194 protein-coding genes, 2 tRNA genes, 1 other RNA gene, 2 pseudogenes and 2 riboswitches are annotated in these 209,609 nt (G+C 29.7%); of the genes and pseudogenes, 176 read left to right on the forward strand and 23 right to left on the reverse strand.

The window, feature by feature from the left end; translation table 11 throughout:
• Nucleotides 1-88: 88 nt before the first annotated feature.
• The 4 genes from EG57_RS0200005 to EG57_RS0200015 all read left to right on the forward strand — a co-directional run bounded on the left by EG57_RS0200005 (nucleotide 89) and on the right by EG57_RS0200015 (nucleotide 4,548).
• Nucleotides 89-1,135, forward strand: a complete 1,047-nt coding sequence (locus EG57_RS0200005) for a PocR ligand-binding domain-containing protein (RefSeq protein WP_032075283.1) — start codon at nucleotides 89-91, stop codon at nucleotides 1,133-1,135.
• Between the two features lie 431 nt (nucleotides 1,136-1,566).
• Nucleotides 1,567-3,288: a methyl-accepting chemotaxis protein gene (locus EG57_RS0200010; RefSeq protein ID WP_032075284.1), complete on the forward strand. Its 1,722-nt coding sequence runs from the start codon at nucleotides 1,567-1,569 to the stop codon at nucleotides 3,286-3,288.
• Nucleotides 3,289-3,502: 214 nt separating this feature from the next.
• Nucleotides 3,503-3,778 (forward strand): DUF5658 family protein, encoded by a 276-nt coding sequence (locus tag EG57_RS27410; protein WP_414629336.1) that lies wholly within the window; start codon nucleotides 3,503-3,505, stop codon nucleotides 3,776-3,778.
• A gap of 296 nt (nucleotides 3,779-4,074) precedes the next feature.
• Nucleotides 4,075-4,548, forward strand: coding sequence for a recombinase family protein (locus EG57_RS0200015; protein ID WP_032075285.1), 474 nt, complete (start codon nucleotides 4,075-4,077; stop codon nucleotides 4,546-4,548).
• Between the two features lie 313 nt (nucleotides 4,549-4,861).
• Here the strand turns inward: EG57_RS0200015 and EG57_RS0200020 are convergent, their stop codons facing one another.
• From EG57_RS0200020 to EG57_RS0200030, 3 genes are all read right to left on the reverse strand, one after another.
• Nucleotides 4,862-5,842, reverse strand: a complete 981-nt coding sequence (locus EG57_RS0200020) for an NADPH:quinone reductase (protein ID WP_032075286.1) — start codon at nucleotides 5,840-5,842, stop codon at nucleotides 4,862-4,864.
• A gap of 134 nt (nucleotides 5,843-5,976) precedes the next feature.
• A complete protein-coding gene (locus EG57_RS0200025; RefSeq protein ID WP_108849516.1) occupies nucleotides 5,977-6,774 on the reverse strand; it encodes a PhzF family phenazine biosynthesis isomerase in 798 nt (265 codons plus the stop codon).
• A 15-nt stretch (nucleotides 6,775-6,789) separates the two neighbouring features.
• Complete coding sequence (locus tag EG57_RS0200030; protein WP_032075287.1) at nucleotides 6,790-7,167, reverse strand: Rid family detoxifying hydrolase; 378 nt, start codon at nucleotides 7,165-7,167, stop codon at nucleotides 6,790-6,792.
• A 131-nt stretch (nucleotides 7,168-7,298) separates the two neighbouring features.
• On the opposite strand from EG57_RS0200030, the gene EG57_RS0200035 reads away from it, so the two are divergent.
• From EG57_RS0200035 to EG57_RS0200110, 18 genes are all read left to right on the forward strand, one after another.
• Nucleotides 7,299-7,676, forward strand: coding sequence for a winged helix-turn-helix transcriptional regulator (locus tag EG57_RS0200035; protein ID WP_032075288.1), 378 nt, complete (start codon nucleotides 7,299-7,301; stop codon nucleotides 7,674-7,676).
• Nucleotides 7,677-8,785: 1,109 nt separating this feature from the next.
• Nucleotides 8,786-9,382 carry a recombinase family protein gene (locus EG57_RS0200040; RefSeq protein WP_032075289.1) on the forward strand — a complete coding sequence of 199 codons (597 nt, stop codon included), beginning with the start codon at nucleotides 8,786-8,788 and terminating at the stop codon, nucleotides 9,380-9,382.
• A 2-nt stretch (nucleotides 9,383-9,384) separates the two neighbouring features.
• A complete protein-coding gene (locus EG57_RS26450) occupies nucleotides 9,385-9,534 on the forward strand; it encodes a hypothetical protein (RefSeq protein WP_161782687.1) in 150 nt (49 codons plus the stop codon).
• A gap of 464 nt (nucleotides 9,535-9,998) precedes the next feature.
• Nucleotides 9,999-10,223 (forward strand): hypothetical protein, encoded by a 225-nt coding sequence (locus tag EG57_RS0200045; protein WP_032075290.1) that lies wholly within the window; start codon nucleotides 9,999-10,001, stop codon nucleotides 10,221-10,223.
• Between the two features lie 70 nt (nucleotides 10,224-10,293).
• Complete coding sequence (locus EG57_RS0200050; RefSeq protein WP_032075291.1) at nucleotides 10,294-11,880, forward strand: recombinase family protein; 1,587 nt, start codon at nucleotides 10,294-10,296, stop codon at nucleotides 11,878-11,880.
• Between the two features lie 83 nt (nucleotides 11,881-11,963).
• Nucleotides 11,964-12,158, forward strand: a non-coding RNA gene (ssrS, locus tag EG57_RS25625) — 6S RNA.
• Between the two features lie 148 nt (nucleotides 12,159-12,306).
• On the forward strand, nucleotides 12,307-12,495 hold the full coding sequence (locus EG57_RS0200055; RefSeq protein WP_032075292.1) for a hypothetical protein: 189 nt from the start codon (nucleotides 12,307-12,309) through the stop codon (nucleotides 12,493-12,495).
• 205 nt (nucleotides 12,496-12,700) lie between these two features.
• Nucleotides 12,701-12,874 carry a hypothetical protein gene (locus EG57_RS26455; protein ID WP_161782688.1) on the forward strand — a complete coding sequence of 58 codons (174 nt, stop codon included), beginning with the start codon at nucleotides 12,701-12,703 and terminating at the stop codon, nucleotides 12,872-12,874.
• An 810-nt stretch (nucleotides 12,875-13,684) separates the two neighbouring features.
• On the forward strand, nucleotides 13,685-14,161 hold the full coding sequence (locus tag EG57_RS0200060; RefSeq protein ID WP_032075293.1) for an NADH-quinone oxidoreductase subunit NuoE family protein: 477 nt from the start codon (nucleotides 13,685-13,687) through the stop codon (nucleotides 14,159-14,161).
• 1 nt (nucleotide 14,162) lies between these two features.
• Complete coding sequence (nuoF, locus tag EG57_RS0200065; RefSeq protein WP_032075294.1) at nucleotides 14,163-16,037, forward strand: NADH-quinone oxidoreductase subunit NuoF; 1,875 nt, start codon at nucleotides 14,163-14,165, stop codon at nucleotides 16,035-16,037.
• A gap of 4 nt (nucleotides 16,038-16,041) precedes the next feature.
• Nucleotides 16,042-17,721 (forward strand): [FeFe] hydrogenase, group A, encoded by a 1,680-nt coding sequence (locus tag EG57_RS0200070; RefSeq protein WP_032075295.1) that lies wholly within the window; start codon nucleotides 16,042-16,044, stop codon nucleotides 17,719-17,721.
• Nucleotides 17,722-18,524: 803 nt separating this feature from the next.
• A complete protein-coding gene (gene fdhF / locus EG57_RS0200080; protein ID WP_084572129.1) occupies nucleotides 18,525-20,672 on the forward strand; it encodes a formate dehydrogenase subunit alpha in 2,148 nt (715 codons plus the stop codon).
• A gap of 319 nt (nucleotides 20,673-20,991) precedes the next feature.
• The gene (gene nuoE, locus EG57_RS0200085) at nucleotides 20,992-21,474 is read left to right on the forward strand and encodes an NADH-quinone oxidoreductase subunit NuoE (RefSeq protein WP_032075298.1); all 483 of its coding nucleotides are present in this window, start codon (nucleotides 20,992-20,994) and stop codon (nucleotides 21,472-21,474) included.
• A complete protein-coding gene (locus tag EG57_RS0200090; protein ID WP_032075299.1) occupies nucleotides 21,474-23,279 on the forward strand; it encodes an NADH-quinone oxidoreductase subunit NuoF in 1,806 nt (601 codons plus the stop codon). The genes nuoE and EG57_RS0200090 overlap by 1 nt, the downstream gene beginning before the upstream one ends.
• A 12-nt stretch (nucleotides 23,280-23,291) precedes the next feature.
• The gene (locus EG57_RS0200095; RefSeq protein WP_032075300.1) at nucleotides 23,292-24,050 is read left to right on the forward strand and encodes a 2Fe-2S iron-sulfur cluster-binding protein; all 759 of its coding nucleotides are present in this window, start codon (nucleotides 23,292-23,294) and stop codon (nucleotides 24,048-24,050) included.
• Between the two features lie 130 nt (nucleotides 24,051-24,180).
• Nucleotides 24,181-24,735 carry a 4Fe-4S dicluster domain-containing protein gene (locus EG57_RS0200100; protein ID WP_032075301.1) on the forward strand — a complete coding sequence of 185 codons (555 nt, stop codon included), beginning with the start codon at nucleotides 24,181-24,183 and terminating at the stop codon, nucleotides 24,733-24,735.
• Between the two features lie 34 nt (nucleotides 24,736-24,769).
• Nucleotides 24,770-26,152 (forward strand): [FeFe] hydrogenase, group A, encoded by a 1,383-nt coding sequence (locus EG57_RS0200105; protein ID WP_032075302.1) that lies wholly within the window; start codon nucleotides 24,770-24,772, stop codon nucleotides 26,150-26,152.
• A 6-nt stretch (nucleotides 26,153-26,158) separates the two neighbouring features.
• Nucleotides 26,159-26,737, forward strand: coding sequence for a 4Fe-4S dicluster domain-containing protein (locus tag EG57_RS0200110; protein ID WP_032075303.1), 579 nt, complete (start codon nucleotides 26,159-26,161; stop codon nucleotides 26,735-26,737).
• A 105-nt stretch (nucleotides 26,738-26,842) separates the two neighbouring features.
• On the opposite strand, the gene EG57_RS0200115 is transcribed toward EG57_RS0200110, so the two are convergent.
• Nucleotides 26,843-28,264 (reverse strand): sigma-54 interaction domain-containing protein, encoded by a 1,422-nt coding sequence (locus EG57_RS0200115; protein ID WP_032075304.1) that lies wholly within the window; start codon nucleotides 28,262-28,264, stop codon nucleotides 26,843-26,845.
• Between the two features lie 520 nt (nucleotides 28,265-28,784).
• Between EG57_RS0200115 and EG57_RS0200120 the strand changes: the two genes are divergently transcribed.
• A complete protein-coding gene (locus EG57_RS0200120) occupies nucleotides 28,785-29,222 on the forward strand; it encodes an ACT domain-containing protein (RefSeq protein ID WP_032075305.1) in 438 nt (145 codons plus the stop codon).
• A gap of 78 nt (nucleotides 29,223-29,300) precedes the next feature.
• Here EG57_RS0200120 and EG57_RS0200125 read toward each other — a convergent pair whose 3' ends face one another.
• Nucleotides 29,301-30,704, reverse strand: a complete 1,404-nt coding sequence (locus EG57_RS0200125; RefSeq protein ID WP_032075306.1) for a M17 family metallopeptidase — start codon at nucleotides 30,702-30,704, stop codon at nucleotides 29,301-29,303.
• A 149-nt stretch (nucleotides 30,705-30,853) separates the two neighbouring features.
• Here EG57_RS0200125 and EG57_RS0200130 point away from each other — a divergent pair, with 149 nt between their 5' ends.
• From EG57_RS0200130 to EG57_RS0200270, 29 genes are all read left to right on the forward strand, one after another.
• Nucleotides 30,854-31,351 carry a GNAT family N-acetyltransferase gene (locus EG57_RS0200130; RefSeq protein WP_032075307.1) on the forward strand — a complete coding sequence of 166 codons (498 nt, stop codon included), beginning with the start codon at nucleotides 30,854-30,856 and terminating at the stop codon, nucleotides 31,349-31,351.
• 80 nt (nucleotides 31,352-31,431) lie between these two features.
• The gene (locus EG57_RS0200135; RefSeq protein WP_032075308.1) at nucleotides 31,432-32,160 is read left to right on the forward strand and encodes a hypothetical protein; all 729 of its coding nucleotides are present in this window, start codon (nucleotides 31,432-31,434) and stop codon (nucleotides 32,158-32,160) included.
• 192 nt (nucleotides 32,161-32,352) lie between these two features.
• The gene (locus tag EG57_RS0200140; RefSeq protein WP_029163338.1) at nucleotides 32,353-32,613 is read left to right on the forward strand and encodes a DUF4321 domain-containing protein; all 261 of its coding nucleotides are present in this window, start codon (nucleotides 32,353-32,355) and stop codon (nucleotides 32,611-32,613) included.
• Between the two features lie 12 nt (nucleotides 32,614-32,625).
• Nucleotides 32,626-33,201: a Maf-like protein gene (locus tag EG57_RS0200145; RefSeq protein WP_032075309.1), complete on the forward strand. Its 576-nt coding sequence runs from the start codon at nucleotides 32,626-32,628 to the stop codon at nucleotides 33,199-33,201.
• A gap of 14 nt (nucleotides 33,202-33,215) precedes the next feature.
• Nucleotides 33,216-33,902 (forward strand): RadC family protein, encoded by a 687-nt coding sequence (gene radC, locus EG57_RS0200150; protein WP_032075310.1) that lies wholly within the window; start codon nucleotides 33,216-33,218, stop codon nucleotides 33,900-33,902.
• Between the two features lie 21 nt (nucleotides 33,903-33,923).
• On the forward strand, nucleotides 33,924-34,934 hold the full coding sequence (locus EG57_RS0200155) for a rod shape-determining protein (RefSeq protein WP_032075311.1): 1,011 nt from the start codon (nucleotides 33,924-33,926) through the stop codon (nucleotides 34,932-34,934).
• A gap of 12 nt (nucleotides 34,935-34,946) precedes the next feature.
• Nucleotides 34,947-35,804, forward strand: coding sequence for a rod shape-determining protein MreC (mreC, locus tag EG57_RS0200160; RefSeq protein WP_032075312.1), 858 nt, complete (start codon nucleotides 34,947-34,949; stop codon nucleotides 35,802-35,804).
• 11 nt (nucleotides 35,805-35,815) lie between these two features.
• Nucleotides 35,816-36,307, forward strand: coding sequence for a rod shape-determining protein MreD (mreD, locus tag EG57_RS0200165; RefSeq protein WP_032075313.1), 492 nt, complete (start codon nucleotides 35,816-35,818; stop codon nucleotides 36,305-36,307).
• 15 nt (nucleotides 36,308-36,322) lie between these two features.
• Complete coding sequence (locus tag EG57_RS0200170; RefSeq protein ID WP_032075314.1) at nucleotides 36,323-38,983, forward strand: penicillin-binding transpeptidase domain-containing protein; 2,661 nt, start codon at nucleotides 36,323-36,325, stop codon at nucleotides 38,981-38,983.
• 158 nt (nucleotides 38,984-39,141) lie between these two features.
• Nucleotides 39,142-41,796: a penicillin-binding transpeptidase domain-containing protein gene (locus EG57_RS0200175; RefSeq protein ID WP_032075315.1), complete on the forward strand. Its 2,655-nt coding sequence runs from the start codon at nucleotides 39,142-39,144 to the stop codon at nucleotides 41,794-41,796.
• A gap of 178 nt (nucleotides 41,797-41,974) precedes the next feature.
• Entirely contained in the window at nucleotides 41,975-42,607 is a 633-nt protein-coding gene (gene minC, locus EG57_RS0200180; protein WP_032075316.1) for a septum site-determining protein MinC, read from the forward strand.
• Nucleotides 42,608-42,665: 58 nt separating this feature from the next.
• Nucleotides 42,666-43,463 (forward strand): septum site-determining protein MinD, encoded by a 798-nt coding sequence (gene minD / locus EG57_RS0200185; protein WP_032075317.1) that lies wholly within the window; start codon nucleotides 42,666-42,668, stop codon nucleotides 43,461-43,463.
• Nucleotides 43,464-43,475: 12 nt separating this feature from the next.
• Entirely contained in the window at nucleotides 43,476-43,745 is a 270-nt protein-coding gene (gene minE / locus EG57_RS0200190) for a cell division topological specificity factor MinE (protein WP_032075318.1), read from the forward strand.
• Nucleotides 43,746-43,835: 90 nt separating this feature from the next.
• Nucleotides 43,836-44,957 carry a rod shape-determining protein RodA gene (gene rodA / locus EG57_RS0200195; RefSeq protein WP_032075319.1) on the forward strand — a complete coding sequence of 374 codons (1,122 nt, stop codon included), beginning with the start codon at nucleotides 43,836-43,838 and terminating at the stop codon, nucleotides 44,955-44,957.
• A gap of 11 nt (nucleotides 44,958-44,968) precedes the next feature.
• Nucleotides 44,969-45,349 carry a methylglyoxal synthase gene (mgsA, locus tag EG57_RS0200200; RefSeq protein WP_029163326.1) on the forward strand — a complete coding sequence of 127 codons (381 nt, stop codon included), beginning with the start codon at nucleotides 44,969-44,971 and terminating at the stop codon, nucleotides 45,347-45,349.
• A 172-nt stretch (nucleotides 45,350-45,521) separates the two neighbouring features.
• Nucleotides 45,522-46,310: a M23 family metallopeptidase gene (locus EG57_RS0200205; RefSeq protein WP_032075320.1), complete on the forward strand. Its 789-nt coding sequence runs from the start codon at nucleotides 45,522-45,524 to the stop codon at nucleotides 46,308-46,310.
• Nucleotides 46,311-46,327: 17 nt separating this feature from the next.
• Nucleotides 46,328-47,173 carry a M50 family metallopeptidase gene (locus EG57_RS0200210; RefSeq protein WP_032075321.1) on the forward strand — a complete coding sequence of 282 codons (846 nt, stop codon included), beginning with the start codon at nucleotides 46,328-46,330 and terminating at the stop codon, nucleotides 47,171-47,173.
• A gap of 89 nt (nucleotides 47,174-47,262) precedes the next feature.
• Nucleotides 47,263-49,122, forward strand: a complete 1,860-nt coding sequence (locus EG57_RS0200215) for a TIGR03960 family B12-binding radical SAM protein (RefSeq protein ID WP_032075322.1) — start codon at nucleotides 47,263-47,265, stop codon at nucleotides 49,120-49,122.
• Nucleotides 49,097-49,807, forward strand: coding sequence for a TIGR03936 family radical SAM-associated protein (locus EG57_RS0200220; RefSeq protein WP_032075323.1), 711 nt, complete (start codon nucleotides 49,097-49,099; stop codon nucleotides 49,805-49,807). Before EG57_RS0200215 ends, EG57_RS0200220 begins: the two co-directional genes overlap by 26 nt.
• Before the next feature lie 35 nt (nucleotides 49,808-49,842).
• A complete protein-coding gene (locus EG57_RS0200225; RefSeq protein ID WP_032075324.1) occupies nucleotides 49,843-51,279 on the forward strand; it encodes an Rne/Rng family ribonuclease in 1,437 nt (478 codons plus the stop codon).
• Between the two features lie 139 nt (nucleotides 51,280-51,418).
• On the forward strand, nucleotides 51,419-51,733 hold the full coding sequence (gene rplU / locus EG57_RS0200230) for a 50S ribosomal protein L21 (protein ID WP_029163320.1): 315 nt from the start codon (nucleotides 51,419-51,421) through the stop codon (nucleotides 51,731-51,733).
• A 6-nt stretch (nucleotides 51,734-51,739) separates the two neighbouring features.
• Complete coding sequence (locus EG57_RS0200235; protein ID WP_032075325.1) at nucleotides 51,740-52,069, forward strand: ribosomal-processing cysteine protease Prp; 330 nt, start codon at nucleotides 51,740-51,742, stop codon at nucleotides 52,067-52,069.
• A 4-nt stretch (nucleotides 52,070-52,073) separates the two neighbouring features.
• The gene (gene rpmA / locus EG57_RS0200240) at nucleotides 52,074-52,379 is read left to right on the forward strand and encodes a 50S ribosomal protein L27 (protein ID WP_029163318.1); all 306 of its coding nucleotides are present in this window, start codon (nucleotides 52,074-52,076) and stop codon (nucleotides 52,377-52,379) included.
• Between the two features lie 318 nt (nucleotides 52,380-52,697).
• Nucleotides 52,698-53,972, forward strand: a complete 1,275-nt coding sequence (gene obgE, locus EG57_RS0200245) for a GTPase ObgE (RefSeq protein ID WP_032075326.1) — start codon at nucleotides 52,698-52,700, stop codon at nucleotides 53,970-53,972.
• Between the two features lie 15 nt (nucleotides 53,973-53,987).
• Complete coding sequence (yhbY, locus tag EG57_RS0200250) at nucleotides 53,988-54,278, forward strand: ribosome assembly RNA-binding protein YhbY (protein ID WP_032075327.1); 291 nt, start codon at nucleotides 53,988-53,990, stop codon at nucleotides 54,276-54,278.
• Nucleotides 54,279-54,329: 51 nt separating this feature from the next.
• Nucleotides 54,330-54,932 (forward strand): nicotinate-nucleotide adenylyltransferase, encoded by a 603-nt coding sequence (nadD, locus tag EG57_RS0200255; protein ID WP_032075328.1) that lies wholly within the window; start codon nucleotides 54,330-54,332, stop codon nucleotides 54,930-54,932.
• Nucleotides 54,933-54,966: 34 nt separating this feature from the next.
• On the forward strand, nucleotides 54,967-55,542 hold the full coding sequence (gene yqeK, locus EG57_RS0200260; protein WP_032075329.1) for a bis(5'-nucleosyl)-tetraphosphatase (symmetrical) YqeK: 576 nt from the start codon (nucleotides 54,967-54,969) through the stop codon (nucleotides 55,540-55,542).
• A 140-nt stretch (nucleotides 55,543-55,682) separates the two neighbouring features.
• Nucleotides 55,683-56,063: a RidA family protein gene (locus tag EG57_RS0200265; protein ID WP_007062788.1), complete on the forward strand. Its 381-nt coding sequence runs from the start codon at nucleotides 55,683-55,685 to the stop codon at nucleotides 56,061-56,063.
• Nucleotides 56,064-56,174: 111 nt separating this feature from the next.
• On the forward strand, nucleotides 56,175-57,077 hold the full coding sequence (locus EG57_RS0200270) for an RluA family pseudouridine synthase (protein WP_032075330.1): 903 nt from the start codon (nucleotides 56,175-56,177) through the stop codon (nucleotides 57,075-57,077).
• Between the two features lie 29 nt (nucleotides 57,078-57,106).
• Here EG57_RS0200270 and EG57_RS0200275 read toward each other — a convergent pair whose 3' ends face one another.
• Nucleotides 57,107-58,345, reverse strand: a complete 1,239-nt coding sequence (locus tag EG57_RS0200275; protein WP_032075331.1) for a D-alanyl-D-alanine carboxypeptidase family protein — start codon at nucleotides 58,343-58,345, stop codon at nucleotides 57,107-57,109.
• A 129-nt stretch (nucleotides 58,346-58,474) separates the two neighbouring features.
• Between EG57_RS0200275 and EG57_RS0200280 the strand changes: the two genes are divergently transcribed.
• The 14 genes and pseudogenes from EG57_RS0200280 (at nucleotide 58,475) to EG57_RS26460 (ending at nucleotide 75,354) form a co-directional block, all read left to right on the forward strand.
• Complete coding sequence (locus tag EG57_RS0200280; protein ID WP_032075332.1) at nucleotides 58,475-59,065, forward strand: helix-hairpin-helix domain-containing protein; 591 nt, start codon at nucleotides 58,475-58,477, stop codon at nucleotides 59,063-59,065.
• Between the two features lie 71 nt (nucleotides 59,066-59,136).
• Complete coding sequence (gene selD / locus EG57_RS0200285; protein WP_108849513.1) at nucleotides 59,137-60,171, forward strand: selenide, water dikinase SelD; 1,035 nt, start codon at nucleotides 59,137-59,139, stop codon at nucleotides 60,169-60,171.
• Nucleotides 60,172-60,196: 25 nt separating this feature from the next.
• On the forward strand, nucleotides 60,197-61,579 hold the full coding sequence (gene selA / locus EG57_RS0200290; protein WP_032075334.1) for an L-seryl-tRNA(Sec) selenium transferase: 1,383 nt from the start codon (nucleotides 60,197-60,199) through the stop codon (nucleotides 61,577-61,579).
• Between the two features lie 42 nt (nucleotides 61,580-61,621).
• Complete coding sequence (gene selB, locus EG57_RS0200295; RefSeq protein ID WP_032075335.1) at nucleotides 61,622-63,526, forward strand: selenocysteine-specific translation elongation factor; 1,905 nt, start codon at nucleotides 61,622-61,624, stop codon at nucleotides 63,524-63,526.
• Between the two features lie 338 nt (nucleotides 63,527-63,864).
• Nucleotides 63,865-63,961, forward strand: a tRNA-Sec gene (locus EG57_RS26170).
• Nucleotides 63,962-64,868: 907 nt separating this feature from the next.
• Nucleotides 64,869-65,732, forward strand: a complete 864-nt coding sequence (locus EG57_RS0200300; protein ID WP_032075336.1) for a YitT family protein — start codon at nucleotides 64,869-64,871, stop codon at nucleotides 65,730-65,732.
• A gap of 189 nt (nucleotides 65,733-65,921) precedes the next feature.
• Nucleotides 65,922-66,122: a hypothetical protein gene (locus EG57_RS0200305; RefSeq protein WP_032075337.1), complete on the forward strand. Its 201-nt coding sequence runs from the start codon at nucleotides 65,922-65,924 to the stop codon at nucleotides 66,120-66,122.
• 1,307 nt (nucleotides 66,123-67,429) lie between these two features.
• Nucleotides 67,430-67,975: a sigma-70 family RNA polymerase sigma factor gene (locus EG57_RS0200310; protein WP_032075338.1), complete on the forward strand. Its 546-nt coding sequence runs from the start codon at nucleotides 67,430-67,432 to the stop codon at nucleotides 67,973-67,975.
• Complete coding sequence (locus tag EG57_RS0200315) at nucleotides 67,972-69,294, forward strand: DUF4179 domain-containing protein (RefSeq protein WP_242859776.1); 1,323 nt, start codon at nucleotides 67,972-67,974, stop codon at nucleotides 69,292-69,294. The genes EG57_RS0200310 and EG57_RS0200315 overlap by 4 nt, the downstream gene beginning before the upstream one ends.
• A gap of 407 nt (nucleotides 69,295-69,701) precedes the next feature.
• Nucleotides 69,702-71,747: a KUP/HAK/KT family potassium transporter gene (locus EG57_RS0200320; RefSeq protein ID WP_032075339.1), complete on the forward strand. Its 2,046-nt coding sequence runs from the start codon at nucleotides 69,702-69,704 to the stop codon at nucleotides 71,745-71,747.
• A 347-nt stretch (nucleotides 71,748-72,094) separates the two neighbouring features.
• Nucleotides 72,095-72,781 (forward strand): annotated as a pseudogene (locus tag EG57_RS0200325) (Rpn family recombination-promoting nuclease/putative transposase); the annotation flags it as partial.
• Nucleotides 72,782-73,316: 535 nt separating this feature from the next.
• Nucleotides 73,317-73,517, forward strand: coding sequence for a hypothetical protein (locus EG57_RS0200330; protein WP_007063912.1), 201 nt, complete (start codon nucleotides 73,317-73,319; stop codon nucleotides 73,515-73,517).
• Nucleotides 73,518-73,719: 202 nt separating this feature from the next.
• Complete coding sequence (locus EG57_RS0200335) at nucleotides 73,720-75,057, forward strand: MFS transporter (protein WP_032075340.1); 1,338 nt, start codon at nucleotides 73,720-73,722, stop codon at nucleotides 75,055-75,057.
• A 153-nt stretch (nucleotides 75,058-75,210) separates the two neighbouring features.
• Nucleotides 75,211-75,354, forward strand: a complete 144-nt coding sequence (locus EG57_RS26460) for a hypothetical protein (RefSeq protein WP_007063910.1) — start codon at nucleotides 75,211-75,213, stop codon at nucleotides 75,352-75,354.
• 60 nt (nucleotides 75,355-75,414) lie between these two features.
• Here the strand turns inward: EG57_RS26460 and metA are convergent, their stop codons facing one another.
• Nucleotides 75,415-76,332, reverse strand: a complete 918-nt coding sequence (metA, locus tag EG57_RS0200340) for a homoserine O-acetyltransferase MetA (RefSeq protein WP_029163303.1) — start codon at nucleotides 76,330-76,332, stop codon at nucleotides 75,415-75,417.
• A 337-nt stretch (nucleotides 76,333-76,669) separates the two neighbouring features.
• Between metA and EG57_RS25100 the strand changes: the two are divergent.
• The 8 genes and pseudogenes from EG57_RS25100 (at nucleotide 76,670) to EG57_RS0200380 (ending at nucleotide 85,153) form a co-directional block, all read left to right on the forward strand.
• Nucleotides 76,670-77,784 (forward strand): annotated as a pseudogene (locus EG57_RS25100) (ABC transporter ATP-binding protein).
• Complete coding sequence (locus EG57_RS0200350; RefSeq protein ID WP_052037697.1) at nucleotides 77,781-78,683, forward strand: ABC transporter permease; 903 nt, start codon at nucleotides 77,781-77,783, stop codon at nucleotides 78,681-78,683. Before EG57_RS25100 ends, EG57_RS0200350 begins: the two are co-directional and overlap by 4 nt.
• Nucleotides 78,683-79,477 (forward strand): ABC transporter permease, encoded by a 795-nt coding sequence (locus EG57_RS0200355; RefSeq protein ID WP_032075341.1) that lies wholly within the window; start codon nucleotides 78,683-78,685, stop codon nucleotides 79,475-79,477. Before EG57_RS0200350 ends, EG57_RS0200355 begins: the two co-directional genes overlap by 1 nt.
• A 26-nt stretch (nucleotides 79,478-79,503) precedes the next feature.
• Nucleotides 79,504-80,595 (forward strand): polyamine ABC transporter substrate-binding protein, encoded by a 1,092-nt coding sequence (locus EG57_RS0200360; protein ID WP_032075342.1) that lies wholly within the window; start codon nucleotides 79,504-79,506, stop codon nucleotides 80,593-80,595.
• A 20-nt stretch (nucleotides 80,596-80,615) separates the two neighbouring features.
• Nucleotides 80,616-81,983 carry an N-acyl-D-amino-acid deacylase family protein gene (locus EG57_RS0200365; RefSeq protein ID WP_032075343.1) on the forward strand — a complete coding sequence of 456 codons (1,368 nt, stop codon included), beginning with the start codon at nucleotides 80,616-80,618 and terminating at the stop codon, nucleotides 81,981-81,983.
• 31 nt (nucleotides 81,984-82,014) lie between these two features.
• Nucleotides 82,015-83,175, forward strand: coding sequence for an amidohydrolase (locus EG57_RS0200370; protein WP_032075344.1), 1,161 nt, complete (start codon nucleotides 82,015-82,017; stop codon nucleotides 83,173-83,175).
• Between the two features lie 515 nt (nucleotides 83,176-83,690).
• Nucleotides 83,691-84,497, forward strand: a complete 807-nt coding sequence (locus EG57_RS0200375; protein ID WP_032075345.1) for an amino acid ABC transporter substrate-binding protein — start codon at nucleotides 83,691-83,693, stop codon at nucleotides 84,495-84,497.
• A gap of 17 nt (nucleotides 84,498-84,514) precedes the next feature.
• On the forward strand, nucleotides 84,515-85,153 hold the full coding sequence (locus EG57_RS0200380) for an amino acid ABC transporter permease (RefSeq protein ID WP_032075346.1): 639 nt from the start codon (nucleotides 84,515-84,517) through the stop codon (nucleotides 85,151-85,153).
• A 33-nt stretch (nucleotides 85,154-85,186) separates the two neighbouring features.
• Here EG57_RS0200380 and EG57_RS27210 read toward each other — a convergent pair whose 3' ends face one another.
• Entirely contained in the window at nucleotides 85,187-85,309 is a 123-nt protein-coding gene (locus EG57_RS27210; protein WP_278246428.1) for a hypothetical protein, read from the reverse strand.
• 223 nt (nucleotides 85,310-85,532) lie between these two features.
• On the opposite strand from EG57_RS27210, the gene EG57_RS0200385 reads away from it, so the two are divergent.
• Both EG57_RS0200385 and EG57_RS0200395 read left to right on the forward strand, forming a co-directional pair.
• Nucleotides 85,533-86,435 (forward strand): D-alanine--D-alanine ligase, encoded by a 903-nt coding sequence (locus EG57_RS0200385; protein ID WP_032075347.1) that lies wholly within the window; start codon nucleotides 85,533-85,535, stop codon nucleotides 86,433-86,435.
• Between the two features lie 790 nt (nucleotides 86,436-87,225).
• Nucleotides 87,226-88,854 (forward strand): PucR family transcriptional regulator, encoded by a 1,629-nt coding sequence (locus EG57_RS0200395; RefSeq protein ID WP_032075349.1) that lies wholly within the window; start codon nucleotides 87,226-87,228, stop codon nucleotides 88,852-88,854.
• Between the two features lie 81 nt (nucleotides 88,855-88,935).
• Here EG57_RS0200395 and EG57_RS0200400 read toward each other — a convergent pair whose 3' ends face one another.
• Nucleotides 88,936-89,814 carry an alpha/beta hydrolase gene (locus tag EG57_RS0200400; RefSeq protein ID WP_084572132.1) on the reverse strand — a complete coding sequence of 293 codons (879 nt, stop codon included), beginning with the start codon at nucleotides 89,812-89,814 and terminating at the stop codon, nucleotides 88,936-88,938.
• Between the two features lie 211 nt (nucleotides 89,815-90,025).
• Here EG57_RS0200400 and allC point away from each other — a divergent pair, with 211 nt between their 5' ends.
• From allC to hpdA, 29 genes are all read left to right on the forward strand, one after another.
• The gene (allC, locus tag EG57_RS0200405) at nucleotides 90,026-91,252 is read left to right on the forward strand and encodes an allantoate deiminase (RefSeq protein WP_032075350.1); all 1,227 of its coding nucleotides are present in this window, start codon (nucleotides 90,026-90,028) and stop codon (nucleotides 91,250-91,252) included.
• A gap of 23 nt (nucleotides 91,253-91,275) precedes the next feature.
• Complete coding sequence (locus EG57_RS0200410) at nucleotides 91,276-92,535, forward strand: MFS transporter (RefSeq protein ID WP_032075351.1); 1,260 nt, start codon at nucleotides 91,276-91,278, stop codon at nucleotides 92,533-92,535.
• 2 nt (nucleotides 92,536-92,537) lie between these two features.
• Nucleotides 92,538-93,329 (forward strand): (S)-ureidoglycine aminohydrolase, encoded by a 792-nt coding sequence (gene allE / locus EG57_RS0200415; RefSeq protein ID WP_032075352.1) that lies wholly within the window; start codon nucleotides 92,538-92,540, stop codon nucleotides 93,327-93,329.
• Between the two features lie 212 nt (nucleotides 93,330-93,541).
• A complete protein-coding gene (gene allD, locus EG57_RS0200420) occupies nucleotides 93,542-94,591 on the forward strand; it encodes an ureidoglycolate dehydrogenase (RefSeq protein WP_032075353.1) in 1,050 nt (349 codons plus the stop codon).
• Between the two features lie 20 nt (nucleotides 94,592-94,611).
• On the forward strand, nucleotides 94,612-96,384 hold the full coding sequence (fdrA, locus tag EG57_RS26945; protein ID WP_032075354.1) for an acyl-CoA synthetase FdrA: 1,773 nt from the start codon (nucleotides 94,612-94,614) through the stop codon (nucleotides 96,382-96,384).
• Nucleotide 96,385: 1 nt separating this feature from the next.
• Nucleotides 96,386-97,651: a YlbE family protein gene (locus EG57_RS26950; RefSeq protein WP_032075355.1), complete on the forward strand. Its 1,266-nt coding sequence runs from the start codon at nucleotides 96,386-96,388 to the stop codon at nucleotides 97,649-97,651.
• Between the two features lie 45 nt (nucleotides 97,652-97,696).
• Nucleotides 97,697-98,545 carry an oxamate carbamoyltransferase subunit AllH family protein gene (locus EG57_RS0200435; RefSeq protein WP_029162274.1) on the forward strand — a complete coding sequence of 283 codons (849 nt, stop codon included), beginning with the start codon at nucleotides 97,697-97,699 and terminating at the stop codon, nucleotides 98,543-98,545.
• Between the two features lie 28 nt (nucleotides 98,546-98,573).
• Nucleotides 98,574-99,842, forward strand: a complete 1,269-nt coding sequence (locus EG57_RS0200440; RefSeq protein WP_032075356.1) for an MFS transporter — start codon at nucleotides 98,574-98,576, stop codon at nucleotides 99,840-99,842.
• A gap of 268 nt (nucleotides 99,843-100,110) precedes the next feature.
• Nucleotides 100,111-101,055, forward strand: a complete 945-nt coding sequence (gene arcC, locus EG57_RS0200445; RefSeq protein WP_032075357.1) for a carbamate kinase — start codon at nucleotides 100,111-100,113, stop codon at nucleotides 101,053-101,055.
• 57 nt (nucleotides 101,056-101,112) lie between these two features.
• A complete protein-coding gene (locus tag EG57_RS0200450) occupies nucleotides 101,113-103,131 on the forward strand; it encodes a methyl-accepting chemotaxis protein (protein ID WP_032075358.1) in 2,019 nt (672 codons plus the stop codon).
• 94 nt (nucleotides 103,132-103,225) lie between these two features.
• Nucleotides 103,226-104,119, forward strand: coding sequence for a sulfide/dihydroorotate dehydrogenase-like FAD/NAD-binding protein (locus EG57_RS0200455; RefSeq protein ID WP_032075359.1), 894 nt, complete (start codon nucleotides 103,226-103,228; stop codon nucleotides 104,117-104,119).
• Nucleotides 104,120-104,161: 42 nt separating this feature from the next.
• Nucleotides 104,162-105,547 (forward strand): NADPH-dependent glutamate synthase, encoded by a 1,386-nt coding sequence (gltA, locus tag EG57_RS0200460; RefSeq protein WP_032075360.1) that lies wholly within the window; start codon nucleotides 104,162-104,164, stop codon nucleotides 105,545-105,547.
• 224 nt (nucleotides 105,548-105,771) lie between these two features.
• Nucleotides 105,772-106,410 carry a GntR family transcriptional regulator gene (locus EG57_RS0200465; RefSeq protein WP_052037698.1) on the forward strand — a complete coding sequence of 213 codons (639 nt, stop codon included), beginning with the start codon at nucleotides 105,772-105,774 and terminating at the stop codon, nucleotides 106,408-106,410.
• A 17-nt stretch (nucleotides 106,411-106,427) separates the two neighbouring features.
• Nucleotides 106,428-107,309 (forward strand): LysR family transcriptional regulator, encoded by an 882-nt coding sequence (locus tag EG57_RS0200470; protein ID WP_032075361.1) that lies wholly within the window; start codon nucleotides 106,428-106,430, stop codon nucleotides 107,307-107,309.
• 165 nt (nucleotides 107,310-107,474) lie between these two features.
• Nucleotides 107,475-108,824, forward strand: a complete 1,350-nt coding sequence (locus EG57_RS0200475) for an LVIVD repeat-containing protein (protein ID WP_032075362.1) — start codon at nucleotides 107,475-107,477, stop codon at nucleotides 108,822-108,824.
• 199 nt (nucleotides 108,825-109,023) lie between these two features.
• Entirely contained in the window at nucleotides 109,024-109,884 is an 861-nt protein-coding gene (locus EG57_RS0200480) for a hypothetical protein (protein ID WP_032075363.1), read from the forward strand.
• A gap of 171 nt (nucleotides 109,885-110,055) precedes the next feature.
• Nucleotides 110,056-110,991: an NAD(P)H-dependent oxidoreductase gene (locus EG57_RS0200485; protein WP_032075364.1), complete on the forward strand. Its 936-nt coding sequence runs from the start codon at nucleotides 110,056-110,058 to the stop codon at nucleotides 110,989-110,991.
• A 130-nt stretch (nucleotides 110,992-111,121) separates the two neighbouring features.
• Nucleotides 111,122-111,625 (forward strand): DUF1097 domain-containing protein, encoded by a 504-nt coding sequence (locus tag EG57_RS0200490; RefSeq protein WP_032075365.1) that lies wholly within the window; start codon nucleotides 111,122-111,124, stop codon nucleotides 111,623-111,625.
• An 87-nt stretch (nucleotides 111,626-111,712) separates the two neighbouring features.
• Nucleotides 111,713-113,581 (forward strand): sigma 54-interacting transcriptional regulator, encoded by a 1,869-nt coding sequence (locus EG57_RS0200495; protein ID WP_032075366.1) that lies wholly within the window; start codon nucleotides 111,713-111,715, stop codon nucleotides 113,579-113,581.
• A gap of 215 nt (nucleotides 113,582-113,796) precedes the next feature.
• Nucleotides 113,797-114,702 carry a bifunctional enoyl-CoA hydratase/phosphate acetyltransferase gene (locus EG57_RS0200500; protein WP_032075367.1) on the forward strand — a complete coding sequence of 302 codons (906 nt, stop codon included), beginning with the start codon at nucleotides 113,797-113,799 and terminating at the stop codon, nucleotides 114,700-114,702.
• Nucleotides 114,703-114,762: 60 nt separating this feature from the next.
• Nucleotides 114,763-115,455, forward strand: a complete 693-nt coding sequence (locus EG57_RS0200505; RefSeq protein ID WP_032075368.1) for a nucleotide-binding protein — start codon at nucleotides 114,763-114,765, stop codon at nucleotides 115,453-115,455.
• A 102-nt stretch (nucleotides 115,456-115,557) separates the two neighbouring features.
• Nucleotides 115,558-115,761: a 4Fe-4S binding protein gene (locus EG57_RS0200510; RefSeq protein ID WP_007061348.1), complete on the forward strand. Its 204-nt coding sequence runs from the start codon at nucleotides 115,558-115,560 to the stop codon at nucleotides 115,759-115,761.
• 101 nt (nucleotides 115,762-115,862) lie between these two features.
• Nucleotides 115,863-116,942, forward strand: coding sequence for a 3-methyl-2-oxobutanoate dehydrogenase subunit VorB (gene vorB, locus EG57_RS0200515; protein WP_032075369.1), 1,080 nt, complete (start codon nucleotides 115,863-115,865; stop codon nucleotides 116,940-116,942).
• Between the two features lie 13 nt (nucleotides 116,943-116,955).
• Complete coding sequence (locus tag EG57_RS0200520; RefSeq protein WP_032075370.1) at nucleotides 116,956-117,690, forward strand: thiamine pyrophosphate-dependent enzyme; 735 nt, start codon at nucleotides 116,956-116,958, stop codon at nucleotides 117,688-117,690.
• A gap of 89 nt (nucleotides 117,691-117,779) precedes the next feature.
• Nucleotides 117,780-118,325, forward strand: coding sequence for a 2-oxoacid:acceptor oxidoreductase family protein (locus EG57_RS0200525; RefSeq protein ID WP_032075371.1), 546 nt, complete (start codon nucleotides 117,780-117,782; stop codon nucleotides 118,323-118,325).
• Nucleotides 118,326-118,483: 158 nt separating this feature from the next.
• Nucleotides 118,484-119,551 carry a butyrate kinase gene (gene buk, locus EG57_RS0200530; RefSeq protein WP_032075372.1) on the forward strand — a complete coding sequence of 356 codons (1,068 nt, stop codon included), beginning with the start codon at nucleotides 118,484-118,486 and terminating at the stop codon, nucleotides 119,549-119,551.
• A gap of 36 nt (nucleotides 119,552-119,587) precedes the next feature.
• A complete protein-coding gene (hpdB, locus tag EG57_RS0200535) occupies nucleotides 119,588-122,281 on the forward strand; it encodes a 4-hydroxyphenylacetate decarboxylase large subunit (RefSeq protein WP_032075373.1) in 2,694 nt (897 codons plus the stop codon).
• Between the two features lie 36 nt (nucleotides 122,282-122,317).
• The gene (gene hpdC / locus EG57_RS0200540; protein ID WP_007061354.1) at nucleotides 122,318-122,578 is read left to right on the forward strand and encodes a 4-hydroxyphenylacetate decarboxylase small subunit; all 261 of its coding nucleotides are present in this window, start codon (nucleotides 122,318-122,320) and stop codon (nucleotides 122,576-122,578) included.
• A gap of 9 nt (nucleotides 122,579-122,587) precedes the next feature.
• On the forward strand, nucleotides 122,588-123,526 hold the full coding sequence (gene hpdA, locus EG57_RS0200545) for a 4-hydroxyphenylacetate decarboxylase activase (protein WP_032075375.1): 939 nt from the start codon (nucleotides 122,588-122,590) through the stop codon (nucleotides 123,524-123,526).
• A 331-nt stretch (nucleotides 123,527-123,857) separates the two neighbouring features.
• Here the strand turns inward: hpdA and dapB are convergent, their stop codons facing one another.
• Nucleotides 123,858-124,673, reverse strand: a complete 816-nt coding sequence (dapB, locus tag EG57_RS0200550) for a 4-hydroxy-tetrahydrodipicolinate reductase (RefSeq protein ID WP_032075376.1) — start codon at nucleotides 124,671-124,673, stop codon at nucleotides 123,858-123,860.
• Between the two features lie 570 nt (nucleotides 124,674-125,243).
• Between dapB and EG57_RS0200555 the strand changes: the two genes are divergently transcribed.
• From EG57_RS0200555 to hutG, 6 genes are all read left to right on the forward strand, one after another.
• Nucleotides 125,244-125,900 carry a GntR family transcriptional regulator gene (locus tag EG57_RS0200555; protein WP_032075377.1) on the forward strand — a complete coding sequence of 219 codons (657 nt, stop codon included), beginning with the start codon at nucleotides 125,244-125,246 and terminating at the stop codon, nucleotides 125,898-125,900.
• 54 nt (nucleotides 125,901-125,954) lie between these two features.
• Nucleotides 125,955-126,066: riboswitch (SAM riboswitch) on the forward strand.
• A 158-nt stretch (nucleotides 126,067-126,224) separates the two neighbouring features.
• Entirely contained in the window at nucleotides 126,225-127,193 is a 969-nt protein-coding gene (locus EG57_RS0200560; RefSeq protein ID WP_032075378.1) for a methionine ABC transporter ATP-binding protein, read from the forward strand.
• Nucleotides 127,186-127,827, forward strand: a complete 642-nt coding sequence (locus tag EG57_RS0200565) for a methionine ABC transporter permease (RefSeq protein WP_032075379.1) — start codon at nucleotides 127,186-127,188, stop codon at nucleotides 127,825-127,827. Before EG57_RS0200560 ends, EG57_RS0200565 begins: the two co-directional genes overlap by 8 nt.
• A gap of 50 nt (nucleotides 127,828-127,877) precedes the next feature.
• A complete protein-coding gene (locus EG57_RS0200570) occupies nucleotides 127,878-128,699 on the forward strand; it encodes a MetQ/NlpA family ABC transporter substrate-binding protein (RefSeq protein ID WP_032075380.1) in 822 nt (273 codons plus the stop codon).
• Between the two features lie 93 nt (nucleotides 128,700-128,792).
• Nucleotides 128,793-130,259, forward strand: coding sequence for a MocR-like pyridoxine biosynthesis transcription factor PdxR (gene pdxR, locus EG57_RS0200575; RefSeq protein WP_032075381.1), 1,467 nt, complete (start codon nucleotides 128,793-128,795; stop codon nucleotides 130,257-130,259).
• On the forward strand, nucleotides 130,252-131,268 hold the full coding sequence (hutG, locus tag EG57_RS0200580; protein ID WP_032075382.1) for a formimidoylglutamase: 1,017 nt from the start codon (nucleotides 130,252-130,254) through the stop codon (nucleotides 131,266-131,268). Before pdxR ends, hutG begins: the two co-directional genes overlap by 8 nt.
• A gap of 189 nt (nucleotides 131,269-131,457) precedes the next feature.
• Here hutG and EG57_RS0200585 read toward each other — a convergent pair whose 3' ends face one another.
• On the reverse strand, nucleotides 131,458-132,111 hold the full coding sequence (locus EG57_RS0200585; RefSeq protein WP_032075383.1) for a YidC/Oxa1 family membrane protein insertase: 654 nt from the start codon (nucleotides 132,109-132,111) through the stop codon (nucleotides 131,458-131,460).
• Between the two features lie 539 nt (nucleotides 132,112-132,650).
• Here EG57_RS0200585 and EG57_RS0200595 point away from each other — a divergent pair.
• Entirely contained in the window at nucleotides 132,651-133,010 is a 360-nt protein-coding gene (locus tag EG57_RS0200595) for a hypothetical protein (RefSeq protein ID WP_029160182.1), read from the forward strand.
• Between the two features lie 233 nt (nucleotides 133,011-133,243).
• Here EG57_RS0200595 and EG57_RS0200600 read toward each other — a convergent pair whose 3' ends face one another.
• From EG57_RS0200600 to EG57_RS0200615, 4 genes are all read right to left on the reverse strand, one after another.
• Entirely contained in the window at nucleotides 133,244-135,067 is a 1,824-nt protein-coding gene (locus EG57_RS0200600; protein ID WP_032075385.1) for an ASKHA domain-containing protein, read from the reverse strand.
• Between the two features lie 250 nt (nucleotides 135,068-135,317).
• Nucleotides 135,318-136,295 (reverse strand): uroporphyrinogen decarboxylase family protein, encoded by a 978-nt coding sequence (locus EG57_RS0200605; protein ID WP_032075386.1) that lies wholly within the window; start codon nucleotides 136,293-136,295, stop codon nucleotides 135,318-135,320.
• A 36-nt stretch (nucleotides 136,296-136,331) separates the two neighbouring features.
• Nucleotides 136,332-136,964 carry a corrinoid protein gene (locus EG57_RS0200610; protein WP_032075387.1) on the reverse strand — a complete coding sequence of 211 codons (633 nt, stop codon included), beginning with the start codon at nucleotides 136,962-136,964 and terminating at the stop codon, nucleotides 136,332-136,334.
• A gap of 29 nt (nucleotides 136,965-136,993) precedes the next feature.
• Entirely contained in the window at nucleotides 136,994-137,797 is an 804-nt protein-coding gene (locus EG57_RS0200615; RefSeq protein WP_032075388.1) for a methyltetrahydrofolate cobalamin methyltransferase, read from the reverse strand.
• Nucleotides 137,798-138,471: 674 nt separating this feature from the next.
• On the opposite strand from EG57_RS0200615, the gene EG57_RS0200620 reads away from it, so the two are divergent.
• On the forward strand, nucleotides 138,472-139,026 hold the full coding sequence (locus EG57_RS0200620; RefSeq protein ID WP_032075389.1) for an NUDIX domain-containing protein: 555 nt from the start codon (nucleotides 138,472-138,474) through the stop codon (nucleotides 139,024-139,026).
• Between the two features lie 110 nt (nucleotides 139,027-139,136).
• Here the strand turns inward: EG57_RS0200620 and EG57_RS25630 are convergent, their stop codons facing one another.
• The gene (locus EG57_RS25630; RefSeq protein WP_161782689.1) at nucleotides 139,137-140,462 is read right to left on the reverse strand and encodes a sensor histidine kinase; all 1,326 of its coding nucleotides are present in this window, start codon (nucleotides 140,460-140,462) and stop codon (nucleotides 139,137-139,139) included.
• 248 nt (nucleotides 140,463-140,710) lie between these two features.
• On the opposite strand from EG57_RS25630, the gene EG57_RS0200630 reads away from it, so the two are divergent.
• From EG57_RS0200630 to EG57_RS0200760, 27 genes are all read left to right on the forward strand, one after another.
• Entirely contained in the window at nucleotides 140,711-141,508 is a 798-nt protein-coding gene (locus EG57_RS0200630) for an energy-coupling factor transporter transmembrane component T family protein (RefSeq protein WP_032075390.1), read from the forward strand.
• 5 nt (nucleotides 141,509-141,513) lie between these two features.
• Nucleotides 141,514-142,239 (forward strand): energy-coupling factor ABC transporter ATP-binding protein, encoded by a 726-nt coding sequence (locus EG57_RS0200635; RefSeq protein WP_032075451.1) that lies wholly within the window; start codon nucleotides 141,514-141,516, stop codon nucleotides 142,237-142,239.
• An 81-nt stretch (nucleotides 142,240-142,320) separates the two neighbouring features.
• Nucleotides 142,321-142,503, forward strand: a riboswitch (cobalamin riboswitch).
• 179 nt (nucleotides 142,504-142,682) lie between these two features.
• Entirely contained in the window at nucleotides 142,683-144,200 is a 1,518-nt protein-coding gene (locus EG57_RS0200640; RefSeq protein ID WP_032075391.1) for a cobyric acid synthase, read from the forward strand.
• A gap of 41 nt (nucleotides 144,201-144,241) precedes the next feature.
• The gene (gene cbiB, locus EG57_RS0200645; protein ID WP_032075452.1) at nucleotides 144,242-145,189 is read left to right on the forward strand and encodes an adenosylcobinamide-phosphate synthase CbiB; all 948 of its coding nucleotides are present in this window, start codon (nucleotides 144,242-144,244) and stop codon (nucleotides 145,187-145,189) included.
• A gap of 37 nt (nucleotides 145,190-145,226) precedes the next feature.
• A complete protein-coding gene (locus EG57_RS0200650; protein WP_032075392.1) occupies nucleotides 145,227-146,327 on the forward strand; it encodes a pyridoxal phosphate-dependent aminotransferase in 1,101 nt (366 codons plus the stop codon).
• A 59-nt stretch (nucleotides 146,328-146,386) separates the two neighbouring features.
• Nucleotides 146,387-147,583, forward strand: coding sequence for a glutamyl-tRNA reductase (gene hemA, locus EG57_RS0200655; protein ID WP_032075393.1), 1,197 nt, complete (start codon nucleotides 146,387-146,389; stop codon nucleotides 147,581-147,583).
• Nucleotides 147,541-148,239, forward strand: coding sequence for an NAD(P)-dependent oxidoreductase (locus tag EG57_RS0200660; protein ID WP_032075394.1), 699 nt, complete (start codon nucleotides 147,541-147,543; stop codon nucleotides 148,237-148,239). The genes hemA and EG57_RS0200660 overlap by 43 nt, the downstream gene beginning before the upstream one ends.
• Nucleotides 148,214-149,101, forward strand: coding sequence for a hydroxymethylbilane synthase (gene hemC / locus EG57_RS0200665; protein WP_032075395.1), 888 nt, complete (start codon nucleotides 148,214-148,216; stop codon nucleotides 149,099-149,101). Before EG57_RS0200660 ends, hemC begins: the two co-directional genes overlap by 26 nt.
• Nucleotides 149,102-149,118: 17 nt before the next feature.
• Nucleotides 149,119-150,585 (forward strand): uroporphyrinogen-III C-methyltransferase, encoded by a 1,467-nt coding sequence (gene cobA, locus EG57_RS0200670; RefSeq protein ID WP_032075396.1) that lies wholly within the window; start codon nucleotides 149,119-149,121, stop codon nucleotides 150,583-150,585.
• Nucleotides 150,586-150,657: 72 nt separating this feature from the next.
• Entirely contained in the window at nucleotides 150,658-151,629 is a 972-nt protein-coding gene (gene hemB / locus EG57_RS0200675; protein ID WP_032075397.1) for a porphobilinogen synthase, read from the forward strand.
• Nucleotides 151,630-151,631: 2 nt separating this feature from the next.
• Entirely contained in the window at nucleotides 151,632-152,900 is a 1,269-nt protein-coding gene (gene hemL / locus EG57_RS0200680; protein ID WP_032075398.1) for a glutamate-1-semialdehyde 2,1-aminomutase, read from the forward strand.
• An 80-nt stretch (nucleotides 152,901-152,980) separates the two neighbouring features.
• Nucleotides 152,981-154,303, forward strand: coding sequence for a cobyrinic acid a,c-diamide synthase CobB (locus tag EG57_RS0200685; RefSeq protein WP_029160164.1), 1,323 nt, complete (start codon nucleotides 152,981-152,983; stop codon nucleotides 154,301-154,303).
• Nucleotides 154,304-154,324: 21 nt separating this feature from the next.
• On the forward strand, nucleotides 154,325-155,398 hold the full coding sequence (gene cobT, locus EG57_RS0200690) for a nicotinate-nucleotide--dimethylbenzimidazole phosphoribosyltransferase (RefSeq protein WP_032075399.1): 1,074 nt from the start codon (nucleotides 154,325-154,327) through the stop codon (nucleotides 155,396-155,398).
• A 54-nt stretch (nucleotides 155,399-155,452) separates the two neighbouring features.
• Nucleotides 155,453-156,076 (forward strand): precorrin-8X methylmutase, encoded by a 624-nt coding sequence (locus tag EG57_RS0200695; RefSeq protein ID WP_108849512.1) that lies wholly within the window; start codon nucleotides 155,453-155,455, stop codon nucleotides 156,074-156,076.
• Between the two features lie 36 nt (nucleotides 156,077-156,112).
• Nucleotides 156,113-157,201 carry a cobalt-precorrin-5B (C(1))-methyltransferase CbiD gene (gene cbiD, locus EG57_RS0200700; RefSeq protein WP_032075401.1) on the forward strand — a complete coding sequence of 363 codons (1,089 nt, stop codon included), beginning with the start codon at nucleotides 156,113-156,115 and terminating at the stop codon, nucleotides 157,199-157,201.
• Between the two features lies 1 nt (nucleotide 157,202).
• A complete protein-coding gene (locus EG57_RS0200705; protein ID WP_242859777.1) occupies nucleotides 157,203-157,667 on the forward strand; it encodes a GNAT family N-acetyltransferase in 465 nt (154 codons plus the stop codon).
• A gap of 15 nt (nucleotides 157,668-157,682) precedes the next feature.
• The gene (gene cbiE, locus EG57_RS0200710; RefSeq protein WP_032075402.1) at nucleotides 157,683-158,321 is read left to right on the forward strand and encodes a precorrin-6y C5,15-methyltransferase (decarboxylating) subunit CbiE; all 639 of its coding nucleotides are present in this window, start codon (nucleotides 157,683-157,685) and stop codon (nucleotides 158,319-158,321) included.
• The gene (gene cbiT / locus EG57_RS0200715; RefSeq protein WP_029160158.1) at nucleotides 158,318-158,884 is read left to right on the forward strand and encodes a precorrin-6Y C5,15-methyltransferase (decarboxylating) subunit CbiT; all 567 of its coding nucleotides are present in this window, start codon (nucleotides 158,318-158,320) and stop codon (nucleotides 158,882-158,884) included. Before cbiE ends, cbiT begins: the two co-directional genes overlap by 4 nt.
• A 40-nt stretch (nucleotides 158,885-158,924) precedes the next feature.
• Nucleotides 158,925-159,611 carry a cobalt-factor II C(20)-methyltransferase gene (locus EG57_RS0200720; RefSeq protein ID WP_029160157.1) on the forward strand — a complete coding sequence of 229 codons (687 nt, stop codon included), beginning with the start codon at nucleotides 158,925-158,927 and terminating at the stop codon, nucleotides 159,609-159,611.
• Nucleotides 159,612-159,630: 19 nt separating this feature from the next.
• A complete protein-coding gene (gene cobM / locus EG57_RS0200725) occupies nucleotides 159,631-160,407 on the forward strand; it encodes a precorrin-4 C(11)-methyltransferase (protein WP_032075403.1) in 777 nt (258 codons plus the stop codon).
• Nucleotides 160,388-161,371, forward strand: a complete 984-nt coding sequence (gene cbiG, locus EG57_RS0200730; RefSeq protein ID WP_032075404.1) for a cobalt-precorrin 5A hydrolase — start codon at nucleotides 160,388-160,390, stop codon at nucleotides 161,369-161,371. Before cobM ends, cbiG begins: the two co-directional genes overlap by 20 nt.
• Before the next feature lie 25 nt (nucleotides 161,372-161,396).
• The gene (gene cobJ, locus EG57_RS0200735; protein WP_032075405.1) at nucleotides 161,397-162,113 is read left to right on the forward strand and encodes a precorrin-3B C(17)-methyltransferase; all 717 of its coding nucleotides are present in this window, start codon (nucleotides 161,397-161,399) and stop codon (nucleotides 162,111-162,113) included.
• Nucleotides 162,114-162,147: 34 nt separating this feature from the next.
• Nucleotides 162,148-162,948: a sirohydrochlorin cobaltochelatase gene (locus EG57_RS0200740; protein WP_032075406.1), complete on the forward strand. Its 801-nt coding sequence runs from the start codon at nucleotides 162,148-162,150 to the stop codon at nucleotides 162,946-162,948.
• A 39-nt stretch (nucleotides 162,949-162,987) separates the two neighbouring features.
• Nucleotides 162,988-163,773, forward strand: coding sequence for a cobalt-precorrin-6A reductase (locus tag EG57_RS0200745; protein ID WP_032075407.1), 786 nt, complete (start codon nucleotides 162,988-162,990; stop codon nucleotides 163,771-163,773).
• Nucleotides 163,774-163,785: 12 nt separating this feature from the next.
• Nucleotides 163,786-164,619: a GHMP family kinase ATP-binding protein gene (locus EG57_RS0200750; protein WP_032075408.1), complete on the forward strand. Its 834-nt coding sequence runs from the start codon at nucleotides 163,786-163,788 to the stop codon at nucleotides 164,617-164,619.
• A gap of 38 nt (nucleotides 164,620-164,657) precedes the next feature.
• Nucleotides 164,658-165,173, forward strand: coding sequence for a cob(I)yrinic acid a,c-diamide adenosyltransferase (cobO, locus tag EG57_RS0200755; protein WP_029160150.1), 516 nt, complete (start codon nucleotides 164,658-164,660; stop codon nucleotides 165,171-165,173).
• Nucleotides 165,174-165,426: 253 nt separating this feature from the next.
• Nucleotides 165,427-166,275: a YitT family protein gene (locus EG57_RS0200760; protein WP_242859778.1), complete on the forward strand. Its 849-nt coding sequence runs from the start codon at nucleotides 165,427-165,429 to the stop codon at nucleotides 166,273-166,275.
• 80 nt (nucleotides 166,276-166,355) lie between these two features.
• Here the strand turns inward: EG57_RS0200760 and EG57_RS0200765 are convergent, their stop codons facing one another.
• Nucleotides 166,356-167,165: a metal ABC transporter permease gene (locus tag EG57_RS0200765; RefSeq protein WP_032075410.1), complete on the reverse strand. Its 810-nt coding sequence runs from the start codon at nucleotides 167,163-167,165 to the stop codon at nucleotides 166,356-166,358.
• Nucleotides 167,152-167,820, reverse strand: coding sequence for a metal ABC transporter ATP-binding protein (locus tag EG57_RS0200770; RefSeq protein ID WP_032075411.1), 669 nt, complete (start codon nucleotides 167,818-167,820; stop codon nucleotides 167,152-167,154). The genes EG57_RS0200765 and EG57_RS0200770 overlap by 14 nt, the downstream gene beginning before the upstream one ends.
• 458 nt (nucleotides 167,821-168,278) lie before the next feature.
• On the opposite strand from EG57_RS0200770, the gene EG57_RS0200775 reads away from it, so the two are divergent.
• From EG57_RS0200775 to EG57_RS26955, 9 genes are all read left to right on the forward strand, one after another.
• Nucleotides 168,279-168,596 (forward strand): DUF2325 domain-containing protein, encoded by a 318-nt coding sequence (locus EG57_RS0200775; protein ID WP_032075412.1) that lies wholly within the window; start codon nucleotides 168,279-168,281, stop codon nucleotides 168,594-168,596.
• Nucleotides 168,568-169,188: an HD-GYP domain-containing protein gene (locus EG57_RS0200780; RefSeq protein ID WP_052037699.1), complete on the forward strand. Its 621-nt coding sequence runs from the start codon at nucleotides 168,568-168,570 to the stop codon at nucleotides 169,186-169,188. Before EG57_RS0200775 ends, EG57_RS0200780 begins: the two co-directional genes overlap by 29 nt.
• Nucleotides 169,189-169,318: 130 nt before the next feature.
• A tRNA-Glu gene (locus EG57_RS0200785) sits at nucleotides 169,319-169,393 on the forward strand.
• A gap of 414 nt (nucleotides 169,394-169,807) precedes the next feature.
• Entirely contained in the window at nucleotides 169,808-170,563 is a 756-nt protein-coding gene (locus tag EG57_RS0200790) for a hypothetical protein (protein WP_032075413.1), read from the forward strand.
• A gap of 3 nt (nucleotides 170,564-170,566) precedes the next feature.
• Nucleotides 170,567-170,776 (forward strand): hypothetical protein, encoded by a 210-nt coding sequence (locus tag EG57_RS0200795; protein WP_032075414.1) that lies wholly within the window; start codon nucleotides 170,567-170,569, stop codon nucleotides 170,774-170,776.
• A gap of 811 nt (nucleotides 170,777-171,587) precedes the next feature.
• A complete protein-coding gene (locus EG57_RS25315) occupies nucleotides 171,588-172,709 on the forward strand; it encodes a cohesin domain-containing protein (protein WP_052037700.1) in 1,122 nt (373 codons plus the stop codon).
• A 29-nt stretch (nucleotides 172,710-172,738) separates the two neighbouring features.
• On the forward strand, nucleotides 172,739-173,821 hold the full coding sequence (locus tag EG57_RS0200805) for an Ig-like domain-containing protein (protein WP_032075415.1): 1,083 nt from the start codon (nucleotides 172,739-172,741) through the stop codon (nucleotides 173,819-173,821).
• Between the two features lie 114 nt (nucleotides 173,822-173,935).
• Nucleotides 173,936-174,508, forward strand: coding sequence for a tyrosine-type recombinase/integrase (locus EG57_RS0200810; protein WP_032075416.1), 573 nt, complete (start codon nucleotides 173,936-173,938; stop codon nucleotides 174,506-174,508).
• A 373-nt stretch (nucleotides 174,509-174,881) separates the two neighbouring features.
• Nucleotides 174,882-175,133, forward strand: a complete 252-nt coding sequence (locus EG57_RS26955; protein WP_242859779.1) for an aspartyl-phosphate phosphatase Spo0E family protein — start codon at nucleotides 174,882-174,884, stop codon at nucleotides 175,131-175,133.
• 272 nt (nucleotides 175,134-175,405) lie between these two features.
• Here EG57_RS26955 and EG57_RS0200820 read toward each other — a convergent pair whose 3' ends face one another.
• Complete coding sequence (locus tag EG57_RS0200820; RefSeq protein WP_032075417.1) at nucleotides 175,406-175,810, reverse strand: hypothetical protein; 405 nt, start codon at nucleotides 175,808-175,810, stop codon at nucleotides 175,406-175,408.
• A gap of 556 nt (nucleotides 175,811-176,366) precedes the next feature.
• On the opposite strand from EG57_RS0200820, the gene EG57_RS26685 reads away from it, so the two are divergent.
• The 11 genes from EG57_RS26685 (at nucleotide 176,367) to EG57_RS0200870 (ending at nucleotide 185,696) form a co-directional block, all read left to right on the forward strand.
• Nucleotides 176,367-176,531, forward strand: coding sequence for a hypothetical protein (locus EG57_RS26685; RefSeq protein WP_200880517.1), 165 nt, complete (start codon nucleotides 176,367-176,369; stop codon nucleotides 176,529-176,531).
• 170 nt (nucleotides 176,532-176,701) lie between these two features.
• Nucleotides 176,702-176,890, forward strand: a complete 189-nt coding sequence (locus EG57_RS0200825) for an aspartyl-phosphate phosphatase Spo0E family protein (RefSeq protein ID WP_032075418.1) — start codon at nucleotides 176,702-176,704, stop codon at nucleotides 176,888-176,890.
• 248 nt (nucleotides 176,891-177,138) lie between these two features.
• The gene (locus EG57_RS0200830; RefSeq protein ID WP_032075419.1) at nucleotides 177,139-177,975 is read left to right on the forward strand and encodes a methyl-accepting chemotaxis protein; all 837 of its coding nucleotides are present in this window, start codon (nucleotides 177,139-177,141) and stop codon (nucleotides 177,973-177,975) included.
• Between the two features lie 188 nt (nucleotides 177,976-178,163).
• A complete protein-coding gene (locus tag EG57_RS0200835; protein WP_032075420.1) occupies nucleotides 178,164-178,826 on the forward strand; it encodes a Type 1 glutamine amidotransferase-like domain-containing protein in 663 nt (220 codons plus the stop codon).
• A gap of 366 nt (nucleotides 178,827-179,192) precedes the next feature.
• Nucleotides 179,193-180,569, forward strand: a complete 1,377-nt coding sequence (locus EG57_RS0200840) for a PhoH family protein (protein ID WP_032075421.1) — start codon at nucleotides 179,193-179,195, stop codon at nucleotides 180,567-180,569.
• Between the two features lie 292 nt (nucleotides 180,570-180,861).
• Nucleotides 180,862-181,869, forward strand: coding sequence for a phosphodiester glycosidase family protein (locus EG57_RS0200845; protein ID WP_032075422.1), 1,008 nt, complete (start codon nucleotides 180,862-180,864; stop codon nucleotides 181,867-181,869).
• Nucleotides 181,870-181,904: 35 nt separating this feature from the next.
• Nucleotides 181,905-182,930, forward strand: coding sequence for a hypothetical protein (locus EG57_RS0200850; protein ID WP_032075423.1), 1,026 nt, complete (start codon nucleotides 181,905-181,907; stop codon nucleotides 182,928-182,930).
• Between the two features lie 34 nt (nucleotides 182,931-182,964).
• Complete coding sequence (locus tag EG57_RS0200855) at nucleotides 182,965-183,609, forward strand: site-2 protease family protein (protein ID WP_032075424.1); 645 nt, start codon at nucleotides 182,965-182,967, stop codon at nucleotides 183,607-183,609.
• 37 nt (nucleotides 183,610-183,646) lie between these two features.
• On the forward strand, nucleotides 183,647-184,294 hold the full coding sequence (trmB, locus tag EG57_RS0200860) for a tRNA (guanosine(46)-N7)-methyltransferase TrmB (RefSeq protein WP_032075425.1): 648 nt from the start codon (nucleotides 183,647-183,649) through the stop codon (nucleotides 184,292-184,294).
• Nucleotides 184,295-184,416: 122 nt separating this feature from the next.
• Nucleotides 184,417-185,214, forward strand: a complete 798-nt coding sequence (locus EG57_RS0200865; protein ID WP_032075426.1) for a M50 family metallopeptidase — start codon at nucleotides 184,417-184,419, stop codon at nucleotides 185,212-185,214.
• Between the two features lie 110 nt (nucleotides 185,215-185,324).
• A complete protein-coding gene (locus EG57_RS0200870) occupies nucleotides 185,325-185,696 on the forward strand; it encodes a DUF3232 domain-containing protein (protein ID WP_032075427.1) in 372 nt (123 codons plus the stop codon).
• 58 nt (nucleotides 185,697-185,754) lie between these two features.
• On the opposite strand, the gene EG57_RS0200875 is transcribed toward EG57_RS0200870, so the two are convergent.
• Nucleotides 185,755-186,639, reverse strand: coding sequence for a DUF2156 domain-containing protein (locus EG57_RS0200875; protein ID WP_032075428.1), 885 nt, complete (start codon nucleotides 186,637-186,639; stop codon nucleotides 185,755-185,757).
• Nucleotides 186,640-186,927: 288 nt separating this feature from the next.
• On the opposite strand from EG57_RS0200875, the gene EG57_RS0200880 reads away from it, so the two are divergent.
• The 6 genes from EG57_RS0200880 to EG57_RS0200905 all read left to right on the forward strand — a co-directional run bounded on the left by EG57_RS0200880 (nucleotide 186,928) and on the right by EG57_RS0200905 (nucleotide 193,452).
• Nucleotides 186,928-188,994, forward strand: coding sequence for a methyl-accepting chemotaxis protein (locus tag EG57_RS0200880; protein WP_032075429.1), 2,067 nt, complete (start codon nucleotides 186,928-186,930; stop codon nucleotides 188,992-188,994).
• Between the two features lie 55 nt (nucleotides 188,995-189,049).
• Nucleotides 189,050-189,793 carry an elongation factor P 5-aminopentanone reductase gene (gene ymfI / locus EG57_RS0200885; protein WP_032075430.1) on the forward strand — a complete coding sequence of 248 codons (744 nt, stop codon included), beginning with the start codon at nucleotides 189,050-189,052 and terminating at the stop codon, nucleotides 189,791-189,793.
• A gap of 458 nt (nucleotides 189,794-190,251) precedes the next feature.
• The gene (locus tag EG57_RS0200890) at nucleotides 190,252-191,100 is read left to right on the forward strand and encodes a response regulator (protein WP_032075431.1); all 849 of its coding nucleotides are present in this window, start codon (nucleotides 190,252-190,254) and stop codon (nucleotides 191,098-191,100) included.
• A gap of 230 nt (nucleotides 191,101-191,330) precedes the next feature.
• Nucleotides 191,331-191,699, forward strand: a complete 369-nt coding sequence (locus tag EG57_RS0200895; protein WP_052037701.1) for an SdpI family protein — start codon at nucleotides 191,331-191,333, stop codon at nucleotides 191,697-191,699.
• A 174-nt stretch (nucleotides 191,700-191,873) separates the two neighbouring features.
• Nucleotides 191,874-192,248: a GntR family transcriptional regulator gene (locus tag EG57_RS0200900; RefSeq protein WP_032075432.1), complete on the forward strand. Its 375-nt coding sequence runs from the start codon at nucleotides 191,874-191,876 to the stop codon at nucleotides 192,246-192,248.
• A gap of 76 nt (nucleotides 192,249-192,324) precedes the next feature.
• The gene (locus tag EG57_RS0200905; protein WP_032075433.1) at nucleotides 192,325-193,452 is read left to right on the forward strand and encodes a DUF1648 domain-containing protein; all 1,128 of its coding nucleotides are present in this window, start codon (nucleotides 192,325-192,327) and stop codon (nucleotides 193,450-193,452) included.
• Nucleotides 193,453-193,505: 53 nt separating this feature from the next.
• Here the strand turns inward: EG57_RS0200905 and EG57_RS0200910 are convergent, their stop codons facing one another.
• Nucleotides 193,506-194,804 carry an SH3 domain-containing protein gene (locus tag EG57_RS0200910; RefSeq protein WP_032075434.1) on the reverse strand — a complete coding sequence of 433 codons (1,299 nt, stop codon included), beginning with the start codon at nucleotides 194,802-194,804 and terminating at the stop codon, nucleotides 193,506-193,508.
• A gap of 298 nt (nucleotides 194,805-195,102) precedes the next feature.
• On the opposite strand from EG57_RS0200910, the gene EG57_RS0200915 reads away from it, so the two are divergent.
• From EG57_RS0200915 to EG57_RS0200935, 5 genes are all read left to right on the forward strand, one after another.
• Nucleotides 195,103-197,469, forward strand: a complete 2,367-nt coding sequence (locus EG57_RS0200915) for an ATP-dependent DNA helicase (protein WP_032075435.1) — start codon at nucleotides 195,103-195,105, stop codon at nucleotides 197,467-197,469.
• A 38-nt stretch (nucleotides 197,470-197,507) separates the two neighbouring features.
• Nucleotides 197,508-198,152 carry an HDIG domain-containing metalloprotein gene (locus EG57_RS0200920; RefSeq protein ID WP_032075436.1) on the forward strand — a complete coding sequence of 215 codons (645 nt, stop codon included), beginning with the start codon at nucleotides 197,508-197,510 and terminating at the stop codon, nucleotides 198,150-198,152.
• Nucleotides 198,153-198,355: 203 nt separating this feature from the next.
• Nucleotides 198,356-198,784 carry a hypothetical protein gene (locus tag EG57_RS0200925; protein WP_029160114.1) on the forward strand — a complete coding sequence of 143 codons (429 nt, stop codon included), beginning with the start codon at nucleotides 198,356-198,358 and terminating at the stop codon, nucleotides 198,782-198,784.
• Between the two features lie 124 nt (nucleotides 198,785-198,908).
• Nucleotides 198,909-199,571 carry a L,D-transpeptidase family protein gene (locus EG57_RS0200930; protein ID WP_032075437.1) on the forward strand — a complete coding sequence of 221 codons (663 nt, stop codon included), beginning with the start codon at nucleotides 198,909-198,911 and terminating at the stop codon, nucleotides 199,569-199,571.
• Between the two features lie 208 nt (nucleotides 199,572-199,779).
• Complete coding sequence (locus EG57_RS0200935; protein ID WP_084572135.1) at nucleotides 199,780-201,807, forward strand: methyl-accepting chemotaxis protein; 2,028 nt, start codon at nucleotides 199,780-199,782, stop codon at nucleotides 201,805-201,807.
• Between the two features lie 436 nt (nucleotides 201,808-202,243).
• On the opposite strand, the gene EG57_RS0200940 is transcribed toward EG57_RS0200935, so the two are convergent.
• On the reverse strand, nucleotides 202,244-202,489 hold the full coding sequence (locus tag EG57_RS0200940) for an AbrB/MazE/SpoVT family DNA-binding domain-containing protein (RefSeq protein WP_029160111.1): 246 nt from the start codon (nucleotides 202,487-202,489) through the stop codon (nucleotides 202,244-202,246).
• A gap of 404 nt (nucleotides 202,490-202,893) precedes the next feature.
• Here EG57_RS0200940 and EG57_RS0200945 point away from each other — a divergent pair, with 404 nt between their 5' ends.
• The gene (locus tag EG57_RS0200945; RefSeq protein ID WP_032075438.1) at nucleotides 202,894-204,894 is read left to right on the forward strand and encodes a fructose-bisphosphatase class III; all 2,001 of its coding nucleotides are present in this window, start codon (nucleotides 202,894-202,896) and stop codon (nucleotides 204,892-204,894) included.
• Nucleotides 204,895-204,932: 38 nt separating this feature from the next.
• Here the strand turns inward: EG57_RS0200945 and cls are convergent, their stop codons facing one another.
• Nucleotides 204,933-206,357: a cardiolipin synthase gene (cls, locus tag EG57_RS0200950; protein ID WP_032075439.1), complete on the reverse strand. Its 1,425-nt coding sequence runs from the start codon at nucleotides 206,355-206,357 to the stop codon at nucleotides 204,933-204,935.
• A gap of 698 nt (nucleotides 206,358-207,055) precedes the next feature.
• Here cls and EG57_RS0200955 point away from each other — a divergent pair.
• From EG57_RS0200955 to EG57_RS0200970, 4 genes are all read left to right on the forward strand, one after another.
• A complete protein-coding gene (locus tag EG57_RS0200955; protein WP_032075440.1) occupies nucleotides 207,056-207,451 on the forward strand; it encodes an HNH endonuclease in 396 nt (131 codons plus the stop codon).
• A gap of 338 nt (nucleotides 207,452-207,789) precedes the next feature.
• The gene (locus EG57_RS0200960; protein ID WP_029160108.1) at nucleotides 207,790-207,978 is read left to right on the forward strand and encodes a hypothetical protein; all 189 of its coding nucleotides are present in this window, start codon (nucleotides 207,790-207,792) and stop codon (nucleotides 207,976-207,978) included.
• Nucleotides 207,979-208,103: 125 nt separating this feature from the next.
• Nucleotides 208,104-208,298 carry a hypothetical protein gene (locus EG57_RS0200965; protein ID WP_032075441.1) on the forward strand — a complete coding sequence of 65 codons (195 nt, stop codon included), beginning with the start codon at nucleotides 208,104-208,106 and terminating at the stop codon, nucleotides 208,296-208,298.
• Between the two features lie 398 nt (nucleotides 208,299-208,696).
• Nucleotides 208,697-209,609, forward strand: a 913-nt coding sequence (locus tag EG57_RS0200970) for a pyruvate formate lyase family protein (protein WP_032075442.1), incomplete at its 3' end; no start/stop codon positions are given.

Below are 209,609 nucleotides of genomic sequence, written 5' to 3' on the forward strand. Positions count from 1 at the left end.
TTAATAAAGTATATCAAATGAGAAGTTATTTTACATGACGGTGTTTGTTCCATCGCTTACTTAAGAAATAAACTATAGGAGGTAATTTATGCTTAAATTAATAGAGGGGAATAATTTTGATTTAAACTTACTTGAAATAAAAGATGTTATTGATATTGGTTTACTACAAAAGTTTCAAGATAACTTTGCTGAGAGTATGGATATTGCCAGTGTAACTGTAGATATTAATGGAAATCCTGTAACTAAACCAAGCTCATATACAAAATTTTGTATGGACTTTACTCATTCTACTAAAATTGGTGATGATAGATGTGCAGAATCACACAAAAGAGGTGGAGAAGAAGCATCAAAAACAGGAAAGCCATATGTTTATACTTGTCATGCCGGCTTAATAGATTTTGCAGCCCCAATACTAGTAGATGGGAAGCAAATAGGAACAATTTTAGGTGGACAAATTTTAACCTCTAAACCAGAAGAATCAAGATATAGAAAAACTGCAAATGAGATAGGGGTCAATGAAGACGCATATATAGATGCCGTAAACAAAGTTAAGGTTGTAACAGAAAAAAATGTAAAAGCAGCAGCAGAAGTTTTATATATTGTGGCGAACTCACTTTCAAGAATAGGATATGAGGAATTGAAGCTTAGAAGAACATCACAAGTACTTTCCGAAAATTTTGAGCAAATCTCAGCAACAATGGAAGAGTTGGCAGCATCTTCAGTTAACGTTAGTAATAATCAACATGTTCTAAGTGAAGAAACTATTAATGTAAAGAAAATATCAATGGAAATTAATTCAATATTGGATTTAATAAAAGGTATAGCTGACCAAACCAAAATGCTTGGATTAAATGCTGCAATAGAAGCAGCAAGAGCTGGTGATGCAGGAAGAGGATTTGGAGTAGTTGCAACAGAAATAAGAAAACTATCAGAAAACTCAAAGAATACAGCTTTAAAGATAGTAGAACTTACTAATAAGATACAGAATTCTGTGGATAAGACTGTTGAAACATCAAATTTAACATTAGAAACCACTGAACAACAGACAGCTGCTATCGAAGAAGTTAATGCAAGTATACAGGAGGTCACAGGGATAGCAAATGAGTTAACTAGGTTGACAAGCTCCCGTAAGTAATATATTTAATACATCACTATAAAGAGCACTTTTTAATAAAAATATTATGTATTTGCAAAATATTCTTGTCGAAACGATTAATATGATAGGTGATAATTTTATAAGGTTAGCCTCACTTATATTAGAAAATAAGTATAATTTGGAATGAAAATGTAAATATAAGATGCTTTCAGTTGATAATTTAAGTATTAAAATAGTATTTTTTTATTTAAATAAATGAATATTTGAGGAAACAATTACAAATTTCTTATACTTGGGCACTTGAGAAATTTGGAGATAGTATTGTAAGTGAATAATTACTATTTTGATGAAATTTACCAAATAGTAATTATTTTTAATTTTAGAAAAGCTTATGGAGGGAGTTAATTGATTATATAAAAAATATATATTTAGAAATTACAGAAAAATTTTTAGAACATGGAGGGTTATGTATGAAATGGATAAACAATTTAAAAGTTGGTAAAAAATTAGCATTGCTTATATCTTGTTCTTTAATATCTTTAATTACAATAGGAATAATTGGTTATATATTCTTATCATTATCTAATAATGCAATAAACACAATGTACAGTGAAAGGTTAGTGTCAAGTGAATGTATAAATGAAGCTCGAATAGAAGCCCGTGCAATATCTGCTGATATTTATAGGCTTATGGTAACATCTGATAAAAATGAAAATGAAATGTTACTCAAAGATATAGATTCTCGCGCTTCTGAATTTAATAATTATATTAGTTCATATAAAAAAATGAAATTAGACGCATTTGAAAATAATAAGATTAATGAAATGGAAGGAAATTTAAGTAAGTATAGAGAGGGAAGAAAAAAAGTTCTAGATTTAGCTAATCAAAACAAAAATACTGAAGCATATGAATTGTATAAAAAAGAAGTTGACCCTTCTGTTGAAGCTTTTATGAAAAATATGATTGAACTGGGTGACCATAATAAAGAAGTTGCACAAGAAATAAATAAAAAGAATCAAGCTAATTTTGTATTTGCATTAAGAATATTTATAGGTATCGTAAGTTTAGCAGCTATTATAATAATTCTTCTTGGATTAATAATTACTAAGCGTATAACTAAACGCTTAAATGATTTTGTTGTTTTTATAGGTGAGTTATCAAAAGGAAACTTTTCTAACAAAATACCAGAAGTAAATCTTCAGGATAAAAGTGAATTTGGATTAGTATCTAATGCTTTAGACTTAATGACTAAAAACATTGTAGATTTAATAAAACAACTTACACATACATCAGAACAACTGTTATTATCTTCAGAAGAATTGTCTGCGAGTACAGAGCAATCAGCTGATGCATCAAATCTTGTTGCTGATTCTGTGACTGATGTAGCACAAGGTGCTGATAAACAAAGTGTATTATCTACTACTACTTCTGAATCTGTAGAAAAGATGTCTAATGAAATATATAATGTTTCTCAAAATACAAATTTAGTTTCTGAGTTAACTGATAAGGCTAAGGGTTCAGTCAATGAAGGAGAGAAAGCTATAGATAGATCAATTGAACAAATGAGAATAATAGAACAAAAAACTGATGATACTTCAAACATAATTTGTGATCTTGAAAACAAATCCAAAAAGATAGGACAAATTATTGAAGTTATTGAAAGTATATCTTCACAAACAAATCTTCTTGCATTGAATGCAGCAATAGAAGCTTCTAGAGCTGGTGAAGCTGGAAGAGGGTTTAGCGTAGTGGCAGATGAAATTAGAAAGTTAGCTGAACAATCTCAAAGTTCTACAGAAGAAATTACAACAATAATAAGTGATGTACAATCTAAAACTAAAAGTGCGGTTATGTTTATGAATGAAAGTAAAAAAGAAGTTGATGTAGGAACGGATGTTGTAAATATCGCTGGACAAAGCTTCTCTGAAATTTTAAAAATGGTAAGAGAAATATCAAACCAAGTCTATAATGTTTCAAATTCTATTAATGCAATTACAAATGAGGCTAAGGCAGCAGTTTCTTCGATAAATGACATTAAAAATATAAGTACACAGGTAGCAGATGAAACTCAGACTATATCAGCAGCAGCTGAACAACAATCTGCATCTATTCATGAAATTGCTGAGTCAAGCAAGCTCTTAGCAAAAATTTCAGAAGACTTAAGTAGTGTTATTAGAAAATTTGAAATTTAAAAAAAGTTATTTTTTAATCTGGTTAAATTTAAATATTTTGTAAATTAAGCTTCTTAATTAAAATTATGAGTACATTTAGACTTAAGTATTGGCGCGACTACAAGAAATACAGTATAATCAATCGGTGTACCAATTTAGTAGTAATTTTTAAACTATTTATTTTATATTCTTTGTAGAAGTAAAAATTCAAAAATTTAAGATTAATCTATGTGTAATTAATATAACATTCACTTTTCTCTTAGTTGAAACTGGTATGTTTTTGGAGGCTAATACAATCAGGACATCATTAGTAAATGATAGGAAATTAGCAAGTCTAGTTATTAGGCTAGCAGTCCCAATGGTCCTGCTACTTGGGGTATACGTGAGAATGAAGAAGGCTACCGAAAAGCAGTTTTATCAGTCGAACATAATAATTACAGCTACGTTATCACTATATGTACTTATCAATATATCACACATTATATGGAGTATTATGTATACTTTGATGTAAATATTATGCAATAGTAGAATTAATTAAAAAAGTACACCTTATTTTAGAAGCATGAGTATTTTTAAGTATTACTTTTAGGTAAGGTGTATTTTTATATTCTTTAGATAGGATTGATCTTGAAAAGTGGAACTGTTGCAAGGCAATACAGCAATTTTAAAATGAATAAGTATGATATGGTAGAAGAGAATTACAAAATTTATGCAAAATAAAAATTATTTTTGACTTGTTTCTTGATATAGGTTATATAGGTATGAAGTTAAAAAATAACTTCAAATATAATTTTGGGAGTGAACATTATGTCAAGGAATATTAATAAAGTAGCGATTTATTTACGTCAAGCATATTCAGGAGATGGGAATGATTATTTAAACAAGCAACAAGCTATGTTGGTTAAAATATGTAAGGAAAAAGGTTGGAAATACACAATTTACAAAGAGATTGCTAGTGGTTCTAAAATTGAAAATCGTTTTCAGTTTAAGAAATTATTGAATGAAATTCAGGAAAATTTATATGATGCAGTAATAGTAGCAGATATATATCGATTAAGTAGGAACTTATTAGATCTAGAAAAAGTTAAGGGTATTCTTGCAAGTTCTGATACAAGTTTATATATTGGAGATACGGAAATGTCCTTAACTAGAAATAATGATGATGAAAGATCAGAAGAAATTAAATATTTGCTTTCTAAGTATATTGGTAAAAATAATGTAATTATGGATATATACAATAATCTTGATTTATCTATAGTAAAAAAGGATGAAATGGATTAAACAATTAATTTAAATGTTATTTATATATAAATAATGTATAATCTTCAATTCTAAAAAGTCGATTCCAAAGTATAGTGGATAGTGATAATATTATATAGAGTGTTATAACGTAATGGTAAGTTATTGCGAACTAAAGGTCATAAACTAATTTATTAACTTTGACCTACCGCATAACAAATCTGTATTTGTTTCTAATACGCCTATGTCAGAGGGCTACCCACCTCCCGTATATACAAATTATATGTAACTAAAATATTCCTTAAATTAAAAAACGAGCAGACTACTTAAAAATCTGCTCTATATTCCTTACCTTTTAATCGATGGAAAGTATCATCTTTCCATGTGCTTTTTTATTTATTATCTGTTCATGTGCTTTTGCAGCGTCCTTTAAGGACAACACTTCTCCAACTTCTGGATGCAAAATACCAGATTGTAGAAAGGCCGAAACAGCATATAAACTTTCTTTGTATTCATTAGGCTTTACATTCCAAAGGGACATACCTAATATATCAGCTTCTTTAAGCATTGCCAATCTTGGGTTGATTTCGATATTTCCTCTATTGCCAACAACAACAATACGACCATATGGCGCAATCGTCTTCAGGTCATTCTCTAAATTCATATTGGCCAAAAACTCGATAATGACATCTGGTCCTTTGTCATTTGTTAACGCAGCTATTTTACTTATGGAATCTTCAGTTATATGATTGAGAACATAATCAGCTCCTGAAGTTTTAACCAAAGACTTGCCCTCATCGGTACTTGCGGTTCCAATTACTATTGCTCCGATTCCTTTAGCCATTTGTACTGCCAACGAACCAACCCCACCACTTGCACCATGAATCAAAACATTTTCACCTGGTTTAATCTTGGCCCTATGAAATAGTGCTCGATAAGCAGTTAATGCTGGGATTCCAAGAGACGCACCCTCCTGATAGGATACGGACTCTGGCAATCTATGGACAACATTTGCATCACAAACTACTTTTTCTGCATATGTTCCAGTACTCCGTTTTGCAAGCAATGCAGATACAAAAACACGATCTCCTACTTTGAGATGAGTTACTCCCTCGCCTATTGCATCCACAACTCCAGCCCCATCAAACCCAGGTGTGTACGGCAACTCAGGAATATAGAAAGAATAAGTACCAGTACGGATATACGTTTCATTAGGATTGACACCTGCAGCAAACAATCTTACACGCACTTCGTTAATAGAGGGTATAGGTTCATCAATTTCTATGTATTTTAAGACTTCAGGTTCACCAAATGATGACATTTGAATAGTTCTCATTTATATTCCTCCTCAATGAGATAATATCTTTTTAAATATTATCTCATTTTCATAAAATTTTCGCTTAAATTGTAAGACACACTTGATAAATCTTTAAGTTTTGAATGCAAATTTTCAAAGAAATTTACAGTTATCTATTTTTCATCAACACAGATATTTCCAATGGCATAAAGAACTGCTCTACCACTTAGTTTCACCCTTTCGCCACAAAACTCACAGTAAACCGTGCCACCACGCTTAGATACTTGTCTTGCGACCATTTTATCAAGTCCGTTTCTTTCTCTCCAATACGGAATTAGACAGCAGTACATTGAACCACACACAGGATCTTCATTGATATTTATCTTTGGCCAAAATGCTCTGGCAACAAAATCAAACCCCTCACTTTTTGCGGTTACAAATGCAGATAAACCTTCTGGAAATTCCTTTATCTTTGAAAAATCCGGTGTTAAATTCTTCACAGTATCCTCAGAATCAAAGATAAATATTAAATCTCTACTCGTCTTAAGTACCTCAATCGGAACTGCACCTAATGCATCAACCATCAGATCTGTTAAGTGATACTTTTCAGGTATGGAGGTTGGAAAATCCATTTCATATAAATCATCCTTCTTTGTAACCACCAGATGATAATTCATTTGCTTGGTATTGAAATGGAGTACATTGGCATCAGTTTCAAAGAACCTAAATAAAATATATGATGTTGCAAGGGTTGCATGACCGCAAAGGTCTACCTCCCCACCAGGAGCAAACCATCTTAATCCATATGTATCCCCTTCCTTTACAGCAAAAGCTGTTTCTGAGAGATTGTTCTCTATTGCTATTTTCTCCATTTTTTCTATAGGAATCCATTGGTCCATTATGCATACTCCAGCCGGATTTCCTTCGAAAATTTTATCTGCAAATGCATCGACTACATAATATTTCAACATATCTCTTCCCCCTAACTATTTATGTGCTATGGCATCTATTTCAACCAATGATCCTAATGGTATTTTTGATACTTCCACGCAGATTCGTGCAGGATATGGTTCTCTAAAATGCTTTGCATAAACTTCATTTACTTTTGCAAAGTCATTCACATCCTTGAGGAATACAGTTGTCTTAAGTACGTTATCCATAGAACTACCTGCTGCTTCAAGAACCGCCTGCATAATGGTCAGAATCTTCTCTGCTTGCTCCTCAACTGCACCAGAGAGAACGCCCGTTTGTGGATCAATGGCTATAATTCCAGAAACATACACGATACCATTGTACTCAATAGCTTGTGAATAAGGTCCTTGGGCTTTAGCTGCTTTGTCAGTATGAATTTGATTTCTTTTCATCTTTATCTTCCTCTCTTATTTCTATTTGAATTTTACTTTTCTTTTGATATATTGGATGTTATTATAAATATAAGCAATCGGGAACAAATATACAAGTACGCACATTATTGTGCCCTACACAGGAGGATTCTATGTCAGAGAATAAAGAACAAGAAGCTATTAATGAGAGAAACTGCGTGATGATATATGCTATGAATATTATCGGTGGAAAATGGAGACTCCCAATAATATGGAAATTATATCAAAACAAAACTATGCGTTATAATGAGCTTAAAAGAAATATAGCTGGGATTACGAATATTATGCTTACAAGGTCACTGCAGAGTTTGGAAGAAAGCGGGCTTGTGAACAGAGTGGAATTTAACCAGATTCCGCCTCGAGTAGAATATTCATTAACGGATAACTGTCTACAACTTGTGCCTGCATTGGAAGTTATTTTTAATTGGGGACGCGAGAGGATGCTAAGTGAGAATTTGGATTTACAGGCTGCTACTACAAAGACAAGATAAATGCTTACCGTGAAGGATACTCTGAAGCATGTTATGTTTTTATGCTAATGGAAAAGAGATCCTGAAAACAGACTAATTATTCATATAAACTAATAAACAATCTTATTATGTAGCACATCAGTAAATCAATCTGTAATTACTATAGATATTAAATTAAAATCATAAATTATTAAGGAGGATATTGAGATGATAATTAGTAAAATTATATGTGCTATAAGTTTAATCCTTCTATCTATATGGTTTATGGTACAATGATTAACCCATCATTTTATTAGAACTCGTACAGAATTTTTTATAATCTCAGTAGTATTTTTTATATGTTTTGTAGTAAATCTTTACAGAGTACTAAAGGAATTTAAGTTTACAAATTAATTTTAAATTCTGTAGTGTTTTTGCATCGCAATATTCTTATTATATTCATTAATCGTAATTAAATTTAACTAAAAAAAGTACACCTTATTTTAAAAGCAAAAGCATTTAAGTATTGCTTACAAGTAAGGTGTATTTTTATATGTTTTAGGTAGAATTAACTTTTAATAGTGAATTGGTATACGGCAATAAATTGAATTTTAATAATAGCTAGCTTTGAAAAATGTATTATTTTAAGCACTAAGTAAATTTCAATGTGATCTAAATACTATATAAATATGAAGAAAGTTCTTAAGCTTGGGTTTCTATATAAAATAAATCAAAACTTTAAAAAAAACTAGTATACGATAGATAATAATAAAAAGTAAAAATCAATAATTTAACACAATCGATTTTAGCTCTATATAATATGTTAACGTTGATAGCGATTACTAATAAATTCATCTAGTAGCGTAAGTAATAAACTAGTAATTAATTTTGCTAGTTTATTTATTTGTGAAAAATTAGTAGCTATGTTGGATGAGGGGAAGTTCTAAAAAACTCTAATGTCATAGGAAAATATTGTTATTCATAGGGTTACATCAAGTTATAGTTTAGCTTTACTCCAAAAATTAATAAAATACCCTCGATAAGCCTTGCCTTTTACTATATACAGAGGTAACATCAACACATCCTAGTTTAGCGTTACTTTTATTAAGTTCAATTAGCAATATTGGAAAGGTAGGTGATATAAAATAGCCATTTATAATTATCAAAGGGTATCTACAAAAAGGCAGTCTGTAGGTAGGCAAGATTTTCAATTAGATAAGCTTGGGATAAAATTTACTAAGTCTTATATTGATAAGATATCAGGAAAAAATACTGATAGAGCTGAATTAAATAAGCTAATGCTAGATGCAAAAGAAGGAGATATAATTTATGTTGAATCAATTTCTAGGCTTGCAAGAAATGTTGATGACTTACGCTCCTTATGTGCATACTTTATTGATAAAGGAGTTACAGTTAACTTTTTAAAAGAAGGGATTTCTACTAATGGTGATAGTTATAAGTTTATGTTAACAATACTTGGTGCAATTGCAGAAATAGAAAGAGAACGTATTTCCGAACTTGTAAGGCAAGGAGTTGAAAGATGCAAGGAAACAGGTAAAACCAAGACTGGAAAATGGTTTGGTGGACAATATAAAAAAATAGAAGATCTTCCAAAAGAATTCTTCAAGTATTATACAAAGATGAAAGAAGGTATCATAACTAAGGTTGAGATGACCAAGTTGTTAAAAATAAGTAAGCCTACTTTATTTCGATGGATTAGATTATATGAAAGTAATATGGAGGGGTAGCAATGAAGAAAAATAGAGTAATAAAAAATGGTACAAGTATAGCTGTAAAGAATAAGGAGGGGGTAATAGAACTTTACCCAGTTGAGACAGTCATAGCAGTGGCATTGCAGCATATTCTCGGCATAGATAAAACAATCAGCTCAATTAAGTAGTAATTTAAAACATAATCATTAACGCGTAAAAAATTAAGAATTGACTACTGAAATATTAATAGGTTCAAACATTTCAGCCACATCAAGCTATTATGGTATCAAGAAAGAAATATTTTTATGAAGTTTTAAATTTCAAATAATAAAATTACAAGGATGGCATACAATTGTAAGCTGTCCTTTTTTTAATTTTTAAAAAGTACACCTAAGCTAATTATTAAGATAGTTTTATCGTTACTAAATAGTTTAGGTGTATTTTTTATGCCTTTATATGCAATGTGTTAAAAGTATGATATATGCGAAGGGGTAAAAATAAGGATTTGGACTAAGAAAAAGAATAAAAACTTGCCATATTACTTTTTGGGGATAGAACTGAGTATTAATTTTGGAGTATATGATTGAGAAATTTTATAAGGACATGAAGTTTACAAGGATAGCTTCAAATATGATTTTGGGAGTTGAGCTTTATGTCCAAAAGTTCATTAGTTTCTTTTAAGCCAGAGGAGATATTTAACCCTAAGGAAGAGTTTGTTAAAAATGAGAAAATTCTAATAAAGGAAGAATTTATTCAAGCAGGTGAACATCCTAGACTTAACAAAGTAACTCATATGTCCAATAAAAAATCAAGGTGGCAAGACATAATAAAAAAAATTATAATAAATCACTTAAAATCTGACAAACATCTTGATTAAAAGGCAACTTGAGTTAACATTGATACAACATAAATACTGGTAACTGTAAAAAGAATAGGAGTTGATGTATATGAAGCCAATAAAGGCATATGGATATATTAGAATTTCAAGAGATGAGGATAATAAAAAAGAAAGTATTGAATCACAGCGAAGGATAGTGCAGTCTTATGCAGATGAGCGGGGAATTAAGCTTATAGATATCTTTGCTGATAACAATGTTAGTGGGTACATATTTGAAAGACCAGAACTATCCAAATTACAAAAGTTAATTGATGCTGGAGAAGTAGATGTATTAATTGCAAAGGACTTATCAAGAATTGGAAGAAATAATGCTTTGACTATTTTGTTTGTCAAATATCTCGCAAGAAATAATGTAAGATTGTTACTAAAAAATGATAATTATGATAGTGACGACGGCGATGATACAATGATTGGTATTAAAACTTGGATTAATGAAATGTATATTACAGACTTGAGTAAAAAAATTAAATCCAGTTTAAAACAGAAACAAAAAGATGGTATAGTAATTGTACCACATTATGGATACATGAAAGACCCAAATAATAAGAATAAAACTATAATTGATGATGAAGTAGCAGATGTAGTAAGATTGATTTTTAAACTTTATATCGAGGGTTATGGATGTAAGAAAATTGCTCAATATTTGAATGAGCATAAGATAGATACACCGATTATGCATAAGATAAAAAAATTTGGTTATAAAGGTAAACCAACTTGGGACAGGAAAGAGCTTTGGTATGAGACAAGCATAAGAAGAATATTGCATAATGATGCGTATATAGGTACTTTAAGATGTGGAGTAACTAAACTCACAGAAATGAAGGGGGATAAAATTAATGTGCCAGAGAATGAGCAAATTATACATGAGAATTTTCTTCCGAAAATAATAAGTAAGGAAGATTTTGATCTTGTATCTACTCTTTCTAAGAGTAGGTATGACAATAACATTCGTGCTAAGAATGAAAAAATTCATAAATATGCTGGTATATTAAAATGTGGAGATTGCGGTAAAGGCTTTGTAGCCAGAAGACATACAAATCATGATGGAACTAAAAAGATTACCTATGTATGTGCAAGTTTTCACAGATATGGTAGTCAATTATGTAGTGGACATAGAATATTTGAAGATGATTTAGATGAACTAGTTTCAAACGAGATATTAGATTTAATTGATGATGCTAAGATAAATCTTCAAGTTATAGATGATGCTATTAAAGAAAAACAAGATCACAAAAAAGATTATGATAAACAGATTGAATTTCTGAAACGAAACATTTATAATAAAAGAGAAGAGTTGAAGAGTTATTTAAGACAACAAGCTAAAGGAATTATAACTGAAGATATCTTTGAAGAACTTGCAGCTGAAGTTAATTCAGATATTGAAAAATATCAATTACAACTCAAGAGTCTGGAATCTTCAAAAGAATATAAAGAAAAAGAAAGAGATAAGATTATCAAGACCATAGACGTGTTAAGAGATATAGTATTAAGGAGAAAATTTACAAACTCTGATATGACTATGCTTCTGGATAAGATAACCATAACTAATAGTGGGGCGATGGGTAAATATGGTAATCCAAAACTTGATTTGGAAATTACTTGGAATGGTGATTTTTCATTTCAAAACATACCATAACATACCATAACATAACGTCACCATGAGGGGCGTGTGAGTAATCGTACGGGTTCAAGTCCCGTCTTCTGCACCATGAATTTGTATGATTTCTGGAATATTCGATAAACTCTATATTTTGAACCTACATTACTAAAATGGGAGTTCAAAATTTAGATGCAGATATGTACTTCCTTGTGAGACCTTTTTACGGCTTTGGGATTGATAGAAACATCTGTGAGGGCACCCACCTATCGGAGAGATAGGTGTCAAAATTAGGGTAACGGTATTTTGGATTTTTATTTAGTAAATTATTGATTTAAGCCACCTATTTTAGGTGGTTTTTATATGGGAAAAATATAAAAAACTATCACACATTATGTAGAATTTAAAGTGCATGAATGTGTGATGGTTTTTTATGTTTATTTCTAATATTTTTGTAGAGAGTTATTGGAAAAAAATGAGAAAAGAGGTGATGCTATAAATGGTATCCTAAAAATAGGTTTAGTAACAGAATTTAAAGTTATATATGAAGATAGAAAAGGATTTAATCAATCTATTGATAAATCTTCCAATATTACTGCAATAGTAAAAGAAATAGATGATAGTGATATTATTATGTGTAGAATTAAAGATTGAATAACCTGGGATGCAAAATTAAAATTTAGAGCTAATTTTTAATAAATTTATAAGAAATTAGAGTAGTAAATCAGATATAAGTATAAAGAGTTTTAATAGAGATATAATATTTATTTTTATATATTGATGTGTAATTTTAGCTAATGTTACAATAGTTTCAAACGAAGTAATAGATTAGAATAAAAAAAATAAATAGGTGGTTATAATGAAGAAAAACAATGCTTTAATAAACAAGATATGCACTAATTGTATGCATGTGAAAATTAACCTTAAAAGTAAATATAAGAATCCAGATTTACATTGCATAAAGCGTGGAAATTGTAAATTGACTTGCAAAGAAGAAGCAAAATGGTGTAAATTTTACATAGATACAATTTAGATAGAGAATATGTTGAAAAATATGAAAAATATTTTAATAAAGATGCTATAAATAAAACTATGCAATATTTAATTGAAGTATAAATAAAATAAGAATTTTATCATTATATTTTTATTAAATATTTTATCTAATCAGATTAATGTAAGTTTAACAATGTTTTCTGTTATAAATTGTAGAAAGTAATGATCGAAAAATGAAGCTTATAGTAAATTTATGAAAAGAGTACTATTAATTATAATTATGATTAAGGCAATATAGATTAGGTATAACAATAATGTTTTGACAAAAATATACTTCTTGTAAAATAATCTGCATGTTTTTCAAGAAAATACTCTTCTAATTAGCAAATATATCAATAAAAATTATAAAATAGTATTTTCAATCGACACATATTTTATTTTTAAAGTTAAAAAATTATATAAATTAAATTTTATTATAGTTTGTTTGGCGATTGAGAATATTAAAAAAATAGAATCATAAGAGTTAAATTTTTATCAAAAATAATATAGCAAATTTACATTAATAAACTATTATTGTAAAAATACTATACAATGTTGAAATTGTGAATGAAATATAGTACTATATAGTAGTAGTTATGATTAAAGTAATATCAAGAGTTTAAAACCTAAAATTAAAATTAATCATATATTGTATGGCTAAAAAAATTATGGAATTGTTTAAAAATAATTGTTAAAAAAATAACTATATTTAAGTTTTTAATAGTTATTGAGTTGCTAAAAAGAGACAAAAGTTAAAAAAGAAATCATCAATAACTAATTTAATTAAATAACATATAAGGAGATGATATTCATGGAAAATATGTTTAAATATAGTGATGTAGATACTATATTAGAAAAACATAACTTTCAATCTACTAATATTATTGCAATACTTCAAGACATTCAAGAAGTGTATAGGTATTTGCCTAAGGAAATATTTCAATATCTTTCAGAAAAGCTTGGTATGAGCAGAGCAAAAATATATGGTATAGCAACCTTTTATGAAAATTTTTCTTTAGATCCTAAAGGTAAATTTATAATAAAGGTATGTGATGGAACTGCTTGTCATGTAAGAAAATCAATTCCCATTTTAAATAAAATAAGAAAAGAATTAAAACTTTCAGAAACTAAAACCACAACAGATGATTTACTATTTTCTGTGGAAACGGTTTCTTGCCTTGGTGCCTGTGGACTAGCACCTGCTATTACAGTTAATGATCAAGTACATGGTGCTATGACTACTGATAAAGTAGTAGAGCTTTTAAATTCACTTAAGGAGGAAAAATAGTATGCTTCTTAATAGAAATGATTTAATTAATGCTAGAGATGAGTATAAAAAGAGTCTTAAAATGCAGAGCAAAAAGATTCTTATATGTGGTGGTACTGGATGTGTTGCAGGTGGTTCATTGAAAATATATGATGAATTTTTAAAGCTAATGAAAGAAAGAAATCTAAATTGTACAGTAGAGCTTGAAAAACATTCACATGATGAATCAGTTGGACTTAAAAAAAGTGGATGTCATGGATTTTGTGAAATGGGTCCTCTTATAAGAATTGAACCATTTGGATATTTGTACATAAAAGTAAAGCCAGAGGATTGTGGAGAAATTTTAGATAAAACTATACTTAACAATGAATGTGTGGAAAGACTTGTATACAAAAAAGATGGTGTAATATATAAAAAGCAGGAAGAAATTCCTTTTTATAAAAAGCAAACTAGAATAGCTCTTAAACATTGTGGACATATAGATGCAACTTCAATAAAAGAGTGTATAGCTTTAGGTGGATATTCTTCACTTGAAAAAGCATTATTTGATATGAGTTCGGATGAAATTATTAAACAAATTGATGAGTCAAATTTAAGAGGACGTGGAGGCGGAGGATTTCCTACTGGTCGTAAATGGGGTCAAGTAAAACGTCAAAATGCAGATATGAAATATATTGTTTGTAATGGTGACGAAGGTGATCCAGGTGCATTTATGGATAGAAGTGTAATGGAAGGTGATCCTCATAGATTACTTGAAGGAATGATGATTGCAGCTATAGCCTGTGGTGCAAAGGAAGGTTACATTTATGTTCGTGCAGAATATCCTCTTGCTGTAAGCAGACTTGCTAATGCAATTGAACAAGCAAAAGAATGCGGATTATTAGGTAAAAATATTCTTGGAACAGATTTTAGTTTTGATATTAAAATTAATAAAGGTGCAGGTGCCTTTGTATGTGGTGAGGGAAGTGCACTTACAGCTTCTATAGAAGGAAAAAGAGGAATGCCTAGAGTAAAACCTCCAAGAACTGTTGAACATGGACTTTTCAATAAACCAACAGTGCTTAATAATGTTGAAACTTTTGCAAATGTGCCAATAATTATTGATGAAGGAGCACAATGGTATAGAGAAATTGGAACTGAAAATAGTCCTGGTACTAAGGCATTTGCCTTAACAGGAAACATTGAAAATACAGGACTTATTGAAGTACCAATGGGAACTACCTTGAGAGAAGTAATATTTGATATAGGTGGAGGAATAAGAGACGGCAAAAAATTCAAGGCAGTACAAATTGGAGGACCATCAGGAGGATGTCTTACAACTGATAATCTTGATTTGCCACTTGACTTTGATTCACTAAAAAAAGTAGGAGCTATGATAGGTTCTGGTGGTTTAGTAGTTATGGATGAAGATACCTGCATGGTGGAAGTTGCTAGATTTTTCATGAACTTTACTCGTAACGAGTCTTGTGGTAAATGTGTTCCATGTCGTGAAGGTACTAAGAGAATGCTTGAAATTCTTGAAGATATTGTTGCAGGCAATGGTAAATTGGAAGATATAGATATGTTATTAGAACTTTCGGATACTATATCTTCAACAGCATTATGCGGACTTGGAAAATCAGCTTCATCTCCAGTTGTTAGTACTATTAAGAATTTCCGTGATGAATATGAAACTCATATAGTTGATAAAAAGTGTCCTTCAAAAACATGTACTAAACTTAAAAAGATATTTATTGATAAAGAAATTTGTAAAGGATGTTCAAAGTGTTCTAAACTTTGTCCTGTTGGGGCGATTTCTGGTAAAGTTAAAAGTCCATTTGAAATTGATCAAAATAAATGTGTGAAATGTGGTACTTGTATTGATGCTTGTGCATTTAAAGCTATAAAGGAGGATTAATAGAATGAATGGAAATTTTATGATTATAGACAATATTCCTGTTAAAATAAATGGTGAAAAAAATATTCTTGAATTAATTAGAAAAATCGGTATTGAATTACCTACATTTTGTTATCATTCGGAGCTTTCGGTTTATGGAGCATGTCGTATGTGTATGATAGAAAATAAACATGGTGGTATAGAAGCAGCTTGTTCTACTCCGCCTAAAGCAGGTATGGAAATATTTACAAATACTCCTAGGCTTAGAAAGTATAGAAAAAATATTCTTGAATTATTGCTTGCAAACCACTGCAGAGATTGTACAACTTGTGAAAAAAATGGTCATTGTAAGCTTCAGGATTTAGCAAAGAGATTTGGCATAAAGAAAGTAAGCTTTAATAATACTTCTAAAAATGAACAAATAGATGACTCGTCATCATGTATTGTAAGAGATAAAAGTAAATGTATACTATGCGGCGATTGTGTAAGAGTGTGTGAAGAAGTACAAAATGTTGGAGCTATTGATTTTGTTAGTAGAGGCTCTAATATGAGTGTAACTACTGCATTTGACGAACCTATAGCAAATTCAAATTGTGTTGGATGTGGTCAATGTGCAGCTGTATGTCCTACTGGTGCTATTGTAGTTAAGAATGATACGGCTAAACTTTGGGATGAGCTTAGTGATAAAAATACAAAAGTTATAGTTCAAATTGCACCTGCCGTAAGAGTAGGAATTAATGGAGAATTAGGACAAGAAAATGGAAGCAATGCAATGGGTAAAATAGTAGCAGCGCTTAGAAGAATGGGATTTGACAACGTATTTGATAGTTCAACAGGAGCTGACCTTACAGTATTAGAAGAATCAGCAGAACTTATTTCAAGACTTGAAAAAAATGAAAAATTACCATTATTCACATCATGTTGTCCTGCATGGATAAATTATGTAGAAAATAATCATATGGATTTAATGAAAAATATTTCTACATGTAAATCTCCTATGGAAATGTTTGCTTCTGTAATTAAAGAACATTACAAGAATTCTGATAAGAAAGTTGTAAATGTAGCAGTAATGCCTTGTACTGCAAAGAAATTTGAAGCAAAAAGAGATGAGTTTAAACAAAATGGTGTTCCTGATGTAGACTATGTAATAACTACACAAGAACTTATTAGTATGATAAGAGAAGCAGGAATTGTATTTTCTGAATTAGAACCTGAAGCAGTTGATATGCCGTTTGGACTTAGCAGTGGAGGTGGTGTTATATTTGGAGTAACAGGTGGTGTCACAGAAGCTGTTTTACGTAAAATTTTAGAAGATGAATCCAGTACTATATTAAATGCTATTGTATTTGATGGTGTTAGAGGTTTGGAAGGTGTTAAAGAAACAAGTATTAATGTTGGTGATCGTGAAGTAAAAATTGCAATAGCAAGTGGGTTGAAGAATGCAGAAAATCTTGTTAAAAAGATAAAATCTGGTGAAGTGCATTATGACTTTATTGAAGTTATGGCATGTCCAGGTGGATGTATTTCTGGTGGCGGTCAGCCGTTCCAAAATAATGAGGGAAAATTAAAACGTAGTGCTGGATTATATAAAGCTGATAAAATGAGCAGCATAAAACGTTCTAATGATAATCCGTTGATGAAAACATTATATTCAGGATTATTAAAAGACAAGGTACATAAATTGTTACATGTAGAGTATAAATAAAATTATATAATGTCTTAGAAAGTATAAAGAAATTAAGGAAGTAATAAGAAAATTACTTCCTTAATTTAAGTGTTTTTTACTAACTGTTTATATGTCTAAGTATATTAAAACGAAAGTAGTAATATTTTTTGTATATGCTTAATGCTAAATAATTGAAACAAGTGTTTATTATACTAAAGCAAGAAATATTTTATTTTTGACTAATTTTAAACATATTTTTATATAATATTAAAGTTAAATAGATATAAAAGAATCATATAAAAAAGTGAAAAATATGATTTTGAATATTAAATATACTTTAGTGTTTTGCATATAATATCAAATTTTCAATTATAATAAAATACAACTTTGTTAGAGGTGTAAATATATTTTATGCTATTAATTAGGTTATTATGATAGATTGAAGTAAATAAAACGAATATAATTCCATTAAATTCATTTATTTGATACCAAATATGTGAACTAAACAAATGAAATTTGATAAAAGTATAACAATATTTTTGTGTTTAATATTATTAAATTCAATTTTTATAAAAAATTTTTTTGAAAAAAATTAAATTAAATTTAATAATGCCTTGAAAATAAGAAATTTAATTTGCACTTAATGTATTTTTATGCAAAAGGATTGTTAAAAACTTTAACAATCCTAGCTTGACATTGATTTCAGAATATTTTAATATATTTATATTAAGATGGTTTACAATGATTTACATGCAGCGATTCTTTTTCAATTAATGGGTTTATAAAGTTCAGTTATTTGTTATCAGGCTAAAAAGTAAAGGATTTAATTAGGGGGTAATTAAATGGAAAATAAGGTATTGACTGTCTGTCCTTATTGTGGTGCTGGATGTAATTTATATCTGGTTGTGGAAGATGGAAAGATAGTAAGAGCTGAACCTGCTAATGGTAGAACTAATGAGGGAAATTTATGTCTTAAAGGACACTATGGATGGGATTTTTTAAATGATCCTAAAATTTTAACAGCTCGTTTAAAGAAACCTATGATAAGAAAAAATGGACAACTTGAAGAGGTTTCATGGGAAGAAGCTATAGATTTTACATCTTCAAAATTGAAAGAAATTAAAGAGAAATATGGACCAGATTCAATTATGGGAACAGGTTGTGCGAGAGGATCTGGAAATGAAGCTAATTACATTATGCAAAAGTTTATGAGAGCGGTTATTGGGACTAATAATGTTGATCACTGTGCCAGGGTTTGACATGCACCATCTGTAGCCGGTCTGGCTTATGTATTAGGTAATGGAGCGATGTCAAATGGTATTCATGAAATAGATGATTGTGATCTAGTATTTATTTTTGGCTATAATGGTGCGGATTCACATCCTATAGTTGCAAGAAGAATAATAAATGCAAAACGAAAGGGAGCTAAAATAGTAGTAACAGATCCACGTATAACAGAATCGGCTAGAATAGCTGATTTATGGCTTCCTATAAAAAATGGTACTAACATGATACTAGTAAATGCTTTTGCAAATGTTTTAATAAATGAAGGCTTGTACAACAAGCAATATGTAGAAGAACATACAGTAGGCTTTGAAGAATATAAAGCTTTAGTTGAAAAGTATACTCCAGAGTATGCAGAGAAAATGACTGGAGTACCAGCAAAAGATATAAGAAAATCAATGAGAATGTACTCTAAAGCTAAAAATGCTATGATACTTTATGGTATGGGAGTATGCCAATTTGGACAAGCAGTTGATGTAGTTAAAGGATTAGCGTCATTGGCACTTCTAACAGGCAACTTTGGAAGACAAAATGTAGGAATTGGTCCTGTAAGGGGACAAAATAATGTACAAGGTGCTTGCGATATGGGTGCACTTCCTAATGTATATCCGGGATATCAATCAGTAACAAATGATTCCATAAGAGAAAAATTTGAAAATGCTTGGGGAGTAAAACTTCCAAATAAAGTGGGATATCACTTAACTGAAGTTCCTCATTTAGTGCTAAAAGAGAATAAAATAAAGGCTTATTACATTATGGGTGAGGATCCAGTACAAAGCGATCCAGATGCAGCAGAAGTTAGACAAGCCTTAGATAAATTGGAGCTTGTAATTGTTCAAGATATATTTATGAATAAGACAGCACTCCATGCAGATGTAATATTACCAGCTACTTCTTGGGGTGAACATGAAGGTGTATATAGTTCGGCTGATAGAGGTTTTCAAAGATTCCGTAAGGCAATAGAGTCTACAGGAGATGTAAAACCTGATTGGCAGATAATAAGTGAAATCTCCACAGCTATGGGATATGAAATGAATTATAAAAGTACAAAGGAAATTTGGGATGAATTAAGAAACTTGTGTCCAAACTTTAAGGGAGCAAGTTATGAAAGACTTGAAGAACTAGGTGGAATTCAATGGCCATGTCCTTCAGAAGACCATCCAGGAACTTCATATTTGTATAAAGGGAATAAGTTTAATACTCCTAGCGGAAAGGCAAATTTATTTGCAGCAGAGTGGAGAGCTCCTATGGAGAGTACAGATAAGGAATATCCTCTAGTACTTTCTACAGTAAGAGAAGTTGGTCACTATTCAGTAAGAACAATGACTGGTAACTGTAGAGCACTTCAGCAGTTAGCTGATGAGCCAGGTTATGTGCAGATAAATCCAGAGGATGCTAGAAATTTAAATATATTAGATCAACAATTTGTGAGAATAAGTTCACGTAGAGGATCTGTAGTAGCTAAGGCATTAGTTACAGATAGAGTTAATAAAGGCGCAGTATACATGACATATCAATGGTGGGTAGGAGCGTGTAATGAACTTACTTTAAATAACCTAGATCCTATATCTAAGACGCCTGAGTATAAATATTGTGCTGTAAAGGTAGAAAATATTAAAGATCAAAAGGCTGCAGAACAATATGTAAAGGATGAGTATACTAAAATAAGAAAAAAGATGAACATAAATTTGGAATGTTGTAAATAGTATGTAAATGAAGATCTATCTTTAAATTAAGTTCTTTTTTATTAGAACATGAGAAATTTGCTATATCAAAATCAAAGATTTTGCTTGATAGTTAAAAATGATTTAAAGATAGGTCTTTTAAAGACTAGCATATTATATAATTTTATTATGTAAAGGTATTCAAATGAGAATATATTGCCTTATGAATTTGTTAGATAATTATCTTCAAATTCTAAAGGTTTTAAATATAAGTTATAAAAATTTAATTTATTAAATGGGGGTAAATGGAATAATTTATTATTCTTTTTATATAAATCTTTAGGTAAGAGGGTGAATTTTAATGGATGTGGCACAAAAAGAAAATTTAGACATGAATGGTAAAGACGTAATACAAAAATATCCTAAAGAACAGAGATATACTTTGGCTATTTTGCAAGATATACAAAGAAAGTATAGGTATATCCCTAGAGAGTCTTTAGAAGCTTTGGCGGAGTACTTAGAAACTCCAGTTAGTAGACTATATGGTATGGCTACGTTTTACAAAGCTTTAAGCTTAACACCAAAAGGGGAGAACATTATAACAGTATGTGATGGAACTGCTTGTCACGTAGCTGGATCAATGGTGGTGTTAGATGAGCTTGAAAAAATATTAGGTATTAAACCTGGGGGAACAACAGAAGATCTTAAGTTTTCAATTAATACAGTTAACTGTATAGGATGTTGCGCTATAGCTCCTGTTATGATGATTAACGATAAATATTATGGAAATTTGACACCTAAAATGATAAAAGAAATTCTTGGTGAGTATAGGGGTGAAAAATAATGAGTAATAAGAAAACAGTTAATGTATGTTGCGGAGCAGGATGTTTAGCAAAGCACAGTATGGAAGTATTTGAAGAACTTAAGAAAAAAGTTGCAGAGATGGGAGCAAATGCTGAAGTAAAGACAGAAGTTAAATTAAAAGCCACTGGCTGTGATGGCCTTTGTGAAAAAGGACCAGTAATAAAAATTTATCCAGATGATATAGCATATTTTAAGGTAAAGGTTGAAGATATAGAAGATGTTGTTAAAAAGACATTAATGAATGGAGAAATTATTGAAAAATTATTATATTTTGAAACTTCTACTAAACAGAGATTAAGAAATCACAAACAAAGTGAATTTTGTAAAAGACAGAATAAAATTGCTCTCAGAAATGTAGGAGAAATTGATCCAACAGTTATAGAAGATTATATAGAAAGAGGCGGATACAAAGCATTAAAGAAAGTGCTTTCAAAAATGAAGCCGGAAGATGTACTTAAAGAAGTAGGTGATTCAGGACTTAGAGGAAGAGGTGGAGCTGGATTTCCTACAGCTCGTAAATGGCAGACAGCTGCACAAATTAATACAACACCTAAATATGTAGTGTGCAATGGTGATGAAGGTGACCCAGGCGCATTTATGGATAGAAGTATAATGGAAGGCGATCCTCACAGCGTTATTGAAGGCATGACAATTTGCGCTTATGCGGTTGGAGGAAGCTTAGGATTTGCATATATAAGAGATGAATATGGACTAGCTGTTGAAAATATGCAGAAGGCAATAGATGTAGCGAGAGAAAGAGGGCTTTTAGGTAAGAACATATTAAATACTGATTTTTCATTTGATATCCAAATAGTAAGAGGTGGAGGAGCCTTTGTCTGTGGTGAATCTACAGCACTTATGTCTTCTATTGAGGGTATGGTAGGAGAGCCTAGAGCTAAATATATACACACGACAGAAAAGGGGTTATGGGGACAACCTACAGTGTTGAATAATGTTGAAACCTGGGCTAATATTCCTATAATACTTGAAAAAGGTGGAGATTGGTATCATTCAATAGGAAGCATGGAGAAGAGTAAAGGTACAAAGGTATTTTCACTAGTTGGTAAGGTTAAGAATACTGGTCTTGTAGAAGTTCCTATGGGTACTACTTTAAGAGAAATTATATATGATATAGGTGGAGGAGTATTAAACGATAGAAAGTTTAAGGCTGTTCAAATAGGGGGACCTTCAGGAGGATGTTTACCTGAAGAATACCTAGATTTGCCAGTTGATTATGATACTTTAACTAAGGCAGATTCAATGATGGGTTCAGGTGGTATGATTGTTATGGATGATAGAACCTGCATCGTTGATGTTACAAGATATTATCTAAGTTTCCTAGCTGAAGAATCTTGTGGAAAATGTGTGCCTTGTAGAGAAGGCGTAAAGAGGATGCTGGAAATATTAACAGATATATGTAATGGAGAAGGTAGAGAAGGAGATATAGAAGAACTTCTTGAAATTTGCTCAATGGCAAAGGATGCGGCCTTATGTAGTCTTGGAAAGAGTGCACCAAATCCAGTAGTTGCTTCAATAAGATATTTCAGAGATGAATTTGAAGAACATATAAGAAACAAGCGATGTAGAGCAGGGGTATGTAAGAAGCTTACAACATTTGTTATAGACACTGATAAATGTAAAGGCTGTGGTATGTGTAGCAAGGATTGTGCAGTGGATGCTATCACAGGAGATGTTAAAAAACCTCATGTAATTGATGATGATAAGTGTGTAAGATGCGGAAACTGTATGAATATATGTAAATTTGATGCAGTTAAGGTTAAATAGGGGGGTGACGTAATGAAAATTATAATTGATGGAAAAGCATGTGAGGCTGAAAAAGGGGAATTTATTCTTCAAATAGCAAAAAGAAATAATATATATATACCTACACTATGTCATAGTGATGCTCTAGCAGGTCTTGGAAGCTGTAGATTATGTGTAGTGGAAGTTGTAGATAGAGGTTGGTCAAAAGTTGTAACTTCATGCCTTTTCCCAGTCACTAAGGAAGTTGAAGTTGTAACTAATTCAGATAAAATAAAGAAAATAAGAAAAAATATAATGACAATGCTTCAAATTAGATGTCCGGAAAATGAAGAAGTAGCAAAAATGGCTGAGGCTTTTGGGGTAGAGAGAAAAAGAGTAGAAAGATTTAAATTAGATAATACGGAAAATTGTGTGCTTTGTGGACTTTGTGCAAGAGCATGCAAGGAATTAGGAGCGGGAGCTATATCAACGGTTAATAGAGGGATTTATAAAGAAGTAGATACACCTTATAATGAACCTTCACCAGAATGTATAGGATGTGGTTCGTGTGCAAATGTATGTCCAACTAATGCTATAAAAATAGTAGATAAAGATGGTGAAAGAGAAATATGGGGAAAGAAATTTAAGTTAGTAAAATGTTCTGAATGTGGAGAAACTTTTGCTACAGAGGAACATATTAAATTTGCATATGAAAAGATAGGAAAAGAATTGGATATGGATAAAGTTCTCTGTGATAAATGCAGAAGAAAAGCTGGAGTTAATGAAATAAAAGAAATATATGAAAAAGTTTAATGTTCTAGTGTTAAAATTACAAAAGTGTCTTCATAAATAAGACACTTTTGTATGGGAGATATTTTTTATTCGAAAATTATTAAAAATTTTCGATAATATACTTTTGTGTATGAGAAAGGTGGTAAATTAAATGAAAGCAGATCTTAACTCTTTTGTAATAGCAGATCCAAGTAAATGTATTGGGTGTAGATCTTGTGAGGTAGCTTGTGCGGCAAGTCATAGAGATAAGGATGCAGGTTTAACAGTAGGAACAATGGATACTCCAATTGTTCCAAGGCTTTATCTTGTAAAAGAAGAAAAAGTTGTTATGCCAATTCAGTGTAGACACTGTGAGGATGCACCTTGTGCTAATGCCTGTCCAGTACATGCTATAGAGCAGGATGACGGAAGTATAAGAATAAATGAAAGTGCTTGCATAGGTTGTAAAACTTGTATGCTTGTTTGTCCAGTAGGAGCTGTAGATCTTTTGCCAAGATATGATAAAAAGCAATCAGGTGCTGCTTTTGAAGAGAAGGTAAAATTAGTAGCTCATAAATGTGATTTGTGTAAAGAAAATGGTGGTACACCAGCGTGTGTTAAGGCTTGTCCAAAGGAAGCTTTAAAGCTTGCTGTTCCTAGGGATGAAAAGAAAGATCGTAATATAAAAGCAGCTTTAGGATTGTTAGACTTTAATAGTGATATATAATAATAAAAAATCCATTAAAGGAAGGGATGTTATAATGTCAAACGATACTGCCATAATACGTATAGATGAAGAATTATGTACAGGTTGCAGACGCTGTGTTGAAGTTTGTCCTGTAGATGCTATAGAAGGTAAAGATGGGGTGCCACAACATATAGATACAGATAAATGCGTTATGTGCGGACAATGCGTTCAGGTCTGTAAGGGATATTATTCTGTATATGATAAGCCTGCAACACCACTTAGCAAGAAATACTATGACAGAGGTATGTTAGATGATGTAGAAGAACCTATATTTGCAGCTTATAAAGCTTGTCAAGTAAAAAAGATTAAGGATATGCTTGAAAATAAAGAATTATTTAAGGTGGTACAATGTGCACCAGCTGTAAGAGTAGGAATAAGTGAAGATTTTGGTCTGCCTCTTGGAACTTTAAGTCCTAAAAAAATGGCAGCAGCTCTTAGAAAACTTGGTTTTGATAGAGTTTATGATACCAATTTTTCAGCAGATCTTACGATAATGGAAGAGGGAAGTGAACTCATAGAAAGAGTAACTAAAGGGGGGACTCTTCCAATGTTTACATCATGTTGTCCAGCATGGGTAAAATATTTAGAGCAAACTTATCCAGAACTTTTAGATCATCTTTCAACTTGTAAATCTCCGCAACAAATGGCGGGTGTTGTTTTCAAAACTTATGGAGCTAAAATTAATAATGTAAATCCTGCTAAAATGTTAAGTGTATCCGTTATGCCATGTACATGTAAAGATTTTGAATCAGGTAGAGAAGAAATGAAAGACAGCGGATATAGAGATGTAGACTTGGTTATTACTACAAGAGAATTAGCTTATTTAATAAAAGATGCTGGAATAAACTTTAAAGAGTTAGAAGAAGAAGATTTTGATGATCCTCTAGGAATGTATTCAGGTGCAGGAACTATATTTGGTGCTACAGGAGGAGTTATGGAAGCTGCTCTTAGAACAGGATATGAACTTATGACTAAAAAGCAAATTCCAAGTGTAGATCTTAGTGCTGTTAGAGGTGGAGAGGGCTTTAGAACTGCTGAAGTTCAAGTTGGAGATTTAAAACTAAAAGTTGGGATAGTTTCAGGATTGAAGAATGCAGCACCAGTGCTTGAATCCATAAAGAAAGGTGAATGTGATCTTCACTTTATAGAATTCATGACATGTCCAATTGGATGTGTTAGTGGCGGTGGTCAACCAAAATTACTTTTAGATGAGCATAAAGAAGAAGCCTATACTAATAGAAAACAAGGACTATATGATCATGATTCTAATTTAAAATTAAGAAAATCGCATGAAAATCCAAGTATTAAGAAAATTTATAGTGAATTCTTAGAAAAGCCTTTAGGACACAAGTCACATGAATTACTGCATACTCAATACAAATCAAGAAAGGAGTAAAGAAATATGCCTAATTGCTTTGTAGTAGCAGATCCAGTTAAATGTATAGGATGCAGGACTTGTGAAATAGCTTGCGTTGTAGCTCATTCAAAAAAAGATATATTTAATTCGGAAGTATCGGAAATTGAATTTTTTCCTCGTTTAAGCGTAGTGAAAAATGCAAAAGTAAGTGCTCCAATTCAATGTAGACAATGTGAGGATGCTCTTTGTGCTAAAGCTTGTCCTGTTGATGCTATTAGTACTAAAAATGGATATGTACAGGTAGAAGAAGAAAAGTGTATAGGATGTAAAACTTGTACAGTTGCTTGTCCTATTGGAGCCATAGATATGATTCCAGAATTTAAGGATGGCAAAAGAGTTTTCCAGGCAAAAATTAAAGTTAATGATGAAAATTCTAGCAAAGATGGGAAAGAAAGAATTATTGCACGTAAGTGTGATGTTTGTTCAGGAAGAGAAGGAGGACCAGCTTGTGCAGAGGTGTGTCCAACAAAAGCTTTAAAAATAGTAGATCATGAAGAAATGGAAAGAATGATTAAAGAAAAACGCAAAAATAATGCAAATGAAATATTAGATAACATTAATTAATATTTAAACCTGCTGCCTTTATAAATTAGAAAGCAGCAGGTTTTTTTATATTTTTTCGTATATAAAATTATGTTGTGAGAAATTCAAATTAATTGACTATAAGTTTTAAAGTACTTTGATATTTATATCATACTTGTTTATTTTTCTGTAAATGGTAGCTTTGCCTATTTGTAAAAGTTCAGCAGCTTTTATAGCATTTCCATCACAAAATTTAAGAGCATCTATTATGCATCTTTCTTCTACTTTTTCTAAAGGAAGAATTTCTCTAGGAGCAACATGCACAGTTTCATCATCTTCAGATATTATGTGTGTATGGGTTACTACACTTTTTATTTTTCCAAGAAGCTTTGAAGTCATTAGTGAATCCTCACAAAGATAATAAGATCTTTCCAGAATATTTCTAAGTTCACGTACGTTTCCTGAAAAATTATGAGTTTTTAATTTTTCAACATAAGATGGATCTAGATATTTTGGTTCACAAGGATTTTTCATGTTTAACTTAGTTAAGTAATACTGAGCTAAAAGTTCTATATCTTCTTTTCTATCCCTTAGAGGAAGTAAATGCAAATTCATTACATTCAATCTATAATAAAGATCACCTCTAAAGTTTTTATTTTGAATTTCTTCAGTTAAAACTCTATTGGTAGCAGCAATAACTCTTACATCTATAATTTTCTCATAAGTGCCACCAACTCTTACTATTTTAAGATTATCAAGTACCCTTAAAAGCTTTGATTGTACATCAAAAGGTAATTCGCCAATTTCATCTAAAAAAATAGTACCACCATCAGCTAATTCAAATTTACCAGGTGAACCACCTTTATTTGCTCCAGTAAAAGCACCCTTTTCATAGCCAAAAAGTTCGCTTTCTACAAGTTCTCTTGGTATAGCAGCACAATTTACTGCTATAAAAGGAGCATTGTGTCTTGAACTATAATTATGAATAGACTGAGCGTATACTTCTTTACCAGTACCACTTTCTCCTTCCAATAGAACATTACAATCAGTTTTAGCAGCTTTTTTTGCAGATTCTATTAAAAGCTTTACCTGTGGATTTCTTGTAATAATATCATCAAAGGTAAAGGAAGCTTTATAGCCTGCGAAATTATTAACTAATTTATGTATATTTTTAGTATCTCTTAAAGATAACACTAATCCTATATTTTTACCTCTTAATCTTACAGGTATTATATTTATGATAGATCTTATTCTGTTTCCATTAATGTTAAAGCTGCAATCTTCATTAAAATAACTTTCTCCTGTGAGTATTGAATTGTTTACAACATCATCTTTTAATATATCATTTAAGAAAGTTTCGTATAATAGTTCTTCTTTTATACCTAATATCTTAACTGTTGTAATATTTACTTTTTTTATTAAGAGATTTTCGTCAGTAACAATTAATCCTTCATTTGCAGAATCAAAAATTGCTTGCAATATAAAAGAAGATATATCATATTCTAGTATACTGTCCATATCAATTCTACACATATCATTTGAATTATCCCAATAATCAAAATTCTCCATATTTTACCCCCTACGTAGAAACAAATATAAAAATATAAAAAACAATATTACAATATTTAGTATATCATACATTTTGAGAAAATAAAATAAAACTTATTTCAAAATGATAAAAAAACTATTTTTTATCATTTTGAAACTAAAGCCATATTTATAATAGAAAATGAGTAGTAATCGGAAAATTTTGCACTTGCGTTAATAGTATAAAAGATGATAATATAATATACGAATACAGTTTTGAAAAAAATTTTAATAGCCCTAAACCTAAATAACCCTATTAATAGAGAAAAAAGTACTTTAGTGCAGGAATATCTTGCACTAAAGTACTTTTTAAATAGATAGTATATATCAAAATGATAAAAAATATATATATTATCATTTTGATATTGGAAGATTGTATGTTTTTTATTAATATTATATTCTGTAGGTTGAAATTGTTTGATCTTTATGATAACATTATAACAATGTGTTATGCTATAGACATACAAATGTGTGTTAAAAGCAAACAGAAATGAGGGGTTTTATGAATAATAAGCATTTGATAATTGACACAAAAATTCTTCCAGAGGTATTTGTAAAAGTTGTTAAGCTTAAAGAATTGTTGAGAACTGGTAAAGTAAAGGATATTTCTGAAGGAGTAAAGCAAGTTGGTATAAGTAGAAGTACTTACTATAAATATAAAGATTGTGTATTTACGTTATCAGAAGGAATAACTGGTCATAAAGTTACCATAGGTTTAGTTCTTGCTCATGAAGCAGGTACTTTATCAAAAATACTAGATGGGATAGCTTTAAGACGAGGAAATATACTTACTATTAATCAAGATATTCCTATAAATAATGCAGCAAGCGTTAGTATAACTTTTGATGCATCAAAATTAGAAACTGAAATTAATGATTTGATTGAAGAACTTAAAACAGTTAAGGGCGTTATAAAGGTAGATTTAATAGCAGTAGAATAAGAAGAAATTTTGAGAGGACAATTGTCCTCTGTCCTCTGAAAAAGTTCTGTCACAATTTGCTTATAAATCAAGGCTGTTCTATTTATCACTCTTCATAATGTATTCTATAAGTGTTCTCGTTGGCATGGCATTAGCGCCTTTGTCATAAGGGGATGAAGATTTAGAACTATAAGCACAGCCAGCTATGTCAATGTGAGCAAAATTTATATCTTCGCAGAAACTTTGTAAAAACATACCACCTAATATAGCGCCACATTTTGTGGAAGTATTTTTAATGTCAGCTGCGTCTGATTTCAATTCATTCATATATTCATTATTATTAGGAAGTCTCCAAAAATTTTCTCCAACATTTTTTCCACATTCTATAATATTATTTGCAAGTTGGTTAGAATTACTTAAAAGGCCTATATTAATGTTCCCAAGAAAATTAGCACAAGAGCCTGTAAGTGTAGCTATATCTATTATTGTTGTAGATCCAAGTTCCTTAGCATAGGATATTGCATCGCACAAAATAAGTCTTCCTTCAGCATCTGTATTTACTACCTCAACAGTTTTTCCACTGTATGTAATTATTACATCACCAGGTTTGTATGCACTTCCTGAAGGCATATTTTCTACTACTGGAATTAAGGCAATTATGTTCTTTTTAGGTTTTAGTTTAGATATACATTTCATTACACATAAAACTGATGAAGCACCTGCCATGTCTGATATCATATTTTCCATTCCTTTTGAAGGTTTTAGCGAAATGCCACCAGTATCAAAAGTGACTCCTTTACCAATTAATGATAAAATTTGCTTGTCTCTAGGATTACCAAAATATTGCATGATTATAAGATATGGATTATGGATGCTTCCTTTTCCAACACTACATATACAATTCATACCTAATTGTTTTAACATATATTTGTCTAGTATTTGGATATCTAAATTTTCACTTCTAGCAATATCTTCAGCTTGCTTGACAATATATTTTGGAGTTACATAATTACTTGGCATGTTAACTAGTTGACGTGAATAATTGATGCTGCGTCCTATGATTAGACCTTTGTTTATAGAGTCTTTATATTTTGAAATTATATTTATGTTTTGAAGTTGTATTTGCTCTTCTATTTTTTTTATTCCGTTGTATTTATATAAAGCGATTTGAAGACTTTCACCTATAGTATAGTTAAAATCATTGGGAAAGGTAGGTAATATATCTAGTTCTGATAATGAATTTTTTAGTTTTAATATGGCACTACCTAAAGTTTTGAAAAGTTTTACTGAATTGAATTCTTCTGTAGTGCCTATGCCAAGTATAAAAATATTTTTATAACTGCATTTTCCTAAAGTATTAATGCACTCCAATTCCCTATTTTCTCCAGTATTTCCACTAAATTTTAATATAGATTTAATATTTTCAGGATATTCCATTTGAAAATTTTTAAATTTAAAAATCAGTAAATTAGAATAAGTCTCATTGTCTGATATACTTATCATAAAAAACATTCCCCCCCAGAAAAATCTATAATAATGATACCATATTTTAAAGTAAAAGTTTACAGCTTTTTTATAATAAAAGGAATTTAAAACTTAATGTAGAATTTCTAAAGTAAACAGAGTTTTAAAGGTATAAAAGAGGTGAGTTTATGCTAGATATCCATATACAGTTTGATGATATAGAAATGTCCAATATAAATGAAGAAGATTTGCCGCAAGTTCAAAAGTGGATGGAGTTTGAAAAAAGTTTTTTTGAGGAAGAAACTGATTTAAATGATTTGAGAGAAAGATTTTTAGAGAGCTATATTAGTGAATGTGAATTCTTTTTGAAGATAAATCAAAACTTAAAATTAATAGGTATTTTAAAAGGAAGATTAGAATTTAAAAATCCTAGTGAAGCATGGATATGGTATTTTTATATTAATGATAGCTATAAGAATACGGAACTTAATAGTTTAACTGCAAAAAAGATTATAAAATATTTTTCTGATGAATATAGGATCAATACATTCTTTATTAGGATGATGAAAGAAGATAAGAAAAGTATAGATTTTTGGAAAAAATTAGGATTTGTCAGTATAAGGTTGGTAAAAAATTTTTATAGTATTCATGGTGAATATAAGGATATGATAATCATGAAAAGATAAAAATATAATTTATTTTAGGAATAAATTTTCCCATGCCTAAATATTAATATTGTAGAAACATTTAATTTAGGGGTGAGAAAATGAAATACACACGATATGATTTAAAAAATAAAAATAATGGCAAGACTTTTATTTTGCTTATATTATTGGTACTTGTTTTAGCTTTTCTATTTGGAACTATAATATTTAAACTTTTTTCAGGAAACTATAATGGTGGAAAGAGCTTGAAAAGTGAAACAAGCACTGGGAAAAACTCTGTTAATAAAAGTAATGTGCAGAATGTAACAGACCAAAATAGCATTCAGGCAGCTAAGTTTATAGTCATACAAGGAGGAATATATCAAAATAAAGAAAATTCAGAAGCAGAAAAAAATTTATTGAATGCTTATGGAACTCCATTTACTGTGACTGAAGATAATAAAACTAGGGTACTGCTCGGTATATATGTTGAGGATCAAGGTGAGAAAATTATAAAATCTCTTAATGATGCAAAAGTAGATAATTCTAAAATGCTATTTGCAATAAATAAAGATAATATATGTGATGCTGAAATAGCTGAAATTATAGGTGCTAATATACAAATACTAAATAAGCTTTCAGAAAAAGATGTTAAAGCTATACAGACATCAGAACTTAAAAAGTGGTGTTCATCCCTTAATAATAAAAATGATCAAGGCAAAAATATAGCAGTATTAAAACAACTTAAAAATGATGTGGATAAAATGCCAAAGGAAATTTCTAAAGATAAAGCATCAGAAAATTATATTTATTTATATCAAATTTTAAAAAAAGTAGGCAGTAGTAAATAATTGAAATAATTTATAAAGGATTTGAATAATGGATTTCATTGTTTGAATCTTTTTTTTAGATAAAATTATAAAATTAATTATATTTTAATTTGTTATATTAAAATTTTTTTTAAACAATACTATATAGACTTGTTTATGCTTTTATTAAATGATAAACTATATTAGATATATAATTAAGGCAGGGGATTTATTTTGAGAGGGGCTGAAAAAGGTATAGGTTTTTTATGGTTTATAATATTTCTTGGAGCAATATGCGGAAGCCTTATAGGAGACATACTAGGAAATAATTTAAGCTTTTTAAGTTTTTTGAAAAATTCCTATGCAATAGGAACATCTACACCAATTTCATTAAATCTTAAAGTCATGATTGTAACTTTAGGACTAAACTTTAATATTAATGTTATGACTATAATTGGTATTATTATGGCTATAATATTATATAAAAGACATTAAAGAAGGGATATGATGGAGATTATTTTAGCATCAGCTTCCGCTAGAAGACAGGAACTGATAAAAAGATTAACAAATGATTTTAATGTAATAATAAGTGATTTTGACGAGAATACTATTAAATTTAAAGATGATTGTGGTCTTTATGTAATGGATATAGCTGAAGGAAAAGCGTTGGATGTTAGAGATAAAGTGAAAAATCAAGCTATAATCATAGGTTGCGATACCATTGTGTCTTTTAATGGAAAAGTACTTGGAAAACCTAGGGATGATGAAGATGCTTTTAATACACTTAAAATGCTAAGTGGTAATGTGCATGAGGTGTATTCAGGATTAGCTGTATTAGATAGTACGTCAGGAAACATAAAGAGAGATTTTGTCTGTACAAAAGTGAAATTTTCACCATTGACAGATGAACAAATAAAAAAATACATAGAAACAGGAGAACATAAAGACAAAGCTGGTTCTTATGGCATTCAAGGGTATGGAGGAATTTTTGTTGAAGAAATTCACGGTTGCTATTATAATGTTGTAGGACTTCCTTTGAATAAGTTGTCAAAAATGTTAAGAGGGATGGGGGTAAATCTATAGAAGGAGTATAATTAATGGAACAAACATTGAAAATTATGGATTTACCTGAAAACGAAAGGCCTAGAGAAAGATTATTAAGGTATGGTACACAAAGCTTATCAAATGCTGAACTTTTAGCTATAATATTAGGCTCTGGAACTAAAAGAGAAAATGTATTGAGTTTAAGCAACAGAATTATAAAAGAAACTGGAGGCTTAAATGGTCTTTTAAAGTCAACGGTAGAAGATTTTATGAGTCTTAGTGGTATTGGAGAAGCAAAAGCAGCACAACTTATGGCTTTATTGGAGCTTTCTAAAAGATTTAAATCTTACAGAGATGGTAATGATTACAAGATATCTAAACCTAAGGATGCAGCATTACTTATTATGAATGAGATGAAAAATTTTAAGCAGGAGCATCTAAAAGTTATAATGTTAAACACAAAGAATGTTGTAATGTTTATTAAGGATGTTTCCGTTGGAAGCTTGAATTCATCTATAGTTCATCCAAGGGAAGTGTTTTGTGATGCTATAAGAAAAAACAGTGCTTTTATAATTGTGTGTCATAATCATCCGTCAGGAGACCCACAACCTAGCAATGAAGATATAAATGTAACAAATAGATTAAAGGAATGTGGTAAACTTTTGGGTATAGAATTACTAGACCACTTAATTATAGGTAATGGAAGGTATATTAGCTTAAAAGAAAAAGGAATATTGTAAATATTGAAAGGAGAAAATGATATGGGTTTTTTTGGAATATCTAGAGATATGGGAATTGATTTAGGAACAGCTAATACTTTGATATATGTTAAAGGAAAAGGTGTAGTACTTAGTGAACCTTCAGTTGTAGCAATAAATAGTGATGTTAAGAAAGTTCTTGCTGTTGGAGAAGAAGCGAAGCAGATGATAGGAAGAACTCCAGGAAATATAGTAGCAATAAGACCATTAAAAGATGGAGTAATAGCTGATTTTGATGTTACTCAAACTATGCTTAGAAAATTCATAGAAAAAGTAAGCCCTAAGTCTGCTTTTACAAGCCCTAGAATCGTTATATGTTTTCCTTCAGGAGTTACTGAAGTTGAAAAAAGAGCAATAGATGAAGCTACAAAGCAGGCAGGTGCTAGAGAAGTTCTACTTATGGAAGAGCCAATGGCTGCTGCTATAGGAGCAGGACTTCCAGTAAATGAACCAACTGGAAGTATGATAGTAGATATTGGAGGAGGTACTACTGAGGTTGCAGTAATATCACTTGGAGGTATTGTTACAAGTAAATCCTTAAGAGTAGCTGGAGATGAATTAGATCAGGCTATTATAAGCTATATTAAGAAGGAGTATAGCCTTATGATAGGAGAAAGAACAGCTGAAAATGTTAAAATAACTTTAGGTTCAGCTTTTGATATTGGAGAAGAGGAAACAATGGAGATAAGAGGAAGAGATTTAATATCAGGACTTCCTAAAGTTGTAAATATTACCGAAAGCGAAGTAAGAGATGCGTTAAGTGAGCCAGTATCTCAAATAATAGATTCTATCAAAACTACATTAGAAAAAACACCACCAGAACTTGCTTCTGACATTATGGACAAAGGAATTATGCTTGCAGGTGGTGGTGCAATGCTTAAAGGATTAGACCAACTTATAAATAAAGAAACTCATATGCCTGTTCATATAGCAGAATCTCCTCTTGATTGTGTTGCACTTGGTGCTGGAAAAGCATTAGATACTATTGATAAAATAATAGCTAGTAGAAAATAGTATATATAAGTTATGAAGATTTTTAGAAATAAACTGGCAGTAGCGATTGTGGTACTGTCAGTTACATTTTTAGTTTTAATTTCACAAAGTATCAAGAGGGATAAAATGTTTTTTTTGGGTAATGGCATAGGTTTTACTTTTAATTCAGTTCAAGGTGGTATATATAACTTTAATAATAAAATAAAACAATCAGTAAGTTTTATTTTTAGTTTTTCTAGTGTAAAAAAAGAAAATGAAGATTTAAAAAAGAAAAATAACGAATTAGAAAGCAAACTTATAGAATATAATTCAATTAAAAGTCAAAATACAGAATTAAAAAATATGCTTAATTTTAAAGAACAAAATTCAGATTATAATTATATAGGCTGTGACATAATAGGAAAAAGTGGAAATGGGATGTTGGATCAGTTTTATATAAATAAGGGAAGTAAGGATGGTATAGAAAAGCAGCGTATAGCTATAGCAGACGGAGGACTTTTAGTAGGTCAAGTAACTTCTGTAGGAAGCAATTGGGCTATAATTCAAACATTGGGCAATGAAAATATTGCAGTAAGTGGTATTGTAGAGAGTACTAATGAGAATGGTATAGTTAGAGGGTATAAAGATACTAATAATAGATTGCTTGCAAAATTATATTACCTTCCTCAAACTTCTAATATAAAAGTTGGAGATGCAATTGTAACATCTGGAGCTACAACTGATGATATAGGAAACTATCCTAAGGGTATTAGAATAGGCTCTGTAACAGAAATAGAAGATGATAAAGGTAAGGTAATGAAAAATGCTGTAATTAAACCTTATGTTGATTTTAATAAACTTGAGAAAGTTCTTATAGTTGTGCCTAAAAACAAAATAGATGTTAAGCAATAAGGTGATATAAAATGAGAAAAATATTAGTTCTATTTCTTTTATCAATTTTATTTTTTATGTTGGATAATGTAATTATGCCATTTTTAGCCATTAAAACCATATATCCTAGCTTACTTTTAGTATTCTGTATATGTTATTCTATTGTAAATGGGAAATGGGAAGGTTTGTGGCTTGGAGTCTTTTGTGGTATACTTCAGGATTCATATTTTATAAATGGATTTGGAGTAAATGCATTTGCTAATATGATTATATGTTTAATAGCAGGATTCATAGGTGAAAACATATTTAAGGAAAAGAGTATGATCCCTATAGGATCATGTTTTTTACTAACTCTTTTGAAAGGGTTAATTTTAGTTTCAATATTATACTTAAATAAAATATATACAGATATAAGCAGTATATTCTTTATAAGTCTTTATGCTATGGTTATAAGCATTATAATGTACAAGAAAATTTACAGACTATGTGGAAAGCAATATATGCAGCGAAGATGGAAATTTTAGAGGAATGGTGATTTGATGGAAGATAAGAAAGAAAGAAAATTTACTCGTTATACTGCTTTAATAGTAATAATGGTAATTATATTTACTGCTATTGCTTCAAGATTATTTTTTCTTCAAATCCTTGATGGTGAATTATATAGTGAAAAAGCAAATAATAAGTCTATAAGAGAGATACCAGAAGCTGCACCAAGGGGAAAAATTTTAGATAAAAATGGTTCCATATTAGCTTCAAGTAATTTAATTTATATGCTAGTTTATAATCAAACGGACGAAAGTGATAAGCATTTTTTTGATACTATGAGTAAGGTATTTAAACTTCTTGATGAAAACGGAGAAACTCAAAAAGATGATTTTGAGCTTAAAGTAAATCCATATAGTTTTCAATTTAGAGGTGATAATGACAAAACTAAGAGAATACTTGAAATAAAGTTTAAAACGGATAGAGGATTTGCAGATGAAATAAAAAATAAGCTATATAAAGGTAAAAAAACTGATCTTACAAGTGCAGAAAAAGCAAAAGTTGAAGAAGAACTTCTTAAAATAACACCAGAAGAAACCTTTAAGAAGCTTGTAAAGCAATATAAAATTGATGATAAAAAATACTCTGTAGATGAGCAGAGAAGATTTATGATAATAAAAGATACATTAAAAATGAATAGTTTTTCAGGATATAAGCCAGCAGTAGTTGCAACTAATATAAAAAAGGAAACGGCATTTAAATTTTATCAAATGTTAAATGAGTTCCCTGGTATAGATGTAACTACACAGCCTATGAGAACTTATGAAAATGGAGAGTTAGCATCTTCTATTTTAGGATATATATCTAAAATAGATTCAAATGATGATAAATATGCAGAAAAGGGATATGATGCTAGTACAGATTATACAGGTAAAGCTGGAATTGAAGGTACTTTTGAGGATAGACTTAAGGGATCTAAAGGTGGAAAAATTGTAAAACTTAATAAACAAGGAAGAATACTTGAAGAACTTGGAAAAAGAGATCCTTATCCAGGTCAAACAATTCAACTTACTATAGATAAAGATGTTCAGGCTGCCACAGAAAAGGCATTAGATGATAGGATGAACTATTTAAGAGCAAATCCTTCTGAACAGCAGGGGTCTTATACGGCTAATGCTACTAGAGGAGCAGCTGTAGCTATAGATGTAAATACTGGTGCTGTAGTAGCACTAGCAAGCAGACCGGGTTTTGATCCAAATGCTTTTGCAGCACCCGGAGGTTTATCTTCTGATTTGTATAATACTTATTATCCTGATATAGCAGAAGCTGGAAAACGGTATATTAAAAACATGGGTATTTCAGGTGGCAGTGAAGAAGATACATTAAATAAATTATTTCCTGTAGATAAAAGTGTAAAAGGTAAAACAGTAAGGCAAGATGCTAAAGATATATTACCAAAACCATTATTTAATTATGCTACTCAATCAAGATCTATGCCAGGTTCTACTTTCAAAATGATGACAGCAATTGCAGGGCTTGAAAGCGGTGTAATAACTCCAGATTTTGGTATGAACGATGAAGCCAAGTTTGATAAAGGCGGAAATCATTGGGTACATTTTGACTCAGATGGTCCAAATGGATGGGTAGATTTGACAAAAGCTATAGAAAAATCCAGTAACCCATATTTTATGACTGTAGGTAAAATGCTTAGGAATAAATATGATGATGATATTTTAGCTAAATATGCATGGAGATTTGGATTAGGAGCTGACCCTACTTCAGATTCTAAAAAATCTACAGGACTAGAAATACCTGAGGCGTTTGGGCAAGTATTTAACAGCTGGTCTTTGAAAAATACTTATTCTCAAACGTATTTATGGACAACTATGGAAACTTTAAAAGCTGGATCAGATGATAGGGGAAATAAGTTTACTTCCATAGATATATATGATAGAGATGGAGATTCAAGTAAGGTTAAGAGCATAAAAAGTGATATAAAGAAGCAGATACAAAGCTCTATAAAAGATGGAGATAAAGCTTTTAACAAGGATACTTATAAAGGTTTGATTAACAATTTAATACAGGAAGATCCTCAGTATAATGGTAAAAGTATAAGTGACAAGGAAATGAAATCTATAATAAATGCCATTTATTATATAGCAGTTTCAGATGCTAACAGCCAGATTAGAGCAGGATTTAGTATGTATGATGCTTCTATAGGTCAAGGTATAGATGCATTCACTCCGGTTCAATTGGCAAATTATATTGCAACTATTGCCAACGGTGGAACAAGATATAATGTACATCTTGTAGACAAATTTTTGGATGCTAATGGAAAACTAATTGAGCAGGTTAAGCCTGAAGTTGCAGAAAAAACAGGAGTCAAACAGGAAACTTTAGATGCAGTTAAAGCTGGAATGAATGCAGTTAATGAAAAAGGTACTGCAGCGCAAGCGTTTCAAGGTTTCACTATACCAACAGCAGGAAAAACAGGTACAGCGACTATAGCTAATGATCAAGAAAGCTTTGGAAGAACAGATACAGCAGTATATGTTGGATTTGCACCTTCAGATAAGCCTCAAATAGCTGTATGTGTTATGCTGTATGATGGTGGTCATGGTAGTGGAGCAGCTTATGTTGCAAGAAGTATGTATGAAGCATATTTTAAAGTAGGTAGTAGTAATACTCCAAAAAGTGACACGTCTACACAAAATTAAAATGATATTAGATGAATGAAAGATATATGCAATCAAAAAAATGATTGTATATGTCTTTTTTATTTTGTATTAAAAGTACTCAGATACCTTATATTGAAGTATTATGAATATTATGGTATTAATTATATATAATGAAATTTTAGGGGAATGGTGATTTAATGGAAGGTAGAAAAGAAAGAAAGTTTACTCGTTATACTGCTTTAATATTAATAATGGTAATTATATTTACTGCTATTGCTGGAAAATTATTTTTTCTTCAAGTTCTAGATGGTGAATTTTATAGTGAGATGGCAAGTAATAAGTCCATAAGAGAGATATCAGAAGCTGCACCAAGGGGAAATATTTTAGATAAAAATGGTTCGGTATTGGCTAAAAGTGTTCAAACTTATAAGTTAGTTTATAATCAAACAGATGAAAGTGACAAACATTTTTTTGATACTATGAGTAAGGTATTTGATATTCTTGATAAAAGTGGAGAAACTCAAAAAGATGATTTCGAACTTAAGATAAATCCATATAGCTTTCAGTTTAGAGGGGATGATGATGGGACTAAAAGGATACTTGAAATAAAGTTTAAAACAGATAGAGGCTTTGCAGACGAAATAAAAAATAAACTATATAAAAATAAGAAAAATAAACTTACAGAGTCGGAAAAAGCAAAAGTTGATGAAGAACTTCTTAAAATAACACCAGAAGAAACTTTTAAAAAGCTTGTAAAGAAATATAAAATTGATGATAAAAAATACTCTATAGATCAGCAGAGAAGATTTATGATAATAAAAGATACATTAAAAATGAATAGTTTTTCTGTATACAAACCAGCAGTAGTTGCAACTAATATAAAGCAGGAAACTGCATTTAAATTTTATCAAATGTTAAATGAGTTGCCTGGTATAGACGTAATTAGAGAACCTATGAGAAGTTATCCAAATGGAGAATTAGCATCTGCTGTTTTAGGATATATATCTAAAATAGGTTCAAATGATGATAAATATATAGAAAAAGGATATGATGTTAGTACAGATTACATAGGTCAATCTGGAATTGAAGGTGCTTTTGAGGATAGACTTAAGGGATCTAAGGGTGGTGAAATTGCAAAACTTAACAAGCAAGGGAGAAAAATTGAAGAACTTGGGAAAAGGGATCCTTATCCAGGGCAAACTATACAACTTACAATAGATAAAGATGTACAAAAAGCTACAGAAGATGCCTTGGATCAAAGAATGAAAGAACTTAGAGATAACCCTTCACAGGGCAGCTCTTATACAGCTAATGCTACAAGAGGAGCAGCTGTAGCTATAGATGTAAATACTGGTGCTGTAATAGCACTAGTCAGCAGACCAGGTTTTGATCCTAATGCTTTTGCAGCACCAGGAGGTCTATCTTCTGATTTATATAATACTTACTATCCAGATATTGCAGAGGCTGGAAAGCAATACATTGAAAAAATGGGTATTGCAGGAGAAAATGAAGATGACACATTAAATAAATTGTTTCCTGTAGATACAAGTGTAAAAGGTAAAACCATAAGAAAGGACCTTAAAGATACATTACCAAAGCCATTATTTAATTATGCAACTCAATCGAGAGCTATGCCAGGATCTACTTTTAAAATGATGACAGCAATTGCAGGGCTTGAAACTGGAGTAATAACTCCAGATTTTGGTGTAGATGATGAAATGTACTTTGATAAAGGTGGCGGAATGGCTGGAAGAGTATATTTTAGAGATGATGGTGTAAATGGATGGGTAGATTTAGCAAGAGCTATAGAAAAATCAAGTAACCCATATTTTATGACTGTAGGTAAAAAGCTTAGAGATAAGTATGATGATGATATTTTAGCTAAATATGCATGGAAATTTGGATTAGGAGCTGATCCTACTTCATCTAGTGCTAATTATTCTACAGGATTAGAGATACCAGAAGCTTTTGGACAAGTATATAACCTTTGGTCTTTAAAAAATAATTATGCTCAAACATATTTGTGGAAAACTGAAGAAGTATTAAAATCTGGATCAGATGACAGAGGAAATAAGTGTACTTCTATAGACATATATGATAGAGATGGAGATTCAAGTAAGGTTAAAAAAATAAAAAGTGATATAAAGACTCAGATACAGAACTCAATAAAGGATGGAGATAAAGCTTTTAGTAAGGATACTTATACAAGTTTAATTAACAGTTTAATACAGGAAGATTCTCAGTATAAAGATAAGAGTATAAGTGACAAAGAAATAAAATCTATGATAAGCGTTATTTATAATGTAACAGTTTCGGATGCTAATAGCCAGATTAGAGCAGGATTTAGTATGTATGATGCATCTATAGGTCAAGGTATAGATGAATTTACTCCAGTTCAATTGGCAAATTATATTGCAACTATTGCTAATGGTGGAACAAGGTACAGTGTACATATTGTAGATAAGTTTTTAGATGCTGATGGAAAGCTAATTGAACAGGTTAAGCCTGAAATTGCAGAAAAGACAGGGGTCAAACAAGAAACTTTGGATGCAGTTAAAGCTGGAATGAATGCAGTTAATGAAAAAGGTACTGCCAAAGAAGCATTTAATGGTTTCACTATACAAACAGCAGGAAAAACAGGTACAGCCACTATATCCAATGATGCACAAAGTTTTGGAAGAACAGATACAGCAGTTTATGTTGGATTTGCACCTTCAGATAACCCTAAAATAGCTGTATGTGTTATGATATATGATGGCGGTCATGGTAGTGGAGCAGCTTATGTTGCAAGAAGTATGTATGAAGCATTTTTCAAAATAAGCAATAATAGTAACAGTAACAATGGTAATTAGTAGTTAAATGAGTATATTTATTCAAAATCAAATAGTGTTAGTTGTTATAAAAAGACATATACAAGGAAAAAATGCTTGTATATATCTTTTTTTTAAAATAAAATTGACTTAGAAGGATTTAAAATTTTAATGTTGAAATATTACATTGATGTGACTTGTAAATTTATGGAGGTCTAATATGGTAGATAGTAGTCTTATAATTAAAGGCAATAGAGATGGAATAAATGTAATTATTAATATGAATAAGTTTAAAGATTTTGATGATATGCTCGAAAATTTAACAGAGAGGTTGTCGAAAGGTAAAATTTTTTATAAAGGATGCACTTTAAAAATAACCACTGAACTTAAGTATATAACTGAAAAAGACTTTAGAAAATTAAAGGATGTTTTATTTGAAGAATTTTTAATAAAAGATTGTATTATGGAAGATAAAGACGAAAAAAGTAGTAAAGTTTTTTCAGGAATCTATGAAGGACGTACAAAATTTTTGAGACGTACTGTAAGAAGTGGTCAAATTATAAATTACCCAGGAAATGTAGTTATAATTGGAGACGTAAATGCAGGATCTGAAATATATGCAGATGGAAATATAATAGTTTTAGGTGCATTAAAAGGCTATGCTCATGCAGGATTTGGAGGGAATTCTAAAGCTATTGTAGCAGCTTTCTATCTTCAGCCTGAAATACTTCAAATCGCAAATGTAATGACCAGATCTCCAGAAGATAGTGATAAACCTCAATATCCAGAGGTTGCTAGAGTAAAAGGAGGGACAATAATTGTAGAACCATATTTACCTAATAAATTTATATAAAGGTTTATTATTAAATAATAACTTGTAATTTTAAATTAGTTTAATGGAGGTAGTGTAAATGGGAGAAGCTATTGTAGTAACATCAGGAAAGGGTGGAGTAGGTAAAACTACTACTACAGCTAATATTGGAACAGGACTTGCATCATTAGGTAAAAGTGTTGTAGTAGTTGATGGGGATACAGGTCTTAGAAATCTTGATGTTTTGATGGGGCTTGAGAATAGAATAGTATTTACGTTGTTAGACGTAATAGAAGATAAATGTAAATTAAAACAAGCTCTTATTAGAGATAAAAGATTACCAAATTTATATCTTTTACCAACAGCTCAAACAAGAGATAAGGATGATATAAGCACAAATCAAATGATTAAATTAATATCAGAATTAAAAAAGGAATTTGATTATGTTATCATAGATTGTCCTGCCGGAATTGAGCAAGGATTTGAAAATTCTGTAGTTAGTTCAGATAGAGCATTAATTGTAGTAAATCCAGAAGTTACATCTGTGAGAGATTCAGATAGGGTCATTGGGAAATTGGATGCTAAGGGATTGGAAAATCACCAACTCATAATAAATAGAATAAGCTATGAAATGGTTAAAAATGGTAATATGTTAGACGTAAATGACATATTAGATAGTTTGGCTATAGAACTTATAGGTGTGGTTCCAGATGATAAAAATATAACTGTTTCAACTAATAAGGGAGAACCTATAGTTTTAGATGCTAATGCTGTAGCAGGACAAGCATTTAGAAATATAGCCAAAAGAATAGTTGGAGAAAAGGTACCTTTTATGGATTTGAGTAATGACAAAGAAGGCTTTTTTTCAGGAATTAAGAAGTTATTTGGTATTAAGTAGGAGGGTGTTAAAATGGATTTATTTAAAATGTTTTCGCAGAAGCCTTCCTCGAAAGATGTAGCTAAAGAGAGATTAAAATTGATTTTAATACATGATAGATCAAGTATATCTCCAGAAATACTTGAGTCAATAAAAGAAGATATACTTAAAGTATTATCTAAATATATGGAAATAGATGATGGTGAAATAGAGGTAAAAATGGCTAAAATGGAAGAGCTTGATGGGGATTCACCAGCTTTAATTGCAAGTATACCAGTAAAAAGGATAAAAATTGATAAATAAGACATGTATAAACTATATGTTAAAGAATTAAAATAGGAATAGATTTTTTTTTAGTGTGTGGTATAATCATATTTATTGGAGGTAGAAAACATGCTAGAAAAAGTTACCTTGGATAGAAGGCTTTTAAAAGAATTAGATTTTGTATCGATTATTTCAGTAATACTTATAGTGTTATTTAGTTGCTTGAATATTTATAGTTCTACTCGTTTAAAGTTTGGATACTATTTTTTAAAACATCAATTAATGTGGTTAGCAGCAGGGTTGGTATTAACATATGTAATACTTCTATTTGACTATGTCATTATTGAAAATTATGCTGCCATAATTTATTGGTTTGGAGTGTTTTTACTAGTATTAAATGATACCATATTTAAATCAACTGTTAATGGAGCAGCTTCTTGGTTGCAAATAGGAGGAGTGCAGTTAATGCAGCCTTCGGAATTTGCAAAATTAGGAATGATTATAATGATAGCAAAGCAGTTAGATGTTATGGAAGGAAGAATAAATGATGTAAAAAACTTTTTAAAGTTAGCAGGTTATGCTATAATTCCTATGCTTTTAATAATAAAACAACCTGATATGGGTATGACTATGGTATGTTTCTTTATTGTACTTGGAATGTTTTTTGTAGCAGGCTTGGATTTAAAAGTAATAGTAGGTGGCCTTGCAAGCTTAGTAGTACTTGTTGCTATTGTTTGGAATTCACCTTTAATGGAAGAATATTGGAAAACCAGATTAACATCATTTATAACTTCCCAATCAGATGATTTGGGATCAGGATTTCAAGTTGGTCAATCATTAATAGGAATAGGCTCTGGTGGAATTTGGGGAAAAGGATTTTTGAAAGGTACTCAGGTAGCAGGAGGATATATTCCAGAACAGCATACAGATTTCATATTTTCAGCACTAGGAGAAGAATGGGGACTTGTTGGTGCTTTAGTACTTTTATTGTTGTACGGCATACTGATATATAAATTTATAAATATAGCGAGAAACTCAAAGGACAGGTTTGGTTCTATGATATGTGTAGGAATTGTATCTTCGCTGTTATTTTCCATATATCAAAACATAGGAATGACAATAAAAATAGCACCTATAACTGGAATTGCTCTTCAGTTTATGAGTTATGGAGGTAGTTCAATGCTGACTAGCTTCATGGGATTAGCACTGGTTTTAAATGTAGGGATGAGGAAGAAAAAAATTAACTTTTAGGGGGATGTATTATGAAAATTGCGTTCATTGCACATGATAAGAAGAAAGATGATATAGTTGAATTTGTAAAAAGATATAAAGATGTATTTAAAGACCATGAATTATTTGGGACAGGCACTACAGGAAGAATTATAAACGAAGTTGTAGGATTAAAGGTTCATAGATTCCTTTCAGGACCTTTAGGCGGTGATCAGCAAATTGGTGCTAGAGTTGCTGAAGGAAATATGGATTTTATAATTTTTTTAAGAGATCCTCTTACAGCACAACCTCATGAACCTGATGTTTCAGCATTACTTAGAATATGTGATGTTCACTGTATTCCACTTGCTACCAATATAGGTTCTGCAGAAGTTTTTGTAAAAGCTCTTAAAGCACATGTATTTGAAGAATAAAAAAGCAAAGTTATAAAAAACCTTAACTGTGAGTTAGGGTTTTTATTTTTTATCATATATGAATATAAGAAATATATTATGACTATCATAAAACAATGTATGTAGAAATATATATATATTAAGTGCTTTGTCACAGTACTTAATATGTTTAAAATTGGAGGAACATTGGGATATGGGAAGTTATAATTCTCAATATGAAAACTATTATAATTCTTTAAAAAAGAGAGGCAGAGCTACATATTTACCTAATTATAAGAATACTTTTACATCAGATAGAGGAGAAAAAAGAAAATCAAACTATTGGGCTCGAAGGATTATTAGAGAATTAATAGGAGTATTTATACTTTTTGTCTTAGTTATAACATGTAAAGCAGTACATAATGCTAGGACGGTATCAGTATATAATTATTCTAAATCTATAATAAGTGAAAATTACAATTATAAAGATATTTTAAATAGAACTAAAAGCTTTGATTTTAAAAAACTTCAGGATAGCATAATTAATAGGATTGAAAATGTTAGAAGTAAGCTCATGGGAACAGATATGGTACAGGATAAAATAAGAAAAGAATTTATTATACCAGTAGAAGGAGCTGAAACTTCTGCTTTTGGTTATAGAAAAGATCCAATAACTAAAGAAAATAAATTTCACTCAGGAATAGATTTAGATGCAAAAGTAGGTACACCAGTTAAAGCTTCTTATGATGGAGTGGTAAGAGAATGTAATGAAGATTCTGAGAATGGTAAATATGTTTTGATTGATCATAAGAATGGAGTTGAAACTAAATATTGTCACTTAAATGAGGTACTTGTAAAAAAAGAAGATGTGGTCAAGAAAAGTCAGGTTATAGCCAAAAGTGGAAATACAGGCAAATCTACTGGACCACATCTTCATTTTGAGCTTTTATACATGGGAGAGAATAAAGATCCCAATGATTATTTTAATAAGTTAGGTAATTAATTTGCAGAGGTAATTGCGTGATTAGAGTAAATAAGTATTTCATTCCTTATGTTATATTTTTAATTATTGTAGGTTATAAAGGAAATCTTATATATGCTTTTTTTATTGTTATAATCCATGAAGGTGTTCATTATTTAACTGCTAAGCATTATAATTTTTCGGGTTTTGATATAGAATTAATAGCTTTTGGAGCTTCGATCAAACTTAAAGAATTAGATGATGCATCTCCTAAGGAAGATTTGATTATATCTTTATCGGGTCCTTTATCTAATTTTATATTTGCTGCAATTTTTTACTATATAAATACTATAGTACATTATGATGAAATTTATATGCTATTCGCGGGAAATATAGCTATAGGTATTTTCAATCTCATACCTGCATTTCCTTTAGATGGAGGTAGAATATTAAGAGATATACTGTATTTTAAATTTTCATATAAAAAGGCAAACAAAATTGTGATAAATATAAGTACTGTAATAGGTGCTTTTCTTATGTTCTTTTATATAGTACTATTTTTTAAAGGATTTAATAATTTTAATATTGGAATAATAGGATTATTTATAATAATATCGTCATTTAAAGAAAAAGAAAGGATATCATATATAATTATGGGAGATATTATAAAAAAGAAATATAAATTTATAAATAGGGGTTATATGGAAAGTAAAAATATTTGTGTATATTATAAAAAGGATTTGCTAACTGTTATGGGCCTGTTTGATAAAAATAAATATAATATGTTTACTGTTTTGGATGATGACATGAAAGTTGTTGAGATAGTTTACGAAGAAGATGTAATAGATGGACTTAAATTGCATGGTAATATAACTTTAGAAGAATTTATGAGAATCAACGAGTAAGATATATTAAAGAAAATATAAATTTATATTTTGAATTTATATTTTGTTATGTTAGAATATCAAGTGATAACATAAGAGGAGGATTATTAATGAATAGAATTTCTGATGATATATTATTTAAGGTGGAAAAGCCCGCTCGCTATATAGGAGGAGAGCTTAATTCCTATAATAAGGATAAAAATAAAGTTGATATTAGATTTGCATTTTGTTTTCCCGATGTATATGAAGTTGGAATGTCTCATCTTGGAATGAGAATTCTTTACTATGTACTTAATGAAAGAAAAGATACTTTTTGTGAAAGAGTTTTTGCACCTTGGGTAGATATGGAAAAACTTATGAGGGAGAATAATATACCTCTATATGCATTAGAAACTAAAGACCCTATAAGGGATTTTGATTTCATAGGATTCACTCTTCAATATGAAATGAGTTATACAAATATACTGAATATGATTGATTTAGCAGGTATTCCTGTTAGAGCATCAGAAAGAGGAGAAGAAGATCCTATAATTATGTGTGGAGGTCCTTGTGCATACAATCCAGAATCCCTTTATGATATAGCAGATTTCTTTGCTATGGGCGAAGGAGAAGAGCAAATGAATGAGATTATGGATTTGTATAAAAAGTATAAGGGTAAGAAAAAGAAAAAAGAATTTTTAAGAGAACTTTCACATATAGAGGGTATCTATGTACCATCTCTTTACAGTATAGAATATAAAGAAGATGGAACTATTAAGGAATTTAAGCCTTTATATGATGATGTACCAGAGAAAGTAAAGAAGAGAATAATAAAGGATTTTAATGATGTTCCATATCCAGATAAATTTATTGTTCCATATACAGATATAGTTCATGACAGAATAATGCTTGAAACCTTTAGAGGATGCAGCAGAGGATGTAGATTTTGTCAGGCTGGTATGATATATAGGCCTATAAGAGAAAAAACAACAGATAAATTAATGGAACTTGCAGAAAAGCTTATAAAATCTACAGGTTATTCAGAGCTTTCACTAACTTCTTTAAGTATATGTGACTATTCAAACATACAAGGTTTAATACATATGCTTGTAGAAAAATATGAAAAGGATAGAGTAGGAGTGTCACTTCCATCTCTTAGAATAGATTCATTTTTTGTAGATATGATAAATCAAATACAAAAAGTTAGAAAAACAGGTTTAACCTTTGCACCAGAAGCTGGAACTCAGAGAATGAGAGATGTCATAAACAAGGGTGTAACAGAACAAAATCTAATGGAATCATCAAGAAGTGCTTTTGAATCAGGATGGTCCACTATAAAATTATACTTTATGTTAGGACTTCCTTATGAAACCATAGAAGATGTAGAAGGAATTGCTGACTTATCCCAAAAAGTGGTAGATCAATACTTTGCCGTGCCAAAGGAAAAGAGAAAGAAGGGATTAAGAGTAACAGTAAGTACTGCAATATTTGTACCTAAGCCATTTACTCCATTCCAGTGGGTTCCTCAAATAAAGATGGAAAATGTAAGAGAAGAAATAGGAGCTTTGAGTTCAGCAATAAAAAACAGAAATATTGTGTACAATTGGCATGAAAGCCCTGTAAGTTATTTAGAGGCCATATTTGCAAGGGGAGATAGAAGAGTTTGTGATGTTTTAATTAAAGCTTTTGAAAAAGGTGCTAAATTTGATGGGTGGTCAGAATACTTTAATTTTGATATTTGGATGGAAGCATTTAAAGAATGTGGTGTAGATGGCGATTTTTATGCTTACAGACAAAGAGAATATGATGAAGTACTTCCTTGGGACTTTATAGATGTTGGAGTAAATAAAGAGTTTTTAATAAGAGAAAATGAAAAGGCTAAAAAGGGAGAAGTGACTCCTGATTGCAGACAGGGATGCTATAATTGTGGAGTAAATGTTAATTTAGAAGGGAAGTGCTTTGACAATGCATTATTTAATAAAGTTCAGTAAAGAAAGTGATATAAAATTCATAGGACATTTGGATTTTATGAGAACTATTCAAAGAATGATTGAAAGGTCAGAGCTTTCAGCAGAATATTCTAAAGGATTTAATCCACATGTAAATATGTCTATAGCACAGCCCTTAGCTGTTGGAGTGTACTCTTCTGGCGACTATATGGATTTGATGCTGGAAGAGACACCTGAAAATGTAATAGTAGAAAAATTAAATGAAGCTGCTCCAATGGGAATAAAGGTTTTTGATGCTGTAAAAATACAGGATATTGAAAATAAAAAAATATTTAAATCAATGGCAGCTATAGATGCGGCAAAATATACAATACACATAAAGTATAAAAATATAGAGTCATTAAATGAAGAAATAGAGAAATTATTGAGTTCAAAAGAGTGGAATACTATAAAGAAAAGCAAAAGCGGAGAAGCAGAAGTAGATATAAAAACCATGATTAAAGACTTTAATTATAAAATAGAAGATAATATTTTAATCATAGAAGCTCTTATATCCTGTGGAAGTAGACAAAATTTATCTGCAGAGCTTTTAGCAAAATATATTGGGCAAAATACAAAAGAAGCAGATATGGAAGCTTTTGTGGATATAAAAAGAGAAGAAATGTATGCTGAAGCAGAAGGAAAGCTATTGCCTTTGCATGAGTTTGCAAGGCAAAGAGAAGCATAGGTAAGTTTTGTACCTAAATAAAAGGTGGTGTTAATCTGAAGAATATATTTATAGAGAGACAAGAAAATCTTTTAAGGATAGCTATAAAGGAAAATGATATTTTAAAGGAATGTTTTATAGAAGAGGAAAATGGAGAGCCTTATCCTGGAGAAATATACAAGGGTATTGTTAAAAATATTGTGCCTGCTATAAAATGTGCATTTGTGGATATTGGACATAAGAAAAATGTTTATATTTATTTAGATAATAAATTTAAGAATACAAAACTAAAAAAAGGTGAAGAGCTCCTAGTTCAAGTAATAAAAGAGGACTTAGGAAATAAAGGCGCTAAGGTTACAAATGTTATAAGCATACCTGGTAAGTATTGTGTGTTAATGACTATGAATAGGGAAGTAACTTTTTCAAGAAAAATAGAGGATAAGCTTATAAAGCAAAGTATAGCAGAGCAATTAGTAAAACCTAATGATATAGGAATAATGATAAGAACTGAAGCTATAAATGTTTCAATAGATGATATAAATAAAGAGATATCAAAACTTTACAGTATATATAATAATATAAATAATGAAGCAAAATACTTTAATAAATTTGGTCTATTATTTGATAATGGAGGAATTTTAGGAAGAGTTTTAAGAGATAGGTTAAACAATAATTGTAAAGTATATGCAAACACTGAAGAAGACGTTAAATACATAAATAAGTTTTTAGCAGATTCTTTCTATGGAAAGGTATCAGTAAAACTTTATGATGATAACAGAACTTTATTTGATTACTATGGTATTGAAAGAGAAATATTGAGCCTCAGAAATAACAGGGTTTATTTAAAATGTGGAGGGTACATTGTTATTGATAGAACAGAAGCTATGTATGTTATAGATGTAAACTCGGGGAAAAATGTGAAAAGTACTTCTATAGAAAAAACAGCATATATAACTAATTACCAAGCAGCTGAAGAGATTGCAAGACAGGTAGAGCTTAGAAATTTAAGTGGTATTATAGTTATAGATTTCATAGATATGGATAATGAACAAAATAGGGGAAAAATAATGCAAAAGCTTCAAGAAGGCTTTAAAGATGATAAAAACAAAACAGTAATTTATCCATTTACAGAGCTTAATTTAGTGCAAATAGCTAGAAGAAGGTCTGGAAAGTCTATATATGACTATCTGGAAGAAAATTGTGAATTGTGCGGTGGTAAAGGAAAGAAATTAAGATTTTCATATGTATGTATGCTTATAAAAAATGAAATTTTTAAAATAGACGAGCAGAGAGATATAAAAGATATACATATAGAAATAGATGAAATTTATGCTGATAATATAAAAGGTGATGTGCTTACATTTATAAAAAGCATAAATGCAATGGATAAGACCATTTATGTTACATATAGAAGAGATGAGCATTTTAAGGTAGAACCTTTAATTTTTGCAAGCCAAATAGAAAATCTAGAGATGTTTAAAATTTATGAATAAAAAACTTTACAAATATAAATACATGTGTTAGAATGGCTTTTGTAGACCGCACTGAGAAGGTTATTAAATTGCAATAATAGGTTATAAACTTATATTGTATACCTTAAATGGCGAGACTGGATTGAGGAGGTGTATTTTAATGTACGCAGTTGTAGTTACTGGAGGAAAACAGTATAAAGTTTCTGAAGGAGACGTTATTTACGTTGAAAAATTAGATGCTGAAGTTGAATCAACAGTTGAACTTGACAACATTCTTGTTGTAAGTAAAGAAAGTGGAGAAACAGTTTTCGGCAAACCATTGGTTGATGGAGCTAAGGTTACAGCAAAAGTTGTAGCTCAAGGAAAAGCTAAAAAAGTTCTTGTTTTCAAGTATAAGAGAAAGAAAGACTATAGAAAGAAACAAGGACATAGACAGCCTTACACTAAGCTTCAAATTGAAAAAATTAATGCTTAATTAGTTATGATTAGCATAAATTTTTCAGAAAAAGAAAATAACTTAGTTTCTATGAAAGCTAGTGGTCATGCAGAATTTGATGAATATGGAAAAGATATAGTTTGCAGTGCAGTTTCTGCATTAAGTGTAGCCATACTTAATGGTATAACTGATGTAATGCACTTTAAGCCTGATTTTTATATAGACGAAGATGGATTTTTAAGCATAAGTATTGAAAATTTACATATAGAACAAATTAAAGCATGTCAAGTATTGATGGAAACTTTATTGTTAGGTTTGCAAAATATTGAAATTAACTATGGTGAATATATAAATGTAAAAGTGGAGGAGGTGTAGTAGAATGATACTAATTAACCTTCAGTTATTTGCTCATAAAAAAGGAGTAGGTAGCTCAAGAAACGGTAGAGACAGTGAATCTAAAAGACTTGGAACTAAATGTGCTGATGGACAGTTTGTTCTTGCTGGAAACATATTAGTTAGACAAAGAGGAACAAAGATTCATCCAGGAAATAACGTAGGTAAAGGCGGAGATGATACTCTTTTTGCTAAAATCGACGGAGTTGTTAAATACGAAAGAGTTGGAAAAGACAAGAAAAAAGCTAGCGTATATCCTGTAGATGTTGAAGAAATTGTAGCAGCAGAATAATTTAAAAGTAAGGCACCCTTTACGAGGGTGCTTTTTTAAAACTTTAATTAGCTAATAAATGGTTTAATTTGGAGTAGATAAAAGCATTTATTGATAGAAATGTATAAAGAATATAAGTGTGAAAATCGACATTAAGTGTAAATTTTAATATGAAATTTTTAATATATATTATAATTAAAAGTGTAATTTAGTTAATAATATATTTAGTAACTTTGATAATAGCATTAAAGATGTTTACATATATTTGGTTATAGACTAGAAAAAAGTTTTTTATAGTACTAAGCAGTTAATGTTAGGTAAAAAAAGGAGATGAATTTAATGTTTGTAGATACAGTAAAAATATTTATTAAATCCGGAGATGGTGGAGATGGTGCAAGTACTTTTAGAAGAGAAAAGTATATAGCACTTGGAGGTCCTGATGGTGGCGATGGAGGCAAAGGAGGAAATGTAGTTTTAGTAGCAGATCCTAATATGACTACTCTTTTAGATTTTACATATAAAAGAAAGTATAAAGCAGAACCAGGAGGCAATGGAAGTGGATCTAAATGCTTTGGTAAGGATGGAGAAACATTATATATAAAGGTTCCTATGGGGACTGTAGTAAGGGACGTAGAAACAAATAAAATAATGGCAGATTTATCTCATAAAGAAGATAAATATGTAATTGCTAAAGGTGGTAGAGGTGGTAGAGGAAATATTAGATTTACTACACCTACAAGACAGGCACCTGATTTTGCAGAACCAGGAATGCCGGGAGAAGAGAGATGGATAACATTAGAACTTAAAATCCTTGCTGATGTTGGTTTGCTTGGATTCCCTAATGTAGGAAAGTCTACTTTGCTATCTGTGGTATCTAAGGCTAGACCAAAAATTGCAAATTATCATTTTACAACTTTAAATCCTAACCTTGGAGTAGTTAATATGACTGGCATACCTAGTTTTGTAATGGCAGATATTCCTGGTATAATAGAAGGAGCTTCAGAAGGTGTGGGCTTAGGAATAAAGTTTTTAAGACATATAGAAAGAACAAGACTTTTAATACATGTGATAGATATATCTGGAGTGGAAGGAAGAGATCCTTTTGAAGATTTTTTAAAGATAAATGAAGAACTTAAAAAGTACAGTGTAAAGCTTTGGGATAGACCACAGATAATAGCTGCAAATAAGGCTGATATGCTCTATGATGATGAGGTATTTGAAAACTTCAAGAAAAAGGTTAATGAGCTTGGATATGATAAGGTATTTAAAATATCAGCTGCAACTAACAAAGGAGTAGAAGAGCTTATAAAGGAAGCAGCAAGGGTATTGAGTACTATACCAGTTACAGATATTGAAATAAGCGAAGATGAGAAGTTTGTACCAGAAGAAAAGAAATTTACTTATACTATAAGAAAAGAAAATGACACATATATAGTTGAAGGAAGTTTTGTAGATAGACTTTTAGCAAGTGTAAATGTAAATGATTCTGATGATTTAAGATATTTCCATAAGGTATTAAAAAATAAGGGAGTATTTGATGAATTAAGAGAAATGGGCATTGTAGACGGTAATTTAGTAAGACTTAATGATTTTGAATTCGAATATTTATTATAATTTTGGAGGTTACAAATGATTACAAGTAAGCAGAGAAGTTATTTAAGATCTTTGGCAAATAATATGAATCCAATATTTCATGTGGGAAAAGAAGGAATAGAAGATAACTTTTTAAAACAAGTACAGGATGCTTTAGAAGCAAGAGAAATTATAAAAATATCTGTGCTAAATAATAGCGGAATCAATGCTAGAGAAGCTTCAGATATGATTTGTGAAGAATTAGGTTGTGAAGGAATTCAAGCCATAGGAAATAAATTAGTATTATATAAAAGATCAAGTAAAAAGCCTAAAATAGAACTTCCTTAGTAATTAAGAATAAGTCAGTTACCTATATAATATGTTTAGGAGAAGGTATATATGATGAAAAAGGCTATTTTTGGAGGAACTTTTGATCCTATTCATAATGGACATCTGCATATAGCTTATGAAGCATTATACAAGTTAAACTTAGATAAAATTATATTTATGCCATCAGGCAATCCACCGCACAAATTGAATAAAAATATTACAGAAGCTTTTTTAAGATATGAAATGGTGAAAACAGCTATAAGAAATGAAGATAACTTTGATGTGAGTGATTATGAAATAAATAGAGACAATTTAAGCTACACATATCAGACATTAGAATACTTCACTAACTTGGAAAAAGAAACTAAATGGTATTTTATAACTGGTGTTGATTGTCTTATGGATATTGAAAATTGGAAGAATGCTGAGGAAATACTTAATCTATGTACTTTTGTGGTTTTTAATAGAACTGGCTATAGTATAGAAAGTGTGTTGAAGAAGAAAATTTCAATTGAAAAGAAGTGTAATAATAAAATCGTTTTTTTAGATATACCTTTGCTTGAAATTTCTTCTACAAACATAAGAAAACATATAAAAGAAGGAAGAAAAGTAGGGCATTTAATGCCTGAAAGTGTGTGCTATATTATAGAACAACTTAAACTATATAAATAGTTTAATGCATAATGGTTATTTGGAGTGATGTAATGTGTGGAATGAACAGGAAATCGAAAATTATCTAATACACAATCTTAAACCTAAAAGATATGAACATAGTTTAAGTGTAAGAGATACATCTATAAAATTAGCAAAATTATATAATGAAGATATAGAAAAGGCAAAAATCGCAGGCCTTGTTCATGATTGTGCTAAGAATATGAGCGATGAGAAAATTTTAGATATAGCTGTAAAGTATAACTTACAAGTTGATGAAATATTTAAAGAAAGTCCTCAATTGCTGCATGGAGCAGTTGCTGCTGTAATAGCCAAAGAAAAAATGGGAATTGAAGATGAAGATATATTAAATTCTGTAGCTTATCATACTACTGGAAGAGAAAATATGAGTCAATTAGAGAAGATAATATACTTAGCTGATTATGTGGAACCCTTAAGGGATTTTCCAGGAGTAGAAGAATTAAGAAAAATATCTTATGAAAATTTAGACAAAGCATTATTATTATCTTTTAACAATACTATAAAATTTGTACTAGAAAAGGGACAACTTATTCATTTAGATACCATACGAGGTAGGAATTTCATAATTTTACAGTTAAAAAATAAGTAAATAGTTTATATAATTATTTAAATTACATAAAATAATCAAGCAAAAAAATAGAAAGTTTGTTATAATGGTATTGCTTGAGTAAAATTATAAAAGATGGATAGTAATGGTTTACTATTCCAATTACAGGAGGGTTTAACATTATGGAAAAACAAATAATAAGTACAAAAAAAGCACCAGGTGCTGTAGGACCTTATTCACAAGCTGTTAAGGTTGGAAATTTATTATTTACATCAGGTCAAATTCCACTAGATCCTGAAACAGGAAAATTAGTTGAAGGAGATATTAAGAAAGCTACTGAAAGATCTTTAGAAAATATAAAAGCTTTACTTGAGGAAGCTGGAACATCTTTTGATAAAGTTGTTAAAACAACTGTATTTGTAAAAGATATGGGAGACTTTGCTGCTGTTAATGAAGTTTATGCAAAATACTTTACAAAAGATATGCCAGCAAGATCTTGCGTACAAGTAACACTCCCAAAAGACGCTTTAGTTGAAATAGAAGTAATAGCTTTAGTAGACTAATTAAAATTACATACTTATAATAAAGAGTGAACTTAAAGGTTCACTCTTTGTGCATAGAAAACAAAAATATATATAACTATAAGATTAAATTTAAATCCTAAGGAGCAGTGTATGGAGAAAAATAAGCTTATTTTTAGAGTAAAAGGTAATGAAGAAGGTATGAAGCTTAGAGCATACCTTAAAGATGTTCAAAAACTTTCAAGCAGGCTTATTAAAGGAGCAGCACTTGATGGAAGAATAAGTATAAATAATAATAGAGTTAAGTTAAATTATGTTATTAAACTTGATGATGAAATAGCCTTTGATGTAGAGAAAAAGGAAAGTCAAAATATAGAACCAGAAAAAATAGATATAGATGTAGTTTATGAGGATAGTGATCTTATAGTAGTAAATAAACAGCCAGGTATAGTGGTTCATCCTACAAAGAGTTATCCAAATGGGACTTTAGCTAATGGACTTTTATATTATTTTAAAGAAAAAGGAGAGCAATGTATAGTAAGATTAGTGAGCAGATTGGATATGGATACTTCAGGTCTTATTATAATAGCTAAAAATCAATTTGCACATATGAGTTTGGCTAGAGACATGCATAAGGAAGATTTTGAAAAAAGTTATTTGGCTGTAGTACATGGTAATTTGAAAGAAAAGGAAGGAATAATAAACCTTCCTATATATAGAACTGATGATGGAAGTATAAGAAGAGTTGTTGATGAAAGAGGACAGGAAAGTATAACCTGTTACAGTGTTCAGGAAAGTTTTAATAAGGGAGATTTAATTAAGCTGACTTTAAAGACTGGAAGAACACATCAAATAAGGGTTCATATGACACATATCGGACATCCGTTATATGGTGATACTCTATACGGACAAATTGATGATAAGGAATATATAGAAAGGCAGGCTTTACACGCATATAGACTAGTATTTCCACATCCTAGAACTAGAGAAATGTTAGAATTGGAAATAGGACTTCCAAAAGATTTACAAGAGTTAATAGAGAAAATAAAAAAATGATGACCTTATATATAAAGTCATCATTTTTTTTATTCTTTATTAAATAACTTATTAAATAATTTATATTTTTTAAACATGAAAATTGCGCCTCCGATTATTATCAGTACGCCAGGAATTAAATATTCCATTTTTACATTCATGCTTTTAAATGGGCTTGATTGAAGTACTTGTTTTAATTCATGGCTAGTACCACTTGTAAGTTTTAAAGTACCCAGATTCTCATTGTTTTTAACTACAGTTCCCTCTGCAATTGTATCTCCTGTTTTGAAAAATTTAACACTTAAATTTTCGTCCTTAAGAACAAATTTTGGTGCAGGAGAAGTATCTTCTTTTAATTTAACGTAGTAAAAATTTGAAGCTGCTAAAAGAGGTACTGTTACGCCATTATTATTATATGTAGTAACAAGATCTCCTTTTTTATACAATAGTACACTTTCAAAAGTACTAAAACCATAATTAAACAAATTAACTGCGTCTGGGAAGAATGTCTTATTTTTATCATGTACTAAGGCTACTATAAGTTTTTGACCATTTCTTGTAGCATATGATACATAAGAATGTTCTGATTGAGTAGTATAACCAGTTTTACCACCTTGGCATCCATCATAATAAAGTTGTGAAGATTTTTGTATTAGCTTATTTTCATTCCATAAAGGTCTTTTCACAGCAGATTTGTTTGTTGGGGGTATCTCATAGAAACTGGTACTAGCAATTTGTGTGTATTCGGGTTTATTAGATAATTCTCTCATTATAAGAGCTAAATCTTTTGCAGAGGTTTTATGTTTTTCGTTATATAATCCACTAGGATTAACAAAATTTGAATTTTTACAGCCTAGTTCTAAAGCTCTTTTATTCATTAATACTGCAAAGTTATCTATTGATCCACCTACATGTTCTGCTAGTGCTTCAGCACAATCATTTCCAGATTGAAGCATCAAACCATATAATAGATCTCTAACTTTTAATTGTTCACCTTCAAACAAGTATATTTTACTTCCATCCACTATAGGTGGATTTTTTCCTACTGTTACTACATCATCTAATTTACATTTTTCTAAAGTCAAAAGTGCAGTCATGAGCTTTGTAGTAGAAGCAGGAGGATAAGCAGAATTTTCATTTTTCCCATATAAAACATATCCTGTTATTGCATCCATAAGCACTACACTATCAGCAGAAACAGTTGGAGGATCAGCTTTTGCTTGTGCTTTGAGTGGAGCACTTGAAAGTAAAAATACAAAACTCATCATAAAAATTAATAATTTTTTCATTTTAGCCTCCTCAAACATCGTTAATCATAATTATATCAAAAAAGTTTTATTTTTGCGACAGAATTTTTTAAACATGTCAATAATTTAAATAGTGTAATAAGAAAATATGTTTTATTTTGGAGGTTTATAATGAATAAAAAAAAGAAAATTATAGGTTCTATAGTTATTTTGGTCATATTTACAATATTTTTAATAACAGGATATATTTTATCAAGACCATCAAAGGATTTAAATTCTAAAGAAGTTTTTAATGATGCAACAGTTGTAGAAAGTAAAGATAATAAAGATATGACCATTTATATAAATGGAGAAGTTAAAAAACCAGGAGTTTACAAACTAAAGTCTGGAAGTCGAGTACAAGATTTACTAAATTCTGCAGGAGGATTTAATGAAACTGCAGATAAAACAAAATTGAATCTTGCAAAAAAACTTAAAGATGAAGACTATATATATGTAGATAAACAAAATGATAAAAATCCGTCAGCTTCTTCAGGAAGTAATGCAAATTCTAATGCAGCATCAGATGGAAAAGTGAATATAAATACTGCTACTAAAGAACAATTGAAGACTGTATCGGGGATAGGTGATGTGACAGCTCAGAAGATAATAGATTATAGAGAAAAAAATGGTTCATTTAATTCTATTGAAGATTTAAAGAAAGTTGGAAGAATAGGGGATAAGAGTTTAGAAAAAATTAAGGACAAAATAGAGGTTAGATAAAGTAAAAGCTATACTTATAACTAAAAGTAAAGTATTATATATATGTGATTATGAATTTAGGAGGTGCTATTGTGTCTACAACAAGACTTACACAGTTAACAAAAACTTCTGGATGAGCAGCTAAAATAGGGCCGGAGACCCTTGAAAAGATTTTAGGAAAGCTGCCAAAAATGGAAAGTGAAAATTTAATAGTTGGAATAGAAACTTCTGATGATGCAGCAGTATATAAATTAAATGATGAAATGGCAGTAATTCAAACACTGGATTTTTTTACTCCAGTAGTAGATGATCCTTATACTTTTGGACAGATAGCTGCGGCTAACTCATTAAGCGATGTATATGCTATGGGTGGGAAGCCAACAGTAGCTTTAAATATAGTTTGTTTTCCTACTTGTATATCTATAGATATTTTAGGAGAAATACTTAGAGGTGGAGCGGATAAGGTATTAGAATCAGGTGCAGTCGTAGTAGGAGGTCATACTGTAGAAGATAGTGAACCTAAGTATGGATTATCTGTTATGGGACTTGTTCATCCAGATAAAATTCTTAAAAATTATGGATCAAAAGTAGGAGATGTAGTTATAATAACAAAACCATTAGGAATAGGCATAATAAATACTGCCATAAAAGGAGAAGTAGCATCAAAGGAAGCTTACAACAAGGCAGTTAAAGTTATGTCAACTTTAAATAAGTATGCAGGAGAAATTGTAGCAAAGTATAATTTAAGTGCTTGTACAGATATAACAGGCTTTGGCATCATGGGACATGGATATGAAATGGCTTCTTCTTCAAAGGTTACTTTAAAAATTTATTCAGATAGAATACCTTATATAGAAGAAGCAAAGGAATATGCAGAAATGGGTTTAGTGCCTGCAGGCTCATATAACAATAGAAATTATATAAATGGGAAATATGAATTAAAAAATATACCTGAATGGATGAAAGATATATTGTTTGACCCTCAAACATCAGGTGGACTTTTAATTACATGTTCTAAGGAAGAAGGAGAAAAAATCATGAAAGAACTTCTTACTTTGGAAATGCCATCAGCTGTTATTGGAGAAGTTATAGAGCAGCAGGGTGAAAATTATATAATAGTTGAATAAGTAAATACATAAGAGGTGATATTAGTTGGGAAAAAAAGATTTATTAAGAAAATTACCTAAAATGGATGAGCTTTTAAAAGAAGATATAGTGATAGATAGATTAAATGATACCATGAGAACATTAGTTATAGATTCACTAAGGTCTTCTATAGATGAATATAGAGAGAGTATATTAAAAGATAAAATAAATGACTTTGAAAAAGAAGATATATTATCAAAATTTCAAGAGATTTTAGAAAATAGTAAAGAACCAAACCTTAAAAGTGTAATAAATGCTACAGGAGTAGTTATACATACTAATTTAGGAAGATCAATACTTTCTAAAGAAGCTGTAGAAAACGTTATAGGAGTAGCAGCAAATTACAATAACTTAGAATATGATCTAAAAAAAGGTCAAAGAGGTTCCAGATATAGTCATGTAGAGGAACTCATAAAAAAAGTAACAGGTGCAGAAGCAGCTTTAGTTGTAAATAATAATGCAGCAGCTGTAATGCTGGTTTTAAATACGTTATGTAAGGATAAGGAAGCCATAGTTTCTCGTGGCCAACTTGTAGAAATAGGAGGGTCTTTTAGAGTTCCAGATGTAATGATTTTTAGTGGTGCCAGCCTTGTGGAAGTTGGAACTACAAATAGAACTCATTTATATGATTATGAAAATAATATAAATGAAAATACAGGAGTTTTACTTAAGGTCCATACATCAAATTTTAAAATACTTGGATTTACAGAGGACGTTTCATTAGAAGAATTAGTAGCACTTGGAAAAGATAAGTCCATACCTGTAATTGAAGATATAGGTAGTGGAACTTTAGTTGATTTTTCAAAATATAATTTTGTATATGAACCTACAGTTCAGGAAAGTATACGAAGAGGTGTAGATGTAGTTACCTTCAGTGGAGATAAAATGCTCGGAGGACCTCAGGCAGGAATAATTGTAGGAAAAAAAGAATTTGTAAATAAGATGAAGAAAAATCAACTTACCAGGGCACTAAGAATAGACAAAATGACATTAGCTGCTTTAGAGGGTACCATCAAATATTATTTAGATGAAAAAGAAGCAATAGAAAAAATACCTACTCTTCATATGATATTAAGTAGTAAAGATGAGCATAAAAAAAGAGCCTATTCACTAAAAAGAAAACTTCAAAATAAAAGCAAGGAATTTAAATTTTCTGTAGAAGAAGATTATTCTATGGTAGGTGGAGGATCTATGCCTATAGAAAAAATTCCAACTTATGTTATAAAGGTTAAAAGTAATAAATACAAACCTGAAGAATTGGAAGTTATGTTAAGAAAAAATAAGGTTCCAATAATAGTAAGGGTATCTAATGATGAAGTTATTATGGATGTAAGAACTATGTTTGATGAAGATTTTAATACTGTTGCTGGAACATTTAGTAACTTCTAAACAAATTGGAAAACATACTTATAACAGAAAGGATGTGAACTTATGAAGCATATTATAATAGGTACAGCAGGCCATATAGATCATGGTAAAACAACTCTTATAAAGGCTTTGACGGGAAGAGAAACGGATACTTTAAGAGAAGAAAAGGAAAGAGGTATATCCATAAATTTAGGATTCACGTTTTTTGATTTACCTTCAGGAAGAAGAGCAGGTATTATAGATGTTCCAGGTCATGAAAAATTTATAAAAAATATGCTGGCTGGTGTAAGCGGTATAGATATAGTAATAATGGTAATTGCAGCAGATGAAGGTATAATGCCTCAAACGAGGGAACATTTTGAAATACTTCAACTTTTAAATATAAAAAGAGGGCTAATTGCACTTACAAAATCAGATTTAGTAGATGAAGAATGGATTTCTATGATTAAAGAGGATATAAAAGAAGAATTTAAAGGTACATTTTTGGAAAATGCGCCTATACATACAGTTTCTTCTAAAACAAAAGTTGGATTGGATTCATTAATAAAGGATGTAGATGAACTTACAGAAGAAGTTGATGCAAAGGATACCCAAGGACATTTTAGACTTCCTGTGGATAGGGTTTTTTCAGTAAGTGGATTTGGTACTATAGTAACAGGTACTGTGATTAGTGGAATGATCAAAGAAGGTGAAAACATAGAAATTTATCCTTCTAAGGAAGTATCAAAGGTAAGGGGAATTCAAGTACATGATAAATCTGTAAAAACAGCAGAAGCAGGACAAAGATGTGCCATAAATATAGCTAATATAAAAACTAGTGCTGTAAAAAGAGGAGATGTAATTGCTGCTGCAAATTTAATGGAACCTTCCCTTATGATAGATTGTAAGCTGTACTATTTAAAAAGTGCATCCAGGCCTTTAGAAAATAGACAGAGGGTTAGAGTTTATCATGGAACTAGTGAGATAATATGTAGAGTTGTGATATTGGATAAGGAAGAGTTAAACCAAGGAGAAGAAGCTTATGTTCAATTAAGATTGGAGAAGCCTTTAACAGCTCAAAGAAATGATAGATTTGTAATAAGAAGTTATTCTCCAATGTATACCATAGGTGGTGGGTCTATAATAGATCCTTTAGCTAAAAAAGCAAAAAGATTTGATAAAAAGTACTTGGAAGAGTTAAAAGTGAAAGAAAGCGGTAAAACTGAAAATATAATTGAAAACAATGTTAAAAAGTTAAGTGATCAGTATCCTAAGGCTTCTGATATACTTAAAGCTTTAGGAAAAAACGAAGAACAAATTGAAGAAAAGCTTCAGCTGCTTGTAAATGAAAATAAAATAGTGAGATTTGATACAGGTGATAAAGCTGTATATGTTCATAAAGAATATATTAATAATAAAGTAAATAGCATGTGCGACTTACTAGAAGGATTTCACAAAGAAAATCCTTTAAAATTGGGAATATCTAAAGAGGAAATAAAAAACAAAGTATTCAAAGGTATAAAACAAAAAATATATGATGAAGTACTAGAGTTATTTGTTAAGGATAATAAAATAAGCATACATGGCAGTTTTGTTTCATTAGCAGGTTTCACTATTAAATATACTAAAGATCAGAAAAATACAAGAGATAACATTATAAATGCATTTAAAGCTGCTAAATTTTCTCCACCTAAGTATGGTGAACTAGAAGAAAAACAAGAAGATAAGAAAAGCTTTAAAATGATATTTGATTCCTTATTAGATGAAGGGACTATAGTTAAAGTATCAGAGGATTGCTTATTCTTGAAAGAGGATTATGATAAGGTTAAGGAACTTATAGTTAATTTCATAAATACCAATGGAAGTTTAACCTTAGCTCAGCTTAGAGACGAGCTTAATACAAGCAGAAAGTATGCTATGGCACTAATAGAACATTTTGATGGAATAAAATTGACCAAAAGAGTGGATGATAAGAGAGTACTTTATTAAAGTTCGTTAAATTAAGAATTATAACTATACATTGTTTTTGTCAAAACAATTTTAATATTTTTTAAATAAAATTGTATTAACAGTCGTATAATTCATAATTATATGTTGATAAAATATGCAGTTTAAAAAATTTTGAAAAAATATGCTTAAAAAGTAACAAACTATGTTGAAAAAAGTTGACATAAACAGAATCTTAATTTATAATAACTAAGTGTAATGGATTGCAGTGCTAACTATTAAGATTTTTAATACGTTGCAATTTCATTTAAAACTTTGTACAATATAACAAGTTTTGATTCATAGTTTTAACTATAGTGAATTAAATATGTTATTAATAAGGGAGTAGATAGGTGCTGGTGTGCCTGCCGGTCTTCAAAACCGTTCTGTCGTGCTAAGACCACGATAGGTGGGTTCGATTCCCACATATTCCCGCCAATTGAAAGGTATAACCTCTAAGTGTGTAATATCAATGTGTTACATAGTTTAGAGGTTTTTGTATTTCGGGAATTTTATTTCCCACATTATTTTCACACTATGGTTTTCCAAAAACGAATAATGGATAATATTACCTTTATTCAAAATAACTGTAAAGAAGAAAGTAATTCCATTTGGCTAATTTCAGTAATGCAATTCAAAAAAATATTATAAACTTTAGTAGTACTTTCAATTGTTGCTACTAGCAGTATAGCTTTTGAAAGTGTACAAGCTGCAGAAATTAATGTTGTGGTACAAATACTCAAAAGACAACATATGGCCAGAAAAGTTTAAAATCAAATTCAACTAATTATTTTGTAATGATTCAACAAAAGCATATTATGTTGAATTGGCATTACGTGAACATAATGACGTTGGATTGGAATGCATTAATAATAGCGGAGTTCAGATTTTTAAATCAAATAGTACGGGTCTGGAAATTTATCGCTGCTCAAGTACCAGAGTATATTGCAGATTAATAAAATACACAGTAATATATAGTTAAAAGCACATCTATTTTGATGCGCTTTTACTGTGTAATAATAGAAAATTAATGTGTACACATTTGTATATATAAATAAGCATAAGTATGTATAAAAGTGACAGGCAAAATCTAAAGATATATAATCATTTCTAAAGGGGATGGTTATATTAAGTTGTAGTTGTAAATTATTATTCAAGTTGTCTTATGTTATGCTTATAGTTGCTTAATTTGTCACATGAGAATAGTAGATATTTACTTAGATTATGTATTATTGAAAGAAAAATTGAAAGATAGTACATACTAATAAGCTTTAATTGGAAAGATTAGTAGTATAGTCTTAATAATATCAAAGATAATTAAAATAAATAAAATGGGGATATTAGTGTGAAAATTAATACAATATTTAACAAGCAAAATATAAAGAATGCAATTTTTGTGATAATAGGATGTTTAATATCTGCGATAGGTGTAAACATGTTTTTAGTAAATGCAAAACTATTCAGTGGAGGTGTGTCAGGTTTAGCAATCTTAATACAGTATGCATTTAAGTTTCCAGCAGGATATACTGTATTACTAGCTAATATACCTTTACTTGTATTAAGTTATAAAAAATTAAACAAAAGGTTTACTATATACAGCACACTTGGAACTGTCTCATTATCAGTATTCTTATTGTTGACTAAAAATTTAAGTAGTATTGTTACAATACAAGATGACATTCTATTTTGTGTATATGGAGGTGTATTAACTGGTGTAGGAGCAGGATTGGCATATTCAAACCATGGTTCAGAGGGTGGCATGAACATTATAATAATATTAGTTAAAAAGAAGTACGATAGTTTTGATGTGGGACAGTTGGGCTTTACTGTAAATTGCGTGATAGTATTTTTAGGAATGTTACTAAATGGAATACCTATAGCATTATACACACTAATGAGCATGTATATAGCAGCCACTGTTACGGATAAGGTGATTCATGGTTTATCAAGAAAAAAGGTGCTGCTTATAATTACAGACAAAGAGGATGAAGTTTGTGAGTATATAACAAATTCTAAGCACCACGGAGTTACCATCTTAAACGGTAAGGCGCTTACAGGCAAGGAAAGAAAAGTTATATATTGTATAGTGCATGTATCAAGATTACCAGCGTTTAAGTATGCGGTACAGAAGATAGATGAAAATGCCTTGATTTCGATAATAGATGCTTCAGAAGTAGATGGTAAAGGATTTAATTCAAATATTTTATAACAAGCAATGAAAAAGCTATACCTCTTGGCAATAGTTTTTTATGTCATATTGGAAAGATAAACCCTATTTATTGTAAAGTTACGATAGATAAACGTTCTCCTTATATTTATAACATAACTTTATCATAATAATTAATATATAAATTATAAGAACAGATAGAATAATATTAAGAAGAAAGAAGGTATATTTATGAATTCACTCCAAAGTTTAAATTTTGATGCTAAGAGGTGTGGTGCGTGTATTTTTTGGCAAGGTGAAAGAATTATATGCAAGTGTGAAGTAAAATATGATGAAAGTTCTGTAGGTAAATGTAATAATCCAGATTCTCCTGCTTATGGTCGTGGAATGCCAGTTGTTTTGAGCTGTTTTAGTAAAAAGGACATTAAATAATTATATTATTTAATCTAGTATATTTTTTTGTAAAATACATTAGAAAATCAATATAACAAATTTATATCGAAAAATTAAAAAATGAAAATAAACTTTAAGGCACTCAACTATGGGTGTTTTTTAAATTTAAATTAAATGGAGAAATATATTATAAAAAATATTAAATGTATTAAATGAAATTAAAAATTAGGTATTATCATTTAAAACTGGTAATAAAGTATTATGTTACTGTGGAAGTTCAGGTTACAAAGAGGAAGGCATTTGTAATATATCCATTAGTCAATTAGTGGAAAATTATATTCTATTTAATGACTAAGTTTCACAGATTCATGATTATCAATATTATCAAAACATGTAAGCATTAAATCATTTAGTTTATTAAGATCAGTATAGATCAATTTATGTAGCAAATTCTTTAAATGATAGATACTTCATAGTATTACAAATAGTTTTAGAAAATTTTGTACATTTTCTGCATAAAAACATGAATGACCTTGCTTTTTATATTTATTGAAAAGTAATTATAAAGATAAAATGCAATAAATTGTAAATAAACTATTGATTTTGAAAATTGTTTTCATTATAATAAAATTAGCTAACAAGCATAAAAGATAATTGAGGGGAATGTTGTTTTAAAAGAAACTGTAGCAACAAAAATCGTTTCAATCTCTGTTGCTAACGGATTGCAAAGAGCATTTATAATAACGTATCCTTAAAGAAAATATAGTATGCATAAGTAGCTATTAATAGAATTTTTGATAGAGTATCCATGTATCCTTAACTGTATCCATAAAATACAGCATGGATACGGTTAAGGATACGGCTGAAAGTTAGTAAATATAAGGGATTAGCTGTAGCGTATCCTATATATCCTTATTATTGTATAGAGATATGTGAAATATAGAAATACATATATATACATGATATATATATATGACCATATAAGTAAAACAAGCTATTAAGGATACTATGGATACATTTGATAGAAGGAATTATCACAATTATATTTTTTAAATAGAGTAGCAACAACAACCGTTCCGATTTTTGTAAGTGGTCTGACCCCTTATAAAGATTGGAAGTTAGCTGACAATCTCTGTTGCTAATATAATATATGTATATATTTGAGGTAATTAAAGAAGGAAAACTTACAAATTGATTGTGGTTAGCCTTCTTTTTTTGTTTTTATTTATAGTAGTATAATTAGAAAAGTAACAAATTTTAAATTACATATGCTAAGTTTTATCCGATAGATTTTATGACTATCTACGTTTATATAGATGAAGGTACCTTTAGAAAGGATGTATAAGATGATAAATAAAGACAATTTTATTGAAGGACTAAAGTGCAAAGATTTAAAAGCCCTAGATTATTTAGTGGACAACTATTCTGATTTAGGATTAAAGGTTAGTTTTAGTGTTTTAAATAATAGAGAGCTTAGTGAAGAATGTACTAATGATGTTTTACTTAAGGCTTGGGATAACATAGCTTTTTTTAAGGGAAGTAGTGAAGATTTTGGTAAATGGTTTGCAGTTATAACTAAAAGACAAGCAATAGATATACTAAGAAGAGAAAAAAGACATAGTAATAGCTTAGAATTAAAAGAAGATTTAGCTTATAGTACTTGTGATAATGTTTTTGAAGAAGTACATAAGAAGTTACAGGGAGAAGCTTTAAAGTCTAATCTAGAAATGCTAGATGAAAACAGTAAAGAAATAATTGTTAGACGTTATTTAAAAGAAGAGAGTTTAGATGAAATAAGCGCTAACTTAGGAATAAATAAAAGTGCCATAAGCAATAGGCTTTTGAGAATTAGGAAAAAGCTAAAACATGTATTTATGGGAGGTAAATTATGATGCAGAATGATTTTATGAATGTAGATTTAGAACACGTAGATTTATCAGAATACAATTCTATAAAAATAAGTTTTTCCAAGGAAGAAAAAGAAAATATAAAAAAGAGTTTAAGAAAAAAGATTATAAAAAGAAAAAGTAAGTTAAAAAGAAGTGGTTTAGGAGCTATAGCAGCTTCAGTAGTAATAGCAACAGTGCTATTTTATAATGGAAGCAGTGTAGTAGCAAAGGTATTACCTGTATTTGATAAAATATATGTAGGTCTAGGATTTAAACCAGAGTATTTACCAAGTTCTGCTTACATAGGTAAGACTCATGAAGAGAATGGTGTAAAGGTTACTTTAGAAAATATTGTAGTAACAAAACATGTTATAAAGGTGGCTTTAAAGACAGAGTATGGTGATAAGTGGTCAAAATCAAAGAAACCTTTAGTGTTCTTTGGATATAAAATTAATGATAAAGTGTTAAAAACAGGTTCCTTTGGGGGTTCAAGAAGTATTGATGAAAATACAGAACTTAAGGTTCTTAATTTTCCTGAAACAGATAAGGAGTATCCAAGTAAGTTAAACTTTAAAATAGAAGCTACTAGTGATGCTTTTAATAAACCATTAGTATGGGATATAAAGGGAGACTTTTCAAAAAACTTTAAGGAAGACATTGAGAAACAGGTAACTATGTCTAAGAATATAGGAATAAATATTAAGCATATTGAAGCCAATCCCTTTGGTGCTATTATTAGCAGTAACAAATGGATGGACGGTTTTTACCTCAAGATAGATAATAAGATTTATCCTATATTTGGAGGAGGAAGTGGAAAGAATGACAATTTTTATACCTTTGTAGAGAATATAAATTACAATACTATTAAAGATTGTAATAACATTTCAGTTGTAAAGCATACTAAAAAAGAAATAAAAGATGATATATTTAAGAATATGACAAAGGAAGAAAATATAGCGTACTGTGATAAATTAGAAAAAGAACTGGACGATGTTCCAAAAGAAGAAAAAAAAGGCGTAATTTATACAAAGAAAATCACATTTATAAATGGAAAGAAAGCTGAAATCTACAATGTAGAGAGAAAGAATGGAAAGCTTCATGTCTATATTAAAGGTGATGATAAAAAACAGGTATTTAGTATGCTTTCACATTTATATACCAGCACAGGTATAGGAGTTCAAAGTATAGAGGACACTGGTGATGGATATTGCATAGAATTTGATGATATATCAAAGGATAAGGTAACAATTAAGATGGAGATTGGTATATTAGATTGTGATGGAGAGTATAGTGAAGAAGAGTCAAAGCTTACATTAAAATAGATTTAAGTATTTTGTTATTATATAGGAATTTTCTGCTTTTGGCCTTTGATTAAATCAGTTTTATTCTCCTCAGGAGGTTATGGTTCCTTACCTAGTCTATGTTCTGATTTTATAAATTATGGGTGAGCGAGTGAAAAACAATTTACTGAATTTTTGTTGTAGTAATATTACAAGTATACTATAATTTTCATATATACAGTTGAAAATTGTAAGATAAAGTATAATAAAATGTAAAATAGGAGAGATACAAATGAAAACATTATGTACTTAATCAATATTAAATTTTCTTAAAAAGTATTTTAAACAATCATGCAACAAAAAACTTGAAAAATCATAGCAATTGATATAGTTGCAAAAATTGGTGCAAGTAGTAAGTATTGGTAAACTGATTTATATTGGAGGAGATTATGAAAAAACTTATAAAAGATAAACAGAAACAGATCCCTTTACGCTTTGAATATGTTTTGATAGCACTGGGTATTGTGTATGGTGATATTGGTACATCACCACTATATGTAATGAAAGCAATTGTCTCTGGAAATGGTGGACTTGCCACATTAGATGATAATTTTATTATTGGTGCACTTTCTTTAATTATTTGGACAGTGACTCTATTAACAACTGTGAAATATGTCATGGTTGCTATGCAGGCAGATAATCATGGAGAAGGTGGCATATTTTCCTTATATTCACTGGTAATGAAACGTGCAAAATGGCTTGTAATTCCTGCAATCATTGGAGGTGCAGCATTATTAGCAGATGGCGTTCTTACTCCTGCTGTTACAGTTACTTCAGCAATTGAAGGCTTGCGTGGTATTCCATTGCTTTCAGATTTTATAGGAGAAGGGCAAGGAACAATTCTATTAATCACTATTGTTATTATTAGTTCTTTATTTCTTGTACAACGTTCAGGAACTAGTTTGATTGGAAAAGCATTTGGACCTATAATGGCCCTTTGGTTTGCATTCCTTGGAGTTATTGGCATATTATCCATTAGATTCAATCCACATGTACTGTTAGCTCTAAATCCGCTTCGAGGTATTCAATTACTTTTTAGTTCCTATAATAAAGCTGGCTTTATGATATTAGGTAGTGTTTTTTTGGCAACTACAGGAGCAGAAGCTTTATATTCTGATATGGGTCATGTTGGTAAGCTAAACATCTATGGTAGTTGGCCTTATGTTAAAGTCTGCTTAATTCTTAATTATTTAGGACAAGGAGCTTGGTTGATGCAAGCACGATTACATCCACAAAATTACCCTGTAACTGAATTGAATCCATTTTTCTCTATGATGCCAAATTCTTTACAACTTTTTGCAGTAATTTTAAGTACATTGGCTGCGATTATTGCTTCACAAGCACTTATCACTGGTTCCTTTACTCTCGTTTCAGAAGCAATCCATTTAGGTTTGATGCCTCACTTGCAAATTCAATATCCATCTGAAATGAAAGGGCAAATATACATTCCTAAGGTCAATAACCTCCTTTGGATTTCATGCATTGGAGTAGTATTGTTCTTTAAATCCTCAGGAAGAATGGAAGCTGCTTATGGATTAGCAATTACAGCAACGATGCTCATGACCACACTTTTACTTTTCCAATATTTACGCAGCAAAAGTGTACCAAATATTTTTTCTGTTCCTTTCCTTGTATTTTTTGGTGCATTAGAAACTTCTTTTTTATTGTCCAGTGCAACAAAATTTATGCATGGTGGATATGTAGCTGTTCTACTGGCTCTAGCTTTATTTACTGTAATGCTTACCTGGCATAAAGGATACCAAATTGAGCAAAAGCAATCTAAACTTTTCCCAGCCAATCGTTTTGTGAATCAATTAAGGCAATTAAGAGAAGATACTACTATTCCTTATACTGCCTGTAACCTCGTATATTTAACAAGCAATGGAAATATGAATCATCTTGAAAGAGATGTGTTGTATTCCATTTTAGACAAACGTCCAAAGCGGGCACAAATCTATTGGTTCATTCATATAGAAGTTGCAGATAAACCTTACACAAGGGAATATAGGGTTCAAAATTTTGGCACAGATTTCTGCTTCAAAGTTCAACTAAAATTGGGATTTAAAGTGGATCAGCGTATCAACGTCTATATGAGACAGATTATTCACGATCTCATGAAAAGTGGCGAAATAAAGCCACAATCTCAAGTTTACTCTTTGTATGATGAAAAAAATGTAGGTGATTTTATGTTTGTTCTCATCCGAAAAACTTTAGCTCCTGATAGTGACATTTCAGGAATTGACCGTACCTTTATGAGATTAAAATACAATATTAATAATTACACAGGATCACCAGTTCGTTGGTTTGGACTAGAGAACGCAAGTACTGTTGAAGAATCTGTTCCTTTGTTCATGAAAAGTAAAGAAACACATATGTTAACACGAATGGACAATAAAGTTACATACCATGATATTAGAGAGAAAAAGAATGCTTAGGATTTCATTGGTGTTGGCTAAACAAGATAGCATATATTTTGATTTTTTTAATATAAGGAACTTATTTAGTGTTTTATAATAACATTGTCCTAGGGATACGTAAACAGATTATTAACAATTTGTTTGGGTAACAGAGATTGGAAGTTAGCTGACAATCTTTGATGCTAATATTCTATCCAAACAAGTTTCGTCACAATTTCTGTACACGATTCTTGAAAAATGGAGTGGAACTCACCACCACTCCCAAGCTGGCAGGACATTCATTCAGATAACATCAAACTTCTACATTAACACATCACAAAAGGATAAACTAGATGTGATGGAACTTCTATAATAGACTAGATGTAAGAGTTAAAACAAAAGAAGAAAAGCAAATAGACATAGAAATACAAATACTACCAACGGAGTTTATGCCAGAAAGAACCATGTTCTACTGGGCTAAAATGTATACAATGCAAATCAATCCAGGAGATACTTATGATAAGCTAAAGAAATGTATAACAATAAACATATTGGACTTTGAATGTATACCAGTAAAGAAAATACACACAACTTATCATCTTGCGGAAGATGAAACAGGACACAAACTGACAGATATACTAGAAGTGCACTTTGTAGAACTACCAAAGTTGCTTGATAAAGAAATAGTAAAAGATGAAAATGAAGCTATAGTACAGTGGATGGAATTCATAGATGCAAAATCGAAAGGGGTGATGGAAATGCTTGCTAAGAAGAATAATGATATAAAGAAAGCTTATGATATATTGCAAATAATAAGTAAAGATGAAAAAGCAAGAATGGCATATGAAGCAAGAGAAGCAGAAGTCCGTGACCAATTGATTAGAATAAAATCAGCTAGAGAAAAAGGCATAGAAGAAGGTATAGAAAAAGGTATAGAAAAAGGAGAAACTGAAAAAGCAATAAAAGTAGCAAAAAATCTATTAAAAATGGGAATAAGCATTAAACAGGTAGCTGAAGCTACAGAAATAGCAGTAGAAAAAGTTGAAGAAATAAGAAAAGAAATATCCAATTAAATATAGCAAATTCGCAAAACTTTCCTCACAAATGGGTTAGAACCATGCCCGTCAAGCTTTTAATATATAATAACATTGTCTCCGAGGGACGTAAACAGATTGTTAACAATTTGTTTGGGTAATAGGGATTGGAAGTTAGCTGATAATCTCTGTTGCTAAGACCACGATAGGTGGGTTCGATTCCCACATATTCCCGCTAAAATGATATCAAGCCTTGAGAGGATTTGTATGATTCTTCCAAGGCTTTTTTATTTATAGTAATAAAAAAGTAGCAAAGAGAATATCATAAACTGGTTCAAGACTAGATATAATACCTGCAGTTTGTGTTTTGATATTTTTTAAACCATTTATGAATAATGAATGAGAAATTCCAGTGAAATAATATATTTAAAATATCTGGTTATGATAATAGTGAAACTAGGTAATACAAACGGTTACCAATAAAAAATAAAATAGTTAAAAAATTAACAAGATCTAGAAGGATTTTTATTAGCCTATGTAGAATAATTATATATATGGAAGGAGATGTTATTTTATGAAAGAGAAATTCTTATTTCAAAGCGGCGGTAACTTGTTTACTGTAAAGAACAATCAACTAAAGAATTTGGGTAAAGTTCCAGAAAGTGAAAAAGAACAAGATAAGTTATTGAAAAGTTATGGAATAGAGAAGATCAGTAAAATTGCACCCTTTATAAATAAGTTGCCTGAAAATGGGTTTGTGGTTTTTAGCAGGTAAATTAATTACATAAATAATAATAAAATTTAAGTTTGATTAGGAGCATTATAGCTCCTTTTTATTTGCAATGAAAAATGTAACTTTGTGAAAAATTATTTAAAAAAATGATGTATTGATAGGTAATTTAGTAAAAAGCATAAAAAGGTTTAACCTTGGGAAAATTAAAAAATGTATATACTAACACAGAAGGTGGGATAAATTAATGGTTACTATTTCACAAAGAATAGAAAGATTGCCGGTTACGCCAATGCTTTGGAAAGTGCTTTTTTTAACTGGCATAGGTTGGCTGTTTGATGCTATGGATCAGGGAATGGTGGCAGGGGTTATGGCAGCTATAGGAAGAGAATGGAAACTTACCCCTGCTGATTTAGGTATGCTGGGCAGTGCTTCAGCAGTTGGCATGGCTATTGGAGCAGCTGTTGCAGGTATGGCCGCTGATAAGTGGGGTAGAAAGACTGTAGTTACATTTACTCTTGTGTTGTATGGAGTAGCAAGTGCTGTATCAGGATTTGCAGCTAATTTTAGTATATTAATATTATTAAGATTTTTAACTGGATTGGGATTAGGGGGAGAATTACCAGCAGCATCTACTTTAGTCAGTGAGTTTTCACCTGCTAAATCCAGGGGACGTATGGTTGTCTTACTTGAGAGCTTTTGGGCTTGGGGATGGATTGTTGCTTCTTTAATTGCTTACTTACTAATTCCAGTTTATGGATGGCGTATTGGTTTCCTTTTAGGAGGAGTGCCAGCATTGTATGCAGCTTATCTTAGAAAAGGCATTCCAGAATCTCCAAGATATTTAGAACAAAAAGGATATTTTGAGGAAGCCAATGAAATTGTAAATAAAATGGAACAGCAAGCAGGAATAACTAGTAATAAATCTACTATAAGTAATAAGATAAAAAAGAAAAAAAATATCACACTTTCAGAACTGTGGTCCAAAGATTATATTAGACGTACTTTTGTACTATGGACTCTATGGCTTGGTATTAACTTTGGATATTATGGTTTTGTACTATGGACACCTACACTTCTTATGGGTAAAGGATTTAGTTTAGTGAAAGGATTTGAATTTACATTAATTATGAGTATTGCTCAATTACCTGGTTATTATAGTGCGGCTTATTTAATAGAAAGTATTGGGCGCAAGGCAGTGTTAGTAAGCTATCTATCAGGAACTGCTGTTGCAGCATACCTATTTAGCCAAGCAGCATCTGTTAATAACGTAATTATTTATGGTTGTTTGCTTTATTTTTTCAGCCTTGGAGCTTGGGGTGCAGTATATGCTTATACACCAGAAGTTTATCCTACAAGGGTTAGAGGAAGAGGAGTAGGTTCAGCAGCTGCAGTTGGACGTATTGGTGCTATTGCTGCTCCTTATATAGTGGGATTAGTATATCAAAGTAAAGGAAAACAGGCTGGATTTGTTTATGTATTTACTATGATTACTATAGTATTTGCAGTAGTAGCGGTGGTTATTGCTTTTGCAGCAATTGAAACTAAAGGTAGAAGTCTTCATGAAATTAATGAAAGAAACTAATTGAATAAAAATTTAGTTTTAAGTATAGTAGAAGCTTCTAAAGAAACTTACAATTAAAAAGATTTAAAAAAAAGAATTATTTATATAAAAAATTTACATTATCATAACCTCTAATACCAATAAAAATGTTATAATAATCTTGAGGTGATAATATTGGAAGTTCGTTTAAGTCTAGAACAGTTCAAATTACTTGCACTTCGATATCAAAAAGCTAAGAAAAAAGGAAAGAAGGATTTGGATGGTTATATTGCAGATAGATCATTGCGTATAAAAAAAAGATGCGGATACTTTAAGTGAATATTAACCAATTTTAAGAGTACCAACCTTCAGTTAGTACTCTCTTTTTCTATATAAATTTTATTCTAATTCATTTAAATTGTAAGGTGTTTCTTGATAAACGTAATAGTTTAACCAATTTGAATATAATAGGTTAGCGTGTCCTCTCCATTTTACTATAGGATCCTTTGTAGGATCATCTTGTGGAAAATAGTTTCTAGGAACTTCTATATCAAGACCTTTATTAATGTCTCTATCATATTCAGATTTTAATGTTAAAGGATCATATTCAGAGTGTCCAGTTACAAAAATTTGTCTTCCTTTTTTGGCTGTGACCATGTACACACCAGATTCTTTTGATTCAGCTAATATATTTAAATCAGGGACTTTTTCTATATCTTCTCTTCTAACTTCTGTATGTCTGGAATGAGGTACAAAAAACTCATCGTCAAAACCTCTCAATAGTTCAACTTTTTTACCAATAATTTTATGAGAAAATACTCCAAACATCTTTTTTTCAAGTTTATGTTTAGGTACTTTATAATGGTGGTACAAACCTGCTTGAGCTCCCCAACATATATGCAAAGTTGAATATACATTGTGAACACTCCAATCCATTATTTCTTTAAGTTCCTCCCAATAGTTAACTTCCTCAAATTCCATTTCTTCTATAGGAGCACCTGTAATAATTAAGCCGTCAAATTTTTGATGCTTAACCTCATCAAAGGTTTTGTAAAAGGTTGTAAGATATTCTTCTGAAATATTTTTAGAAACATGTGTTTTAGGATGTAATAATTCTATTTCTATTTGTAATGATGTATTACCAATAAGCCTTAATAATTGAACTTCAGTGGTAATTTTAGTAGGCATAAGATTTAAAATAGCAATTTTTAAAGGCCTAATATCTTGGTGAAAAGCCCTATGTTCAGGCATTACAAATATATTTTCATTATCTAAAATTTCAAATGCTGGTAAATCATCATTTAATTTTATTGGCACAGTTATCACCTCTTAGTTTTCATTATAATTTTGCTAATTTTCTGCGTTTTGAGATTTATTATAACACAATATTTTATAAAATTGTACTCCAATATTGTATTTTATTTGTGAAAGCATTATATAAAATTGTGTCTGGTAGTATGAAAGTATAACCATAAAAGGTATTGACATATGAAATTATAGTAATTATAATTAGAACATATCAGACAAAAATACTCTGAATTACGATAATAAGAAGAAGTAGAAGCAAACTTCTGTCTCTGAAGTGAGATAGGAGTTTTTGGCATAAGTTTTATTTGGTAAAAGAATCATTTAATGTAAAAGGGGGTATGAAAATATGTCAAAAGCGATTCTTAAATTAGTAAATGTAGCAAAGAAATTCGATGAACAAAAGGTAGTAAAGGATTTGTCTTTGGATATTGATGAGGGGGAATTTTTAACCATATTAGGTCCTAGTGGATGTGGAAAAACTACTACGTTAAGAATGATTGGTGGATTTGAAAATCCTACAGAAGGAAATATACTTTTAGAAGGAGAACATGTTGAAAACAAACAACCATATGAACTTAATATAAATACAGTATTTCAAAACTATGCACTTTTTCCTCATATGAATGTATACGAGAATATTGCATATGGATTAAAAATTAAGAAGGTGAATAAATTACAAATATCTATAAAGGTTAAAAAATGTTGAATTTAGTGCAGCTTGAAGGCTATGAAAAGAAAATGCCAAAGTATTTAAGTGGAGGACAAAAGCAAAGAGTTGCAATTGCAAGAGCATTAATTAATAATCCTAAAGTGCTTCTTTTAGATGAACCATTAGGAGCATTAGACTTAAAACTTAGAAAGCAGATGCAGGTTGAACTAAAAAGGCTACAGAAGAAGCTAGGTATAACCTTTATATATGTAACTCATGATCAAGAGGAAGCGCTTAATATGTCGGATCGTATTGTTGTTATGAATGAGGGAATTATAGAGCAAGTAGGTAACCCAGAAGAAATTTATGAAAGACCTAAAACTAGATTTGTTGCAGATTTCATAGGAGAATCAAATATATTTGATGCTGTGGTAGAAAAAGTCTGTGGGAATAAAGCAGTACTAAATATAGGAGAGTCAAATCTAATTGTTGAGAATAGAAATTTAAAAATGGGAGATATCCAAGTCATTTCTTTACGACCAGAAAAAATAAAGTGCTCAACGAATCCAGTAAATAATTTTAATATAAAAGGAATTGTAAAAGAACATAATTACATGGGAGCTGCTCTTAAATTTATAGTAGTCTTACCAAATGATAAGGAGATAATAGTAAGTGACTATGAAAAAAGCTTAAGTGTTCCTGAAGTTGGAAAGGAAGTATTCTTATATTGGGATCAAAAAGATTTAGTATTCATAGGACATGAAGGTGAAAATATAGAAGAAGCAATTCAAGGGGAGGCAGTGACACTATGAGCGCCCTGAATTATAAAGATTTAGATAAAGCTAAAACAGTAAAAAGTAAAAAAATAGATTTTTATAAGTTTACTTTGATTTTTCCAATATCCTTATGGATGATATTACTTGTGGCCATACCCTTAACTTATGTTGTAGTTATAAGTTTTATGCAAAGAGGTGCAGAAGGTGGAATAAATTTTGTCTTTTCCTTTGAAAATTATAAAAGAATGATAAAGCCTCTATATTTTAAAGTTTTTTTTGATTCTTTGGGGATAGCTGCTATAACTACTTTTTTAACATTTTTGTTTGGATATCCTTTTGCATATTTTCTTTCAAAAACACCAAAGAAACTTCGTATATTTGCACTTATGATGATAATAATTCCATTTTGGACAAATTCACTTATAAGGACTTATGCTTGGATGGCACTACTTAGTACGGAAGGACTCATTAACCATATATTTTTAAATTTAGGATTGATTAAAGAGCCTTTAAAATTACTTTATACCTATGGAGCAGTTCTAATAGGAATGGTTTATACCTTGTTTCCATTTATGGTTCTTCCACTTTATAATTCTATTGAAAAAGTGGATAAATCTCTTGTGGAGGCAGCAAAGGATTTAGGAGCAAATAGTTTAAAAACATTTACTACTGTTACTTTGCCACTTACTATGCCGGGAATTATTGCAGGATGTATATTGGTATTTATACCATCTTTGGGGTTGTTCTTCATACCTGATTTAATGGGCGGCAGTAATATTATGTTAATTGGAAACCTTATAAGGAATCAATTTTTAGTTTCAAGAGATTGGCCTTTTGGTGCAGCACTTTCAATTGTCCTTATTATTGTTGCATTAATTCTTATAGGTATTTGTAGGAAACTTACCGGTAAAAAAGTAGATGTGGAGGTTTTCTAATGAATAAAAAAGTTTTTAATTGGATTTCAGTTTTATATACTGCTTTAATATTTTTATTTTTATATGTTCCAATATTTGTAGTAATAGTTTATTCCTTTAATGCGTCAAAAAGTAATGCAATATGGGCTGGATTTACCCTTGATTGGTATGAAAAATTATTTGATGATACAAATGTAATGATTGCTTTTAAAAATAGTATTATAATTGCGGTGTCTAGCACAATAATTTCTTCAGTAATAGGAACTTTAGGTGCCATAGGCTTATATAAATATAAGTTTAGAGGGAAAAGTATAGTTGATATGCTTCTTAATATAGTCATAGTAATACCTGAAATTATTATGGGAATATCACTATTAATATATTTTTCACAGCTTAATGTACCTTTTGGAATAACCACTTTAGTTTTATCACATGCTACCTTTTGTATTCCATTTGTGCTTATTGTAGTAAGAGCAAGATTTGCAGGATTTGATAGTTCTATTGAGGATGCTGCTATGGATTTAGGTGCAAACAGGTTTAAAGTATTTACCAGCATAATTTTGCCACTTATATTACCAGGCATACTTTCAGGTGCCATGCTGGCGTTTGCATTATCATTTGACGATGTAATTATAAATTTCTTTGTATCAGGGTCAGAAAGCACCACTTTACCAATTAAGATTTTTTCAATGTTAAAGTTTGGATTGTCTCCAGAAATTAATGCACTATGTACAATAATGCTAATTTTTATATTTATCCTCATTATTGTTTCACAAGGTATAAGATTTAAAAGACAGGATAAAAATTTAAATTAATTATATTTAGAGGGGGATTGGGTTTTATGTACAAAAAATTATCAAAAATTTTAAGTTTACTGCTTGTAGCAGTATTATCAACATTTGCATTTTCAGGATGCTCAAAATCAACTACTACATCTAGTAACACGCAAAAGGCAAGTGAAGAAAAAGTAGTGAATATATTTACTTGGGCAAATTATGTGCCAGATGATGTTGTAAAAAAATTTGAAAAGAAAACAGGAATTAAAGTAAACTATACTAATTTCTCGACTAATGAGGAAATGCTTGCTAAGCTCCAAGCTGTTAAAGGATCACAATATGATGTAGTTATTTGCAGTGACTATATTGTTGAAGTTATGGGAAAACAAAAAGATGTATTAATGCAGCCTATAGATAAAGCAAACATAGCTAACTACAAAAATGTAGATACTAAATATTTAAATCAGGAATACGATAAAGGAAATAAATATTCCATACCTTATACATTAGGTACTCAAATGATTGTTTACAATCCAGATAAAATAAAAACTGACATTAAGGGTTATAAAGATTTATGGAATCCAGAACTTAAAGGTTCTATGGTACTTGTAGATGATTCAAGAATAGTAATAGGTATGACTCTTAAAAAGTTAGGATATTCAATGAATGAAACTGATAAGGCTAAGCTAGATCAAGCAAAAGCAGAATTAAAGAAACTAAGACCTAATGTAAAAGTTTTTGATGCAGATACACCACATAATAGTCTTATAAGTGGCGATACTAGTATAGGATTTATGTATGGTTCACAAGCATCAGCAGCTGTAAGAGCAAATCCTAAATTTAAAATAGTATATCCTGAAGAAGGAATGAATATAGAAGAGGATAACTTTGTAATACCAGTAAAAGCGCCACATAAGAAAAATGCAGAACAATTTATAAACTTTATGTTGGATGGAGAAATAAGTAACGCAGCTACTACATCTAATGAATATATTAATACTAACCTTGCAGCTAAACAGTTTATGTCAAAGGAATATTTAAATAATAAAGCTGTATTTATTCCAGATGAAAATTTCAAAAAAGGGGAACATTTTAAGGACTTAGGTGATGCGGCTAAAACTTATGATTTAATTTGGTCTGAATTTAAACAACAATAAAATTTTAGGAAGGTGAAAATATGGATATTTATGATTTGTTAATTAAAAATGGAACGCTGATAGATCCAGAAAGTAATACTATGATTCATGGAAATGTAGGCATTAATCAATGTAAAATAGCCATAATCACCAAAGAAAATATATGTGGGAAAAAAGAAATTGATGCACAGAGATGTATTGTTTGTCCAGGATTTATAGATATTCATGGTCACATAGATGGTCATAGAGAATGTGGAGAATTGTCTGTATTTCAAGGAGTAACTACAACTATAGGAGGAAATTGTGGCTTTTCTCCTGAGGATTTAAAAAAGTTTTTTCTTGAACAGGATAAAAAAGGTTTTCCAATAAATCAAGCTCAATTTATAGGACACTTTAATTTAAGAAAGAATGTAGGATTAATAAATCCTTATATAGCTGCAACAGATTTTCAGATAAAGTGTATGGAAAATATAGAAAAAAAGCTTTTTGAAGAAGGTGCTGTTGGATTATCTTTTGGTTTAGAGTATGCTCCAGGAGCATCTTTTGAAGAAGTTATTGCACTTAGTAGTATTGCCGCTAAATATAAAAAACTAGTAGCAATACACACTAGATTGGATGGACCAAAAGATCTTGATTCTTTAAAGGAAGCTATAAAAATTGCTGAAATTACAGGTGCAGCAGTTCAAATATCACATTTTGTATATCAATATGGAACAGGTATAATGACTGAAGCACTTGAAATTGTAGAGGATGCAAGAAAAAGTGGATTAAATGTGTGGTTAGACAGTGGTATGTATACAGATTTTGCTACATCTATAGGTACTAGTGTTTTTGATGAAGATCATATTAAAAAATTTAATTGGAAGCTTAATGATATGTTAGTTTCTACAGGTAAATATAAAGGAGAGAGACTGACAGAAAAGCTTTATAAAGAGCTTAGGGATAACTATAAAAATGAAACTATAGTTTGTTTTACAGGTGTTGAAGATGAAATTTATGAAGTGCTTTTAAAGGAGTATGTTATGCTATCTTCAGATATAGGACCTAGTCCTTCTGGAAATAGATCAGAAGGGCATCCACAAAATGCAGGAACATTTCCAAGATTTTTCAGAAAAATGGTAAGAGAACAAAAGAGTATTTCTCTTATTAAGGCTATAGAAAAATGTACACTATTACCAGCAAAGGTTCTTGGACTTACAAGTAAAGGAAGATTGAAAGAAGGATTGGATGCTGATATAGTAATATTTGATATAGAAACAATAAGTGATAAATCTGATTTTCTAGGGAAAGGAAAACCTGATGCTAAACCAGAAGGAATTCATTATGTAGTTGTAAATGGAACAATTGTTGTAGAAAACGGTGATATAATAGATGAAGTTTTACCAGGAAAAACAATAATAGATAAATAGAATAAATGAAAGAGTAAGGAAGAGTTGAATTATGGATATTAAAAATTTAGCAAAACAAAGTGAAAAATATACTATAGACATTAGGAGAGACATTCATCAAAATCCCGAACCATCATGGAAAGAATTTAGAACAACAGAGCTTATAGAAAGAGAACTAAAATCATTTGGTATAGAAACTAAAAAGCTTAAAAGAACAGGTATTATAGGTATTCTTAAAGGAATAAAATCGGGAAAAACGTTAGCACTTAGAGCGGATATAGATGCACTATCTATAAAGGAAAATACAGAATTACCTTTTAGATCAAATAATGAGTATATGCATGCTTGTGGTCATGATTGTCATACAGCAATGCTTTTAAGTGCAGCTAAAATATTATCTGAAATAAAAGACCAATTTAATGGTACAATAAAATTTATATTTCAGCCAGCAGAGGAAACTTGTGTTGGTGCCAAGGTGATAATGGAAGAAGATAATGTACTTGAAGGTGTAGAGGCAATATTTGGTATGCATATATGGGGCAATTTGGAGTATGGAAAATTCAATATAGAGTCTGGTGCTAGAATGGCTTCAGCAGATACCTTCAAAATAAAAATAAGAGGAACTGCAAGTCATGGCTCTACACCTCATTTGGGAGTAGATTCTATTGTTGCTGCATCAGCAGTGGTTATGAATTTACAGAGCATAGTAAGCAGAAATATAAATCCAATTGAACCAGTGGTTATTACTGTTGGAACTATAAAAGGTGGAGATAGATTTAATATAATTGCAAATGAAGTAGTTATGGAAGGAACTACAAGAGCATTTTCACAGGAAGTGAGAATAGTTATAGAAAAGAAAATGAGAGAAGTAGTTGAAAATACAGCTCAAACCTATGGAGCTGAAGGAACACTAGAATATGAATACTGTCCAGCTCCACTTATAAATGATCCCAAATTAACAGATACAGCATTAAAGTCTGTGAAAAAACTTTATGGAGAAGATAGTTTAATACCTATGGATAAATTAACTATTTCTGAAGACTTTACCTACTATATGGATAAGGTTCCAGGGATATTTGTATTCTTAGGTGGTGGAAATGAAAAGCTTGGTATGTATGCAAATCATAATGATAAGTTTATAATAGACGAAAGTGCATTAAGTAGGGGAACTGCCTTATATGTTCAGTTTGCTGCAGACTTTTTGAACAGCTAAACCAAAAAAGTAAATAATAAATTATTGTGTAAAAAACAGTAAGAATAAGTAATTATATAGAAATACACCCTTCAAAGTCCTATAGAAAAAAGTTAAAAGCCTGTATATAATTAATAATATAATAATACAAATTTGAGGGGGTATTTTTCATGGATGAAAAGCAAATGGAAATAATTGAAAAGATTTTAAGAGAGCTCCAAGATATTAAAGTAATTCTTCAAGAAAAAATGAGTGATGATGAAAGCGTAGAAGAATAAAAAATTTACATAGTTTATTTGTTTTGAAAATTTTAACAATGCTGTTCTAATTAGGTGTTTAAATGATGTGAAAATTAGTTAAACGCCTTTTTGTTATGTACTCAGATAATTTTTGTAATTTATAAACTAAAATATAAATTATTATTTTTTAGTTTAAGAAAAACAACTTTTTTGCATTTTGTCACTTTACAAATTTAGCACGATAAAGTATAATCATTAATATATTAATTGAAAGTATTTTGTTAGGAGGCTATAAAAATGAAAAAGAGACTTGTGTTTTTAGTAATTGCAATATTTACATTGGGGGTATTAATTTCTGGTTGTGGAAAAAAGGAACAAGCTACTGATAACTCATGGAAGGAAATACAGCAAAAAGGGAAATTTGTATTAGGTTTAGATGATAGTTTTCCACCGATGGGATTTAAAGATGACAAAGGTCAAATTGTTGGATTTGACATAGATATGGCACAGGAAGCAGCAAAGAGGATGGGTGTAAAAGTTGAATTAAAACCAGTTCAATGGGATGGTGTTTTACTAAGTTTAAATAATAAAGACATAGATGTTATATGGAATGGACTTACAATTACAGATAAGAGAAAACAACAAATAACATTTTCTAAGGTATATCTTCAAAATAAACAAATTATAGTAACAAACAATGATTCTAATATAAAAACTAAAAAAGATTTAGCAGGAAAGAAAGTAGGTCTTCAGTTAGGAAGCAGTAGTGAAACGGCATTAAATGCGGATAGTACCACTACAAAATCTATAAAAGAAGTAAAAAAGTATTCTAATAACACAGAAGCATTGATGGATTTAAAGACAGGACGTATAGATGCTGTAGTTGTAGATGAGGTAGTAGGAAGATACTACATATCAAAGAAACCTGGACAATATAAAGTTGCTGATGAAGATTTTGGTAAAGAAGATTATGGTGTAGGCATAAGAAAATCAGATGTAAGTTTTAAGAATGAACTTGATAAGACTTTAGATGCTATGAAAGCAGATGGAACAGCAGATAAAATTTCACAAAAGTGGTTTGGAAAAGATATAATTGCAAAATAAAGAGGGAAGTGATTTAATTGACTAATCTTATGGATGTTACAGGATTTATTTTAAAAGGGAGTTTAATATCTTTAGAATTATTTTTAATAGTTGCAGTTTTTTCTATACCTTTAGGGATTTTGATTGCAGTAGGAAAAATATCAAGTATAAAACCTTTGAGAGTAGTATTAAGTTTATATACATGGGCTTTTAGAGGGACTCCTTTATTGCTTCAACTTTTTTTTACATATTTTGGACTTCCTGTAATGGGTATAAGATTAGAACCATTAACAGCAGCAAGTATAGCATTCACTACAAATTATGCAGCATATTTAGCAGAAATATTTAGAGCTGGAATAGAATCTATTGATAAGGGTCAATTTGAAGCTGCTAAGGCACTTGGAATGAGTTATGGACAAACTATGATAAAAATAATAATACCTCAAGCTGTTAGAAACGTAATTCCTGCAGTTTGTAATGAAAGTATAAATCTTATAAAAGATACAGCATTAGTTGCAGCTATTGGTATTGGTGACTTGCTCAGAGCTGCAAAGGAAATTGTAACACGAGATTTCACCATTACCCCTTTTATGATAGCTGCAGTAGTATATTTATTTATTACATCAATACTTGTAACAGTATTTAGAAATATTGAAAAAAAATATTCTGTATATTAATTTTAATCTTCTGTTATTGGAGAAAGATTTCAGTTATTTATTACTAATTGAAGTTTTTTTCCTTTTTTCTTTTTTTAAATTACAATTGTCTAAACACTCTTTTAAGCATTCTTCAATTACATCGCTAGTTATTTCGAAGTTTTCTACCTTTTTCATAATATAATATTCCTCCCAATAATAAAAAAATTTAGTGAAGTGAAAACAAGAATATGTAAATTATTATACCATATTTTTCCAGAAACACAAGCGATATTATATTTAATTCCACATATAAATACCACATCATAGTTAAAATAGCTGAAGGGTGGTACTTTATTTATTTTGGCTTGTGTATAAAATATTAAGTAAGAAGAGAAATAAAATGTATGGAGGAATTAAAATGAAAATAGGAGTTGTAATGGGTGGAATATCTTCTGAAAGAGAAGTTTCCTTAAATTCAGGAAAAGAAATAGTAAAATATTTTAATAAAGAGAAATATGATGTTGTTCCAATAGTAATAGATAAAAAGGATGATATTATTGCAAAAGCAAAAGATATAGATTTTGCTTTTATAGCACTCCATGGTAAGTTTGGAGAAGATGGGATAATACAAGCAGTACTTGAAACTATGGATATTCCTTATTCTGGATGTGGACCATTGACAAGTGGTGTATGTATGGATAAAGATATAACTAAAAAGATATTAAGATCAGCAGGTATAAATACAGCAGATTGGTTGTCTGTAAAATCTGTAGAAGAAATAGATTACGATCTTATAGAAAAAATAGGCTATCCTGTAGTAGTAAAGCCTAATTGTGGAGGGTCAAGTGTAGCTACAAATATAATCAAGAAAAAAGAAGATATAGAAAGTGCTGTTAGCTTGGCATTAGATTATGATACAGAAGTTATGATAGAAAAGTATATTAAAGGTGATGAAGTAACTTGCTGCATGATGAATGGTGAAGTTCTTCCATTAATAGCTATAAAGCCTAAAGCAGAATTCTTTGATTATACAGCAAAATATGCTGATGGTGGTTCAGATGAAATTATAGTAAAACTTGAAGAAGGAATTCAAAATAAAATAGAAGAAATGGCATTAAACTGCTGGAAAGTTTTAAAATGTAATGTGTATGTAAGAGTAGATATGATAGTAAAAGAAGGCGTGCCATATGTGCTTGAATTAAATACACTACCAGGTATGACTAAAAATAGTTTATTCCCTAAAAGTGCAAAGGCCGTAAATATGTCATATACAGATTTATTAGAGAAAATAACTGAGTATTCATTAGCTGAAGTAAGATAAAAGTCAATAGATATATGAATAATAAAAATAAAAGAGCTGTCGCATTAGCATAAAAAATATGTTAACACGTCAGCGTTTTTTATATATTTACATAAAATAAAAATAAATACAATAATACAATTGTTTTGAACTTGAAATTAAAGTATAATTATATAAATATTACATGTAGGAGTGAGTTTTGTGATAAGGAATATTAAATCAAGTATATATTTAATTATCCTAATAATGTATATATTGCTTAGTAGTGTATTTTTCAATTACAAATCACATATTTTAATTAAGAAGTTTGATGTTTTTTCTATAATGATTTTAACATTAGTGTTTTCAATACTCTTCGGATTTTTATTGAATTTTGAAAATTTAATAAAGAAATTAAGAATGCAAGGAAAAATTTCTTGGAATATACCTAAAATATTAATTTGTTTTATTTTAGGTGTTATTATAATCACATCTATACTTGAGTATCTAAAAATAATTTCTATATGGTATATCATGGACATAAGCAAATATACATTAACTTTGATTGGAGTTTTATTTGGATATCTCTTTTCAGATTTATTTGAAAAACAATAGATGGTATATAATTTGCTTAATGCAACAGCTCCTTCTATTTTATATATAAGGAGCTGTTGCATTATATTTCATTTTAAGATAAACGATATTTAATTGAAATATTACTTGATCAAATATATAATAATTATATGTCTTGAAATTTGTCTAACTTTAGAAGTTATTGTAGTATTATAATTCAAATTAATATGTTATTTAGAATAGTCCTGGGAGGTGTTAAATGAATATTTTTGAATTATTGAAGGTAAATTCTTTTTCCAAGCTAAAAGTAATTAATAAAAAGGCTGATTTGTATAGAGAAATAGAGACAATAGAATCAACAGAGACTCCTGATGTAGCTGAATATTTACCCAAAAATACATTACTTATTACAACAGCTATGGCGTATAAGGATGATCAGGAACAGCTTTGTATGCTTATTCATAAATTAAACGAATTGCCATGTGCAGCATTGGCAATAAAACTAGGACGTTTTATTAATTACTTAGATGAAAAAGTTATTATAACAGCAGATGAATTGGGATTTCCTCTTTTACAGATTCCTATGGATGTTACATTAGGGGAAATATATCATCAACTGCTTGGTTACTTATGGAATGTCCAAAATAAGGAAGTGCTTTATGCACTAAATACCCAAAAAAAGTTCTCTACACTTATATTTCAAGGAGCATCTACAGAAGTCTTATTAAATAATTTGGGTATTATACTAAAAAAGTTAGTTGTACTTATGGACCCACTTGGGAATATTATTGGTTCCAATGATAATTTTATAGAAGGAGATATGAAAAATGTAAAAGAATTATTTTTTTCTCTATCACTTTATAAAAAACAATCAGGTTTAGTACAATATTATGTTGATGCAAAGAATAAAAAGGGGAGAATCTCCATTTATCCTTTTCATGCTTTTGGGCGGAATTCTTACTATTTACTTATTTTTAACTCGGAGTCATTGTCTGCTGATATTTCAGCTTTAGTTATAGAACAGGTTTTGCTTGCATTTGAATTTTCATTATATAAAAACTTATGCATTTTATATCATAAATTAAAAGATAATGAAAGATTTTTACTTTTGTTATTAAATAAAAATAAAATGGAGGAATTACCGGCACAGCAGTTACTGGCTATTGAAGAGAAGCATGGATTAAAGCCTAGTAAGTTTTACTATGTTGTTTTAGTAACATTAGAATCTTTTAAAAACAATAAGTTTCATGTTGATAAATTTTCTCATCGTGAACAAAAGTATATTTTTATTTATGAGTGGTTAGAAAAAGACATTTCAAAGAATTATCATAATAGTATTATATTAGTTCCAGAAATCGAAAATTATAGATATGTATTGCTAATTCAAGACGATACTAGCGATTTAGAAGAAAAGTTGCGATATTATCATGATAAACTTTTGGAAATGTTACAAGTAAAAGCTACGTTTTCATATGGTAATAGGGTATCAGAAGTAGAAGCAATAAAATATTCTTATTATGGAGCGTTAGAAAGCTATCAGACTGGAGAGGAAAAAGATGATATTTCTTTTATTAAACATTTTAAAACAAAAAATGTAAACGAGCTATTGAAAACGCTTTCCAAAGATGAAGTAGAAGGATTTTGTATATATAATTTAAAGACATTAGCGTATCCACAGGATGTGAAGAGCTTAGAAATTAGAAACACCTTAAGAACTTATCTGGAATCCAAATGCAGTATTACAGAAACTTCAAATAAGATGTTTCTTCATAGAAACACTGTAAAATATAGAATGAAAAAGTGTGAGGAGGTTCTAGGAAGAAAAATAGATGATTCTGATTTTATACTCCAATTACAATTGAGTTTAATTTTAACAGAAGAAAAATAATTAAAACTATGAGAGTAACCAAATCCCCAGCAAGTCTGACGGGTTTGGTTACTATGTACAAAATAATATACTTTTCTTTATTTACAAATTAACTTTAATAAAATTCAAAGATTCTTCTATTAAAGATAAAGTATCTTCACAGCTTGTATCCTTGTCAAAATCATGTGCTTTGATAGAAGATACGAATAAATTTGAATTGGGCAGAAGAGAAGATAAAATTTGAGATTCTGAAAAAGACACATCTGGATCATGAAAACTATGAGCAAGCAATACAGGAGGGAAATTGGTGAAATCTTTTGTTTTCTTAAATGAAAATGAGGTATAAAAATCTTCTATGGAATTATCAATTAGCATAGATAGCCATTTTCCTGTTTGTCTAGCATAGACATATAAGCTGTATCGTGTATCTAATGAACCTTCTGCCGATTCATCTCCTTTGCATATCTTATTGATTGTTTCAATATCTATAGTAGGAAATTTCATATAATATGAGTTCGGTTGAGTATACCAAGAATCATGAACAAATGTATAACCATAATAAGAGAGAATTCCATTAGGAACTTCTGGAAAATTCATATTTCCAGCAATAAGACACAAGTATGCACCAGCAGATCTTCCGAATAGAAAATATGGACATTTAGAATAAAATATATTAGAACGATTATCTAAGTACCAATTAATAGCATCGCTTACGTCAGCCATAATATGAGATAATTTATTTATAGGAGCCAAACTATAATCAAAAGCAAGAATAGAATATCCGGCATTACAAAATTTATTGATATGATATTCTGGAAGATCTGTTCTTTTTCCAAATAGCAATCCGCCGCCATGAAAATATAAAAGAGTGGCGCGGGTTGTTTTTTGTTTGCTTCGATATAGTGTAGCATACAATTCTATATTTGTTTTTTTATAGCAAAATGTCTCTAGAGACATTTTGTTTGAATTTACAGAGTGCAAAAGAATACCTCCTTATTAAGTATGAAAATATTGTATTAATATTTTAAATTTTTAGTTTGTATTTTTTTTAGTTTACATTAAAATACTAAATTTTAGAATGTGCATAATGGACAAAAAACTAAAAGAGGAATTATCCACAGTGAATATTGTTACTATTTGGTTCTCCAAATACAATGTATACATAGGTTAAAGAAGTGGAGGTGCTTAGGTAATGAGTGAATTATTACAAGAAATCGAAGATATAAGAAGTTGGATTTCTTCTTTTGGATCAGATGATTTAGGAGGAGTAAGCAGACTGTTATATTCGGAAAGTTGGTTGGAAGTACAAAAGGCATTAAAGAAAAAGTTTGAAGAATTAGGCATGGAAGCTAGGTTTGATGAAATCGGCAACTTGTATGGAAAAATTATTGGAACGGATAACGGTAATGAAACAATTGCAACAGGGTCACATGTGGATACAGTTGTAAACGGTGGACAATTAGATGGACAGCTAGGAATTATAGGTGGATATCTAGCTATTAAACGTTTGCTAGAAGCCCATGGTAAACCTAAGAAAAACATAGAAATAATATCCTTAGCAGAGGAAGAAGGAAGCAGATTTCCATATGTTTTCTGGGGCAGCAAGAATCTTTTTGGAATAGCAGATAAAAAAGATGTAGAGAATATCGAAGATGCAAATGGCATTGGTTTTGTAGATGCTATGCATCAATGTGGATTCGATTTTAAAAAAGATAACTCATGTTCCATTCCAGATGTAAAAGCTTTTGTAGAACTTCATATTGAACAGGGAAATACACTAGAAATGGAAGGAATATCTGTAGGTGTAATTTCCGGCATCGTAGGACAAAGAAGATATAACATTAAATTAAAAGGTGAAGCTAATCATGCAGGAACAACATTGATGAAATATAGAAAAGATGTTACTCAGGTTTTTGCAAAAATTGTAACAGAGTCTATTGAAAAAGCAAAAAAAGTGGGAGATCCGTTAGTTTTAACTTTTGGAAAAATTTTAGTAAAACCTAATACAGTAAATGTAGTTCCAGGAGATGCGATGTTTACAATGGATTGCAGACATACAGACAAAGAAGTTTTATGTAAGTTCACAGAAGAAATAGAAGAGCTCATGAAACAGGCAGCTAAGGAATCAAGTGTAGAAATAGAAATTGATCGTTGGATGGATGAAGACCCAGTTCCAATGGATAGTAACATTACAAGTGTAATTGAGAATGCCTGCAAGAAGAATAATATAGATTATAAAATTATGCACAGTGGAGCAGGACATGATTCTCAGATAATTGCACCAAGAATTCCAACAGCTATGATATTTGTACCTAGTATTAAAGGAATTAGTCATAATCCAGCTGAAGATACAAAAACAGAAGATTTAAACAAGGGAATTGAAACGTTAAAAGCATCCTTGTATGAATTGGCATATTAATATTAAATGATGGGGGATTTAGAATGTTAAAAGAAAACGATTTATCAACATCAGTTCAAAGTAATTATTGGAAGAGAATTGTATTTACCTTTTGTCTTGGTTGGACAATAATTTGGATATACAGAGCTATGCTATCTCCTATTTACGCAGAAATTCAAGGAACTATAGGACATCAAACAAATGCAGCAATGGGAGTAATTGCAAGCTGTTATTTCTTTGGATATACAGCACTTCAAATTCCTTCAGGATTTTTGGTAGATAAGTTTGGTCAGAAAAAAGTTCTTATACCTGGATTTACTATCTTTGCTTTAGGTGCATTAGGTATTGCACTTTCAAAATCATTAACATCAATTTATATAGGTAGTGTATGTGCAGGTATTGGTTGCGGAACTTATTATGGAGCAGCATTTTCATTAACAGCACAACATGTACCGTTTGAAAAGAAGGGCTTTTCGACAGCAATTGTAAATAGTGGTTCTGCTTTAGGATTAATCTTAGGTATGACTGGATCTAGTTACATTGTAAAAACTATGAAAATGCCTTGGCAGACAATGGTATTTATTTCTGCAGCATTAATTTTCTTACTTGTATTATGGTTTGCGTTTGCAATAAAAAGCACAGATCGTGTAAAACCAGAAAAACAAGTAAAAGTAAGTAACACTGAAGTGGGTACTCAACCAGCACAGAAGAATTCATTATTTGGACTAAATATGATTTCATGCTATATCTTATACTTCTGTACATGTTATGCGTATTATATGATTGTAACATGGCTTCCAAAATTCCTACAGACTGAAAGAGGAATTAAAGGTGGATTAGTTGGACTTATAGTATCTATGATTTCAGTAACAGCAGTTCCAGGAGCATTATTCTTTGCTGGTCTTTCAGATAAAATAAGAACTAAAAAGGCGTATATAATTATTGGACTTGAAGCTTCAGCCTTTGTTTTAGTTGCTGTATCTATGTTTGCACCAAATACAACTAGTTTAGCAATAATATTATTACTTTATGGATTCTTAGGAAAAATGGCAGTTGATCCAGTATTGATTTCTTATATTTCAGACAAAGCAGATAAAAAGAATCTTGCTACAACTTTGGGAATGTTTAATTTCTTTGGAATGGCATCATCAATTGTCGCACCAGCAGCTACAGGTATTGTAATGGATAAAACAGGTTCTGGTGTAATAGGATTTTATGTTGGAGCAGTATTATTAGTTATTGGATTATTACTATTTGTGTTATTTAATGCAAAAAGTTTAAGTAATAAAAAAGTGGAGGTATAATTATGAGTTATTTAAATCAAGTTACAGGATATAGAAAGGATATTTTAACAAACAGATCTGTTGTAAAACATGGCAACTTTGCTTTGATTGAACCAGATGGCATTGTAAAAAATGTGATTCCTGGATTTGAAAATTGTGAGTTAACCATCTTAGCATCTCCAAAATTAGGAGCTTCTTTTGTAGATTACTTGCTTACTATTAATGAAGGTGGACGTAATCATTTAGGCTTCGGTGAAGATGGCGTAGAAACTTTTCTTTATGTATTTGAAGGTGATTTAAAAGTATGGAATGGAGAAAAAGAACAAGAGATAACAGATGGAGGCTACATTTTCTGTCCAGAAAACGAAAAATTATATTTTGAAAATAACGGAGATAGAAAAGTAAAAGCTTTCTTATATAAAAGATGCTATGACCGTATAGAAGGTTTTGAGTCACATACTGTAATTGGCAACATCAATGATGTTGAATGGGTACACTATGAAGGAATGGATGATGTATTAGTAAAAGATTTTCTACCTTCTGCTACAGATATTGGATTTGATATGAATTTCCATATACTTTCCTTTAAACCAGGTGCTTGCCATGGTTACATAGAAACTCATGTACAGGAACATGGAGCATATATCTATTCAGGAGAAGGTATGTACAATTTGGATAATGAATGGATTCCTGTAAAAAAAGGAGATTACCTATTTATGGGGGCATATAGCTTACAAGCAGCTTATGGAATTGGCAGAAATGATGAATTTGCTTACATTTATTCTAAAGATTGTAATAGAGATGCAAAACTTTAATATTCATATTTAAGTAATCAAAATGTTTGTTTTATGCAATATCAAGTAATATTAACAATTGTATTGTCTAATATGTACTTGATATTGCTAAGATGTTGACTACATATCTATTTAAATAATTTATAAACTTGTTAAAAATTTAAATTGGCTAAGGTACAGGTTTTAGTGAATTTAATTATAATATAAATCAAATTTTATTGGAGGAAGCATAAATGAAACTAGAAAGAGCAAAATTAAAGCAATTGATGAAGGATAAATTAAATAAAGCTGGACTTACTGATTCCCATGCAGAGATTATATCTGAGATTTTAACATGGTCTGATGAAAGAGGTTATCACTCACATGGAGCGGTTAGAGTAGAATACTATGCAGAAAGAATTGCTAAGGGTGGTATTACTACAAATCCAGAGTTTAAATTTGAGAAAACTGGACCTGCTAGTGGAGTATTTTATGGAGATAATGGCTGCGGATATGTAGCAGCAAAATTATCTATGGAAGAAGCTATTAAAATGGCAAAAGAAACAGGAATTGCAGTGGTAGGAGTAAGAAACATATCACACAGTGGAAGTATAGGATATTATGCAGAAATGGCAGCAAAAGAAGATTTAGTTGCAATTACTCTATGTCAGTCAGATCCTATGGTAGTACCATATGGAGGATCAGAATCTTATTATGGAACAAATCCAATTGCTTTTGGAGTTCCTACAGCAGATGAAAGAAAAGTAATATTTGATATGGCTACAACAGTTCAGGCTTGGGGTAAAATTTTAGATGCACGTTCTAAAAATAAGTCAATTCCAGATACATGGGCAGTAGACGAAGAAGGAGATCCTACTACTGATCCAAGAAACGTAGCTAATTTACTTCCGATTGCAGGAGCAAAAGGATATGGACTTATGATGATGGTTGACGTGTTATCTGGAATAATGTTAGGCGTTCCATTTGGAAAACATGTAAGTTCTATGTATGCAGATCTTTCTAAGGGAAGAGATTTAGGACAGCTTCATATTGTAATTGATCCAAGTAGATTTACAGATATTGAAAGCTTTAAAAAGAATATGTCCGCTTCATTAGATGAACTATCAGAAATGAAACCATCTAAAGGCAATGATAAGGTATATTACCCAGGAGAAAGAGCATTGCTTAGAAAAGCAAAATATGACAACGGTGGAGTTGAAATTGTAGATGAAATCTATAATTACTTAATCAGTGAGGATATTCACTTTAACCGTTATGATCATAAAAATAAATTTGCTGAATAAAAATGGAAGGCGGTAAATTCATGTTAAGAACAATTATAAAAAAGGGAAGCTATCACGATTCTGTTATACTTATGCTATTGACAAATAAAATAAGCACAATGGATGGTGTTGATAAAGTTTCTATCATGATGGCAACTCCTGCAAATAAAGATATATTTAAAGAAGGTGGAATGGCTACACCTGAATTAATGGAAGCAAGTGCTAATGATATGGCAATTGTTTTAGAAACAAAGGAAGATGTTATAGATGCTGTGCTAAAAGAAACAGAGGAATTCTTTAAAAATCAATCATCAAAATCTAATAAAAAATCAAAATCAGAATCTGTGGATTCATGGGATAAAGCATTGGACAAGCTTCAGGATGCCAACCTTGCAGTTATATCAATTCCTGGAATTTATGCAGCTTTGGAAGCTGATAGAGCATTAGATGAGAATTTAAATGTGTTTATGTTTAGTGACAATGTTACATTGGAAGATGAAAAAAAATTAAAGGAAAAGGCTCATAAAAAAGGGTTATTAGTTATGGGACCTGATTGTGGAACAGGAATTATCAAAGGAATACCAGTAGCATTTACAAATCACGTTACGCCTGGAAAAATAGGAATAGTAGGAGCTTCAGGAACAGGAATACAGGAATTAACAACTATTATTGACCGTTTAGGAGAAGGAGTAACAAATGCAATTGGAACAGGAGGAAGAGATTTATCCGAACACATAGGAGCAATTACTATGATGGACTCCATTAATGCAATGGAAGAGGATAAGGATACAGACGTAGTAATAGTAATATCAAAACCACCAGCAGAAAAAGTTCGCAACAATGTTATGAAACGTTTGAGAAATTTTAAAAAGCCTGTAGTAACACTATTTTTAGGCGAAAAACCAGAATTTCATGAAGAAAGCTTTTATCATGCATATACACTTGATGAAGCAGCAAGAATTGCAGTAAATCTATTGAGAAAAGAAAATATACAAGGAAATAAATGCAGCATAAATGTGGATAAAAGCTTTTCAGCTAAAGAAAACAAAACAATTAAGGGGTACTATTCAGGAGGAACATTGGCAGCAGAGGCGGCAATGATGATTAGGGATACATTAGATTTGTCTGTATCTTTAGGAAAACAAGAGGGTTATATGTTAAATTCATCAGGTCATATTGTAATTGACCTTGGAGATGATGTATATACACAAGGTAAACCACATCCAATGATTGATCCTACTAAGAGAGTAGAATGTATGAGAGAGGCAGCTAAAGATGCAACTACCGGAGTTATACTGTTTGACATTGTGTTAGGATATGGTTCCCATGAAGATATGGCAGGAGCTTTACTTCCAGCTATTAAAGAATTACAGGATAATGCAAAAAAAGAAAATAGAGATTTATATTTTGTAACAACTATCTGTGGAACAAGACAAGACTATCAAAATTATGATAAGCAGAAGAAGAAAATGGAAGATGCAGGAGTTATTGTTTGTGAAAGTAATAAGTATGCGGTAGAAGTAGCAGTTACATTAACTGGATACAAATTCAATGAAATTACAAAGAAAATTATGCCTAAGAAAACTAATGCAGATAACACACAATATAGCGTATCAGAGCCTGTACGCAGATTGCTTCAAGAAAAGCCAAAGGTTATTAATGTTGGATTAGAAAGCTTTTCTAATGTGTTAAAAGAATTTTCTTGTGAAGTGGTTCAATATAATTGGGCGCCACCAGCAGGAGGAGATATGCAGATGATTAAAGCATTACGTTATTTGAGAAATTATAAATTTTCAGGGATTGGAGATAATTAAAATGATTTATAAAACAATAGATGCTGCCAATCAGGCAGTTATTCGTAAAATAGTAGCTGCATCTCCCGTTCTTTTAGATGTGGTGCAAGCAAAAACAGTGATTCAAGAATTAAATGGGGCAAAAGTTCTGTTACATGCAGGTCCACCTATAAAGTGGGAAAACATGCCAGATCCTATGCAGGGTTCATGTATAGGAGCAGTACTTTTTGAAGAATGGGCAGATACGGAAGAGAAAGCAAGAGAACTTTTAAGCTCAGGAGAAGTTAGATTTATTCCATGCCATAATGTACAGGCGGTTGGACCAATGGGTGGAATTACTTCTGCTAATATGCCAGTATTTGTTGTAGAAAATACAACAGATGAAAATAGAGCATATTGTACTTTAAATGAGGGAATTGGTAAGGTTTTAAGATTTGGAGCTTATTCTGAAGAAGTAGTTGTAAGACTTAGATGGATAAGAGATGTGTTAGGTCCTACTTTAGGAAAGGCTCTTAGAACTTTTGAAAGCGGTTTAGCAGTTAATCCTATGATTGCAAAAGCTATTGCCATGGGAGACGAATTCCATCAAAGAAATATTGCTGCTTCTTTAGCATTCTTAAGAGAAATAAGTCCTGTTATAGTTAAACTTGATATGAATGCAGATGATAAAAGTCAAGTTATTAAATTCCTTGCAGATACGGATCAATTTTTCCTTAATATCATGATGGCTTCAGCTAAAGCAGTTATGGATGCAGCGAGAACAATTCAAGTAGGAACTATTGTTACAGCTATGTGCAGAAATGGAGAAAATTTTGGTATCAGAATTTCAGGAATGGGAGATGAATGGTTTACAGCTCCTGTAAATACTCCACAAGGTTTATACTTTGCAGGCTATGATGGAGATATGGCAAGTCCTGATATGGGAGATAGTGCTATTACAGAAACCTTTGGAGTTGGAGGAATGGCAATGATTGCTGCACCTGCAGTTACCAGATTTGTAGGAACTGGAGGCTTTGAAGATGCACTTGAAATCAGCAATCAAATGAGAGAGATTGTTATTGATGAAAATCCTAATTTCATTATTCCAACATGGAACTTCAAAGGAATTTGTCTTGGAATAGATGCTAGAAAAGTTGTTGAAAAGAGAATTACTCCAGTTATTAATACTGGAATTGCTCATAAAAAAGCAGGATTAGGACAAATTGGAGCTGGAACAGTACATCCACCTATTGAATGTTTTGAAAAAGCAGTTTTAGCATATGCGAAAAAACTAGGATATACAGAATAATTATATTTGCTTAAAGCTTCAATGTGTATCACGAGGTGATTATCGATGAAAATACAAATCGAAAGTGTCTCTATTGAACTTATGAAGCTATTGAGAGAGAATGAGGAATATGCTGTTCACAGTTGCTTTGAAAGTGGCTTTAATATAAAAGTAAATGAATTTTTATGTTTTATTGGAAATAGGCAAAATACTAAATTACCATATGGTATTTTGCTTAAGGAACAGTATATTCCATCATTATTAGAATTGATAGATGGCAGAAAGATAAGCTTTGTTTGGAATAAAGAAAAGGGACAGTTGGAAACAAAAGGAATTGAAATACAGCTTAGAGAAGGAAAAGGTTTCAGCAATTTTCTGAAGCAGAGACCTCACAGCATGTCAAAATCATATTTTGATTTGTTAAAAAATAATATTGATTTAAATTTGAAAACAGGCTTGGGATTCTCATTATCTCAATTAGTGAGAAAGGATGATACAAGAATAGATAGATTATGTTCCAGTTTTCAAAGTAAAGAAAAAGATTTTATAAGGTCAGCTCTATTGAAATGGATAGGATATGGATTGGGATTAACTCCATCAGGAGATGATTTTTTAGTTGGAATTTTGTTTGTTAATAGAATATATCCTATGTTAGGACAGGAATTTTTAAAAGAATTAAAGGAACTTATTAAGGAAAGAAAATATACAACAGATATTAGTATACATTATTATATGAGTGCTTTCCAGAATTGTTATAATGATGCTTTGCTTGATATGTATCAGGCTTTGATTGAAATTGATGAAAAATCATTAAAAAAAAGTATAGAAAAAGTGCTTCAATTTGGACATACTTCAGGCTCTGATATGATAGCAGGAATTTTTCTGGGACTGCATACACTAGAAAGTTGCAAATAGAATTAAATGATTGTTAGGAGATGAGCCTATGAAAAAAGAAAAGGTTGTCATAAATTCTCAATCAAGTCATAAATGGAGAGTAAGGTATTCGGTTTTACTTGTATTATGGTTAGGATGGTTGTTCTCTTTCATAGATAGAATGGTTATTACTTTATCATTACCTTTTATAGGTAAAGAGTTTAATATTAATTCTATTGAACAGGGAGCTATAGTAAGTGCATTTTTCGTGGGATATGCTATGTTTCAAATTCCAGGGGGAGTACTTGCAGATAAATTTGGGTTTAGAAAGCTTTTATCAATAGGTATAGTATGGTGGTCTATATTTACAACTATTACAGGTACAGTTTTATTTTATCCATTATTATTGATAGTACGTTTCCTTTTTGGAATTGGAGAAGGTTGTTTCCCGGGAGCTTCCTATAAAACGATTACTACATATTTTCCACGTAAACAAAGGGGAACTGCTACCAGTATTCAATCAACTGTTAATACTTTAGGACCTGCTGTAGCATCAATTATTGGAGCTGCTATTATATCTATTTATGGCTGGAGAAAAATTTTTTTAGTACTTGGCATACCAGGAGTAATTTTAGGTATTTATATTTGGTTTAAGTTTAAGGATAACCCAGCTGATCATCCTAAAATTACAGACGAGGAACTTTCAGAAATTTCACAAGATGAAGTTAAAAATGATACTGGTTCAAAAATACCATTTAAAGAATATTTGACAAGGCCGATTTTATGGCAATTGAGTATTATTTGGTTTCTATTTGATATTACTTTCTGGGGGTTTGTAAGTTGGCTTCCTAGTTACTTAATGGTAGAAAGAGGATTTTCATTAATTAAAACAGGAATATTTGGTGCACTTCCATATTTAGTAGGTACAATAGGCATTTTAATAGGAGGGTACTTATCAGATCATACTCAAGGTCATAGAAAATGGTTCTTTGCTTCAAATGCACTGTTTGCAGGCATGTTTTTATATCTAACGTTTAGTGCATCATCTGCTAATATGTGTATTTTCTATCAAGTCGTTGCAGCATTCTTCATGTTCTGTGCACAAGGTATTTTCTGGGGATTAGTTGTAGATAGCATGGATTCAAAAATAGCAGGAACTGGTACTAGTATTGTTAACTTTGGTGGTCAAATTGCCGGATTTATATCTCCTTTTACTATGGGATATTTAATTCATATATCTGGAGGGTCATATAATACAGCATTTACTTTTATAGCGGTTGCTATTGTTCTAGCTGCTATAGTTGCTACAACAGTAAAGCAAAATGTAAGCAAAATATAATAGTATATTAATTTTCTGAATTTTTACATAAACAAAAAACTTAAGTAATTTAAATGTTATAGTTTCAAAAAAATAAATTATGGATAACACCAAAACTTGGAAGATAATTCTCTCTCCACAGAAAAATTAAAACAAGAAGGTATTATCCTAAAAACAATTTTACATTTACTAAAGATAATTGTAAAGGAAAAACACTTTAATTAAATATATATATAGTAAAATTTTCGAATGTAGTTATAAAATATATTAAATTTTTTGGAGGAATATTATGAGAAAAATTGTTATAGCATTAGGTGGAAACGCACTTCAATCGGAAGATTCAATACCAACAGCAGAGGCACAATTAGAAATTGTAAAACAAACAGTTGTGCATCTTGCTGAATTAATAGAAGAAGGACATAAAGTAGTAATTGCTCATGGTAATGGGCCACAGGTAGGTAGAATTGCAATACAAAATGAACATGCAAGTGAAATAACTCCTGCCATGCCTTTTGATATTTGTGGTGCAATGAGTCAAGGGATGATTGGATACAATATTCAACAGGCATTAAGAGATGAACTTGTAAAAAGAGGAATCAATAAACCAGTAATAAGTGTTATAACTCAAGTTGTTGTTGATAAAGATGATTCTGGATTCAAAAATCCAACAAAGCCTATTGGTGCATTTTATAAAAAATGTGAGGCAGAAGCTCTTGAAAAAGAAAAAAGTTATGTAATGATAGAAGATTCAGGACGTGGATATAGAAGAGTAGTTGCATCACCTAAACCTAAAAAAATAGTAGAATTAGAATCTATAAAAACACTGATAGATAATGATAATGTAGTTATTTCAACAGGAGGCGGTGGAATTCCTGTAATTGAGCTAGAAGATAAAACTCTCCAAGGTGTAGCTGCAGTAATAGATAAGGATTTTGCTTCAGAAAGATTAGCTGAGGATATTGATGCAGATGAACTTGTTATATTAACAGGAGTAGATAGGGTTGCAATAAATTTTGGTAAACCAAATCAAATAGATTTAGATAAATTAACAGCAGAAGAGGCTAGAAAATATATTGAAGAAGGTTATTTTGCTAAAGGAAGTATGCTTCCTAAAGTTGAAGCGGCTTTAAAATTTGCTGAATCTAAAAAAGGTAGAAAGGCAATTATTGCTTCACTAGAGAAGGCAAAATTAGCTTTAAGAGGTGAAAGTGGAACTACTATAAGCTTGAATTAATATTATTTGGCTTGTGATTAAGCAAAATGAAGATATGATGAAAAAGGTGGTTCACCTATGGAAAAGAATACAAGAATATTAAAAATTAAAAGTTTTAGAACAAAACTGATAATATTTGCAGTAGTAACTTCTTTGTTAAACATATGTGTCCTAGGCAGCGTTATGTCTACTCAAGTATATAGTGAAATGAAGTCCAATCAAAATAGTAATGTTGATAATATATTGAGTAGGTATACAACCTATTTAGATCAGTTCTTTGGTGATAATGAAGCTTCTTTAAACCAATTTGCTGAAAACTATTATCTAAAGAATATTTTAGCAGATCCACAGAATAATTCGGCTAAGATGATTAGTTTATTTAAAGATTTTCAAAATTCTCATCCTCTTGTACAACTTATTTCCTATGGAACAGAAATGGGTCAATACTATTTTGACCCTTCTAGGAATTCAGTGCCTACAGGATATGATCCAAGAAAAAGGCCCTGGTATATACAAGCTAAGGCAACAGATAATATTGCATATACAGCAGTTTATGCTGATGCTAACACTGGTAAAAACATATTGACCATTGTTAAAAAAATAAAAAATGATAATAATGAAATGGTTGGTGTACTTGGAATTGTTATACGATTAGATACACTAAATAAAATAAATAGTGGCTACAAGATAGGGCAAAAAGGTTACACATTCATAACTCAAGGAGAAAATTATCTTGTGCATAATAACAAGGATTTAATTAATAAAAAAATTACAGAGCAGAAGATACATGATATTTCTGTTGGAAAGACAAGTTCCACATTTAATGATACAAGTGTTGAAAAGGGAAAAAATGAAAAAAGGCACATAAAAGGTACCTATTATCCGAGAACAGGTTGGACTATCTGGAGTGTTGGATATAATTCTGATCTTTTAGCGCCTGTATATAAAATACTTTACAAGATATTGTTTTTATCCCTATTTTTATTATTACTTACAATAGTATTATCTATAGTGGTAAGTAAAATAATGATGAATAATATTAACAAAATACTAGAAGCTACAAATATCATGAGTGAGGGAAATATGACTCATGAATTAGTTTTAAAATCTGGAGATGAGTTTCAATTGCTTGCGCAAGGTGTTGAAGCGGCAAGGAAAGGAACTAAGAGTTTAATAGAAAATGTGAATGAAATTACTGATAAAGTACTTAACACGTCATCATCATTAGTATTAACAGCAAAACAAACTGCTGTAGCTGCTGAAGAAGTTTCAGGTGCAATAGCAAGTATAGCTATAAGTTCTACAGATCAAGTTCAAGAAACAGAAAATATTTCAGTATCAATTAAAAATTTTTCCGAAAAACTAGATATTATGACAGCAGATTTTTCTTTTGTGAATGAATCTGTTAACAAGATTAAGAGGCAAGTAACTACTGGTGTGGATAATATGTCTGTTCTTAACACCAAAGCTAAAGAAAATATTCAGTTAACTTGTAAAATAGAAAATATGGTAAACCATTTAGCTAGTGATATTAAGAATATAGATAAAATTTTGACAGCAATAAAAATTATTTCAGAACAGACTAATCTATTGGCATTAAATGCTTCAATTGAGGCAGCAAGAGCAGGAGAAGCGGGTAGAGGCTTTAGTGTAGTAGCTGATGAAATAAGAAAACTAGCTGAAAGTTCTGCAGAGTTTACACAAAAGATTAAAGAAATTACTGATATGATTCAACAAGATTCTATTCATACAGTTGATTATATGAGGAATTTAAAGCAAAGTGCAGAAGAACAAACTGGAGCAGTAGAAAATGCCAATAACACCTTTAATTTCATTAATGATTCTATAAAGGGAATAGGAAAAAGTGTAAACTTAACATTTAAGAATGTGAAAATAATTGATGATAATAAAAATAAAATATTAGAAGCTGTTAATACTATTACAGCAAATTCAGAAGAAAATGCAGCATCTATAGAACAAGTAAGTGCTTCGTCAGAAGAACAAACTGCTAGTGCAAGTGTAGTAACCTCTAATGCTGTTGATTTAGAAAATTATATAAATGATTTAAGAAAATCCCTTGATAATTTTAAAATATAAAAAATTTTCTAATGAATGAAGATAAGAATTTATACTTTTTTCAACATAGAGGAGAAGTATTTTAATTAGAAGTAGAGAAAGTTGAGGAATAGAAATGTATAAGATAGTAGAGAAAAAATTATTGGCAGAAAACATTTATCTAATGGATATAGAAGCTCCAAGAGTTGCTAAGTCTTGTTATCCAGGACAATTTGTTATAGTTAAGATGGACGAAAGAGGGGAGCGAATACCTCTTACAATTTGTGATTACAATGCCGAGAAAGGAACTGTAACTATAGTATTTCAAACTCTTGGTGAATCAACTAAAAAAATGGCTCAATATGAAAAAGGACAAGCTTTTGAAGATTTTGTTGGTCCACTAGGTCAACCTTCAGATCTCGTTCATGAAGATATAGAGGAACTAAAGAAAAAGAATATAATATTTATAGCTGGAGGAGTAGGTACAGCACCAGTATATCCACAAGTTAAATGGTTGCATGAAAATGGAGTTAATGTAGATGTTATAGTTGGAGCAAAATCAAAGGATTGTATAATACTTGAAGATGAAATGAAAGTTGTGTGTAAAAACTTATATATTGCTACTGATGATGGAAGTTACGGATATAAAGGCCTTGTTACAAACTTATTAAAAGAGCTTATAGATAATGAAGGGAAAAAATATGATCATGTGGTGGCTATAGGTCCAATGATCATGATGAAATTTGTAGCTAAGCTTACAGAGGAGTATGAAATTAAAACTATAGTAAGTTTGAATCCTATAATGGTAGATGGTACAGGAATGTGCGGTGCTTGCAGAGTAACTGTAGGAGGAGAAGTGAAATTTGCTTGTGTTGATGGTCCGGAATTTGATGGACATCTTGTAAATTTTGATGAGGCTATGAGAAGACAAAAAATGTATAAAACTGAAGAAGGAAGAAAAGCCTTAAAGGAAATAGAAGGAGATACTCATCATAGAAAAGGATGTGGCTGTGGTAGGCACAATGATTAATAATTGCTATGTGCTTATGAGAGATGCAAGGAGGAAGAAGTAATGGATAGAATGAAAAGAACACCAGTAAAAGAACAAAATCCGGAGATAAGAGCCAAAAACTTTCAGGAAGTTTGCCTAGGATATAGTAAAGATGAAGCCGTATTAGAAGCATCTAGATGTTTAGAATGCAAGAAACCTATGTGTGTTTCTGAATGTCCTGTATCAATAAATATACCAGCATTTATATCAAAAGTAAAAGAAGAAAATTTTAAAGAAGCTGCTAAAATAATAGCAGAATCTAGTGCACTTCCAGCAGTTTGTGGAAGAGTATGTCCACAAGAAAGTCAATGTGAAGGAAAATGTATTCTTGGAATAAAAGGAGAAGCAGTAGCTATAGGTAAGCTTGAGAGATTTGTAGCAGACTGGTCAAGAGAAAATAATATAGATTTGTCAGATAAAAAAACTAGCAATGGAAAAAAAGTAGCTATTATCGGAAGCGGCCCAGCAGGACTTACATGTGCTGGAGATTTAGCAAAACTCGGCTATGACGTGACAATATTTGAAGCTTTACACGAAGCTGGTGGCGTTTTGGTATATGGAATTCCAGAATTCAGACTTCCAAAGGATACTGTTGTTAAACACGAAGTGGAAAATGTTAAAAAGCTAGGTGTTAAAATAGAAACCAATGTTATAGTTGGAAGAACTGTTAGAATAGATCAACTATTAGAAGAAGAAGGCTTTGATGCAATATTCATTGGTTCAGGAGCGGGACTCCCTAAATTCATGGGAATACCAGGAGAAAACCTAAATGGAGTATTTTCAGCAAATGAATTCTTAACAAGAAATAACCTAATGAAAGCTTTTAAGGAAGAGTTTGATACTCCAATAAAAGTAGGTAAAAAAGTAGCTGTAGTTGGTGGTGGAAATGTTGCAATGGATGCTGCTAGAACAGCATTAAGACTTGGAGCAGAAGTTCATATTGTATACAGAAGATCAGAATCAGAACTTCCAGCAAGAGTTGAAGAAGTACACCATGCAAAAGAAGAAGGTGTAATACTTGATATACTTACAAACCCTACAGAAATTTTAGGAAATGAAAATGGCTGGGTTACAGGTATAAAATGTGTAAGAATGGAATTAGGAGAACCAGATGCGTCAGGTAGAAGAAGACCTGTTGCTGTTGAAGGATCAGAGTTCATAATGGATGTAGATACAGTAATAATGTCCCTTGGAACTTCACCAAATCCATTAATTTCTTCAACAACTAAGGGGTTAGAGATAAATAAATATAAATGTATAGTAGCTGAAGAAGAAACAGGACTTACTTCAAGGCAATCAGTGTATGCTGGAGGTGATGCTGTAACAGGTGCTGCTACAGTTATTCTTGCCATGGGAGCAGGTAAAAAAGCTGCTAAAGCTATTGATGAATTTTTAAATAAATATTAATGCTAATTATAAAAAAAGCTTGGTAACAATCATACAAATATGCCCTTTAATCTTATATTTTAATAGAGCTGGAGATGAGGTAAATCCTTTCTCCAGCTTAAATTAGTTATGGAAGCATTTTGAAAATTTTCATTCCAATCTTCTATTCAACATTGAATATCGCATATATTATATCTTATATGATATAATATACAAGATATCTTAAGAAAAAGGTGGAGAATAAAATGAGAACTTTAGTAAAACAGTCTCTTGTAGATCAAATATATATTCAAATTAGAGATGACATTATTGAACAGGTGATTCCTTGGGGAAAGAGATTAAATGTTAATGAACTTCAAGATAAATTTGGAATAAGCAGTACACCAATAAGAGAAGCTTTAAATAGATTACAAAAAGAAGGCCTAATTGAATATAAAAATAATATAGGGGCTAATGTAATTAGTATTGAAGAGAAGGATATTATTGAAATTCAAGAAGTTGCTTTAACACTAGATTGTGCTGCTATAAGGTATTCTATGGAAAATGGTAAAATTGATGAGATAGCAGGAGAATTATTATATAATATTAAATACTTTCAAGAATCTGACAACGAAATAAAACGTGCAGAAAGTATAGAACAATTTTCAAGAGTTTTTTATAAATATGCAGAAAACTCTAGACTTATTGATATGTCAAAATTAATAAAGGGACAGCAAAGCATGCTTAGAAGTGCATACCGTAAAGAAAAAGAAGGTTCTACTAGTATTGAAAATCACATTAAAATATATAATTCTGTACTTAAAAAAGATGTTGATAGTGCTATAGCATTTATGGAGCAAGAATATAAAGAAGCTACAGGAATTTTACTGAATTATCTTAAGTGATTTTACGAGGTGATATAGTGAATGATACTCAAATTAAATGTTTTTTAGAAATTGCCTATGAAAAAAGTTTTACAAAGGCAGCTAATAATTTATACATAACACAACCTGCTATAAGTCGGTATATGGCAGCTTTTGAAAAAGAGCTTGGAATATCTTTGTTTGATAGGACAAATAAGCATATTAAATTAACTGAAGCAGGAGAAATATACTACGATTTTTTTCGTAGATTTCAGTTAGAATTTGAAAATACAATGGAAAAAGTTCATTCTCTAAATTGTAAAAAGCAAGGTATTATAAGGTTAGGTTATATTGTAGGATGGAGTATTTCATCATTTTTACCTAGTGTTTTGGAAAAATTCTCAAAGGAGTTTCCTGATATTTCAGTTTCAGTAGAATGTTTGGAAATAAATGAACTTACAAAAGCATTAACTACTAATAATTTAGATGTGATATTAACCTTAGATAACTCTTTGGACGGTATAAAGGATATTAATAAACAAAAAGTAACTGAAATCCAAAAGCTGATTTTGTATTCTAAATTTCAAAAGTTGCCTAAAAAACAAAATCTAACACCATATGATTTTAAAGATGAAATTTTTTATGTTATAGCTAATGAAGAGGCACATAATGCAGAATTAGAAATTCGGAATTATTGTAAGTCCTATGGATTTGTACCACATTTAAAGTTGTCACCAAATATGGAATCTATATTTGCATCTGTAGAAAATGGATTGGGTGTAACATTTTTTGATACATGGGGAAAAAATATAATAAATACACCATCCTTTAAATATGTTTTATTAGATTCTAATCATGAGGTGAGCATGGCATGGAATAAAAATAATAAAAGTGAAATTGTACATGTGTTAGTTAATGAATTTATACGTCATCTAAAATAATTGATAGCTAAATAAGAAGAATAATCCATATCAATTTTGATATGGATTATTTTATATTTTAGGCATTGTACTTATGGTTTTATATTTGATATTATTTTAATAAAGATATATGTTATAAGATATATCTTATAATATTTGCAAAATTTATAAAATTGGAGGCATTTTATGAGTACAAGAACTGAAATGTTATGTAAAAACATTGAATTTATAGGTTATGAAGATATGAATGGAAAACCAGGATTTCAAATGGCTATGCAAAAATCTGGAGATAAATATTATATCTATACAGCTTCATTTAGACACAATGGATGGAATATAATTGATGTTACTGATCCAGCACATCCAAGAAATGTTAAGTGGTTGGAAGGTCCATGGCTATCTGAAGATTTACATGATGGACAAGGTACACCAAAGATTCAAATTGCTGATGGAATTATGGTTACAGCACATGGTGGAACAATGAAAGAATTACATGGTACAGAAATTGGTTTACCATTCTGGGGAGGAATAATGATCTGGGATGTAAAAACAGATCCGGAAAACCCAATTTTATTATCCAAGTTTGAATGTAAAGGTGGAGCTGGAGTACATAGGTTCTTCTACAATGGAGGAAGATATGTATACGTAACCGGAAATGCAGAAGGATTCAATGGATTTATCTTAAGGATAGTAGATATTGAAGATCCTAGAAATCCTGTGGAAGTTGGAAGATGGTGGGCTGACGAACAGTTTATGAATAATAAAGTATCATCAGGCAGTGCACGTTATGGATCAGCAGAAGCATTATCTGCACCATTCCTTCATGCATGTGTTGTTAAAGATGATATTGTTTATATGGCATATGCAAATAAGGGATTTATTATGTTAGATGTAAAGGATAAAACAAATCCTAAAATGTTAAATTGTCTTCCTCTTAATCCACCATTTGGAGGAGGATCAGCAGGAGCACCAATTCATTCTGTTTTACCATTAGGGGACAGACCTTATGTAATGGTTACAACAGAAGGAGAAAGATCAAGATATTTCAGTAATGAAACAAAAGAAGGAATATTTAAGAAAATTGTAACTCAGCCTATGAATATGCTTGGTATAGTAGAAGTTACAGATGTAAGTAATCCAAGTCTTATTTCAATATTCCCATATCCTGAGGTGCCTGAAGGATACACTCATGGTACAAACTTTAATGTTGTTGATGGTGTACGCGTTCCGTTCGGACCTCACAATATTTTTGATGCATTTGGTCAAGATGTTTATGAAAAACGTGATGACAGAGTTTATTGTTGTCATTTTAATGCTGGACTTCGTATTTACGATGTAAGCGATCCTTATGTACCAAAAGAAATAGCATATTTCCTTCCACCAGATCCAAAGAAGGATTTATTCAATAATGTAGAAGGTAACTTAGTACCTGGAGCAAGAGTTGCAATAACAGAAGATGTTTTAGTTGATGATCGTGGTTATATTTATATAGACACATATATGGATGGATTATATATATTACGTTGTACTGTTTAGTTTGTTATTTTGTATAATGGTGATTTTTCATAATAATAAGCTGATATTCTAGTATTTATAGTGATGGGATTAGATGTTTCTATATCCTATTGCTATAAAGATAAAATGTTAATTGTTTAATATTTTTATAAAGTAAACGTTTTATAACTATTAGGTAAATGATTAAAAATAAATAATAAATTGAAAGAAGGAATTACAGATGTCAATTCAATTTCAGCCCATGAGAAGCCTTATTTATGTAGATGTTGTAAAAGAGGATTACAGACACATGTTAAAGCATTGGCTTTACTATCATCATGTACCAGAAAGTATGGCACAGTTTGGCCCATATGTAAGTAAATATGCGTTTTATCCTGCATTACCAACACCACCAGATGGAGAAAGATTTGGAACTCACAGAATGCAGTTAACAGAACATTACTGGCTAGTTAATCCACTAACACTTGAATTTAAAAATAAAGCTATGACTGAATATTTTCCAATTGACGTATTAAAATGGCAAGGTAGTGTTCCAGACGATAATGAAGTAGCAATTCTTGAAGGTAAAGAAACAGAAAAAATGAAATCAGGAGATGCTGCAAGATCAACAGGTGGTGATAATGGTATGCCTCCATTCATATGGGCTTTTGTACCTATTTCTTGGGAAGAAGATTTAAAAGGTGAAGGAAGAACTATGGAAGATGGACCTAACTATCGTTGGCAGTTTGTAATGAAATATCCAGATGGTGTATCTATGGAAGAAGGGGACAAGTGGTTTTATGAAGAAGTTATACCAAAGTTTCAAGAGTCTCCAGATGTAACAAGAATGCTAACAAGCAAGATTCTTCAAAGCATTAATAACTGTCCATATCAAAAAGTGGTTGAAATATGGTTTAATTGCCCTTCAGGTTGGCATAGAACTGCAGTGGAAAAGGCAAAAGAGATTAAAAAGCCATCTTGGGCTAAGTATGATGAATTTCCTTATTTGAAACCTAAATTTGAAATTTCAAGTTTATTTTTAACAGATATTGCTGAAAGTGATAACTATACACAGTATCGTGGATTTATTCCTATGCGTTAAATTAGCAAATACATTTATTGGTAAAAAGTCCACTAAATACGTATTTGTGGGACAAGAGGAAAAACAACAAACTGTATAATTTAAAATTTGTAAAATAATTATACAGATTAAAATAGAGTAAAAGAATTTGTAAAAATCTTTATACTAACTAATTATATTTGGAGGTTAAAAATGAAAATTTTAGGTATTTCAGGTGGAACAAAGAATGGTCATAATGATGCTATGTGCAAAGAAGCTCTTATGGGTGCAAAAGAGGCAGGCGCAGAAGTTGAATTTATCCGTCTCATGGACTTAGATATAAAACATTGTACTGGATGTACGGCTTGTGTTCAAACACTTATGTCAGGAAAAGGAAATATGTGCGTTTTAAAAGATGACTTTGATTGGCTGCTTGACAAAATGTTAGATGCAGATGGAATAGTTGTGGCACTTCCAATCTTTGAAAAAGGTGTGCCTGGAATTTTTCAGACAATCACAGATCGTTTTGGACCAAGAATGGATAGAGGAAATAATGTAATAGCAGCTAAAATTGCTGAAGAAAAAGGTGGAAAAGCTCCAGATCCAAGAATATTAAAGGATAAGGTTATTTCCTACATGGGAATTGGTGGTTCTGATTGGACTACAAAGTTCCAATGTACCGCAGCAATGCAGGCTTTAACTCCTATGTGGAAGGTTATTAATAATGAAACATTCCCATGGTCTTCTGGTATTATCATAGAAGATGAAAGGGTTGCAAGAGTTCATGAAATAGGAGTTAATATTGCAAATGCAGCAAAGGATATTTCAAATGCTTCATATAAAGGAGAAGAGGGCGTTTGTCCACATTGTCATTCTAGAAACTTCTTCTTAGATAGAGAATCTACACATGCTATTTGCGAATTATGTGGTATTGAAGGTGACATTAAAATTGTAGATGGTAAAGTAAAATTTGAATTCCCAAAAGAACAATTAGAACATGCACATGATACTTTATCTGGAAAATTTAAGCATGGTGATGATATTGGAAAGACTATATCTACAATTGCTGATATGAAAAAAACTGATAAGTATAAACAACGTTTAGAAAGTTATAAGAACTTTATTACAGCAGCAATGCCAGAAAGGTAAAAACTGAATACTGAAAAGTACTATGGATTCACATAAAAAATTTAGTTTTATTAAAAAATTTTAGTCTAAAAGAAGGCTGTTACAATAATTAGTGTAACAGCCTATTAAATTTTAGGAAGAGGTATATTATATGAATGAAAGAAAATTAAATGTTTTAACATTAGCTTTAGGAATAGCACTGCTGCCTCCAATATGGGCAGTGATAAGTCCTTATTTGGGTGTTACTACAGGTGCCGTAGCATTGATTTGTGCTGGAATCTTTGTTGCAAATGGAAATAAAGTAGAAGATGGGGCTAAAATATCTATAGGTTTCTTACTAGGAGATTTATGGGGATGCATAGCACTGGAAGCAATGGATATGGTAAAATTAAATCAAAATATAGAACTTTTTTGCGCTTTATTTATTTTAGGAGGTTTAGCAGTAATTATTTCAAGCACTAAACTAGAGAAAATAATATTTTTGCCAGCATGGTTAGCTGGATGGGCAATAACCTTATTGATTATGGCACCATTAAATATGAATTGGGGTACTTTACCTATACAAATAGGGGTATCAATGCTAATGGGTGTATGGTATGTAGGCGTAGGAGTATTAAAGTTTCAGAATTTACTAATTACAATTATAAAAAAATAATTCAATAAGATGAGAAGTTTAAATGAATTTGCAGCTTTAATTTTAAATGTTTTGTCTTGTATTTAGTAATTTTTAAGGAGAATGTTTATGATAAAAAAAATAGGATTTATTGCTTCGGATGAAAAATTAAAGGATATTGTTGTACATTTATTTAGAAAAGAAGTTGAACAAGGCGAAATAATTATAGATATATTAGATCCTGACAATATGAAAGCACAAGGAAAGATGCTGGAGAATAGGGGAGCAAGTGCTATTATAGCAAGAAGTGGAGGATATCGTCATACTGTAGGTACAGTAAATGTTCCAGTTATAAATTTAAAAATAAGTACGTTGGATATTTTGTATGCAATAAAGAAGGCTAGTAAATATAAGAAAGATATAGTTATTGTCATATCAGATTTAGAGTACTTTAGTTATGATGATTGGAAGGATATTATTCATGAGAAGGTTATAATTGAAAAATTTGAAGATAAGGATAATATAGAGTGCATAATTAATAAATATAAGGAAACAAGAGATAAGGTTGTAGTAGTAGGTGGTGGTATTCCTTGCATGTACGCTGAAAATTTAGGAATAGATAATGTTTCTATAGGTGCGAGCAATGAATCTATCTGTGATATATTTGAACATGCAAAACAGTTAGTAGATAGTTTGTATGAACAAAATTACAGAAATGAAGTATTAAATATGATTTTAGACGGTGTACATGATGCAGTTATTGCTATTGATAGGAATGGAAAAATTATATTATACAATGAAAGAGCACAGGAATTATTAAAAAAGTCTAGTACCAATGTCATGGATAAAAATATTGAAGAAGTTTGTCCTGAACTTACTTTTATGATGGATGTTTTAAAAAGTGGAGTTAATCAATATAATGAAATAAAAAATTTGCCTGAAATAGTGATCACAGCTAATACATCTGTGTTGAATATAGATGGGCAAACTCATGGCGTTCTTTGCTCTTTTCAAGATATTACTAAGCTTCAAAATTTAGAAAAAAAGATAAGATATGAATTAAATAAAAAAGGTCTTGTTGCTAAGTATACATTTGAAAATATCATTGCCAATGATCCAATAATGAAAAATACAGTATCAAAAGCTATTAAAATAGGATTAGATGATAGTACTGTTATGATTTATGGTGAAAGTGGTACAGGTAAGGAAATGTTTGCTCAGAGTATTCATAACATAAGTAGCAGAAAAAAAGAACCTTTTGTAGCTATTAACTGTGCAGCAATTTCTGAAAGTCTTTTGGAAAGTGAGTTATTTGGATATGAAGAAGGAGCATTTACAGGTGCAAGAAAGGGTGGAAAACCAGGTCTATTTGAGCTTGCTCATGGAGGAACTATATTTTTAGATGAAATAAATAGTATGTCTTTGAATCTTCAAGCAAAGCTTTTGCGTGTCTTAGAAGAAAAAGAAGTAATGAGAATTGGATCAGATTATGTTATTCCTTTGGATGTAAGAATTATTGCAGCTGCCAATGAAAATTTAAAAGGAAAAATTAAAAATGGTACCTTTAGAAGTGATTTGTTTTATAGATTGAGTATTTTGGAACTGCATATACCACCTCTTAGAGAAAGAAAAGAAGATATAATTCCATTATTTATGCATTATATAACAACATTGTCAAAAAAAGTATGTGAGTTTAAGCTTGAAAGTAAAATTGAAAAAAAGATAATGAATTATTCATGGCCAGGGAATGTTAGGGAATTAAGGAATGTTGTTCAAAGATATTTGATTTTTCAAGAAGTAGATTTAGATGAAAATGAAATGCTGGAAGATAACAATGAGTTAGATAACGATGAGAATTTATTAGATTTAAAGCAAATTAATAAGTATGTAGAAGAGAAGGTAATACAAATGTTGGAGAGCAGTGGAATGTCAAAAAACGAAATTGCAAAAAAACTAGGTATAAGTAGAACAGCATTATGGAGAAAAGGTAAATGTTAACATAGCCAATGTAAATAAAATGAAACATGATGTTAATTTACTGGAACAATAAAATAAAAACATTTACATAAAAACAGGCTTTAGGTCTGTTTTTTGTTTTGGCATGAAAGTTGCTCATATAATAAGTATAATGAGAAGCAAAGCTTCACAAGTTAAGAACTAATGGATAAGAGTTAGTAGTGAAGGATGATTTTTGGCTATATAGGAGGAGTAAAATGGTATTTAAAAATTTTGAAGAATTAATTAAAAAAGTTCAAAATTCAGGATCAAAGAAAATAGCAGCAGTAGTAGTAGCTCAAGATGAACACACTTTACAAGCTGTATTTAAAGCTAGAAAAGATAATATAGCAGAGCCTGTATTGATAGGAAATAAATCAAAAATAAAAGAAATATTAAGTAACTTAAAAGAAGATTTAGATGATAGTTCTATTATTGATGTAGAAGATGATGCTTCAGCAGCAGCAAAGGCAGTAGAACTTGTTAATAGCAATAAAGCAGACTTTATAATGAAGGGTAAAATTCAAACTGCTGACCTTTTAAAAGCAGTGGTAAATAAGGAACATGGACTTAGAACAGGAAAGGTTATGTCTCATTTTGTTATTAATGAAATACCTAATTATCACAAGTTAATAGTAACTACAGATGGTGGAATGATGATGTATCCAAATGTAGATGAGAAAAAGCAAATCATTGAAAATGCTGTTAATACACTTATAGATATGGGATATGAAAAACCAAAAGTTGCGGTTTTAGCAGCTGTTGAAAAGGTTAATCCTAAAATGCCTGAATCTGTTGATGCAGGTTTATTAAAGGAAATGAATCAAAAAGGAGAAATAAAAAACTGTATTGTTGAAGGTCCTATATCCTATGATTTAACTATGAGTAAGGAATCAGCAGAAATAAAAGGATACAGCAGTCCTGTAGTGGGAGACGCAGATGTTTTAATTGTTCCAAACATTACTGCAGGAAATATACTTGGAAAAGCTTTAGTTTTCTCTGCAGGTGGTAAGATGGCAGGTTTTATAGTTGGAGCTAAGGTTCCTATTGTTTTAACTTCAAGAGGATCTTCAGCTGAAGAAAAATATCTATCATTAGTATTATCTGCATCAGCAGTTAAGTGATAAATTTAGAATAATTACTTACAAAAAGAAATAAGGAAAAATGATTAAGGGAGGCCGCTTATGAATATTGATTGCAAAAAGTTTACAATGAATAAATCGAATTTTATTTTTGTTGGTGAAGCCGGAAGCGGTAAAAGTGAGATTGCAATAAATTTCGCAAAATACCTTGTTGATCTCAATGAGAAACCAGTACATTTTTTTGATATGGATATGACAAAACCAATGTTTAGGTCCAGAGATGTGAAGGCAGAGATTGAAGAAATGGGTATTATATTTCATCATGAAGAACAGTTCTTTGATGCACCAACAGTTGTAGGCGGCGTTAATCTTTTGCTCAAGGATGAAAATTGTTATGTAGTTATGGATGTTGGCGGAAATGATATAGGTGCACGTGCCATAGGGGGATTTGCTCCTAAAGTAAATCAAGATAGTACGGTTGTGTATTATGTTTTGAATGCATATAGACCATGGTCTGGTAATTTGAATCATATAGATGGAACACTTTCATCCATATTGAAAATGTCTCATATTAAATTAGATAAAGTACATATGATAAGTAATCCGAATAATGGGGTTTCCACAACAGTTGAAGAAGTATTAGAAGGAAACTTAAAAATGCTTGAAATGATTGGAGCTTTAATTAATATAGATTTTACCTGTGTCAATGAGACTTTATATGAGGAAGTAAAATCTAGGACAGACATTCCTTTGATGCCTATTCATTTATATTTAACATATCCTTGGAACCAATAATTCTTGGTAAACCTTTGATTACAAAGGGATTAATTAACTATGAACATTAAATAGAAATGTTTAAATAAATCATGTTTATTTTGAAAGGAGAATTTGATTAAAATGGCAAAAGTAGAGATTAGATCAGAAAGCTGTAAGAGCTGTCAATATTGTATTAAGTTTTGCCCTAAAGGTGTACTTGCTGTAGGACATGAAGTTAATTCAAAAGGCTATGAATATGTAGTACCAGTTAATATGGATGCTTGTATAGGATGCTGCATGTGTGCAAGAATGTGTCCTGATGCTGCTATTGAAGTATATAAATAAAGGAGGTTAAAGTCCTAAATGGACTTTAACGGGTAATTTGTGAGCGGAAGCGAACGGGATTAATTACCCCGTGTTTCCGACTAAAAGGAGGAAGAGAAAAAATGTCTAGAATATTTATGAAAGGCTGTGAAGCTATTGCAGAAGCAGCTGTTAGAGCCGGATGTAGATTTTTTGCCGGATATCCTATCACACCACAAAATGAAATTCCAGAATATTTCGCAAGAAGATTGCCTGAAGTTGGAGGGAATTTTGTACAAGGAGAAAGCGAAGTTGCTTCTGTAAATATGGTTTATGGCGCTGCTTCAACAGGAACAAGAGCAATGACATCATCATCAAGCTGTGGTATATCACTAAAAAGTGAAGGTATTTCATACTGTGCATCAGCACGTATACCAATGGTGTATGCTAACATATCACGTGGAGGCCCTGGTGTAGGTTCTATCCAACCAGCTCAGCAAGATTACCTTCAAGCAACAAAAGCTTCAGGTAATGGTGGATTTCAAATGTTAGTATTTGCTCCAGCTACAGTTCAGGAAGCTGTTGATATGACATATAAAGCATTTGATTATGCTCAAAGAGACAGAAACCCTGTTTTAATTCTTTGTGACGGTGTTATTGGAACAATGATGGAACCAGTTGTGTTACCTGAAATGAAAACAGATGAAGAAGTTGCTGAATTAAAAGCAGCTAACAAAGATTGGGCTTGTATTGGTCATAAATTAGACTACAAAAATAGAGCATGGATTCAACCAGGTCAATGGTTGACAAGCAAAATGCAGAGCGTAAATGAAGAAGCTGCTGCTTTATATGCCTCATGGGAAAAAGATGTACAAGTAGAAGAATATATGGTAGAAGATGCGGAAATAGTTATTGCAGCTTATGGTATTTCGGCTCGTGTATCAAAATCAGCTGTTGATATTCTTCGAAAGGAAGGTGTCAAAGTTGGATTAATAAGACCAATTACGGTACATCCTTTCCCATATAAAGCCTTTGATAATATCAATTATGATGTATGTAAAACTGTTCTTGATGTTGAAATGTCTATTCCAGCACAGCTTTTACATGATGTAGAAAAAGGCGTAAAAGAACGTTGTTCAATTGATACATGTTTATGCTCAGGTGGTAACATTATGAGTCGTGAAGCTATTATAAAAGCTATTAAAAAAATTAATGAAAACTAGGAGGGTATAGAAAATGGAAAAGGTTTATTCAAGAACAAAAACAATCCAAGAAGATAAAGTTTCCGGTTTCTGCCCGGGATGTATGCATAGTACAGTTATCAAATTAATAGGCGAAGTTTTAGAAGAAATGAACATTGTTGAAAAAACTGCTTGTGTCCTTGGTATAGGATGCTGCGGACTTCATATGGACTATATTGCATATGACAATATAACTTCTCCTCACGGACGTGCCTGTGCAGTTGCAACAGGTATTAAAAGAGCAAACCCAGATACATTGGTTTTTACCTATCAGGGAGATGGTGACTTTGCTTCTATTGGACTTGCTGAATCAGTTTCAGCAGCAAACCGCGGCGAAAACATTACTGTTATTTTTATAAACAATGGTATTTATGGTATGACAGGAGGCCAAATGGCTCCTACTACATTAATGGGTATGAAAGCAAGTACAGCGCCTAAAGGACGTATAGCTGAGGAACATGGATATCCAATGCATATGTGTGAAATATTGAACCAGCTTACAGCGCCAGCATATTTAGAACGTACAAGCTGCAATACTCCACAAAATGTAATTAAAACTAAAAACGCAATAAGAAAAGCATTCGAAAATCAGTTGAATGGTAAAGGATTTTCAATGGTTGAAATAGTAACAAACTGCCCAACAAACTGGGGACTTGAACCACTGGATTCACTTAAATTCATTGAAGAAAAAATGCTTCCAGAATACCCATTGGGTGTAATAAGAGGTTAAAGTCCTAAATGGACTTTAACGGGTAATTTGTGAGCGGAAGCAAACGGGTTTAAATTACCCCGTGTTTCCGACTAAAAGGAGGAAAAGATATGGAAACAAACTTGTGTGTTGCCGGATTCGGCGGACAGGGTGTTATGACACTTGGAAAATTTTTAGCATCTGCAACCTGTGATTCTACAGAAAAAAACGTTACTTTCTTCCCATCATATGGAGCTGAGCAGCGTGGTGGTACAGCAAACTGTTTCGTTGTTATTTCAGACGAAATGATAGGGGCACCTTTAGGTGATGTTATGGATGATTTGATTGTTATGAACGAACCATCATTAGATAAATTTCTTGATACATTAAGAGAAAGCGGTAGACTTTTTATTAACAGCTCAATCGTAAAAAAAGAGATTACAAGAAAAGATATTAAAATAATTTCTGCTCCTGTAACAGAGCTTGCTCTTGAGCTTGGAAATGCAAAAGTTCTTAATGTTATCATGCTTGGTGTATATGTAGGTTTTACTGAAGTTATTTCTCCTGAGATTGTTTGGGAAACAATTGAACACAAACTTGGTAAAAAGCCAAAGTTACTTCCATTAAACAAACAAGCCTTTGAAAAGGGACTTGAAATTGGAAGATCTCAAAGATAAAAAGGTAGAGGTTTGTAATAGTATAAAATTTAACAATTTTAAAACAGCAAGATGCTGCATAAGAAACATAGTTAATGATTTTCATACATAGTTTTTGTGCAGCATTCTTAATATATACATAAGTTTAAGCGATTAATTAAAAACAGGAGGAACAGTAAATGAGTTATAAGATATTAGCAATTAACCCAGGATCTACTTCTACAAAAATAGCTTTATATGAAGATGAAAAAGAAATATTTTGTAAAACCTTAGAGCATCCAGTTGAACAAATTGAAAAATATGAGAATACCGCAGATCAATTTGATATGAGAAAAGAAGTTGTTCTTTCATTTTTAAAGCAAAATGGATATGAAGTTAAAGAATTAGCTGCAGTTGTTGGAAGAGGTGGAATGGTTCCAAAAGTAAAATCTGGAGCTTATAAAGTTAATGAAACAATGGTAGATAGACTAAAAAATAATCCAGTAGTAGAACATGCTTCAAATTTAGGAGCTTTAATTGCTTATGAAATAGCAAGCTCTATTGGAGTACCAGCCTATATATATGACTCTGTCAGAGTAGATGAATTAGAGGATATAGCTCGTGTATCAGGTATGCCGGATATACCAAGAACAAGTACTAGTCATGCATTAAATACAAGAGCAATGGCAATGAAGGTTGCAAAAAAATATGGTAAAAAGTATTCAGATATGAACTTTATTGTAGCTCATTTAGGTGGAGGAATATCAGTAAATGTTCATAGAAAGGGACAAATGGTAGATATAATGGCAGATGACGAAGGACCATTTTCACCTGAAAGAGCTGGAAAAGTTCCTTGTAATGCACTTATAGATCTTTGCTATTCAGGAAAATTTGATAAAAAAACTATGAAGAAAAAATTAAGGGGAAATGGTGGATTAAAAGCTTATCTTAACACTGTTGATGCTAGAGAAGTTGAAAAAATGATTGAAAATGGAGATGAAAAAGCAAAGCTTGTTTATGAAGCTATGGCTTATCAGGTTGCTAAAGGGATAGGTGAACTTGCAACAGTAGTAGAAGGTAAGGTAGATGCTATTGTTATTACAGGAGGTATAGCATATTCTGATATGATAACTAACTGGATTAAAAAGCGTGTACAGTTTATTGCACCTGTTGAGATTATGCCTGGTGAAAATGAAATGGAATCTTTGGCTTTGGGAACTCTTAGAGTATTAAAGGGTGAAGAAGAAGCAAGAGAATATGTTGAATAATATGTTTTAGGAAATATTAAAAAGGAGGTATTTTTAATGAACGTTAAAGAAACTAAACTTGAAGATGTTTTAAAAAGTCGTGGTATTGACATGAAAAATGTTGATAATATTTCAGAAGCAGATATTCCAGAGGCAAAAGAAAGTACTCAAAAGCTTATGGATATCTATTATACTTTAAAGGTTACTGCAGATATGGAAGCTGCATATTGGTATAACAGAACTTGGTGGGAAAATGATGGCGAAGTGATTGAAGTAAGAAGAGCTAAAGCTGTGGCTGCTTCATTAGCACATATGACACCTACAATTTTACCTTATGAGAAGCTTGTTATGAACAAGACAAAAAATGTTAGAGGTGCATTTCCATTTCCTTGGGTTTGTGCAAGTTTTTTTAATGCTCAAGCAGAAGCTTTAATGAACGAAGTTGATGCTCCAGAAGAAAATGAAGCTGACTCAGTAAGTGTTGTTGGCGCTGGTGGAGGTAATGTTACTGAAAGTTATGGAAATGTTATTTCTATTGCTAAAAAGTTTGGTATGAGAAAAGAAGAAATTCCTGTTTTAGTTAAAACCTCAAAGCCTTGGGAAGGAATTTCAGTAGAAGAATTAAGTAATAAATACTCAAAGATGACACCAGGATATGATCAGTTTAAAAATATCATGGAAAGTGTTATCTGTATGTTTGACTCTTTTGCGATTCCACAGGGGCGTGAAGTAATTAACTATTATATGCCTTTGCAGTATGGTTTTGATGGAATTATAGAATTATGTGACAAAAAAATTGCTGAAGTCATGGGTGAAGCTGGTGACGATGGTGATTTTGGTATGAGCAGAGGTTATTACTATGCAGCAATGAAGGAAATTACTAAGGGTTTAAGTGCATGGTGTGAAAATTATTCAAAGAGAGCAAAATATTTAGCTTCCATTGAAACAGATTCAGAAATTAAAGCCAACTATGAAAAAATTGAAGAAGTTATGGGAAAAATTGCTCATAAGAAACCTGCAAACTTCTGGGAAGCAATTCAGATGACACTTTGCTGTCATTTTGGTGTTGTTAATGAAGATCCTCAATCTGGTCTTTCAATTGGAAGATTAGGACAAGTATTACAGCCATTCTATGAAAAAGATGTTGAGGATGGTATTATGACAGATGAAGAAGTAATTGAACTTCTTGAATTATACAGAATTAAAATTACTTGTATTGAATGTTTTGCATCAGCTGGTGTATCTGGTGGTGTTCTTTCCGGTAATACCTTTAACAACCTTTCATTAGGTGGACAGAATTATGATGGACTTTCAGCAGTTACTCCACTAGAATATTTAATTGTTGAAGCAGGTATGAGAAATCAAACTCCTCAGCCTACGTTGAGTGTATTATACGATGAAAAGACACCAGAAGACTTCCTTATGAAGGCTGCTTCCTGTACAAAACTAGGGCTTGGATATCCTGCATGGATGAACAATCAGACAGGTATGAACTTTATGATGAGAAACTATGGACCAGAGGGAATGGATCTTCATGATGCAAGAGCATGGTGCCTTGGAGGATGTCTAGAATCTGCACCTGGATGCTTTTTGCCACTTGAATATAATGGAAAAGTAACAATGATTCCAGGAGGTGCATCACCTACATGTGGTACAGGTGTTCATTTTATTGGTATGCCTAAAGTACTTGAACTTGTTTTAACAAACGGTTTAGATAAGAGAACAGGAAAACAAGTATATCCACCTCACAACAAGAAGCTTGATTCTTATGAAACAATGGTGAATCAATGGAAAGAGTACATGGAACTTACTACAGATGTTGTAAATAGGTGTAACAATATTCAAATGGATATTTGGAGAAAATACAATATGCCAGCTGTTAATTCCTTGTTAAAACCTGATTGTTTCAAAAAAGGTAAGCACATTGGCACTATGGGAGCAAGATATAACTCATGTATTAATTTTGAATCCTGCGGAACTATTACTTTTGTAAATTCATTGAGTTCTATTAAGAAGAATGTCTTTGACGATAGTAAATTTACAATTGAAGAAATGACAGATGCAATGCTTAATAATTTTGGATTTAAGACTGCATATGAAACAGAAGTATTTTCACCTGATTTTAGAGAAAGTACAGATAAGAGCACTAAATATGAGAAAATATTTGCAGCATGTGTAAATGCACCGAAATACGGTAATGCCGACAAGTATGCAGATGAAATTTTTAAGGCATATCATTATTATATTTATGATATGACACATAAATTCCGTTCATACTATGGTAAACCTTTATATTTGTGTCAGATTTCAGTATCAACACATGGCCCTCAAGGCTTTGTAACTCTAGCTACAGCTGATGGAAGACTTGCAGGTACAACTTATTCAGATGGTTCTGTATCTGCAGCAGCAGGAACAGATAAGAATGGTATATATGCTATATTTGAATCTGCAACAGTTTATGATCACTCAATGCATCAAAATGCACAGATGAATTTAAAATTACATCCAACAGCAGTTAAAGGTATCAATGGAACAAGAAAGCTTCTTGATCTTGTACGTGCTTACATGAGAAAAGGTGGATTTCATGTTCAGTTTAATGTTGTTGATTCTAAAACATTGAGAGATGCCCAGCTTACACCAGAGAAATATAGAGAACTTATGGTTCGTGTAGCTGGATTTACTCAATACTGGTGTGAAATCGGTAAGCCTATTCAAGATGAAGTTATTTATAGAACTGAATATGATAAATAATAAGGTAATACTAAAAAATGAATGGAGGTAATAGCAATGCGCCACTATGATTGTAAAAATTATATAAATTTAGATTGTGAAAAAGGTCTTTGTGCACTAACAAAGGGAATGGTTCCTATTGATGGTGAAGGAAGTGAAGCTTGCCCTAATTTCAAACCAGCTGAAAAATGCGGAAATTGCAAAAATTTTTGTAATCCAGATAAATACGGATTGGGAACATGTACAGGCTTAGAAAAAGAAAATTGGGCATATGCTACTTGTGGTGCTTCTGCATGTCCTGGTTATAAAGCAGAGTAGGGTAATGATATGAAGGAAAAAGGTTTAATATTTGATATACAAAGCTTTTCTGTACATGATGGACCAGGTTGCAGAACTAGTGTATTTTTTACAGGGTGTCCACTTCAGTGTAAATGGTGTGCCAATCCAGAAAGTTGGACTAAGAAAAAACACATTATGGTTGCAGAAAATGTATGCAAGTGGAAAAATGGATGTCGATCATGTATAAATGCATGTTCACATGATTCAATTAAATTCAGTGAGGATGGCAAGCTTAAAATATCCTGGGATACTTGTGAAAAATGTGAGACTTTTGACTGTGTTAATATGTGTCCCAATAATGCTTTGAAGCAGTGTGTTAAGGAATATACAGTAGATGAGCTTATGAGAATTTTAAAGCGTGATTTCAATAATTGGGGTTCTGATGGAGGAGTAACCTTTACAGGAGGAGATCCTCTTATGCATCATGAATTTTTGGTGGAAGTACTGAAAAAATGTTATGATAGCCAGATTCATAAAGCAATTGAAACCAGTGGATATGCAAAACAGGAAGTGTTTTTAGAAGTATTAAAGTACATTGATTTTGCATTTATTGATGTAAAAAATATGGATAGAGAAAAGCATAAACAAGGAATTGGAGTTTATAATGATTTAATACTTTCAAATATTGAAGCACTTAAGAGGTCCAATTGGAATGGAAGACTTGTTTTAAGACAACCTACTATAGCAGGATATAATGACAGTGATGAAAATGCATACAAACTAATTGAATTTATGAATAAAAATTCTCTATATGAGATCAACCTTTTGAAATTCCACAGATTGGGAGAGACAAAGTGGAATCAACTGGGGAAAGAATACGAATATAGTAAGTATGGAGATATGACAAATGAGAAGATGGAACATCTTCAACAGTTATATTTAGATAATAATATAGCTTGCTATATAGGTGATAATACGCCCTTTTAATCTTATATTTTAATAGAGCTGGAGATGAGGTAAGTCTTTCTCCAGCTCAAATTATCTTAATACCTATATTGAAAATATTTTGTACCTAACAAACTTATTTAAAGTAAGATGAAATAAATTATATAAGGATATGTAAGTATTACCATGGTTTGCAGGCTTAGATTGCCTAAAAACATGGTAAAAGGAATAAATCTGGTAAAAATTACAATTAAGGAAGTGTAAAGAAAGAATCAAAATGCATTTGGGAGAATAAATGAATTTAGTAACAAAAGGAAAGTGCAATAATTATTTTAATTTCAGTATTTATGAATAATGAAATTAAAATTTTATATTAGTATGAAACTATATTTAAGGAATCAATATACTCACATAGTATTTTTTTTAGATCTAGTATATCCTTCATTTCATAGTACCCAGATTTTTTATATATATAATTTACTGCATTAATGGCTCCCAAGGAAAAAGCTTTTCTGGAAAAAGATTCATGGCTTATTTCTATTTGGTCATATTCTCCAACTATAAGTAACTTATGTTTTCCTACTATATTACCAGCGCGTATAGCATCAATAGGAATAACTTTATTATTTACTCCTGCAGCTTGAAGTCCATGTTTAATCTCATTTGATAATTTTAATGCTGTACCTGAAGGTGAATCTTTTTTGTTTTTATGATGCATTTCTATAATTTGAAAATCATAGTTGTTCAATATAGTTGCTGCAATATTACTTAGTAACATCATTACATTTACACCTAGAGTAATATTTGGTGCATAAACTATACCGTTCTTAAACTTATAAGCTATATTTTGAAGAGTAGTGATATTTTCTTCAGTAAAACCAGTGGTGCCGATGACCATATTTATTTTCATTTTTGATAATGTAACAGCATTTTTCAAAGTTGCTTCAGGAGTTGAAAAATCTACAAACACATCAGGCTTAGTTTTAAAAATTACACTTTCTAGTTCATCAGAAGTACTTATTTTTATGTTTGTATTATTATTTTCAAGTAACTTTTCTAAGTCCATTCCTTTTTTTGTGCTTTTTGGACTGCAAATTGCAGCTACAATTTGCATATTATTTTGTTCTAAAATTCCATTTGCGATATGTTGTCCTGTTTTGCCTAAACCTATTAGACCTACTTTAATCATATTATTTCCTCCTTTTTTTTTACCATGATATCAAAACTTTTAGATATGAAAATATTGAGTGAAAATCATTTCTAAGTATTGATTTACGTGTTTTTTAAAAGTAACAACTTTAGTATATCATATAAGTTGTTACTTGTCATTAATAGTTAATTATCTTGACATTGCTTAAAATACTGAATATTCGTGATTTTGTGTAAATTGATTAAAAAATAAAGTTTATAATTATTATCAAGTGATTCTTAGAATCATGTATAATTTCATACAAAAAAATGCTGGGATTAGCAATGGTAACTATCAGATGAATTAAGGAAAAGTAAAATATGAAAAAGTTTAAATCAGTACTATAAAGCTTTTTAAAAAATTATTATTATGGTATTATATTTTATGGAATTACATTGATTATGTACTATATGATAATGTTCTAATTTCAATTTAGTAATGAATTTTTATCATTTTAAATAAAATTGTACTAATAATGTATCAAATTAGTGAATATTAATATTTTTAATAGAATATTATTGAGAGGAGGATTTACTTTAAAATATAATATATTTTAAGGTATAATTTAAAATGTCATCGGAATACATAAAGAAACCAGTTTATCAAAAAATATCAATAGATATAGCAAATAGAATATTAGCTGGTGATTTTTCTGCAGGAGACAAACTTCATGGAAGATCATCTCTTTCAAGTTATTATAATGTTTCGCCTGAAACTATTAGAAGAGCAATTATTCTTTTAAATGATATGGATATAGTGGAAGTAATAAAGGGTAGCGGAATTATTATTAAATCAGTTGATAACTGTGTAAAGGTTATAGATAAATTTAAAGATATAGATTCTATAAATTCATCTAGGAAAGAAATATTAGAGTTAATAGATCAAAAAAAAATATTGGAGGAAAAAATTGAAGGAAAAATTGACGAACTTATAGATTATTCCAATAGATTTATTAATACGAATCCTTTTATGCCTTATGAGTTCAAAATATATAAAGGACTAAATATTATAGGCAAAACTGTATCTGAAAGTAAATTTTGGCAAAATACAGGTGCTACTGTAGTAGGAATAAGAAGAAAAGGTGATTTAATACTTTCACCAGGACCTAATGCTGCATTTCAAGAAGGGGATACTTTTTTGATAATAGCGGAGGAAGATGTTTACGTAAAAATCAAAAAATTTATTTATGAAGATAATAGTATAGCAAAATTAAAAAATAAAAGTTGACAATCTATATTTGTGTTGTTATAATTTAAAACATAAATTGAATAATAAATTTCGCACTTATCAAGAGTGGTGGAGGGACTGGCCCGATGAAACCCAGCAACCAGTATCATTTTTTAAAAATGGTATATTGGTGCTAACTCCTGCGGCGTAAGCTGAGAGATGAGAGGTTAAATTAAGAGTAATAGCTCGAGGTTTTTCCTCGGGCTTTAATTTTTGTCTTAAGAAGGTTATATGAGACATATAATTTTTGTAACTAATGCGATTCAATTAATCACAGTTATAACGAATTAAAGTAATAAATTTTTAAAAGAAAGGAAACGGTCAATGATTAAATTAGTAAATGTAAATAAAAGTTTTTCTGGCAATCAAGTGCTTAAAAATATAAATTTGTATGTAAAAAAAGGTGACATTGTAGGTATTGTAGGACATAGTGGAGCTGGAAAGTCTACACTTTTAAGATGTTTGAATGCTTTGGAAACTTATGATAGTGGAAGAGTAACTATTATGGGGAATGAATTAAAAGAATTAAGTGAAAAAGAAGTAAAGACTGTGAGAAAAAAGTTGGGTATGATATTTCAGAATTTCAATCTGCTAAATAGAAAAAATGTATTTGATAATATAGCACTTCCCTTAGAAGTATGGAATTTTGATAAAAATTATATAGAAAAAAAAGTAACCAATTTAATCAAGTTAGTAGGACTTGAAGATAAAATTCATAGTATGCCTAAAGATTTAAGTGGTGGACAAAAGCAAAGGGTTGGTATAGCAAGAGCATTAGCTTTAGATCCGGAAATACTATTATGTGATGAAGCTACATCCGCATTAGATCCTAATACTACAAAATCTATACTAGAGCTTATAAAGAAAATAAATGAAGAATTAAATATAACAGTGGTTTTAGTTACACATCAAATGGAAGTAGTTAAGGAAATATGTAGTAGAGTTGCGCTTATGGAAGAGGGAGAAATAAAAGGCGAAGGTACTGTAGAAGAATTGTTCTTAAAACCGGATAAGGATTTACAGAAGTTATTAGGTGAAAATGAAGTACTTCCTGAAAGTGGAGTGAATATAAAAATATTTTTTCCCAAAGAGTACAGTCAGCAATGTGTTATAACTTCAATAGCTAGAGAACTTGATATAGATTTTTCCATAGTATGGGGAAAGCTTGAAAAGTTTAGAGATAATGTTTTAGGATCACTTGTTATAAATACAAATGAACAGTATAAAGAAAATATATGCAAATTCTTAGATTCAAAATCTATCATTTGGGAGGTGATTGAAAATAATGATTAATGAAATATTACTTCCAGCATTATTGGAAACAATACAAATGGTTTTAGTATCTACTTTTTTAGCAGTGGCTATAGGATTTATACCAGCAATTATACTTGTGTTAACAGATGAAGGTGGATTAAAGCCTAATAAAGTTGTATATAAGGTATTGGATTTTATAATAAATACTTTACGTTCCTTCCCATTTTTGATATTGATGATTTCTATATTTCCACTGACAAAATTAATAGCCGGTACAAGCATAGGAACAAATGCAGCTATAGTTCCTTTGACAATAGCTGCAGCACCGTTTGCGGCTAGAGTAATAGAATCTTCTATGAAAGAAGTGGATAATGGCGTAATAGAAGCTGCTAAATCCTTTGGGTCAAGCAACTGGCAAATAATATATAAAGTTATACTAAAAGAAGCATTTCCTTCTATAATATTAGGAATAACTTTAACAGTTATTAGTGTAGTTGGTTATTCCGCTATGGCGGGAGCTATTGGCGGAGGCGGCCTCGGAAACGTAGCTATCAACTATGGATACTATAGATTTAAAACAGATATAATGATTTACACTGTTGTAATATTAATAGTGCTTGTCCAAATTTTTCAAAGTTTAGGTACATTTATTTATAGAAAATTAAGTAAATAAGGTCATTTTAAATAACAAAATTAAAATATAATTAAGCGGGGGTAACAAAAATGAAGAAGAAAAAAATATTATCTTTAATACTATCATCACTTGTTGTTTTATCATTAGCAGGCTGCGGAGCTAAAAGTGGAGATGCTTCAAGCAGTACAAGTAAAGATAAAAAAGTAATAAAAGTAGGTGCTACACCAGTGCCGCATGCAGAAATATTAAAACAAGTTAAACCAATATTACAAAAAGAAGGTTATGATCTTCAAATTGTTGAATTTACAGACTATGTAACACCAAATACTTCTTTAAATGAAGGACAATTAGATGCAAATTTTTATCAACACATACCTTACTTAGAACAGTTTAATAAAGAAAAGCATACTGAGTTATCTTATACTGTAAAAGTTCATCTTGAACCAATGGGAGTATATTCAAATAAGGTTAAAAAGATAGCTGATATAAAAGATGGGGCAGAAATTGCTATACCTAATGATCCAACAAATGGAGCTAGAGCTTTAAAAGTGCTTCAAAATGCAGGACTTATTAAAGTAAAAGATGGTGAACTTATTTCAAAAGCAGATATAACTGAAAATAAGAAAAATATCAAAATAAAAGAATTAGATGCACCACAACTTCCAAGAGTTTTAGGTGATGTAGATGCAGCTGTTATAAATTCAAATTATGCGCTTCAAGCAAATTTAAATCCTACAAAAGATGCCATTGCTATAGAGCCAAAAGATTCACCATATTCTAATGTACTTGCAGTAAGAACTAAGGATAAGGATAAAGATTCTATAAAAGCTTTGTCAAAGGCACTTAATTCACCAGAAATCAAAAATTTCATAGAAGAAAAATATAAAGGAAGCATAATTCCATCATTTTAATATTTAAATTTAAGGGGCTGATGTACTAATTAGTATATCAGCCTCTTTATTTATCCTTAAATTTATGTAAGAATATATTTTAGAGGTGAAACTATGTTTTCAGATATAAAGTTTAATAAAGAAGTACCTGTATATATACAAATTAAGGATTATATTAAAGAAATGATACTTGGAGGTATGCTTCAAAGTGGAGAAAAGTTGCCTTCTACAAGAGAAATGTCATCTATTATGAAAGTAAGTAGGAATACTATTATATATGCTTATGAGTTCTTGGAAGATGAGGGATTCATATGCATTAAAAAAGGAAAAGGCGCATTTGTATGTGAAATTCATGTAGAAATGCAGGAAAAGTGGAATGTAAATTGGAAAACCTTGATAAATGATTATGCAAGAGCTTCTGAAAGTCTTGATATTGTAAAACATGAGGCTAAGTGGAAAAAAGGAATGATATCCTTTAAAAGCATAGCACCAGATGAAAATCTTTTTGATGTGGAAGAATTTAAAAAAGCTTTTTTAAATCGTATGTCTATAGAAGGTGAAAAAATATTAAATTATGGATATGCTCAGGGTTATAGACCACTCATTAATTATCTTCTTAAATATATGAAAAATAAAGGCGTTAACATAAGAGGAAAGGATATACTCATAACTAATGGTTTTACTGAAGGATTTGATATAATATTATCATCTCTTACAAATACAAATGATAAAGTGCTTTGTGAAAATCCTACACACAATACAGCTATAAAGATAATGAAACTCCATGGATTAACTATTGAAGGCGTGGATATGGATGCTGATGGCATAAATATAAAAAAGCTACAAGAAAAACTTGAAAAAGATAAATTTGCTCTTTCTTACTTTATTCCATCCTATCACAATCCTACGGGAATTGTAATGTCACCAGAAAAAAGAGTTAAGCTTTATAAATTGTTAAAAAAGTACAATATTCCGATAATAGAAGATGGATTCAATGAAGAGCTTAGATATACAGGAGCTCATGTTGCTCCAATAGCAGCATTGTGTGGAGAAGGAAATAGTGTAATATATATAGGAAGCTTTTCCAAGGTACTTTTTCCTGGTATAAGAATTGGATGGATTTTAGGTGATGAAAATATTATAGGATATTTAGAAAGTGTGAAAAGAAGTAGAAATATTCATACATCATTTTTAGATCAAGCTGTGTTCTATGATTACTTACAAGGTGGAAATTTTGAAAAGTATATAAAAAAAGCTAGAAAAGTTTATAAAGAAAAATATGAATTTGCAATTGAATGTGCCAAAAAGTATATTTCTACAGGTCAGGTTATGGGAGAAGGAGGTTTGCATATATTCATAAAAATTGATGGAATTAATGCCAGAAAATTATTAGACAGGTGTTATGATAAGGGAGTCATATTTACACCAGGAGATATTTTTTATACAGATAATAAAGGTGCTGATACATTTAGATTGGGATTTTCAAGAGTGAATAAAAATGAAATACAAATAGGATTTCAAATAATTGGAGATGAAGTTAGTAACTTAATTAGAGAAACAATGGAGGAAAAAAATGTTTAATAAAAACTATAAAGTTGTAGAGGAAACAGATTGGGAAGGAAGAATTGATAGTGAAACTAATTTTGATGCATTTAGATGGCATCAATGGATTAAAATTATTGATTTAAGAAAAGATAATTTAACTCCTTTTAATGGAAAGTTGGGTTTTGCTTTTATTGGTTTTTGTTGTGATGAAGGAATTAGAAGGAATAAAGGGAGAATTGGAGCTGTTAATGGACCTAAAAGTATTAGAAAAGAATTAAGTAGTTTGCCTTGCGCCTTTGCAAAGGATGTTGAACTTTTTGATGCAGGAAATGTGTTTTGTGAAGGTATAAGTTTAGAAGAAAGCCAAGCTTTACTTTCGGAGGTAGTGTCAAAAATACTATCATTAAATCTTTTACCTATAGTTTTAGGTGGAGGACATGAGGTTGCGTTTGGACATTATAATGGAATATTAAACAGTTTATTAAAAAGTGATAATAAACCTAATATAGGAATTATAAATTTTGATGCTCATTTTGATATCAGGCCTTATGAAAATGGTGGAACTTCAGGAACTATGTTTAGGCAAATATTAGATATTTGCATGGAAAAAGATTTAAAATATAATTATTTTTGTATTGGAATTCAAAAGCATAGTAATACTGTGGAGTTATTTAAAATTGCAGATAAATTTAATGTAGGTTATGTTTTGGCAAAGGATATTTCAGGAAATAATATTTTTGATCAATTAGATAAGTTGGATAATTTTATGAAAGATAAAGAACATATTTATATAACTGTATGCTCAGATGTATTTTCATCTGCCTTTGCTCCAGGAGTAAGTGCATCACAATCATTAGGACTAGATCCTGAAATAGTGTTAAAGTTCATTAAACATATTTTAAAATCCAATAAAGTAATAAGCTTTGATATAGCTGAAGTATCACCGAGATTTGATCAAGATAATAACACTGCAAATTTGGCAGCAGTCATAATATTTTCAGTAGTTACAGCTTTAGCTAAGATCAATAATTTATCATACTATTAATGGTGCAGTAATAATATGATAAAATTTTACTTTGCAATTTGAGCATATTGTGACGTAAGCGAAGTAACTTTCAACTGTATTCCGGCTGATATATGCTGTGAAGGAAAACTCACTTCACAGCATATATCAGTCTCCATACAGTTGAAAGTTAAAATTCAAACTTCCACTGCACCATTACATTGCATAAATCTAGCAATTACTTGAAGCTGCACTAAATTTTTTTATATAAAGTCTATAGCCTATTTCTTCAAATAAGGTAAATAAACTTGTAGTTATGAAGTATAGTCCAAGTGCTATTGGAGCTTTTATAGTTATTAATATGCTGAATATACTAGTTATAATTAAATTTGTTTTAGAAAGTTTAACTTCCTTTAATACTTTGAAATAATCCAAATTATTAATAAGCTGGGGGCATATAGAAATTAAACCGTATATAATTGGAACGATGTAGTAAGTATCATACAGTTTAATACTTGAGACCCAAGGTAGAATAATTGTGCCAACTTGTACTGGCATCTTCATCACTACATTATATAAAGTGAAAAGTATTGGTAGTTGTATGAAGGTAACTAGACATCCTAAAGTACTCTTAGCAAGCTGCTGTTCATATTTAACAGTTTCTTCTTTAATTCTTTTCTCATTATTTTTATACTTAAGTTTTATATCCTGAATTTTTTGTGAGATTCTCTGCTGGTTATACATTTCAGATTTTTGTTTTATGGAGAATGGAACAAGTATTATTCTTACTAATATAGTTAAAAAAATTATGGAAATACCCCAATCTCCAGTGAAATTGAAAATATTACTTAATATTTGGTTGAAAAGGTTAAAAATAATGTTCATTAAAATCTCTCCTTATTTTTTATTAAAAAACTTAATTTAATAAAACATTACTTTTAAAAATGTACACAAAATCTCCAAATGTGATATTTTTCAAAAGCTAAATAATCTTCTATATGTAGTTTTTCAATATATCTAACAGCTTTTCTATTAATAGCTGCGCAAATATCTATATAAATATGCTTTGTGCATTTTTTATATGAGTATACTATATATGAAAATATGGTTGAAATACAAATAAATAAAAATACAATTTGTATTAAGTTAAAAGCATTTAATCTCATTGCTATTATCTCCTTAAGTGGTATTACTAACTATTTGAATTATATCATTGAGATCTTAATAAAGCAAGTATGTTTGTTAAAATTCAAACCAGGTGGCTCTAGTTGTAAAAATTTAATTACATGGTTATATATAATTTATAACATTATATACTCTTGTAGTTATTTTATATATAGATTAGAAAAGCAAAAGAATCCCAATGAAAATTAAAGGGTATTATTATACTTTTGTAGAAGTTTAATATAAGGGGGGATGGTATTATGGCATCATTAGAAATGAGAGGTTCTTTTGATTTAAATACAGAAACAATAGATAATCAAGTAACAAAAATTTCACCTGGAAATTATGCTTTAGGACATATTAATAAAGAGAATAATCATTTTATAGTTGAATATGTTGGAAGAGCTGATTCTGATGTGAATGGAAAGCTTAAACAACATGTTGGAGAGAAGTATAAAAAATTTAAATATAGCTATGCTACCTCACCTAAAGCAGCATTTCAAAAAGAATGTAGAGATTACCATGAGTTTGGTGAAAATCAGAAACTTGATAATAAAATTCATCCAGATAAATCAGAAGATACATTTTGGAAGTGTCCTTATTGTGATATATGTAATTAATAATATTGCGAAGAAGAACTCTTTTTATTATTAAGACCTAATTGAAAAAATATTAATACTATTTAGTTTATACAAATTATATATGCATAATTTGTAAGCAATATAAAGCCCAGCAAATTAACTTGCTGGGCTTTATATTGCAATTTACGAAAGTGATATTTCATTGTTGGCAGTCCACATCTCGAGACTTGTATCTCTTTATTTGAGATTCTCTGCATTTGCAACTGAAGATATTAATCCAGTATCATAGAATCTATAAAATATTCTTGGAAATCTTCTCTTTTTGATAACTCTATATATGTTGTTTTATTAATAATATCTACTGCATTTTCTCTTATTCGTTTTGATAGCAAATATATTTTAGCGCCACCCCCTGCACAGTTGCCAACAGATTCAATCTTACCCTTGAGCTCTTTGGGTATCATGCCTATGGTAGCAGAACTTTCTATATCCATATAATTACCAAATCCACCGCCAATGTACACTTTTTCTATTTCATTAAAGTTTATGTTCTTTTCTTTTAAAAGTATTTTGATACCAGCACATACAGCAGCCTTTGCTAATTGAACTTCTCGTACATCCTTTTGTGTAAAGGTAATACTTTCCTCATGTATACTATTTTGTGTTAGAATGAATTGTCTCATATTATCTATCTCAACAATCCTATTCTGATAATCCTTGTTTTCCACTTCGTCCGCTCCTGCCATTCTACCTGATTCATCTAATATTCCAAACTTCACAAATTGTGCGACAGCATCCAACACTCCTGAGCCGCATATTCCGCAAGGTTTTTCATTTCCTATTGTTTCGTATATTTTATCCTTTGATAAATCAACCTTGCTTATAGCTCCTTTTATGGCACCAATTCCATGCTTAATATTTGTGCCTTCAAAAGCTGGTCCGGCAGCTGTAGAGCAAGTTACTACTTCGTTTTTATTGCCTAGCGCAATTTCTCCATTAGTTCCAAGGTCTAATAATAATGAATATTTTTCTGAATTTAACATACCACAGGATAATATACCAGCAGTTATATCACTTCCTACAAAAGCTGATATACCAGGAAGTAAGCTTACCATGCCTTTAGTCTTAATTCCGATCTCCTTAGCTTCAAGCTCCAATGCTTTTGTAACCACTGGAATATATGGTGACATAGTTATATTTTTACATGGAAGTCCAAGTAGTAGGTGAATCATAATAGTGTTTCCAACAATAACTATATCATATATGTTATCTTCACTTATGTTATTTTTTTTACATAACAGTTCTATCATATCATTAAGCTGAGTTACAATATTATCCTTCAATATACCTAATCCCTTTGGATTCTCAATAGTAAAATTTATTCTTGAAACCACATCAGCCCCATAACTTCTCTGGTTATTAACTCTTGAATCTATATCTATTACTTTTCCATCATTTAGATTTAATAAATAGATTACTATAGTAGTTGTACCTATATCTATAGCTAGTCCATAGTTTTGTTGTAAACAGTTACCACTTTCTAAATGTAAAAGACGATTCTTATAAAGTGATGCGGTAACATTAAAATCAGCTCCTCTTAACAAATCACTTACTTGAGGTAAATATTGTAAACCAATGAGTAAATCATCACTTTCACAAGCATCAATTAACCTTCTATAATCATCTCGTTGATCATTAATGGATGGTTTCTCAATTGCTAAATATTTTTTCTTCACTACAGTATCTAAAGTATATTGCTGTTCTGTCCCATTTATTAATACTTCCATATCTTTATTCTTTTCTAAAAGTACTATTTCTGAATCTTCATCTATAGTCAAATTACAGGATAATCTAAATCCACTTTCTAACTCTTCTTTAGTTAAATGTTTTATATCAAGTGGAGTAGGTTTCTTTAATCCTATTACTACTTTAACTTTACATTTTCCACAAATTCCTTTTCCATTGCAGGGACTATCTATAAATATTCTGTTATCCATTAATACATTAAATAAATTTTCACCTGATTTAACATTTATGACTTCTTTACCTTTTTGTGAATTAATAATAAGTTGAAATTTTTTATTTAAAATATTCATATAATTCCCCCTATGAAGTATTTTTCTTTAAGTATAGTTATATTCTACTTGAATATACATAATTTAAGTTTTGGAATATAGGAGTTCCCTATACATTAGACAATAAAATGAGACTCGTACTTGACCTTGTAACAAACAAAGAACTCTCAGTAGGAAAAAACACAAAAAACATTTTGGATTAATTTATTTTTAACATTGATCCAAAATGTTTTTTATTTACAACAAAAATGTTTTGTACAAGTTATGTACTTTAAAACATTTTTTTACTCATTTCATCTATTGAATTACTTACTGTTTCATATACATTTGGAAAATATCCCTTAGGTAAACCCGCAGTGAGGCATGGAATAAAGTATTTCTTTCCATTAGCTTTGCAAGCTTCTTCTACATGTTTCATACAATTTTCAGGTGTCCAATCCGGAAAATCAATCAAACCGCTGTGGAGCCCTCCCATAAAGGATATTTTTTCACCATATTGCTTGATTATTTCAGGAATGTTATTAGTGTTCATAACGCCTTGCCAGATATCGATACCCATTTCGATCATATATGGAACTAGGTTAGCTGCATAAGAATCGCTGTGGTGAACAATCAATTCAACACCATTGGCTTTATAGAAACCATAGATTTTTTTATAAGCTGGAAGAAAGAACTCTTCAAACATTGCAGGAGCCACAAAAGAGTTTTTTTGGCTACCCCAGTCATCATGATGGAAAATACAATCTGGATGAAGTTTTTCAACTATCACTTTTGCAGCATCCAGCTCATACTGCGTAATAGCATCAATTAACTCATGCATAGCTTCAGGCTCTTCATATAAACCCATTAATGCATCTTCCATACCCATAAGATGATGTGTCATTTCAAAGACACCTGGAGCATAGAAAGGTGAGACAAATTCCTCATTACGGTCAACAGAATTAGCATGAGCAACAGCTGCAGCCCAAGCTTCATCGGAAGTTTTTATTTCAGGAATTTTAACATATTTTTTCCATTCGGTAACATCTTTTAAAACTCTGTGTTCGTCATCATGCACAGGGAACGCACCAAGTTGACCTTCTGGCCATTGCCATGTTATTCCCCAATCATCTTTCCAAGTAGAACCGTATTTAGATCCATGTCCCAAAGGCATTTCCAGGATCATATTTAAAAATTCATATTGATTAACAAAACGATCTGGATTTCCACCTTTAATAGTTTCGAGTAAATTCTGTCTTTTAGTTAACATATATCAATACCTCCCCTTATATTATTTATGATATATCTATGCTGTTGCCAATTCTTTAGCCTTAATTGCAGCACTACCTGCATCAGGAGTGTATGCATCTGCCCCTATTGAAGCCGCAAATTCAGCTGTTACAGGAGCACCACCAACCATTACATTGAATCCTTTTAATCCACTTTCTCTTAAAGTCTCAACTGTTTTCTTCAAAGCTGGCATTGTTGTAGTAAGAAGTGCTGAACATACTACTATTTTTACATTTTCATTTGCCTTAACTGCTTCAACAAATTTAGCATCGGGTACATCTACGCCAAGGTCTACTATTTTAAATCCAGTACTTTCAATCATCATTGAAACCAAATTTTTTCCAATGTCATGTAAATCGCCTGCGACTGTTCCAATAATACATGTTCCTAAAGAAGATGAAGCGCCACTTGAAAGATGAGGTTTAAGCACTTCTACACCTTTTGACATTGCTTTTGCTGCTATTAGCATTTCAGGTACGAATATTTCTCCTGTGGAGAACTTATCACCTACAACACCCATTGAGTCAATCATAGCTTGAAGTATATCTTCTGCTTTGCTTCCCTCATCTAGTGCTTCCTGCACCAATCCTTTAATAAGTTTAGTTTTACCTTTCTCTACATTAACTTTTACTTCTTCAATTTTAGACATTACCTTTTCCTCCTTATTACTATATATAATTATTTCTTTTTACCAAATATTCCTTCTCTATATGCTCTAATATATTCCATGCAGTATTCGTCTTCACCTAATAGTGCTTCTGTTGCAAACAACATCCCTATTAAATCCTGATTTAATGGATCAAGGATAAAGCTGTCCATTCCTGCATTCATAGCTAATACTGCAAATGCCTGATTGACAATTTTCCTAGCTGGAATATTAAAGGAAATATTGCTAACAGCTCCAACTACATGAATCGTAGGATATAATTCTTTGATTTTTTTCATAACCTCAGTTACCATGGTGATCCCTTCTTCTGATGTACATAGCATTTCAATCAAGGGATCAATATGCATCCTAGAAGGATCAATGTTGTATTCTTTTGCTTTTGCCATTAAATCTACAAATACATCCAAACGGTCTTTAGCAGTTTTAGGGATTCCTTTGTCGCTGTTCAAGAGAGCAACACACTCCCATTTTGTATCAGCGATTGCAGGAAATGCCACATTAATCTTGTCACCTTCCATAGATACGGAATTAAAAAGGCCTGGCTTTTTACAGTATTTCATGGCTTCTACGCATGTGTGGACGTTAGGGCTGTCCACTGCAATCGGTACATCGGTTGCGTCCTGTACAATGTCTATAAGCCATTTCATTGTTTCCAGTTCGATCTCATCATTCACTGAAGCGCAAACATCAATAAAATCTGCACCTGCTTCTGTTTGCTTTATTGCAAGATTTCTTATGAATTCTGCATCCTTTGCTGCAATGGCTTTAGCTGTGGAAGGAATCGCTCCATTAATTTTTTCACCAATTACTATCATAATATACACCCCTTCTTTAAACATTTACTTTAAGTTACAATCATATCAATTAGTACTACAACACTTTAAATTTCTTTGATTTGCACTTTATGTTTTTCATCCCCATATTACCCATTGTACACATAGTTGATAAAAATAACGCAACATTCAGAAAAATTAGATTAGATGCTTTTACAATATTTTTTGCATATGATATCTTCATCATCCTACACCGAAAAAATCGTGTTAAACATTTACATTAGGGAAGTGTAACCCCTTAGATGTTCACAACATTTAATTGGCTCTAATTAGGATGATATATGTTGCATCAATTGAAAGTATATACTATAATCTTTAATTCTCCTGACTGAATTTATACATTTTTTATTATTGTATAAGTAAGAGAAGAACCAGCAGAAAACGTTGTAATTTACCAACCATTTGATATAATTACATTATAGCAAATGGAAATTTTTAATTCTATTTGCAGAATGTACATTTTTTTAAGAATAATTTATACACAATGTATGAATTAGATGAATTAATCACAGGGTAATTATTAAAAATATGGAATTAATTTATAATTTTGTTTTTGCAACATTCGTATTTGTGACATTTACGCAGTATGCATCGTAATTATTGAAACCTATTATTGATATTAACCGAAATTTTTGCAAGATTGGAGTGAACTAATTATGAAAAAAATTCAAGAGAAAATTTTATATAAAGGTAAATGGCTAGCATTAAAGCAAACAACTTATAAGAGTAAAAGTGGAGAAACTGTAAATTGGGAAAGTATAGAAAGAACTAATACTAGTAAAACTGTGGTTATAATACCTAAACTTGTTCCATCAAACAGATATTTAATGATAAAACAATATCGTCCAGCTATAAATAATTATATTTTAGGATTTCCAGCAGGCTTAGTAGAAGGTGAAGATTTAGAAAATGAAGCTTTAAGGGAACTTAAAGAAGAAACAGGATATATAGGAAAAATAAAAACTGTAAGCCCTGAATTATATTCAAATGCAGCACTATTAACAGATACTGTGCGTGTAGCGAATGTAGAAATTGATGAAACAATAAAAGAAAATTTAAATCCTAAACAACATCTTGAATCAGAAGAGGAAATAGAAGTTGTTTTGGTAAATGAGAATAGTTTGAAAAACTTTTTATTAGAAGAACAAGCAAAAGGTACAGCTATATCTATGGGATCATGGTATGTATTTTGCGAAGGGAGTAACGTGTAAGTTTTAGATGTGAAAAACAAATTTTTTTGAGAGGACAATTGTCATCTGCCCTCTCAAAAAGTTGTGTACCAATGTTTTTATATTAAATCAAAATTTTGTATGTGTGAAAGTTATGATGTATATATATCGGAAAATTCTATACTTACTTTTTCAATATGGTTTTTATTAAAGCTAGTATTTTGTATAGGTACATTATCAGTTTCCTTTATGGTAACAGGAAGTTTTATAGTAAATTTGGTTCCCTTTCCATAAGTACTTTTAACTGAAATTTTTCCTCCATGCATTTCAACTAAAGATTTTACAAGAGACAAACCTATACCACTTCCTGTATAATTTATTGATGAAGTTGCATTTGACTGGCGAAATCTTTCAAAAATTATATCCAAATCATTTTCAAGTATGCCAATACCAGTATCTCCTACACAAATAATAATATAATCATTTTTGTCAAATATGTTTATAAATATATGTCCACCTGGATTTGTAAATTTTATAGCATTAGATATTAAATTTAACATAATTCTTTCTATTTTATCAGGGTCACAAGCCATAATTTTTTCTTCTGTATTTGTATCAAATGTAAGAGTTATGGATTTATTTTCTACATATTGAGCTACAGACAGTGTTATATCTTCAACCACATTAACTATATTGTAATTTCCAGTATTTATTTGAAAATATCCACTATCAATTTTTGTTATATCTATTAAATTATTAATAAGTTTTAATAATCTTAAAGAATTTTGTTTTATGCTCTTAAAATATTTAAAAGATTTTTCTTCATTGCAGTTTAAGTTATTAAAAGATTTCATAAGTTGAAGTGCACTCAGAATTATGTTTAATGGTGTTCTAAGATCATGACTGATGTTTGTAAAAAAATCTGTCCTTAGTTTGTCAATTTCTTGCATTTTATTTAAGTGCAATCTATCTTCTCTTATTTTTTTGATTAAGGTTTTAATAATAGAACATTCTTTATTCAATTCATATTTTACATTTTGCAGTACAGTACAATCCTCAAAAGTAAACATTATTTCATTTGATATTGAAGACTTGTTTTTTAAAGCACTAATTTTTATATTGCAATATTTCTGATGTTTACTTGAAAAGAAATTATTTACTAAAAGATTATCTAATATTATAGCTTCTTTATCATTTATAATGCTTTTTATTTTAATATTGATATCTTCAGTAAATGCATTGGGAAAAATCTGAAAAAAGTTTTTTCCTATAACAGTTTTATTGTATATCTTTGACATTTCTTCTAGTGTGGAATTCCAAAGTATTATGTTAAATTTGCTATCTAAAATTATAACTCCTATAGGAACATTGTCTATAATTGTATTAATCATATTTTTATCATTGGGAATATCTGTATTAACAATGAAATTATTATTAGAGTTATTTGAAAATAAACAAGAATAATCAGAACTTAACACAGTGAGAACTCCTTTCATTATTATTAAAATAAACTGTTGTACAATAGCGCACTAATAACACATATTCTACAAAAGCATTTTAAATCCTTCTAAAATATATGTAAAATGTAAAATAAATATTAATTATTTCAATATTTTACAGTGATTATGTATAATATAATAACTTTTAAACTAATTGCATTAGGTTTTTATATATGATATATTTTGAGTATATGTAAAATAATTTGTAATAAGCAGGTGGAATGATAATGGGAGACTGGCTTTTAAAGAAAGATGACTATGTACCTAAAGCTGATAAAGATAGTTTTATAGATAAAACTATAGTGGGACTTTTAAGTATTTTATCTTTAATAAAGAGAAGCAACAAAGTTAATAATAATTTTATGTACAAGCTTAATCCATCTATAAAATTGATTTTTACAATTATAAACATAATATTTTTGTCAATGTCTAAGAATCTTATGTACATATTAATTGTAGATGTGTATATGCTATTTACTTTGAGTTTATTAGACATAGAAGACATAAAAAAAATTTTAGCAGTAAGTATAGTGGTACCAATTTTTACATTTATTATGATTATACCTTCTATTATTATGGGAAATGTAACAAATAGTATACTTCTTATCTTAAAAGTAGTAGGTACCATATTAGCTATAAATATCTTATCTTATACTACTAAGTGGCATGATATAACAAAGGCGCTTAAAAACTTCTTCATACCAGATATATTCATATTAGTCTTCGATATAACCATAAAATATATTTATATTCTTGGAGAATTTTCTTTAGAGATGATTTATGCTCTAAAATTAAGGTCTATAGGTATAAATGATAGTAAATACTCTTCTTTATCTAAAGTAATGGGGAATCTTTTCTTAAAATCAAAGGAAATGGGTGATGAAATGTATTCCGCCATGGAATGTAGAGGATTCACAGGAGAGTATATATCTTATTCAAACTTTAAATTTTCCTTTAAGGATTTTGCTTATGTTATAATAAATGTAGTAATTATATTGATGTATTTTTATTTTGCTAGGATGTGATAATGATGATTGAATTTAAAGATGTTTATTTTAAATACAAAAATGTAGATGTATTAAAAAATATAAATGTAAGTATTAAAGAAGGAGAAGCTTTGGCTTTAATAGGTCCTAATGGCAGTGGTAAATCAACATTTTTAAAAATTGTAAATGGAATAGAATTTGCAAAAAAAGGAAAATACTACTTTAAAGGTGAAGAAATAAATAGTAAAAAGTTAGAAGATAATAAATTCTGTAAATTATTTCACAAAAATGTAGGCTTTGTATTTCAAAATTCAGATGCACAACTTTTTTGTTCTAACGTATATGATGAAATAGCATTTGGACCAAGGCAGATGGGCTTAAAGGAAGAAGAAGTGAATATGAGAGTTGAAGATTGCTTAAAGCTTTTAGATGTAGAAGATCTTAGAGAAAGGGAACCATATAATTTAAGTGGTGGAGAGAAAAAGAGGGTAGCTATAGCTAGTGTTTTAGCTTTAAATCCAGAGGTTTTAGTTTTAGACGAACCTATGAATGGTATAGATCCTAAAGGAAAAAGATTTTTGAAAGATCTTATGATAAAATTAAATTCTAGTGGTAAAACTATAATTTGTTCTACCCATGATTTTGAATATGTGCAAGATGTATTTAAAAGAGCTTTAGTTTTTTCAGAAGAACATACTATTGTAAGGGATGATGATTATAATTCCGTAATCAATGATAACGATTTTTTAGTTCATTACAATATCAAGTAATTATAAGTTCTAGATGGGATTTATTTATTGGAAGTAGAGTTATTGACAGAGTAACTTAATTGTAATAAACTAAATTTATAAAAAAATATTGTAACTTCAGGTGCCTTTTTAATAAGGTGAAAAGGGAATGCGGTTGAATTCCGCAGCAGCCCCCGCTACTGTAAATGAGGACAAACCTTTACTGGCCACTCTATTAATATTAGAGGAAGGCAAAGGAGAGAATGATTCATAAGCCAGGAGACCTGCCTGATTAAAACATATGCTTTCGGAGGGAAAGGACTTTTAATATAGTACTTCCGGCATTTGCCGGTTTTTTATTATATAAAAAATTGTCTTAAAAGTCAAAAAATATGCAGTGTGTTAAAAAGTGTATTGATATTGCATAAAATTGATTTTGGACAATTTTTTTAGTGTACAAAAATTTTAAGAGGGGAAGGATTAGTATGGCTAAAATTATGATTCAAGGCACAGGATCATCAGTAGGAAAGAGTATACTAGTAGCAGCACTTTGTAGAATTTTTACACAGGATGGATATTCTGTATGTCCTTTTAAGTCACAGAACATGTCTTTAAATTCATATATAACTTTAGATGGGAAGGAAATGGGTCGTGCACAAGTGCTTCAAGCTTATGCTGCAGGTCTTCAACCTGAAGCATATATGAATCCTATACTTTTGAAGCCAACTTCTGATAAAAAATGTCAAATTATAGTTAATGGGAAGGTATATGGAAATAGTACTGCTATGGAATATCATAATATGAAATTACAATTTAGGGATATGCTTAAAGAGCAATTTGAAGAAATGGAAAAAAAATTTGATATCATAGTAATGGAAGGAGCAGGTAGTCCTGCGGAAATAAATTTAAGAGATAGAGATATAGTAAATATGGGAATGGCAGAAATTGTAGATGCACCTGTTTTGTTGGCTGGAGACATAGATAAAGGAGGAGTATTTGCATCTTTAGCAGGAACCATGGTTCTATTTAATGAAGAAGAAAAGAAGAGGGTTAAGGGTACTATAATAAATAAATTTAGAGGCGATGTTGAAATATTAAAACCAGGACTCACTATGCTGGAAGATATAATAAAAATACCATGCCTAGGTGTAATTCCTTATTTTCATTTGGCATTAGAAGATGAAGATGGTGCAGTAGAATTTAATAAGAGGATAACGGCACCTATAGATATAGCTGTAATAAAGCTTCCACACATATCTAATTTTACAGACTTAGATTCACTAAAGAGTGAAGAGGATGTATCAGTGAGATTTATAGAAACCGTTGAAGAATTTGGAAATCCTGATTTAGTTATAATTCCAGGAAGCAAGAATACTATTGAGGACTTACTTAAGCTTAGAAAATTTGGTATAGAATCACGCATAAAGGAATATAGCAAAGATGGTTTAGTTATAGGAATTTGTGGTGGATATCAAATGCTTGGAAAAATAATAAAAGATCCTTATGGTGTAGAAACAGAAGTTCCAGAGGTAGAAGCTATGGGTCTTTTGGATATAGATACTGTATTTGAGGAAGAAAAGGTTACTACAAGAGTAAAGGCAGAAAGTATAAGAGAGTTTGATGTATATAAGGATGAAGCTTCAACAGAAAAAAGAAAAATAGACGTATATGGGTATGAAATACATATGGGAATATGTACTTATGGTGAAAAAGCAAAACCTTTGTTTAAGATCATAGACAAAAATGGAGAAGAAGTTTGTTTGCAGGATGGTGCTGTAAATAATGAAGAAAATATTATGGGAAGCTACATACATGGAGTTTTTGATGGTGTACATTTTAGAGAATATGTATTAAATAAAATAAGATCAAAAAAAGGTATGAAAACTAAGAAATCCTATATATATGAAAATTTAAGAGAAAAAGAGCTTGATAAACTTGCAGACATAATTAGACAAAATATGGACATACAAAGTATATATAATATTATGGGAATGAAGAAATAATGAGGTGATGTATTTTGATAGCATCTTTTATATCAATGAATATATTAGATATAATTTTAGCTGTAATAATAGATTGGCTAATAGGTGATCCAAATTGGTTGCCACATCCTATTATATATATAGGTAAGCTTATAGGATTTCTTGATAAAAAAGGAAGAAAACTATGTAAATCTAATGGTGGGATTAGAGCTTTTGGAGGATTTATTGTAATAATTGTAGCAGGTGCGAGCTTTTTTATCACATTTGGTATTTTAAAGTTAGTAAGTTCTTTGCCCTGGTTGTTTCATGTTGTCAATGTACTAATAATATGGACAACATTAGCAGCAAAATCTCTAAGTAAGGAAGCTAAAAAGGTCTATCATGCATTGAAAGATAAAGATATAGAGAAAGCTCGATTAATGCTTTCATATATAGTTGGAAGGGATACAACACAGCTTGGTGATAATGAGATAATAAGAGCTGATGTGGAAACAGTAGCTGAAAATGCTTCAGATGGAGTTATTGCACCAATATTTTATGCAATAATTGGAGGAGCACCTTTGGCAATGATGTATAAGGCTATAAATACTATGGATTCAATGCTTGGATATATGAATGAAAAATATAGATATATAGGATTTTTTCCAGCTAAGGTAGATGATGTCTTCAATTTTATACCTGCAAGAATAACTGGAATACTTATATGTTTAAGTTCCTTTGTAGTTAAAGGCAATGTTATGGAAAGCCTTTCTATAATGCTTAGAGATAGAAAAAATCATAAAAGTCCCAATTGTGCCTATCCAGAAGCGGCTGCTGCAGGAGCTATGAAAGTACAGTTAGGTGGAACTAATGTATATTTTGGAGAAGTAGTTTATAAACCTACAATAGGAGATAAGAAAAAGGCATTGAGTTTCGAACATATAAACGAGTCTATAAAGCTTATGTATGCTGCTGAAATTTTTATGATAATTATATATGTAGCATTTATGTTTGCAATTATTAAGAATTAAATTATGCTTTATAAAAATAATTTAGGATGTGATTGATATGGAACATGGAGGAGATATATATACAGAAGGAATTTTAAAAGGAAGAGAAATTTTAGATTTTAGTTCTAATATAAATCCATTAGGAGTTCCAGAGAGTTTTACAAATAATTTGAATGAAGCTGTAAAAGCTGTAGAAAAATATCCAGATGTTGAATATAGGTGCTTAAAAAAGTGTATTAAAGAATATTTAGATTTCAGTGTGGATTATTTTAAATCTGAAGTTTATAATGAAAAAAGTGAATCTTTTATATCCGAAAAAGATATAATTCTTGGCAATGGGGCAGCAGAGATTATAGATTTGTCCATAAGTTGTTTTAAAAAAGTTTGTATAGCAGTTCCTTCATTTATAGAATATGAAAAAAATGCTTTAAAATGGGGATGTGACGTAATATATTCTATAATAAAAAAGGATATGACTTATGATTATGAAGATATATTATTGCAAGTAAAAAAGTCAGAAGCACTTATTATAGGAAATCCTAATAATCCTAATGGCGGAATAATAAATAAGGATAAATTTAAAAAAATATTAGACTTTTGTGAAGAAAATAATAAAACAGTTATAGTAGATGAAGCTTTTATAGAATTTACAGGGAAAAATAATTTTAGTTTTTTAGAGAAAATAAAAAATTATAAGTGCATATTTTTAATTAGAGCTTTAACTAAATTCTTTGCTTTGCCTGGTATTAGAATAGGATATGGGATAAGCAAAAATGATGAACTTATACAGAAAATTAAAAGCAAACAAAATCCTTGGAATATAAATTGTTTTGCAGAAATTGCGGCAAAATATGTTTTAAAGGATAGAAATTATATAGAAGATTCATTAAAATGGATCAATGAAGAGAGAAAATATATGATTTCAAATTTAAAAAGAATAGCTTTAATAGAAGAAGTGTATAATACTTATTCTAATTTTGTATTATGCAGGCTTAAAGATTTAAATTGTGATGAATTGTATAAAATATGTTTAGATAAAGGAATTGCAATTAGAAAATGTGATAATTTTAAAAACTTAAATGATAAATATATTAGGCTAGCTATTAAAAATAGGGAAAGTAATAATAAAATTATAAAGCTTTTAAATTCATTAAGTTAAGTTTTTGTACGATTGCTATCAATTGTAGTGGTAGTGAATTATTTTGGGAGATGGTAATAATGATACAACTTATAGGTTTAAAAAGAGATGTAAAATTAGAAATAAGAGAAAAATTTTCTGTAATACAAAAACGTTGTGAAAAGTTCACAAAGAGTTTAAAAGAAGTTTGTGATGAAGTTGTAGTGATAAGTACTTGTAACAGAACTGAAATATACTTTAATGCTAAAGATCATGATGATGCTATGGTAAATAAAGTTTTTGATATATTAGGTTGGGATAAAAATTTGAAAAACTATACTTTTCATTATAAGAGCAATGAAGTAATTAAGCATTTGATGGATGTAGTATGTGGATTTAATTCTTTGATTTTAGGAGAAGATCAAATTTTAGCTCAAGTTAAGGAAGCCTATGAAATTGCTTTGAATTCAAAAACTGTTCATAGAGATTTGCAGAGACTTTTTCAAATTGCAGTTACTTGTGGAAAAGAGTTTAGAACTAAGTCAAGTCTTTATAAAATACCAGTATCTTCATCATCTATAGCAGTTAATGAAAGCAGAAAACGCGGAATAAAAAGATTTATGCTTTTAGGCTTTGGGGAAGTTGGACAGCTTGCAGCGAAGTATATTTTATCTGCAGGTTTCGAGGTGCTATATATAGCAGTAAGAAATCCCAAAGTTGTAGATATAGAAGATCCTAGAGTGAAAGTTATAAATTTTGACGAAAGAGTGGAAAATTATACTGATGTGGATTGCATAATATCATGTACTTCAGCACCTCATTGTGTAGTAAGAAAGAATAATTTACCACAAAAAACTATGACTATATTTGATCTAGCTGTGCCTAGAGATGTAGAAGAAGAAGTTTGTAATATGGAAAATGTAACAGTATATAATATTGACAAGGTAAGTTCCATAGATGATGAAAATAGAAAAAAAAGAAAAGATATAATGATTAAAAATAGATATATAGTTGATAAATATATTAAAGAATTTTCAGATTGGCAGAAGATACAAAGTATTTCCGGAGAAATAGTAAACCTTAAAAAATGTGGAGAAAAGGTGTATAGGAAGAGATATAAAACCTTTAAAAATAAAAGGTACACTAAGGATAATGAAAAATTGGCTGAAGTACTTTTTAAAAGTACATCAGATGCTTTTATTAATAGAGCTATAGATGTATTAAAAGAGGAACAGCTGAAGGGAAGTGCTGAGGATTGTATGAAAATAATAAAGAAGATATTTTATGTTGCGGAATAAAATATACAATGCTTTCACTTATGTCCAATAAGATAAAAGTGCTTATTGTTGGAGGAGGAAATGCAGCTCTTATAAAGGCTAAAACTTTTATAAAAAAAGGATGCTTAGTTTCAATAGTTGCCAAAGACTTCAATGATGGATTTAAAGAACTAAAAAATTATAGTAATTTAAAAATTACAAAATCAGAATACAAAAGAGAATATATAGAATGTAATCATTTAGTTATAATTGCTACTAATTCAGAAAAAATAAATTTTGAAATAAGATCACATTGTATAGAAAGCTATAAGCTATATATAGATTGTACATCTCCAGAAAATGGATTGTGTGTTACGCCTTGTCAGAGAAATACAAAAAATATTTTCTTAGGAGTTAACACTTCTAGTGGAAATCCTAGAGCATCTGTATATTTGGCAGATAAGATAAAAGATTGTGCAGTTAAATATGATAAATTTATTGAATTTACATCAGATTTGAGAAAAAGGTTGGAAAATAGCAGTATAAAGAAGGAAATAATGAAATTTGTATGTTCTGAAGATTTTTATTTTTTTTATGAAAAAGGAAAAGAAGATATAGTACTAAATATGTTTTATATGGACGAATACACTGATAATAGGATGGTGATTGATTTTGAAATTAAAAATTGCAACTCGTAGAAGTCAGCTTGCCCAAGTGCAAACAGAAACTATAATGAAAATTTTAAAGGAAGATTATGATATTGATTCTGAAAAACTTCTAGTAGAGACTACAGGAGATAAAATATTAGATGTATCCTTAAGTAAAATTGGTGGAAAAGGTCTTTTTATAAAAGAAATAGAAATAGCATTATTGAATGATAAAGCAGATGCTGCAGTGCATAGCATGAAAGATGTGCCTTTTGATGTTCCTGATATGTTTGAAATAGTGTCTATGCCTCCAAGAGAAGATGTCAGAGATGCATTTGTTTCAATGAATGGTGTACATTTTAAAGAATTAAAAAAAGGAGCAAAAATTGGAACTAGCAGCAATAGGAGATCTGCACAAGTTAAACTTTTAAGACCTGATTTAGAAATAGTGCCTATAAGAGGTAATGTACAGACTAGAATATCTAAAATAGAAAAAGAAAATTTAGATGGAATAATATTAGCAGCAGCAGGACTTAAAAGAATGGGTATGGAAAATATTATAACAGATTATTTTGATGTTGATGAGATAGTACCAGCAGTAGGTCAAGGAGCTTTAGGAATAGAGACAAAAAAGAATAGTGCTAATGAAGAGGCATTTAAAAGAATGGAAGATGATAATACAAGAATATGCGTTGAGGCTGAGAGAAGTTTTATGAGAACTTTAAATGGAGATTGTCATTCAACTATAGGTGCTTATGCAGAAATAAATGAAAATACCATTAGTATTGTAGGAATATTTCAAGTTGGAGATAAGCTTATAAAGAGAGATATAGTTGGTAACAAGGAAGATTACATGGAATTAGGGTATAAATTAGCTAAAAAAATTATAGAAACATATAGAAACATAATGTAGAAAGGGATGAGAATTAAATGGGAAAGGTTTATCTTATAGGAGCAGGACCAGGAGATGAAGAACTTATAACTTTAAAAGCTATAAGAAAGTTAAAACAGTGTACAGCAGTAATGTATGATAGACTTGCAGGTATAGGCATTTTAAAATATTTAAATTCAAATTGTAAAATATATTATTGTGGAAAAGAGCCAGGATGTCATTATAAAACCCAAGAAGAAATTAATAATATGCTGGTTGAATTAGCTAAGCAAGGACATATTGTTGGAAGAATAAAAGGTGGAGATCCATACATATTTGGAAGAGGAGGAGAAGAAGCCTTAAGGCTTATAGACGAAGGAATAGACTTTGAAGTTATTCCAGGAATTACATCTCCTATTTCTGTGCTTAACTATGGTGGAATACCTGTAACTCATAGAAAGATAGCACAAGGCTTTCATGTGTTTACTGGTAAAAGTGCAGAAAAATTGAATATAAATTGGAATGCAGCAGCAAATGTTGGAGGAACGCTTATATTTTTAATGGGATTTGAAAATCTAGGTATTATTTCAAAAAAACTTATGGAAAATGGAATGGATGAAGCTACTCCCTGTGCAGTGGTTATGAGAGGAACTACTGCTAAACAAAAAAAGGTAGTTGGAACTTTAAAGAATATAGAAGAAAAAGCGTTAAAAGCAGAATTGCATTCTCCTTCTATTATAGTGGTGGGACAAGTAGTACAATTTAATGATAAATTGAACTGGTATGAAAAAAAACCGTTATTTGGGCAAAATGTATGTATTACTAGAACTAAAGAACAATCAAAGGAAATAAGGGAAAAATTAATAGATTTAGGCGCTCAAGTTACAGAAATAAATTCTATAGAGATAAAATATAATGAAGAAGCAATGGGTCAGTATATAAATAAATTGAATTCTTATGATTATATAGTATTTACTAGTGTAAATGGAGTAAATAATTTCTTTAATTATTTAAATAATAATAATTATGATATAAGAAAAATAAAAGCAGTATTTGCTGCTATAGGACCTGCTACAGAAAATGCTATAAAGCATAGAGGAATTATTCCTGAAATTATTGCAGAAAAATTCGTAGCAGAAAGCTTATTTGAAAAAATGAAAAACTTTATAAAATCTGGGGATAAAATATTTTTACCAAGAGCTAAAAATGCCAGACCTTATTTAGCAGAAGTGTTAAGAGAAAATGGATGTATTGTGGATGAATGTCATGTTTATGAAACAGTATTAGGAACACTTCCTAGTGAAAGGTGTTTTGATGATGTAGATACAGTAGTATTTACAAGTCCTAGTACTGTAAATAATATGATAGAATTAGTTGGAGTAGACAGCATAAAACAAAAAAGAGTAATTTCTATAGGCCCAATTACAGGTAGTACATTAGAAAAGCAAAGCATAAAATATGAAGTTTGTGATGAGTATACTACAGAAGGAGTAATTAAAAAGTTATTAGATAAGAGTAATAGTTAAAAATTGAGCTATGATGACAAAAAATATTTTATTAATATAAAAAATAATATATAGAAAAGGGGAAATGACAAAATGTTTAGAAGACATAGAAGATTAAGAGAAAATGAAGTTATAAGAGGAATGGTAAGAGAAACATACCTTCACACAAGCGATTTTATATATCCATTATTTGTAGTAGAAGGAACAAACAAAAAAGAGGAGATTTCATCTTTACCAGGCAATTATCATTTTTCTATAGATAGATTGCATGAAATAGTGGATGAAATGAAGGAAGTTGGAGTTAAAAGCGTACTATTATTTGGAATTCCACATCATAAGGATGAATGTGGAAGTGGAGCTTATGATGAAAATGGAATAATTCAAAAGGCTATAAGAAAAATAAAAGAATTGGACCCAGAAATGTTTGTTATAACAGATGTTTGTATGTGTGAATATACAAGTCATGGTCATTGTGGAATAATTCATGATCATAAAGTAGATAATGATGAAACTTTAAATTACATAGCTAAAATATCAGTATCTCATGCAAAAGCAGGAGCAGATATGATAGCACCTTCAGATATGATGGATGGAAGAGTACTTGCTATAAGAGAAGCATTAGATGAAAATGGCTTTAAAAATGTATCTATAATGGCGTATAGTGCTAAATACTGTTCAGCATTTTATGGACCATTTAGAGAAGCAGCAGATTCAGCACCACAGTTTGGCAATAGAAAGGGTTATCAAATGGACCCAGCAAATGTAAGAGAAGCTATGCTTGAAATAGAAGATGACATAGATGAAGGCGCAGATATTATAATGGTTAAGCCAGCTATGCCTTATTTAGATGTAATAAGATTGGCAAGAGACAGATATGATTTTCCAATAGCAGCTTATAATGTAAGTGGTGAATTTGCTATGGTTAAGGCGGCAGCTAAAGCAGGACTTATAGATGAAAAAGCAGTAGCACTTGAAATGTTAACATCTATAAAAAGAGCAGGAGCAAAAATGATTATTACATATTATGCATTAGATGCAGCTAAATGGATTAGGGAGGAAAGATAATAATGAGAAATTCAGATATATTTAATGAATCAAAAAAATATATGCCAGGAGGAGTAAATAGTCCTGTTAGAGCATATGTTGGATTAAGTATTGATCCTCCAATTATAAAGAAGGGTTCTGGAGCTTATCTTTATGATGAAGATGGAAATGAATATGTTGATTTTATAAATGCGTGGGGTCCTATGATACTTGGACATCAGGATGAAGATGTAGTGAAAGCTATAAAAGAAACAGCAGAAAACGAAATTGCATTTGGTACACAAACAGAACTTGAATTAAAATTAGCAAAGCATATATGTACTACTGTAGATAATGTAGAAATGATAAGAATGGTTAACTCAGGAACAGAAGCAACTATGAGTGCTGTAAAATTGGCTAGAGGATGCACAAAAAGAGATAAAATAATAAAATTTGCAGGATGTTATCATGGACATTTTGATGGATTTTTAGTTCAGGCAGGTTCAGGAGTTATGACTTCAAATATTCCAGGATCACCTGGAGTTCCAGAAGGAAGTATAGCAAATACTTTAGTTGCTAAATACAATGACTTGGATAGTGTTAAAGAACTTTTTGAAAAACAAGGAGAACAAATAGCAGCAATTATTATAGAAGTAGTAGCAGGTAATATGGGAGTTGTACCAGCTAAAAAGGAATTTTTACAAGGTATAAGAGATTTATGTACTAAATATGGAGCTATATTAATATTTGATGAAGTTATGACAGGCTTCAGAGTTGCATATAAAGGAGCTCAGAGTCTTTATGGTGTAAAACCTGATTTGGTAACATTCGCTAAAATAATGGGCGGTGGACTTCCTTGTGGAGCTTATGGTGGAAGAAGAGACTTAATGGAACAATTGACACCATTAGGACCAGTCTATCAAGCAGGAACAATGTCTGGAAATCCAATAGTTATGGCAGCAGGTTTAGCATCAGTTACAAAGCTTTATAACAACTTATCATATTATGATCATATGGATAAAATAGGAGAAGGAATTCAAAAGGCAGCTGAGGAAATAGGAAAAGAAAAAGGACTTCCTATAGTTGTTAATAGAGCTAGAACTATGATGACTATATTCTTTAATGAAGGTGGGAAAGTTACAAATTACGATGAAGCTAAAAAATCTGATGTTAAACTTTATGGAAGATTTTTTGAGCACATGTTAAAGGGTGGAATAATGATGGCACCATCTCAATTTGAAGGCATGTTTATATGTGTAAAACATACAAAAGAACATGTAGAAAAATTTGCTGAATTAATGAGAAAATTCTAAGATAGAATGTAAAAATATTGCGAAGCTTTGCTTCGCAATATCATTAAAGTTTGAAAGTTAGTAAGAAGGAGGTGAAGTGCTTGAAAAGTATAGTAATATCCTCTAACAGTAGTGGTGGAGGAAAAACCACGATAACTTTAGGAATTATGAAGGCTCTTATGAAAAAGGGATTTGATGTGCAAGGATACAAAGTAGGGCCGGATTACATTGATCCAGCTTTTCACAGCTATATAACAAGAAAACCTTCTAGGAATTTAGATTTGTTTTTAATGGGTGAAGAAGGTGTAAAAGCAGCTTTTTCTAGAGGAAAAGGAGATATAGGTATAGTAGAAGGGGTTATGGGACTTTATGATGGTAAGGGAATAGATTCAACATATTCTACAGCACATGTAGCTAAAGTTCTAAATCTACCTGTATTACTAGTTATAACACCTAAAGCTCAAAGTGCTACTTTATGTGCGGAAATAAATGGAATACTTAATTTTGAAAAGGTGAATGCAGCAGGTATTATATTCAATAATATAAGTGAAAGTTACTATAAATTATTAAAAGCTGCAGTAGAAAAAAATTGTAATATTAAGGTTTTAGGATATGTTCCTAAGGATGAAAGATTATCATTAAAAAGTAGGCATTTAGGACTTGTACAAAGTAGTGAAGTAGAAGATTTAAATGAAAAGATAGATTTATGCAGTGATTTAATATTAAAGCATGTTAATTTACAAGAGCTTATAACTTGTTTAAAAGAAACAGAAAATTATGAAGATAACTATCATTTAATGAATAGGGGTAAAAAGATATCAATTGCTTATGATAAGGCTTTTAGTTTTTATTATACTGAAAACATAGAGCTTTTAAAAGAATTAGGAGAAGTTACCTTCTTTAGTCCAATAAAAGATAAAAAAGTACCTGATCACACAGAGTTTTTATATTTTGGTGGTGGATATCCAGAGGTTTTTATTAAAGAATTAAGTGAAAATAAATCTATGCTTTCAAGTATAAAAGAGCTACTTGAAAAAGGCATAAATTGCTATGCCGAATGTGGAGGATTAATGTACCTTACAGATGGAATACAGGTAATGGATAACAGTGAATATTTTAAAACTGTAGGTTTTTTAAATGGTAAGGCTTATATGACTAAAAAGCTTCAAAACTTTGGATATGCAGAACTTGAAGTTAAAGAAAAAAATAATCTTATTAGTATGGGAACAAAGGTTAATTGCCATGAGTTTCATAAGTCTTATGTTGATTTAAAAGAAAATAAAATATGTACTTTAACAAAAGAAGTTTATGATGGATCGTTAAAAAGATGGCAGTGTGGTTATTATAAGAAGAATACAATAGGGGCTTATGGGCATGTACACTTTTTCGGAAATTTAGATATGCTTAAACAACTTGTTAAGTAAAAAAGAATAGGGGGAAGAATAGTGGGATTATTGGGAGAAACATTGAAAGCAATTAATCCATCAAATAAAGAAGCTATAAAGTCAGCCTGGAATAGGATAGACAATCTTACAAAACCTATAGGAAGTTTAGGAGAATTAGAAGAAATATCTGCAAAAATGTCTGGTATTACAGGAAAAATGTATAATAAAATAAATAAAAAAAATATAGTAATAATGTGTGCAGATAATGGTGTTTGTGAAGAAGGAGTAAGCTGTTGTGATCAAAGTGCTACTGCAACTGTTACTAATAATTTTACTAGAGGTATAACAGGAGTATGCGTTTTGGCTAAATATGCTAAATCAGATATAACTGTTGTAGATGTTGGAGTTAATGAAGATTTTAACAATCCTAAAATAATAAATAAAAAAGTAGTATATGGTACTAAAAATATGGCTAAGGAACCTGCAATGACTAGGGAAGAAGCTGTAAAAGCTATTGAAGCAGGGATAGAAGTTGTAGATAAGTTAGTTAAGGAAGGTTATGATTTGTTTGGCACAGGGGAAATGGGCATAGGGAATACTAGTACTAGCGCAGCAGTTTTAAGTGTGCTAACAGATCTTTCAGTAGATGTTGTGGCTGGAAAAGGTTCAGGACTTACTGAAGAACAATTTATAAATAAGAAAAAGGTTATAGAGAAATCTATAGAAATAAACAAGCCTAATAAAAATGATATTATAGATGTAATTTCTAAAGTGGGAGGCTTGGATATAGCAGGAATTTGTGGTTGTTTTTTAGGAGCAGCAAAAAATAGAGTGCCTATAGTTATAGATGGGTTAATATCTTCAGCAGCAGCACTTTGTGCATATAGATTAAATAATAGTGTAATAGATTTTATATTCCCTTCACATCTTTCAGCAGAACCTGGAGCAGTTTATATGATGAAAGAACTTAATTTAAAACCAATGCTTAATTTAGGAATGAGGTTGGGAGAAGGTTCTGGGTGTCCTCTTGCATTTAATGTTATAGAAGCAGCTCTCGAAACTATGAATAATATGGCGACATTCCAAGAAGCAGCACTAAATAGTGAGTGTTATGTGGATATTAGAGAAAAGTAGTTTCGCAATATGATTAAATTATATATATATCAATAAAAGCAGAATGGAGAATGAATTATGGATTATATAAAAATTCCTATGGATATAGAAGAAAGAAGTTTTGAAATAATTGAAGAAGAAATGGGACCCCACAATTTTTCTGATAGGGAGCTTAAAATAGTAAAAAGAGTTATACATACCACAGCGGATTTTCAATATAAGGATTTAATTTATATAAGAGAAGGTGCTATAGACAGTGCACTGGAAATTCTAAAAAAAGGTACTACAATTTATACAGATACTAATATGGCTGCATCTGGTATAAATAAAGCCGCATTAAGTAAGCTTAATAGTAAAGTAGAATGTTTTGTAGCAAGGGAAGAGGTAGCACAAATTGCTAAGGATAGAGGAATAACCCGTTCAATGGCAGCAGTGGAGAAAGCTGCTGCTGAAGGTGTAGAATTCTTTGTTTTTGGAAATGCACCTACAGCATTGTTTAAACTTATAGAACTTACAAAGCAGGGAAAGGCAAATCCGAAATTTATAATAGGAGCTCCTGTTGGATTTGTAGGAGCAGCAGAATCTAAAGAAGAAATAGAAAAATTGGATGTTCCGATGATAACAATAAGAGGAAGAAAAGGTGGAAGTGGTATAGCAGCCTGCATAGTAAATGCACTTATGTATATGATAGCTAGGTAGATATCATATAAAAATGTCCAGATAGAAGGTGAAAGTATGCTTGATATGTATGTGAATTGTGATGGAAAAAGATTAAGATGTGGATATACTACAGGCTCTTGTGCAGCAGCAGCAGCAAAAGCAGCAACTAGGATGTTGTATTTTAATGAAGAATTGAAGGAAATAAAAATAGATACACCTTATGGTATAGAACTTTTAATTCCTATAGAAAAGATAAAAAAAGGTGAGGATTATATAGAATGTTGTGTAATAAAGGATGGCGGAGATGATCCTGATGTTACGGATGGTATTGAAATATGGGCAAGAGCTAAAAAGAAGAAAAATGGCTATAGCTTAAAGGGTGGAATCGGAGTAGGCACTGTTTGTAGTGAAGGTTTATATGTGGCTAAGGGTGAGCCAGCTATAAATCCAGTACCAAGAAAAATGATTGAAAAAGAAGTAGAAGAAGTACTTTTAAATGGAAAAGGTGTTGAAATAACTATATTTGTTCCTAAAGGAGAAGATATAGCCAAAAAAACTTTTAACCCAAGACTTAATATACAGGGTGGAATATCCATATTAGGGACTACAGGTATAGTAAAACCAATGTCAGAAGAAGCTCTTACCAAATCTATAGAAATTGAGATTAATCAAAAGAGTATAAAGGGATATAAAGATTTAATACTTTTATTTGGAAACATGGGCGAAAATATGGCTAAGGAACAGGGGCTTGATCCTAATAAGATGGTTATATTTTCTAACTATTTAGGATATGCATTGAATTTCTGTGTAGAAAAAGGTATTGAGAGTATAACTATAGTTGGACATATAGGTAAGTTATGTAAGGTTGCATCAGGGTGTTTTAACACTCATAGTAGAATATGTGATGTGAGATTGGAAACTTTAGCACTAGAACTTGCTTTAATGGGAAAAGATAGAGAACTTGTACAGCAGGTTTATAATCAAAAAACCACAGAAGGTGCTGTTAATTTTCTTGGAGATGGATATGAGGAATTATATAAAAATATTGGTATAAAAGTGAAAAATAAAATAGAACAGTATACTTATAATAGTATACAGGCAAATATCATTATGTATTCTATGGATAGAGGAGTACTTTATAGTAGTATAGAAGAAGGTAATTAAAGTGAAAAGTACTATATTGGTTAAAAATATTGAAGAAAAACATGTAATACAACTTGTGAACATTTTAAATAATGATAGTATGCTGTTATATGCTTTAGGCTCAAAGAAAAATAAAATATCAGAAGTAACTTTTAAGAATCATAATAAAAAATGGTGTGAAAGTAGAAATGCTGAAATATTTGCTATTGTTTTAGATGATATTGCAATAGGAACAATATCTTTAAGTCATCAAGATTTAGATAGGCATACAGCGCAGATTGGCTATTGGATTGGCAGTAAATATTGGAGAAATGGATATACAAGTGAAGCATTTTTTCAAGTTCTAAATATTGCTAGAAAAAAAGGAATCAAATGTGTATCGGCTACAATTAAAAGAGATAATTTACCTTCTAAAAAAGTTTGGGAGAAATGTGGAGCGAACATTAGGTTAGTAGATGATAGATATAATGTTTCTATAACCTTATAAAGGTGGTTTTGAGAAATGGAGAATAAAGTTTATATTGTTGGTATAGGTCCTGGAAACAAAGACTACGTATTACCAAAAGCTATAGATACTTTAAAAAATTCTGATTTAATAATTGGATTTGAAAGAGCTGTGGAAAGTATTTACTTTATCAAGGAAGAAAAGCTTATAGTAAAAAAGCTTACAGATATATTGAATATGATAAATTCTGAAAAGAATAAGAGTATATCCATAGTTGCATCAGGAGATCCTCTTTTTTATGGTATAACAGATTATTTAAAGAAAAATTATAAAGGGAACATAAAAATAATTCCGGGATTAAGTTCTTTTCAATATATGATGAGCAAGATAGGAAAGAGCTGGCAGGGAGCTTTTTTAGGAAGTCTTCATGGAAGAGAAGATAATTTTCATGACATAGTGAGAGATAATGCTGTGTCTATATGGCTCACGGACAGCAAGCATTCACCAGCTTATATATGCAAAGAATTAAAAACAAAAAATATAAAAGCTAGAGTATACGTTGGAGAAAATTTATCCTACGAAGATGAAAAAATCACTATAGCAGATATAGAAGAAACGGAGTACATGAGCTTTAGCAATTTATGTGTAGTAGTAGTAGAAAACTTGGAGTACTATGTGGAGGAAAATGAAAAATGATTTATATAAGAGATGATGAATTTATAAGAGGGGATTGCCCTATGACCAAGGAAGAGGTTAGAATTTTAAGCACTGCTAAGCTGGAGCTTAAAGAAGATTATAGAGTTTTGGATATAGGTGCAGGAACAGGTTCTGTAAGTATACAAATTGCTAAAATTTGTCCAAAGGGTGAAGTAATAGCCATAGAGAAGGATGAGAAAGCTCTTGAGGTAATAAAATTAAATAAAGAAAAATTCCAAACTGACAATTTGAATATAGTAGAAGGAGAAGCAATGGGGGTAGAAAAAGACATACAAGCTCCTTTTGATGCTATATTTATAGGCGGCAGTGGTGGAAATATAGAAAAAATCATTGAAAATTATGATTTAAAGCTTAAAAAGGGAAAAAATATGGTATTGAATTTTATTACCATAGATAATTTATATAAAGCTATGAATACATTGAAGGCTTTAGATTATAATGTTGAGTGCATGCAAATTTCTGTAAATAAAAATAGAGGAAAGAGCTATATGATGTTTTCAAATAACAGCATATTTATTTTAACCGGAATAAAAACAAAATAGGTTAGTTTTTGTAAAAATAAAAAATAGGAGTGTAACAAGCATGGAAAGTAAAGCAACAAAATTAGGAACTCTATATGGTGTAGGAGTAGGACCAGGAGGAGAAGAACTTTTAACATTAAAAGCTGTAAATGTTATTAAAAAATGTGATGTTATAATAGCTCCATCTGCTAAAGAAGGTGGAAATAGTATTGCCTTAGAAACTGCAAAAAACTTTATTACAGAAGATAAAGAGGTAATGGTAAAACATTTTCCTATGGGCGGAGCAGAGCAGGAAGAAAAAATTCATAAAGCTTTCAAAACCATTGAAGAAAAATTAAAACAAGGAAAGGATATTGCTTTTTTAACAATTGGAGATCCTTTTGTGTACAGTACATACATATACCTTTTAAAGTATATAAAAGATCATGGATATAATACAGAAACAGTACCTGGAATAACTTCATTTTGTGCTGGAGCAAGTATTGCAGGTGAACCTATAGTTATAGGTGATGAAAGAGTTTTAATACTTCCAGCAAGTCAAGTTGACAAAATTACTGATGAAAAGTTTGTAGTAATAATGAAGGTTTATAGGGTTGAAGAAAAAGTATTAGATGTTTTAGATAAAAAAGGTTTCAAATATGTTTTTGTAAAAAGAGCATATAGAGAAGGTCAAGAAGTATTCAGAGATAGAGAAGAAATATTAAAAAATAAGGATTATATGTCACTTATAATAGCTCAAAGAGACTAAGGAAAAGGGGAGACTGATTATGGAAAATGTAATATATTTTATAGGAGCAGGACCAGGAGATCCAGATTTAATAACTGTTAAGGGAAGAAACATATTAATGGAGGCTGATGTAATAATATATGCAGGTTCATTAGTAAGCAAGGAGCATTTTAAAAACTGTAAGGAAGGTGTAGAAATACACAATTCAGCATCAATGACATTAAATGAAGTTATAGATGTAATGAAGAAAGCTTATAAAGAAAATAAAAAAATAGTTAGGCTTCATACTGGAGATCCAGCTATATATGGTGCAATAAAAGAGCAAATGGATGAGCTAGAAAAATTTAATATACCTTATGAAGTAGTCCCAGGAGTAAGTTCATTTACAGCAGCTGCATCTGCCATAAAAAGAGAATTTACACTTCCCAATGTAAGTCAAACTGTTATATTAACCAGAGTTGAAGGAAGAACTCCAGTACCAGAAAAAGAAAGTTTAGAAAAATTAGCATCTATAGGTGCTTCTATGGCACTATTTCTTTCCGTAAGTATGATAGATAAAGTAGTAGAAAAGCTTAAAAAAGGATATGGAAGAAATGTGCCTATAGCTGTAATTCAAAGAGCTACTTGGGAAGATCAAAAATGTGTTATAGGAACTTTAGATGATATAGCTGAAAAGGTGAAAAAAGAGAATATAACAAAAACAGCGCAAATACTTGTAGGTGACTTTATAGATTGTGAATACAATAAAAGCCTTTTATATGATGAAGGTTTCTCACATATGTTCAGAAAGGGAAAAGATGAATATAGCAGTAATTAGTGTAACTGAACAAGGAGATATTATTGCAGAAAAACTTAAAGAAAGTTTAGATATAGATCTGTATTCCAGAGAAAGTGTAAAGAAAAGTGGTATAAAGGTTTTAACTGAAAAAATTATTAAAGAGTATAAGGCAATAATATTTATAAGTTCTACAGGAATAGCAGTAAGAGCCATAGCAAATTATCTGGAGAGTAAGGATAAAGATCCAGCAATATTAGTTATAGATAGTAGCTCTAAGTTTGTTATAAGCTTACTTAGCGGACATTTAGGAGGAGCTAATGAATTAACTTTAAAGGTGGCAAATATATTTAAAAGCATTCCTGTTATAACAACTGCTACGGATAATATGGGAGTTACTGCACCAGATATAATTGCAAAAAATTATGAACTTGTAATAGATGATCTTAAGGATGCTAAAAAGATTGCAGCTTTATTGGTAGATAAGAAACAAGTGGCTTTTCTGGATAAGAAAAACATCATAACTTTGCCAAAAGGATATACTAGCAATATAAAAGAAGCTGAAGGGATTGTATATGTTACCCATAATTTAAAAGAAAACTCCGATGTATATAAGAAAAATATGTTAAGGCTTATAAGAAAAGATATTATACTTGGAATAGGATGTAGAAAGGATTTTGATCCAGGAAGAATGAGAGATTGCGTAGATGATATTTTGGCAGAATACAATTTAGATAAAAGAGCAGTAAAGGCTGTTGCTACAGTGGAAATTAAAAAACATGAAAAGGCCATATTAAAATTAGAAGAATATTTGGGATGTGAACTTAAAATATTTTCTTTAGAAGAAATAAGAAAAATACATCACAAATATGCAGGCAGCGATTTTGTAGAAAAAACTATAGGGGTTAGGGCTGTATGTGAACCATGTGTTGAATTAATGGGCGCAGAACTAATTACAGAAAAAATAAAAGCTAATGGTATGACTATTTGTATTGGTCAGATTTGACCTTAGTGAAAGGATGTGTGTTCATATGGGAAAACTTTATGTTGTAGGAATTGGACCAGGTGGATTGGATTATATGACTGTTAAATCAGTAAAAGCGTTAGAAGAAAGTGATATTATAGTAGGATATACTAAATATATAGAATTTATAAAACCTATTATAAAGGATAAGGTTGTATTTTCTACAGGAATGCGCGGTGAAGTAGAAAGATGTAAAAAGGCACTTGAATTGTCAAAGGATAAGGTAGTTTCTATAGTGAGTACAGGAGATGCTGGAATTTATGGAATGGCAGGACTTATATTAGAAATGAAAAATGATGAAGACGTGGAAATAATACCTGGAGTTACAGCATCTTCAGCAGCAGCTTCAGTTGTAGGAGCACCACTTATGCATGATAACTGCAATATAAGCTTAAGTGATCTTATGACACCTTATGATCTTATAAAAAAGAGAGTTGAATTAGCAGCACAGGGAGATTTTATTATTTCATTATATAATCCTAAAAGTAATGGAAGACCTCTTTATTTAAAGGAGTGTATGGAATTAATAAAAAAATATAGATCAGGAGATACACCAGTTGCTGTAGTTAAAAATGCTTTAAGAGATGGCGAGGAAAAAACATTATTTACAATAGATTCTTTTGATGATAGCAATGTAGATATGTTTTCAATTGTAATAATAGGTAATACTAAAAGTTATATAAAGGATAATAAATTTGTAACTCCTAGAGGATACAGTGTTTAATTAATAATTAAGAGTTAGGAATGGAGAATTTGGTATGGGAAAAAAAGGTATATTAGTAGTAAGTTTTGGAACAAGTATTCCGCAAGCTTTTGAACTTTGCATTGAAAGTACAGAAAATAGAATAAAAGAATGTTTTCCAGAATATGAAATAAGAAGAGCATTTACTTCTTATATGATAATTAAAAAATTAAAAGAAGAAAATAAACTTTTCATAGATACTGTGGAAGAAGCATTAGAAAAAATGAATGCTGATGGTTTTGATGAAATTTATGTTCAGCCATTACATATCATGCCTGGAGATGAATATGATAAGATAGTGAATGGAGTAAACAAATATAAAGATACCTTTTCTAAATTGGTTTTTGGAAGACCAATTTTATATAGAGAAAATGATTATAAGATAGCAGTAAATGCACTAAAAAAACAACTTCCAGCCATGAGTAAAAATCAGGCAGTAATGCTTATGGGACACGGATCAGTTCATCCGGCTAATTCTAGTTATGCATTACTTAGATGCATATTAGAAGATGAAGGATTGGATAATGTGTATGTAGGGACAGTAGAAGGATATCCTATTTTAGAAAATTTAGTTCCAAAGATGAAGCAGAATGGTATAGAAGAGGTTACATTAATGCCTTTCATGTTAGTAGCAGGAGATCATGCTATTAATGACATGGCAGGAGAAGAAGAAGATTCGTGGAAAACTCAATTAGAAGAAGAGGGATTTAAGGTTAATGTGTATCTACATGGATTAGGTGAAAATAAAGCTTTTCAGGATATATATGTAGAGCATATTAAAGATTCTATAAATGGAAATCCATTATTAAGTAAATAGGATATTTCTTATATACTTTAAAGATTGGAGATTTTTGATATGATAGGTTTAATTCTTGGAACGTCAGAGGGAAAAAGTATATTATCTCTTTTGAATAAATTTACTGAAGATATTTTAATATCTACAGCTACTGAATATGGTGGGGAACTACTGCAAAACTATAAGTATGCATATTTAAATACAAAACCTTTAAACTTAGAAGGATTAAAGAGATTATTTAAGGAAAAGGGTATAAGTATGCTTGTAGATGCGTCACATCCTTATGCGGTAGAAATTACAGATAATGCTATTAAGGTTTGTAGTGAATTAAATATAGAATATGTAAGATATGAAAGAGCATCTTGTGTAGATAAATTTAAAAATTATGAAAAAGTTATAGAAGTAGAAAGTTATGAAGGACTTTATGATAAATTAAAGTATATAAAGGGAAATATACTTAATACCAGTGGAAGTAGAAATTTAGATAAAATATTATCTTTGAATATAGAAAATAGAATAGTTCATAGAGTATTGCCTTCTGTAAAAGTCATGAATGAATGTTTAAGTAAAGGTGTAAAAATTGACGATATAATAGCTATAAAAGGACCTATAAGCTATAATTTAAATTGTGCTTTTATAAAAGAATATGAAGCAAAAGCTATGGTATTAAAAGATAGTGGAATTCAAGGTGGAACAGAAGAAAAAATAAAAGCATGTGTAGATAACGATATATATGCTTTCATAATAGAGAGAAACACAAGAAAGTATAAAACTATTTTTTATGATGAGGAAAATTTAGTACAATATATTATAGAAAAACTTAAATCAACAAAAACTAAAATGTAAAGGGTGTATTTTATGGAGTTTACAACAAAATACCCAGGAAGTTTTGGAGAAGTGCTTCAAGGTAGGGTACAGAATAGGGATGTTTTGCTGTCTTGTCCAGTTAATGTTTATACTAATGTTAAGATATCAGAAAGTACAAGCCCTAGTGATAAATTTAAATGGCAAAAAGCAGCTAAGTTTTTGGATAACATTTTAACCAAGTGGGATCATAAAAATTATGTAGATAGTTTAGATATACAAATATCTTCTCATATACCTTATGGCAAGGGTATGGCAAGTAGTACAGCAGATTTATGTGGAGTGTATTCCTGTTTATTAAAAATGTTTAAAAAAGAGTTTAATGAACAGGAGCTTATAGAACAATGTATAAAAATAGAACCTACAGATAGTATTATTTTCAATGAAGCTACTATTTTTGATTATAAAAAAGGTCTTTATAAAGAAAAGATAGGTTCATATTTTAAATATAATATACTTGCTTTTGAAGGAGAAAATATAGTTGATACAGTTGAATTTAATAGCAAGAAGTTGCCTGATTTAAGTAATGCAGATGATTTATTTGAAATTTTAAAAGAAGCTATACAGGAAAAAAATTTAGAAAAGTTATCATATGTATCTACAGAAAGTATTATTAGAAATCAAAAAAGACTTTATTATGATTGGATAAAAGATGTTATTAGCATAAAAAATCAAACTTGTGGTCTTGGAATAATTGGAGCTCACAGCGGAAATGTATTGGGGATAATATATGAAGATGATGATAAATTTGATTATGCTGTTAGGTTTTCTAAAAAACTAAATGGTTATAAAATATATCCAGTGAAAACTTTAGATAAGATATTTTAAAAAATATTTTTATTATATAAAGAAAGAAGGTATTTATTATGGATAAGGGATACATTCAAATGTATACAGGTAATGGAAAAGGAAAAACTACTGCAGCTTTGGGATTATCACTTAGAGCCGTTTGTGCTGGAAAGAAGGTATTTTTTGGACAGTTTACTAAGGGGATGAAATATAGTGAATTAAATGCAGTAAAATATCTACCTACTTTTAAATTAGAGCAGTTTGGGGGAAATCATTTTATATTCAATAAACCAACTAAGGCGGATATAGCAGAAGCTAGAAAGGGTTTAGAAAGAGCAAAAGAAGTTTTAACTTCAGGTGAGTACGATGTAGTAGTCTTAGATGAGATAAATATTGCTATATTTTATGAACTTTTTACTGTAGAAGAAGTTATAGAAATGTTGGATAGTAGAAAAGAAAATGTAGAAGTAATACTTACAGGAAGATATGCAAATGAAAAACTTATTGAAAAAGCAGATTTAGTAACAGAAATGAAAGAAATAAAGCATTATTATAATGAAGGAGTTCAAGCAAGAGTAGGCATAGAAAGTTAATTATATATTTAAATAAAAAGTTGATGCTAATTAAGCATCAACTTTTTTTAACAATAATTGTTTGAAAATTCTTTAATTTGATATATGAGCATTTATTAGAAATATAGCTATGAATAAAAGAAATAGTTAATTGGACTCAAAAATTGGACTGATATATGGATTAATCCATACACCAGTCCATTGACAGCTAACTTGCAGTATAATAAAATTTATATTGTAAGTAAAAGAGTTATAAATCATAGGGGGCATTAAGGTGTTAAAAAAAGAAAATTTAATTAAGATTTTAATGATTATAATGGGAAGTCTGGTTTATTCTATAGGTGTTAACTTATTTATTGTGCCTCATAAGCTTTTAAGTGGAGGAGTAGCTGGTATTGCTATAATATGCCAGTATCTAACCAGAGTTCCTTCAGGATATTTTATAATATTGATAAATATACCTATATTTTTAATAGGTGTTAGAAGTGTAGACAAGTCTTTTGGATTTTTTAGTTTTATTGGAATGATTTCAATGTCTGTATGCTTAATACTAACTAGAAATATTCATAGTATGTACTATCTGCCAGATCCTCTACTTTCTGCATTGTGTGGAGGTATTATAACTGGAATAGGAATGGGAATAATATTTAAAAATAGGGCATCTCAAGGAGGTACAGATATAATAGCTGTAGTTGTAAAGAAAAAGTATGGTGTTTCTATAGGAAGAATAGCTTTTCTCATAAATGTGGGAGTGGTTACTATAGGAATGATTATAGGAAGTTTTCAAATTGCAATTTATACTTTAATATCAATGTACTTAAATTCAGCAGTTCTTGATAAAATTATACAGGGTGTAGAGAGAGAAAAAGTTGTATTTATAGTAACTAGAAAAAGCGATAAAGTTAAAGATGAAATTTTAAAGAAATTAAATAGAGGTGTAACTTATCTTTATGGAGAAGGAGCTTACACAGGTGATAAGAAAAATATTATATATTGTATACTAAGTCCAAAAGAAATAGAACAAGTTAAGAGTTTAATTGAAAATATAGATGATTCGGCAGTAATTTCTATTATGGATACTGCAGAAGTAAAAGGAAAGGGATTTAGACAAGCAGCATTTTAAAAGGTAGAATTTAGAGTATAGAGGTTGAACTATACTCTATTTATTTTTTTAAAAATAAGTTGTTTTTTATCATTAAAGAGTTAAGCATAATTTAAGTTAGCTTTTGCCAACCTTTTAATAATTATTACTAAAAGCATTAAAGCTACTGAAGTAAGAGCTATAGTGCCTCCAGGAGCACTATCTATGTAATAGGACAATATTAAACCTACGATGACATCTATAAATCCAAATATTATAGAAAATATAAGAGTTACTTTAAATCCTTTATGAAGTTGAAGTGCAGCAGCAACAGGCATTGCTATCATTGATGATATTACAAGTATTCCCATTATTCTTATAGAAACAGAAACAGTAGCCCCAACTAATAATGCAAAAACGTAGTTTAAAAGCTTAACTTTTACGCCCATAATCTTTGCACCATCTTCATCAAATGTTATATAAAGTAATTGATTGAAGAATAAACATAATATTATAACAGATATTATACTAAGAATAAAAACAGTAAAAAGTTCAGTGGTACTTACAGTTAATATACTTCCAAACAAGTAAGAATTTACATTTGCATTAGTTTTACCCATACTTATTAAGGTAATAGCTATACCTATACCTAAAGTCATAACAATTACTAGTATAACTTCAGCATATTTTTTATAATAATCTCTTAAAAATTCTATTGCAACACCAAAAAATGATGTGAAAATAAAAGCTGATAGTATTGGGTTATACCCAAATACTAATCCAACAGCCACTCCTGCTAGTGATGCATGAGATAAAGCATCACCCATCATGGAATATCGTTTTAAAACCAAAAAAACACCTATTGTTGGACATAGTATAGAAATAAATATAGATGCTATTAAGGCATTTTGCATGAAACTATAATGTAGCATTTGAAACCTCCAAATCGTGATACTTAAATTGGTTTATTGGATATAATCTGGCAAAACCATTTTCCATTTTACAAATATGTGTAGAATTATCTAGTGCAGCTTTAAGATTATGTTCTACTGATATAACGGTAATGTTAGAACGAAGGTTTAAGCCTTTTATAATTCTATAAATTTCATTTTGACTTGCAATATCAACACCTGTAGAAGGTTCATCAAGTATTAACAATTCTGGATTACCAAGTAGTGATCTAGCAATAAATACTTTTTGCTGCTGTCCTCCAGATAAATCTCCTATTAATTTATTTTTAAAGTTTTTCATTCCTACAGCGTCAAGAACTTCATTTATAACTTTGGAATCTTTAATCTTTAATAATTTCATATGGCATTTAAGTATTTCATAAACTGTAATAGGAAATTGTGTATTAAGACCATCAACTTTTTGAGGAACATATCCAATATTATTTGTTTTTAATGATACAGTTCCACTTATTGGATCTAGAAGGTTAAGTATAAGTTTTATTAAAGTACTTTTTGCACTACCATTTTCACCTAAAATAGAAACATAGCTTCCTTTTTTTATATTTAAGTTTATATTGTTAAGAATATAAGGCTCACTGCCGGTATAAGAAAAAGTTAAATTTTTGATTTCTACCATTAGAATCCTCCAATTTATTAATTATATTTTTATTTAACTCAAAGAAAGTTTGCATTCATTTATAGTTATAATTATTAATAAGAGTTATAACTATAAATAAATGCAAATATTAAAAAGTAGTAGGTAGATATATTTTTATGAGTATTACTTACTATAAATATTATATACCTATATGCAAATTATTTGCAATAAGTATATGCAAAAATTTAGTATACAATGAAATTTTATGCTAAAAAATAAACATTATTCATAAGTTAAAAATATAATTTGGGTAATTTTATTCTTATTATAGGTTTACAAAAGTAAAATAAAGTAGTATTATATATATGATAATGAAAATCAATATCAATTGATAAAAAAGTGGGAACATAAAATAATAAATGTATGAATTGAAAATTAGTTTAGCAATATGATGTTACAAAAGAAATTAAAAATATAATATGGAAAGGAGATTTTTTATGAGCGTTTTAGTTATAGGTGGAGACAATATTTGTAATATCAAAGAAAAGTTAAAAAGGACGGGTTTTGATAAAATACATCATATAACAGGAAGAAAGAAAAGTGATAGGAAAATTAGAATTCCAGAAAAAACAGATTTAGTATTGGTATTAGTAGATTATGTAGGACATAGTTTAACATGTATTGCAAAAGAGGAATCTAAGAAATGTGATGTGAAAATTGTATTTTCTAAGAGGTCTTGGGTTCATATGGAAAATATTATACAAGATTGCGCTAAGGAGATATCAAATGCTAAAAGAAGTTGTAGTTGGATTTAATGAAACAGAAATTTATCATGATATAATAGAAAGCTTGGTAACAGCTCTTGAGGCAAAAGATTATTATACAAGTGGACATTCAGAAAGAGTAGCATTTATGTCATATGAATTATCAAAAAAGCTTGGTATATTAGGAAACGAATTGGAGAATATTCACATGGCAGCCCATCTTCACGATATAGGCAAAATAGGAGTACCTGATAATATATTGAATAAAACTGGAAAACTTTCAGAAGATGAATGGCAGCATATAAAAATGCATCCCAAAATAGGTTTTGATATTTTAAATAAATCAAATAAATTAAAGCATATTGCTAAAATTGTACTTCATCATCATGAAAAATGGAATGGAAGTGGTTATCCAAATGGACTAACTAAATTAGAGATACCATTAGGAGCTAGAATAATTACAGTATGTGATTCTATCGACGCAATGACTTCAATAAGACCTTATAGAAAGGCTATGGATTTTGAAAAGTGTATGGAGGAAATAGTGGTTAATAAAAATATTATGTATGATCCCACAATTGTTAATTTTATAGAAAATAATTTAAAGTTTATGAAAAGTATATCTAATTTCCAATTTGTATAATTACTAATGATTAAATTTATAAATTTAAATTTCTGATAAACCAGTAATAAAAAAAAATTACATAAAAAATGTAATTAACTGCTTGACTTAAATAGCAATGTATAATATACTATTTAAGTAAGTTAAATATGGCCTCTTGGTCAAGCGGTGAAGACGCCACCCTCTCAAGGTGGAATCAGGGGTTCGATTCCCCTAGTGGCTACCATAAGTGTAATAAGAGTGTTTTACAGAGATGTAAGACCTCTTATTTTTTTAGTTTCCTACATTTTTCCCGCACTAGTTTTAGGGTGCTATAAACAAAGTCAGATTTATACTCATTTTAGCCAAATAAATTATTTGATTTTTCAACTGCTGTAATTTTTTCTTTAGGCATTACATGAGTATGTTAGCAGTTATTGAAACAATATAGATTAGTAAAAATTTAAATATCGCATTATTCAGAATGAATTTGCGGTATTTTTTTATATTTTAAATGTTACACAATTTATAGAAAATGTGAGTTTATGGATGTGAATATATAGAATATGGTAAAATAATAATAGAGCCTAAAAAATGAATAATTAATATTGCTACTGCAGTAGTTTAACCCATAATTTAAAAATGTTAAAGGAGGCAAATGATGAAGTGTAAAAAATTATTAATACCATTATTAATACTTAGTTTTTTTGTCAGTTTTTCATATGCAAATGTCCAAGCTAAAGGGCATGGAGGTGGACATTCATCTTCACATTCATCCTCTAAATCTTCACATAGTTCAACATCTAAGAGTAGTAGTTCGGGAATTAAAAGTGGAAGCTTTTCAAATAGTAAAGCAACTACAAAATCAACAACTATACCTAAAAGTAGTACGCCTACAAAGCCAACTACACCTAATAGTACCACAGGAATTAAAAGTGGAAGCTTTTCAAATAGTGAAGCAACTAAAAAATCGACAGCTGCACCTAAAAATAATACAAATACAAAGTCAACTACACCTAAGAGTGCTGCAGGAATTAAAAGTGGAAGTTTTTCAACGACTAAAGCGCCGCCTGCATCAACTGAGAAATCCACATCAACTTTAAAAAATACGGTGAATACTAAGTCAAAAGCTTTAGCAAGTATTCCACCAAGTTATAGTTGCCATTCTATCAGTAATAATTATTATTACAATACTAGCAATGGAGGAAGCAACTTTTGGAGCAATTATTTGTTATATAGAGCATTAACACCAGAACACAGAACATATGTGACAACCACTGGTTCAAATGCAGTTGCACCAGCATATACGGGAGCTAGGTCTATAATGGCAGATGTAATAACATTGATATTTATTGTAGGAGCAATTGTATTAGTAATTTATATAGTTAAGAAAAAAAATGCTAAGAAAGAAATATGAAATATGGATAGTCTAAATAAAGAGATAGAAAATAAAATACCTAAATTAGCTGAATATCTTAAAGAAGAAAAAGAAATAAAACAAATAGATAGAGCACTAAGTTCATTAAGTAATATTGAAAAACAAGTTATACAATATAAGTGCATACAGGGAATGTATTATTATGAATTTACATATAAGGTTTTAAAAGTGAAAGGCAATGTAAAAGAATAAAAAGCATAGCTTTAAATAAAATTGCAATTGCACTGGGATTTTAGAGTGACCATTTTTTGTCTCGAAAATAGCACTTTAATGGCACTCTATTATAAAATTAATGAGTTATAATGGTATTATGGAAAATTAAATAATGGTTGCTACAGCAAGGATTTAATGTGGCAATAACAAAAGCATCTGGTTTCAGGTGCTTTATTCATAAAAAGTTAAAATAATATACATTAATAAGAAATAAAATCTACATAAAGTTGTAACAATTACCATGTATAATGATAATTGTCCTAAGGAGATAACCCTTAGAGGAAAATTTAAAAGAATATAATAAGTCCCCCTTATTATAGATATATTTTGCTTTATGTAAGCACTAGTGAATATCACTGGTGCTTATTTAAATTTATAAGAGGTGAGAGGTGTGAAGGTAGAAAAAATAATAAAGACTCAGCAGCAAGATATGCATAAAAAACTAAAACAACAAATAGTAATAAGAATCCAAGGAAAGGTAAAGAAGAACACCTTTCCTTTTCTGATATTTTAAGTTTAATGAAACAAGATAGTTATTATAGACATAGGGGAGCTATACGGCAAAAGTAGAGTAAAACCAGTAAATGTAAGGGATATGTATGTAAAAAAGTAACTTTAAGGAAATTATAAAAATCATCTATAAAATTTACAAAAAATTAATTATTTGTTCGATTATGAAATATTTTGTAATACGATTTATGTTGATAAATCTAATGTCAATGGTTTAAAATGGTTTTTGAAAGTTGTTTACAATTTATTAAAATCATTTCAAATAAGGGGGAAGATACATATGAAAAATTTTAAGAATTTTATAGGTAAAGTTGCTTTAGTATTTTGTATGGCTTTAATAGTTGGAGTTTTAGGTAGTGAAAGTGTTTTTGCTGCAAATGTAGGTGATCAGTTGAATTCACCAGAAGCAGGATGGAAGAGATATGGTGCGGAAGATAAAAATTTTCAATATTCGTTTCCACCTGTATGGTATGGAAATAAGGCATTTAGTGATGGAACTAATAAATTATTATCAGTGTCATTTAATTTTAAGGGAACTAAATTAAGAATAATAGGATATTCTGGAGGAGATAGATCTAGTGATTTAAGTTGTATCATAGATGGAAAAGAAGAAAAATTTAATCAAGCAACAGTTTCTCAAGATAACTCATTGAATTATAGTAAAGAAGGCTTAGAAAATAGGGAACATTCAGTAAAGATTAAAACAAATGTACCTGGTAGCTATACTGGATTAAATCTTACAGCTATAGATATAGATGTAAGTGGAGAATTAAAACCATATAATGAAAATATACAACCTTCAACATTACAAATTATTTTAAATGTTGAACCAGAAAAAAATAAAATAAGACTAAATGAAACAGTATCAGCTAATTTAACAATAGATAACATAAAAGACATTGCGGCAGAAGATGTAAGAATAAAATATGATAATAGTAAATTACAATTTTTGGGTGCTACAGAAGTAGATGGAATAAAATTAGTAAAGAATGATGCAAAAGACGGAGAATTAAGACTCATTCTTGCAAGTAAGGGTTCATCTAATGTAGTTGAGGCTAAGAAATCATTGTTAAAGTTAAATTTTAAAGGAATAGCCGCAGGTGATGCTTTAGTTGATGTAACTAAAGGTAGGGTTTCAGATGGTATTACTATGGAAAAAGATTTAACAGATGATCAATGTGGACAAGCAACTATAACAATAGATAATGAGGCTCTTACAGATGTAAATAAAGATGGACAATTTACACTTTTAGATTTAGCTATTGATGGTAGACATTATAGTGAAGATCCAGCAACACTTACTCAATATAATACTGATATTGTTGTAAATAAAGCTATAGATGATGATGATTTAACTAAGATAGGTGAGTATATGTTGGCTAATCCTAATTATAAATTTTAGTTGAGTAATATAGATAGGGGAATTAAGCTATGAGAAATTTTAAAGGTTTTATGAATAAAATTATATTAATATTTACTATGGTTTTGATTTTTGGAGGGTTGGGATATAGTAATGTATACGCTGCTACTGTAGGACAATCATTAGTTCAACCAGAAGCAGGATGGAAAAGGGTGCAAGAAAGTGATTTAAATATAACTTATACAGGAAAATGGATATTAGACAACAATTCGAATATATATTCAGATGGAACACCTGCATATTCAGATGGAAAAGGGAAATATTGTACTAGTGATGCAAATACATCAATAAAATTTAATATTATCTCTAATAAAATTAGAATTGTAGGCTTGTTAAGGCAATCAGGCTATTCAAGTAATACCATTATAAAAATTGATGGTATTGAAGAAAAGTATACAGAAATTACCTCAAGTCCATATATAAATGCTGCTATTTTATATGAAAGAACCAATATTGATTATAAAGAGCATTTTGTTGAAATTAGAGGTGAATTAGGAAAATATACAACTTTAGATGCAATAGATATAGATTCATCAGGAATAATTAAGCCTTATAGTGAAAATATAACCACTAATGTTTCAAATATATCATTAGATAAATCTACGGATAACTTACAAGTAGGACAGACAGATCAATTAACAGCAACAATAAAACCAGATAATGCAACAAATAAAAATGTAAAATGGAAAAGTAGTGATGAATCAATAGCAACTGTAGATAAAAATGGAAAAGTGACAGCAATAAAAGAAGGAACAGCAACAATAACTGCAACGACAACTGATGGTAGTAACTTAAGTGCCTTGTGTGTTGTTACTGTAATATCTAAGGGTACAACACCAACAAACCCAACTGATAATACTGGTAATGCAATATTAACTATAACTATGACTAATGGAAATGTAAAATCATATACAGTACCTATGAGTAAAGTAAATGATTTTATAAGTTGGTATGACAATAGGGTGAGTGGAAGCACTGGAAAAGCTTATTATACATTTGATAAAACAGATAATTTACAACCCTTTAGTAAGAAAACTGAGTATATAATATTTGATAAAATATCATCTTATGAAGTAGATGAATATACAAAATAAATGATATAATTATGATGTTAAGCATATATAATATCAACTGGCGTTTAGGTCTTAGGACTTAGGCGCCTTTACTATTTATAAAACAAATAAACTAATTAATAATGAGGTGGTGATATGAATTCAGTTGAACCTATAAGATATATGCAATTAGTATATGATATAGAGGATTATTTAAAAGAAAAGAGTGAAAGAAATTATGTTTTATTTTTAATAGGAGTAAATACAGGGTTAAGAATATCAGATATATTAAAACTTAGAACTAGGGATATAAGAGATCCAAAGGGGAACATAAGAAAACATATTTCACTTCAAGAACAAAAAACTGGTAAGGATAAAAAGATAAAAATATCTGATGATATTAGACCAATACTAAGGGAATATTTGAAGGATAAGAAAGAATATGAATACATAGTTAAAAGCAGCAAAGGCACAAATAAGCCAATAACTAGGCAACAAGCATATAGAATACTTAGTGAAATAGGTAAAATGTTTGATATAGAAAATATGGGTTGTCATACATTAAGAAAGACTTTAGGATATCATTATTATAATAAAACTAAAGATATTGCAGCATTAATGGAACTATATAATCATTCAAGTCCAGTTATAACACTTAGATATATTGGAATAAATCAGGATAAAAAAGATTTAATGATAGATAAATTAAGTTTTGTAAGAAAGCGTTAAAAAACGGAAGGATTTTTTTATTTAATTACAAATGTGTCATAAAAAAGTGAATGTAACATAGGTGGACAAAAATAAAGGGTATATATAAGTAGAAAAAAATTTTTTAGTAAGTAGAAAAAAATTTTTTAGGATGTTACAAAATTAATAAAACGTAACATTTCAAAATAGAAAACAAATAAAAATCTGAATTTATCATAAAACTATGGTAAATTTATACATTGAAAGAAACAGTTAATCTGTAAATTTAAATGTATAGGCATCCTTTAAAAATTCAATAATACGTAATTAAAAATGAACTTTATGGTTCATATAAGAAAATATTAAATATTCATGATGAAATATGATATAAATAGTAAAAATACAAATATATAAAGTGTGCAAAAATGTCTATTTTAATTGCCTCTATTTTAATATTGCTATACTTGATAAATTTAAGTATATTCCACTTAAGGGGGAGATTATAATAGAGCAATTAAAGAAATTAGAAATACTAATAGAAGAATTAAGGGCACAATTATATGATATTATTAATAAAAAAAATGGAGACTTATTAAGTCCAGAGGTAGTGACAGCTAGTAAAATGTTAGACTCGGCATTAAATACATATATAGAATTAATCAAGTGATTATTAAACTGAGGTGAAGATATCAGCGATGGTAGTGATCGGATAAATGAAAATAAGTACTTAGAGTAATTTAGGTGTTTTTTAATATTTATTATATTTATTAAATATCGTTTATAAAACTGGATAAATGCTTGCATTGATTTATCATGTAATAAAAATATAATTATTTTTATAAGAATTTTATGACAAAGTTTCAAGCCTGCCAAATGGCAGGCTTGTTAATTGTATATTTAATTATGCTATGTTTAGAATAAGGTTTCATATATAGTATTTTATTTATAAACTGTTTTTGAACCTATTGAGTCACCATTAGCATAAAAATGTACTACAGCATATGTCCAATGTCTATCTGTTCCACAGCCATATGACATTCCTGAACTTGAGCGTTCGCGATGTTGGAATTTATCTACATCACGACCATTTTCATCATAAAAGTTTATGACAACTTCATATAGAGCGGAAGAATAATTTGAATTCATATTTATATATACATTGCCATTTCTTACATATGCATCACAAGTAAAATTGTTACTTGCATATAATTTATTTGTAATAGTGTTACTGGAGTTTTGAATATTACTTTTTATAGGTGCAGCTTGTACACTTGAAAAGGCTAAATTAGAAGCTACTATAGCTCCACATAAAACAGGTCCTAAAAATTTAATTTTTTTGTTCATAAAATCAATCCTTTCGTGATTAAAATATTTGTATGTTTTTGGTTTATATTATATATAATACAACTTTTTATAAAAAATGTAAAACATTACTTTAAGTCATAATTTTACATATAAAGTCAATTAATGTTTAATAATTAGAGTTAATTTGAGGTTATTATATACTATTCGAATGTATTGTAAATAATTGGCATTAAAGAGCTGAATTTATTAAATTATACATGTTAAAAGATAAAACAATAAGTGCTTTTGAATAAAATTAAGGAACTTGGTTATGAATAAATAAAAACAAGAAATTGGATATAATTAACATTAATTGTATTATAGGTGAAAATCATAGGTTCTTAAAAGTGAAATGTATAGAATGATATTGTTTAGTAAATTCAATAAATTAGATAAAAATTTTAATAAATGCTATATAATAATTATTAATAGTAAGATAAAACTTAGCGAAAAAATAATAATTTTTATTTTATTATAATTTAGTAGATTTTGTTTTAAGTAGGAATTAACTAGGAATAATATTGAAGATTATTTAAATTTAAAAGAGGTGTAACACATGAAGGTTGGAGATATAGTACAAATACAAGATGAAAATGAATGGAAAGGATTATATGGAGTAGTAGAATATGTAACAGTAGGAATATCGCATATATTTTGTGTTCAGAATCCATGTTATTTATATGTAGCTAAAAAGGATAATAATATAAAAATTATAAAATAAAGTATAGTTTAATATAGCTAATATTATAGGACACTCTGTAGGTAGAGTGTTCTTTTGTATAAAAATATAAAAAATAAAATAGAAAAAGATTGAAAATTTAGAAAATATAGAATATAATAAAAATAGAAATATTATAGTAAAATGGCAAAAATATATAGGGAGGTGTAGCCATGAAAAATATACAAAAATATGAATATTTGCTTACTGAAATTGACAATATGAGAAAGTATATGTATGTTATTATTGAAAGAGGAGTAGGCCTAACCGATGATGAAATGCTTGAAATAAGTCAAAGGATCGATTCCTTATTAAATGACTACAATAAACTTATACACAATAAAAATGCACAAGTTGCTTAAGCTATATATGGGGAATTTGGAGTATTCTAAAAAATAAAATATTGTTTATATTAGATAAGCATTTGTAGAAATACTGATGCTTATTTATTTTTAAAATATAACTAAAGGCAAATTTGAAACAGGAATTAATTTAGAAATTTAAAGTATCCATGCAGTTTTTGTGTAAAAAATAGTAAATATTTTAATTTATATGTATAAGTTGTATAATATATATTATACTTATAATAAATTACATAGGAGGGAAAAATATGTTGTCACCAGTTGTTAAAAATACAATATTTGACTCTTTAAATGCTTCGTTACAATACATAGATATACTTTTTGATCATCATGTAACTATTTATATTACTGATACAGAAAAAATTTTGAAAATACTTTGTAGTGACAAATTAAGTTTAAGTAGTAAAGAAGGAGATCCAACACCTAAAGCAGGTGCTCCAGGAAAGGCGTTAAAGTCTGGAAAACCAGTAATAGAAATTCTTCCTAAAGAATTATATGGAGTACCTTTTAGATCATATTCCATTCCAATTAAAGATGACAATAATAATGTGATTGGTCTTTTGTTAGCAGCAGAAAGTCTTGAAAATATGGATAGTGTACTAACTCTTTCTGAAAATGTATCAAGTTCTCTTAAAAAAATGTCTTTGGCAAGCAATGATATTTGTGAAGAAATTCAAAAAATAGTTAATTCAAATTCCAATACTTATGATGCACTGAATAAGGCTAATAATAATGTTGAAGATACTAATGAAATTTTGAAATTTATACAAGGTGTTTCGAGTCAAACTAATCTTTTAGGACTAAATGCAGCTATTGAGGCTTCAAGAGCAGGAGATAATGGAAAGGGCTTTGGTGTAGTTGCGCAAGAAATAAGAAAATTGTCTAAATCAAGTAGTGAATCAGTTAAGAAAATTGATACTGTTTTAAAAGAAATTACTAGCTCAATGGAACTTGTTACTAATGGTATAAATAAATCAAATTCAAATTTTGAAGCGGCAAGTAGTGCAATAGAGGAAATAACTTCATCTATTCAAGAATTATCTTCAACTGCTGAAATATTAAAAGAACTAGCTAAAAAAATTTAAATACATTAATTATAGAAGACAGTGGAGTAAAATTAATCAAAATTGATTTTTGTATAAAAAGCGTAAGGCCTATACTTTCACTTGTTAATATAATATCTTTCATATGGTTTAAAGAAAAAATGTGATATAATAACCATTAGTTGAATAAAAATGGCACAATATGATCAATAAACCAGGGGGGAATATCAATGGTAAATATGTTATTTAGTTTATATAACTTTAATGAAAAATGGGCAAAAAATATCGTATCAAAGTATATAAACTCTAATAATAGAGTTCTGATAATTCCATTTTCTTTTGATGAAGATGTAAAAAGTGATATGGAATGGCAGAGTGAATTTAATAAATACAAAGGAAGGCATTACAAAGTTATAGAGAAAACGTTCTCGAGCTATGGAGTTAGTGGGAAAAATATAAAATGTATAAATTATTTTAAAGATACTAAGGAAAGTGCAAAAGATAAAATAAAAGATAGTGATGTAATATTTTTCACTGGAGGCTTGCCTGATAAAATGATGTACAGGCTAAGTGAGTTTGATTTAATAAATGAAATCGAAAACTTTAAAGGTATAATTATTGGAAGTAGTGCTGGTGCAATGATACAGATAAAAGATTATCATATTACTCCAGATGAAGACTATAATACATTTTCATATAATAAAGGGTTAAATTTTATTAAAAATTTTGATATTGAAGTACATTATGAAGGCACAGAAACACAGGAAAAGTACATAAATAAGGTACTAAATGAAAAATCAGATACAGTGTATGCAATTAAAAATACTGGAGGAATAATTATTGATAATAATGTAACTACATTATTAGGAGATACATGTAAATTCAATAGATAGCTTAAAATTTTTTATTTGATATAAAATAGGTTTTTAGAATTCTATAAATAAAGCACTTGGTTAATGCCAGGTGCTTTATTCATAGGATATTAAAAAAATATATACTAACATGTAACAAATATTAAACAATATCGTAACAATTATTTTATATAATAATAATTGTCCTAAGGAAATAGACCTTAGAGGAAAATTTTAAAATATAATAAGTCTCCCCTTATTATAGATATAGTTTGTTTCAGGTAAGCACTAGTGAAAGACACTAGTGCTTATTTGAATTAATATAATAAAAGTGTATTTCAATAAATTTTAATACATTTATAAAATGTAGTGAATATAATAGTAGTAATGGAGAAGGGAGGAGTAATTTTGAAGAGAACCTATATCTTGGACACAAATGTTATTCTGTATTCACCAGGGGCTATTTTTACTTTTGGGGATAATGATGTAATTATACCTGAAATAGTATTAGAAGAATTAGATAGCTTTAAAAAACAAAAGAACGACCTAGGTGCTAATGCTAGACATGCAGCTAGAATTATAGATAGACTTAGAAGACAGGGAAAGCTTAATGAAGGAGTTAGTATCCCAGGAGGGGGAAAATTGAAGGTAGAAATGAATCATTATGATACTGAAATACCTCCATGCTGGGATAAAAATAAGGCAGACAATCGAATAATACAGATTTGTAAAGCTCTTAAGGAACAAGGAGAAGATGTATGCCTTATTACAAAAGATACTTTTGAGAGAATTAAAGCAGATATTGTTGGTATAGATGTGGAGGATTTTTATGAAAAGGTAGTACCGGAAAATGAAGATCAATATACAGGAAGAATTGATGTTTACGCTTCAAATGAAAAAATATCAGAATTTTATCATAATAAATTTATAGAAATAAAGGATGTTTTATGTTATGAAGAGACACAAGGGAAATATGTTGTACCTAACTTTTATACTAATCAATTTGTTATAATTCACTGCAGTGAAAATCCTAGGCAAACAGCATTAGGAAGATTTAATGGTGATAAAATAGTAAATTTGAATTACAAGGAAAATATTTTTTTCGGTATTAATCCAAGAAATGTAGGACAGAAATTCATGATGGAGGCATTGTTTACAGATGCAGATAAAGCTCCTTTAGTGATAGTAAAGGGGCCAGCAGGTACAGCTAAAACTTTATTTTCTTTAGCGGTTGGACTTCACAAGATTATGGAGTGTAATACTAATCAATATAGAAGAATTCTTGTATGCAGGCCCAATGTCACTATGGATGAAGATATAGGATTTTTACCTGGTACAGAAGAGGAGAAAATAGCACCTTTTATGAGGCCAATATTTGACAATTTGGAAATATTAGTAGATTCAAATGAAAAACAGAGATATAAAAATGAAAAGGAATTAGCAGATAAAATTAAAGAACTTTTTGATAGAAGAATTATAACTACAGAGGCTGTAGCTTATTTAAGAGGAAGATCTATAGTTAAAAACTGGGTAATTGTAGATGAAGCACAAAATTTAACACCAAAGCAGGTTAAAGCGATTATAACAAGAGTAGGTGAAGGAACAAAGCTTATATTAATAGGAGACCCAGATCAAATAGATCAACCATTCCTGGATTCAAGATCAAATGGACTTTGTTATGCTTCGGAAAAAATGAAAGGTAGTAATTTATGTTATCAAATAACAATGAATTACAATGAATGTGAAAGATCACCACTATCATATGAGGCTTCAAAAAGATTATAATGATTTAAATAGGCGGAGTTAATCCGCTTTTTTTATAAGAAATTTTATTCACTTGAAACGTATTCAAATAAGAGTACATGTCAATAATTTTATATGTAAACATAATTTAGAAATTGATCATGAATTTATAAAGAATGGAGCAAAACAATTTTTAGAAAATCCTTAACATATTCAAAATTTAATTTTTATTAACATCTTTTATGACCTATTTATAATTATTTCTATTTAAAAAATATATCATTTATTGTACAATATTGAGAGATGTAATTTTAGAAAGGAAAGGTTTTTGTATATGAACAAAAGAAAAACAAATGGTAAAAGGGGGAAATCCATTTGGAAGTTGGTTATAGGGTTTTTAATATTTGAAGTATTATTCACTGGAATAACTGCTCCTCTTTTAATATTTTATGGGCCATTTAAAAATGTAAAAAAAACTATAGTTGAATCTGCAATGACAACACTTAGTCATCAATATATTGCTAAGTTTTTTTTATCTGATGATGAAATTAATAAAATTTTGGGAGAAAATACTATAGACAATATTCAACAAGATAATGTTTCTCAGTTAAAGTTTGAAAATAAACATGATAGCAGCATAGAAAGAGAAGAAGTTAGTGATGGAAGAAAATTTAACGGATATATTCTTATCATTCATGATCCTACAAGAGTAAAAGTAGGGTATAGTAAGAAGTTAGGTGTAGCTGGTGAGTTAACTAGCCAAATAGCAAAGGATAACAATGCTGTAGCAGCAATTAATGGTGGTGGATTTACAGATAGCTCTTCAGGTGATAGTAAGTGGACAGGGACTGGTGGAAAACCTGTTGGAATACTTATGAGTGGTGGAAAAGAAGTGTATAATGACGTATCAGATGAAGATAAGGAAATGGAAGTAATGGCAATGACTAGTAAAGGGGAACTTTTGGTAGGCTCACACAGCTTGTCAGAAATGAAGTCACTTGGCGTTACAGAGGCTATCTCCTTTGGTCCTGCATTGGTTGTAAATGGAAAGGGAACTATAAAATCTGGTGATGGCGGATGGGGAATAGCTCCAAGAACTGCCATAGGACAGAGGAAAGATGGAGCTATATTATTTTTGGTTATAGATGGAAGGCAAACAAAAAGTGTAGGTGCAACATTGAAAGATGTTCAGAATATAATGCTTGAATATGGTGCATTAAATGCTACAAATTTGGATGGAGGTTCTTCATCAACTATGTACTATGAAGGTGAAGTAATAAATAATCCATGTGACCCTTTAGGAGAAAGATCTGTACCTTCTGCTGTTTATGTTAAACATTAAAGTACACTAGATAAGTATTAGAAGGAGAGTGCTCAATGAAGATTTTCGTAAGAATTCTTATATGGATAATGATATCATTAACACTACAGTGTGCAGGACTTTTTTATGCTAATAAATACTTATTTGCATCAAGCACAGATATAAAAACTAAAAAAGTAGTGAAAAGTGATAACAAAAAGCCAGATATTAAAATTAATATACCAGATAATGCGAAAAATACAAATATATCATTTGATGGGAAGTTTGTGGCTTATTATGATGGAGATGTGTTGAAAGTAGTAAATACTTTAACAGGTGAAGAAAAAAGTGTAGAATTTCAAGGTGGAGTAAAGGTATCTTTTTATAAATGGCTTTCTGATAGAAATAGAATGCTTATAGCTGAAAAGGAAAGCTCAGATGAAGAATCAAATTTAAAATTAGCTTATTATGATGTTGATAAAGGTTTAAAAGAGGATATTAAAAACTTAGATTGGGCTGATAAAAAATCAGAGGTTGAAGATATACAAGCATCACCTCTTACTAATGTAATATATGTTAAGGTGGCTAATAGTGGAAAGCGCAGCAATATATATTGGGTTAATATAATGAAGGAAATGAAAAAGGTTGAAACAAGAAGTTATCAAATAGGAAGTATAAAAGTACTTCCACATGAAGATAAGTTAATATATGAAGATTTAACTCACAGTAGAATATATATGACTGATAAAGATGAACCTTTAGATATAAGTGGTGTAAGTAATCCAAGTTTATTAGGGGTAGATGATAATGACAATGTATATATAGGAGAAACCAATGATGATAAAGTTACTAAAGTATTTTATGGAACTGTAAAAGAAGGCAGAAATGAATTTCAAACTATAGATTTAGGAAGTTCTGTAGATAAAAATAATATATATATAACTGGAGAAGGAAAAGTTTATATTAATGATAATCTTAAAGGTGTTGTAAAGGAATTTTCAAGTGGAAAACAATATAATTATGTAGGAACTTTTGTTCAAATGTATAACGGAGGAGTTATATCGATAAGTGATGGGAAACTTGTAAAAACTTTATTTAATTAAATAATTTTTTGTATTAAGGGAGGGATAATTAGATTTGGATAATTGGTTATTAGGAAAAATACTTATATTACCAGCCATACTTATAGGATTTACATTTCATGAGTATGCTCATGCTATAGTGGCGGATAAGTTAGGAGATAAAACTCCTAAATTTCAAGGAAGACTTACGTTAAATCCATTTGTGCATATAGATATAATTGGATTTTTAATGATACTAATAATGAATTTTGGATGGGCAAAACCTGTTCAAATAAATCCATCAGCTTTTAAAAATAGATATAAAGATGATTTAAAAGTATCTATTGCTGGGCCGTTAGCAAATTTAGTAGTAGCATTTATAGGAGCAATACTTATGGTATTATTATCTAAGTATGGATTTAATTTATTAAGCGCTGTTCCAGGATTATATAATATACTTTCAATAATAATTTCATATATAGTTAGTATAAATTGTATGCTTTTTATTTTTAATCTTATACCGATACCAGGTTTGGATGGATTTCACATTTTGAGAGATTTATTTCCAGGCTATTATTATAAAATATCAGATACATTATATAGATATCAAATGATTATATTGTTAGTGATTATAGTAACACCTATAGCAACTTATGTAGTAGGAATACCATCAAGACTTTTATATGTTACATTTATTCGTATTGCTAATCTTATAATATAAAACAAAATGCTATGTTGATACATCAGGAGGAATTTTTATGAGACTAAGGAAAAAATGGTGGGCGAGACCAGAGATGGAGCAAAGTCCCTTGACTGTGATAAATCCACAAGAACACAAAGGAAAGTGGAAGGAAGAATTTAAGAATGAAAATCCTATATATTTAGAATTGGGATGTGGAAGAGGAGCTTTTTTATGTGAACATTCAAAACAAAATCCCAATATAAACTATATAGGTATAGATTTAAAAGATGAAGTATTAATATATGCTTTAAGAAAACTAATTCAAGAAGAAATTACTAATGCTAGAATTATTCCATCTAATATAACAAATATTTCAGAAATGTTTGATGAGAATGAAGTAAGCAGGATATATATAAATTTTTGCAATCCTTGGCCAAAGGACAGACATAATAAGAGAAGACTTACACATACAAGATTTTTAAATCAATATAAGCAATTTTTAAAACCTGAAAGTGAAATATGGTTTAAAACTGATGATAGAGATTTGTTTGAGGATTCTCAAGTTTACTTTAAAGAGAATGGTTTTAATATTGAATATATAACTTATGATCTTCATAATAGTGATTTTCAGCAAAATATAGTTACAGAGTATGAGAGCAAATTTACTTCTTTAGGAATGAAAACTATGTTTTTATTAGCAAAACTTGTTGTAGTCAGTAAATAGATTTTGAAAATACAAATAAAATTTTAAACTAAATAATTCACATTAGAGATCAAAGATTCTTCTCTAATGTGTTTTTATTTTAAAAATATATAGTTTTGTAGTATTGAAAGGTGTGGTACACTATGAACTTTTTAACAGAAATATTATGGAAAACTCTTATAGAAACATTTTATTTAACGGGTATGATTATATTAATTGGATTGACACTTGGTGTACTAAGAAATAATTCAATAAAAAACTTTCAAAGGAGTTTTGGCAGCAATGCAGTAATGATAACAGGATTTATTGGTGTTCCAATCCATGAGCTAAGTCATGCTATTTTTGCTGTATTATTTGGACATAAAATTACTAAAATTAAATTACTTCAAAAACCAGATGAGAATGGCGTAATGGGATATGTACAACATGGTTACAATCAAAATAGCATTTATCAACAAATAGGAAATTTTTTTATAGGTATAGCACCTATATTTGGAGGAGTTTTTTCTATAATTACTTTGATGAAATTTATGTTGCCAAGAGTCTATAACAGTTTTATTGATATATTAATTAGAAGTTTGCATGTTACAGTGTTAAATAAAAATACAATTGAAGGAATAATAAACTCTTATTCAGGGTTAATAAAGGTTATTTTTTCTTTAAAGAATTTTCAAAATCCCTATTTTTATATATTTCTATTTCTATCTATATGTATATCTTCCCATATATCTTTGAGCTCTGCGGATATAAAAGGAGCTTTTAGAGGATTGAGTGTTATATTTATAATACTATTAATATTAAATGCTTTAAATTTAACAAAATATATCTTGGCTATTGATTTAATAAAGTATAATATTTTAATAACGGGATTTCTAATGATATCTGTAATACTTTCTACAATAACATTTTTAGTAAGTTTAATTTTTATTAATGTAAAATAGTGATAAAAAAAGAATGATTACATTTATTTTGGAATAATTTGTAAAAAAGCTATATTTTGTGATACAATAGTATTATTGTATAGAAAATATAAAATGGGGGTTAATATGCTATGTTTAGAGAAAAAATTAATGAATTTATTAGAGTTATTTCTAAAACAGAGGATTGTGAATGTTTAGATATGATGGAAGAATTGATAGACTCTGCTGGGGATTATTTGAGAAGAGTTAATGTATTAGAAATAGGAATAATGGTTGGAAAGTATAGCAAAGAAGATGATGAATATAGAAAATATATTGATAAACTAGATAAACAAAGAAGCAGTGCATATGATAATTTAATATCAAATGTTAAAATTATTAATAGACTTTGCAGAATAAATAATTTAGTACCAATGTATCAAGGAAATGAAGAAGAAAGAGTAGAAGTAGCTGAATTTGCACAAAAGGTAGTAGATGAACTATTTAGTACAAGAAGATTATAATTAAAAAATTAGCATGAAGGATCATATTCCTTCATGCTTTTTAAACAGGAATATTATATTAGCTTACATTAAATTTTTTAGCAAGCTCAATAGGAGAATAAGATAATTTTGCTTGTCTTAGACCTTCAATTCCTAAATCTTGTTCACGGTTTATGAGTGGAGTTTCACTAAAGTAATTTTCTATAAAAGTTTTATTGACAAAGTTATAAAGACCTCTTATATCTGAATCTGCTTTTTCAATGTGTATTATTCCAACATTTTCATTTACCTTTTCACCTATGGTGAAAGCTGATAGCTTATCATTAACGTGAACAACCATTCCTATAAAATCCAATTTGTTACTATTTTTTAGTAATTCTTCTATAGATCTGAGTTCATATAAAAGATATCCCTTACATATATGTTTGTGACACCATTCACGAGCGGCTTTTATGCATGGTTGTATTAGTTCTGGAGTCATTTCAGAAATTTTATAATCATAATTTTTTATAAAATAGTTATAGTGATTTTTTTTCTTATGAAGAATTTTGCCAGAAAGACTTATAAGTTTTTTGCTTTCATATATATAATCAAAATTATCTCTATCCTCTTCTATAACAAAAGTATCACCGAAAACATCTAATAGATCATCTATAAATGGTTGTTCTGCATCTTTAAAAAGGTAACTTAGGTCATATGAAGATCTAAGTTCTAATAAAATATTAACTATTTCTTTTAAATTTTCTTTTTTATAGCCTATAGGCTGCATAAAATGATAACTTCCATCAAAGTCCATCTTTTTAATAATTATTACATCTTTATAAATAGCATACTGTATATCGCAAGCTTTTCGCCATATAAAAAGATTTGTAAAAGAATATTCACAGGTTTCAAATGAGTATGGTTTTAAATATTTGTCAAAGAGTTCCTTATCTTCTAGAGATAGGGGTTTAAAATTAAGCATAGGTACATCCTTTCTGTAAAAACTAATATTAAATAATATTAAATATTATTTGGTTATATGAATATTATATAATAAAAATAATATTTATTAAACATTATTTTTATATTTAAATATTATATGAATATTATAGATTAATTAATTTTAACATAAAGTTAAAATTATGTTAATTTATTATACAGTACTGTTAAAAATAAGTTAAAGTATTTGTTATTTAATAATATTATTGCTTTTTAATAGTAAAATAATTAATGGAAATATTACTTAATGTTAAAATTGAGGAGGATAATAATGAGAAACATTTCAACTAAATTACAGATAAAGAATATTGTAAAAATCCATTTTATAAACAGTGTTGGAATTAAAATAATGTTGCAAATAACTACATTGCTTATACTCGTATGTGGAATTTTAGGTTATGTTTCATATAGTAGTTCTTACAATAGTTTGGAATATACTATTAGATCTTTTTTAGAATCCAAAGCTTATGATAGTTCAGCGTTAGTAAGTTCAACTATTCAACAAGATATTAGAGTAATGAATGAGATAGCTTCTAGACCAGAAATTAGATCTATGAACATTCAAATACAAAGTCCTATACTTTTATCAGAAGCTAAAGATTTAGAATATATAAATTTAAATATAATTGGACCTAATGGTTTAGTTTATTTAGCAGGTGGAGAGAAAACTCAAATTGATCTTTCTTCAGCAAATAATTTGTACTTAGAAGAAGCATTAAAAGGTAAATCCTCCATATCTGACCCAGTTACAAATGTAGAAGGAGAACAAATTATAGCTATAGCAGTGCCTATAAAAAATGAAAGTGGACAAGTAATTGGAGCTCTATTTTCTAATATGACTACTAAAAAATTAAATGAAATAGTTCAAAAAACCAAAGTAGGTAACAGTGGATATAGTTTTATAATAAACAAAGAAGGTACTAAAGTTGCACATAAAGATTTAAAGCTAGTTTTAAACAAGGATAATACTATTAAAAATGTTAAGAAAGATAAAAGATTAGGTCCATTAGCAGAATTAGAAAGTAAGATGATAAAAGCAGAAAAAGGTTCTGGATATTATGTTAAAGATAGTAAAGAAATGTTTATGTCATATGCTCCTATTCCAGATACAGAATGGTCTATGGCATTAACTATACCTAAACAGGAAATATTTAATGAAGCAAATGAGTTAAAATATAAATTTATAATTATGACTATACTATTTATATTGATTGGTATGGTAGTAGGTTTTTTAATATCAAAATCTATAAAACAACCACTATTAAAAATAAAAAAATATGCAGAACAATTATCAAATTGTAATTTAAGTCATAGAATAAGCATAGGTAGAAAAGATGAATTTGGACAAGTAGCTAATTCACTAAATACGGCTATAAATAATGTGGAAAAGATTATTTATTCTGTAAAGCTTAATGGAAAAGATACTTTACAATCTACTAATGATATAAATAGTATGTTTGAAAAAATACATGAGCATGTAGAAAATGTTTCGCATAAATCTAATAAAATTTCAGCTAATATGCAGCAAGCTTCTGCATATATCGAAGAATTAACTTGTAAGTCCTTAAATATAGAAGATGAAATAAATAATACTGTAGAAGAAGCAAGAAATGGTTTAGAGTTAGCTAATAGTATAAAAAGTAGGGCAAATTCAATGAAGAATGAAACTGAAAACTCAAGGACTAAAATTTTAGATATTTATTCTGAATCAAAAGAAAAATTAAATGCAGCCTTACAGAATACAAAAGTTGTTGAAAATATATCTACAATGGCAGAAGTTATAAAAGATATATCTAAAAAGACAAATCTATTAGCTTTAAATGCTGCCATTGAAGCTGCAAGAGCAGGTGAACATGGAAAGGGTTTTTCAATAGTAGCAGATGAAATAAGAAAATTAGCAGAGCAATCTAATGGTGTGGTTCAAGATATACAGGAAAATGTAAAAAATGTTTTAAATTCAGTAGAAAAGCTTTCTGAGTCATCAAAATTTATTTTAAATGTTATAGATAATGAGATATTAGAAAGTTATGATAAAATTATGGTTGTAAGCGATGATTATAAAAACGATGGAAGTAAATTTCAAAGTATAATAGAAGGATTTAATTTACTATTACAAGATATTTATATTTCAATAGAAGAAATGACAGTGAATATGAAAACTTTGACAGAGTCAATGGGTGAATGCGCAGATGCATCAACTAATATAGTTAACAATATAGAAAATCTTAAAGAAGAAAATTTACATATATGTGATAAATCAAGTAAAAATGCACAGGGAGCAGAACAATTACTACAATCAATCAGTGAATTTAAGATTAAATTATGTAAAGAAAGTTAAGTAGTGGTATAATAGTACAAGTGTAATTTTGTACTAAGGGAGTGAATATTCAAAAGTGGAAAGTTTAACAGGAAAAGTGGTAGTAGTTACAGGTTCTTCTAGAGGTATAGGAAGAGATATAGCATTAGAAATGGCTAAAGCAGGAGCATCTGTTGTAATAAATTATATAAACAATGAAAAAGAAGCTATAAGAACATTAGAAGAAATTAGAAAAATTGGGAGAGCTGCTATTATAGTAAAAGCAGATGTTAGTGTATATGAACAGGCTAAAATTCTTATAAATAGTGCGATAGAACACTTTGGGAAAATAGATATATTAGTTAATAATGCAGGAATTTCATACATAGGTCTTTTTATGGATATGAACGAAAATCAGTGGGAAAAAATTATTAATGTAAATTTAAATGGAGTTATCAATTGTTCTCATAATGTTATTCCACATATGGTTAGTAAAAAAGCTGGCTGTATAGTAAACGTATCTTCAATGTGGGGGAATGTTGGAGCATCCTGTGAGGCAATCTATTCTGCTTCTAAAGGAGCTGTGAATTTATTTACGAAAGCTTTAGCAAAAGAGATGGCGCCTTCTAATATAAGAGTAAATGCAGTGGCGCCAGGTGTCATAGATACGGAAATGAATAGTTTTTTAAATAAAGAAGAAAGAGAAGCGTTAGAAGAAGAGATCCCTATAGGTAAGTTTGGCAAGGGTGAAGATGTAGGTAAAACTGTTGTTTTTTTGTGTAGTGATGCTGCACAATATATTACTGCCCAAATAATAACAATAGATGGTGGAATGAATTAATAAACTGACGTGGAGAAATAGATTAAAATAAATGCCGCATCCTAAGAGGTTTAACATAGGTGCGGCATATTTTTATATATGATAAACATGTTATATACAGTTTATATACAAGTTGTCCACAAAGTTATCCACAGCCTGTGAATTAATATTTGAATAGTTAAAAATTTTGATAAATAACAATAATTCTAAAAATTTTATTTTTAATAAATATATAAAATTATAGATGTTATAAACGATAAATAAGTATGATTTGCAAAGAGAGTTATTTTAAAAGTTGGCATAAAATACTTGATACCAATTTAAAGTTAATTAAGATAATGGTTGAAGAAAGTGTAAATTTTAGTTAAAATTATTTAAGGATGTAGATACTATTTGCTATATTTTTAAACAAAATAGCTATGTTAAAATTTGCATGTTAATAAGCAAAATAGTAATCATTATATGAAAGATGGGTAAGTATGTATAAGATAATAATATTAGATGATATGGCATATATAAGATATAGAGTAAAGCAATTATTAGCTGAGGAAGGTATAGAAATTTATGAAGCTGCTACGTCCTTTGATTTTTTTAATAAGCTTTATGATAAAAAGAGTGAGATAAACCTAATAATATTGGAAGTTGGATTAAGTACTGAAGATGGATTTGAAGTTTTAAAAAAGATCAAAGCAATGAATTTGAAAATACCTATAATGGTATTAACTAAAATGAATACAAGAATGGATTTTATAACATGTATAAAAGAGGGAATTTCTGAATATATTTTAAAACCATTTGATCCAAAAATATTTTTGAGAAGAATAGATAACTTAATTGTGTCACATGAAAAAGGAGAAGAACCAGAAGAAATAATTTACTTAAACTTTAAAGAGTACATGATAAAACAAATAGGTAAGGCAAAAGAAGAAAATACAAAGGTTTCAATTATGATGGTAAGTTTGGTAAAGCCAGGTTCAGATCTATATGAAGAGAAAATTGATATAAAAGAAACATATTTAATTTTGATAGATTCAGTATATGAAAAATTAAAAAGTTTATTTAAATTACCAGATTTATTTGCAAAGCATGGTTTTTCAAATTTTGTAGGGGTTATTCCATGGAAAGATAAAAATCCTATGGATAAAATAGAGAAGAACATACAAAGCAGCTATAGAGAAATTAAAAATAAAAATTCTAAATACAAGGATTATGAAATAGAAAGTGTTTTTGTTACCTATCCTGAAGATGGACAAGAAGGTGAAGAATTATTGAATAACTTAGAAGAAAAAATGCAGAAGAAAATTAGTGGTAGTGATAGGCAAAAATAGATATTATATTTAGTAGATTGAAATGAATTGAATATATGGAATATTAGAAAATTGTATTACATAAATTGTCTGACAGAATTATAAAAATATACTGGATTTTTTATAAGTTTTGTTTTATTATAGTGACATGAGTAGAAAGCTAAAATTTATAGCTTAATGTGAACGGTTTACTTATATGAAAAAAGTCTCATGTATAAAATAAAACATTGTTTAAAAGGAGATGGTATTATATGGTATATTCTTTGATTTTTGGTTTAGTAACATTGGCATTTGGGTTAATACCTAAAATAGTAAGACCAAAGAAAATTAATTCTTGGTATGGATATAGGACACCCATATCAATGATAAATCAGGAAACTTGGGATGAAGGAAATAGATATTCATCAAATCAATATATTATAGCTGGTATTGTTTTGATAATTATAGGGAAAATTTCCTATGCTTTTATTGCGAATAAACCATATTTAGTTCCACTTATAGCTTTTGTTCCAGTATTGTCAGTAACAGTATTTACAACGGAAAAACATTTGAAAAAAATTTTTGATAGTAATGGTGAGAAAATAAACAATTCAGGTGAATTAAAAGAAAAAGGTATATAATAAAAGATTAAGGTCAGTAAGATTTTTTACTGATCTTTATTTTTGTACACATGAAAAATTTGTAATTCTTGGATGCAGGCTTTATATATTGACAATTTGTTATATTAGTTATAGTATCAATATAACAAATATGCATGATAACATATTTGCATTTATGTATGGAGGTGAAGTATTGTGTTAATAAAAATAGATTTTGAATCAGATACACCCATATATGTTCAATTAAGGAGGGAAATAATACAAGGTATAGCAAAGGGTGAATTAAAAGAAGGAGATGGTCTTCCCTCAGTTAGACAAATGGCAGAGGATATAGGAATAAATATGCATACTGTTAACAAAGCATATAATATGCTTAAAATAGATGGCTTTATAACTATAGATAGGAGAAAAGGTGCTATAATAAATAAAATGCTGAGAACATATTCTGAGGAATATATGGAAAATTTATCAGAAGAATTGAGATACATAATAGCAGAAGCCTACTGTAGAGGTGTAGATGAAAAAAATTTTTTGAACATTAGTGAAAAAATATTTAAGGAATATACATAGTAAAAATATAAATTGTTTTAACAAACAAAATGTGAAATAATGATAAAATTAGTCTTTCAAATTTGGAGGAATAAAAATGGATAATAGAATAATATCATCAATGTCAATAATATCAATTGTAATTTTAATATTTTTTATTCAGGTTTTAATGCCTAGACTTACTAGAAAAGAAATATATTTTGGTATAAGAATACCTAAAAATCAACTTGAAAGTGAAAAATTAAAAAGTGTTTATAAGAAGTATGTAAGAAACAATATGGTAGTTTTAATACCATATATAATTATAGTATTTTTATTGTGCTATTATCTTAATGCTTATTTTGAAATATTGAATGTTGTATTAATATTAGTTTATTTAGTAATAAGTTTTTTTGTTTATTTTATAGCTAATAAGGAAGTAAAAAAAGTAAAAAATGAATTAAATTGGGGTAAAAATAAAAAATCAGTAGTTGTTATTGATACTAATTTTACTAAAGAGAAAGGGAAAAGCATGTTAGTATCACCATGGTGGTTTTTAATATCTTTATTTATGATAGTTATAAATTTATATATAGGATATAGAGTATATGATAACCTACCTGATATTGTGCCAACTCATTTTAATTTTGCTGGTGAGGCAAATGGGTGGACTCCAAAATCATATAAGCTAATTATGCAAATGCCTATAGCACAGATTTTTATGACTATAATTATGTTTTTTTGTTATAAAATTATTGGATGGTCAAAGCAGCAAATAAGTGCTTCAAATCCCCATTCATCTAAAGAAAGAAACAGAATATTTAGATATAGATGGTCGGCTTATATGATATTGATGACTATAGCTATAAATATTTTATTTACTATAGGAAATTTAAGCATACTTCAAGTTATAAAAATGAGTGCTAAAACTAGTATGATTGTTATATTCACAATAACAATGCTTATAATTATCAGTAGTATATTTATGTCTGTAAAAACAGGTCAAGGTGGAAGTAAAATTAAAGTTGAAAGTATGGATGAAGAGAATGAAAAAGTACAAGATAGAGATGATGATAAGTATTGGAAGTTAGCCAATAGTATTTATGTAAATAAGGATGATCCAGCCATCTTTGTAGAAAAAAGATTTGGTATAGGATGGACCATTAATTTTGGAAATGCTAAAAGTATAATAATTACTGTTGTGTTTATAATATCAATCATTGCACTACCAATATTGATTCATTAAAAAGTATATATGTATAAAATAAAAGTATTGCGAAGCTTTGCTTCGCAATACTTTTATAATGCTATATAATCTGAATGTACAAATCCAACAGCAGATCCTGCTTGTACTTTGTACCAACGACCACTAGATGATAATATTTGAACCTTACTGCCATAAGAAAGCTCAGAAAGTATTCTTCCTGTCCATGGAGCAGATCTTAAATTTAATGTTGAATTTTTATTACTAAGAGTTACGGTGCCAACTTTTCCCCCAGCTTGTGGCTGAGAATTAGTAGCAGCAGTAGTAGTAGTAACAGTATTTCCAGAAGAAATAGAAATATAATCAGCAGATACGTAGCCTACAGTTCCATTAGAATTTACTTTATACCAACTACCAGAAGTACCTAGTATTTGAAGCTTAGTTCCATAAGGTAAGCTACCTATAACACTACCTGAAGGATTATTCCTTAAATTGAGAGAAGAAGATTTATTACTTAAATTTACAACACCAAATTTATTTGAAGTTAAATTAGTAACATTAGCAGTATTGGTGGTGGTAGAATTATTGATTGCAGGTTGACTTGAACCAAGGCTTATGTATTTAGAACTTACATAACCATAGGATGAATTATATTTAATTTTATACCAGTCACCACTAACAGCAACTATATTCACAGAACTTCCCTTTTTTAGAGAACCTATAACTCCTGAAGATCCACTAGCACTACTTCTTACATTGAGAGTAGAACTGTAACTGGAAATATTAACCAATCCGTTGGCGGACTTAGATTGTTCTGGCTGAGTGTTATTACTATTAGTATTTGAATTATTAGGTTGTCCACTATTTGAATTATTAGAAGATGATGATACATAGATATATCCCTTTAGAAATAAGTTTCCTCTGTTTTTTATTTCTTCTTTAGACAAAGATTTCAATTGACCATCATATGCGCCTCTAATATTGAAATTACCCTCATTAAAATATACAGTATCTCCTTCTACTTTTTCTACAAAGGCAACATGACCATAGCCTTTATTTCCACCGCCCCAGACAACTATAGAATTAGCTTTAGGTTCAGAACCATAACTGTATACTTTGTCTTTTGCATTAGCATACCACCAATCTACGGCATTTCCATAGAATTCTGAAGGTAAGTTTATAGATAACTTTTCTAAAACTCTTCCGTAAGTAAACCAAGTACACTGTCCCTTATATCCATATTTAGTAAAAATATTTGAATCGCTTACATAAGAGGCATCTTGTGGATTTGGCATGATTCCAGCAGCATGCACAGAATTATGTAATAGACATTTAGCATTCATTAGGGAAGCAGATATAAAAAAAGCAAAAACTAATTTTTTTGATTTATTCATTATGCCACCTTCCTTTCGTAAGTTTTATAGTTAAATTAGAAATATAGTCTAATTTATATTATAATTCAAAAACATTATCGTTCAATAATTAAAAAAGTTAATAGTTTTTTTACATGTTATATAATAAATTATAATATATGTACAAAATAATGCAAGTAAGGAATATTAGTACATTAATTTTTTCAATACTTTATCATTTTATGCTCATTATATTGAGCTAAGATTTTGTATGTACTAAAGTTGAATTTGTTGCTAAAATATATAAATATACAACTGTATTTAGAAAAGAGATGATTTGATGGATGATAAGAAAATAAAAGTATCCATTCGAAATTTAGTAGAGTTTGTGTTAAGAGGTGGAGATCTAGATTCGAAATTTGTAGGAAGTAGTAGAGCATTAGAAGGAACAAGAGCACATCAAAAACTTCAAAAAAAATATAAACAAGAAAATAGTATAGAAAGACAATATAATGCTGAGGTAAGTTTAAAATATAATATAGAATATAAAGGGTTTAGTTTTATTATAGAGGGTCGTGCAGATGGCGTAATAGTAGAGAAAGAAAAAATTATTATAGATGAAATAAAAACTGTAAACAAACCCTTGGAATTAATAGATGAGAATTATAATATTCTTCATATGGCACAAGCTAAATGTTATGCATATATTTATGCTGTTCAAAACGATCTAAAGGATATATATGTACAATTAACTTATTATAGTATAAGTGCTGATGAAAGCAAATATTTTATAAAAAACTTTAATATGGAAGAGCTAAAATTGTTTTTCTTAGATTTGCTGGACAAATATTTTTGGTGGGCAAACTTTATGGATCAGTGGATTGACAAAAGAAATATTTCAATAAAAAATATGAATTTTCCTTTTGATAAATACAGACCGGGGCAAAGAGAAGTAGCAGTAGCAGTATATAATACTATAAAGCAAGAAAGTAAAATATTTCTTCAAGCACCTACAGGTGTAGGAAAAACTATATCTACTTTATTTCCAGCTATTAAGGCTATGGAGCAAGGACTTGTTTCTAAAATATTTTATCTTACAGCGAAAACCATAACTGCAAATGTCGCGCAGGAATGTATGACAAATATGAATAATAAAGGTTTAAAAATAAAAACTTTGGTTATTACTGCAAAGGAAAAAGTGTGTTTCAAAGATAAACCTTCCTGTAATCCAGAGGATTGTGAGTTTGCTAAAGGACATTATGATAGATTAAATGATGCACTAAATAAAATTTTAAGCAAAGAAACTTTAATAAGTAGAGAAGTAATAATAGAATATGCAAAAAGAAATAAGTTATGTCCTTTTGAATTTTCTTTAGAAATAGCTCTGTGGGTTGATTGTATTATTTGCGATTATAATTATGCTTTTAACCCTCAAGTATATTTAAAGAGTTTTTTTGAAAATGGAAAAGAGGATTATGTATTTTTAATTGATGAGGCTCATAATTTAGCAGATAGAGGAAGGGAAATGTTCTCAGCTGAACTTTATAAAAAGCCTTTTTTAAAGTTAAAGAAAGTAATGACAAAAAAAGAACCTCAAATAGCTAAAGCTTTGACTAGTATAAATTCATATATGATAAAACTTAGGAAAATTTGTGAAGAAGAAGATAGAAATATTTATGTTCAAAAAGAAGAAATAAAAGATATATATAATTTATTAAGAAGATTTACAAAAGAATCAGAAGAGTGGCTTGCTAAAAATAATAAGTTGGAAGGTTATGATGAACTTTTACAATTATATTTTGATGTTTTATCCTATACCAGAATAAGTGAATTTTATGATAATAAGTTCACTACATATGTAGAAAAATTGGGAGATGATATTAAGATAAAAATTTTTTGTTTGGACCCTTCTTATCTTTTAAATGAGGCGGTAAAGAGAGGAAAAGCTGCAGTATTCTTTTCTGCTACATTATCACCAATAAGCTACTTTAAAGAAGTATTAGGGGGGGATGAACAGGATTATACAATGAGAATTTCATCTCCTTTTCAAAAGGAAAATATGAAATTAATTCTTGCAAATAGAATATCTACTAAATATAAAAATAGAGAAGGTAGTTATAATTTATTATCAAAATATATACATGAGTTAGTATGTGGTAGAAAGGGTAATTACTTGATATTTTTTCCTTCCTATGTATATATGAGAAATGTATATGATATATTTTGTCAAGAATACTCTGACATTAATGCTGTAATTCAGGAAAGTTCTATGTCAGAGGAATTAAAAAAGACTTTCTTGGATAGATTTAAAAATTATTCAGAAACCATGGTTGCCTTTGCTGTCTTAGGAGGTATGTTTTCGGAAGGGATAGACTTGAAGGGTGATAAACTAATTGGAGTAGGAATTGTCGGAGTTGGATTACCTCAGCTGTGTTTCGAAAGAGATATAATAATGAATTATTTCAATGATAAAAATAATATGGGGTATGAATATTCCTATATGTATCCAGGAATGAATAAAGTACTTCAGGCAGCTGGTAGAGTAATAAGGACAGAAGAAGATAGAGGGGTAGTTATGTTAATGGATGAAAGATTCTCAAATAGAAATTATAGAGAACTTTTTCCAAAACATTGGGATGCCAATACTATTGTAAGAAATGTTAAAGAAGTAGAAAATATTATAAAGAACTTTTGGGAAAATAAATAGTATAATTTAAATATTATTATTTTAAAGAGGTACTTAATATGGAAAATTTACAAGAGATATTTGAGAATTTTAATAAACACTTGTTGGAAGATGAAAAGCCATCTAAATATTTTAATTCTATAACTGAAACTGAATTATTCGAAAAAATATATCCAATAACTATGCTTAAGGATTTAATGCAAACTCCTCAGTCTCCACTGCATCATTCAGAAGGAAATGTTTGGAATCATACTATGCTTGTTATAGATGAGGCTTCTAAGAGAAAGGATAAAAGTAAAGATCCTATGGCATTTATGTGGGCAGCATTACTGCATGATTTAGGAAAGTCGCCAACTACAAAGATGCGAAAGGGAAAAATAACATCTTATGATCATGACAAAGTTGGAAAAGAACTTTCAGTAGATTTTTTGAGAGAATTTAGATGTGGTGAAGATTTTATAAAAAAAGTTTCTTATTTAGTAAGATGGCATATGCAGACTCTTTTTGTGGTTAAAGATATGCCTTTTGCCAACATTAAAGATATGGTATCAGAAGGGGATTTTAAAGAGGTAGCACTGCTTTCTTTATGTGATAGATTAGGAAGAGGTGGTATGACATCAGAAAGGATAAGGTTAGAAAATAATAATGTAAGTACTTTTATTGAAAAATGTAAAAGGTTCACACGAAAATATTCTAAACAATAATTTAAAATACTACAATTATTGAAGTCCATAAACTTTACATAAAGGTTTGTGGATTTTTTGTGTTTAAATTCAAGATTATCTAATATCACTTTATAAATTAATTTTTATTTTAGAATAATATATTATATTGAAACATATGGTAAAATAAGTATATTATAGAATTAATAGTAAATGATGCAATAGTGATTTAGGGGATGATATTTGTGAATAAATTCAAGTCACTTATGTTTGAAATAATAACTATATTAGGAATTTTACTTCTAGTTTTAGTAGCAGGTCTTGTAGATTTAAGGAATGGTCAATCAACTGTAAATTCTAAAGAAGTTCAAGAGATGAGTGTTTCTATTGAAAATGATAGAAAAAATATTGAAAAGATGAGCAGTGAATTAATTAAAAAAAATCAAGAACTTGAGCAAATGAAATCAAATTTAGGAAAATTAAAATCTGATAATATAGAAGAATGGAATAACAGTATTATAATTTATAATAAAAAGTTATCGGAGTATAGAAATAGTTTAGAAGAGTATAATACCAGCTTAGACAGATATAATAAAAGATATAATCAATTTAAAGTAATGGGGAAGAAAAATGAAAGCTTAATACAATGGATTAAATCAATAATTGGAATTTGAAAAAACATTAAATGAAAATTTTATGCAATAAAGTTTAAATAGTAAGTAATGAAAATGAAAAAATTAACGAAAATTAATATTAAGAAAAGAAAATTTACATCGTTAAAATATCTGGAGGTATAACATGAAAAATCACTACAAAAAATTCCCTTTGGTATTTTTAATATTTGGTATTTTTTTAATTGTGCTTATTTCTGGAATATCCATAAAAAAGTATATAAAGACAAAAGAAGCTGATAATTCCAAACAAGTTTCGGTGAAAAAAAGTGCTGATTCTACAAAAGAAAATGAAAAGCTTTTTTTTAATAAACAGGAAGCTGTTTCTGAAAAGGCTTCAATTAAGGTATACAAAAAAAGAAGAGTATTAGAACTTTATTCTAGTGATAAATTAGTGGGAAGATTTAAAATTGGGTTAGGGAGGTCTCCAGAAGGATATAAAGAAAAGGAAGGAGACAATAAAACTCCAGAAGGAAGCTATTATATATGCTATAGGAATGGAAATACAAAATATACTTATTTTATTGGTATAAGTTATCCAAATATTGAAGATGCTAAAAGAGGATTACAAAAGGGACTTATAAATGAAGCTACTTATAAAAAAATAGAAAGAGCAGTGAATGATAAAAGGCAACCACCATGGAATACAGCTTTAGGTGGAGAAGTAGGATTACATGGCGGTGGAAATAAATATGATTGGAGCTATGGATGTATTGCATTAACTGATGAAGATATTAATATATTAAAACAATATGCACCAAATGGTACTACTATAGAGATTTATAAATAATGAATGGCAATTTAATTGCTATTCATTATTTTTTATGAGATTAATACATGCATCTATAGAAAATTCCAATAATTAATGATTTTAAATAAAAGGTATGATATTATTATTATTGCAATTTAGTAAAACATAATTAAATTGTAGTATAAATCACATTGTGCAAAATAATGTTAAAGGATTTGTAAAAAACTTATGAGAAAGGACTAGATATATGAATAAAAATTTTTTGTCTAAAAGTAAATCTATAAAATTTAAAGTTCTTGTTATGCCTCTAATTATTATATTTTCAGTTATAGTTGTAATAGCCACAGCATCTATATTGGAAACAAAATCAAAGCTCATGGAACAAATGAAAATAAATGGGACAAATATAGGAAAAGAAATATCCAGTGAAATGGGTAAAAACAGCAGTACTATGGATACATTGAATGAATCTGTAGAAACCAGAATAAAAACATTAGGAGGCTTTATAGCAGTAAATTCAGATAAAATGAACAGTGATTATTTAGTTCAGTTAGCAAAACAATTTGAAGTGGATGAAATAAATGTTACAGATCCTAGTGGTAAGATAGTATATGCTAATTTACCATCTAGCATAGGTTCTGTTTTTGATAGTAAGCATATATCCTATGCTGTACTTACAGGAGAAAGAACAGAGTTAATGGAGAATATAAGAAAGAGTAGAGAGAATAATAATTATTACAAATACGGGTATGTTAGAAAACCTGATGGAGGAATAGTCCAAATAGGAGTACTTGCTAATAAAGTTCAAAAATTAAATGCAAGTGTGGAAACTCAATCTTTAATTAATGAATTAATGTCTAGTGATAAAGGTATAGTCTATGCTTTATTTATAGATAAAAATTTAAAAGCAACAGCTCATAGCGAAAAAGATAGAATAGGAAAAGTGCTTGATGATGAGGGAAGCAAAACGGCAGCAGTGGATGGAAAAATTTACTCATCTACATATAAATATAAAGGAAAAACTGAAGTATATGATGTAGTTGTACCTGTTTATAAGAATGGTACTCATATAGGAGCTATAGATATAGGGCTTTCTACAGAAAGTGTACATAAGACTATTGATGCTATGGTAGGAATGATAGTAATGATTTCAATAATTGCATTTGTAATATTTGCTTCTATTATGCTTGCAGTTGCTAAAAAAATAACAAAACCACTTAATAGTTTGGTAGAAGTAGCTGGAAAAGTTGCAAAGGGAGAATTTAATAATGAAATTGAAGTTTTAAGTAATGATGAAATTGGAGTCTTAGGAAAAAGTTTTAAATCCATGTCAGACGGTTTAAAGATAACTATAGGAAAGTTAAAAAATGAAGCTTCTAGAGTAAGCAGCATGTCATCTGATTTAAGTAATAATGCTGAGCAAATGGCCAGTGCAGCTGATGAAGTAACAAGTGCAATACAGGATGTTACTAGCGGAGCAACAAAGCAAGCAAATGATTTAGCTGATGTGGTTAATAATATATCTAACTTATCTGAAGAACTCCAAAATATATACAGTAAAATATCTTGTGTTAAGGAAAGTTCGCAGGAAACAGAAGAAAAAGCTAAAGTAGGAAAATCTCAGATAGAAATTCTTTTGAAATCTATTGAAAATATAAAAGAATCTTTTGATATAGTATCTGATAAGATTGCTAATTTAAATTCAAGTGTATCTCAAGTAGGAAGTATAACTGATGTAATTAATGAAATATCAGAACAAACTAATTTACTTGCTCTAAATGCTGCTATTGAAGCTGCTAGAGCTGGTGAGGCAGGAAAAGGTTTTGCTGTAGTAGCAGAGGAAGTGAGAACACTTGCAGAACAATCCCAAGAATCAACAGGAAAAATACAAATCTTAATTCAATCTATAAGCAATGAAACTTCAAAGGTAATGAGTACATCAGGAGAAGTTAAAAATCTTTTAGTAGAGCAAAAGGATACAGTAAATATAACTGTGAAATCTTTTGAAGATATGCTTAATGCGTCATCTAAAATATCACCGTTAGTACATGATACTTATAAATCCATTGAAAAAACAATGGAGTCTAAGGAAATTATCATGAATAAGGTAGAATCAGTTACTGCTGTGTCACAAGAAACTTCAGCATCTTCAGAAGAAATTTCAGCATCATCAGAAGAGATGTTAGCGAATACAGAGAGTGTTTCAAAATTTGCATCAGAACTAAATGAAGTAGCACAGAAGCTTAATTTGGAAACAAATAAATTTAAAATTTGATAAAATAAAAAAACAGCTGATTGTGTTAAATGCATAATCAGCTGTTTTAAGTAGTTCTTAATTCAAGTATAGGGATTCTATATAATTTTTGAATTTTAAATCAATCCTTTCTATTGAAAGATATAATTTAAATAGTACCCATAAATATTGTCAAAAATTTTTTATTTAAATATTAAAAGAAGAGAAAATATCATATATTCGGGGAAAGAGTTTTAAACAAATCATATTAAGAACTACTAACAGCAATATATATAAGCTGTTAATAGAAATTATATCATAGTGTGGATGAAAGTCAATGATTGTTAAAGAATTTTTAGAAAATTTTAATAAAAGAAAAAAATAAAAAGCTACAAATCAAATTGCGCTTTTGCAAAAAAAAGTATATAAAATAAATTATGCAAGATATAATTCTATGATATATCTTGCATAGCTTGGCTTATATGGATTTTTTTAATTCTTCGAAACAATGCTTGCAAATATTTTTACCTTTGTAGTTTACTACATCTTTAGCATCACCACAGAACATGCAAGAAGGATTATATTTTTTTAATATAATATGATTTCCTTCTACATATATTCCTAAAGGATCTTTAATAGCAATATCAAGAGTTCTTCTTAATTCTATAGGTAAAACTATTCTTCCAAGCTCATCAACTTTTCTTACAATTCCTGTTGACTTCATTTTTTTCCTCCTAAAACAAAATTCGACTTTTATTACTTAAATAATAACACTAATGTTATTATTAGTCAATGGGAAAATGCATTTTTTCTAATAAATATAAAATTATAAAAAAAATATGGAAAAAATTTCATTAAACAAAAATAAAACATGAAAAATGTAAAAAAAGTATGTTTCACGGAGTTTAGGAAACTATAAGTTATTTATTACATAAAGATAAGAATAGATAAAGCTTTAAAATATTAAGAAACGAAAGTTTGTTTAAATATTAGCAGTGAAATATAAATTGTTCAAATATAAATAAATATGCTATACTATTACTGTGCTAATAGCAGTAAATATGTTGCTAGCATAGAATAAAGTATAACATTATTATAAAAATGAAAAATTATAGAAGGAGAAGAAATATGATTTTCTATGATGAAGATAATTTAGAAATAATAGAAAAAGATCTTAGATATCTTCAGTTACTTTCTAATCAATATCCAACTATATCAAGTGCAAGTACAGAAATTATAAATTTACAGGCTATTTTAAATTTACCAAAAGGAACAGAGCACTTTATAAGTGATATACATGGAGAATATGAATCTTTTACCCATATGCTGAAAAATGCTTCAGGAGTTATTAAAAGAAAAATAGATGATGTTTTTGGTAATTCTTTAAGGGAAAAACAAAAAGCTGCTTTAGCTACTATTATTTATTATCCAGAACAAAAGCTGGAGTTGATAAAACAAACAGAGGTTAATGCAGAAGATTGGTATAAAATTACTTTATATCAACTTATTGAATTATGTAAAAATATATGTTCGAAATATACAAGATCAAAAGTGAGAAAAGCTCTGCCTCAAGATTTTGCATATATAATAGAAGAATTACTTCATGAGCAAGAAGATGGAGCGGACAAACATGCATACTATAATGGAATTATAAAAACTATAATAGATATAGATAGAGCTGGAGAATTTATTATAGCTATATCCAAAGTTATACAAAATTTAGTAGTAGATAGACTTCATATTATAGGTGATATTTATGATAGAGGTCCTGGTGCTGATATTATTATGGAAGCCCTAATAAAACATCATTCTGTAGATATTCAATGGGGAAACCATGACATATTGTGGATGGGGGCAGCAGCAGGATGTGAAGCTTGTATATGTAATGTTCTTAGAATATCTTTAAGATATGCTAATTTAAGAACTATTGAAGATGGATATGGAATTAATTTATTACCACTTGCTACTTATTCTATGGAATTTTATGAAAAAGATGAATGCAAAGGTTTTAAACCTAGAACTTTAGATAAAGATATAAGTAATAATGAGCTAAATCTTTTAGCAAAAATGCACAAAGCAATTTCAATAATTCAATTTAAAGTGGAAGGCAGTATTGTTAAGAAACATCCAGAATTTCAGATGGATGATAGGATGCTATTAGATAAAATAAATATAGAAACAGGAGAAATAAATTTATATGGAAAAACATATAAGTTAAATGATACTACATTCCCGACTATAGATTGGAAAAATCCTTACGAGTTAACAGATGGAGAGAGAGAACTGATAAATAAGTTAACCCGTTCCTTCGTAAATAGTGAAAAGCTTCAAAAGCATATTAAATTTTTGTATAGTAAAGGAAACATGTATTTAGCATATAATTCTAACCTTTTATACCATGGATGTATTCCATTAAATGAAAATGGAAGTTTTAAAGAGGTTAAAATAGGAAATATAAAATATAGTGGAAAAGCTTTGCTGGATAGATTTGATCGTGTAGCAAGAGATTCGTTCTTCTTTAAAAATGATATAGAACTTAAAAATTATGGTATGGATATGATGTGGTATTTATGGTGCGGTCCAAACTCACCGGTCTTTGGAAAAAAGAGAATGACTACATTTGAAAGATATTTTATAAATGATAAAGATACACATTATGAAGAGAAAAATCATTATTATAAATACAGAGATAATGAAAAGATATGCAAGAATATTTTAGCTGAATTCAATTTAGATCCTGATAACTCACATATTGTTAATGGACATATACCAGTTAAGACAAAAGAAGGGGAAAGTCCTATAAAAGCTAATGGAAGACTTCTTGTAATAGACGGTGGATTTTGTAAAGCATATCAACCACAAACTGGAATAGCAGGATATACATTGATTTATAACTCATATGGATTACTTTTAACATCTCATGAACCTTTTGCGGCTATAAAGGATGCTGTTAAAAATGATAAGGATATTTTGTCATCTACTATAATTTTAGAACATGTAGCTAGTAGAAAACGAGTAGCAGATACTGATAAAGGATTGGAGCTTAAGAGTCAAGTGAAGGATTTGGAAAAGCTGCTTATAGCTTATAGAAAGGGTTTAATTAAAGAAGGATATGAATCAAAGTGGTGAAAATTTTAATTTCACCACTTATTATTTTTGAAGATGTCTTACATTAGAGATGAAAAAATTCTGCAAAATGCTTCGAATGCTTTTGTATAAGGGGAAAGATTGTTGAAATAGTCTAATGTGATTCTCTTGCTTTTTTTCAAATCTTCAAAGAATAAAGTCTCAAGTTCTTCCGTAGTCTCCTCATCATAAATTACAGCATTAATTTCATAATTTAATTCATAACTTCGAATATCCATGTTAGCAGTGCCTATTGTGCACATTTTACCATCTATAGATGTAGTTTTTGCATGTACAAAATTATGTTTATCATAAAAGTACAATCTTACTCCGTTCTTTACTAGGTCTTCTAAATAAGTTCTTGAAGCATAGTGAACTAAAATGTGATCATATTTGCCAGGAAAAAGTATATGAACATCAACTCCACTTAAGGAAGCTACTTTTAGAGCATTTAAAATGCTTTCACTTGGTATAAAATATGGAGTAGTAATGTAAATATGATCTTTTGCTAAAGATATCATTTTGAGTACGGCTTGCTCAATTGCTGGAAATTCAGAATCAGGACCACTTTTTATTAATTGCATTAATTTTTTATTATTATTTTCTGTAGATGGAAAAAATTCTTCGAAGTTATCATCATAATAGAAAAGTTCTTTGTTAGCTTCTTTTATAGTAGCAAAATCGTCTAAAAATACAGCTTGAAGCCCCAGAACAAAATCACCATTGACCATTATATGAGTATCTCTCCAATATCCATATTTGCTTTTGCCTATATATTCATCACCTATATTAATACCTCCTACAAAACCAACCCTTCCATCTATTACTACAATTTTTCTATGATTTCTGTAATTTATTTGTGTATTAATATGACGCAGGATAGGAGCTAAAAAATAGGAATATTGAACTACATCTACTCCTGCATCCTTTAAGTCTTGTATGTATTTCTTTTTTATTCTTATGCAACCAACTCTGTCGAGAATAAATCGAACTTTAACACCCTCCAAAGACTTTTTTATAAGTATATCTTTTATTTCATTTCCTATTGTATCGCTTTTTACTATATAGTATTCTAGATGAATATGATTATTAGCCTTTAACAATTCATCTTTTAGTGATTTGAACTTTTCACTGCCATCTTTAAAGATTTTGATTGTATTGTTTGTAAAAAGTGGAGATTCACTATTTTTAGAGAGAAGTTCTATTAAGGATGAATAACTATTATCTTTTATATCTTTTGATGCTTCATAAATTAACTCTTCTATATTGATGTTTGTTTCATTGTGTAATTTGTGTTTTTTCCAATTTCTTCCTAAAAAAATATACAAAACCAATCCGCAAGGTGGCAGCGCAATAAAAATTAGCAGCCATGCAATAGTTTTTTCGGGATTTTTTCTTTCAAGTACTATAAGTATTATAGAAACTATAGCATTTATAATAAATAGTAGAGATAAAGTTGATCTCAAATGTACTACCTCCTATAAAAATAATGTTTTGTAAAAATATAAAATTTATTTAAATTATAACATATTTTTATTTGACAAATTACAAGTTTGATATATACTTATAAAATAAATAAAGAATTCGTTGCAAACTATAGAATATTTTATATTTATAGAATATACTTAATATAACGATTTATATAACAGTTTGAAAGGGTGATATATATGGATTTTGGAAAAATAATATATTATTCAGCACTTCCTGTATTTTCTATATTATTTATATTTTTGTTAATAGTACTTATTAGGACTATTATGAAAAATAAAAAGTAGCACAGTGCGTATGCTTGGTGCCGTGTTGAAATGGAATGGATACTTATTTTATATTAATTAAAATTTAATTTTACAATTAATATAAAAATATTCTATAAATGAAATTATTATTCCTTTAAAATTCAGAAAATTTAATAAGTTTTCTGAATTTTAAAGAAATAATTATATTAACTATACACAAAATTTTATTATTGTATTTTTTTAATCAAACTGCACTATTAAGAAATTAAAAACATATATTTTTATTATAGCATTTAACATAAAATATATGTGTTGAAATAGAAAAATTCATAATTTTTCAAAGTGTAATACTTTTAAGCCTATGGTATAATTTAAGTATAAATTGATGAATCAATTAAAATGATTTTTAAGTATTAGGAGGGGAAAATTTGCTAAAGTGTGAAATCTGCGGTAGACAAGCGGATAAGCATCATATAGTTTACAGAAGCCAGGGAGGAATTGACTTTCCACTAAATTTTAAGTATCTTTGTCATGAACATCATAGAGGTAAGGAAGGACCACATAAAAATAGAAAGTTAGATTTGCAATATAAGCTGGAGCTTCAAAAAAATTTAGAAATGTTGCTACACAAAGATTTTTATATTTTAGATGAATTGGTTGATTTACTTCATATAAATAAAGGTATGCTAAAAAGAATTTTTAAGGAATATAAATTATACAAAGAGGGATACAAAAAGTCTGATATAATATATAGACTTATGGGAAAGAAGGTTTATACTAAATATATGCTAGAGGAATATTGCGATTTTATAGCGAATTTTTAGTATGTGAATAAAAAGTTAATTTACAAATGAGGAATGGCAAGTGATAGCTAATTTACATCACTTGTCATTTTATATAATTTGTAGTATATTATATTAAAATAGTAGAGTTACTAATTAATAAAGGTTATTTTTAAATAAAAATTTTATTTTTATAAACTTATTCTTAAATATACTGAATAGATCAAGTATAACTTGATTGAGGTAAAATTTATTCTGCGGTTACTGAACAAATTTAATTTTGTATAAATATTAAAATAAAATTTTATACGTTAGCACCAGCTGAATGGGTTTTTATATCCTCTTAAAAGTAAAATATGAAAAAAGAAGGGGGCTTAAAAATGAAAGAAGATATATTAATGCTTTTGAATTTAAAGGAAATTAGTGACATTATAAAGGGATTAAAAATTGCAGAAAGTTATATTAGTTCCAGTAGCATAAAGGTTGATGAAGATTTACAAAAAAATATAATAGATATGTTAAAGAAATTAGAATATGTGGAGCATGAGTATTCTAATAAATCGGATTAATTATTGAAATAGTTTTTATCCAATAAGTTATGAAGTGTAATTGCATAAAGTCCTAATATGCATTTTTATTATATTATGAGGTAATAATAATTAATGAAAAATGTATGTAAGGGGGAATTAAGTTAATGGATAAGTTTAAGCTAGAAGATATAAAGGATGTTCATGTAGGACACGTTCCAGCAGCTAAAAAAGGGATAATAGATAGTCTTATGGGAAAGGATCTTTTAAAAGAAAGTGTATCATTAGAGCACATGTCTTCGTATAAACAAGGCCATCAGTTAGGAACTGAAATTGAAAACTTGTTAAAAGGATATGAGTAGGATTAGTAAATATTATATTATGAAATTTTTTACTTAAAACTATTATTCTTTTAGAATCAAAAAAATTAGAAGGGTTAATACTGAAATTAGAATTAATTTTAGTATTAACCCTTATTTTTATTAATAAAATATAATTTTATGTAATTTTTTGTAATATTTTAAAATAGCAGTTTATATAATATAAAAAATAAAATAAAAAATTATGTATTGTAGATAAATAAAGAAAAATAGTACAGTTATAAATTCTGTACTATTTTTTAAATTATAAATTAGTAAATACAATGAAAAAAGGTATTGATACAGATGATAAAAAAGTATATAATAGTATTATCAGATAGAACATAAAAGGTAATTAAATTAAAATAAATGTAATAAAATATCGAATAGAAGGAGCGTGTATGGTTATGAAACAATGGCAAGGATTTAAATCAGGTATATGGACAGAGGAAATAGACGTAAGAGAATTCATACAAAAAAACTATACAGCATATGAAGGAGATAAAAGTTTTTTAGAAGCACCAACAGAAAAAACTAATAAGCTTTGGAAAGAAGCAGAAGAGTTAATTATAAAAGAGATCAAAAAAGGAATTATAGATGTTGAAACCAATGAAATTTCAGGTATAAATAATTTTAAACCTGGTTATTTAGACAAGCAAAATGAAGTTATAGTAGGATTTCAGACAGATGCACCACTAAAGAGAATAATGAATCCTTTTGGTGGAATGAGGATGGTAGAACAATCCTTAGAAGAATATGGGTTTAAGATGAATGAAAATATAGAAAATTATTTTAGTAAATATAGAAAAACTCATAATCAAGGAGTGTTTGATGCTTATACAGAAGCTACAAGAAAAGCAAGAACAGTGGGACTTCTTACAGGACTTCCAGATGCTTATGGTAGAGGAAGAATAATAGGTGATTATAGAAGGATAGCACTTTATGGAATAGACTTTTTAACAGCACAGAAGAAAAAAGATCTAAATGAGCTAGTAGGACCAACTACAGATGAACTTATAAGACTTAGAGAAGAAGTATCAATGCAAATTAGAGCTTTAGGTGAAATAAAAGCTATGGCAGCATCTTACAGCATAGATATATCAAAACCAGCATGTAATGCTGTAGAAGCAGCTCAATTCTTATACTTTGGATATTTAGCAGGAGTAAAAGAAAATAATGGAGCAGCAATGTCTATAGGAAGAAATACTACATTCTTAGATATATATATAGAAAGAGATTTGAAAAATGGGGTTCTAACAGAAGCAGAAGCACAAGAGATAATAGATCAGCTTGTTATAAAATTAAGGATGGTGA

Origin of the sequence: Clostridium drakei, from assembly GCF_000633595.2 — a bacterium.
Classification (GTDB): domain Bacteria; phylum Bacillota; class Clostridia; order Clostridiales; family Clostridiaceae; genus Clostridium_AM; species Clostridium_AM drakei.

What these genes read in the sequence shown, in the direction of transcription:
- minE (WP_032075318.1), top strand. Translation starts at nt 43,476, where the DNA reads ATGGATTTATTTAAAATGTTTTCGCAGAAGCCTTCCTCGAAAGATGTA.
- EG57_RS0200520 (WP_032075370.1), top strand. Translation starts at nt 116,956, where the DNA reads ATGGAAAAGGTTTATTCAAGAACAAAAACAATCCAAGAAGATAAAGTT.
- nuoF (WP_032075294.1), top strand. Translation starts at nt 14,163, where the DNA reads ATGCTTCTTAATAGAAATGATTTAATTAATGCTAGAGATGAGTATAAA.
- allC (WP_032075350.1), top strand. Translation starts at nt 90,026, where the DNA reads ATGAGTGAATTATTACAAGAAATCGAAGATATAAGAAGTTGGATTTCT.
- EG57_RS0200820 (WP_032075417.1), bottom strand. Translation starts at nt 175,810, where the DNA reads ATGAACAAAAAAATTAAATTTTTAGGACCTGTTTTATGTGGAGCTATA.
- selB (WP_032075335.1), top strand. Translation starts at nt 61,622, where the DNA reads ATGAAGCATATTATAATAGGTACAGCAGGCCATATAGATCATGGTAAA.
- minC (WP_032075316.1), top strand. Translation starts at nt 41,975, where the DNA reads ATGGTAGATAGTAGTCTTATAATTAAAGGCAATAGAGATGGAATAAAT.
- EG57_RS0200455 (WP_032075359.1), top strand. Translation starts at nt 103,226, where the DNA reads ATGTATAAGATAGTAGAGAAAAAATTATTGGCAGAAAACATTTATCTA.
- EG57_RS0200120 (WP_032075305.1), top strand. Translation starts at nt 28,785, where the DNA reads ATGAATAATAAGCATTTGATAATTGACACAAAAATTCTTCCAGAGGTA.
- EG57_RS0200790 (WP_032075413.1), top strand. Translation starts at nt 169,808, where the DNA reads ATGAAGTGTAAAAAATTATTAATACCATTATTAATACTTAGTTTTTTT.
- EG57_RS26455 (WP_161782688.1), top strand. Translation starts at nt 12,701, where the DNA reads ATGAAGAAAAACAATGCTTTAATAAACAAGATATGCACTAATTGTATG.
- hutG (WP_032075382.1), top strand. Translation starts at nt 130,252, where the DNA reads ATGTTTAATAAAAACTATAAAGTTGTAGAGGAAACAGATTGGGAAGGA.
- EG57_RS0200385 (WP_032075347.1), top strand. Translation starts at nt 85,533, where the DNA reads ATGAAAATAGGAGTTGTAATGGGTGGAATATCTTCTGAAAGAGAAGTT.
- EG57_RS0200095 (WP_032075300.1), top strand. Translation starts at nt 23,292, where the DNA reads ATGAAAATTATAATTGATGGAAAAGCATGTGAGGCTGAAAAAGGGGAA.
- EG57_RS0200090 (WP_032075299.1), top strand. Translation starts at nt 21,474, where the DNA reads ATGAGTAATAAGAAAACAGTTAATGTATGTTGCGGAGCAGGATGTTTA.
- hpdB (WP_032075373.1), top strand. Translation starts at nt 119,588, where the DNA reads ATGAACGTTAAAGAAACTAAACTTGAAGATGTTTTAAAAAGTCGTGGT.
- EG57_RS0200720 (WP_029160157.1), top strand. Translation starts at nt 158,925, where the DNA reads ATGGAAAGTAAAGCAACAAAATTAGGAACTCTATATGGTGTAGGAGTA.
- EG57_RS0200810 (WP_032075416.1), top strand. Translation starts at nt 173,936, where the DNA reads ATGAATTCAGTTGAACCTATAAGATATATGCAATTAGTATATGATATA.
- allD (WP_032075353.1), top strand. Translation starts at nt 93,542, where the DNA reads ATGAAACTAGAAAGAGCAAAATTAAAGCAATTGATGAAGGATAAATTA.
- EG57_RS0200070 (WP_032075295.1), top strand. Translation starts at nt 16,042, where the DNA reads ATGAATGGAAATTTTATGATTATAGACAATATTCCTGTTAAAATAAAT.
- hpdC (WP_007061354.1), top strand. Translation starts at nt 122,318, where the DNA reads ATGCGCCACTATGATTGTAAAAATTATATAAATTTAGATTGTGAAAAA.
- EG57_RS0200435 (WP_029162274.1), top strand. Translation starts at nt 97,697, where the DNA reads ATGAAAATACAAATCGAAAGTGTCTCTATTGAACTTATGAAGCTATTG.
- hemL (WP_032075398.1), top strand. Translation starts at nt 151,632, where the DNA reads ATGAGAAATTCAGATATATTTAATGAATCAAAAAAATATATGCCAGGA.
- EG57_RS0200130 (WP_032075307.1), top strand. Translation starts at nt 30,854, where the DNA reads ATGCTAGATATCCATATACAGTTTGATGATATAGAAATGTCCAATATA.
- fdrA (WP_032075354.1), top strand. Translation starts at nt 94,612, where the DNA reads ATGTTAAGAACAATTATAAAAAAGGGAAGCTATCACGATTCTGTTATA.
- EG57_RS0200640 (WP_032075391.1), top strand. Translation starts at nt 142,683, where the DNA reads ATGGCTAAAATTATGATTCAAGGCACAGGATCATCAGTAGGAAAGAGT.
- EG57_RS0200770 (WP_032075411.1), bottom strand. Translation starts at nt 167,820, where the DNA reads ATGGTAGAAATCAAAAATTTAACTTTTTCTTATACCGGCAGTGAGCCT.
- EG57_RS0200170 (WP_032075314.1), top strand. Translation starts at nt 36,323, where the DNA reads ATGGAAGATAAGAAAGAAAGAAAATTTACTCGTTATACTGCTTTAATA.
- EG57_RS0200620 (WP_032075389.1), top strand. Translation starts at nt 138,472, where the DNA reads ATGAAAAAAATTCAAGAGAAAATTTTATATAAAGGTAAATGGCTAGCA.
- EG57_RS0200220 (WP_032075323.1), top strand. Translation starts at nt 49,097, where the DNA reads ATGCATTATTTAATAAAGTTCAGTAAAGAAAGTGATATAAAATTCATA.
- cbiG (WP_032075404.1), top strand. Translation starts at nt 160,388, where the DNA reads ATGAATATAGCAGTAATTAGTGTAACTGAACAAGGAGATATTATTGCA.
- EG57_RS0200350 (WP_052037697.1), top strand. Translation starts at nt 77,781, where the DNA reads ATGAGCGCCCTGAATTATAAAGATTTAGATAAAGCTAAAACAGTAAAA.
- EG57_RS0200850 (WP_032075423.1), top strand. Translation starts at nt 181,905, where the DNA reads ATGAAGATTTTCGTAAGAATTCTTATATGGATAATGATATCATTAACA.
- yhbY (WP_032075327.1), top strand. Translation starts at nt 53,988, where the DNA reads ATGATTACAAGTAAGCAGAGAAGTTATTTAAGATCTTTGGCAAATAAT.
- vorB (WP_032075369.1), top strand. Translation starts at nt 115,863, where the DNA reads ATGTCTAGAATATTTATGAAAGGCTGTGAAGCTATTGCAGAAGCAGCT.
- EG57_RS0200045 (WP_032075290.1), top strand. Translation starts at nt 9,999, where the DNA reads ATGTCCAAAAGTTCATTAGTTTCTTTTAAGCCAGAGGAGATATTTAAC.
- EG57_RS0200005 (WP_032075283.1), top strand. Translation starts at nt 89, where the DNA reads ATGCTTAAATTAATAGAGGGGAATAATTTTGATTTAAACTTACTTGAA.
- cobM (WP_032075403.1), top strand. Translation starts at nt 159,631, where the DNA reads ATGGAAAATGTAATATATTTTATAGGAGCAGGACCAGGAGATCCAGAT.
- EG57_RS0200875 (WP_032075428.1), bottom strand. Translation starts at nt 186,639, where the DNA reads ATGCTTAATTTTAAACCCCTATCTCTAGAAGATAAGGAACTCTTTGAC.
- EG57_RS0200595 (WP_029160182.1), top strand. Translation starts at nt 132,651, where the DNA reads ATGGCATCATTAGAAATGAGAGGTTCTTTTGATTTAAATACAGAAACA.
- hpdA (WP_032075375.1), top strand. Translation starts at nt 122,588, where the DNA reads ATGAAGGAAAAAGGTTTAATATTTGATATACAAAGCTTTTCTGTACAT.
- arcC (WP_032075357.1), top strand. Translation starts at nt 100,111, where the DNA reads ATGAGAAAAATTGTTATAGCATTAGGTGGAAACGCACTTCAATCGGAA.
- EG57_RS26950 (WP_032075355.1), top strand. Translation starts at nt 96,386, where the DNA reads ATGATTTATAAAACAATAGATGCTGCCAATCAGGCAGTTATTCGTAAA.
- EG57_RS26685 (WP_200880517.1), top strand. Translation starts at nt 176,367, where the DNA reads ATGAAGGTTGGAGATATAGTACAAATACAAGATGAAAATGAATGGAAA.
- cbiD (WP_032075401.1), top strand. Translation starts at nt 156,113, where the DNA reads ATGCTTGATATGTATGTGAATTGTGATGGAAAAAGATTAAGATGTGGA.
- EG57_RS0200270 (WP_032075330.1), top strand. Translation starts at nt 56,175, where the DNA reads ATGGAGAAAAATAAGCTTATTTTTAGAGTAAAAGGTAATGAAGAAGGT.
- EG57_RS0200485 (WP_032075364.1), top strand. Translation starts at nt 110,056, where the DNA reads ATGAAAATTTTAGGTATTTCAGGTGGAACAAAGAATGGTCATAATGAT.
- EG57_RS0200630 (WP_032075390.1), top strand. Translation starts at nt 140,711, where the DNA reads ATGGGAGACTGGCTTTTAAAGAAAGATGACTATGTACCTAAAGCTGAT.
- EG57_RS0200500 (WP_032075367.1), top strand. Translation starts at nt 113,797, where the DNA reads ATGGTATTTAAAAATTTTGAAGAATTAATTAAAAAAGTTCAAAATTCA.
- EG57_RS0200280 (WP_032075332.1), top strand. Translation starts at nt 58,475, where the DNA reads ATGAATAAAAAAAAGAAAATTATAGGTTCTATAGTTATTTTGGTCATA.
- EG57_RS0200375 (WP_032075345.1), top strand. Translation starts at nt 83,691, where the DNA reads ATGAAAAAGAGACTTGTGTTTTTAGTAATTGCAATATTTACATTGGGG.
- EG57_RS0200490 (WP_032075365.1), top strand. Translation starts at nt 111,122, where the DNA reads ATGAATGAAAGAAAATTAAATGTTTTAACATTAGCTTTAGGAATAGCA.
- EG57_RS0200015 (WP_032075285.1), top strand. Translation starts at nt 4,075, where the DNA reads ATGTCAAGGAATATTAATAAAGTAGCGATTTATTTACGTCAAGCATAT.
- EG57_RS0200745 (WP_032075407.1), top strand. Translation starts at nt 162,988, where the DNA reads ATGATAGGTTTAATTCTTGGAACGTCAGAGGGAAAAAGTATATTATCT.
- EG57_RS0200865 (WP_032075426.1), top strand. Translation starts at nt 184,417, where the DNA reads ATGAACTTTTTAACAGAAATATTATGGAAAACTCTTATAGAAACATTT.
- rodA (WP_032075319.1), top strand. Translation starts at nt 43,836, where the DNA reads ATGCTAGAAAAAGTTACCTTGGATAGAAGGCTTTTAAAAGAATTAGAT.
- EG57_RS0200605 (WP_032075386.1), bottom strand. Translation starts at nt 136,295, where the DNA reads ATGTTAACTAAAAGACAGAATTTACTCGAAACTATTAAAGGTGGAAAT.
- EG57_RS0200215 (WP_032075322.1), top strand. Translation starts at nt 47,263, where the DNA reads ATGAATAGAATTTCTGATGATATATTATTTAAGGTGGAAAAGCCCGCT.
- EG57_RS0200105 (WP_032075302.1), top strand. Translation starts at nt 24,770, where the DNA reads ATGTCAAACGATACTGCCATAATACGTATAGATGAAGAATTATGTACA.
- EG57_RS0200395 (WP_032075349.1), top strand. Translation starts at nt 87,226, where the DNA reads ATGAATATTTTTGAATTATTGAAGGTAAATTCTTTTTCCAAGCTAAAA.
- EG57_RS0200775 (WP_032075412.1), top strand. Translation starts at nt 168,279, where the DNA reads ATGAGCGTTTTAGTTATAGGTGGAGACAATATTTGTAATATCAAAGAA.
- EG57_RS0200895 (WP_052037701.1), top strand. Translation starts at nt 191,331, where the DNA reads ATGGTATATTCTTTGATTTTTGGTTTAGTAACATTGGCATTTGGGTTA.
- EG57_RS0200890 (WP_032075431.1), top strand. Translation starts at nt 190,252, where the DNA reads ATGTATAAGATAATAATATTAGATGATATGGCATATATAAGATATAGA.
- EG57_RS0200335 (WP_032075340.1), top strand. Translation starts at nt 73,720, where the DNA reads ATGGTTACTATTTCACAAAGAATAGAAAGATTGCCGGTTACGCCAATG.
- EG57_RS0200315 (WP_242859776.1), top strand. Translation starts at nt 67,972, where the DNA reads ATGATGCAGAATGATTTTATGAATGTAGATTTAGAACACGTAGATTTA.
- EG57_RS0200610 (WP_032075387.1), bottom strand. Translation starts at nt 136,964, where the DNA reads ATGTCTAAAATTGAAGAAGTAAAAGTTAATGTAGAGAAAGGTAAAACT.
- EG57_RS0200010 (WP_032075284.1), top strand. Translation starts at nt 1,567, where the DNA reads ATGAAATGGATAAACAATTTAAAAGTTGGTAAAAAATTAGCATTGCTT.
- EG57_RS0200060 (WP_032075293.1), top strand. Translation starts at nt 13,685, where the DNA reads ATGGAAAATATGTTTAAATATAGTGATGTAGATACTATATTAGAAAAA.
- EG57_RS0200940 (WP_029160111.1), bottom strand. Translation starts at nt 202,489, where the DNA reads ATGAAGTCAACAGGAATTGTAAGAAAAGTTGATGAGCTTGGAAGAATA.
- EG57_RS0200930 (WP_032075437.1), top strand. Translation starts at nt 198,909, where the DNA reads ATGAAAAATCACTACAAAAAATTCCCTTTGGTATTTTTAATATTTGGT.
- hemA (WP_032075393.1), top strand. Translation starts at nt 146,387, where the DNA reads ATGATACAACTTATAGGTTTAAAAAGAGATGTAAAATTAGAAATAAGA.
- EG57_RS0200155 (WP_032075311.1), top strand. Translation starts at nt 33,924, where the DNA reads ATGGGTTTTTTTGGAATATCTAGAGATATGGGAATTGATTTAGGAACA.
- EG57_RS0200870 (WP_032075427.1), top strand. Translation starts at nt 185,325, where the DNA reads ATGTTTAGAGAAAAAATTAATGAATTTATTAGAGTTATTTCTAAAACA.
- EG57_RS0200915 (WP_032075435.1), top strand. Translation starts at nt 195,103, where the DNA reads ATGGATGATAAGAAAATAAAAGTATCCATTCGAAATTTAGTAGAGTTT.
- EG57_RS0200935 (WP_084572135.1), top strand. Translation starts at nt 199,780, where the DNA reads ATGAATAAAAATTTTTTGTCTAAAAGTAAATCTATAAAATTTAAAGTT.
- rpmA (WP_029163318.1), top strand. Translation starts at nt 52,074, where the DNA reads ATGATACTAATTAACCTTCAGTTATTTGCTCATAAAAAAGGAGTAGGT.
- EG57_RS0200440 (WP_032075356.1), top strand. Translation starts at nt 98,574, where the DNA reads ATGAAAAAAGAAAAGGTTGTCATAAATTCTCAATCAAGTCATAAATGG.
- EG57_RS0200480 (WP_032075363.1), top strand. Translation starts at nt 109,024, where the DNA reads ATGTCAATTCAATTTCAGCCCATGAGAAGCCTTATTTATGTAGATGTT.
- cobO (WP_029160150.1), top strand. Translation starts at nt 164,658, where the DNA reads ATGGATAAGGGATACATTCAAATGTATACAGGTAATGGAAAAGGAAAA.
- EG57_RS0200495 (WP_032075366.1), top strand. Translation starts at nt 111,713, where the DNA reads ATGATAAAAAAAATAGGATTTATTGCTTCGGATGAAAAATTAAAGGAT.
- cbiT (WP_029160158.1), top strand. Translation starts at nt 158,318, where the DNA reads ATGATTTATATAAGAGATGATGAATTTATAAGAGGGGATTGCCCTATG.
- EG57_RS0200330 (WP_007063912.1), top strand. Translation starts at nt 73,317, where the DNA reads ATGAAAGAGAAATTCTTATTTCAAAGCGGCGGTAACTTGTTTACTGTA.
- EG57_RS0200600 (WP_032075385.1), bottom strand. Translation starts at nt 135,067, where the DNA reads ATGAATATTTTAAATAAAAAATTTCAACTTATTATTAATTCACAAAAA.
- EG57_RS0200265 (WP_007062788.1), top strand. Translation starts at nt 55,683, where the DNA reads ATGGAAAAACAAATAATAAGTACAAAAAAAGCACCAGGTGCTGTAGGA.
- EG57_RS0200615 (WP_032075388.1), bottom strand. Translation starts at nt 137,797, where the DNA reads ATGATAGTAATTGGTGAAAAAATTAATGGAGCGATTCCTTCCACAGCT.
- EG57_RS0200920 (WP_032075436.1), top strand. Translation starts at nt 197,508, where the DNA reads ATGGAAAATTTACAAGAGATATTTGAGAATTTTAATAAACACTTGTTG.
- nadD (WP_032075328.1), top strand. Translation starts at nt 54,330, where the DNA reads ATGATGAAAAAGGCTATTTTTGGAGGAACTTTTGATCCTATTCATAAT.
- EG57_RS0200510 (WP_007061348.1), top strand. Translation starts at nt 115,558, where the DNA reads ATGGCAAAAGTAGAGATTAGATCAGAAAGCTGTAAGAGCTGTCAATAT.
- EG57_RS0200020 (WP_032075286.1), bottom strand. Translation starts at nt 5,842, where the DNA reads ATGAGAACTATTCAAATGTCATCATTTGGTGAACCTGAAGTCTTAAAA.
- EG57_RS0200880 (WP_032075429.1), top strand. Translation starts at nt 186,928, where the DNA reads ATGAGAAACATTTCAACTAAATTACAGATAAAGAATATTGTAAAAATC.
- EG57_RS0200795 (WP_032075414.1), top strand. Translation starts at nt 170,567, where the DNA reads ATGGATAGTCTAAATAAAGAGATAGAAAATAAAATACCTAAATTAGCT.
- EG57_RS0200025 (WP_108849516.1), bottom strand. Translation starts at nt 6,774, where the DNA reads ATGTTGAAATATTATGTAGTCGATGCATTTGCAGATAAAATTTTCGAA.
- EG57_RS0200110 (WP_032075303.1), top strand. Translation starts at nt 26,159, where the DNA reads ATGCCTAATTGCTTTGTAGTAGCAGATCCAGTTAAATGTATAGGATGC.
- EG57_RS0200030 (WP_032075287.1), bottom strand. Translation starts at nt 7,167, where the DNA reads ATGAAAAGAAATCAAATTCATACTGACAAAGCAGCTAAAGCCCAAGGA.
- EG57_RS0200205 (WP_032075320.1), top strand. Translation starts at nt 45,522, where the DNA reads ATGGGAAGTTATAATTCTCAATATGAAAACTATTATAATTCTTTAAAA.
- EG57_RS0200750 (WP_032075408.1), top strand. Translation starts at nt 163,786, where the DNA reads ATGGAGTTTACAACAAAATACCCAGGAAGTTTTGGAGAAGTGCTTCAA.
- mreD (WP_032075313.1), top strand. Translation starts at nt 35,816, where the DNA reads ATGAGAAAAATATTAGTTCTATTTCTTTTATCAATTTTATTTTTTATG.
- EG57_RS0200135 (WP_032075308.1), top strand. Translation starts at nt 31,432, where the DNA reads ATGAAATACACACGATATGATTTAAAAAATAAAAATAATGGCAAGACT.
- EG57_RS0200835 (WP_032075420.1), top strand. Translation starts at nt 178,164, where the DNA reads ATGGTAAATATGTTATTTAGTTTATATAACTTTAATGAAAAATGGGCA.
- EG57_RS0200370 (WP_032075344.1), top strand. Translation starts at nt 82,015, where the DNA reads ATGGATATTAAAAATTTAGCAAAACAAAGTGAAAAATATACTATAGAC.
- EG57_RS0200635 (WP_032075451.1), top strand. Translation starts at nt 141,514, where the DNA reads ATGATTGAATTTAAAGATGTTTATTTTAAATACAAAAATGTAGATGTA.
- EG57_RS0200825 (WP_032075418.1), top strand. Translation starts at nt 176,702, where the DNA reads ATGAAAAATATACAAAAATATGAATATTTGCTTACTGAAATTGACAAT.
- trmB (WP_032075425.1), top strand. Translation starts at nt 183,647, where the DNA reads ATGAGACTAAGGAAAAAATGGTGGGCGAGACCAGAGATGGAGCAAAGT.
- EG57_RS0200355 (WP_032075341.1), top strand. Translation starts at nt 78,683, where the DNA reads ATGAATAAAAAAGTTTTTAATTGGATTTCAGTTTTATATACTGCTTTA.
- EG57_RS0200360 (WP_032075342.1), top strand. Translation starts at nt 79,504, where the DNA reads ATGTACAAAAAATTATCAAAAATTTTAAGTTTACTGCTTGTAGCAGTA.
- EG57_RS0200305 (WP_032075337.1), top strand. Translation starts at nt 65,922, where the DNA reads ATGAATTCACTCCAAAGTTTAAATTTTGATGCTAAGAGGTGTGGTGCG.
- EG57_RS0200740 (WP_032075406.1), top strand. Translation starts at nt 162,148, where the DNA reads ATGGGAAAAAAAGGTATATTAGTAGTAAGTTTTGGAACAAGTATTCCG.
- EG57_RS0200035 (WP_032075288.1), top strand. Translation starts at nt 7,299, where the DNA reads ATGTCAGAGAATAAAGAACAAGAAGCTATTAATGAGAGAAACTGCGTG.
- minD (WP_032075317.1), top strand. Translation starts at nt 42,666, where the DNA reads ATGGGAGAAGCTATTGTAGTAACATCAGGAAAGGGTGGAGTAGGTAAA.
- EG57_RS0200410 (WP_032075351.1), top strand. Translation starts at nt 91,276, where the DNA reads ATGTTAAAAGAAAACGATTTATCAACATCAGTTCAAAGTAATTATTGG.
- EG57_RS0200945 (WP_032075438.1), top strand. Translation starts at nt 202,894, where the DNA reads ATGATTTTCTATGATGAAGATAATTTAGAAATAATAGAAAAAGATCTT.
- EG57_RS0200565 (WP_032075379.1), top strand. Translation starts at nt 127,186, where the DNA reads ATGATTAATGAAATATTACTTCCAGCATTATTGGAAACAATACAAATG.
- EG57_RS0200475 (WP_032075362.1), top strand. Translation starts at nt 107,475, where the DNA reads ATGAGTACAAGAACTGAAATGTTATGTAAAAACATTGAATTTATAGGT.
- cobA (WP_032075396.1), top strand. Translation starts at nt 149,119, where the DNA reads ATGGGAAAGGTTTATCTTATAGGAGCAGGACCAGGAGATGAAGAACTT.
- EG57_RS0200235 (WP_032075325.1), top strand. Translation starts at nt 51,740, where the DNA reads ATGATTAGCATAAATTTTTCAGAAAAAGAAAATAACTTAGTTTCTATG.
- gltA (WP_032075360.1), top strand. Translation starts at nt 104,162, where the DNA reads ATGGATAGAATGAAAAGAACACCAGTAAAAGAACAAAATCCGGAGATA.
- EG57_RS0200555 (WP_032075377.1), top strand. Translation starts at nt 125,244, where the DNA reads ATGTCATCGGAATACATAAAGAAACCAGTTTATCAAAAAATATCAATA.
- cobJ (WP_032075405.1), top strand. Translation starts at nt 161,397, where the DNA reads ATGGGAAAACTTTATGTTGTAGGAATTGGACCAGGTGGATTGGATTAT.
- mgsA (WP_029163326.1), top strand. Translation starts at nt 44,969, where the DNA reads ATGAAAATTGCGTTCATTGCACATGATAAGAAGAAAGATGATATAGTT.
- pdxR (WP_032075381.1), top strand. Translation starts at nt 128,793, where the DNA reads ATGTTTTCAGATATAAAGTTTAATAAAGAAGTACCTGTATATATACAA.
- dapB (WP_032075376.1), bottom strand. Translation starts at nt 124,673, where the DNA reads ATGATTAAAGTAGGTCTAATAGGTTTAGGCAAAACAGGACAACATATC.
- radC (WP_032075310.1), top strand. Translation starts at nt 33,216, where the DNA reads ATGGAACAAACATTGAAAATTATGGATTTACCTGAAAACGAAAGGCCT.
- EG57_RS0200525 (WP_032075371.1), top strand. Translation starts at nt 117,780, where the DNA reads ATGGAAACAAACTTGTGTGTTGCCGGATTCGGCGGACAGGGTGTTATG.
- EG57_RS0200960 (WP_029160108.1), top strand. Translation starts at nt 207,790, where the DNA reads ATGAAAGAAGATATATTAATGCTTTTGAATTTAAAGGAAATTAGTGAC.
- EG57_RS0200560 (WP_032075378.1), top strand. Translation starts at nt 126,225, where the DNA reads ATGATTAAATTAGTAAATGTAAATAAAAGTTTTTCTGGCAATCAAGTG.
- EG57_RS0200505 (WP_032075368.1), top strand. Translation starts at nt 114,763, where the DNA reads ATGAATATTGATTGCAAAAAGTTTACAATGAATAAATCGAATTTTATT.
- EG57_RS0200320 (WP_032075339.1), top strand. Translation starts at nt 69,702, where the DNA reads ATGAAAAAACTTATAAAAGATAAACAGAAACAGATCCCTTTACGCTTT.
- EG57_RS27210 (WP_278246428.1), bottom strand. Translation starts at nt 85,309, where the DNA reads ATGAAAAAGGTAGAAAACTTCGAAATAACTAGCGATGTAATTGAAGAA.
- buk (WP_032075372.1), top strand. Translation starts at nt 118,484, where the DNA reads ATGAGTTATAAGATATTAGCAATTAACCCAGGATCTACTTCTACAAAA.
- nuoE (WP_032075298.1), top strand. Translation starts at nt 20,992, where the DNA reads ATGGATGTGGCACAAAAAGAAAATTTAGACATGAATGGTAAAGACGTA.
- EG57_RS0200965 (WP_032075441.1), top strand. Translation starts at nt 208,104, where the DNA reads ATGGATAAGTTTAAGCTAGAAGATATAAAGGATGTTCATGTAGGACAC.
- EG57_RS0200100 (WP_032075301.1), top strand. Translation starts at nt 24,181, where the DNA reads ATGAAAGCAGATCTTAACTCTTTTGTAATAGCAGATCCAAGTAAATGT.
- allE (WP_032075352.1), top strand. Translation starts at nt 92,538, where the DNA reads ATGAGTTATTTAAATCAAGTTACAGGATATAGAAAGGATATTTTAACA.
- EG57_RS0200275 (WP_032075331.1), bottom strand. Translation starts at nt 58,345, where the DNA reads ATGAAAAAATTATTAATTTTTATGATGAGTTTTGTATTTTTACTTTCA.
- EG57_RS0200175 (WP_032075315.1), top strand. Translation starts at nt 39,142, where the DNA reads ATGGAAGGTAGAAAAGAAAGAAAGTTTACTCGTTATACTGCTTTAATA.
- EG57_RS0200310 (WP_032075338.1), top strand. Translation starts at nt 67,430, where the DNA reads ATGATAAATAAAGACAATTTTATTGAAGGACTAAAGTGCAAAGATTTA.
- rplU (WP_029163320.1), top strand. Translation starts at nt 51,419, where the DNA reads ATGTACGCAGTTGTAGTTACTGGAGGAAAACAGTATAAAGTTTCTGAA.
- EG57_RS0200845 (WP_032075422.1), top strand. Translation starts at nt 180,862, where the DNA reads ATGAACAAAAGAAAAACAAATGGTAAAAGGGGGAAATCCATTTGGAAG.
- cbiE (WP_032075402.1), top strand. Translation starts at nt 157,683, where the DNA reads ATGGAGAATAAAGTTTATATTGTTGGTATAGGTCCTGGAAACAAAGAC.
- EG57_RS0200050 (WP_032075291.1), top strand. Translation starts at nt 10,294, where the DNA reads ATGAAGCCAATAAAGGCATATGGATATATTAGAATTTCAAGAGATGAG.
- EG57_RS0200145 (WP_032075309.1), top strand. Translation starts at nt 32,626, where the DNA reads ATGGAGATTATTTTAGCATCAGCTTCCGCTAGAAGACAGGAACTGATA.
- EG57_RS0200650 (WP_032075392.1), top strand. Translation starts at nt 145,227, where the DNA reads ATGGAACATGGAGGAGATATATATACAGAAGGAATTTTAAAAGGAAGA.
- EG57_RS0200910 (WP_032075434.1), bottom strand. Translation starts at nt 194,804, where the DNA reads ATGAATAAATCAAAAAAATTAGTTTTTGCTTTTTTTATATCTGCTTCC.
- EG57_RS0200115 (WP_032075304.1), bottom strand. Translation starts at nt 28,264, where the DNA reads ATGGAGAATTTTGATTATTGGGATAATTCAAATGATATGTGTAGAATT.
- EG57_RS0200585 (WP_032075383.1), bottom strand. Translation starts at nt 132,111, where the DNA reads ATGAACATTATTTTTAACCTTTTCAACCAAATATTAAGTAATATTTTC.
- EG57_RS0200450 (WP_032075358.1), top strand. Translation starts at nt 101,113, where the DNA reads ATGGAAAAGAATACAAGAATATTAAAAATTAAAAGTTTTAGAACAAAA.
- EG57_RS0200765 (WP_032075410.1), bottom strand. Translation starts at nt 167,165, where the DNA reads ATGCTACATTATAGTTTCATGCAAAATGCCTTAATAGCATCTATATTT.
- EG57_RS0200570 (WP_032075380.1), top strand. Translation starts at nt 127,878, where the DNA reads ATGAAGAAGAAAAAAATATTATCTTTAATACTATCATCACTTGTTGTT.
- EG57_RS0200830 (WP_032075419.1), top strand. Translation starts at nt 177,139, where the DNA reads ATGTTGTCACCAGTTGTTAAAAATACAATATTTGACTCTTTAAATGCT.
- EG57_RS0200905 (WP_032075433.1), top strand. Translation starts at nt 192,325, where the DNA reads ATGGATAATAGAATAATATCATCAATGTCAATAATATCAATTGTAATT.
- hemB (WP_032075397.1), top strand. Translation starts at nt 150,658, where the DNA reads ATGTTTAGAAGACATAGAAGATTAAGAGAAAATGAAGTTATAAGAGGA.
- EG57_RS0200805 (WP_032075415.1), top strand. Translation starts at nt 172,739, where the DNA reads ATGAGAAATTTTAAAGGTTTTATGAATAAAATTATATTAATATTTACT.
- EG57_RS0200125 (WP_032075306.1), bottom strand. Translation starts at nt 30,704, where the DNA reads ATGATAAGTATATCAGACAATGAGACTTATTCTAATTTACTGATTTTT.
- EG57_RS26450 (WP_161782687.1), top strand. Translation starts at nt 9,385, where the DNA reads ATGAAGAAAAATAGAGTAATAAAAAATGGTACAAGTATAGCTGTAAAG.
- EG57_RS0200365 (WP_032075343.1), top strand. Translation starts at nt 80,616, where the DNA reads ATGGATATTTATGATTTGTTAATTAAAAATGGAACGCTGATAGATCCA.
- EG57_RS0200465 (WP_052037698.1), top strand. Translation starts at nt 105,772, where the DNA reads ATGAGAACTTTAGTAAAACAGTCTCTTGTAGATCAAATATATATTCAA.
- EG57_RS0200780 (WP_052037699.1), top strand. Translation starts at nt 168,568, where the DNA reads ATGCTAAAAGAAGTTGTAGTTGGATTTAATGAAACAGAAATTTATCAT.
- EG57_RS25315 (WP_052037700.1), top strand. Translation starts at nt 171,588, where the DNA reads ATGAAAAATTTTAAGAATTTTATAGGTAAAGTTGCTTTAGTATTTTGT.
- obgE (WP_032075326.1), top strand. Translation starts at nt 52,698, where the DNA reads ATGTTTGTAGATACAGTAAAAATATTTATTAAATCCGGAGATGGTGGA.
- mreC (WP_032075312.1), top strand. Translation starts at nt 34,947, where the DNA reads ATGAAGATTTTTAGAAATAAACTGGCAGTAGCGATTGTGGTACTGTCA.